The organism is Alteromonas australica (assembly GCF_000730385.1).
Taxonomy (GTDB): Bacteria; Pseudomonadota; Gammaproteobacteria; order Enterobacterales; family Alteromonadaceae; genus Alteromonas; species Alteromonas australica.
In genome coordinates, this window is the sequence record NZ_CP008849.1 from 115,343 (window position 1) to 346,028 (window position 230,686).

The following is a 230,686-nucleotide window of genomic DNA, read 5'->3' on the forward strand; positions in this document are numbered from 1 at the left end:
GTTCCTTCTGCACAAGTACCAAACGATTACAAAGCCAGAATACTGGCAGGCAAAGGTGTCGATCGTTTGCTTCAATTTTTACTGGGCAAAGGAGAATAATGATGGATAAGTCAGCGTCATCTGCCGATGATGAAAAGGCGCCCACAACCACCTCTACACGCTACCGTTCTAAGGTGACAACGCAAACCCTCGACATTCAGCCGCCTGAAACAAAACTGCCCGTGCAAGTAGAGCAAGATGCATGGCAGGTTGACGTGGAAAAAGAAGGTATTTCTTTTGGCGTAACAACATTGGTGTTCGGCGTACTTTCAGTATTGGGTTTCTTTGTTTTTGATGCCTACACCACGTTATCTGCCAATATGGCGGAACACCCCATTGGCACGGGGATTTTAGGTGTGTTACTGGCGGGCTTTGTGGCGAGTTTTAGTTATTTAAGCTTAAGAGAGTGGCGGGGGTATAAACAAGTGAATACCGCCATGAATGATGCTCAGAATATACGTACCTTGTTGCAAGAAAAGCGCTCCCCACTAAAACGCAGCGAGATGCGCGTGAAACAGGTAAGTGGTGTGTTGAATGAACATGGAAAGCGCTTTTCCAGGGGGTCTTATGCCGCCCAGTGTTTTATGCGCTATCAGCAAACGGTGCAAGACGACATGAGCGCAGCGGAATTGCTTGGGCTATACGAAGATACTGTGCTTGCGCCGGTACAAGAAAAGGCCCATAAGGTACTCAACAAAGAGTCGATTACGGCGGGTAGCCTTGCATTTATTAGCCCAAACAACCTTATTCAAACCTTTGCTGTGGTGTGGATAAGCTTTCGTACTATAAGACGCATGGCACGCGTTTATGGGTTACGCCCGAGTACGGCAGGCAACTGGAAGCTGCTAAAAGTGCTGGCGCAAAACATTGCGGCTCAGGGGGTATTCGATTTAGCTACCGATGAAGTGGCCAATCAAATTGGCGGCAGTTTGTCGGCTAAGTTTATGGAAAACTCTGCCGAAGCCATCGCTGCGGGCGCCTTAAACGCACGGCTAGGGCGAGCGTTAATTAAGTTGCTTAAATAAGCGAGGTTCGGTGAGCAGCATCAGAGTAAAAGGCGCGAATTACAGCGCCTTTTTTGTGGGCATAATAACGTTGGCAAAAATGAGCCCAGCCACTAGCGACATAAAAATCAGAAACACTTCCTGCCCTAGGTGATCGGCCTGTACAAAGTCTTGCCCGGTCATAAAAGAATTTAAACCAATGTAGGTTTTCGACCCCGGTACTAACACAATAAGCCCGTGCATGGCCACAATGGTGGCCGGCTGATTCGCAATGCGCGTAAATGCATTAGCAAATAAGCCAAGAGCGAATGCGCCCACGAAAGCCCCTAAACCTTGGCTCATATAATCTGCACTCCAGGCCGTGGCGCTGTAGGCAATAAATGCTGCCGCTAACGCCCAAGGAATATGCTTTACCCGAGTTCTGAATATGGCAACAAGTGCAATACACAGCAGCAGTACCGATAGCCAAGTAGCCCAGTAAGGTAAAGATTCCGCAGGGGTATATACGTTTTCGCCAAACACACTAAACCCTGCAGTTACCCCTAGAAACGCACCAAAGTAAAGTTTAAACAGCTGCATGACTGCGTCCATCGTGCGAGCGGTACCCGATACCATGTTGCGAGAAGACAACTCCGCTAATCCCATCGTTAGGGCAAGGCCGGGCACAAACACAATCACTGAAGACAGTACCACCAAGGGAATATTAATTCCCGGGTCTACATAGCTTCCAATTGCACAGGCCAGTAGCCCGGCAATAAACGCGGTCATAGGCTCAAGCATTAAATTAATACGCTTTGAGCGCTGAGACCATAACGTCCAAACATAGGCCAGTAGGCCAAATGCGCTAGACCAGCCAATTTCCGACCAACTCGCCCCCATCAACATGGCAAATGCCCCTGTTGCCATGCCGTAGGCAATACCGGTAGGCAGCTTTCCATACAAGCTGCCCATGGCGTCAATTTCATCTAATTTATCATTAGCTTCGCTAAGGGAGAGTTCGCCTTTAAGTACCAAGCTGGCCAACTCGTCGGTAAGAGACAAGGCGTTCATGTCTAGTTCACCAGGCATCAAGCGCGCAGCATGGTTGTATTCATCTTCGTGCTTGTCGCTCCAGATAACAATCGTTAACGAGGTTGGCGTAGATATGAAGGAGGCATGTACCCCAAGATAAGTGGCAATTTCAGTGAGGTAGGCCTCTAGCCGAAACGCAGGCGTACCGTACTTGTGCAGCATTTTGCCAAGCTTAACAATGAATTTTCGAATTTGAATAAATTCAATGGTATCCAACGCAGTTCCTTAACCGATATTGTAGAAGTGAATATCATAAGATAAACGCCAGCAAAGTCGGCGTTATTTCATCGTCTCTGCTGGCTAAATTTTGCGCGGATTGTACGGCTGCTTAAGGTTTAAAGCAAAATAAAATTTCTCTAATTTAGTATTAGAAAATGTAATGCGATATTAGCCCGTTAATAAGGTTGCCCTGGGTGTCAATAACGGGCACTTTTGGCGGGCCAGGGACAGGAAAATATAGGGCTGTTTTTAACGGGCAGTGAAGGGCATCCAGTCTTTCCATACGGGCTCTAGGCCTTGTTGTTGAATAGCTGACACCACCATACTTACGGGCCTGCTATCGTCAATGTCGAACTGATTGAGTGCGGTTGAAGGTTGGGTATAGCCTCCGGGTTGGGTTTGCGAGGCAGCCGACATAGAGGTAACACCTAGCGTCATGGCTCCATCTCTAAATGCCGCCGACTCACGGGTAGATAGAGACAACTCTACGTGTGGGTTAAATAGTCGGTGAGCGCAAATAAGCTGCAATAACTGCTTTTCATTGGGTAAGGCGGATTGACTGGCTTGAGTATTATGGCTATTGCCTTCGCATTGGCGAAGCCGAGGAAACGAAATAGACACGCGACTACGCCAGTAATGCTGTTGCAAGAGTTGGCCATGCAGCGCTGTCATTACACTGTCTACGCGCCAGTCGCCCAACCCCAATAATGCACCTATTCCAATTTTATCAATGCCGGCTCGACCTATACGATCAGTGGCTTCTAAGCGCCATAAAAAGTCCTGTTTCTTGCCGCGAGTATGGTAGCGGGCATAGTGCTGCGGTGAGTAGGTTTCTTGATAAACCAAGACAGCATCTAGCCCTAAGCATTTCAGACGCTGATAATCAGACTGCTTTAATGGTTGCACTTCCATCATTAAATAGCTTATTTCAGCGCGTATGGCCTGCAGCGTTTGTTCAAAATAGGGCATGCCCACTTTCGTTTCGTGTTCGCCGGTGACCAATAGCAGTTGGCTAAACCCCATGCCTTTTATGGCTTGAATCTCTTGTTGTGTTTCAGCAATGCTTAACGTTGTGCGCTTAATTTTGTTGCTCATGGTAAAACCACAATAGCTACATTCGTTGGCACACAAATTCGACAAATACAGGGGCACAAAAAGCTGCATGGTATTCCCAAAGCGATGCCGCGTTAACTGTTGAGACTGGGCCGCCATTTCCTCTAAATAAGAGGCGGCCGCAGGCGAAACCAGCGCCATGAAATCATCTAGGGTTCGTGAGTGGCTTGCCAGTGCGCGCTCTACATCGTGAGCGGTTTTGCTGTGCAATTGAAGCGCAATATGAGACAAGTCCTCTTTTAATAATGCTTGTGCTACGCCCATTAAGATGGCTCCAAAAAAGCGGTTAGGGGGCTTGAAGCTTGGGCGTTAGAGTAGGTTTTTCCCAATCCGGCTTCGTAGGCATTGCGCCCTGTTTCAACTGCGCTGGCAAACGCACGAGCCATAGCCGGGGGGTTATGTGCGGTGGCAATGGCGGTATTCACCAGAACGGCGTCAACGCCCATCTCCATGGCTGCCATGGCCTCACTTGGCTTGCCTATGCCGGCGTCTACAATAACGGGGACATTGGCTTGCTCTACAATAATGCGTAAAAATGGCGCTGTTTGAAGCCCTTGGTTACTGCCAATGGGCGCGCCCAACGGCATAACTGCAGCACAGCCAACTTCCTCTAGTCGTTTACACAGCACGGGGTCAGCGCCACAATAGGGCAGAACGTGGAAGCCTTTTTTCACCAACCGCTCGGCGGCAAGTAAGGTTTCAATGGGATCAGGCAGTAAGTAGCGCTGATCCGGGTGAATTTCTAGTTTTACCCACGGGCTGCCTAATGCTTCGTAGGCTAGCTCTGCGGCAAATACTGCTTCGTCTGCATTTTTTGCCCCTGAGGTATTGGGCAATAAGGTGACATTGAGCGTTTGTAATTGAGAAAGTGTCTCGTCATGTTCAGTGCTTTCTGTCAGCCGCTTCATGGCCAGTGTAACCATAGCGCTGCCGCTTTGCGCAATGCTTTCTTTCATCACTTCTGGGCGGCTGAATTTGCCCGAACCGGTTAACAGGCGTGACGAAAATACCTGATTTGATAACGTTAGCATCTTAACCTCCTGCTACAAGGGTGAAAATATCCAGCGTGTCACCATGGTTTAAATAGGTGGCCGACCACTGAGATTTACTCACAATATTGTTGTTACGAGCGACTGCCGTGCCCTTCTTTTCCAGCTGCTTGAGGGCCAAAAGTTCAGCAATAGAAATGGGCGACACACAATGTTGAGGTTGCTGGTTAACGTTGACGGTAATTTGTGTCATTGGCATATCTCGCATTGGGGTGATGGAGGAAGGTGAAAACTCTGCATGGTGGCCTGAACGGCGTCACTGACGAGGTATTTTCCCCATTGAATGTTGGGGTTTTGGGCATTGGCTAAATACATCAGCACTTGGGTGGCTTGATGGCACGCGGCCATGCCAACCACAGGGCCTAAAATACCTTTAGTCATGCAGGTTTCTGGTATCGACATTTGCTCAACTAAGCAGGCGTAGCAACCGCTGTTTTGGGGCTTGCCAGCAATATTAATGGCTTGCCACGAGCAGCCGCTGGCTGCCGCAATAAACAGGGGCACATGGTTTTTTACGCATGCGGCATTAATCTGCTTTCGGGTCATGATGTTGTCGGTGCAATCTAGCACACAGGTGGCCTGCGCCATCATAGCCGCTAGGTTTTTACTGTCGGCAAACAGGCATTTTACGTTTAGGTTCACGGCAGCATTAACTTTGCTTAGTTCGCCCTGTAGAGCGTTGGCCTTTAACTCGCCCAAATGCATTTCGTTGTAGGCAATCTGGCGCTGCAAATTGCTTATTTCTACTGTGTCTCCGTCCACTAAGGTAATGCTGCCCGCTTGTGAGCCGACTCCAGCCCCGACGAGATAGTGCGCCGCTAAGCAGCCTAAGCCGCCAAGGCCAATTATCACTACGTGGGCATCAGCCAAATTTTGCTGGCCTTCTTCGTTTATTTCAGACAAAAGCAATTGCCTGCTATAGCGAGCAATGTCTTCTCTACTTAACAAAGCCCGCCTCCTCAGCCAGTGCATGAAAACTGGCAATAGGGTTGTCAGCCTGCGTAATGGCTGTGACCACAGCAATGCTGTTAACGCCGGTATTCGCCACGGCGTTTACCCGAGATAAATTAATCCCGCCAATGGCCACGGTAGGAATGTCATCATATAAGTCCACGTATTGTTGTAGCCGTGTTATGCCTTGGGGTTGAGAGGGCATATCTTTGGTGGCGGTGGGGAAAATATGACCCAAAGCAATGTACGACGGCTTTAGCATTTTTACCCGCTGCAGTTCGGCAAAGCCGTGAGTCGACACCCCTAACCGCAACCCGGCCGTTTTAATGGCCTGCAAATCGGCGGTGGCTAAATCTTCTTGCCCTAAGTGCACGCCGTACGCTCCATGCTTTATAGCCAGTTGCCAAAAATCGTTGATGAATAGCTGGCACTTTGTGCCTTTGGTAAGGGCGACGGCAGCCTTAATTTGCTGCGAAATATTCGCCATATGCTGATCGAGGTTTTTTTTCTCGGGGCTAAGTTTTATACGCAATTGAATAATACGCACGCCCGTGGGTAACAGCTTGGCTATCCAGTCAACGTGGTCTACTACCGGGTAAATACCCAAGTTTGTTTCGCTAAGTGGCGCAAACCCAGTGTTGTCTTGCCATTTTACGGGGTCGTTAGGGGCAAAAAACACCTGAGGAAAGGCAGATTGTTGGGCAGGAAACCCCACGGGCTTGGCGAAATAAGCGTCTGACCTTGCTGAGTCTAGCGTGGCTTCATTACTAAGGGCATGGTCACGTAAGGCTGTGCGCACTTGCATAACATAAGCATTAGCGAGAGTTAGGGCATCGTCAATGGCGTAGCCTTTCACAATAAAGGCCGCAAGAGCAGACGCTTGCATGCAACCGGTTCCACGCAGCCGACTCACCTCGGAAGGGGCGGATTGGTGCGCCCGTGGCTGGCTAAATTCATATTCTATGGTGTTGGTTTTGAAGGTGTCTATGGCGTCGCTCTGCCATGTGGCGTGGCCGCCTTTAGCGAGCACAGCGTTTGCACCTAACGCTAATAGAGCCGCTATAGCGTCTCGCTTGCTTTGGTTGTCACTTATGGGCATACCAGTTAATGCTGATAATTCGTCGATATTGGGGGTGACAACATCAACCACCTTTAAAAGCAGTTGTACCACGGGGGTAGAAAGCTGGGTAAGCTTTCCGCCTGATGTTGAGCACAGAACGGGGTCCCATACAATGAATGGTTTAGGCTTATTTAAGCTGTCTATGCGCGCGCACAGCACTAGCGCTTGCTCGTCATTGGCAATGGCGCTTATTTTGATGGCGCGGGGAGGCAGCTCATTTTCAAGTAAAAGCCATTGTTCGTTGATGACAGAAGGGCTAACAATGTGACTGTCCAACATGCGGGTATTCGATTGCACGGTAATTTGCGTGGTGATTACGCAGGCATGCAGGTGTAAGTCTGCCAGTGTGAGGGCGTCGCGGGTGACACCCGCGCCCCCACTAGAATCAATACCGCCAATGCACCAAATTACGGGCTGGGTCATGGCATCTCCACTTTACTGTCAGCACTGTGGTATAGCTGTGCGCCAGTTTGATTAAAGGCATCAGCCATCTCTTTCATGCCTTGTGCTTTGTCTTGTTCTGCTTGTTTGGCAACATCGCGTACTTCTTGAGAAATCTTCATGCTGCAAAACTTAGGGCCACACATAGAGCAAAAGTGAGCCACTTTCCCAGAAGCCTGTGGCAGGGTTTCGTCGTGATATGCGCGGGCAGTATGCGGGTCAAGGGCAAGGTTAAACTGGTCTTCCCATCTAAATTCAAACCGCGCTTTCGACATGGCGTTGTCACGAATTTGCGCGCCTGGGTGGCCTTTGGCTAAATCAGCAGCATGGGCGGCAATTTTATAGGTAATCAACCCCTGCTTAACGTCTTCTTTGTTAGGAAGCCCCAAATGCTCTTTTGGCGTTACGTAGCACAACATGGCGCAGCCATACCAACCAATCATGGCGGCACCTATGCCAGAAGTGAAGTGATCGTAGCCTGGTGCAATGTCTGTGGTTAATGGGCCTAGGGTATAAAAGGGCGCTTCATGACAATGTGCAAGCTGCTCTTCCATATTGGCTTTTATCATGTGCATAGGCACATGACCTGGGCCTTCAATCATGACTTGAACATCGTATTCCCAAGCAATTTTGGTTAACGCCCCAAGGGTACGTAGTTCTGAAAATTGCGCCTCGTCGTTTGCATCAGCCACACTGCCTGGGCGTAGGCCATCGCCTAGAGACAGGGCAACATCGTATTGTGCACAAATTTGGCAGATGTCTCTGAAGTGTTCGTACAAGAAGCTTTGTTTATGGTGACTTAAGCACCACTTGGCCATAATAGACCCCCCTCGAGAAACAATGCCTGTCACCCGCTTTGCGGTAAGAGGGACGTACTCTAATAACACGCCTGCGTGAATGGTAAAGTAGTCTACGCCTTGCTCGGCTTGCTCAATAAGGGTGTCTTTAAACATTTCCCACGTGAGATCTTCCGCCACGCCGTTCACTTTTTCTAGCGCCTGATAAATGGGCACTGTCCCCAAGGGCACTGGGCTATTTCTTAACAACCATTCCCGAGTTTCATGAATATTTCTGCCGGTGGATAAATCCATAATGGTATCGGCGCCCCAGCGAGTAGACCAAACCAGCTTTTCCACTTCTTCTTCAATGGATGAAGTCACCGCCGAATTACCGATATTGGCATTAATTTTCACCAAGAAATTGCGTCCAATTATCATGGGTTCTAGTTCAGGGTGATTGATATTACAGGGGATAATCGCTCGCCCTGCTGCCACTTCTTGTCGAACGAATTCTGGCGTTATAGTGGTTGGAATGTTGGCGCCAAAGCTCTCGCCCCCATGTTGCTGAGTTAACGCTTCATCTTGAACGGCCTGCCTGCCCATGTTTTCGCGAATAGCAATGTATTCCATTTCTGGGGTGATTATGCCCTGACGAGCGTAGTGTAGCTGAGTGACGTTTTTACCCGGTTTGGCTTTTTTGGGCTTGGCCGCGCGAACAAAGCGAAAATCTTCGGTGAAAATATCTTGTTCCCGCGCTTTAGCGAATGCAGAGGTCACGCCGCTAAGCTCGACAGTGTCGTCTCTGCTGTCGATCCAATTTTTACGCAGAGGCGCTAAACCCTTGTGAACATCAATGGCGCTTTGCGGGTCGCCATAAGGGCCTGACGTATCGTAAACCGGAATGGGCGGGTTGGGTTCAAATAAGGGGTTTTTTTCTGTTCCGCCTACCAAACTGTCGTGCTGATGAATCAGTCGCATGGCTACTTTGATGTCATCTGAAGAGCCCACTTGGTAGTGGCGGGTAGAATTTGGGTACGCCTCTCCGGCGAGTTCATTAATAAATTGTTGCGCTTGCTGGCGCTGTTCGCGTCGTGTCGACATAGCATTTTGGCCTTAATGTTTTAGGTTTAAAAATGCTTGTCAGGAGTGAAGGAGAATAGGGCATACCACGTTAAGGTGTTGAAGAAACCTATGTGATAAACCGCCACTTTACGGTAGCGCTAGTGCAAAAATGGACACAAGCATACGTAAATGGCAGAGCCTATTTCTTGTTCCCTTCGCAGGTATTAGCCTGATCAGGTTCAACGGATCCCGCTTTCGCGGTCTCAGCTTACTGGGGTTCCAGTGAAGCACTCCGACAAGTAACTGTTTTTTACTATATATCCATAATCAACCCATTGGCAATGGTTTAAATTATGAATTCTGCTTTAGATGAATTTCACACCTTAAAAATTACGTCTTACTGTAATGCCGTAAGTACGTGGTTTGGCGTAAGACATTTGGGTTGTACCGTAGAAACCTGATACATCGAAGCCAATAATTTCATGATCAGAATCTGTTAGGTTATTCACATAAGCCGCCACGCTCCATAATCCTTGCGTATCTTCCCACGTAACCCGCGCATCTGCTTTGAAGTGGCTTTCAATCGTATGGGCGGTAAAGTTTCGCGCATTATGGAATGATTCTGACTGGTAAGAGCCACTGGCTTGTGCTGCAATTGAGCCGCTATCTAGTGACCAAGTGTAGCGAATGAGTGCCGATCCTTGCCATTCTGGCGTGTAAGGCGGTGTAGTATCTACGAAGATACCAGACGCCACTTCTAAGTCTTCCACCACCGCATCGGTATAAGAAGCGCCTAACATAATATCTAATGCATCAACGGGGTTGAGTAGTATTTCTACTTCCGCTCCTGTGAAGTGCGCCTGTTCGTTAAATACAACGCCAGCGTTGTTCACCCAAGAAAACGATTGGTAATCTTCGTAATCATAGTAAAACACGCTACTGTTAACCTGTGCTTTACCGTCCATCAAGGTCAACTTGGCACCTGCTTCGTAGGCCAGCAGAACTTCGGGGTCGTAAGTACTAAACGCACCGCCTAATGGCGCATTAAAGTTGCCAGCTTTTACGCCTCGGTTCACACCGGCATACAACAAGGTATCTTCATTTGGCTTGTAATCGAGTTGCAGTTTAGCCGACCACATAAATTTGTCGTTTTCTAAGGCAACGTCAACCAAGGGAGTGGCAGTGTCATCCACTTCAATAACCCGGTCGTCCAGGTTGGCATTTTGAACAAGCTGACCGTCGAGTGACTTGTTTTCTTGCACTAATCGCAGGCCTGCTACTAGCACCAGGTCGTCGTCCAAATCGTAATCTATTTGGCCAAATACCGAGTATGAATCTGTAGTGATATCGGCCAGCGTGTTTTGCTCTTCGCCCGCTAAGTAGCCCCCGGTTGGGCTTGCCGCCAAGCCTTGTAGGTACTCGGTATCAATGTTTAGGTAATAAAACCCCGCTACCCATTTCATGTTCATGGTGCTGCCATTTAAGCGAAGTTCTTCACTAAACTGGGTAATGTCACCGTCGGATTGGAATATCAGTTCAGGAGAAGCGGTTTGGTCCGAATCTAGCCCTATTACGCGGGTAAAGTTTTTCCAATCTGTCACCGAGGTGAAGGTAAATGCATCAAACTCGTAGTCGTAGGTGGCGGCTAACCCTTTTGATTCAATTTTGTTTTGATCGTCAAAAGCAAAGTCTTTATTAACTAATTCACCGCTGCCATCTGGGTCGATATTACCGTTAAAGTCGCCCCCTTGCACTGGACGGTAAGGGTCGCCATTAAAATTACCGTCTACACAAACGCCGGCTTGTATGGCGTCACAACCTAGCGGGTCATCGGCCGCATAAATAACGTCAACCACGTTGCCAGCCGCGTCTTTCACTTCTGTGGTATTAATCACCTGATACGGGCCTTCACTTTTTGTGGAGTCGGCCCAATTGGCACTTAAAAGCAGATTGGCGTTATTTCCTAAATCGAAATTAAGTTGACCACGAACGGCTTTGGTATCGTCATTGTAGCCGTCTTCGCCGCCACCTTCTGTGCCTGCACGGGTGTCGGGTTCAGCACCGTCTTCATAAATATTTTCAAGGATATTGCCCATTTTATTGGCCATCACAGAGATACGGCCAGTCACATTTTCGTTGAGCGAGCCAGAAAATGCGCCTTCAAAACGTTTTTGCTCAAAACTGGCGAACGTTACCTCAGCGTAACCTTCCGTTTCTTCTGTTGGTTTTGCAGTTATGGTGTTAACCATGCCGCCTGTGGCGTTACGCCCAAACAGGGTGCCTTGTGGGCCCTTTAGTATTTCAACTCGGCTAATGTCGAACAAACCAAAGGTTTGTGCCTGAGTACTGGCTAGGTAGCCGCCATCCACATACACCGCCACTGGCGCTTCGGCGATATCTGCATAGTCGTTTTGCACCACACCACGTATGTTAAAAATGGCACGCTGACCGCCAATATCACCCGCAAGCGATACCCCTGGGGTAAAGGCGATTAAGTCGGTGCTGCTTTCAAATCCCAACGCGTCCATTTGCTCACCGCTAAATGCGGTAACGGCAATACTGACGTCGTTAATATATTGTTCGCGCTTTTGTGACGTCACGGTGATTTTTTCAAGCACAACCGAATCGGCTGCCAGTGTGTACGAAGAGTGAAGCGCCAACCCTATTGCCGCCGCACAAAGGGTTTTACTCATTTTATGCTTTGGTTTTTCGTGGTACTTGGTCATTGTGTGTTCCCTTTATTGTTTTATTTCTCACTGACTGCTGAGGAGAGGTTTGTAGTGTTAGTTTGTTTAACTTTTGTTCTATTGAAACTAAAGGTGTTTTACCAATGGGTAAATATTCTTGTGTCGAAGTGATGTTTCATATTTATGAAACTTAATACGGCTTACGTGCGTAAATTAACTTTTTGTTAACATTGGGTTTGTGTGATCACTGTGAGGTAAATAGAATGAAGGCTGCTCCCTTTGTGGGCGAGCGCGTAGGCAGCAAGGCAAATCAGCAAGGGGGGAGAAGAGAAATGTGTGGACGTGTGAATGCCATTAAGGCGCAAAAATGCGCCTTAATTAGCGGTTTTAATATGGCCTATCGAAGGTTAGCGAAACGCAGGAATAACTTCGTTACCGTAGCGAGTAATGATGTTTTCTTCGTCGCCGTTATCTAGGTATATATTAAACTGAGTGGTCCCCGCATTTTTGAGGGCTTGAATTTTCGAGATATGATCCTCCGCTTCGCCTAATACACAGAAGCTTTTAACAATATCTTCGGTAATAAAGTCGAGGTAAGGGTTGTCGCTTTGCCCATGTTTGGAATAGTCGTAACCACGGCGCTGCTCGATGTAATCGGTGAGACTTTTAGGAACTAAGCCTGAGTCGCTACCATATTTTTCAACGATATCGGCAACATGGTTACCTACCATGGCTGGGAACCATTTGGTTTTTTCAATGCAGGTTTCCATATCCCCAAAATAGGCCGGTGCCGCAGCCTGTACTTTGAAGTTGCTCATATCGCGGTCAACTTTATCCCCGGCGGTTTGGCACTGTTGTTGAAACCACTGTACAAGGTCTGGGTCGCCAATTTGTAATATTACACCATCGCCATGTTCGCCTGCTACAGCAAGCGCTTTAGGGCCATACGCGGCTACCCAAACAGGTAATTCGTAGCCGTCTGCCCAAGGGAATTTAACTGGCTTCTCGCATTCCCCGTACATCACCTCTTCACCACGCACCATGGCTTTTACTTTATGTGTGAATTCGGTAAGGCGAGCAAGGTTAGCAGGCTTTTTGCCCATGACACGCATTGACGAGTCGCCACGTCCCAGGCCAATATCAAAGCGGCCATTACTTTGTTTTGCCAAGCTGCCGTATAAACTTGCCGCCACTGACCAGTCGCGTACATTGGGGTTAGTGACGCAGGGGCCAAAGCGCATCTTGGTGGTGTGTTCCATGCACATTGCCATGGCCACAAACGATTCACGCCATAAAATATGGGAATCGTAAAACCAGCAATAATCAAACCCTGCCTCTTCTGCCATTTTAACCAATTTACGTGCGCGATCTGGGCTAACAAAGCCTTTAAACGTAATGCCAAATTCCATTGTAGTTTCCTTCTAAACCTGTTGAGCTTTTCAATTTTTAGTTGTTTTGACGCTGTTGGTTAACAGCGCGAAGTTGCTTTAAGCACTAGTGATTGGGTGCCCAAATACGAATGCCGGCATGAGTAAAAGGCACCGACTTAGAAATATTTAAGCGAATCAAAATAGGGGTAATGGCCTCTATACATCGTGCGCTGTCGGCAAGCCCCGCGTTATAACTTTGCACGCCAAGGTTTTCGAGTAGGCCTATCACCTTGTTTTTCGCGTCTAACTGATTACCGCAAACCAACACATCGCAATTAATTTTTTCATCCAATTTGTTTAACGTGACGGCCGATACATTGTGAAGTGCGCCCACTACGGCGTAGTCGTCACCGAGTAAAGCTTGTGCCGATTCTGTGGCGGATCCTTCTGGCGGCATTGCTACCGCTTTTGGATTGTTTTCAGCCAGGGGCACCACAATGTCGATAAGAATTTTGTCTCTTAACAAGGGGCGAATTGCATCTAGCGTGGCGTGATGAGCAGCCCAAGGCACGGAAAGAATGACAAATTCAGTGGCTTTTGAGGCTGCTGAAATGGTATCTGCCCCTGTAATTTTTCCTTTAGCTTCAGGTACGGCTGCTTGTAGCTCGGCAGCTTTTTGTGCGGCCTTTTCTCCGTCTCTTGAACCAAGAACAACATCTAGCCCGGCTAATGCAAAGCGTTTTGCTAAGCCTGAACCTTGAGGGCCGGTGCCCCCTAAAATTGCAACGGTCATGCGAATAAATCCTCTTTCGTGGGTCTTAATAAATCTGAAGCTTGGCTGTCAGGCTGACACGCCCACTCCAATCCTTTAAATAGAATGACGGGGCATTTGCCCTGTTTGCTCATCAGTAGTCCAGATGCGCCGGCGAGCTCGTCGGCCAGGGCGGGAGCGGTCACTTTCAGGGGCCGTCCGTAAGCATCTAATTCCCCCTCTAATAAATTCAGGGCGGGAATATTGGCAAGCCCGATAGCGACGTTGGTTTGCCCTAGTCGCCATGGCCGGCCAAAGGTATCGCTAATGACTATGCCAACTCGACATTGATAATGATGTGACAACGCGCTTGCTATGCGTTTAGCGCTGGCGTCAGGATCTTTGGGCAGTAAAATAAGTTCGCCGGGTGTGTCGGTATTGGATTCATCTACCGCGGCATTGGCGCTAATGTGGCCAAGGTTATGCTCGGTAATAATGATGCCTTCATTGGCATTCGGGTGTTTGTGTACTTTAACCAGTCGTTTCGACTCAGATAAAATCACTTCGACTTTACGCGGGTCTTTGTTGACTTTTTTGGCCAGTTGAATGGCTTGGTCGCTGGCGGTAACCTCGTCAATGTGAACGCAGGCGCCCTCCGCCTTCGACACCACCTTTTGTGCAATCACTAAAATGTCACCGTCATCCAGTTTTTGCACCTGGTGAGTAAGCCCCTCAATGATGATAGCGGCCAAATCGTCGCCCTTTCGAATGTAAGGAATACCTGCAATGGTTGTGATGGTCAGTGATGGCATAATTGCGCCCTAGGCTATCAGTGAGTTCATCACATCGTTAATGTGATGAAGGTCGCTAGGTTGGTCAATGTCTTGGCTTAAATGCACAGGCTGGACTGTGATATGCGAGTGCCCAGCGTGTATGGCCGCTTGTTGGTGAGCCAGCGACGATTGCTCACCAAACTGATAGCGAATGGCATTGGGAGGGCTGGTACACAAGGCATTGGTGCCGCCATCGTGTGAACTGGCAATCACTACCGGGGTGCCCGATTGCGATAGGGCAACCAATGCATCTAACTCGCTGCGTTCAAGCTTGGCAATGTCGGCAGGTAAAATGAGTTGGCGCTGGAATCCTTTCGCGATAGACCACTGGGTAGCTTGCGTAAGGGCTTGATTTAAATCACTGCCTTTTTCTTCAAATACCACGGCGCACCCTAAACTACTGGCAATATCCGCAATGTACAGCGAAGGCGTTACCACTAATTTTTGCCAATGCGGAAATGTACCGTTGAGTGTTTTAAGTGTGCGCTTAAACAACTTTACTGCTAAGGCTTTCCGTAAAGCACTGGGTAAGAAGGGCGATAAACGCTGCTTACTGAACACGGGGTCTTTCATAGGGATAACAACGCATAAATCAGGCATAACAGACCTCCTCCCGTTTAAGGGAAACCTGAATAACTTCTTCCATTAGCCGCGTTTTGTCGCTTTCTGATTTCATCAACGTTGAAGTAGCATGGGTAGCGAGTCCAAATGATTCTATGGCTTGTTCATCGGCACTGTCACTGCTATCGATAATGAGCAAATCGGCAATGTCTTGATAAAACTCAGCAATGCCTGTATTGCCTGGAGGAAATTGCATTTGCTGTAACAATTTCTCTGCTGGGCCTTTCACGGCTTTGCCATTAATTAGCGGCGATATAGCCACTTTAACCGCCGTGCTTTGGTCAATCGCGTCCTTCACTTCATTCACCGCTAACATAGGCGCAATGCTTAATAGCGGGTTACTTGGCGCAAAGACAATAATGTCAGCGTGAGCAATGGCGGTTAATACTTCTTGGCTGGCGTAAGCTGTTTCAGCCCCTTTATAGGTAATGCCAGTCACATGCGGCTCGCAACGTCGGTGAACAAAGTAGGTTTGAAAATCTACCCAACCGTCGTTGGTGTTTAAGCGGGTTTGCACGGTGTCGTTGGTAATGGGTAGCACAGGTACGGTCACCCCTAAGCGCTGGCGAATTTTCTGAGTAATGGCGGTCATAGACTCGCCTTTGGCTCTTAATTCACTGCGAAAAATATGGGTAGCAATATCTAAGTCACCTAAATGCATCCAAGTGTCGCTGCCAAATTGCGCTAGCCGTGTGAGGATTCTGCAGCTGTCATTGTTAATGCCCCAGCCGGTAACGGGGTTCACGTCGTTCGCTAAGGTGTACACTAAAGTATCTAAATCGGGAGACACCCAGAGGTTATGAAAGTTGTCGTCATCTCCCACGTTGCCAATAACCGTCAGGGCCTCTTTGTAGGTAGAGTGGTACAAGCCTTTTGCGGCCTTTGCGCCACCGACGCCGCCAGCAAGAAGTACGATATTTTTTGGGGTGTTCATGCGCTTACCTTTACAGGAATAGATTGAGGCGAGGAATACGCGGCGCTTACCTGCACAGAGCGTTGATAGTCGATAAGTGACAGCTGTGGTTCTGGCTTGCTTGTGCGGCCATAGTGAGCAAGTTGCTGATACAGGGTATTGCGTTGAGCGGCCTGTAACCCTGCGTGCTGAATAAAATTCACCATGTCTCTAGGCACTATCTCCTGACCATGACGAGCACCTGCCGCCCGAGAAATACTTTCATTCATCAAGGTGCCGCCGAGATCGTTAGCTCCAGCCCGCAATACTTGCGAGGCCATATCAGGGCCCATTTTCACCCACGAAGCTTGGATATTGTCGATATACCCCTGCAGCGCAATTCGGGCAATGGCGTGCATTTTAAAATGCTCGTCGCGGGTGGGGCCGGTACGTACTTTATCTGGGTTTTGCGTGTACAAAGGGCTATCTGCGTGAATAAAACCTAAGGGGACAAACTCGGTAAATCCCCCCGTTCGCGCTTGTATGTCTCGCAGTAAGGTTAAGTGAGCGGCCCAGTGTTTAGGCCCATCGATATGCCCATACATAATGGTTGACGTGGTGGGAATATTCAGTGAATGGGCAGTTTCAATTATCTCTACCCAGTTTTCGGTACTTAACTTGTTTTTGGTTAGCTGGCGTCGAACTTGCGTATCCAGAATTTCCGCTGCGGTGCCTGGCATGCTGGCGAGTCCCCGCGCTTTTAAGTCAGCCAAAAAGTCCCGATAGGCTGTACGCCCTTTTCGTGCGCCGTACCAAATTTCAAAAGGTGAAAAGGCGTGAATATGGATGCCGGGCACCTGCGCCGTTACTGTGTCGAGCAGTTCACCGTAATAAGATGCGGGCATATCTGGATGTAAACCGCCTTGAATGCACACTTCCGTCGCGCCTCGGCCCTGCGCTTCTTGTGCGCGCTCTGCTACTTTTTCCGTGTTTAAAAACTCGGCGTTTTCGGCGTTTTTATTAACCCCAAAATTACAGAATTGGCAGCCCATGTGACACACATTGGTAAAATTAATATTTCGCGTAATCACAAAGGTTGCGGTGTTACCGCATCGTGCCTCGCGCACTAGGTCTGCAGTATGCAGCAAGGCGTCAACCTCGTTGCCTTGTGCATGAAATAAGGCTTCAATTTCATCTTCATTAGGTACATTGCCTTCTAACGCACGCTGTAAAATACCGGCTAAAGGCAAAGGTATTTTCGCCAACTTTTTTTCTATTGATGTTGGGCTGTAAGGCAAAGGCAGTTGACTTGAGGGGGAAGCATTAAGCATGGGCAACTCCTTGCGTACGCGTGACTGAATTTGGAGATAAACATTGCTCAACGGCAAGGCCGTCAGCGCGAGATGCCGGCATGGCTGCATGAACATTCGTGGCTAAATAGCGTTCTGCCGACCTTAGATATTTGGGGTATACCGTTAGGCGCTCTTGCAATTGATAGCCCGCGCTTTCGCATGCACCGGCAAGGGTCGCTATTTGCGGCCAGGCTCGCTCTGGGTTGATAAAGTCTTTCGTCAATGGAGAAATGCCGCCCCAATCGTTAATGCCAGCACTGATATAGGCCGTGTACTCTTGTTCTAAATTTGGCGGTGCTTGCAGCGAAATATCTGGGTGTAAAATGAGCCGCGCGGCGGCCAAGGTTAAACGCATATCGTCCAGTGTTGGTTCTGGGGCATTGGCCATGGCGGTGCCAGCTTTAGCGCGAAAGTTCTGAACAATCACCTCTTGAATATGGCCGTACTGGGCATGCAAAGCATTAATGGCCAGCAAGCTATCGATACGCTCTTCCCATGTTTCACCAATGCCAATGAGAATGCCCGTGGTAAAAGGTACGTCTAGCTTGCCTGCGTTTTCCAGGGTTTGAATACGTACGCCGGGGGCTTTATCTGGGCAGGCGTGATGGGGCTGACCCTTTTTCATGAGCCGAGCGCTGGTACATTCCAGCATCATGCCCATACTGCCACTTACCGGCTTAAGTTGTTTTACTTCCTCAAAGGTGAGGGTGCCCGCATTGACATGAGGTATCATCAAGCTTTTGTCCAATACCATTTCACACACTTCGGTGAGGTAGTTCACCATACTGGTGTGTCCCAAAGTGGCTAACCAGTCACGGGCGTAGGCGTAACGCTTTTCTGGCTTTTCGCCCAGGCTGAAAAGGGCTTCTTTACAGCCTTGTTGTTGGCCTTTTAGCACATCCGATAAAACCCTATCTCGACTTAAAATATTGCCTTGCCCAGAGTCAGGGTGTTTCACGAATGTACAGTAGCCGCAGGTATCACGGCACATATTGGTGAGTGGAATAAATACCTTACGGGAATAGGTGAGAGTATTTGGCCAATAGGTATCGCGCACCTTAGCGGCTTCGCTACAAAGGTGTTCAAGTTCTTCTTTATCGCAGTTTGCCAGGGCGATAGCGTCTTTTCGCGATAGCATATGATGGCTCTCCTACTGTTCCTGCACGCACGCTTGATTGCGCTTTATACTGTTCTTTTTTTAATCTTTAGCATGAGTTTTACCAAATGGTAAAGAGATTATTTGATGGTTTTTTTGGTGCGTGGCGTGGCTCAAAATAGAGCAGTCTGGGTGTTTTTTAATCTCTCTGGGCGATTTAATGAATGATATGTGTTGCCAAATTATTCTTTAAAAACAGAATGTTAAGGTGGTTTTTGGCGGGTGTGGAACGAGAGGGGGGATTCTCTCCCTTAGATCGGAGAAAATCTAAGGGAAATACCGTTAAAAAAATTTTGGATGCACAATAGCAGTGCGCTACGGCTTAATGCCTAACGCACTGAGGACAAACTGACATAAAAATTGGGTGGCATCGTCGAAGTCTTCTTGGGTGAGATTTGGCTTATCCAGCAATAATTGAATTTGGGTAGAAAAGTCGGCATAGGTTTGTGTGGCCGCCCAAATTGTGAAAAATAAATGCTTGGGGTCTATTGGCTTGATGAGCCCCGCCGCTATCCAGCGCTCGATAATGGTAATGTCCCTTTCGAAGGCGGGGCGTAAGTTTTCGATAAGGTAGGTTTTTAGTACTGGCGCACCATTGATGATTTCATGGGCAAACACTTTTGAACCGTTAGGGTAATCTCGCGACAATTCAATTTTCTGACGAATGTAGTCGCTGATGATGTCGGCAGGCGATGCGCTGGGGTCATCGTTAAACTGCATTTTCTCAAGCCAGAGATCAATCATGTTTTCCAAAACCGCTTGATACAGTTTCTCTTTGCCAGGAAAATAGTAAATGATGAGCTGCTTAGATAAGCCTGCTTGCTGTGCCACAGCGTCCATGGCGGTGCCTGCAAACCCTTTTTGCGCAAACACGGCTTCTGCTGCGCGTAAAATATTCGCCTCAGTTTTAGCGCGGTTGGCCTGGGTTTTCGTTGCTTTTGTCATGTTGTTTTTGTGTCCTGTCGCCCCTGCTAATCGTCAGCAATGATGGCTTCTTTTCCATGTTCTCGCGCTAACGCGTCTAAGAATAATTTGACCAAACGTGTAGGCTTAGGCGACTTTCGATAAATAGCCGCAAAGTCGCAGTGATAAGCAAAATTTGCTGGTTCTATTGCCCGCATTTGCCCTTTGCCCACAAAGGATTCAGCATAGTGCTCGGGTAAAAAGCCCAGGTAACTTCCCGAACAAATTAACGTTGCTATCCCTTCTTGGTCATTAGCCACAGCCATTCGGTTTAAACCAAGGGCCATGCTTTTGTCCATATTTGGGCTATGAAAGCTTAAACCCGCGTATTTGGCATCACGAATAGCGGTATCTGGAATATTCCCCAGCGCACTAAAAAGTGGATGTTTTGCCCCGCAATACAAGTACATCTGCTCTCCAAACAAGGGCAGATAGTGCAAGCTTGATGAGGTACGGTGGGTAGGAATAATGCCAATATGGTAGCGGCCGTCAAGTATACCTTGTTCTATGGTATTCACAGGAACAACATGTATTTCCACATTCACATTGGGCGCTTGCTGCTGATAAGCATAAATGGCGTCGCTTACTTTGCAGGCTTCGTTAGACACGGTTTTATCAAACATGGCCACGACCACATTTCCCTGCAGGTGGCGGTGCATGTCATTCACTTCATTACGAAAGTCTTGAAGGGATAGCAATAAGCGCTGGGTAGATTCGTAAATACGCTTACCTTCTTCGGTGAGCGCAAAGCCGCCTCTGCCTCGATGGCAAAGCACCATGCCCAATCGCGTCTCCAAATCTTTTAAATGGCGGCTAATGGTGGAGCGTCCAATATTCAGTTCTAGTTCTGCCGCCGACAAGCCTCCGGCTTGAGCAACCACAATGAAAACCCGCAATAAACGAATATCGGTATCGGATAAATTACCTAAGATGGCACGCATAGTTTCATATTTATGAAAGTAAGATTTGAATATTTATAATTTATCGAACATAAGCGGCTGGGTAAAGTGCGCTAAGTAAACTAATTTCGAAGGAAGACAATCATGACCCAGCGGGCTTCTCAGCTATCTCCTCAGCCAATGGATGCGTTGTGGATGCCGTATACGGCTAATCGCCAGTTTAAATCAGCGCCACGCATGATTACTGGGGCACAAGGTAATTACCTGATTGATGACAGTGGCCGTAAGATTTTTGATGGTTTATCGGGTTTATGGACCTGCGGAGCGGGTCATAATCGCCCCGAAATTACCGAGGCGGTAGCCAAGCAACTTGCAACATTAGATTATGCACCGGCATTTCAGTATGGCCATAACTTGGCCTTCGAGTTGGCCGAAAGGTTAGCCGCCATGGCGCCAAGTGACATAAATAAAGTGTTTTTCACCAACTCAGGTTCAGAAGCGGCTGACACGGCCACTAAGATGGCTCGAGCCTACTGGCGTCAGCAAGGTCAGCCTACCAAAACCCGTATTATCGGCAGAGCAAAAGGCTATCACGGGGCAAGCTGGGGCGGTATCAGCTTTGGTGGTATTGGCGCTAACCGCAAAATGTGGGGGCCAGCGATGGAGTCTGACCATTTGTCTCACACGCTACTTCCACAGAACGCCTTTAGCGAAGGTATTCCTGCGCAAGGCGCCAATCTGGCCGACGAGCTTATCGAAATGGTTGCTTTGCATGATGCATCAAACATTGCGGCGGTGATTGTTGAACCCATGTCAGGGTCAGCGGGAGTCATTGTACCGCCCGCAGGGTATTTAAAGCGGTTGCGCCAGCTTTGTGATGAACACGATATTCTTTTGATCTTTGACGAAGTGATTACCGGCTTTGGCCGTACTGGGGATCTGTTTGGTGCAAACACATTTGATGTGGTGCCAGATATGATCAACGTGGCAAAGCAGCTTACCAATGGCGCTATACCTATGGGCGCAGTGCTAACACGGCAGTTTATTTACGACACCGTAGTGGATGCAGGCGGCGCACCTTACAACATTGAATTGCCCCACGGATACACCTATTCCGGCCATCCGGTAGCGTGCGCCGCTGCCATGGCATCTCTGGATATACTTGAACAAGAGAAGCTAGTGGCAAGGGTAGCGGAACTTAGCCCTTATTTCGAACAAGGTGTGCACAGTTTAAAAGGCATGCCTTTTATCAACGACATTCGCAACTTAGGCTTCGCCGCCGGTTTTACCATTGAAAGTTATCCCGGTGAACCTGCGCGTCGCCCCTTTGAGCTGGCAATGAAGCTGCTAGAAAAAGGGTTTTATGTACGCTACGGCGGCGACACATTACAACTTGGTATTCCATTTACTACCGAAAAATCAGAAATAGACGCGTTAATTAACGCCATGCAAGACACCCTTATGGATGCCCATGGCATGAAGAAAACGGGTTAATCCCTTCACAGAATTTATAGAGATGCAGTTATGACCACCCAAGTAGGACAATTTATTAACGGGCAGCAGGTAGCCCCACAAGATGGCAACCTTATAGATATTCACAACCCTTCTACAGGCGCGGTATGCAGACAAGTAGAAATGGCGTCGAGTGCGCGGGTTCAACATGCCATAGACACAGCACAAGCAGCCTTTCCTGCATGGCGCGCGACACCACCGGCAAAGCGAGCACAAGTGATGTTTCGGTTAAAACAGTTACTTGAACAACACAGCGATAAAATTTGCGCACTCATCAGTGAAGAGCACGGCAAAGTTTTACACGACGCCAAAGGCGAGCTTCAACGGGGTATCGAAAACGTAGAGTTTGCTTGTGGTATGCCTCAATTGCTAAAAGGTGAACACAGCAAAGATGTTGGCCCTGGCATAGATGCATGGTGCGAGTTTCAACCACTGGGTGTGGTAGCAGGCATAACCCCTTTTAACTTTCCAGCTATGGTGCCTTTGTGGATGTGGCCCAGCGCCATTATGTGTGGCAACACCTTTGTGTTAAAGCCGTCAGAAAAAGACCCTTCAAGTGCGTTATTTATTGCCGAACTCGCGGCAGAAGCGGGGCTTCCCCCTGGTGTTCTTAATGTTGTGAATGGGGATAAAGCGGCGGTAGATCATTTGCTTGAAGACAGCACAATTCAAGCGGTGAGTTTTGTTGGTTCAACGCCAGTGGCTGAAGCGATTTATAAAAAAGCCAGTGAAAACGGAAAGCGTTGCCAAGCACTAGGGGGCGCAAAAAACCACGCTATTGTGATGCCAGATGCCGACCTAGACAATGTCGTTAATGCCCTAATGGGTGCCGCATACGGTTCGTGCGGCGAGCGTTGCATGGCAATTTCTGTGGTCCTTGCCGTAGGCGACGAAGTGGGAGATGCCCTGCGGGTTAGGCTTTCACAACAAGTTGAAACCCTTAAAGTGGGCGCGGGTTGTGACAACAGCAATGATATGGGGCCACTTATCAGTGAAGCTCACTATCAAACCGTTGCAAACTTTATTGAATCAGGGGTAAGTCAAGAAGCTGACTTAGTGTGTGATGGCCGAGGGCTTAGCGTTGAAGGGTACGAAAACGGCTACTTTCTTGGTGCTACATTATTTGACCACGTAAAACCACATATGGACATTTACCAAAAAGAAATTTTTGGTCCTGTGCTTGTGATGTTACGAGTCCCCGATATGCAAAGCGCGGTAAACCTAATTAATGAACACGAATACGGTAATGGCACCTGTTTATTTACCCGTGATGGTGAAGCAGCGCGCTATTTTATCGACCAAGTACAGGTGGGCATGGTGGGTGTGAACGTCCCTTTACCTGTACCTGTGTCTTACCACAGTTTCGGCGGTTGGAAGCGTTCACTGTTTGGTGATTTACACGCGTATGGGCCAGATTCAGTACGTTTTTATACGCGCAGAAAAGCGGTTACTCAACGTTGGCCTTCAGCCAATTTGCGAGAAGGGAGCCAATTCTCGTTCCCAAGTCACTCATAGAGCGAGCAACGTAAAAGAACGTCAAGTTGGTTCAAAACTTGAATTCAATGAGGGGAAGTGCCTGTGTCATCACAGGTGAAAAGGGTGTGAAAACCAATGAAGCCACCATGCTTTGCGGCGGCGTTAAACGAACGTCATTCACACCAAAAAGTACCGCGTACGCCTTTTGTATAGGGTGATGAAGACAAACAGCAAATGCGACAGAAAACCGAATTTGTGTGTAAGCCGATGGCCAACAACAATATTACGGTGGAATCCGTCAAAAGGTTTGACCGTTTGGTAAATAAAAGTGCATAACTGCACACAAATTGGTCATTCGAGGTTCCTGAATGACTTTTCGGTGGCTTGGCGTTACCCGCCTTGGTGTTAAAAAAGGTGTTTAACAAAACGGGCTAAAACGCGGGTTACTTACCCCAAGTGCAACGCAAAAAACAAAGATAAGCATCAGCGAGGAAGTGAAATGGAAAAGCTAAGAGTAAATGGTCAGCGATTATGGGACAGCCTAATGGAAATGGGCGAAATTGGCGGCACTGAAAAAGGTGGCTGTAATCGACTGGCTGCGACGGATCTCGACAAGCAAGCCCGTGACCTATTCTGCGACTGGTGCAAGGCCACAGGTTGTGACATCGCCATTGATAAGTTTGGTAATATTTTTGCCAAACGTCCGGGGCTAAATAATGACTTGCCCGCCGTTGCCACGGGAAGCCACCTAGATACTCAACCTACAGGCGGTAAGTTTGACGGCGTATTTGGCGTGCTTTCTGGGGTAGAAGTTCTGCGTACACTGCATGAAAACAACATCACCACCCCCACACCTATCGAAGTCAGTGTCTGGACGAACGAAGAGGGGTCTCGCTTTCAACCGGCCATGCAAGGTTCCGGCGTGTACGTTGGGCGCTTTGACTTGCAAAAAGAATTGGATAAAACCGACGTTAACGGATTACGTCTAGGTGATGAATTGGCGCGTATTGGGTATTTAGGCGAGGAAGAGCTGGGTAGCCGAAACATAGGTGCATTTTTCGAAGCCCACATTGAGCAAGGGCCAATTTTAGAAGACGAAGAAAAAGCCATAGGTGTGGTGCGTTTAGGCCAAGGGATCCGCTGGTATAACGTGGAAGTTCAGGGGCGTGAATCCCATTCTGGTACAACACCCATGCACTTACGCAAAGACGCCATGGTGGCAGCCGGTAAAATTGTGACAGAAATTGAAGCATTGGCCAATCGCTATGAAAATGGCTTAGGGACAGTGGGTTTTATGCAGGTTTACCCCAATTCTCGAAATACCATTCCCGGCAATATTAAGTTTAGCGCCGACCTGAGAAACCCGAACCCAGAGGTGCTAGCCACTATGCACGAAGAGTTTGTGGCATTTTGCGAGGGCGTAGCGAAAGACAGAGACTTAGATATTTCGGTAGACAACTTCTGGTATTTTGCCCCGGTTGAATTTAATGCGTCTGATGATGTAAAGGCCGCCACCGAAAAGCTGGGCTATTCGCATATGGATATTTACGCCGGGGCCGGCCACGACGCCTGTTATATGGCTGATCTTGTGCCTTCCGGGATGATTTTTACCCCCTGTGAAAATGGCATTAGCCACAATGAAATTGAGTACTCTAGCCCAGAGCAGTGTGAAGCCGGTGCCAATGTACTGCTGCATACCATGCTAACGGCCAGTCACCGAATAGCCGAAGCTGCGGGGGCACCCACAGAAGAAAGTGAGGAGGAAATAGCATGAGCGACGATATACGCGAAGTAGAACTTTCCCCAGCGGTTAAAGCCAGCGATTATTTTAACGAAGACCTGGCCCCTACTCAGGTTTCAGAAAGAACATGGGGCACAGGTAATATCGCTGCCCTGTGGGTGGGCATGGCGATTTGTGTGCCTACGTACACCCTAGGGGGGGTGTTAACATCCTATTTTGGGCTTTCAGTAATGGAAGCCCTTTTTACCATTTTGCTAGCCAACGTGGTGGTGCTGATACCACTGACATTAAATGCGTTTCCTGGCACTAAATTTGGTATTCCGTTCCCTGTGGTTCTGCGCTCTTCTTTTGGCATTGTTGGCTCGAACATTCCCTGTTTAATTCGAGGTTTTGTGGCCTGTGGTTGGTTTGGCATTCAAACCATGTTTGGCGGCTTAGCTATTCACCTTTTCTTGTCTTCCATCTCTGATGGCTGGGCTGCACTCGGGGGGATAGGGGAAGTCATTGGTTTCTTCGCGTTTGGTGCGCTTAACGTCTATATTGTGATCAAAGGCTCTGAGTCTATAAAGTGGCTAGAAACCTTAGCAGCCCCTTTATTGCTGATTGTGGGCATTGGGCTTATTTGGTGGGCAAGCGATAAAGTCTCGGTGACCGAGGTGTTAGCGACCCCCGCAAATCGCCCAGAAGACGCGGGCTTTTTCAGCTACTTCTTTGCTGGCCTAACGGCAATGGTAGGGTTTTGGGCTACGCTGTCGTTAAATATTCCTGATTTTAGTCGCTACGCTAAAAGTCAAAAAGCCCAAGTGAAAGGGCAGATAATTGGCTTGCCGCTTACCATGTTTTTGTTTGCCGCATTAGGTGTACTGCTGACATCAGCATCTACTACGCTAGTGGGGGAAACCGTGTCAGATCCCGTCACCCTTATTGGCCATATTGATAGCCCATTTTTTGTCGCTATCGCTATGCTGCTTATTATCGTGGCCACCCTTTCAACCAATACCGCTGCCAATGTGGTATCACCCACCAACGATTTTCAAAATATTGCGCCTAAATACATTAACCATACTCGCGGCGTGTTGCTTACCGGGTTAGTGGGTGTGTTGCTTATGAGCTGGGAGCTGCTGAAGAAGCTAGGTTTAATTGAGTCTGACGTTAGCGTTGAAAGCATGTACTCAAATTGGTTGCTGGGATATTCAAGTTTGCTTGGGCCTATTGCTGGCATCATGATTGTGGATTATTTCTTTATTCGCAAACAAGAACTGGACGTGGCCGCACTTTATACGTCGAGTACGCTTTATCCGAAAGTGAATTGGGCCGGCTTTATCGCCTTCTTGGTGCCGGTCGCCGTTACCTTGCTTGCGGTTACCGCCGATGTTTTCACCTGGTACTACAACTATGGCTGGTTTACCGGCTCTATCTCAGGTGCCGTGATTTATTACGTGGCTGCCAATAAGTTGCTATTAGGGGCGCAAAGCCACGTAGGCAACTTAGCGAAAGCATCATAGATGGTCAGTCAAGGCTAGGTTACAAGAGAAAAAGGACAAAACATGGCGCTATTATTAAAAGGTGGCAAGGTTGTCACCCATGAAATGACGTATACAGCCGATGTACTTTGCGAAGACGGTAAAATTACCCGCATTGCACAAGATTTATCAGCGCCAGAGGGGGCTGAGGTTATTGATGTTACTGGTAAACTTATTATGCCTGGAGGCATAGATCCGCATACGCATATGCAGCTTCCTTTTATGGGAACCGTGGCGGCCGACGATTTTGCCTCTGGCACCGCGGCGGCACTGGCAGGTGGCACCACCACTATCATCGATTTCGTAATACCCAGCCCAGGCCAGCCGCTAATGGAAGCCTACCATCAGTGGCGAGATTGGTCTGAAAAGTCTATGTCAAATTACACGTTTCACGTGGCCATTACGTGGTGGGATGACAGCGTTCACCAAGACATGGAAACATTGGCCACTGAGTATGGCATTAATAGCTTTAAACATTTTATGGCCTATAAGAATGCCATCATGGCTACCGATGACATTTTGGTATCGAGTTTTACCCGCTGTATGGAGCTAGGAGCCATTGCAACCGTGCACGCCGAAAATGGTGAACTTGTGTATCACCTTCAACAGCAATTGATGGAAAAGGGAATAACAGGCCCAGAAGCCCACCCTTTGTCTCGTCCCCCTATGGTAGAAGGTGAAGCGGCATACCGTGCCATTAGTATTTCAGAAACCATTGGCGCCCCTTTATATTTAGTGCATTGCTCGGTACAAGAAAGTATTGATGCTATTCGTTATGCCCAAAGCCGAGGACATCATGTGTATGGTGAGGTGTTGGCAGGGCATTTAACGGTTGATGACAGTGTTTACCAAGACGCCAATTGGGAGCGCGCTGCTGCTCATGTCATGAGTCCTCCGTTTCGCGAAAAGAAACACCAAGATGCGTTATGGAAAGCCTTGCAAGCCGGTACACTGCAAACTACGGCAACCGACCATTGTGCGTTTTGTAATGAGCAAAAAGCCATGGGCAAAGACAATTTTACCCAAATTCCTAACGGCACCGCGGGGGTTGAAGAACGCCTGGCGGTATTGTGGGAGAAGGGCGTAAATAGTGGCAAGTTAACCGCCAACGAGTTTGTGGCAGTGACCTCAACCAATGCCGCAAAAATTTTTAATTTGTACCCGGCCAAGGGAGCGATTGCAGAAGGGTCAGATGCCGATATTGTGGTATGGGATCCTAAGGGTAAAAAGACCATTTCCGCGTCAACGCACATGTCTAAGATTGAAAACAATATCTTTGAAGGCATGGAGGTCACAGGCGTGCCTACACTCACTATTTGTAATGGTGTGGTGGCCTGGAAAGAGGGCGAATTACTGGCCAAAGAGGGAGATGGTCAATATGTTATGCGCCCTACTTATGCGCCTTTTTATGAGTCATTGCAGCGCCGAAAAGCACTTGCCGAGCCTAAGCCGGTAAATAGAAAAAGCTAACGTTTTCCACCTACCCTTTGGGTTGATGGTTAAACTAACGCAAAACGCCAATCACAAAGAGAAGTGATTGGCGTTTTTGTATTCACCTCAAAAAAGGCTAACTTGCCACCGTTTGGCCTTCTTTGAAATATTGCAGTGCCGCCACCGCATCTTGTTTACGTTCACTAATACTCGCTAACAGCAGCAAGTCTTCTTTATTAGCCGCTAAGGTGGTGGCTTTCAGCAGGGCTTTTTCTGCTAATACATCATCGCCAGAATGATGCGCCACATGCCCTAAGGTAGAGTAAAGTGAGGCGTCTTCCGGCGCTTGCTTTATCCAAGCTTCAATTAAGCGAAGCGAGGGAGCAGCATTGGGTAAGTTAAGCTGCTTAAACAAGGGGAATAGGCTGGCTTTTCTGCCCCGTTTTTGCCATTCCACCAAGCAAGTTTGGGCGTCGTCGTGCATTCCTTGCGCTAGCAATTGCTGAACATAAGCCGCTTGATAGGCGTCGTCATGACGCATTTTACGAGGCAAGTTTTGCCAGTAGGTTTTCAGCTCGGAAGCCCCTTGCTTACTGGCTATTTCAGCAAACTTTCCTTTTGCGATACGTTGCGACCACAGGGTATAGTTTTCTTTAGACAGGGCTTTTCGCCATTGGCTTAAGTTTTCCTCAAGGGTATTCCACTGTCCGAGTTCAGCCAATAACTCTGCTTTTAATCGAACAACCTGTGGGTTGGTTTGCGTGTCCTCAGGTAAAGCATTGAGCTTTTCAAGTGCGTCATTTACCTTACCATGGGCAGCATCCAGCCTTGCCATCATAAGGGTGGCGGCCACTTTTGCATTAGGGTAATCGCAAGCCTGGAGTAAGAAATACTCGGCTTTTTGCTGCTCACCTTTATTCACCGCAATTTGTGCTGACGCCAGGTAATTTACGCCTTCAAAATCGCCATTGGTGGTTTGACTTAACGCTTTTTGAGCGGCGGTGAAATCTCCTGCCGCCATGGCTTGAAGGCCAGTATAAAACGCGCGCTTGCGCTTGCGTTCGCCTAACGCACCAAACCATTTATGTGAACCTGTTAGCAGGCTAATGGCCCAAAGTGTCGCGCGCCATAAAAGGTACCAACCCACTAACGAACATATAATAATGATACCGAAACTGATGATGGTCATTTCAATGGCTTTGTTGCCCAAAGAAATAAGCACATAACCCGTGTCGCCCAAAATCATAGGGCCAACAATTAACGCAATAATAAAGGCGGCCAGCACCGCTAAGGCAATGACTAACCATTTCATAATGCGCTTGCTCCTTCACCAAATACCTTTTTCACACGGGTATCAAGCAGCCGTTCTAGGGGTTGCTGAGCGGCAAGTTCACTGGGAATAGGGCGAGATATGTCAGTTTCACGCAGGTTGGTTAACGCCTGACTAAAGCCAGATATTGACGTGCTGCTTAGGTCGAAGTTTTGATCTATTAAGGTTTGTGCGTATTGCAGTGATTGCTCATACAGGCCTTTTTCGCCTTGTAAGGCAGCTGACTGTGCATGCATAAGTTGCAAACGTAGCTGTTCTTTTGCTAAAAACTGCGCTTCTAAAGACATGACAGGTTCAATGGGGCCGCTAAGGGTTTTCACCGTAAAAAAGCCATCAACCATAGAACGCCATACTTTGCTTAGATTTTCTTTCCAGTCGTCGGTAGATTCCGATAACTCAGGGTTCTGTGCATCCACGTCTACCGGTTTTTCAAAGGTGTCTAATGGCAAGTTATCAATTTGAGCCATCATGCCTGTTAACGCTAACGCCACTTGGGTTTGAGAAACAGGGTTCAGTTGCTGCAGGGTTTGAATATCTTCTGCTAAGTGAGCGCGAACCGGCAGCACCGATGGGTCAGCCAGCGACGACAGGCGCTTGTCTGCATTCACCAACAATAAAATAGCCGTACGGACATCATTCTCTAGCCACAGTTTGCGCCCGGCCATTCGGACTAAATAATCGGCTTCGGCAATGAGCCAATCGGCTGGTCGGCGACCTTCCATTGTATTGAGTTGAGCAAGGGTAGCTTCGCTTTGTTGCGTAAGTGCTGTGTTCTGCTGTTTTAAGCGCTCTACATCCTTAGATAGCTGCAGATTGGCATTCGCCATTTCTTCGAATTGCGCCGTCAAGGTGGTACGCTCTTCGGTTAGCGATTGCAACTGGCGTTGGGTGTCGCTTTGCTGAGAGGCGGTTTGCGCTTCTTTGGCTTGTTGTTGGGTGTAATACCAGTAGCCCGCCGCGGCTATTCCTATGACGAGTAGGAATAAGATGATTACCACAAACCACAGTAGTCCTTTCCCTGAAGATGACTTTTTCTTATTCGCCTTGGGCGAGGCTGAGTCTTCGACCTGGGGGGCAGGTTCTGCGCTAGTATTAATTACTTCACCTTCCACAAGGTTTTTATCATCGTTGTCGGCCATTCAATACTCCCAGTTGTCCTTAATCCACGCAATCAGTGCTTGGTCTGTGGCTTGTTCGCAAACTGCCACATTTTCTATACCCCGTTTACGCAGGGTGCTCGCTATACGTTCACTTACTGTTACCCAAGGTAACGTCAAAATGTGATCTGAATGAGAGGCAATAAGCTGCATTGCCATGTTTTCACTTGTAGCGATAATGCCGCTAACATCGTCTATTTGCCAGTTATTTGTATAAAAAGGTTGCGCTAGCGCAACGCGTTTGTAAACACAGAATGGGTAAACCTGCTTGCCTTGCAACCTTAACGTATTTTGCAAGGTATCGCGCCCACCTTCCCCTTTAATAATAACGATGTCTTCACAGTTTGCCTCATTAAGTTGGTGCATAGCCAGTATACCTTCGGAGGTATGCTGTGCAGGCGTGAAAACAGTGACTTGAGGTAGATGTGATTTTATTTTAGTGGCTGTGGCATCACCCACCGCCAATATTGGCCGGTATGATGGGGCGTCTGGCCACGCTTGGGCGAGTGCCGGTACAGCAAATACGCTGGTGGCTATAAGGGTGGCGTGGCTATGCTGCAAAAGATATTGATGCAGCTTAGCGATAGCGATGTCATTGTATTCAATATCAGAGGTGGCTACCCCTGTTACCGAAACCCCCGCCTGCGTAAAAGCCGCTACGCTGGCATCCAACTTAGGCAAGGGGCGGGTGAGTAACAACATTACTCGTAGAGGGCTTTTAGAATATCGCCGGCACCTTGTTCAAGCAATGCCTCGGCTACTTCTACACCAATACTCTGCGCATTTTCAGTAGGCCCCGTGGCTGAGGCAAACAATAGGGTAGAACCATCGGGTTTCCCTACCATGCCGGTGAGAGTCAGTGCATTGTCGTTTAGGGTGGCAAAGCTACCAATAGGCACTTGGCAGCCGCCTTCTAAACGTTCGTTCATGGCTCTTTCTGCGGTGACACGAGTGTGGGTCTCGCTGTGGTTAAGGGCAGACAGGAGTTCAATAAGTTCAGCGTCATCGTTACGACATTCAATACCTACTGCCCCTTGCCCTACAGCTGGCAAGGATACAGATTCAGGCAAAGGCATGCGAATACGTGATTCCATGCCCAAACGAATAAGCCCTGCCGATGCAAGAATAATAGCGTCGTATTCATTGGCATCTAATTTGGCTAACCGTGTATTCACGTTACCCCGTAAATCCTTGATGATAAGGTCGGGGCGATGTTTTCTAATCTGACATTGGCGGCGCAGGCTTGAGGTGCCCACAACTGCGCCTTGCGGTAACGCGTCTAAACTTTCATAGGTGTTCGAAACAAAGGCATCAAAGGGGTTTTCTCGCTCACAAATGGCATGCAGGCCGAACCCTTCAGGAAACGCAACCGGTACATCCTTCATTGAATGTACGGCAATGTCGGCACGGCCTTCTAGCATGGCGATTTCAAGCTCTTTAATAAATAAGCCCTTGCCGCCAATTTTGGCTAATGGTGTATCTAAAATTTTATCGCCTTGGGTGCTCATGGGCACAAGCTCTACCTGCAACCTTGGGTGATGTTCCAACAGTTTGGCTTTTACATATTCGGCTTGCCATAGTGCTAACGCACTTTTACGGGTGGCAATTCGAAGAGTTCTTGATGTGTTTGCTTGTGTCATAGCGGTCCCGACAATTAACAAGGATGTGCGATAGATACACTAACCTTTGGCATTCTGATTAAAACAATTATGCATTATTGTACTTAAATCTATGAGAATAAGCATAGTTTTCACATTGGTTAAAAGGCAAACCGGCGACTATTATCATTAACAAGCCGTTTTAAAGGAGCTTTTTTCTCAGTGGATCATTCTTCAATACGCCAATTGCTGAAATACACACACCAAAATAAGGCGGAGGTTAAGCGCAGGCGTCTAACGCTTTTTTTCATTTCTTATGTGGGTAGCTCCATCATGGCGATTCTTGCCATTGAAAATTTGATGGTAGGCAATAACTTGCTGGCGTTTTTACTAGGGCTTTGGTCTTGCGCTATTTTTTTTAATGCTATTTTTTCCCATTTGTATAGTGGCAGCGACGTTCATTATTACATTGCTGGTGTGCTCGTAATTTTCATGTCCCTCAGCATTGTGTACACCGGTGGTTATAAAAATACGGGGCTGTATTTTATTTTTCCGCTTCTGTTTATCCAAATTATTATTGTGGGATACAAGGCGGCCATTATTTATGTGATCGTTACAATGGGATCGATAGTGTACGGTTTGTATACCCCCTGGCTGTTACAGGCAAATTACGCCGATGAGCATGTTACGCGTTTTCTAATTTCCGCATTTTGTTTTATTTGTGTGGCCTTTATTGGTGAGTTTTTCTGGAACCAAAGCCGCAAAGAAATGTATCGGGATACCCTTGAAAATATGCGTCAGGCCAACACAGACCCGCTGACCAAACTGCCAAATCGACGTTTTTTAGAAGCGGTTTATTTTGCTCGCGCCACTGAAGACCCCGCCGACTATTTTCCGTTAAGTGTGGTGATATTAGACATTGATCATTTTAAGGTGATTAATGACACCTATGGTCACGACGTAGGGGATGATGTGTTGGTGTATATCACTAAGCTGATGAAAGCGTCTGTAAGGGCGACAGACATTGTGGCACGTACAGGAGGAGAGGAATTTCTCATTATATTTCCGAGTGTTAACTTAAGTAACGCCGTTAAGCTCGCTGAAAAAATGCGTGTGCATATAGAAAATAATCCCTACAAAAGCGCCGAAATTGAACACAGGGTAACGGCCAGCCTTGGGGTGCAAACTGCACTAACCGATGCCCAAATAGAAGAGGCGATTAAGCAAGCTGACATCAACCTTTATGAGGCTAAACGCACAGGCAGGAATAAAGTGGTGTGATGGGCAGAGCAGGGGATACGCCATGAATGGGTAACCCCTATTTCTCCGCCCTAAGCCTCGTGGCGCTATTAAGGCGCTAGGGTTATGCCAGTACGTTTTGCAGCCACGCGGAAATATCATTGAGTTCTTGCATGCACACATTGTGTTGCATGGTGTAGCTTTTCCAGGTCGCATTAAAGCCATTATCTTTTAAGGTTTTATAGGCCGCATTGCCCATAAACATAGGTACCACTTCATCTTGATTTCCGTGGGCAAAAAAGAAAGGAATGTGGCGATTGGTTTCCTTGGCTTGTTCACTGAGCAAACCAGGCTCACATAAGTACGTAGACAAAGCCATTACACCTGCCAGTTGTTTGTCTAAACGTGGGGCAAGGTGAAGGGCAACAACCCCACCTTGAGAAAAGCCGGCTAACACAATACGGTTGGCAGGAATGCCACTGTCAATTTGTGCATCAATAAGCGCGCTCACTTGCTCTGCTGATTCTTTTACGCCGCTGAGGTCGGCACGACTATTAAAATCCAGCGACTTAATGTCGTACCATGCTCGCATGCGCATGCCGCCGTTTATGGTTACCGGCCGTTCTGGCGCATGGGGGAAAACGAATTTAACCGCCATGGATTCGGGTAATTTTAGCTCAGGCACAATAGGAGCAAACCCATGGCCAGAATCACCTAAACCATGTAGCCAAATAACGCAGGCAGTTGGCGCAACGGAAGGTTTGTGCTCTACGCAAGGCAGTAGCTGTGTCATAAGTGTCTCCCTAAATGAAGTGTCGTTTTTTGCTTGTGGTGCGAATGGCTGTCGTTTCGCTATTATTATTTTTTATTGTACGCCAACGGCAAAACGGCTGAGGAAACACAATTTGCGATGTGCCCCACCTATTGCTACTACGGCTTATTTGTTCAATATGCTACCATTGCGTTCTGAAATCACCACCTATTGAAAATAATTTAATACCTTCATGTCTTCATTACTTGGCAATTTATTTATTCTGGCTGCACCTTCAGGTGCGGGAAAATCTAGCCTTATCAAAGCGCTAATGGAAAAATACAAAGGAAGTGACAGTTATCCTATGCAGGTGTCTGTGTCTCATACCACGCGGCAACCCCGGCCTGGCGAAGTGGATGGCGAGCACTATCATTTTGTGAGTCGTGCGCAATTTGAGGCATTAATCGAGCAGGGTGTGTTTTTCGAATGGGCGGAAGTGTTCGGTAATTATTACGGCACGTCGAGAGTCACCATAGAACAAACCTTGCATAGAGGTATCGACGTTTTTCTGGATATTGATTGGCAAGGCGCGCGTCAGGTGAAAACCTTAATGCCCGATACCTGCGGCGTCTTTATTTTGCCTCCATCCATTGATGTACTCGAGCAACGACTTAACAGCCGTGGCCAAGACAGCGAAGAGGTTATTGCTGGGCGAATGAAAAAAGCCGTGGATGAAATGTCTCACTTTAGTGAATTCGACCACGTGATTATAAACGACGATTTTGCTACCGCGTTGCACGACCTCGAAGCGATAGTGATCGCACAGCGACTGCGCACGCAAAAACAGCAAATGCGTTATCAGACATTATTGGACGAATTGCTTGGCACAGCTTAATATGTAAAAACAGGGGGTTCCTTGGGCTTTTTGTGGATCGGTAGGGTTTTGCTGGTTCAATTTCACACAAAGCGCTAGGATCGCGGCTTGCAAATGTGTATACTACGCGGCCGTTTTTTGAATTACTTGCTCAACCTAATTTTCGGAGAAATACATGGCTCGCGTAACCGTAGAAGATGCCGTAGATAAAATTGGTAACCGCTTTGACTTGGTATTGGTAGCAGCGCGTCGCGCACGCCAAATTGCCACTGAAGGTAAAGATCCTATGGTTGACGTGCAAAACGACAAGCCAACCGTTACTGCACTTCGTGAAATCGAAGAAGGTTTGGTCACAGCTAGCACGTTAGAGCAGGATCAAATTCGTGATCAAGAACAAGCAGAGCACGCAGAGTTTGCGTCTGTTGCTAACATTCTTTCTGATCAGTAATCTTCCCTTTTTGGGGTAGTAAATTAGAATTGGGCGCCAGTGCTTTGAAAAAAGCACTGGCGCTTTGCTTTTCGCGTATTGGCTTAATGCGCAATTAAACGTATTCTTAGGGTTGTAACGTTATATAAGGGCCGTGCTTCGCTGTGTATTTGTTTGAAGGTTTAAAGCAAAAAGTTGTAGAGTATTTACCTGCCGATAGAGTTCAGTTGGTGCAGGAAGCCTTCGTATTGGCGCAAGAAGCCCACGATGGTCAAATGCGTTCAAGCGGAGACCCTTACATTACGCACCCCGTTGCGGTTGCAGGCATTCTTGCAGACATGCATTTAGACCATGAAACGATTATGGCCGCCTTGCTGCACGATGTGATTGAAGACACGCACTATAGTCAGGAAGACTTAGCAGACGCCTTTGGCGACACCGTCGCCGAATTAGTGGAAGGTGTCAGTAAGCTAGATAAACTCGCCTTCAGCACCAAGCAAGAAGCGCAAGCGGAGAACTTCCGTAAAATGATGATGGCCATGGTACAAGATATCAGGGTTATCTTAATCAAGCTGGCTGATCGCACCCACAATATGCGTACGTTAGGCTCTCTGCGCCCAGACAAGCGCCGTCGTATTGCTTTAGAAACGCTGGAAATTTACGCCCCCATTGCCCACCGTTTGGGTATTCACGATATTAAAAATGAACTGGAAGACCTTGGTTTTCAAGCCATGTATCCTATGCGTCACAGAGCACTTAAATCAGCTGTGCGCCAGGCTAGGGGTAATCGAAAAGAAATCATTGAAAATATACGTGAAGAACTGCACACACGTTTAGATGCATTCAAAATTGAATCAAATGTCTTAGGCCGCGAAAAGCATCTGTATTCCATTTACCGCAAAATGAAAAACAAAGAGTTAATGTTCAACGAAGTTATGGACATCTACGCGTTTCGTATTGTGGTAGACAGTGTTGATAACTGCTATCGCTCGCTAGGGGCGATGCATGGTTTGTATAAGCCAATTGAAAACAGATTTAAAGACTATATTGCTATCCCGCGGACCAATGGTTATCAGTCGTTACATACTTCGCTTATTGGTCCTCACGGTATTCCCGTAGAAATTCAAATACGTACCAAAGAAATGGATCAGATGGCAGATAAAGGCGTTGCCGCTCATTGGCTTTATAAAGAGCCAGGAGATAACGGTACAACTGCCCAGTTACGTGCGCGCAAATGGATGCAAAGCCTACTTGAACTGCAACAATCGGCGAGCTCGTCATTTGAATTTATTGAGTCGGTTAAAACAGATTTATTCCCGGATGAAATTTACGTATTCACGCCAGATGGCCGCATTATAGAGTTGCCCATGGGCGCGACCGCTGTGGACTTTGCCTATGCAGTGCACTCAGATGTGGGGAATACGTGCGTTGGTGTGCGCGTTGAACGCAGAAACTATAGCTTGAGCAAGCCACTTCAAAACGGTCAAACGGTAGAAATTATTACCTCTCCAAAGGCCAAGCCCAACGCTAACTGGTTGAATTTTGTAGTGAGTGCCCGCGCCCGTACCCGCATTCGTCAATATTTACGTAAGCAACATTCGCAAGAAGCGGTCAATATGGGTAACCGTTTACTTAGGCACGCGCTAGGCGCTGTTAAATTAGATGATATTGCTCAGCAAGATATCGATCGGGTAGTGGCGGAAACCAAACATGATGACTTTGAAGCCTTGCTGATAGACATTGGTCTTGGTAACGAATTAAGTGCAATTGTTGCTCGTCGTTTATTGGGCGAAAATACCGACTTACCTGATAAAAAGGGTAACGTGGCTATTCGTGGTACAGAAGGTTTGCTGGTGCACTTTGCACGTTGCTGCCACCCTATTCCTGATGATGAAATCGTGGCTATTTTGAGCCCAGGTAGAGGTATGGCTATTCACCAAACTGGGTGTAATAACATTAGAAAGCTGACCAAAGAAGAGCCGCAACGCGTATTACCTATGCGATGGGATGAAGAACCACAAGGTGAGTTCAAAGCCTCGCTACGTATTGAGCTAATCAATCACCAAGGTACCTTGGCTACGTTAACCAATACGATTTCTGGGTGCGACTCGAATATTATTGGTCTTCAAACCGAAGAAAAAGAGAGTAATATCTACTTTATCGACCTTGAGCTAACCACCCACAACCGTGTGCATTTAGCCAGAGTCATGAAGAAGATACGTACAATGCCAGAAGTTCAAAAAGTGTCACGTCACAGCCAGTCTCGACACTAAACTATTAAATTTTAGGATAAATTATGTCTAAGTCTATTATTCAGACCGATCAGGCACCTGCTGCTATTGGTACTTACAGCCAAGCAGTGAAAGCCGGTACCACTGTGTATTTATCAGGCCAGATCCCATTGGCGTCCGCCACAATGGAAATGGTGTCTGAAGATTTCGCAGAACAAGCCGTACAGGTATTTGAAAACCTAAAGGCCGTTTGTGAGGCCGCAGGTGGTACAACGAACGATTTGGTCAAGGTTAACATTTTCCTTATCGATCTTGGCCACTTTGCCACGGTTAATGAAATCATGAGCCGCTATTTCAACAAGCCTTACCCAGCACGGGCAGCGGTACAAGTTTCCGCATTGCCAAAAGGCGCGCAAATAGAAATTGACGGTGTGATGGAATTGCCGGAGTAAACCATGTCACCAGAGCGTTACCAGCGCATAAGACAAGTGCTGGATAAAAGGCAAACCGATTTAACGGTTTGCCTAGAAAATGTGCATAAACCTCATAATGTGTCAGCCGTGGTTCGCACCTGCGATGCCGTTGGTATTCACCGCGTGCATACGGTATGGGAAGAGAAGTATCAGTTTAGACGTGGTACTGCCATGGGTAGCCAACAATGGGTACGCCAAACTAATCACGAGAACATCGGTGATGCCATGGGCGCGCTGAAAGGCCAAGGCATGCAGGTATTGGTAACACATTTGTCGGACACCGCAGTAGATTTCCGTGATGTAGACTATACCAAACCCACCGCCATTTTGTTTGGCCAAGAAAAATACGGCGCCACTGACGAAGCCATAGCCTTGGCAGATCAGGACATTGTTATTCCTATGATGGGCATGGTGCAGTCGTTGAATGTATCTGTGGCCGCTGCGTTGGTGCTTTATGAAGCGCAACGACAACGTACCATTGCGGGTATGTATAATGAACAACATCTGCCAGAAGCAGAATGTCAGGCTTTGGCTTTTGAAAACGGCTACCCCCGCTTATTCAAGCTTTGCCAACGCAAAGGGCTACCGTTTCCACCTATTAATGCGTTAGGGGAAGTTGACGCTAACGATAGTTGGTGGAAAGAAATGCAAATCACCCCATTAGAAGCGAAAGCCCTTAGCCAGCAAGAAGGGTAGTACCAACCTCGGTTTACGGCGATTAATCCTGTCCGTAAACCGTACTCGCCAAGTCCTTCACAATCCATTACACTTCAGTTTTCAAATAACTACTTCAACAAAATCAGCCGCTTGATTTAAGGAAACTGGGTCTTATGCAACCATTGGCCACGACACCGATTACTGCCCTCAAAGGGGTAGGTGCAAAAGTGGCAGAAAAGCTAAACAAAATTGGTTTGTTTACATTGCAAGATATCTTGTTTCACCTTCCTTTACGCTATGAAGACAGAACCCGAATATACAGCGTGGCGGAATGCAGGCCCTTTACCCACGTGAGTGTTCAAGGTGAAGTGAAAAGTGCAGATATTCAATACGGCAAAAAGCGTATGCTGGTGGTTAAACTGAGTGATGGCACAGGCACCATTACTTTACGCTTTTTTCACTTTGGCGCTGTACAGCGTACAATGATGTCTCCGGGTAATACAGTGCGCTGTTTTGGCGAAGTGCGTACCGGTAAGTGGGGCATTGAAATGATGCACCCTGAATTCAAGCTGGTCGATGAAGATGCCCCTTTGGCAGAAGAGTCACTCACGCCGGTTTACCCTACCACCGAAGGGGTAAAGCAACTTACGCTACGTAATTTAACCGAACAAGCCTTAGCGTTATTAGACAAAGGCGCATTGGCTGACTTACTGCCAGAAGGCATGTACGACAACCAAATTTCCCTGAACGAAGCGCTGCATACGGTACATCGGCCGCCTCCCGATGTCGACGTTCACGAAATGGAAGAGGGCTTGCACCCCGCCCAATATCGACTGATTTTGGAAGAGCTTTTATCTCATCATTTAAGCGTATTGAAAGTGCGTAAGCTGTCTGATGCTCAGCCAGGTATTGCTATTTCGGTGAACCAAGGGCTTATTGATAAACTGCTTGCACAACTTCCATTCTCGCCCACGGGCGCACAACAACGCGTGGTGGCGGATATTCAACAAGATATGCGCCATGCTCGGCCAATGATGCGCTTAGTTCAAGGCGATGTGGGGTCGGGTAAAACACTGGTGGCTGCCCTTGCGGCGTTATCGGCTATTGGCGGCGGCTATCAGGTGGCATTGATGGCACCCACTGAATTATTAGCCGAGCAACACGCGAACAATTTTCGAGAATGGTTAACACCCTTAGGTATTGAAGTGGGGTGGCTTGCTGGCAAGCTAAAAGGGAAAGCGCGGGCCGAAGTATTGGCGCGTTTAGAAGCGGGTGATATCCAAATGCTGGTGGGAACCCACGCCATTTTTCAGGAAAGCGTGAATTATCAACAGTTGGCTTTGGTCATTGTTGATGAGCAGCACCGTTTTGGCGTTCATCAACGCCTAGCATTGCGAGATAAAGGGGAGCAGCAAGGGCGTTACCCACATCAGCTTATTATGACGGCAACGCCAATTCCCCGAACGCTCGCCATGACGGCATACGCCGATTTAGACACCTCAATTATAGATGAACTGCCGCCGGGCAGAACGCCAGTGCAAACCGTGGTATTACCGGACACCCGTCGAGCTGATGTTATTGAACGGGTGCGTCAGGCGTGCAAAGACCATGGTCGGCAAGCCTACTGGGTATGTACCCTTATAGACGAGTCGGAAGTGTTGGAATGCCAAGCCGCGGAAGATGCTGCGGTCACCTTGCGTACCGCACTACCAGACTTAAACGTAGGCTTAGTACATGGCCGTTTAAAGCCCGCTGAAAAAGCGCAGGTTATGGCTGATTTTAAAGAAGGGAAGCTCGACTTACTGGTGGCCACTACCGTGATTGAAGTAGGGGTAGATGTTCCCAATGCCAGTATTATGATTATAGAAAACCCTGAGCGACTGGGCCTTGCGCAACTGCACCAGCTTCGAGGCCGGGTAGGGAGAGGTGCGGTAGAAAGCCAATGTGTGCTTATGTACCAAAGCCCGCTATCGAAAACAGCCACACAGCGTTTAGGGGTGCTAAGAGAATCGAGTGATGGCTTTTATATTGCCCAGCGCGATTTAGAGATACGTGGGCCTGGTGAGTTTATGGGCACCCGCCAAACCGGCATGGCAGAGCTGAAAATTGCAGATTTAGTACGAGATGCTGCCCTGATACCGAAAGTGCAAGAGATTGCCTATACCCTTTGGGAGCAATACCCCTCTCATGCACAAGCGATTATAAACCGTTGGATAGGGCATAAGGAGCAATATGGTCATGCTTAGCCGTTTGCCACTTTGGGTAGCGAGTTCGCCACAGCAAGATAGCTTCAGTGCCGATGAGAAACGAGCCGCTGCTATTAGTGATGCTTGGGGTTTCCCCATCGTAGATCGCGCGGTTAAGCCAACGGACGGATTCTATTTGCAAGTGTGCAATGATGTTTTAGGTTTGGTTGATGCCAGTGAAAAGAAAACTCTGCCTGTCGACGTCGATTTTGCTTCTCCGGCCAGCCTTTACCGAAAGCAACACGGTGGCGGAAGAAAAGAGCCCATTGTTAAAGCCATTGGGCTGAAAGGGGATGCGCCTTGGCATGTCATTGATGCCACACCAGGGTTAGGGCGGGACGCATTCGTATTGGTTAGCGTTGGTTGTACGGTGACTATGATAGAGCGTTCGCCGGTGGTTGCTGCACTTTTAGAAGACGGAATTCGCCGGTTAGCTCAGCGTTATCCAGAACTAGCCCAAAGAATGGTGCTGCGGCATGGAAATAGTGCCGAGGTGATGCAATACTTCAGTGGTGAGGATGTTAACGCTATTTATTTAGACCCCATGTTCCCACATAAGAAAAAGTCAGCCTTGGTGAAAAAGGAGATGCGGCTATTTCAGCAATTGCTTGGGCACGACCCAGATGCTGATGCGCTGCTCGCCCCTGCGCGTCAGCTTGCAACGCATAGAGTGGTGGTAAAACGCCCTAACAGTGCTGAAGTATTGGCTGGAGAAAAACCATCAATGGCAATAGAAAGTAAAAAACATAGATTTGATGTGTATTTGTGTCAAAAACCCTAGGAGAGCAGCATGATACAAGTTGGTAGCACCTTGCCCGAGGTGGATTTCGGTCTTTTAGTCAACGGAGAAATGACGAACCCAGGTACGAATGAACTTTTCTCGGACAAACGAGTGGTAATGTTTGCAGTGCCTGGCGCGTTTACGCCAACCTGCTCTCAGGCACATTTGCCAGGTTTTGTGGCGTTAGCCGACAAAATCAAAGCTAAGGGTATCGACAGCATTATTTGTTTGTCGGTAAACGATGCGTTTGTTATGGACGCATGGGGCAAAGCAAATAATGCTGACGAAATTATCATGCTGGCAGATGGCAACGGCCATTTCACCAAGCAAATTGGCCTAGATATGAACACCAGTAACTTTGGTGGTTTACGTTCACTACGCTATTCCATGCTGGTAGAAGATGGTGAGGTGAAAAAGCTTAATCTTGAAGATCCTGGTCGCTTTGAAGTGAGCGACGCGCAAAGCATGTTAGATAGCTTATAAGCGCGTTACATCAATAAGCGTTACTTGACTAAGCTCGCACGCTAGAGATGTCTAGTTTGCGAGCTTTTTTATGCCACGTTTAGCCTAGTATTTTGTTTTACTCCTTACTGTCGCGTGGGGCACTTGCCAGCATGTGCGAGTAAAGTGCAAATCAATGGCGCGAGATGATCTTGCTTTGGCTTACCCCCGTTATAGAAGAGCACCGTTTAATAAGCGCGTTAGCGCCACAGGGGCTAACGCGCGTGCTGCAATAAAAGGCTCGAAATACAAGTGGTTGTAAACATTGAGGCAAGAAGCGCAGATATTCAGCACATTCACACGGTGAGTTACCTTTACTTGGTTAATGATAATAAGTATCATTTGCGAAAGAAGACAACGATTTAGGAATAATTATGACAACAACACTGAAAAAAATGGGTGCCTTGGTTTTCGCATCAGCGGTTTCATTTTCGTTACTCTCTGGCAACGCAATGGCGAATGGTGCAATTGGCGATCACGTTAATAATTTGCATGCCCACATAGGTGAATATACAGAAGAAGTGCATTGGCTAGAAAGTAAGTTTGGTAGTGTTGTTGATGCTTATGAAGCCAAAGATAAAAACCTAAAAACCGATGTTTTAATGGAATATTGGGAAGAGGTAGATTTCCATTCTGCAATTGAAACCCAATACGTGCCTATTTATGCCACTATTTGGCAAGGCATTTACGGTGTAAAAATGGCCATTGATAATGGCAAGCCTGTTGCCGATGTTCGCGTAGAGCAAGAGAAACTCAATCATGCCTTGTGGCAAGCGCTAGGCGCAGTTAAACTTGCGTCCCAATATCAAAAGAAAGGCTTGATTGATCAGGTAAAAACCACCGAAGTTGAACCTACCACAGGCCCAGAAGTTATTGACGATATTAAAACACGTTTAGATCGCGTAGTGGCTAAGTACGCTGAGCAACTACATGAAGTGGCAACGACCCTGGTACATGACACCTATCTTCAGCGCTTTGAAGGTGTAGAAGGCGACTTAATCGCAAAAGACGCAGCATTGGTGGAAGACTTAGAAAAAGACTTCAACGTAACCTTGCCACAAGCCATTTCTCAAGATGAAGGCGTAGATGCCGTTCGTCACGTGGTTGAAGCTATGCAAGTTAAGTTAGACAAAGCGCGTAAACTGCTAGTAGAAGCAGAAAAAGGTCGTAAAGACGTATTTTAAGGAACCTTTATGCAACGAAGAACATTCTTACAAGGGTTAGCCGCCGCCACAGCGTTAGGGAGTTTACCTCTTGGAGTCGCAAACGCCCTAAGCCCCATGGCCAGTGTGTCAGTGGAGTCACTACCTAAACTAGAGGGTGATTTAACCCTGTATTTAGGTCGAGGCGAGGGTGGTTTATACGAGAATGTTCTTCAAGCCATAGAAAAGCGTAACCCTAAGCTTAATCTTAAAATTCGCCGCGGTGGCTCTGCTGCCTTAGCGAATACCATAGTGGCGGAAAAGAAAGCGGGCGTGAAGCGAGCTGATCTTTTCTGGGCTGTGGATACGGGGTCAATTGGTATGGTGACGGATGCGGGGGCAGCTAAACCCTTGCCAACCGATTTAACCACACAGTTAAAAGAAGGGTTTCAATACCCGAGTTGGTCACCTGTTACTGGGCGTGTTCGTACCTTGCCTTATAACACACAACGTGTGTCACCCGAGCAAATTCCAGACAGCGTGATGGCGTTAGCTGACAGCGACCTCAAACTAGGTTGGGCGCCAGCGTACTCTTCGTTTCAGTCATTTGTTACCGCTATGCGTCTGCTTGAGGGCGAAAAAGCCACCCGAGCTTGGCTAAAAGGCGTAAATCGCAACGCCAAAAAATATGCCGGCGAACTCGGTGTCGTTATGGGCGTTGAACGGGGGGAAGTTGATGTCGGGTTTGCGAATCACTACTACACACTGCGCTTAAAATCCGGTAAACCTGATGCGAATGTTGCCTTGGCTTATACCAAAAATGATGCGGGCTGTTTAGTGAACGCATCAGGCATAGTGGCACTGAGTGACGGTGATTTACCGGTCAACTTTATTCGCTACCTGCTCACTCATGAAGTGCAAAGCTATCTTGCTCGGGAAGCTTATGAAATTCCTTTGGTTCAAGATGTAGCGCAGCCAGAAGGTTTAGAGAGTTTAAGTACATTGACACCTCCTGCAATGGACTTACGTAACCTTGCTGATTTACGTCCCACCCTTAACTTGATGAGGGATGTTGGCGTACTGTGACAAACTGGCCAAAGTCGTACCCCCTGGCACTATTGATAGCGCTGATGGCTTTATTGCCCGTCGGCGTTTTGTTTTCTTTAGCCCAAGACAGTGCGCAATTTTTCGATACCCATAATTTGCGGGTTTTAGGTAACACCCTTGCCTTAATGACGTTAACCATAATAGGTTCGGTACTTATTGGTGTTCCCCTAGCGTTATTCACCGCTTATGTACAAATGCCGTTTAAGCGATTCTGGCTGATTGTTTTAGCCGCGCCTCTTGCGCTACCTAGTTACATTGGTGCCTTCGCCATGTATTTTTCGTTTGGTCGCGGGGGAGAAATTGAAAATGTTTTGGGTGTGAGCACGCCTCCTATTAGCGGGTTATGGGGCTCGGCACTGGTGATGAGCCTTTATACCTACCCCTTTGTTATGATGACCACACGCTCAAGCCTACTCAGCTTAGATGCAAGCTTGGTGAATGCCGCGCGAACCTTAGGGTTATCGTTAGGCGCCAGTTTATGGCGGGTGGTATTACCGAGAGTGGTCAATAGTATTGCCGCTGGCGCTTTATTAGCGGCTTTGTATGCGTTATCTGATTTTGGTACGCCGGCCATTATGGGGTTAGACACCTTTACCCGGGTTATCTTTGTGGAATACAACGCCTTTGGCTTAAGCCAAGCGGCCATGTTAAGTCTGCAGCTTATGGTTATTGTTGGGCTAATACTCTTTATTGAAAGCCGTATCAGTGGCGCCACAGAGCGCCCAGGTAGACATTTATCTCTCTTTCCGGCGCCTTGGCAACGTAATCTGATGTTGCTTGCAACCATGCCCATTGTATTCATGAGTATTGTCCTGCCATTGGCAATATTTACGCTTTGGTTGGTACGGGAAGGTACGGGTGGCTTCGAGTTCAGTTATGCTTGGAATTCCGCCCATGCGTCTTTTATTGCCGCTATTGTGGCTGTGCTATTAGCCATTCCAGTTGCTCACGCTGCTATTGCAGGCAAAGCGGGGCGTTTAATGGAACGAATTACCTATTTCGGCTTTGGCGTGCCCGGTATTGTGATGGGAACAGCTTTGGTTTACGTGGGTCTGCAACTCCCAGCGTTTTACCAAACCTTAAGCTTGTTGGTGATGGCTTATGTGCTGCGGTTTATTCCCTTAGCGGTAGGCAGTGTAAGAACCACCGCAGAGAATATCGATTCCGGTTTGGTGAAAGCCGCGCGGGTGCTTGGCGCATCGCCACGAGAAGCCTTTATCCGCATAACGCTACCTTTAACCCTTCGTGGTATGATTGCTGGCGCAGCGTTGGTTTTTCTAGAAGCGATGCGTGAATTACCGGCCACATTAATGTTGGGGCCAACAGGGTTTGAAACTCTTGCTACCTATATGTGGCGAGTATACGAAGCTGGCTACTTCGGCCGCGCTGCGGTGCCGGGTTTACTACTTGTCTTGTTATCTGGCGTGGGGTTAATACTCATGCTGTCGGGCGAACGCAAAGCCCAATTTACTGTTACTGAGGATAAAGGGTCGTAATGCTACGTGTAAGTGATTTATCAGTGAATTATGGGGATACCCGTGTTGTCGACAAGTTAAACTTAGCGCTTGGGCAAGATGAAATCCTTATGCTGGTAGGCCCAACAGGTTGTGGCAAAACCACCATACTGCAAGCGCTGGCAGGGCTTATTCCTATCTCTGAAGGAGAAATAAGCTTAGGCAATTGGGCAAGTACACCTAAAAAGCCGATTCCCCCTGAAAAGCGTAATGTGGGCATGGTATTTCAAGACTTCGCGCTATTTCCTCATTTAACCGTGCAACAAAATGTATGTTTTCGTTTAAAAGACACACAACTTGCTGATCATTGGCTCAGCCTTTTGGGGCTAGAGAATTTTCGCGATGCCAAACCCGCTCGCTTATCTGGCGGCCAAAAGCAACGCGTCGCTCTGGCGCGTACCTTAGCCCATGAGCCCGCGTTTGTGTTGTTAGACGAGCCACTTTCAAACCTAGACGCAGCCTTAAAAGACAGCTTGCGCTGGGAAATTCGCGACGCCCTTAAAAAAGCCGATGTGCCTGCTATTTGGGTGACTCACGACCAAGAAGAAGCCCTTAGCGTAGGCGATAGAGTAGGCATATTAAATAAAGGTGTTTTAGAGCAGCTAGATACACCAGAAGCCTGTTATTCCACGCCGGCAAGCCGCTTTGTGGCCCGCTTTATGGGCGAGGCTAGCTTTTTACAGGCAAGCTACGACAATAACAGTGCATCAAACCCAAATAACACAGTGATAACGGACATAGGTAACGTGCCAGGTACGCCGTTACACCATGCCCATGGCGATGTAGATTTACTGGTTAGACCCGATGATTTAAGCCTAAACGGCGCGCATCCCTCTCCCAATGGGACGGTGGAATGGGTACGTTACGAAGGGGAAAGCCGCTTGTACGCAGTAACGCTAGATAATGGTAGCCACCTTAAAGTGAGGGTTAGCCATGAAAACGCGATTAAGCCGGGAGAGCGTGCCCATGTGCAGCTTGTGACTACCCATCCTTTGGCTGTATTTCCGAAATAGCAGTTTAAGTAATTTATCAGTTTAAAAAAGAAAGGGCGGTGAATAAAATCACCGCCCTTTTTCGCGTTAACCTATGGGTAAGTTTCAGCGAAATTCGTTGCTACGCACTTTCGTTAACCACAATCACTTTGCGATGAGGGAAAGGTATTTCAATATTGGCTTCATCCAGCGCTTTTTTGATTTGCTCAGGGACTGAGAAGCGAATGTCGAAATAGTGCTCACCATGACAAAATGGGCGAACAATAAAATCGACAGAACTGTCGTTCAAGGTAGATACTTCAACAAAGGGCGCAGGATCTTTTAGCACGTGAGGGTGTTCAGCTAATACCTTATCAATAACGGCCCGGGCAGCATCAGTATTTTCGTTATAGGCCACACCAAACGTCATATCGACACCACGAATTTCATGATGGGAATGGTTTACGATTTGCTCGCCCCAAATTTGGCTATTGGGAATAATAATTTGTTGGTTGTCGAAAGTTTGTAGAATGGTGGTGAATAAATCCACTTCGGTAACTTTTCCAAATTTACCTGCCGCGTCAACAAAGTCATTAACTTTATAAGGGCGAAAGATAAGTAGCATAACCCCAGCAGCAAGGTTTGAAAGCGTTCCTTGCAGTGCCAAACCTATGGCTAAACCCGCCGCGCCTAATAGCGCGATAATAGAAGCCGTTTGAACACCAAATCGATTCAGTACGGCAATGCCCACAAAAGCTAATATGGTGTAGCGGGCCACACTACCAAAAAATTTAAATAGGGTGTCATCTAATTGGGGGTGGCGGTTAGCAATGGCTACTATGCCTTTATACACTTTACCTGCTACCCAAAGGCCAACAATTAAAATGGCTAACGCAAGCAAAATATTGGTTGCCCACGCTAACGCGGCAGGCAAATATTGATTGATGTCTAAAGACGCCAAAAAGTCTTCCATGGACTCAATTCCTCTAACATTTAATGTGTGATTATTCGTTTTTATTGAGTCGCTGCTCAATGTAGGGGGTAGTTATAGGTGAATTACTCTACATTTAGTATTGTTAATAAGTATGAATATCCAAATCTAATGCCAATGACAGAAGATTAAATTCAGCGTAAAACACGGGTTGGCGTTGAGCGACGTGGGTAATTACGTATAATCCACGCACACGTAAAGCGCTTACACAAGGCAGAACGCTTCGCGTGGACTCATGTAATAACCTAAGGTGAAGGCAAAGTGATAAAGCGTGATGTAATTGTAATTGGTGCCGGAGCAGCCGGGCTGTTTTGCGCAGCGCAAGCCGGTGCGCGAGGCCGTAGCGTAGAGGTGCTAGATCACGCCAAAAAAGTGGGGCGAAAAATACTGATGTCTGGCGGTGGGCGTTGTAATTTCACCAATATGTATGCTGAACCCGCTAATTTCTTATCGCAAAACCCGCACTTTTGTAAGTCGGCATTAAGCCGCTATACCCAATGGGACTTTATCGCCTTGGTGGCCGAGCACGGCATTGCCTATCATGAGAAAACCTTGGGGCAGCTATTTTGTGATGACAGCGCGAAAGACATTGTCGATTTATTGCTAAAAGAATGCAGCAAGGCCCATGTCACTGTGACTACACGCTGCGAAATCCTCAGTGTGGAAAAGTGCGAAAGTGGGTACTTACTGTCTACATCGAACGGCGATTACCAGTGTGAGTCTTTAGTGGTCGCCACAGGCGGATTGAGTATGCCGAAACTAGGCGCCACCCCTTTCGGTTATAAAATTGCCCAGCAGTTTGGCTTAAATGTGCTTCCTACCAGAGCCGCTTTGGTGCCCTTTACCTTACATGAAAAAGACAAAGCGACACTGGCTGAGTTAAGCGGTATCGCGGTGGATGTGTACGCAAGTTGCAACGACACCACGTTTAAAGAAGCCATGCTTTTTACCCACCGAGGCTTGAGTGGCCCGGCCATGTTACAAATTTCCAGTTACTGGGAAGCGGGCGATACACTCAGCATCAACACATTGCCCAACGACGATAGCCATGAATTACTAGAGACAGCCAGAACATCCACACCCGATGCGCTACTGGCTACCTGTTTAAACAAAGTGTTTCCCAAGCGCATGGTGCAAAGCTTCATTGATTATCATCAGTGGCGAAACGTACCCGTGAAGCAACTGACTCATGGCGAATGCGATGCCATCGCGAATACGCTAGAAAACTGGCCAGTGAAGCCCAACGGCACCGAAGGTTACCGAACCGCAGAAGTCACCATTGGCGGCGTAGATACCAACGAACTCTCATCAAAAACCATGATGGCTAAAAACGTGGAAGGCCTCTATTTCATTGGCGAAGTGGTAGACGTCACCGGCTGGCTAGGCGGCTTTAACTTCCAATGGGCCTGGAGCAGCGGCTGGGCTGCGGGGCAGGTGGTGTGAGAAATCTCTCACACCCGTACACAATGAACCCTTAATTGGTATAGCGGAAAAGCTGATAAGGCGCGCCGCCATAGTCGTAATCGCTCAATATCAAATTAATAACATCACCTTTTTCAATATCGTATACCGTGGTTTCAAGCAATAAGTCGTCAGTATCGGCGTCGTACACGTAAATATCGTAATCGCCGGCTTCAGTTTCAATGTTTAAGCTGCTGAGGTAGGAAATGTTGTCCGATGCATCGTAGGAGTCGGGGTTACTACCCTGTTCAATCACTTTCACGGTGATAGACGTACTGCTTTCATTGTCAATATTATGGGCAATAAGGAGTTTGGCGTGGGTGTCTATTACCCGTAAGTCTTCGGTATGCGAATAGGCTGTTACTGTGCTGCTTGTATCACCCGAGCTCAGTAGCATCACAATTTGGTCGGCGTACATATCAATACTGGTGCTTTCTAGCACGGCACTGGTGTCGGTATCTTTAAGATAAATATCGACGCTATTGGCGTCATCGGTATCGTCAATGTCTACGCTTATTAAGGGCGAAATATCACCAAAGTAAAGCGCTTCTATGGCAGTACTACTGCTACTGTCTTTAGCAACGGCGATGGCGCTTGTACCCACAATGTTATTACTTACCCTTAGGTAGCTGTCTTGTGCTTCGTTAGTGAGTTGACGTGCGCCGTCATCGTTTAACTCTATAATGCTGTAAAAGGGGTCGTCGAAGCCCGCATTTTCATAGCTAACGAATACGTAGGAAAGTGCCTCGCCTTCTTCAATGCTTATGTCGTTTTTCATGGCTAAAATTGTGTCTGTTCCTGACTCGGTGAACACTAATTTATAATCCCCAGCATCCAGGCTAACTTCGCCACTGTAGTCTTCAGCAGCCAGCGTGTAATCCACCGTTTTATTGGTGAGTGACGCGTCGGCATCCAGAATATAAACATCTACGGCATCGTTTATATTGGCTAAGTTGGCAAATTGCACCAAGGCGTAGCCATCGTCAAAATCATCGTCATAAATATCTGAAATATCTATGCTTATCTCCATTGTGCTTGGTGCATCAGCATCGCCATATAAAATATAGCTGTGCAGGTTTTTTTTGCTCACTTTTAAGCTGTCTTCGCTGATAAAGTCATCATTTTCTGTGTTAGGTAAGATTTGATTGAATTCAATATCGAAGGTGGAATTCGTCACGTAGGTATATGCAGTGGCTTCGCTAAAAGCCAAAGTGGCTTCAGATTCATCCTCCACAATAAATTCTATTTCTGGGGATTGGGGCACTAAGTTAACGTATTGGGCGTAACCGTAGCTATCACCTTCTTCATCGTCATCCGCCACATATACACAGCCAGATAAATACAACGAGGTGATAAGGGTGAAGCTGATAAAGCGTTTTGAAACAATAAACATATTTGAACCCATAGATTAGCGATATTCTATGAGCCTGAATTTATTTAATAGTTGTGCAAAGGGATGTAAATATTACTTAAAGAAGCGCATTGCGGCGAAAAACCGCAATGCATAACGCGGCTTAGAATCGGTACATAACCGTGGCGCGAAGGGTACGAGGTTCTATCACGTGATAGTGAATATCGTCGGTTTCAGTGCCTTGGGCGTCGGTTGAAAGGCGAGACGCATAATAGTAATCAATGTCGTGAGCATCACTGTCGGTGAGGTTAAGCACATCTAATTGCAAAACCCAATTGTTCATTTTATATCCTGCCCGCAAGTTAAATACGGTACTTGCGTCTGAGGTGATACTGTTATCCTCAACAAGCGGGCGTTCACCAAAATGTCGAGCCCTTAGGCTGCCAAACAGGCCGTTGTCGAAGTGAGCAGACACGCCTGCTTGTACCACGTTTTTGATTGCACCTGGAATGTGATCGCCTTCAGGTGCGGCATCAGTAAACTCAGCGTCGGTGTAGGCATATTCAAGGTCAATAGACCAATTGTGGTCAAGCTGATAGTAAAGTGCGACTTCTGCCCCTTTACGTTTAGATGCGCGGCTGGCTTCGGTGTTACCGGCATCACCTACAAACAACAATTCACTGTCTAAAGATAGCTGCCACACTGACAACGAGGCATTCAGCGTTTCATCAATAAAGCCCCGCAGACCGGCTTCAACCCCCGTTGAACGAACCAGCGGATCTACCCCGTCTACAGCATCGCCAGAACTAGGGTCTACGTGAATGGTGGTGCCCCTGGCATCGTTAGAGTGTAACCCTTGCCCTGCTGACCCATACAGTTCCCATTCGGGGGTCAAAGTGTATACCGCACTGGCTTTTAACGACGTGATGTCATCACTGGCCGTACCGCTATTCGGTGATAAATCAACGCCATTTGCATTAACACCGGCTAAGTCTTGCACGTCAAAATCAAAATAATCGTAACGCAAGCCAAGCACTGTGCGTAAGTTTTGTGTCCAGTAGGTTTGGTTATTCACATAAACACCCACACTCGACTCTGTTACCTCGTCACGACGAATGACGCCCAAACGCTGTCGGGCTTGCGTGTGATACAAACCCACTTCATCGATATCATCTATTCGCACTTGCGTGCCAATAGTGGTGGTAGAGGGCTGGCCAAATAGGGTGTGATCTTGCCAATAACTGACCTCACCGCCATATACAGTGCGGTCGTCCACTTGTTCAAACTGGTCGCCATTTTCAGGGTCATCAAGAAAATACGTAAAATTGGACCACAAGTTCATGCTGTACGACATCACATAAGCATTTGCGACCACGTTGTCGCCGCGCCAATTCGCGCAAAGACTGTAACGATCCGATTGCCCTCCCACAGTGGTATCTAAAGACCCTAATTCATCAATTAGCCCGCTTTCTACTGCGCGCTCGGGGATTTGATCAGCGCTGTTCCAGCTGTTGTCATAACCCATAAAGGTGAGGCTGAATTCGCCCTTTTCTTGCTTATTCACCCATTTGGCTAACACATTGGTTTTATCCACGTCTTCGTCAATATCGCTCCAGGGGCCATCGTAGGTATTGCGTTCACCCGCCAAAACGACGCGGTTTGTGTCATTAATGGTGACATCTCCTAAGCCAACTAACCGTAGAAAGTTATCTTCTCCAACTGTCGCACTCATGAGAGGGGTAGAGGCCTGGTTAATGGTCGTTAACGTTGCACTACCGGCACCACTGAAGTCGCCTACGTCAGCGTAGTACACGCCCTTTTTATAGTTGAGAGACTGCACGGCTTCTGGGATAACAAAATTAAGGTCGGTGTAGCCTTGCCCATGACCATGGGTGCGCATATTCACCGGCATGCCATCAACAAAAGTGGCAAAGTCAGTGCCATGATCTAAATTGAAACCGCGTAAAAAATATTGATTCGCTTTGCCCGTGCCGCTGTGCTGTGTCACGACCATGCCCGGAATGAACTCCAGTATTTCACCGGTGCGTAAAATTGGGCGTAGTTGAATTTCTTCCTGGCCCACAACCCCTTGCGATGCTGAAATAGCTTCTCCCACTAAGCTAACTTGTCGGCCAGACACGGTGACTTTTTCAATATCATGGCTGTTGCCTTCGTGAGCATTAGCTTGTAAAGCGGCAAGAACAAGCAGAGCTATGGGCGTTTTTTTCACAATAGTTCCTTAATGGGTATACGTTAATTGGGCACTTTCTGGTAACGTGCATTTTTGTATTATTACTGCCTTTACTAAAACCTATAAGAGGTCGGTGTTCGTGAAAGAGCTTTATCGGGGATTAAGTCAGTGGCTAGGCGGAAAACCTTCGCAACACAGCCTCCCTGCATTAGGTGGGCGTGAAATAGACGTCCTTAAGGTGTTGTGGCAACACGGAGAGCTAAGTGCTCAGGAAGTGCTTACCTTTTTTGCTAATGAGCAACTCTCGCTGAGTACAATGCAAAGTACGCTGGAACGCTTGTTTCGTAAAAATATGCTTACCCGCTACAAGCAGGGGCGCTCGTACCGCTATGCGCCAGCATTATCTCAAAGCACCGTGGTCAGCCGCTTGATGGGGGAAATTGCCGACCAGTTAGGTAATGGTGAATCCCAGGTGATAGTCAGTGGTTTCATGTCGTATATTGAAGGGCAAACGTCAAAAGAAGAGGCAGAAAAGCTGTCTTCTTACCTTCCTTCTCATGAGGAGAAGGATGACTGATACGAGTTTTCTCGCCCATCTCGCCTCCTGGCTGTTACTGTCATTACTCTTATCTTGGTGCGTGGCGGGATGTTGGCGGGTAGCAAACACACAACGTGTGCCGTTTTCACCAGATGTACAAGTAAAACTGCTTTTTACTTTAGTGTGGCTTCCCTTTGCTTGTGCGGCATTTAGCCTTATTATTAATGAACTGCCCCCTATAAGCCGCTATTTAGTGGGTGAACATTGCCATGAAAGTCATTGTGGGCCTCATGACTTATACATACCCACGTCATCGACTTTAGGTGCGGGGGTGTTAGCCTTTGCCATTGGTTTGCTGTGTGTCACTATTGTGATGATGGCGCGCCAATTGTACCTGAATAAACGCTTTCACCAGTTATTACAGCTTGCCAGTGCCCGCTCTCCTGCCAATTCTTGTAAGAGTGCCAGTGGCCCACAGGCTGATATGAAGCAATTTTATCAGCGAGTAGACAGTCAGGTGCCTTCTGCTTGGTGCGCGGGGTTGTTGCGCCCACAAATATACGTGTCGCAGGGGTTAGTGGAAAAGTTGACGGATAATCAGCTTAACTTGGTGCTGTTGCATGAGTTTAATCACGTACGCCAATTAGACAATATTAAGCTAATGTGCGTGCGTTATTTTATGATCCTCTGGCCAAAGCGCTGGCGCACAGCCTATCGTCATGCCTTCATTAATGGCTTAGAACTGAGAAGCGATATGTTCGCTTTACACAATGCGGGGCATTGCGCTTCCCTTGACGATTTACCTCTATGCGTTTGCCAACAAGCAGGAGAGCAGGGCGCAAGCAGCGAAAGGCGCGAGCGGTTAAATCGGCTATTAACCCAGCCCCAAAATACGCTGATGCAGTATGCGGTAAGTTATATCTCTGTGTTTGTTTTTGGCATGATACTTACCTTGATTGCTGTTGCCGTGGGACACCCGCTTATGGAATTTCTATTGCAGTAATTTTCATGCTGTGTGGATCGGTGCTCGAGGTCGACGACAGTTAACGCCTTTTTTCGCAACTAAATCTTAACGCGCCTTTTAAGGTTCGAAATACGCAAAATACCCCATGCTTATCACCGCTATATGTGTTTATACTGAGGTATTAATCTTTAGTATAATCGGCACGTTTAAGTTGGTTGGATGGCGTTTATGTACACGGTGTTAGTTGTTGATGATTCACCCGATTCCTTAAGCTTAATTAACGATATCCTTGAAAAGGAAGGGATAAGCACACTTGTGGCATTAGAGGGTAGCCAAGCTATTACCATTGCTGAACAAATCAAACCAGACATCATTTTACTTGATGCCATGATGCCCAAATTAGATGGCTTCGAAACCTGTACACGGCTAAAACAAAACAGAGAATTACAGCACATTCCCGTTATCTTTATGACAGGCTTAACCGACTCTGAAAGCACGTTAAAGGGGCTAAATGCTGGTGGTGTGGACTACATTGTTAAGCCGGTCAATCCCGATGAACTGGTGGCGCGTATCAAAATTCACGCGAACAATGCGCAAATCACATCGAGTGCACAGCAAGCGTTAGATTCTATGGGGCAAAATTTATTTGCTGTTAATCAAGCAGGAGAACTGCTTTGGGCTACGCCTCAAACTCACGACTTTCTATCCAATATCCCCTTCGCCGATGATTGGTTTAACGACAGTTTAATCCCTGCGGTGAAGCATGTTTTGCTAACACCCGGGCAGCATGATGTTGTGCAACAGGTATCCTATGAAGGTGGCGAATGTGAACTGGCATTGGTGTCTCAACGGGAAAACGGAGACAGTATCTTTCGCGTTAATCACGCCGTAAAGGCCATGTCGGGCGAAGAAAAACTGAAAGCGACACTTAACTTAACCGGTCGAGAATCAGAAGTGCTTTACTGGTTATCCAATGGTAAAACCAATAAAGAAATTGCACAAATTCTCGATATTGGGCCGCGCACGGTGAATAAACATTTGGAGCAAGTATTCGCTAAGTTAGGGGTAGAAAATAGAACCACAGCCGCAGGGATAGCCATCCGTGCGCTGGCAGTGAACTAGCTTTGGCTATGTCACAGCGTCATTCCGTTGACCCGTTACAGCAGGCGTACTCGCATTTCGAAAAAGGAGACGTTCAACAGGCCCATAAAGGGTGTGTGTCTTTAATTCAAGCGGGCGAAAAGGTCGGCGAAGCGTATCATTTACTGGCGCAAATCAACGTTAGCATAGGGCAGCTGCATAAGGCGGCAGAACTCTGTAAACACGCCATTGCGCAAAAAAACCTAGTAGAGTTTCGTGTTCTATTGTGCCGGGTTTACGCGTTACTAGGCCAAACCGACGGTGTAATTGCCATTGCCAATACGGTGCAAGTTGATGAGATTCAAACGCCTATTCAGGCCGATACCCTAGGCGTAGCCTTATCTACGTGTAACGAACATGCTCGCGCGCTGGTGTACTTTTCTGCGGCGGTTAACGCCCCAAACCCTAAGCCAAGTTTTCTTTATAACTATGCGGTTTCAAGTAAGTTTTGTGGTGAACTTGAACAAGCAAAGAAAGCCCTTTGGCGAGTGCTAGATGATGAGCCAACCTATTACAAAGCGCATTTTGCGCTGTCTGAATTGACAAAAGGCGATGAAATACGCCGTCACTTAGCACAATTAAAGCAAAAGCTAGATAATGATGCGCAACCGTTAGAAGCGCGGCTGCATTTAAGCCACAGCCTAGCGCGGGAATTAGAGAAACAACAGGATTATACCCAAGCCTTTGACGTATTAACTCAGGCAAAGCAAGAGAAGCAGAAGCACCTTCCTTACGACGCGTCGGCCGACCGGGAGGTTTTTGCTTATTTACAAGCAGCCTTTGCGTCAAATGGGCATATTTCGCCTTCGTCACCTTCTTCACAAAGCACGACTCGACCCATTTTTGTCGTAGGCATGCCGCGTTCTGGCACAACCTTGGTAGAACGCATTTTAAGTAGCCATCAGCAGGTCAGTTCCGGTGGTGAATTACAGGATTTCAGTACCCTGTTAAAGCAGATGTCGGGCAGCCAAAGCCTTAATGTTTTAGACGTCACCACGTTAAAACAGGCGGAAAGTATCGACTACAATAAGCTTGCGCAGGCATACCTTGCGCGAACACAGCACATAGGTAATAGCGCCCACTTCGTCGATAAGCTCCCATTCAATTTTTTCTATCTTCCGTATATTCGCCGTGCTTTTCCCAACGCAAAAATTATTTGCTTACAGCGAAACCCAATGGACACCTGTGTGGGGAACTTCCGCCAGTTATTTAGTATCCACAACCCACATTATCATTACACCCACAGTCTACTTTCCTGTGCGTCTTTCTACCGCCAATGCATGAATTGGGTAGAGCACTGGCAGGCAATAGAAGGTGAGAATTTTATGTTGCTGAACTACGAAGCCTTGGTGACTCATCCAAGACAGCACATTGCTGACTTGCTCAAGTTTTGTGAATTATCGTGGGACGAAAATTGTTTACACATGCAAGGGAACACTGCGCCTGTGTCAACGGCCAGCAAAATGCAGGTGAAAATGCCCATCAACCAGCAGTGGATAGGTCGTTGGCAACGTTACAAGCCCCACACCAATGCCTTAGAGGCAGTCTTTCAGCAATAAGTTAAATTCGGCGTCATTTAATTAACAAATCTTTAACTATCTGATTTGGCAGAAAAAGTGCGTTAAATGACGTAGTCGGAATAGGAATAATGCCAGTACTCGTTGCAACCTAGCAAGCCCATAATAATCCTGCAAATAAAATAAGAACCCATCGCAAATTGATCATCCAATGCAGCGTCCAGCAGTTATCTGCATGTCAAACGAGGGTAAAGTTCACAGGCAATTACGAGTACACCACTATGAAAAGCATTGAACGAAATAAAAAGAATCGCATAGCTGCAGCAATCACCGCCGCATTAGTACCAATGGCATCGGCCATCGTTGCGCCAGGGGTAGCGGCACAAGAAGTGAATGACGCTGAAAAAGCTGTTGCTCTAGAAACCATAGAAGTCACGGCAACGCGACGGGCAGGGTCATTGCAAGAAGTCCCTATTAATATTTCTGCCGTTACAAACGACTTAATGGAGCAACAAGATTTAGAAGAACTCGAAGATATTGCACGTTGGGTACCTGGTTTAACGGTAAACGATCAAGGTGGACGTTCAGAATCGCCTATTATTGTTCGCGGCCTTAACACCAATTCATCTGGCCCAGGTTCAAATGGCGGCACAGTCGCAACCTACGTGGGCGAAATTCCGTTGTTCATGAATTTACGCTTACTTGATATCGACAGAGTAGAGGTTTTGATTGGGCCACAAGGTACCTTGTATGGTGCGGGAACACTTGGTGGCGCAATACGTTATATCCCTAAAAAAGTAGATTTAGACTTCGTTTCAGGATCGGTGAATGGTGACCTATATCAAACCAATGAAAGCGAGAGCATGGGGGGAGAGGCTGGATTTGTATTTAATGCGCCTATTATGGAAGGTACCCTTGGTTTTCGTGCTGCTTTTAACTATTCAGATGACCCAGGATTCATCGACTACGATTATTTAGTGCGTGAGTCTGGCACCTCATTGCCGGACCCAGATTTTACCGATCAAGCTGAAGTGGATGCGAACCTTTATAGCGTTGAAGATGGAAACACCTTCGAGCAAACAGCGGCAAAAGTACAGTTACGCTGGGTGCCCACAGATTGGCTAGATACTACACTTTCCTATTTCTACCAAAAAGATGATATTGGTGCTCGTTCTACCGTGCACTATCAGTCTTTGGGTGATGAAAACCCCATCGGAGATTTAGTGGGAAAATATGACGCCGCCTATCGTTTTCTTGAACCCATGGAGCGTGAAAACGAGTTGTTAAGTTTAGAAGTGGAAGCCGACTTAGGCTTCGCTACCTTGGTTTCTGCTACCGGTTCATCTAAGACCACCCGTGATTCTAATTCAGACGTTACCGATTTATTGATTCGTTTAAATTTTGGTTATGAAGAGTTCCCCGCATTTTCAGGGTTAACAACCAGCACCAGTGAAGACGAAAATTTAACTCAAGAACTTCGTTTAGTGAGTAATAGCGACGGCCCGTTAAGCTGGATAGTGGGCGCTTATTACAACAAGAACGACTACAACCGTAACTACAGGGAAGAAGTGGAGGGGTTTGATGAGTTCGCTATTGAAACCTGGGGCGCCACAGGGCCACTTCGTCCAGACAGTATTGAGTACATTTCTTATGGTATCGACCAAATAAAAGAACAAGCATTCTTTGGTGAGATTAGCTATGCGTTCAATGACAAACTGGATATTACCCTAGGCTTACGTCAATACAAATACGAAGTAGAAACCGAATCAGATACTGACCTACCTCTCTACTATACGGTTTTTACAGGCCGAGATCCCGACTCTATCCTTTTTGAGCCGAATACAGCGGAAGGCGATGATGATGGAAATTTATTTAAATTCAACGCCAGTTATGCATTTTCGTCAGACGTGATGGGATATGTCACTGTAAGTGAAGGGTTTAGAATTGGCGGTGTTAACGCCGTAGCAGCCTGTCCGCCTAATGTTGATGATATTACCAATCAGCTTATCTGTGCATTACCTGACGAGGCCATGTACGACGCAGATACCACAACAAACTATGAAGCTGGTATAAAAACATCATGGTTTAAAAGTCGCTTTACTTTCAACGTTGCAGCCTTCAACGTTGACTGGGAAGATCCTCAAGTGTCGGGTATAACCGAAAATGGTGCTGTGGGTATTCTCACCAATGCTAAAGGGGCAAATGCGAAAGGGGTGGAAATCAGTTCTCGCGCTACGTTAAGCGACGACCTTACGATGTATGCTGCCTATTCTTACGCAAAAACCGAGATGACCGACGATGCATTTGGAATATTCGGGAGTACAGGTGACACTGTGTACGAGGGAGATAGACTGCCAGGCTCTCCTGAGCACCAAATTTCAATTGGCCTGAATTACACCACTGAATTGTGGAACCGCCTGCTAGATCTTAGTTATGGCTTTACTGCACAAAGTGACGTGTACTCTACGTTAGGTTTGCGTAATTATGGTGAAGAATTACCGGGATATGGGTTGAGTAATATCAGCGCCAAGCTGTCTGATGAAGCGTGGAGCGTTACCTTTTATGTAAACAACCTGTTCGATAAATATGCCTTTACCTCTGCTTCACGGAATTGGGGTGATATTGAATACGGTAACCGAGGTAGTGACCTACAGCGAAGCTATGCACACTATATTTTAACGCCTCGTACAGTAGGTCTTAAATTTAGCTACCAGTTTGGAATGTAGTGATTGTGGAATGAAACAATACGGCTCAGCGTTTAGCTGAGCCCAAATAATAAATGTAAGGAAAGCAAAGTGATTACACGTTCTCGTATTCTTGGCGCAGTGTTAAGCGGTTTACTTATGTGTTCGCTAGGGGCATCTGTGTATGCGGAAGATACCGACACGCCCATGCCTGATAGCTTTAAAGAAAAAACCAAAGGCATATCCGAAGAAAAACTAGAAATCTTGGACTCGCCTCTCCCTACCATGTTGTTAGGTACCATGGAGCGTTTTTATAAGTCGATGGAAGGAAAGTCGGCTGAAGAAATTGAAGCGTACCTCGACGGAATGATTGAGGTGGCGGAAGCGGGAAAATTTAACCCGGAAACAGACATGGCGTCTATTCCGCTTAATACCGAAGCAAAAGGGTTTAACGGGTGGAAAGCGAAGCGCCCTAAAAGCCTCAACCCAGAAAGAGAGCCAGGTCCCATTCATTTAAGCCGTTATATGAGTAGTCGTTCTGGTGGCGTAAAAACCTTCGCCAACGCGCCCCTTGCCATTTATCCTGAAGACTTAATTGCCGGCAATGTGGATATCGCTATAGTGGGTGCCCCACTAGATATGGGTTCTTATTATCGTGGGCAAAAGTTCGGCCCTCAAGCCATGCGTAATGAGTATGGTGCAGGTGGGATTGATATGAGCACTATGGTGAACCCTAGCAAGGTACTGAGTATCGTGGATTATGGTGATATTGCTATTGATAACATGAGCACCGAACTTTCGGTACAGCATGTGCGCGAACGAGTCAGAGAAATTGCTGAAACTGGCACCATGCCTTTTATTGTGGGCGGCGATCACAGCTTAGAGTACCCGGACATTGCTGCGTTAGCGGATGTGCATGGTAAGGGAAGCTTTGGCGTGGTTCACTTCGATTCGCACTATGATGCGGGTAAAAACCAAGCGCACTGGTTAACGCACGGGCAACCGGTTTACCGAGCGGTAAAAGAAGGGCATGTAAAACCAGAAAACTTCATTCAAATTGGTTTGCGTGGGCCTTGGCCTGGTCCAGAAGGCTTCGAATGGATGCGTAATAACGGTATGCGTTATCACACCATGGCAGAAGTAGAGAAAAAAGGTTGGAAGCAGGTGATGGACACGGCGCTTAAAGAAGCCCGTGAAAATGTAGATAAACTCTATATCTCATTTGACGTGGATGTTATCGACCCTGCCTTTATACCGGGTACCGGTACGCCAGTACCTGGCGGCTTAACCATGCGTGAAGCCATTCCTATCGTGCGAGGCTTATGCGCACAAAACGATATTATTGGGTTTGAAATTGTAGAGCTCGACCCCTTGTTAGATCCAACCTATCGTTCAGCGCTTAATTCAAACTTTATTCTTCATGCGTGTTTAACCGGCGTGGCAATGCGAAAAGAAGGCATAGAAGACCCGTATTACCTTTCTGATTTAACCACAGAACATAGGCAACCAGAAGCCGGTGAAAAAGCACGGAAAGAAGGGCTTAGGGAGGAAGTCGACCCTAACTACGCCAAGCCGAAGAACTAGGTATAAAACAGTGAAAAGCCGGTTGCATCAATGACCGGCTTTTTTGCCAAAAAGAATAAGAAAGCAGGTGCAGTACATATGTTGAAGGTATTAATTCGTGATCCACTGGTGATGTTTTTAGGCTTAGGGGTCATTGTTTTTGGCCTTTATTACGGCCTTGAAAACGATGATAGTGATGCCGTTGAACTGAGTGAATCGAATAGAAACGTATTTGCTGAGCAATTTGAATTACTGACCGGTCGCCAAGCCACGCAAGCCGACTTAGCAAAAATTGAAGACGACTATATTCGCGAAGAAGTACTTTTTCGTGAAGCTATTGATGCAGGTATGCACCTGATTGACCCCGAAGTTCGCGAAAAACTGGTTCAGGAAATGCGTTACCAGATAACCGGCTATTTACCTGACCCAGACGAAGCTAAATTAGTGGCATATTATCTTAAGCATATAGACCGCTACTACGTAGAACCCACCTACAGCTTTCAGCATGTATTTTTTGAACAGCTTCCCGATAACAGTGAGGAAATTTTAGCAAAACTCACCCGTGGCGAGGAAGTGAAAGGGGATGAGTTCTGGCGTGGCAGATTAATGCCTGCCTATGGTGTAAGCATGATAAGAGGCATGTTCGGCAAAGCTTTTTTAGACACCATGGATAAGCATGCCTTTAGTGAATGGTATGGCCCTCAGGAATCACTTTTAGGGTGGCATTTTGTCAAGGTTACGCATTCAACGCCTCGATCGCCACTCACCTTTGACGAAGCAAAAATGCAGGTGACGAACGACTACGTGGTAGACCGGCTCGATAGTGCAGTGAAAGACTACATTGATGATTTAGGCGACAAATACCGCATTATTAAGCACGTTAAGGAGTAGCCACATGCTAAGAAATACAGCCATTTTTGTGTGCTTATTGTTTTGCGTGTTTCCGTTAAATGCGGATGTATTTTCGGCGGCAGAATTAAGATTATCCGATGGCGAAATGGAAAATACCTACCAATTTACCGCGCAGCTTCCTACCTCGCTTGCCAGCAGTAAAACCCTTCAGTTGCCCAGCTACTGCCAGGTAGAAACGGTAAATCAGCAACGGTTAGGCAGCAACACGATACTGAGTTATGAATTTGCCTGTACGGACGAACTCGGTGACGGCGCTGAAATTATTACGCCATGGTATTTAGACGGCGCCAATTTAAGAGTGAATACGCAATCGAGCAACTTTAGCCTTACCCTTAAGCGTTCATTGAATACCATGGTGGTGCCCATGGTACAGCCCGGCGCACTGACGTTATCGAAGGGGCAAACCATTAAACGGTATTTGTGGCAAGGTATGCTGCATATTTGGTTTGGATGGGACCACCTCGCTTTTGTGCTTTGCCTATGTTTATTGGCCCGTGGTTATAAACTATTGGGGCTAGTGAGTACATTTACGCTTGCCCACTCTCTTACCCTTGCTCTGTCTTATTTTGAACTTGTCACCCTTCCTATTGCGCCCGTTGAAGTATTAATTGCCTTGTCAATTTGCTTAATGGCGCGCGAAGCAATTCTATGCAATCGAAACGCAAGAAAGGTAGCAATGACAGCCAGTTTGGGCGTTGTCGCCCTATTCGGTTTAATCCACGGGTTGGGTTTTGCTAGTGCGTTAGGCGAGCTAGGGGTACCGCAAAATGAAATTACATTGGCACTCTTGTTTTTTAATATTGGGGTGGAAGTCGGCCAGGTGGTGTTTATTGGTGTTATCTACGCGGTTGGCGCGTTGTTCACCAAAACCCCGTACGCCGACCAGATGCGTTACAGCGTGTTAATGGGAGTAGGTACCCTGGGCATGTTTTGGGTTATTGAACGCATTAATGGTTTTGGTGGGGGGATTATTTAACCTGTCTTCAAGAGACGGTTAAAGCACCATTAATCAGCCTGATATAGAAAGGGAGAGATGGGGTATTTAACTGGGGGATATGACTTATTGTTTGGTATTTAAGCGACTTTTATAGTGGTACTACGTTCACTTTTAACGTCCTTAATAATGAAATTAAAAACTCTTCTACTCGCTACCAGTTGGGCAGCGTTATCTTCTTTCTCGGTGCAAGCGCTTCAAGAAACTGCCGAGAAAGAGGAGGTGCAATCACCTCCTTCGCTGCCCGGTGAGGTTCATTCAAAAATAGATTCCGCCACGCCAGGCCTTATGCCTGTTAAGCCATTAAAAGACGTACCCGAGGATATTCTTGCGTTACTTGATGCATTGCCCGAAGCCAAGCGAGAGTTTGTGCTTAGTGGAAAAGGCGCGAGCGTACTTAAACCCGACCTTATGTACGAGTTAATGCGAAAAGCCAGTACGCAGGAAGTTGAGCAATACGTTGACACTATGCTCACTGTGTATGACCAAGTGCAATATAAGCAAGGCCGAGACACTGACCAAATCACCCTAAATACCGATTCAGAAAACTACAATACGTGGCGAGTGAAGCGGCCAAAAGAGCTTGATCCCGAGCGGGAAGCCGGGCCTATTTCCCTAGGCCGCTATTTAGGTGGTGGCCGCTCTGGCATACCCACTTTTGCGCGCTCTCCAGTGGCTCTTTCTCCTGAGGATTTGGTTGCCGGTGAAGTGGATGTTGCCATTTTAGGTGCGCCTTTAGACATGGGGTCAGGCTGGCGAGATGCCATCCATGGCCCTCGTGCAATGCGTATGTTAGGAAGGGGAACCGGGGGCGCAGACGTGTCCACCATGATTGACCCAGGGAAAGTATTGAACATTGTGGATTATGGCGACGCAGCCATAGATCAACTTAGCACTGAGCGAAGTGTTCAAGAAGTACGAGATCGGGTGCGCGAAATAGCCGAGACCGGAGCGATACCCTTTATCATCGGCGGTGACCATTCGCTCGAATATCCCAATGTTGCGGCGATTGCCGACGTTTATGGAAAAGGCAAGGTGGGCGTTGTGCACTTTGACGCGCATTTGGACACAGGTCGCGGACGGGTGCATTTATTGGATCATGGCCAGCCTATTTACCGCCTCATGAAAGAAGCGCATGTGCGACCCGAGGACTATATTCAGGTGGGCTTACGGGCGCATTACAGCAAAAGTTACTACGAGTGGGAGCGTGAAATTGGTATGCACTACCACACCATGGCTGAAGTAGAACGGCGTGGATGGGATGCAGTTATGGAGCGAGTTTTACAAGAAGCCACTGAAAATACGGAATTTTTGTATGTGTCCTTCGATGTTGATGTACTCGACCCAGCATTTCAACCGGGCACCGGAACGCCAGTATCTGGCGGGTTAACCATGCGAGAAGCCATCCCCATTGTTCGACGATTGTGCGCCGAAACAAACCTGGTTGGGTTTGATATTGTGGAATTAGCCCCAGCGCTAGATACCACGTACGTGAGTACATTAAACGCCAATAGCCTGATGTTTGCGTGCTTAACCGGTGTCGCTATGCATAAAAAAGGCATTACCCAGAAAGGCTTTATTAGCGAATTATCTTCTGAGCACGGACAAACCGATTACTATGGAGATAAGAAATAATGAAACGCCTTCATATTGAAAGAAAATCAAATATATTGTGTGCGGCAGTAGGTGCAGCACTGATGCTATCCGGTTGTGCTTCTACCACCAAGGCTGAGCGCACACCCATGCCCGAAGTCGCGATATCAGCCAATACACAATTGTTGACTAAACAAGAGTTGGCCTTCATCAACGCCTCAGATGAACTGGTTTTGTATAACTTAACCCCTGAAAAGCTGGCGGTGAAGTTAGCGGAAAAGTCGCCTCAGGAAGCGAAACAGTTAGTACAAGCCTTGATGCAAACCAGTGCACAAAGACGCTATCAAGCAAACCATACTGCCTCCAAAGCTACGCCAGCGGAAGGTATTGAAGAGCCGCTAGCGTATTTGGCAGACAGCGATATTATTCCTCTTAACCCTGAGGCGGGCGGGTATAACAGACAACGTGTATTGCAACCTGCATTGTTCGACCGCTATAAGCGCGAGCCTGGCCCTTTCAGTTTAAAGCGTTATCTTAATGAAGAAGGTGGCATTCCTACCTTTGCGAATGCGCCTGTGGCAATACGAAAAGCCGATTTAGTTGCCGGCGCTGTGGATGTGGCATTTGTCGGTGTGCCGCTGGCTTTAGGATCAGGATGGCGAGACGATAAACACGCGCCAACCCTCTTACGTGGAATGTACGGGTTAAGTGGGTACAGCGTCGAAGGTGGCATTGACCCAACCTTGGTAATGCAAGTGGCCGATTATGGCAATATTGCCGTGGATAATATGAGTCCAGAGCTGAATATTGAACACATTACTCAGCAACTTACCGACATGCTGGAGGCGGGCACAATCCCCTTTATTGTGGGCGGTGATCATTCCATTATGTTTTCAAGCGTGAGCGCGGTGGCCGGGCATTTTTCAGATACCCCAGTGTCTGTATTGCATCTAGATGCCCATTATCGCGGAGAGCGTGATAAAGACCACTTTTACTCTGATGAGCAAAGTGTTGCCAACTTATTAGCAGCCAGCGTCATCGAGGGTGAAAACCTGATTCAAGTAGGGCTTAGAGGCGCGTCTCAAAATAAAAGCGCCTTGATGTGGCTACGAGAAAACAGTGTGAAGTATCACACCATGGCGCAAGTTGAACGGGATTCATGGGCGGTAGTCATGGAGCAAGCATTGACGGAGCTTAGTGCTAGCGCAGGAAAGACGTTTGTGTCTTTCGACATGAGTGTGGTTGACCCAGCGTTTGTGAGTGGTTCTGGGCAGCCAGTGGCAGGAGGGATTTCAGTCCGTCAAGCCATGACCTTGGTTCGCCGAGCGTGTGCAGAAACTGAGGTGGCGGGTTTTGAAATGCTTGGTGTGGCACCGTTTTTGGATTTGAGCTACAACACGGCACTGAGCGCCAACCAAATCATGCATGCTTGTCTGACGGGCATTGCTATGCGTAAATCTGGTATGGACAACGCCAACTACATCGACCCAATGGCCCTTAGCCATCAGTAGCGATTGCCGCTAATAAAGCAAAAAAAAGACCGGCTTCTTCAGCCGGTCTTTTTTATTACGGGCGGTTAAAGATGGCGCATTAGGCTGTCGAGCTTCTCAACCACCTTCACAAACTGAATTTGAGATGAAAGTTGCTTGAGCTCCTTTTGGGTCTCAGGGGGAATGCCATAGTGCTCTGAGATATCTTCGAGTTTGGCAGTAAAGCCCGACAGATAACCAATTTCCGCAAGCGACTTAAGGGCTTGATATTGATTACGCCCTACGGGAGGCTTATTCCCTTCGTTTTCGCCCGCTGGCTCAAGGGGGCTATCATCGTTTTGATTTATCCAGCAAATATTCAGCCAGTGGCCCAATTTATCAATGAGATTTGCAATAGCAAAAGGTTTGGTAAGGTAGTCGTTGTGATTTTGTCGGGCATTATCTTCTCGATCTAATTCCCGCACATTGGCAGACACAATGATAATGGGTAGCTTAAACCCTTCTTGCCTAACCAACTCAGCGGCTTTCCAGCCGCTTATTTCAGGCATTTTTAAGTCGAGGAACATGAGGTCGATAGCGTGGCGTTTTAACTTGTCTAAGCCTTCTTTAGCAGAACTGGCGGTAATTACAGTAAATCCAAGAGGGGTGAGAATGTCGCTCAATAACTGCCGCTGGCTGGCTTCATCATCTACGGTTAACAGCGTTTTAGATTCACCTTCATAGCCCACCACCTGTTTGTCTTCATCTACAGGCTCTCTGTGAATATGAGTCAATCTGGGTAACATTAAGCTTAGGCTAAACCTACTGCCTTTGCCGAGTTCGCTCACTAAACTAATATCACCGCCCATTAGCTCCGCCAGCGCGCGAGAGATAGTGAGGCCTAAACCCGTACCAGAAACCGCTGTGTTACTGTCAGATACGCGCTCGAATGGATGGAACACGGTTTCTTGATCCTGGGTGCTGATGCCCGGTCCGGTGTCTTCAACAATAAATTGGCCCACTTCATTACGGTATCGCACGGTAAATGTCACGCTGCCGTGTTCAGTAAATTTAAGGGCGTTAGAAATTAAGTTGATTAAAATTTGCCGTAGACGCTGTTTGTCACCAGACACATATTGGGGCAAGTGCTGGGGAAAGTCAGCGGTAAATATTAACCCTTTGGAGAGGGCTTGTTGCTGAAACATATCAACAAGCTGTTCTAATAAGGGGCGCAATTGAATATCTTCACGGTGAACTGATAATCGGCCCGCCTCAATTTTAGACACCTCTAACACCCCTTCAATTAAATCGCTTAGGTATTCTCCATTGCGTTTCATGGTTTGCAAAGGTTCTTTCGCGTGCTTGGGGATTTTGCTATCACTGGAAAGTAACTGCGCGTAACCCAGAAGCACGTTCAGCGGCGTTCGAAGTTCGTGACTCAAGCCAGCCAAATATCGACTTTTTGCTTTATTGGCCGACTCCGCCTCTTCTTTTGCTAATTGATACGCCCGAGAGGTTTTTTCATGAGCACTGACTTCAGTCGCCAGGGCTTTCGTTTGTTCACGAAGCTCTACTAAGGCTGAACGATTACTTAGCCTTGCAAGGGTGAATAGCCAACTCACTACACCAATAATAATCAGCAAAAAGAAAAATATCTTAAGTAGGGTGGCTGCAAAGACGTCTTTAAGCGCTTCGGTGGCCATAGGAATTTGCCAGTAAATGAGCAGCAATATGGTGGCGGAAATACCCGTGAGTAAAAGGGTTAGCCATAAACATTGTGCAATAGGGGTAGTCAGTACGCGCAACGTTTTTAAACTAAAATAGCGGTTAAACAGTGCAAAGGCTTGTGCTGATAAGGTGGCGTCTTCCCTGCATTGGTCACCACAACGCACGTCTAAGCTACAGCACAAAGAGCAAATAGGCTGATTATAGGCCGGGCAAAAACTCATGTCTTCGTTATCAAATGTATTTTCACACAAGCAGCATTGGTGCTCAGCGCCACTAAGATCACTGGTGGCATTGGGGACCAGATAGTATTTCCCTTTAGTTGCCCACCCCATTGCAGGTACCACAATAAAGGGCAAGAAAAACGCTAAATAGGAACCAAAGGCGACACCAAGATCGCCAAATGCACCCATATGCGCAGTAAAGCCTACAACCGAAGAGACAAACATCGACACAGTGCCAACCGGATTAATGTCGTACAGTTTAGAACGTTTGAATTCGATGATGGGCGGGCTTAGCTTAAGCGGCTTATTAATGAGTAGGTCAGCCGATACAGAACTTAACCATGACAGTACCAGCACTGAATAAATCTGAAGCATGCTTTCGATGGTTTGATAAATACCCAATTCCATCAATAAAATAGCAATAAGGATATTGAAGATCATCCACACTACTCTGCCTGGGTGGTTGTGGGTAATACGGCTAAAAAAGTTAGACCACGCCAGCGACCCTGCATAAGCATTCGCTACATTAATTTTTAGCTGTGAAATAATCACAAATACAGTGGCAATGACAATGGTCAGTGTGGTGTTGTTAAAGAGAAACCCAAAAGCCACTTGGTACATATGTGCAGGGTCGCTCGCTAGCTCGCGAGACACTCCTTGTTTCAGGGCTAAGTACGCTAGAAACGACCCTAAAAATAATTTACCCGCTCCAAAAATTATCCATCCTGGCCCGGCCATTATCATGGCAATCCACCATTTTAAGGGGCTTGATGCCGTGGGCTTAGGGGGCAGAAACCTTAGAAAATCAACTTGTTCACCAATTTGCGCCACCAAGGAAAGCAAAACCGCTGACGCTGAACCAAATAAGAGTATGTTAAAACCACCACCCATTTCACCGGCATCGCCGGTAAACTCTGTCCATTCCCTTAAACTTGAGTCGGGGTGGTTGAACACGTACAACAGGGGCATTAGCTGTAACACAATCCAAACTGGCTGTGTCCACACTTGGAAGCGACTAATGTAAGTAATGCCGTGGGTGACCAAGGGCATGACAATAAGTGCACTAATGGCATACCCAATATATAGAGGGATACCTAGCAGTAGCTCAAGGGCCATGCTCATGATGGCCGCTTCAAGGGCAAAGAAAATAAAGGTAAAGGAGGCATAAATAAGTGAGGCGACCGTAGAGCCTATATAACCAAAGCCTGCCCCCCTACTTAAAAGATCAATGTCGACGCCATACCGAGCCGCATAAAAACTGATAGGCGTACCACTGATAAAAATAACCACCACCAACGCAAGAATGGCCCAGGCTGAATTTACAAACCCATAATTTAATGTAATGGCGCCACCGATTGCCTCCAATACCATGAAAGACACGATACCAAGTGCGGTATGTGCAATACGTGAATAAGACCACTTTCGGGCGCGCATGGCGGTAAAGCGAAGGGCGAAATCTTCCATCATTTCATTCGCGACCAGCTTATTGTAAGAGCGGCGGCTGGAAGAGACTTTTGAGTTGTCTGCCATGAGGTGGTGATGATCCTACTGGGAATGGGGTTAAACGATAAGTACGCTGAAAGCGCAAACGACTTTTTTTCCTATAGTGTCAGCATACCTTTAACTCGCCAATACCTGTATAGGAATAAGACGAGCCTAAACTACGTAATTTAACTCATTTTTTTATTTTGCTTATAGAAATACTATACAAACAATCGTCACAGCATGGTGTCACTGGCATACCGTTGTGTAACCCCATTATGGAAAACGGCCAATTAGCTCGCGTTAACGTGAACCTTTTTAATCAGGTTGATAGGAGCTAATCACCACTCTAGAGGATGTTTGATGAAGTTACGTAAATTAATAGTCGCTAGCTCGATTATCGCAGGGTCGCTGATTTCAAGTTTATCAATAGCCGAGGAAGATACGATTAAGGTTGGGGTATTGCACTCACTTACCGGCACCATGGCCATCAGTGAAACCACCTTAAAAGACACCGTATTAATGATGGTGGAAGAGCAAAACAAGCAAGGTGGTTTGCTTGGAAAGAAACTAGAAGCCGTGGTGGTGGACCCCGCCTCAAACTGGCCGTTATTTGCTGAAAAAGCACGTGAATTAATTGTGCAAGAGAAGGTAGACGTTATCTTCGGTGGCTGGACGTCGGTTTCGCGTAAATCTGTGTTACCCGTGGTGGAAGAGCTAAACGGATTGCTGTTTTACCCAGTACAGTACGAAGGTGAAGAGTCGTCTAAAAATGTATTTTACACAGGTGCTGCGCCCAATCAACAAGCCATTCCTGCTGTAGATTACCTCATGAATGACATTGGCGCTGAACGATGGGTATTGCTAGGCACCGATTATGTGTACCCCCGTACGACCAATAAAATTCTCGAAGCTTACTTAAAGGCCAATGGGGTGAGTGATGAAGACATCATGATTCAATACACACCCTTCGGTCACTCAGATTGGCAAAACATTGTGTCTGATGTGAAGAAGTTTGGTTCCAGTGGCAAGAAAACCGCTGTGGTTTCAACCATCAATGGTGATGCAAATGTACCTTTTTACAAAGAGTTAGGTAACCAAGGTATATCAGCGGAAGACATTCCTGTGGTGGCCTTCTCGGTGGGAGAAGAGGAGCTGTCAGGGTTTGATACTGCGCCACTTGTGGGGCATTTGGCCGCGTGGAATTATTTCCAAAGTATTTATACCGACGCCAACAACGCGTTTATTGATAAGTGGAAGGCCTTTATTGGTGACGAAAACCGGGTAACAAACGACCCAATGGAAGCCACTTATATCGGCTTTACTATGTGGGCTGCCGCCGTGGAACAAACGGGAAGCACTGATGTTAACACAGTGTCAGACGCGTTAATTGGTATGGCGGTACCAAATTTAACTGGCGGAATCGCGGTAATGAATCCTAATCATCACTTGTCGAAGCCGGTGTTTATTGGCGAAATTCAAGATGACGGTCAAGTAGAAGTGGTGTGGGAGACTCCAGGGACAGTGCGAGGTGACGCATGGTCTGATTTCCTGCCAAGTTCTAAAAATTTGATGTCTGACTGGACGGCACCCATGCTATGCGGCAGTTACGATGTTGAAGCTGGTACCTGTACTGGCAGTAAGTAGTGTGTAGTGGGCGGTATTGCCGTCCACCCCAGTGAGTGGCGCTGTTTTCGAATTCGTTGCAGCGCCACGTTTTTTTGCGACGCACTAAGGAATAAACCCATGTTCAAACCTGTGTTGGCATTATTTTTTGTCATCATTCATCTTAGTATTTTTCAGCCCGCTTATGCGCAAGACGTTGTTTTCGATGACATTGTAAAAGCCTTGCCTAAGGCGTCTTTTCGTACCTTACCTGCTACCCTCGATAAAGCTGCTACCCTTGACGATGAACGTGTTGCCACGCTATTCGCGCGCTTACTGGAAGGCGATGTGTACTTTCACCCGAAAAATCAGCAAGTGATGTACGTAACTAAAATCCAAGGTGAACGGGTATGGATAGATACACTCACAGAGCAGAATATTGCTCAGCCAAGTGGCGTTAGGCTAAGGAAAGTCCGTGTCAACAACCGTGTGCGAAGCCATATTCGTCAACTCTTGGCCCAACGAAACTTAAGCCATCGTGATGTCACGGTACGGTTACAAGCGTCGCAAAGCCTATTGGCTGATGTTGATTCAATATCAACTAAGGTTATTTCCTCTCGGTTGGAGCAGGAGAAAAACGCCGATATTATTGATGTGTTAACGACCATTACCGCGCTTAAGCAACTTCAAAATGACGACGAGACCGCACAGTTAGGGGCGCTTGAAACCTTGAGGGGAAGCTTATACCCAGAAGTCAGGGTGGCGCTCTTGTCTTTGCAGCGTAACAGCGAGGTCACTGACACAGTTAAGGCGAATGTAGATGCTGCTCTAGCGGGAATAGAGGCGAAGCGCAAATGGTTCGGTTGGGCTGAAACGGCCTTTTTCGGTATTAGCATGGGGTCGGTGCTTTTATTAGCCGCTATTGGCTTATCCATCACTTTTGGGGTGATGGGCGTTATCAATATGGCCCATGGTGAAATGATCATGTTGGGGGCATATACCACCTACGTCATTCAACAAGCCTTCCCTAACCTTATAGAATATTCCTTACTTATGGCCGTGCCCGCTGCCTTCTTAGTCTCTGGTTTAATGGGGGTACTCATTGAGCGCAGTGTTATTCAGTTTTTAAAAGGGCGGCCTCTTGAAACATTACTGGCCACCTTTGGTATTTCTCTGATTTTACAGCAGTTAGTACGTACCGTGTTTTCACCACTAAATCGTCAGGTAGCAAGCCCAGAATGGATGAGTGGTTCATGGCAAATCAATCCAGTGTTTTCTGTTACCTTTAACCGCTTGTATATCATTATATTTTCTTTGGCGGTGTTCTTTTCCTTGCTGCTATTTTTGAAAAAGTCCTCCCTTGGTTTACATGTTCGCGCCGTGGCACAAAATCGCGACATGGCACGGGCGCTCAGTGTAAAGAGCAATTGGGTTGATGCCGCTACCTTTGGGCTAGGTTCTGGAATAGCCGGTGTGGCAGGAGTAGTGTTAAGTCAATTAACCAATGTGGGGCCCAATTTAGGTCAGGCCTATATTATCGATTCTTTCTTAGTGGTGGTATTTGGTGGCGTAGCCAATTTATGGGGCACGCTCGTCTCTGCCATGACCTTAGGGGTTTTAAACAAATTCCTAGAGCCTGTAACAGGCCCAGTATTGGCCACAATTATCGTGTTAGTCGGGTTGGTGTTATTTATTCAAAAGCGCCCAATGGGGCTGTTCCCGCAAAAGGGGAGAGCTGAATAATGATGAACTTCTTCTTTCAACTAAGCAGCGTGCAACGCGTCGTGTCTGTATTGTTAGTCATGGCCGTGTACGTGGTATTAGCGAACCAGTTATTTTCCCCGGAGTCATTTTTTTACGTCAGCAGCTACTCGGTGAACCTATTGGGTAAATATCTGTGTTACGCCTTGTTGGCGTTAGCACTCGATCTGGTGTGGGGCTATTGCGGCATTTTAAGCCTAGGCCACGGCGCCTTCTTTGCCCTTGGTGGGTATGCCATGGGCATGTACCTGATGCGTCAAATTGGGGATAGAGGCGTATATGGCAACCCAGATTTACCTGATTTCATGGTGTTCTTAAACTGGGAAAGTTTACCTTGGTTTTGGGTGGGGTCAGATAGCTTTTTTTGGGTGATTGCAATGGTGATACTTGCCCCAGGAATACTGGCGTATGTCTTTGGTGCCATGGCGTTTCGTTCTAGAGTTAGCGGCGTGTACCTTTCGATTATGACGCAAGCGATGACTTACGCACTCATGCTGGCCTTTTTCCGCAATGAGATGGGATTTGGTGGCAACAACGGTATGACTGATTTCAAAGACATTTTAGGGTTTTCATTGCAATCAGATACTACGCGGTTGGTGTTGTTTATTATCACTGTATGCGTATTAGCGGCCGCTTATTATGTGTGTGATCGCATTGTTTCTTCGAAAGCCGGTAAGGTGATCACCGCCATTCGAGATGCAGAAAATAGAGTGCGATTTGTGGGGTACAACAGTGCCAGTTATAAGGTGTTTCTGTTCACCTTTTCTGCCGTGCTTGCCGGCATCGCAGGTGCACTCTACGTACCTCAAGTAGGCATCATTAATCCTGGCGAATTCTCGCCCATAAATTCCATCGAAATCGTTATCTGGGTGGCTATTGGGGGCAGAGGCACCTTATACGGCGCCATTATTGGTGCCATTGTGGTGAGCTTTGCAAAAACAAGGCTGACAGGGATTATGCCTGAGGCCTGGTTATTTGCACTTGGCGGTTTATTTGTCTTAGTCACCTTGTTGTTGCCCAAGGGCTTGGTTGGACTGATTGATCATCGTTTTCCTGTCAAGCGTAAGGTGAATAAGCAGGAGTCAGCCTCATGAAAAGTGCGTTACTGACAGAGAAAAACCCCGCGCCAGATACGCGCCACGGTATGATTTTATACATGGAAAATGTGAGTGTTAGTTTTGATGGTTTCAAAGCACTTAACGATTTGAATTTGTATATCAAAAAAGGTGAGTTGCGTTGTCTTATTGGTGCAAATGGGGCGGGTAAAACTACCCTCATGGATGTCATTACCGGTAAAACCCGCCCCGATACCGGGACGGTAAGTTATGGGCAGCAAATTAATTTGCTACAGCATAACGAAGAGCAAATTGCCCGTTTAGGGATAGGGAGAAAATTCCAAAAACCGACGGTATTTGAGGCCTTAAGCGTCAAAGAAAATTTATACCTCAGCCTAAAAATGGACAAAGGCATTTGGACATCGTTATGGCACGCATTAAGTGCAGAACAACGAGATGATATAGACCAAATTCTGCATACCATCGGCCTTCTTGCTATGCAGCATTGTCAAGCCAGTGAGTTATCCCACGGGCAAAAACAGTGGCTGGAAATTGGTATGTTGCTGGCGGCCAAACCTCAGTTGTTGCTGGTGGATGAACCCGTCGCAGGCATGACAGTGTCGGAAGCAGAGCGCACCGCTGAGCTTTTAACCTCGTTGGCTGGAGAGCACTCAGTGGTGGTCGTAGAACATGACATGGGATTTGTGCGTTCAATTGCGCGCACGGTCACGGTGTTGCATCAAGGTAGCGTATTAGCAGAAGGCACCATGGACGCCATTCAAAGTCATCCGGAAGTGAAAAAGGTATATTTGGGGGAGGAAGGACATGATTAACGTATCCCAACTGAACCAGCGTTACGGTGGTAGCCAAATATTGTGGGATTTGAACATGGACATAGCGGCCGGTTCCCGCACATGCATTATGGGGCGTAATGGAGTGGGGAAAACCACGCTACTAAAATGCCTCATGGGCATGTTACCAGCAGCCTCCGGCAGTATTACTATCAATCAACAAGACGTCACGCGCGCAAGTATAGAAAGCCGTGCCAATATCGGCGTGGGCTATGTACCACAAGGCCGTCATATTTTTGGTCAGCTTACCGTTGAAGAGAATTTAAAAGTGTCGCTCAATTGTAAGCGCCAAACGTCACGCAGCCTGCCAGAAGACATTTTCGAATACTTCCCTGTGTTAAAAGAAATGCTGCAACGCAGAGGCGGAGATTTATCAGGTGGTCAGCAGCAGCAACTTGCTATTGCCCGTGCCTTAGTGCTTAATCCTAATATGCTTATTTTAGATGAGCCGAATGAAGGCATTCAGCCCAACATTGTTCAGCTGATTCGTGATGTACTATTGCGCTTAAATAAAGAAAAGGGCATGACAATTGTTCTGGTTGAGCAAAAACTGCCCTTTGCTCGCGCGGTTGGCGAACAATTCTACTTAATGGAACGAGGAAAAGTGGTGTCCCATGGTGCGATGCCAGAGCTTAACGATGATTTGGTTAAGCAGTATTTGTCGGTTTAGCAAGGAGTGATAATGACGGCAAGGCCCGCAGCAGCTTACGAACAGTGGCTGGCGCGACTAGAAATGACATTTGCCCACCGGCAACAAAAAACAAAACTGGTGAATACACTGCGGGAAGGCCCGCTCAGTGTACAGCGGGCTTTTTACCCAGAAACCACTGGCGCGGCGCATTTATATTTATTGCACCCGCCAGCCGGTATCGTGTCTGGTGATGAATTGCATGTTGCGGCCACCTTAGAAAAAGATTGCCAAGTACTGCTAACCACCCCGGGAGCCAATCGGTTTTACCGCGCCCGAGAGGCAAAACAAATGGCCAGTAAGCAGTGCCAGTTCAACCGCTTTACTGTTGCAGACAACGCTCACCTTGAATACTTACCCCATGAAACACTGGTTTACACCAACGCCAATGCGTTTAGTCATACCCAGGTGTATTTGGATAAAGGCGCAAGCTACGTAGGTTGGGATATTGCGTGTTTGGGCTTACCTCATATCGACCAACCCTTTTGCAAAGGGCAGTTCACACAAACCTTCAGCCTTTATCACAACCAAGGTATTCGTTTTCATGACCGCCTTGCCTTACACGCTAAAGACAGGCTGCATGAATCTCGCATTGGGTTAGCGGTGCACCATGTGGTGGGCACCATGGTGTTATTTAATGGCCATGAAGCGTCGTCAAACGAATGGGCAAAAAACGTGTGTAGCTTAATTCGCAGCTGTATTGAAGGACTTAACCTGAGTCATTTCATGTCAGTCACTCAGTTGCAAGGCGTTGTTGTGGTGCGTTATTTAGGTGAGGACAGCGAAGTTTGTCGTGAGGGTTTTGTGCATATTTGGATGCAGACAAGGCCACAGGTGTCTGGTCATTTAGCGGTACCACCACGAATTTGGTACACATAACTGATTAAAAAGAGCGGGAGCAGCTTTTGGAACTATTACCCAGAGAGAAAGACAAGCTATTGTTATTTACCGCCGGACTACTGGCCGAGCGACGTTTAAACAGAGGCTTAAAACTGAATTACCCCGAAGCGATTGCATTTATTTCAATGGCCATTTTAGAAGGCGCACGAGATGGAAAGTCTGTCGCTGAACTGATGGATTATGGGCGTACCGTATTAAGCGCCGAGCAAGTGATGGAAGGTGTACCTGAGATGATTCACGATGTTCAGGTAGAAGCCACATTTGCAGATGGCACCAAATTGGTGACCGTTCACGACCCTATTGTGTAGGAGTATGCGATGATCCCCGGCGAGATATTCACAGACGAAAGTGATATAGCACTCAATCAAGGTTTACCTGAAACCAGCGTGGTTGTGGTTAATCATGGCGATAGGCCAATACAGGTGGGATCCCATTATCATTTCTATGAAGTGAATCCGGCACTGCATTTCGACCGCCAAGCCACCAAAGGACTGCGATTAAATATTACTGCAGGCACTGCAGTGCGTTTCGAACCTGGTCAGAAACGTACGGTAAGTTTAGTGCCTTTTGGTGGCTCAAAATCCATTTATGGATTTCGTGGTGATGTGATGGGAAAATTGGAGCAAGAGCATGACTAAAATAGACCGTAACGCCTATGCACACATGTTTGGCCCAACCACCGGCGATAGGGTTCGTTTAGCGGACACCGACATTATTATCGAGGTAGAAAAGGACTACACCTGCTATGGCGATGAAGTGAAGTTTGGTGGCGGTAAGGTTATTCGCGATGGCATGGGGCAGGGGCAGCTCAGCTGCGCAGAAACGCCAGATTTAGTCATTACCAATGCGCTCATTTTAGATTACTGGGGCATTGTGAAAGCCGATGTGGCCATTAACGATGGCCGTATTCAAGCCATTGGCAAAGCCGGTAATCCCGACGTACAAAACGGCGTGACTATTCCTATTGGCGCGGGCACAGAGATTATAGCGGGAGAAGGGCAAATACTGACGGCAGGCGGCATTGATGCACACGTGCACTTCATTTGCCCTCAGCAGGTAGATGAAGCCTTAATGTCAGGAGTGACCACCATGATAGGTGGCGGCACAGGCCCGGCTACTGGGACGAAAGCCACCACATGCACACCTGGGCCTTGGAATATTGAAAAAATGATGCTTTCAACTCAGGACATGCCAATGAACTTTGGCTTTTTGGGCAAAGGAAACGCGAGTTTACCGAAAGCATTGGAAGAGCAAATTGAAGCGGGTGTTTGTGGTCTTAAATTGCATGAAGATTGGGGAACCACTCCTGCATCAATAGATAACTGCCTAACCGTAGCCGACCGTTACGATGTGCAAATTGCCATTCACACCGATACATTAAATGAAGCCGGGTTTATGGAAGATACTTTAGCGGCATTTAAAGGCAGAACGATTCATACTTATCACACCGAGGGTGCGGGTGGCGGGCATTCCCCAGATATTATTCGTGCTTGTGGTGAAGCCAATGTGTTGCCGTCATCCACAAATCCAACACGGCCTTACACTGTCAATACCGTTGACGAGCACTTAGACATGCTAATGGTTTGTCACCACCTCGACCCTTCTATTCCTGAAGATGTGGCCTTTGCTGACTCACGAATTCGCAAGGAAAGTATCGCGGCCGAAGATATTCTACAAGACCTAGGCGCAATCAGCATGATTGCCTCTGACAGTCAGGCCATGGGACGCATAGGTGAAATGATTTGTCGAACATGGCAAACCGCCCACAAAATGAAAGTGCAGCGGGGGCCGCTACCACAAGACTCTGACAGGAATGACAATTATCGTGCGCGTCGTTACGTGGCCAAATACACCATCAACCCGGCTATAAGCCATGGTATCGACAGCGAAGTGGGTTCTATTGAAGTAGGTAAACTGGCCGACCTTGTGCTGTGGAAGCCCGCCTTCTTTGGGATTAAGCCCAGTTTGATCTTGAAGTCAGGTTTTATTGCAGCCGCACCTATGGGCGATCCCAACGCCTCTATTCCTACACCACAACCCGTCTATTATCGACCCATGTTCGGTAGTCTTGGCGGTGCCGCAGCCTCACTGTCTGTGACCTTTGTGTCACAGGCATCAATGGATAATAACATTGCAGAAAAATACGGGATACGCCGGCCACTTGTGGCATGTAAAAACACAAGGAATATTGGTAAAGGAGATATGAAACTCAACGATTGGCAGCCACACATTGAGGTGGATGCGCAAACCTATGAAGTACGCGCAAATGGTGAATTACTTACCTGTGAACCTATGGAAGTATTGCCCTTAGCACAGCGCTATAGTTTGTTTTAAGAGAAGTATATGTTAACGATTTCAGAAAGGTTGGGTCATTATCATGGTGATGCCGACGATACCATAACCCTAGATTTTGATACGCGGCAAAAAGCGCGAATTAAAGTAACAACCGACAAGGGCGAGCCGGTCGGCATTTTTATAGCGCGAGGGAAGCCCTTACGCGTGGGTGAGCACTTGCGCAGCGAATGCGGCAAAGTGATTAAGGTGATAGGTGCCCTTGAAGCTGTTACCACAGCAAGTACAGACGACTGGCACACCTTTTCAAAAGTGTGCTATCACTTGGGCAACCGCCATACTCGCTTACAAGTTGGTGAACGCTGGTTAAGGTTTAAACCCGATCATGTGCTTAGCGAATTAGTGCAGCGTTACCATCTCAGTGTGAGTGACGCACCTGCGGTATTCGACCCTGAAAGTGGCGCGTATCAAAGTGGCGAACATCACCACCATCATGACTGATCTATCAATGCTTCAGTGCGCAAGGTTGCTGCAATTATGCAGTGCGAATTTGCCGGTGGGAGGGTTCTCCTTTTCACAAGGTTTAGAGCAAGCGGTAGAGCGTGGGTGGGTAACGACATCTGATGCACTAGAGAATTGGGTAGCTGTGCTGCTAGAAGGCAGCGTTGCCAATGCCGATGTCCCTTTGTTGATGCAGCAATTTCGCGCAATAGACGCTCACGACCAAACGCTATTTTTAGACACCGACGATTGGATTGCGGCTACCCGAGAAAGTGAAGAAATTTTACTGGCCGAGCAAGCCATGGGAAAAGCGTTACGTAGGTTGTTGCGCAATTTAGTAAACAAAGAAGACAGTCTGGCCGCGCACTGGGTTAATCAGCTAAATGCCCATTGTTTTATTAGTCAATTTGCCTTGGCCTCACATGTTTTTGGCTTATCACTTGATGCCTGTCTAAGTGGTTATGTGTGGACCCTTATTGATAATCAGGTGGCTGCGGGCACAAAACTCATCCCGTTAGGACAAACCGACGGCCAAAATTTACTGTTTCGCTTAACCACAAAAATTACACCATGTATTGAGAGTGCCAAACACGTGCAGCAAGACCAAATTGGACAGTCTATGCCGTCGTTGGCCATGGCAAGTGCATGGCATGAACAACAATATTCAAGATTATTCCGTTCTTAGAGGAAACCTTATGCAAAAACAGACATTGCGTGTTGGTGTGGGTGGCCCAGTGGGGTCTGGAAAGACAGCGCTACTGCGTTCGTTATGCCTCGCTATGCGTGAAAAGTACAACATGGCCGTAGTGACCAATGATATTTATACTCACGAAGACGCCCAGTTCCTAACCAAACATGACGCACTTGAAGCCGATCGTATTATCGGTGTAGAAACCGGGGGGTGCCCCCACACGGCTATTCGAGAAGACGCCTCAATGAATCTTGCTGCCATTGATGAATTGCAATCTCGCCATGAGAATTTGGATTTTGTCTTGGTAGAAAGTGGCGGTGACAATCTCAGTGCCACCTTTAGCCCAGAACTCTCCGACTTAACGCTTTATGTGATTGATGTTTCAGCCGGGGATAAAATCCCCCGCAAAGGTGGGCCGGGTATTACCAAGTCTGATTTACTTATCATCAATAAGATAGACATTGCTGACATGGTGGGAGCCTCACTAGACGTGATGGATACGGATACAAAGCGCATGCGCGGCGATAAACCTTTTGTATTCACTAATTTAAAAGCAGGTGAAGGATTGGCTGATATCATCAACTTTATAGAAGTTGAAGGCATGTTGGTTAAATCTTAATTAAGGAAAGACAATGAAAAAACAACTTCTATTGATTGCAGCGCTATTCTCTAGTGCAACGTTAGCCCATGATGATCATTACCTAAATACCACCGTTCATGAGTATTACCATATCGCGTTTTACGTTTTGTCTGTGCTGGTTGCCATTAAAGGTGTGCAATGGTTGGGGAATAAGCTAAGAAAACGCCTGCAACACAAGTAGCGGGTGGATGGCGTAAGGTTGCCACGCTATACATTGAATAATAGAGCGTGGCACCTATCGTGACTGGTCATTATGATGACCTTTGGGTCTGTTTTTCTAGCGGCTAAGCCTTAGTGTAAAACACGTCCCTACGCCACATACATGAAGGTTAGTATTCGTAACGTAAGTATGCCAGTACAGTGTCTTCGTCAGAATATTTGTTGTATTCCGTGCCAATAGCAAACTTATCCCAATTGTATTTTAAACCCAGTTTGTAGGCTTTTTGATTGTCGCCATCATCCCAATTTTGCCATTCTAGACCACCATAAAACTCCAGTTGCGTTGTTACCTTATGGCGGAGGTTAGATTCAACAATATAGTAATGGGTTCCTCCCTCCCAATTTTCTGCTTCGTTGCTAACCCCTAAATCTACATCACCGTACCCTAGTTGATAATCGATGGTCGTGCGTGCATTGATATGTTGGATGTAGCCAAGTGTAGCAACAAGACGTTGGGCATCTAAACGTATACCAGTGGCATCATCGTTAACGTCAGAGTAGGTGCCTTCAATGAAAAAGTTATCGCTAAAGGCATAACTACTTTTTAATTCGAAGCCCTTGAGTGTAAAGTCATCTAAATCGGCTATGTCACTTTGTACATAGCCCACTTGGCTGTAGGTATAGGTTGGCGTCATATCGTTAGCGAAGACGGCAAAAGGCGCGGTAAGTAGTGCGGCGGTAGCGGTAAGGTGTTTTAACATGTTTCATTTCCCTGTTGGTTAAATTCAGGGGTAGTGTAGAGTTGGGAAGGTGAATGCAAAGTGAACTAAAGTTGAATGGGAATTAACGTCAATAACCCTTGAAATAGAAGGGGCTATACGTTTTGAACGGGTAGGGCACGTTAGTGTATCAATAGGAAAATATTGGAAGTGAGACTTCAATAACGGCGATTTTCCACTACACTCAATAGTAGCGAGCTACTTTTGCGTGGTACGTTTTCGCCATAAATTCAACTCATAACACCCTATAACAGGTGACATGAAAACACCTGTTATAGCAGGGTTGTTGTACCAGCTGTAAAGGAATCGCAGATTTATGAACCAAGGCTTGCAACGCTTCCTTGCACGCATATTTGTTTCACTTACGTTAACTGTAATTAGCCTCAATGCTTATGCAAGTTGCAACGCAGTTTCGCCCACAGGTACACCGCTAAATCAGCCTTACACATTGAAAATCGGTCTACAACGTTTAACGCTTGAGTGCGATATTTCAGCCCCGGTTATCCTCAGTTTTACCCGCGACCACATTACGTACAGCCAATTGTATACCCAGGATCTGATAAGTGTGGAAGCCTTAACTGGGTCTCGAAAAGCTTTTTTTATTCCCCAAGGACGACACACCTTTTATTTGGATTTAAGTGCGCAAGTGCCTACGCCCTTTGCGCCCTCCGTACAGAGTGTGGCGCAATATCAACGCTTCTCAACCGTGCATACCCTCACCCTTAGTGGTTTCGTGGGCTTTTGCTTGGCGCTTACGTTATACGTGGGAATGCTAGGAAACAGCGTGCGCAATATGGGGTTTTACTCTTACAGTTTTTATATTTTAAGTGCAGCCATTTTCTTCACGCTACAAGAAGGGCTATTTAACATCGGTTTCGAAGACCTTTCCGTGCTTAATAGCGTGCACTTACATTTGTTTTTTGTGGGCGTGACGGTGTTTGCTGCAGTGCGCTTCCTCGACCAACTTCTGGATTTAAAAGTGCTGCTGCGACAATGGCAGCGAAATCTACTTTTATACCTCTCTTACATCGCTTTAGGGTTAGCGTTTTTACAACTTCCCTTCGGGTTTAACGCAGCGGTGCTCGTCAATATGGGCTTTAGTGTGGTCACACTGCTCATTATGGCTATTGTGCTCGCTGCAGCCATTTACGCCGTTGTGAGAAAAGTACATTGTTCACGCTTAGTATTGGCGGGGCTAAGTATTGTGGTTTTGGCGATGCTCGCGCGTTTCACATTGGACAACATCAGCCCTTTTTTACAGCGTTACGGGCTTATTATTGGGATCACCATTGAAGCCTTTATTTTTGCCATTGCCACGGCGAAAAAAGTGAAAAAACTGGATGAAGATAGGCTAACTGCTTATCGAAAAGCTTCTATGGATACTCTGTGTTCGGTGATGAATAGAAGCGGTTGGGAAGGGTTTGCCAAAGAACTGGTAGACACTCACAAACGTGAAGGCGGCTACTTAACCGTGTTGTTTGTGGATGTGGACAACTTCAAGCGAATTAACGATAAATATGGACATAACGCCGGCGATACTGTTTTGCAGGTTATTGCGAAAATAGTCACAAATAGGTGCCGAGAACAAGATGCGGTGGGCCGAATAGGCGGCGATGAATTTGTCATCTTAAGCCACTGTTTTAGTGAAGGCCAATCTCAGCGCCTTGCAGAGCGCATTATTAAGGGTTTAGAGGGGAGAGACGTGAAAACGGCTAACTGCCTTGTGCCCGTGTCTGCCAGTGTTGGGGTGTTTATTACCAGTGAGCCTTCTGTGAAACTAGACACCCTAATTCAGCAGGCCGATGCCAACATGTACAAAGCAAAAGAGCGGCGTCGCAGAAAGAAATAAGGGCACCCTTGGTACCCTTTTGTTTACTTAGTCTTCATTGCCTAGAGGTCGATATTGTAACGAGAACCCAAGCCAGGACCATACACGATGGCGTTTAACAGTAAACGGTTAGTGCCTCGTGATGAGCCTCTAAAGTTGGGCTGCCCTGAAAACAAAATTACCTGCCCTTTACCTACCCGTTCGCGAGTCAGATAGGCCGTGTTGGCAATACGTTGCTGTGCTTCAGGCCACACTAAACCGCTCATTCTTACATTAAGGGTTTTACCTTCTGGAAGGGTAAACCAGCGGCCGGTACTGTTGTTACCTTTTGCTTCGTCAGTTTTTTTCGCCGCTTTGTCGTTGGCATACACGCCTGCTCTAACCACGGCCTGACTACGAGAGTCCGACATTAGCAAAGGCTGGCTGGAATACATCAAAGGCAAGATGTCATTGGTGCCAACAGTAAGCCAATGAAGTTGATCGGTACGTCCCGCTACTATTGCGCCACTTGGCATAAATAGCTTAAGCCAGTTATCTCGGCGCTTGAGTTCTTCTTCACTTTGGGGTTTGGGTAAATCGGCCCATGGGTAGCGGTAATCTGTGTCTAGCGTGTGGGCCATGACACTTGATGATGATATGGCTTCAGACTCGGCTAGATATTCGCGGTAAAGGGCAATGTCGTAGTCCAGTGCTTTGTCGAATGCCCCTTCAAGGGTGCGAACCGTGCCAATGCCATCTTCTTTTGCAAGCGCCGCCGCAGAGCGGTCGTGAGCGATAAGTGTTCCGCCATTTTGTACCCACGCTTTTAGGGCAGCAAGCTGACCGTTTGAAAAATTAACCCGGCCAGACGGTAAAACAAGCACATTATAACGGCGAAGGTCGGTATAGCTAAGTGCGTTAACGTCAATCTGACTATGGCGAATACCTAAATTCGTGTCAATACTCCACCATGTTGCACCGGCGTCGTAGCTAGAAATACTGCCGTGGCTAATGATTGCTACCTGGGGCTTAGTGAGTAACGGGAGGTGTTCACCACCCCAATCCGGTAGGTCGCCTTTACCGTAACCATTTTGAATGGTGACTAGCTTAAGCCCTAGTTCATTGGCCATTTGGCTAGCGTGCTTCGCGACTTCGGTGTGATTAGGGTTGTCTGTAACCGTCACCACAATTGAACCTCGATTTAAGGTTTGATTGTTGTACTTAGCATCTTTATCAATAAACCTAACGTGAATGCCTTGCTCCATTAAGCGCGCGGCAAAGGCAACCGAACGGTCATCTGCGCCATCTACAGCCCAGGCAATACCAGCACTTGGCGTCGCATTAGAAATAGGCGTTTGGCGGTATTTCTCTAGGTTTTTAGTGAGGTGCTCTGGTACAGTGAGGCTATCAAGGCCATACATCATGGTGAGGTTCCATGCTGTGGTGTCGTACATCACAGACGAGCCGTCTCTGAGCGTTTTTTGTCTTTCTTCTATTAACACCGCGTCATTTACACCGGCATCAAATTCTAAAATGGCAGCAATAAGCGGTGCGTCTGGTTGACGGTTCGGTATAACAAGGCTGCCTTTCGGGATAACCGTATCAGATAACGTATTGCCTAAGTGGGTAGTTGCTTCATCCACTTCCATATCTTTTTGGGTAACGTATACCTCGATGCCTTGTGCAAGTAGCCTGTCAACAAAGGCGTCGGTTCGGCCTTTATTATCATTGGCTAGCACCACAAAAGTGCGATTGGCAAACTTACCTTTAGAGGCCACATTATTCTTACGTCCTTGCCAGTAATCCTTGTACATCGCCTTACTGTGTTTGGCTAAGGTGTCTAAATTGGCCATGGTAGAGACAAACTGGTGATGCACCGCTTCCCTGTAAGTTTGAATGGTCCCTTCTGGCCGGCGAACGCCATCTTCAGCCATACGAGATTGTTCGTAAAGGATATGCATGGTGCCACGGTACTCGGCATAATTTGAGTAGCCAGGGTACCAATTTTCAAACCACTCACCGGTGTAATAACGCCACCCTTTGGCATCGAAGGCCGAAGTTTGGTCTTCAGCAAAGGTCACCGCCCATTTTTGCAAGTTGGGGTCGATATTTTGATTAAGCGGTTGACGGGGAGGCCCCATTAAATACGTATCTTGTGGTCCCATTTCATGACCATCAATCATCAATTGTGGACGCCACTGGTTAATTAATGCTACCCGGCCCACCGTTTCAGGCTGAGTAAGATAGAAAAAGTCACGGTTAAGGTCGAAAAAATAATGATTGGTTCTACCATAGGGCCAGTCGCCTCTGTGCAGCAGTGACTGATCATCTACATTTGGCGCTGTCCCTCGGTACTGCTCTAGGGATTTTGCGAAGCGAGCGCGACCATCTGGGTTCATCATAGGGTCAATGACTACCACCATGTCGTCAAGAAGGTCGCTAACGGTCTGCTCTTCACTGGCAATTAAATGGTAAATGGCAGTTAACGCGGCATCGGCACCGGACGTTTCGTTGCCGTGAATGGAGTATGCCATCCACGCTATTGCTGGCAGGTCATTAATAATAGCGTTTGCTTTGCTGTCTGATACGTTACGGGCGTCAGATAAAGTATCGATATTGGCTTTAATTTCATCAAGCTGAGCAAGTCGTGTGGGGGTAGAAATGAATACTGCAAGCAGCGGGCGCTGCTCGTGAGTGCGGGCGTATTCAACCACATGCAACCTATCAGACTGTTCAGCCCATGTCATAATAGCACTGTGAATTTGTTTTGGCGTGGCAACCCGAGATCCTACAGGGAAGCCCAAAAGCGAATCCGGGTGGGTGATATCCGTGTTGTAATTGCCACTGAGTAATTCACCCTTGTACTCAAGCGCGGCTTCTTTATTCGGTTTCATGAGCACTGCTGAATACGCGGGCAGCACAAACAAACCCAGCACCAGAGCGAACCATGTGCTGGTGGTTTTTAAAATCTTCATGTTTTTCCTTCGTTTTTCTGCGTTTTTTTCGTTTTTGTCATTGCCATAGTGGGCTGTGCTGGCACATTCGTCAACTGCACTAGGTTAAAATTTAGGCTAGGTGCGATTTGCGGTTAACACAAACCGAATTTTGTTTTTATGTCGGCTATACCACGTCTTTCAATTGTTGTTTTGCAATCAGTTTTACCGCGCGAGTTAGGTCACTTAATGCGCCTGAATCTATGGATGTCCAGTGCCAAAACAATGGCAGCCCTAAGGCCTGTTGTGGAAACAAAGACACAAGCTCTCCTTTTTTTACCTCATCCACAACTTGCAGTGTTGGTAATAACGCCCAGGCAACACCATCTACGGCCATTTTTACAAAACCGTGGGAGGACGGATACCAATGACATGAAGAGAAGCTAGGCGCTAGATTGAAACAGGTTTGTTGATAATCGCTGAGTAAGGTGACGTCGTACTCGTCGTAGAGTAGACCGGGGCTTTTCATTACCTTTTCTGGGCTGGGGGAACCCGAGATATAGCGTGCGATAAACGCCGGTGAAGCATAAAGTTGATAATACATAGTGCCTAGGCGAATAGATTGCCCGCCCGTCACCGGCGTACCGGTTTGGCTTATACATGCCATGACTCCACCTTGCTGCAATTTTTCGCGAGTCTGTGTTTGATCGGCATTATAAACATGAACCGGATTGCGCCGGGTTTCACTGAATTTAGCCAGCACCAACGAAAACCAGGTCGCAAGCACGTCATTGTTCACGGCCACCGTGATGGGTGAAGCGCTTTCTTGCAAACCGCTTTCAATATTTAGCGCTTCTTCTAATACACTGACTTTTTGAAAATGCGCCAATAATTCCCGGCCTAACGGGGTGGGCTTAAGCGGTTTCGTTCTTACAATCACAGGCCCACCCACGTTTTGCTCTAGCCGCTTTATTTTTTGCGATACAGCAGATTGGGTAAGACTCAAAGCTTGCGCGCCGCGGTCGAAGCCGCCGTAGCGTACCACTTCATTTAATGCGTAAAGTGCATCGTAATCTAACATAGCCTAGGCCCTGTAAACGTGTCGTTATTAATATTAAATATATTAATTTAAAACAAATATCATTAATTTAATTTAGTTTGCGTTATTGGTTAATATAGCGCCAGTTTTATTTATTCATTGAGAAAAAGGCACAAGGTATGTTTGCGGCAGCGACAAGCGGTTTAATCATGGGGGGCACGCTCATTATTGCCGTGGGGGCACAAAACAGTTTTTTGATTGAACAATCATTGAAGCGTCAATGGACAGCACTTTTTGTGCTTTTGTTTATTATTAGCGATGCCATTTCAATTAGTTTGGGTGCCATGGGGTTTGGTGTCTTGCTGCAAGAGTACCCAACACTAATTTCGATTACCAAATGGGCCGGTGTGGCGTTTTTACTGTGGATTGCTTATAACAAAATTAAGTCTTCAATGGCGGACGACGCGTTAGTTTTAGCCACAGCACATAAAGTATTGCCATTCAAAAAAGCGCTGTTAATCGCCTTGGCGGTGACTTGGTTAAACCCCCATTTCTATCTAGACACCTTGTTGCTAATGGGCAACTTAGCCAGTCAATGGCAACAAGATAAATGGTGGTTTGTCGCGGGAGCCATTAGCGCTTCTGTTATTTGGTTCGTCGGTGTCAGTACCCTAACGGCGAAATTTGCTCATCACATGCAGCGCCCTCGCTTTTGGCGTTGGTTCAATCGCGCGAACGCTGCTGTCTTAGGGTTGGTTAGCGTACAATTAGCTAGCCTTTAGGGCCAGGCTAGGGTGATTTACCGATAGCCTAGTTGAACCCGTAACTCTGCGAAGAACTGATTAATACGCTCTGCGTTTTTGCCCAAATCGCTACGGCCTACTCGCGACTTACTGCGCATGTCCACTAAGGTGTCATCACCCTGCGCTGTTAGCCGAATAACCACATCGTCTTTAAAGCCAAACCATGTGGTGGTGTCGGTGGCTTCAAGCGTATCTGGTTGCTCGCCTGCGCTAACTCTTTCCCAGCCTAAGCTCTCTATGGCTTTTTCTGCCGCCATATAGACTTCATTAATGGGCTGGGGGAGGCGCTGGGTTTTTATCTCTGGGTAGGCATCTAATTGTTGTCTGGTGACTTCACCGCCCTCATAGGTGATAGGGTTTGGCGCGTCTTTGCGCAAAGGGGCAATAGCGACAAATTCAGGCGGGTTGGTAACATGGGTAGTAATGTCGTGAATAGGTGGCACTGTGCTAGCTTTACTGGCCATGCTTAAGGGCATAGCAACCGCCACCAGCGCGAGAATGGCAAAGAGTGTGGTACTACCCCAATTTACGCTCTTGCGTTTAAGCAACACCTGCAAAATAATTAAAATTAGTGCTGCGCCGCCAACGTATACGCCAGAGCGAATAAGGGTAAAGGCAGTGCCTAGGTTTACTCCAGCATACTGGTAGAGTGGTCCGGGCAGTGTAACCATTAAAAAACTTACCACGCTGGTAAGAGCAATCAGTGCTTTCACAGTCAATCCTCGTTATTATTTTAGTGATACTTTAACAGTGCTTGGCGAAAATTGGTTCAATTTCGCGGTTAAATTTGTGTCAATGTGTGTAACCATGTGGCCATATCGTTAATCAATGTTGTCTACATCCGATGAATACGTCACTCGTTACCTTACTTGAAGATAGTTTACTTTTACTAAAGCCTACGCTTACGTTAGGTATCAGTGAGTTTGATCTTATTGCGCTGTTAAAGCGCCCGCCTTATTCGTTGTTTGATGAAGATGCGTTACGTGACCCATTAATGTTGTTTCAAACTCACTTTTTGGTTTTCCACGCGCTTTACAAACTGCAAATAAAGTGGCGAGAAAGCGGTGAAGGACGACTCGATATCCATACTACTAAGATTCTCTTACGGGGTGATATCCAGCCACAGAATATCCCGCCACAAAATAAAGACGCCACACAAGCGCAAACCCACTTAGCGGGTTTAGATCCGTTGGCGAGTTATTATTTGAATTTAGACAATTTAAAAGGCACTAGCGAAGCAGACGTCGCCGCTTTATTAGATGATTTTTGGCGTCAAATGGCGGGGCAAAAACTAGGGGTGCCGAATACCAAAGACAGAGATAAGGCGTGCGATGTACTTAAGCTAGATAAGCAGGATATACTCACGTTGAATAGCCTTAAAGCGCACTATCGCAAAGCCTTGTTAAAGGTTCACCCAGATCGGGGTGGCAATGTTGAAGAGGCACAGCAAGTCATTCAGGCTTACCGCGTATTACTGAGTTCGTTAAAACGGGTTTAGTGGGCTTTTTCCCAGTTTCTGCAAAGCCACTGTGGGAGTGATCGCCATCACCTACAGCACGAAACGATCTTAACATCTTTGTGGTTAGTACAAATTCCCTGCAACTGGACGATAAGATCAGCAAGTTTACCTTCCAGGGCTTTTATTCTTTAGTATAACTACGCACAATGTTCATCTTGCAGTGGCACAATTCACTATCGGCTGCCATGGGTGTATGTCGTACTTTGCTAACACCCGTTACAGTCAGACGCATCGGATGCAGCTAGGCTTGAATTACAAACTAACTTGAACACACACAGGTAAACGTTTTCGTTTAGCTGTATAGATTGGTTATTGAGATTGAGAAACTATATGAGTCGCCTATTTTTTGTTATTACTTCCATGGCTACACTGCTAAGTGTGGTGGGTTGTTCTGAAGCGCCGCAACAGGCAGCGCAAGCACAACAAGCTAGGCCTGCGCCTTCGGTGTCTGTGCTTACCCTAGCTAACCAGCCCATTACGCACGAGTTAGTATTGCCAGGCAGAATTACACCTTCTCGCCAATCGCAAATTCGCCCCCAAGTCGACGGTGTTATTACTGAACGCTTGTTTGAAGAAGGTGCGCAAGTTGAAAAAGGTCAACAGCTCTATCAAATTGATGATGTGCGATACCGTGCCCAGCTAAACAGTGCCATTGCCGATGTTAAAAGTGCACAAGCTAACCTGAAAACCTTGGAAGCCAAAGCACGCCGATATGATGATCTCATTCAGCAAAATGCCATTAGCCAACAAGAATTTGACGATGTCATAGCACAAAAAGAGCAAGCGCAAGCCGCCATCAGCGTAGCAGAAGCATCGGTTGACCTGGCGAAAGTTAATGTAGGGTATACTCAGGTGTATGCCCCCATTAGTGGCCAAATTAGCCGTTCATTTGTGACTGAAGGCACCTTGGTCACGGCGAATCAAACCCAGCAACTGGCCACCATTACTCAGCTAGACCCCGTGTATGTTGATATGCAAGAGTCTGGACAGGCGATATTAACGCTACGCAAACAAATCCAGAAACAAGGTGCGCTGCCGGTTGAAATTACCCTTAATGAAAGCACAAACGAAAAGTACACACATGTTGGCTCAGTCAAATTCTCTGAAGTCACCGTGGATGAAGGTACGGGCTCGGTGGCATTACGCGCTGAACTGCCTAATCCAGAAGGCTTATTGATGCCAGGTTTGTTTGTGAAAGGGCACGTGATTACCAGCAAAGAAAGCGGCTTACTTGTGCCTCAACGGGCAACCATGCGTCAGTCAGATGGCTCGTTAACGGTATACGTGGTCAATAACGAGAATCAGGTGGAAGCACGACAGCTAACCGTGGGAACAACTTACCAAGATCAGTATGTGGTAGTAAGCGGTGTGCAAGAAGGTGAGCGGGTTATCGTTACCGGCTACCAAAAAGTCAAACCAGGTAGCACAGTCAACCCAACTGAGTGGCAATCTTCTTCACGTGGCTCACGTTAAGCAAGCAAGGAATTTATCGTTATGGCTCGCTTTTTTATAGACAGACCCGTCTTTGCGTGGGTACTTGCAATTATTACTATGATGGCTGGTGTTTTAGCTATCACCTCATTACCTATTGAACAGTATCCGAAGGTGGCGCCTCCTACGGTGACTATTAGTGCATCTTACCCGGGAGCATCTGCGGAAACCGTTGAAAACTCGGTCACTCAGGTTATCGAGCAAAGCTTAACGGGTATCGATAATTTGCGCTACTTCTCGGCCAGTAGCTCTAATAGCACCATGTCTATTAGCCTTACGTTTGCCCCTAGCGCCGACCCAGATATTGCGCAAGTGCAAACGCAAAATAAGGTGCAGGGCGCGCTACCACTGTTGCCTAGCGAAGTGCAGCAACAAGGCGTTACTGTGTCTAAGTCCAACAGTTCATTCGCGTTGGCGGTAGGGTTTTATTCAGAAGACGGCAGCATGTCTCAGTACGATCTGAGTGACCTTTTGGTGTCCCAATTTCAAGACCCTATTTCTCGTGTTAACGGGGTGGGTGATGTGCGTGTCTTTGGTGCGCAGCGTTCCATGCGAATTTGGCTAGACCCCGACAAACTCTACAGCTATAACTTAACACCGGTTGACGTTCAAGCCGCTGTACAGGTGCAAAATACCGACGTATCGGCAGGGCAGTTAGGTGGTTTACCTGCTATTGAAAATCAGCAAATTAATGCCACTATTCAGGCACAAAGCCGCCTGCAAACCGTGCAGGACTTTGAAAACATCGTTTTACGGGTAAATACAGATGGTTCTCAAGTAAGAGTACGTGATGTGGCCCGGGTAGAGTTAGGCGCGCAAAGCTACGACGTCATTGTGCGTTACGACCGTAATCCTGCGTCGGGTATGGCAATCAGTTTGGCATCTGGGGCTAACGCACTTGATACCATTAATGCCATCAAAGCCCGCGTAGAAGAGCTTCGCAGCAACCTTCCAGACAGTGTAAAAGTGGTGTATCCGGTAGACAGCTCACCTTTCATTGAATTGTCGATTGAGTCTGTGGTGCACACCCTTATTGAGGCCGTGGTACTCGTCTTTTTCGTTATGCTTCTGTTCTTACAGAACTGGCGCGCAACCCTAATTCCTACGATTGCGGTACCCGTGGTATTACTGGGTACTTTTGCCGTGCTACTTGCGTTTGGCTTTACCATTAACGTGCTCACCATGTTTGCGATGGTGTTAGCCATAGGCTTGTTGGTTGACGACGCCATAGTGGTGGTTGAAAACGTCGAGCGTATTATGGAAGAAGAAGGGCTTGAGCCAGCTGAAGCCACCAAAAAATCCATGACGCAGATTACCGGTGCATTGGTAGGTATTGCCGCTGTGTTGTCCACGGTATTTATTCCCATGGCATTTTTTAGTGGTTCTGCCGGCGCAATATATCGTCAGTTCTCAGTTACCATTGTCTCAGCTATGGCTTTCTCTGTGCTTGTGGCCATTGTGTTATCGCCTTCATTATGTGCCACTTTATTGAAAAAGCACCCAGAAGGGCATGATAAAAATACCGGTTTCTTTGGGTGGTTTAACCGCACCTTCAACAAAGGCCGCGATGGCTATCAACGCACCACCACGCATATGGCTAAGCGTTTTAAGCGCTACTTTATTGTGTATGGCGTGTTAGTTGGGGGCATGGCCTTTATCTTTAGTCAACTTCCAGGTGCGTTCCTGCCTGATGAAGATCAGGGCCGTATGATGGTGTTAGTCAGCACACCACCAGGGGCAACTGCTGGGCGAACGTTAGAATCGATTAAACAAGTAGAAGATTACTTTTTAGATCACGAACAAGAAGCCGTTAACGGCATGTTCGCGGTAGTCGGCTTTAGTTTTGCTGGCCAGGCGCAAAATGCGGGTATGGCCTTTTTAAACTTAAACGATTGGAGTGAGCGAGACGAAGATAGCTCCGCCTTTGCGGTGGTCAATCGCGCATTCGGTGCGTTAAGTCAAATTCAAGACGCATCTGCGTTTCCTATTGTCCCGCCGCCAATCATGGAGCTGGGTAACGCGACTGGTTTTGATATGCAACTGGTAGACCGCGGGGGCAATGGTCATGAGGCCTTAATGAATGCACGAAACCAACTATTAGGGATGGCGGCGCAAAATCCGAAGTTGGCAGGCGTTCGCCCCAACGGCCTAAGCGATGTTCCACAATTCAAAATCAACATTGATAGTGAAAAAGCATCGGCACTCGGGCTGAGCTTGAGCGATATTAACAATACCTTGCAGATAGCTTGGGGCTCAAGTTATGTGAATGACTTTATTGATAAAGGGCGTATAAAGCGCGTTTATATGCAAGGTGATTTACCAAGCCGCATGGCCCCTGAAGATTTAGAAAAGTGGTTTGTTAGAAACAGCGATGGTGAAATGGTGGCATTCAGCACCTTTGCTACCACAGAGTGGGTGTATGGCTCGCCCAAACTAGAGCGTTTTAACGGTATTTCATCGGTGAACATACAAGGTAGCCCCGCAGAAGGTGTGTCGTCTGGTGAGGCAATGGCAGAAATGCAGAAGCTTGTAGATCAACTGCCTTCAGGCTTTGCTATTGAATGGTCAGGTTTATCTTATGAAGAGCAAGCCGCGGGCTCTCAGGCTTCGTTACTGTATGCCATATCTATATTGGTGGTATTTTTGTGCTTAGCCGCATTGTACGAAAGCTGGTCAGTCCCCTTCGCGGTAATGCTGGTGGTACCCTTGGGTATATTGGGCTCAGTCACAGCCGCCCTTATTTTCAACTTGCCTAACGATGTCTATCTTCAGGTTGCATTTTTAACCACCGTGGGACTGGCGGCAAAAAATGCTATTTTGATTGTTGAATTTGCCAAAGAACAGGTTGAGAATGGGGAAGACTTGATGGTGGCCGTGTCTAATGCGGCATCACAACGTTTCCGCCCCATACTTATGACATCCATGGCCTTTATTCTCGGTGTTACCCCGTTAGCGCTTGCCAGTGGTGCGGGCGCAGCCAGTCAGAATGCTATTGGTATTGCGGTTATGGGCGGTATGTTTGCAGCTACATTCTTAGCCATTTTCTTCGTGCCTATGTTCTACGTCATGGTAGAAAGGCTCTTTCATAAACAGACATCATCTAAATAAGCAGGAGCATTGCAAATGACAACGGTCATTTTTTCTCACGGAAAGGAGAGTGGACCTTGGGGCAGTAAAATTACGACTATGTCGAAGGTGGCAGAGCAACTGGGCTTTCGGGTTGAGAGTATCGACTATCAAGATTTAGACTCGCCGGAAGCCAGGGTTGACCGTTTGGTAGAGAATATATCCCAGCAATCAGACACTGTTATTTTAGTCGGCTCCAGTATGGGGGGCTATGTGTCATTGGTGGCGGCAGAACGTACCAATGTGGTGGGGGTATTCTTGCTTGCCCCCGCGCTATCAATGCCTGGCTACGAAGTACAAAACTACAAATATGCTGGGGAAGTGAGTATGGTGCATGGATGGCACGATGACATTGTGCCTGCCGAGAACAGCATTAACTACGCCCGTACCTGTAGTGCAAATTTGCTGCTCGTGCATGATGTGCATCGTTTATCAAACAGCATGCCGCAAATATCACCATTTTTCCGCAACTGGTTGAAGCCTTTCGATATTCACCGGCTTTAGCGCTTTACCTTGCAGGATGAAAAGCACGGCGAGCCTATACAATAGGCCGCCTGTGTTCACCTACGACTAATCGCTTACTTTGCCTCTGTGCATTCACATCATCACACTTGCTAAAATATGGCATTATGTGAGGAATGCAGGATAACTTGTATAGGTTGAAGTGATGGCAATAGCGTTACCCCCCGAGCCTAATTGGCATAAATTAATCAAATCTGGTTCGCGAGTGTTTGTTGGTGGTACCGCCTCTGTACCTTATGCGCTGGTTCAACATCTTATTGAAAATAGCGAAGGCTTTAGTGATATTGAATTGGTTCACATGCTGGCGCTTGGCGATACCCGTTGGGCAAAAGAGAAATATAAACGTTTATTCAAAGCCAATACTTTTTTTATTGGCGGTGAGGCCATTCGTCGTGCTGTTGATGAAGGGCGGGCAGATTATACACCCGTGTTTTTATCTGAAATATCGAGCTTGTTTAGTGATGGTACGTTGGCGTTAGATGCTGCCTTGGTGAATGTCAGTCCGCCGGATGAATTTGGTTATTGTTCTTTGGGCGCTGCCGTGGATATTTCCATGTCTGCGGTAAGAAACTGTCAGCAAGTGGTGGCACAAATCAACCCACAGGTTCCTCGCACCGCAGGGCATTCCTATATCCATATCAGTGAAATTACCGCCTGTATTGAAGCCAGCGAACCTTTGGTGGAAGTCAGTCCGCCCCCTATAGATTCCGTTGCTGAACGTATTGGTCAATATGTGTCTATGTTGGTGGACGATGGCGCAACGCTGCAATTCGGTATTGGTAAAATTCCCAGTGCAACGCTGAAATATTTGTGCCATCACAAAGATCTGGGTATTCACAGTGAAATGCTCACAGACAGTGTTATCGAGCTTTTGTCTTCAGGCGCGGTGACCAATAAAAAGAAAACCTTTCACCCCGGTAAGGTGGTAACTAGCTTTGCTATCGGCTCCAGAAAGCTTTACGACCTGATTGATAACAACCCGCATATTGAATTTTATCCAAGCAGTTATGTGAACAAGCCCACCAATATTGCGAAAAACGACAATATGATTGCCATTAACAGTGCGTTGGAAGTCGATCTTACGGGTCAGGTGGTGGCAGATTCATTGGGCTATGATTTTTATAGTGGCATTGGTGGGCAAGTGGATTTTGTGACTGGTGCTTCTATTAGCAAAGGAGGCAAACCCATTATCGCTCTGCCTTCTACCGCGAAAGATGAAACCATTTCCCGTATTACTCCAAGAATTTCCGAAGGTGCAGGCGTCGTCACCTCAAGAGGCAATGTACAATACGTTGTGACGGAATACGGCATTGCGTCGCTTAAAGGAAAAAGTATTCGCGAGCGCGCACTTGAACTGATTAGGGTGGCCCACCCTAAGTTTCGTGCTCAGCTTTTAGAAGAAGTCAGAAAGCACTATTGGGTGCCGCATTATCAAGAAAAGTACCCCACCGACATTCCTGAGTTAGGGGCTATTCAATTGAAACGCTTGAATATTCAGGGGGAAACCTTTTACATGCGGCCCTTAAACCCTGCGGATGAAAGGCGTTTACAAGAGTTCTTCTATTCCCATACAAAAGAAACCCTAAGGCTACGCTACAACTACGACCCCAAACAAATGTCACGGGAGAAGTCGTGCAACTTAGTTAGTGTGGATCAGTCAGCAGATGTGGCCCTTTGTATTGTTAAGCAAGATGGCTCACGCATTACTATTCAAGCCGTCGGTCGTTTTTATTTAGAGCCAGTCAGTAATACCTGTGAAGTAGCCTTTGTGACCAGAGAAACCCAGCAGGGGAAAGGCATGGCTAGTCGTTTACTTAACCAACTAATCGACATTGCTAAAGCGCGGGGTATAGAAAAAATGATGGCATATGTCAGGGGAGAAAATAAGCCCATGATCACCATTTTTGAGCAAGCCAATTTCATTCGAAAGTTCACCGGTGACCCAAGTGACATTGAATTGGTTTTAGATGTGGCAAATGCAAAATGACCATACGCATCTTTAGAGGAAAAGCCAGTATCAAGCATGATGTCGACAGGACCCATCCGGAGTCGCCGGACCGCTTGTTCGCCATTGACGATCAACTGCTGGCGTCAGGGTTAGAAATGGTATGCGAACACGCTGACGCGACGCCAATTGCTAAAGCTTATTTAACCTTGGCGCATAGCCCGACCTATATTGATGAGGTATTTACACAAGCCGCTAAAATTGACGAGGCAGCCCCCTCAAATGAGCAAGATGTGGTGTGGCTTGCTGAAGATACTGGGCTGGTAAAAGGAAGTTTAACCGCAGCATTAGAATCCGCAGGAGCGGCGTGTCTTGCTGTTGATTGGGTAATGCAAGGACATGACCGACAAGGCTTTTGTGCAACGCGACCTCCGGGGCACCATGCTACCTACGACAGCGCGATGGGGTTTTGTATCTTCAACAATATTGCCATTGCCGCGCGGTACGCCTTACAAACTTACGCATTAAAGCGTGTCGCTATTGTGGACTTCGATGTGCACCACGGCAATGGTACCGAGCATATTGTGGCGGGCGACCAGCGTATCATGATGTGCTCAAGCTTCCAGCATCCCTTTTACCCTCATAGTGGGTCGCCAGTACTGGCCAGCAATATATTGTCAGTACCCATTGATGCGGGTGCTACAGGCGAAGTGTTTCGCAATAAAGTCGCGCATTGGTTTGCTGCACTCACTCACTTTAAGCCCGAGTTAATCTTACTTTCCGCTGGTTTTGATGCCCATGCTGAAGATCCTATGGCTCATTTACGCTTAACCGAAGACGACTATTACTGGTTAAGCGTAGAACTTAAAAAAGTGGCCGACACCTGCTGTGAAGGCCGTATTGTGAGCGCATTAGAAGGTGGCTACGACATGAGTGCATTAGGTCGTAGTGTGGTGGCACATTTAAAAGGGCTAGCGTATCAAGTTGCTAAGCCAGCCCTTTAGCGCGCCTAGTTAACCGAAGGGGTAAACGCGCAAAAACAGGGGGTTATGAAAACAGCATCCATAAGCCAGCACCTAGCATGCCGAGGTTTTCCGTCAACGAAATAAACCCGAGAGGCACATCGCTATTGCCTCCTACACAGGCGCATTTTAGTTCCCGTTTATCTATGTATACGGCTTTAATAACCGACACGGCACCAATCGCGCCGATAAAAATAGAGAAAGGGGCAAAGAGCATGGCGGGGATACCTGCAATCATGGCTAAACCTGCATAGGCTTCCACAAAGGGGTAAACATACGCATACCTTGGCTTTTTCATGCCTAATAGGTCATAAGTAATGAACTGCCGTGAAAACGCCACCACATCTTGAATTTTTTGCAGTGACAGCAGCACCATAGCTACGCCGATAAAGGTCATTATTGTACCTTCAAGGGTAAATATCTCACCGTCCTTAAATACGGTGGCGCGTAGCAGAAAAGCTAAGGTGGCCAGCGCCGCCAGTGCAAAAGTGGCAATCACGGGCGTGTAGCGAGAGCCAAAGTCTTCCTCGGGGGTTTTGTTAAAATGACGCCTTAGCTCATCATACCCTCCGACTCTTTGCCCATCGATAAAGGTTTGTGGCGTGGTGTCTACGCCATGCTTCTGCTTGAAAGCATCGGTTTCCTCTCGGGTACTTAGGTGCCTGTCATCGACTTTGAATCCTTCACGCTTGAGCAAGTCTTTCGACTTGAGTCCAAACGGACAAATGTGACCCGGTGTTACCATTCGATATAAGGTGGCTTCTTTATGCATTGGCTCCTCCATGTACAAATTTCATGCAAAGTTAGGGGGTGCGGTAAGCTTTATAGGGTAAAGCCGCGCAACGGCTATGAACCGTGAATGACATAAAACATTACATATAGCATGCCAAAACGAGAGAAAGGCCTAACTTAGGCGTGGCAGAAGCAGCCTTGGCCGTCGGCGTTGATAATGGCACCAGGGTATGCGGGCGTCTTGGTGTACTGTAAAACCTCTTCCACCACGTTTTTACCAGTAAAGCATCCATACCCTGTGGCGTAGGGGCCGAGGTAGCGAAGCTGGTATTCATCATCAATGACGATGAGTGCCGGTGTGGCAGTCATCACAGACTTAAGCTCTGGGACTTGTTCTAATGACAGTTCAACAGAACGATAGCCATCAGTTTCTAATTCAGCCAACAGTGCCTGCTGATGGGGCTGAGCGAGCGTGTCGCAATAGCAGGCCTTTGAAGTACTTACATGAATAATAGAGGCGGAAGGAATGCCGTTTTGCTGTAAAGCGCGCGCAATATCAGTGTCAAAACTAGCCTCGGTAGAGGCGTGCAAAAGCACGCCTTGCGGGTCAAACTCCGATAGCTGCTTTTGACTATAAAACAGCAATCCCGCCAGTATGCATGCGGCCCAAGCGAACAGCAAAAGCCAGCTTGTGCGCTTCGCCATCTTACTTAGAACTTAAAGCGAGCAATGGCATTTCGCATTTTCTGCGAAATGTCAGTTAAGGTTGTTACCTCCGCTGACAAGGATTCAGCGGTAGCCAGTTCCTGAGAGGTGAACTCGCTCAACCTTGCTGTGCTTTGTGCAATAGACGCCGACGCGGTTTCTTGTTCAACGGCGGAGGTCGCAATTTCTGTCATGCTTTCACTGGCATTTTGAATTTGCTGCATAATAAGGGTCATTGCTTCGGTGGCGGTATTCGATGACAACACGGCTTCATCTACCAGCGTAATACAGGTTTGCATCTGATCAACCGAGTTTGCCGTTTGGTTAACGAGCTGTTCGGTAATGGTGGTAATTTGGTCGGCACTTTCTTTCGAGCGAATTGCCAGCGTACGTACTTCGTCAGCAACCACCGCAAACCCACGACCATGTTCGCCAGCGCGGGCAGACTCAATGGCCGCATTCAAAGCTAGCAAGTTTGTTTGCTCTGCCACTGCGGTTATGGCACGCATTGCTTCTGATATATGACTGCACTGCTCGTTTAATGCTTCATTTGTTTTTGCCGCACTGTTTAACGTATTACGCAGAGAATCTATGGTCTGACTGGTACTAGAAATAGAGTCACGGGTGGTTTGCGAAGAGGCTTGAGCATCATGGGCTTTGTCACTGGCAAGGGTTGTTTGCTCAGTGGATAATTGCATAGTTTGCGCAATTTCTTCGGTAGATGCAGACACCATGGCGAGCTCTTGATCTGTATTTTGGGTGATTTCAAACATATCGCTAGCCGCTTTTTCCATTTTGCCGCAACCACGCACCACATCATCGGTTAACGATGACGCTAGTTCAACTAAGTCTTTAACCTGGCCAATAAGCTCTGCGAAAGGTCGTGTAACAGGGTTTGAAGCATCAACGTTTACACTTAAATCCAGTCGCCCCGCTTCTTTTTGCATATCTTCAATCGCTAAGCGAAGTTGCGCCGCACCAGCACCTTCTTGGTGGGCTTGTTTGGCCATATACATAAGTACACCGCCTTCCGCGAGGGCAAACGCAGCGTGCATTAATAGGATTGAGAATGTCACATGACCTTCTTCAAATATCACTAACGGCGCGCCCTGGGTTTGCAAAATAAAGAAAGAAATGTGGTGAACCGCAACCACTGCCGTCCCCATTGCAATCACCGTCCAATCTCTGAAGTAAGAAAGAAATGCCAAAATAACAAAAATTTCAAAGTGGACTTCTATTAAGCCGAAACTTTGGTGAATATGTAACGCCGTGAGTAATTGCGTACCAATGGCCATGGCGTGGCGACTGATAGCAGTATGGGGCTGCGAGAAGCTAAGCAGCAGAGGAATAGCAGCAATCGGAATACCAAAGAGGAATGCAGGCAGTAGTTCGCCAGTGATAAACCCAATAACCAATGATATCAGCCATTGAATGACAATGACGGCGCGAAAGATCTTATGACCTTCGGCAATCCAAGGGTACTGCATATGACTCTCCAAAGAATGTACGCTTTTTATAAGTGTAGGCAACAAATGCTGTGTGTGCTAATAACGAAAATAGTACGGTGAGTGAGGAGTTTAGACCACAAAACTTTAGTCTAAGACTTAAATATAATTCACTCGCAATTTAGCCGTAAAACCATTATGGGCAGTGATTCTAGAGCATAGCGACTAGCCTGTATGTCGCGGAAATAACCTGGGCAATTACCCCATATAAAACCTTACTCAGCCCTGGGGGCCAAGCGTCCCCCACATTCATTCCCTAAACATCGGTTAAAAACCACAAAGGCAGCAAGAGTGATGGTGTGTTAAAGCACACCCTAAGTGATACCATAGCCTCATGAAAAAGCAGTCATACATCGTACGCAGACTATCTACTACAGACCCGTCGCTTTCGTTAAAAGGGCCTAAAGCAGTGGCAAAAATTGTTTTTCTATCTACCGATAATTTAGAAGGTTTTTTCGTTTACGATACCTTACTCATCCCCTTCTTTGAGCAGGCAGGGTGGCAGGTAGCCACGTTGTCTTGGCACAATAAAGACATCAACTGGAGCGATTATGATTATGTCATCGTGCGCAGTACTTGGGACTATCAGCAGTATCCGTCTGAGTTTACCGCCTGTCTGGAGAGTATCGATAAATCGAAAGCAAAATTGCTGAACCCATTAACCTTGATAAAGTGGAATATTGAAAAAAGCTACCTTTTAGATTTAGAAGATAGAGGGGTGAGTACTGTACCGACGTTTTGGCAGTCCCACTTTTCAGTAGACACCTTGGTACAGCAATTTGACGTTTTTGCCACCGACACCCTAATTGTCAAACCCATATTAAGCGCCAATGCCGACGATACTTACAAGGTGAGCCGAGATAATATTACCCAATTTATACCGACTTTATCTCGCTGTTTTGCTGAGCGGAAACACATGATTCAGCCATTTCTTCCCTCCATTGTAGAAGAAGGTGAGTATTCACTGTTTTATTTTGCTGGGGCGTTTAGCCACAGCATACGAAAAGTACCCAAGTCGGGTGATTTTCGTGTACAAGAAGAACATGGTGGGGCACTGCATCTTATTGAACCTGATCAGACGATGTTAGACGCAGCTCTTCGAGCCCTTGACGCCATGCCGGAACAGGCGTTGTATGCACGTGTAGATCTGGTGCGCTGTAAAGGTGAGTGGGCGTTGATGGAGCTTGAGCTGATAGAGCCGTCGCTGTACTTTAATTTATCCCCTTCATCGCCTCAGAAATTTGTGGACGCATTTTTAGCGATGCATCAGCAAGACGCTTTAAATCCGTAGGCGATCACGCAATTCATAAAAAAGCGCCCCACATTCGAGTGAGGCACTTTTTTTGGCGGGGTACGAGGCTTATTTTAGGCCGCGACTATGAGATTTATCACTGTACCGACTAACGTTTCGAGAAGCTGGTGAGCTATGCTTAGCCTGTCTTTGTGGACTTACAGAATGTCGGTTATTGCTACTATTATGACTTCTTTTTAGCGATGGCTCATGGCGTGTCGAGGACGACTTATTGCTATTAGTCGCCGGCTTGTGTGACTGACGGCTAAGCTTTTGTTGCACATTTGCATAGCGTTGGTTTCCTCTTACCCCCTTGTCTTGAACACGTTTTTCACGGTACTGGTTATTACCAGATTTGTTCTCGCGTACCGTGTTTTTATGGGATTTATTTCCTCGTGTTGTGTCTATCGTGCCCTGATTGTTGCGTACTGTCCTATTACGATTTCGATTGTCCGATAACTTATTTTTGAGTTCACTGTGACGTACCAGGGTATGTCTATTAGGGGTACCTGTTTTAATTTGATGCTTGTTGCCGGGTTTATTTACCATGATGGTTTGCTTGTGCTGGTAACGTTTTGGCGCCGTATGTGTCACCCGCTGTGAATAGCGCGCACGGCGGTGGTCAACATTATGGTTCCAACGTTGGTAGCCTTTACTGTAAACCCGCTTTACAGGTGTATGGCGGTAATAGCGTGTCACCGGACCACGATGCACAACAAGATGGCGGTTATGCCAGTGAATGCCACCAAAATAGAATAAGGTGGAAAGGTGTACGCGAGGCGACCAATAAATTCTCGCACTTTGGTGCACACTCACACCAAAGTGCCAGTGATAAGGTGCAATACTGTGATTCCAGTGACCAAAGACATGTGTGGGGTTGTAATAGGGCACATAGATGGTCTCTCGATGCCGCGGAGCGATATAAATGATGCTACTTTCTTGCGCAACATCAAGGTAATCATTGGTGCGTAAATTGCCAGAGTTATAGGCATGTTGTCGCAAAACCTGAATGCGGTCTAATACCCTGTCTTCATTCACTAACATGTTGTCACCAACTTGCTCCATCCAGTCGATATCTTCTGCCATGGTATGCAAAATATCGGTAAAAGGCGCAATGGCTTTTACACTGGGATCCCAGCTGATAGGGGTGATGACCTGCTCAACTTGTTGCGCAGTAAGGTGCGTGTTACTTTGCCGCCAGCGGTCGGCGGCAATCACATCAAGGGGATACGTGGTAGCAATAAGAATATGCGTTAACAGTGCATCAGGGTATAGCGCAATAGGCGCCAATAGGCTATCTAGTTGTGCATCTGAATAGTCGGCAACCTCTACTTGGGTTTGACTTTGGCTGGAGGCAGACGCAAAGGTAGGCACTAGAACTGCACCACTACCCAGTAGCAAGAGTATTGATAAGGTGACGTTTTTCATACATTCTCCTCACTCTAACCAAGCTGCTTGTGATTAAGCATAGTGGTAGAGATATAAAAGTATGTATACGTTATAAACCTTGGGATATTAACCTAAGCTGAACCAAACTGAACAGGGCTCAGTTTGGTTAAACGAATAGGCAGCGAAAGATAGTTAAGCGAGTAATAGCTTACTTAAATGCGTGGGGGTCGAAGGCGTGCCCTAGCTTTTCAGTTTTTGTTTTGATATAGCCTTTGTTGTCTTCGGTGATGCCATGGTCAATGGGCTTACGTGCGACAACATCAATACCTAACCCTTTAAGAGCAGCCAATTTTTTGGGGTTATTGGTCATCAGTTCAACGCGACTTACTTTCAAGGTGTCGAGCATCACTTTACAAATATCGTAGCTGCGTAAGTCAGCATCAAAGCCCAAATGTTCGTTGGCTTCAACGGTATCCATGCCGCTATCTTGTAGATTATAGGCGCGAATTTTATTCAGTAAGCCAATTCCACGACCTTCTTGGCGCAAATATAAAAGCACGCCACAACCATTATCAACAATATTTTGCATGGCTTTCTCAAGCTGAAAACCACAGTCGCAGCGGGTGCTAAAAAGCGAGTCGCCAGTTAGGCATTCAGAATGAATACGAATAGGCACCACGTCGTTGTCTTTCCAGTCGCCGTAAGATAAAGCCACATGCTCCTGCCCACTGGCTTCAACGAAACCATGGATCTTGAAATTGCCCATGCGGGTAGGCAATTTAGCGGAACTGACATATTCGTATTTTGGCTGTTTGCTGCTCATGTTACTTCTACACCCATCTTCATAAGCGTTATTTGGGGGTGCTTTTTTCCTTTACAAGGGCTAAAGACACACACCTCCCATTAAATTTTGGAGAGGCATGTTACATTATATCAATTTAATTGGGTAGCCTAAGGCGCTTTCAATATAGTCTAGTTTATAACGGGGTAAATGTATTGAGAGGTTTAGGGGCAGACACACTGAAGCCTTGCGCGAAATCAATGCCTATTCTTCCAAGCTGCGCCATGGTGGCTTCAGACTCTACAAACTCCGCCACCGTCGTCATGCCCATGGCTTTCGCCACTTCTTTAATTGACGCGACCATGGCCACATCGACAGGATCGTTGAGCATATCCTTTATAAAGGCACCGTCAATTTTAACAATATCCACCGGCAGGCTTTTTAAGTAGTTATATGAAGAGAAGCCACTACCAAAGTCATCAAGGGCGAACGAACACCCCAACTCTTTAAAAGACTGCATGAAACGCAAGGTGTCTTCCATTTTGATAATTGCAACAGATTCGATGACTTCAAAGCAAATTTTGTCATAGGGAATGGCATATTTGTCGAAAGCATTTAAAACAAATAACTTGAAGTCTCTGTCGGCAAGAGAGTGACAATTTAAATTAATGCTGCAGCGTTTTAAGTTAGCTAGATGTTCAGGGTTTGCATGCAAGTACTCAAAGGTATTAGAGATAACCCACTTATCAATCTTTACGTTCATTTCAAACCGCTCTGCGGTAGGGAGAAACGCATTCGGTTCAATGACTGTGCCATCGCGGTCTTTTAAACGCAGTAATACTTCATAGTAAAAGCCGTCGTTTGCGCTGGTTAATGGACGCATAAGTTGGTAGTACAATAAGAAACGGTCTTCATCATGGGCGTGGTTAATGGTGGTAACCCAATCTAATTCTTTTTGGTAGCGCTGCATGCTTTTATCGTTTTTATGATAAAGATGTATTTGGTTGCGACCTTGTTCCTTTGCAAAATAGCAGGCGGCGTCTGCCATGCTTAAATATTGCTCACCGGTGGTGTCTGAATTATCGCAGACAACCATGCCAATACTTACCCCAAGATGAAATATGCGCTTGTCCCACATAAATCGGAATTCTTGCGCGACGTTTAATAAACTCTCTGCTATTTCATGGGCTTGTTCAGGTGATGCCTTCTCAATAATAACGCCAAACTCATCTCCCCCTAAGCGAGCAAGCATCGCGCTTTCCGGTAAGGCTTTTTCTAGCAGTTGGGCAATATCTTTAATTAATGTGTCACCTGCTTTGTGACCGCAGGTGTCATTCACCACCTTAAAGCGGTCTAAATCGAGGTAAAGAATGGCTATCTCGTCAGCGCTTTTGGCCGCTAATTTGGCTTTCAGCGTATTTTCAAATTGACGTCGATTAAATACACCGGTTAATGAGTCGTGAGTAGCCAGATACTGCAAGCTTAAATCAGACTGTTTTTTCTCGGTGACATCAATAATAGAGCCATAGAGAAAATTGCCTTCTTCAGCGGCGCGTATTTGGCAAGAAATGGAAAACCAAAATTCGCTGCCATCGGCCTTAACCCCTTTAATTTCACGCCCCATGACAATACCACTTTCTAGCAATTCGCCTACCAGCACATCTCGGTCTTCAGTATTGGCGTAAAACTGCTTGGTATTTTTTATGGTTTCTAGCATTTGCGTTTCGTCTTCAAAACCAAAGAGGGCGCACATGGCGGGGTTAACGGTTTTGATGTCACCTTCTAACGTTGAGGTATACAAGCCTTCTGCAGAATTGCGAAACAAATCGTAAAAACGATTTAAACTTGTAATGGTGGCTTCTCGCTCTAACAGCTTTTGAACATTAAAGCTGCGCTCTTTTAGCTCTACGCTAAACCCTAAACAGAGCAAGCCGATAGACAATAACGCAAGAATAAAAAAGACCAAGGGAGTGGTATAAATGAGCGTTCCCAGCAGGGTTTTTACAAATATGGCGTACAACACAGTAAAGAACAGCCACGCCATGCAAAAAATATAGCTAAGCGCTTGATTTCGCCTGTCCTTGAAGATCATCGCCAAAAGCACATGATACACCCCAATTAAGGGGCACATTGCCATCAATATTAGTGAGGCGTTATAGGGGTTGCTGACCAGCGCCCAAATGGTCATTGCTAGGGGGAGTGAAAACGAGACAATGCGCAAAAAGAAGGGGACTCGCACAAATAAGTTGTGGGTTACCTTCGCCAAGTTTAGGAATGTTGCGCCCAGTAAAATAGCGAATAGCGGTTCGCTGGCGTTGGTGAGCGCAGGCCAAGTAGCCAACCCTCCTTGCGCCACAAAAAAGAGCGCGAACAAAATGGCGTTATTCGTGGCTAACCAAAACCGCGCGGGTGTTCGCTGAAACAAATAAGAGAGTAAAAAATACCCCACCATAATGCCTAAAATGCCCAGTAATACACCGAGCATTACCATCATGTTTCTATCGTATTGCTGCAAGCTTTGCTTATGCCAAAGGGAAATAGGAAATTGCCTAAGCCCTTCATCTTTTACACCAATTAATAGCCTAGAGTGTTCTTGCGCGTTAAGTGAAAACGCCAACCTAATCGCAGGCAGGGGCTTATTCAGTGAATAGTCCCCTTTTCCAGCTTGATAACGATAGGACTTAATAATACGCGCATTATCGTCTAGCAAGTATATCTGTAAGTCATCAATATTTAGCCTGTCTATATTCAACACCAGTGGCACAGTGCTAAACCCGGTATTGCGTAATTCAGCAGATAACCACAAGCGGCTATTTTCAAGGGTTAACGGCAGGGTGGTAGAAAGCGCTTGGGTAGAATGAAGCACATCAAGATACGAGGCTGATTGGTGTGCCACAAAGGAGGTGCTGCTATGATTAATAACAGCAATATCGAAGCGCTCGTCGATATGAAGTTCACTGGCATGAACACGCCAAGCAGCCACACTTATTACCAAAAGAGATAATAAGAGAAACACGTTGAAAAATGCCAAAATTCCTTTTTTTATGAATGGCATAACAGCGTTCGAGGCTCCAAATAATATTAATTGCATATCGCTATACTAGCTTAACTTTAGCCCATTGTAGAAAAAACTTCTGTACCACTAGGCGTTTTCTGTTTTTAACCTATCTATGAGGTAACGATGCAGTTGCTGTGGGCTTTGACTTGCTCCTAAAGGCTCAAGCCAAATAGCTTCGCACAGCCACTCGATACACAGCAGGCAGCTGACTACTTCGTTAGACAGTGCTATTTGATACCTGTCGGCGCCCCAATCTGGCTCACCTAGGTTTAGCGCAAAACGCGCACCAAACTGTGCCACCCATTGTTGAGTTTTAAGGGGTGTTTGTGGCAAGGGCAGTGCGAGGGTTACGCCGTGTTCTGTTAATTGAATGGCGTGGGTAAGGTTGGCTGCATGTGGCGGCATGAATGTGAAACCTCGTCGGAGCTAGGGGGTAATGGGTCATTGTGAGTAAATTACATGGTAAATTTGTCGTGAAGTAAACTACCCCAAGCGAATTTGTGTATATAGTAGAAGGCGGAATAATAACACCTACAAAAACAGCTTAGGGAGAGGTATGCTCACTTTACATCATTTAAATAATTCGCGCTCACAACGTATATTATGGCTACTGGAAGAACTTGGGGTAAGTTACCAGCTTGAACATTATCAACGAGACAGCACAACCAATTTGGCTCCAGACTCGCTTAGAGCGGTGCATCCCCTTGGCCGTTCACCTGTGCTAAGTACGCCCGACGGCGCCATTGCCGAATCGGGTGCCATTGTTGAGTACCTCGTACGTCATTATGCGTCAGAGAGCTTTTGTTCACCGACTGAAGGCGAGGCACTGCAGCAGTATCTGTTCTGGTTGCATTTTGCCGAAGGCTCATTAATGCCGCCACTGGTGGCCAATCTGGTGTTGGAAAAAGCCAGGCAAAAAGGCGCAAAACCGTTTTTCATTAAACCAATTACGAACAAGCTGGTGGATGGAATTTTAAATGCCTATTACGGGCCAAATTTGGCACAAAGCTTACGCTATGTAGAGTCGTATCTTGCCAGTCACACATGGTTTGCTGGCGACGAGCCCACGGGGGCAGATGTGCAAATGATATTTCCGCTTGAATCACTCGTGGCCAGTGGAAAGGCAAAAGATTTCGCCGCCATACAAGGTTATGTGAAGCGAGTTCATGCCCGTCCCGCTTACCAACAAGCCTTAGCAAAAGGCGGTGAATACGCCTACGCCTAGTTTTCGGCGCGCTTGTTGCAATTCTCTCGCACTAGGCTTCGCGATTAACGTAGTCGCCAATAAGCTGCATAAAGGCGTCGCCATAGCGGGTGAGTTTAGTTTGCCCAACACCACTGACATCTAGCATGGTGTCTTTGGTGGTGGGAAGCTTAGAGGCCATGTCCACTAACGTGGCATCACTAAACACCACGTAAGGGGGGACTTCATTTTCTTCCGCCAGTACTTTGCGCAAATGCTTGAGCCTCATAAAGAGGGTGCGATCATAATTACTCGGCGCTTGTTTGGCTTTTTTATCAGGCTTGAATTCTAACCTTGGCGTAGCAAGCTGAATGGCAATTTCGCCCTTCAAGACAGGCCGAGCTGCTTCGGTTAACCGTAGTGCCGCGTTGGCGGTAATATCCACCCGGATAAGGCCTTTGTGAATAAGTTGATTAATGATGTTATGCCAATAACTGTCGGACTTGTCTTTGCCTATACCATACGTGGAGAGCTGATGATGTCCCGCCTCTTGCAGACGTTTAAGCTGCTTTCCTCGCAATACATCAATAACATACTGAGTAGCCGCTTGCTGTTGTAAGCGCAGTACACAGGACAACACTTTTTGACTTATCACAGTGCCATCTATCATTTTAGGTGGGTCAAGACAGATATCGCAGTTGCCACAGGCGCTATCACTGAATTGTGAAAAATAGTTCAGCAGTACTTGGCGGCGGCAAGTTTGTGCTTCAGAAAAGGCTTCCATGGCAGCAAATTTTTGCAACTCAATTTGGTTTCTGTCTTCCAGTTCACCTTGGCTTATCCACTGCTTGACCCGCGCAGCGTCTTTCTCATCAAATAAGAGTAAGGCTTCCGATTCGAGGCCGTCACGCCCCGCGCGACCGGTTTCTTGATAATAGCTTTCTATACTTCGGGGAACATCATGATGCACGACGTAGCGCACGTTGGATTTGTTGATGCCCATGCCAAAGGCAACAGTTGCCACCACAATATCAATTTTGTCGGTAAGGAATTGACGCTGAACAAACTCTCGTTCATCGGTATCTAGCCCAGCATGATAGGCAGCGCACCGGAAGCCCTGACGAAATAGCTTTGCATGTAAATCGTCAACTTTCGCCCGGCTATTACAGTAGATAATTCCACTGCCATCTTGTTGTTTTACATAAGCAACGACTTGCTCGAACGCCTTATATTTCGACATGACGCGATAGCGAATATTGGGCCTGTCAAAGCTGCCCTTGTACACCAAAGGCGCGTCTAACTGAAGTTGGGTTAGAATATCTTGTTGTGTGGCTGCATCAGCAGTGGCTGTTAAGCCAATAACAGGAATATCTTTAAACCGTGACTTTATCTGCCCAAGCGCGCGATAGTCTTGTCTGAAATCGTGCCCCCAGTGCGACACACAATGCGCTTCATCTATCGCAAACAGAGAAATATCAGCGTGTTTTAAGGTTTGCTGGAAACCAAACTGAAGTAAGCGCTCTGGCGATACGTAGAGCAAATCTAATTTGCCGTTAATGAGTTTATCTGCAATGTCCGATTGGGTGTCGGTCGGTAGCGTTGAATTTAGGTATGCGGCGCTTACCCCAAGCGCGAGTAGTTGTTCCACCTGATCTTGCATTAATGAAATTAACGGTGACACCACGATGGTAGTGCCCTGCATCACTAACGCTGGAATTTGGTAACACAACGACTTACCACCGCCAGTGGGTAGCAATACTAAGGCATCCCCCCCGTTACAAACGTGGTGGATAACATCACCCTGTCCCTCGCGAAAAGCGTCATAACCAAACACGTCTTTTAGCACGGTTTCAGGCGTAGCGGCGGGAGGTAACGGTGAGTCTTGTGTGGTGTTGGGGATTGCAGTTGTCATAGCGGGGGATTTTACGCCTTTTTCATCCAATCTTCACGGGAGAAACGTAAAAACTGGACTAAAATTCAGGATTAAAATATTCAAGTATCAATAGATAAAACAATTGGCTTGTGTGTATTGGGCTAATCTCGCTTGAGAGACGACATTAAGAAGAGGCGATTTATATGTCTGAGACACACACCCAATTAAACCCTTTGCGAGAGAAAATGATTACGCATGTAATCAGTTTGTTCCGTGATACAATGCCATTTAACCAGTTGTTGGGTTTAGACTTTATCCCACGAGGTCAGGGCGTAGAGTTACATCTAGCATGGCGTGAAGCATTAACTGGAAACCCCTTGCAAAAAATTCTTCACGGCGGTGTGACAGCAAGTTTATTAGATACCGTAGGCGGCATTACTGCCATTATTGAAACTATTCATCAAACGCAAGATAGCGAGCTACTCAGCTTGCAAAAGCGGCTCGCAACAATGGGTACGGTAGATATGCGCGTGGACTACTTACGACCCGGAAGAGGCACGCATTTTATTGCCACGGCGGCGGTTATTCGAAAAGGGAGTAAATTAGCCGTGTGCAGAATGGAGCTACACAACGAAGCGGGTGATCATATCGCATTTGGTACGGGCACTTATATGTTGGGGTAGTCATCTAAATTTTTTGGAGGTGCAGTGTGGCAGAACCCTTGCCAGATTTGATTGAAGAATTTGTCACCGACAGCATGGGCGACGACCCAGCGGTTATTTTAACTGCACTAAGTAGCCAAGACACGGTTTATATTGCCTCACTTCTAGAGTCATTGCCGGTTGAGCGACGCCTCATTATTTGGGAAGGCGTGCCACGGGATAAAAAGCTTTCCGTGCTGGTGGAGATGCGTAGTGACCCCCGAGAAATTCTGATTGATGCCACGGCGCATCACGAATGGGCCTCTATTTTCTCCGACATTGACGCCGAAGACTTGCTTGAGCTTCTCGACTCATTACCCACAAAGCTGGTGGATTTAGCCTACCAAACGCTAGATAGCCAAGAAAGAAAGTACTTTCGCGAAGCTACTCAGTTCCCTGATTCGCAAGTGGGTCACTGGGTAAACCACGAACTACTGGTATTGCCAGCGAATGCAAAAGTGCGAGAGGGGTTAAGGCTTTTGCGTCGTGAATTGCCGCAACACTGTGACAGCATCTATTTGGTCAATCGCTCGGGCCAGTTTTCTGCGTTGGTCAAAGTGAACAAGCTGTTTGCAGCACAAGAACATACTTCACTCGTTCAGTTAGCAGAAGAAAGCGCTGCAATATTAGATGCTACAGAAGAGGTTTCTACCGCGTCTTTGCAAGTACAGCGCTCCGGTTTGTCTGCCCTTCCTGTTGTGGATGAGAACAGCAAGCTTATAGGGCGCTTGGATATTACCTCTGCCAGTGAATTGATTAATGAGTTTTATGAGCGCCAAGTGATGGCCTCGGCAGGTATGGATGAAGATGAAGATTTATTCTCGCCGGTGGCAAAAAGTGCTCGTAATCGTGCGCTTTGGTTGGGTATTAATTTGCTAACAGCATTTTTAGCTTCTTGGTTTATCGGCCTTTTCGAAGCCACGCTGCAACAGGTTGTGGCGTTAGCGGTGTTGATGCCAGTGGTGGCCAGCATGGGTGGTATTGCAGGTAGCCAAACCCTTACGCTGATTGTGCGAGGGCTGGCCTTAGGGCAAGTTACCAGTGCCAATATGCGCGCGCTCATGGTGAAAGAGTTAAAAGTGGGTGGAGTAAACGGCGTTATTTGGGCCCTTGTTATTGGGGTGGTGGCGTATTTTTGGTTTACCGATGTCTTGCTTGGTGTTGTGATTTGTCTAGCCATTTTATTCAATATAGTGGCGGCGGCACTGGCGGGGGTATTTGTGCCTGTGATTTTGGATAAGCTGAAAATAGACCCCGCCTTGTCAGGTTCAGTTATATTAACCACAGTCACAGACATCGTTGGCTTCGTGGCATTTCTCGGCTTAGGCTCACTCTTTTTACTGTAAGTGTCTTATTGCTGCCTTTATGGTGTCTTCGTTTTATTACTCGCTGGAGTTAGGCTTGTCTCAATCTGTTACTGCTACCTCTGCCGCTAAAGTCGGTGTTTTGTGTGCCATTGCTGCGTATTCTATGTGGGGTGTGGCGCCCTTGTATTTTAAACAGCTAGCGATGATCCCTGCGGCTGAAATATTGATGCACAGGGTAATTTGGTCGGCGTTACTGTTGTTCGTTTTAATTTTTGGATTAAAGCAATGGCCAAAGGTCTTTGCGGCCGTTAAAAATCGCAAAGTCATGCAGGTATTATTTGTAGCAGGCTTATTATTAGGGGCAAATTGGTTGCTGTTTATCTGGGCTATTAATAACGACCACATCCTGGATGCCAGCTTAGGTTACTACATTAATCCCTTATTAAATGTGTTCTTGGGCCGCGTATTTTTAGGAGAACGCCTTAGGCGCTATCAAAAGCTGGCAGTAGGGCTTGCGGTTATTGGCGTTGCAGTACTGGTATTTTCCTATGGGTATTTGCCTTGGATTGCACTTGTGCTGGCGTTCAGTTTTAGTATTTATGGCTTATTACGAAAAAAGGTAGCGGTAGATTCATTACCCGGTTTGTTTATTGAAACGTTAATGCTCTCGCCTTTTGCCCTCATTTATTGGGTTATGTTTGGCTCTGCATACAGTGACTTATTGAGTAATAGCATGTCATTAAATGTATTACTGCTAGCCGCGGGTGTGGTTACCACGGCGCCCCTATTATGCTTTACGGCCGCGGCGCGCCGTATCATGTATTCAACACTGGGCTTTTTTCAATACATAGGACCTACGCTTATGTTTGTTCTAGCGGTAAGCTTGTATGAGGAACCTTTGGAAGAGTCGAGGCTAGTGACATTCGGCTTTGTCTGGTTGGCGTTAGCGGTGTTCAGTGTGGACTCTTTGATGGCTTATTCTCAGCAAAGAAAGGCCAGAAAATCCCTAGAAAGGTCAACCGGCTAACGGTGTGGTGTTATAGCTTATTTGATTTCTGCCGTTATTTTTCGCGCAATACAGTTGTCTGTCGGCGGCACTAAGAAGCTCTTCAATACTTTGTGTGGTGTGATCAGCAATACCGATGCTACAGGTAACATTAACCGTAGCGTCGGTAACCAAAATGGCCTGCTTTTCTAATGTAACGCGAAAAGCATCGAGTTGATCTTTGGCGTAACGACCATCATGGTAAGGGAAGTACACACAAAATTCTTCGCCGCCAAAGCGCGCCACGATGTGTTCGCTAAAGGCATCTTCTAATAGCCGCCCCACTGTCTTTAATACACTGTCTCCTGCATCATGACCATAAGTGTCGTTGATACGCTTAAAGTGATCTAAGTCGATAAGCGCAAGGGCGTGACTATTAGACAATGTTTGATGTTTGACGGTGACTGTGTAAAAAAAGTGCCGCCTGTTCGGTAGCCCAGTGAGGTAATCTGTGTTCGCCGCCCGTCGAATGGCTTCTACGCTTTCAATGTATTCCACATTTTGCATCACACGACACAAAAACTCTTCATGACAAAAAGGCAGACGTAAAAAATCGTTCGCGCCACTTTTTATAAAATGCGCCGACATGAGCATTCCCTGTCCTCCGGCAATCCCCATAATTGCCAGTTGCTCTTTTGAAAACGCCTTGCGTAGGCTGGAAACAAAATACGTGCCCGACATATCGGGTAATTGATTATCTGTAATCACAAGACGAATATGTTGATGTTGCGACAACAAGCGCATGGCGTCATGGGCAGTGAGGCAATCATATACCACAAAGTTATGACGAATAAGTAGTGAGATCATGTGCTTACGTTGCACACGATGGGTGCTGACAACGATCACGCCGGTAGATTTGTTTTTTTCTAACCGTGCCAGCAAACGGTTAAGATAGTCGTAGTTTTGCGCATTTTCTTTGGGAATGTAGTCTACGACATCTCTGGACAGCACCTTGTCGCGGGTACAGGTGTCGAGGTTTTCAGTGGTCACGATAGTCGGAATGTAAGCTTCAATGGTGAAATCTATGGCTTCACCTTGCTTGGCATCGGGCAGCACATAAGCCACAACAGCGCACAAAAATTGCTCTGGCACCCTATTGGCAAAGCGTACTTTCGCTTCGGTTAGTGAACTTGCACCCACCGGAATGAGGCCAGCCTTGCGAACAAGTTTTGAAACAATGTCTACGTTGGTGTGATTATTCTCTATCACCAGCACATGTTGCTGCATATCACTCTACTTAATCGTAGGCTGCCTTGCCAAAGGGTTACGCTTGCTCCAACTTAGCGTATGCTAGCACCAACCATTTGGTACCAAATTCATCAAAATTTACTTGTACGCGTGCGTGCTCGCCGCTGCCTTCGTAATTTAATACAATACCTTCGCCAAACTTCCTATGCACAACTCGCTGACCCAGTTGAAACCCGGTATCTTCAAAGGAGGCATGTGATGTTGCTTGGCTAAATCGATTGTGAACGGGCCGCGAAATAGTGGTGCGTAAGCGAACTTCTTCTACACAGTCTGCAGGTATTTCCTTAATAAAGCGAGACGCCGTATGATATTTATCTTGGCCATACAAGCGGCGACTTTCTGCATAGGTAATATATAACTTTTGCATAGCCCGTGTCATGCCCACATAACAGAGGCGACGCTCTTCTTCCATTCTGCCGGGTTCGTCGTTGGTCATTTGGCTGGGAAACATCCCTTCTTCTACACCGGCCATGAAAACAAGAGGAAACTCTAAGCCCTTTGCAGTATGTATCGTCATCATTTGGACTGCGTCTTGATCTTTATCGGCTTGTTGTTCGCCGGCTTCAAGTGACGCGTGGGCGAGAAAGGCGGAAAGGGGCGTCATTTCTTCCGCTTCTTCGGGCACAATAAACTGCTTACACGCCGTGACTAATTCTTCTAAGTTTTCTAATCTGGCTTGCGCTTTTTCGCCTCGCTCTGCTTGGTACATGGCATACAAGCCAGATTGACGTATAGCAACATCAGCTTGCTCTTCGAGAGGCGCTTCAGTGGTGGCCTGTTCTAGCTCGCTTATTAAGAGCGCAAAGCTTTGCATGGCATTTAACGCCCGCCCTTTTAACGCTTTTTCATTGATCAGCAATTGGCTGGCTTGCCACATAGAGCAGTTGTGCGCACGAGCCGTTTCTCGCACTTGCGACAAGGTTTTTTCGCCAATACCACGACTTGGTGTATTCACAACACGCTCGAAGGCCGCGTCATCATGCGGGTGGTTGATCATACGTAAATAACCAAGCGCGTCTTTAATTTCTTGGCGTTCGAAGAATCGTAATCCCCCATAAATACGGTAAGCGATGCCTTCGTGCAAGAGGGCTTCTTCGAGTACCCGCGACTGGGCGTTGTTACGGTATAAAATAGCGGTATCTTTTAATGCATTGCCTTGATGTAGCCAGTCTTTAATTTTAGAGACAATAAAGCGCGCTTCATCTAATTCATTAAAGCCGGCGTATACCGAGATAAGCTCGCCTTGACCGTCTTCAGTCCAAAGCTCTTTGCCCAACCGGCCGGTATTGTTATCAATGACTGTGTTAGCCGCTTTTAAGATATTGCCGGTGGAGCGGTAATTTTGCTCAAGACGAACCGTGGTTGGGTTGTCGAAATCTTTAAGGAAATGCTGAATATTGTCTACGTTAGCACCACGCCAGCCATAGATAGACTGGTCATCATCCCCCACAATCATAATATTGTTGGTGTCGCCGCTGCACAACATGCGAAGCCATGCATATTGAATGTTATTGGTATCTTGAAATTCGTCTACCAATACTGCACGAAAACGGCGCTGATAGTGGGCTAATACGTCTGGGTTCTTGGCCCAGAGCTCGTGCGCTCTTAATAATAATTCGGCAAAGTCGACAAGGCCTGAGCGGTCACAAGCATCTTGATATGCGGCGTATATTTCGCGCATCTTCTTTTGAATGTGATCGCCATGGGTTTCAATATGTTGCGGACGTAAACCTTCGTCTTTATTGCCGTTGATGTACCATTGCACTTGGCGAGGCGCCCAGTGTTTTTCGTCTAAATTCATGGCTTTTAAAATACGTTTAATAAGCCGATATTGATCGTCAGAATCAAGAATCTGGAAGTTTTCCGGCAAGCCTGCTTCTGCGTGGTGGGCACGAAGCAGCCGGTGGGCAAGGCCATGGAATGTGCCAATCCACATGTTGTGTAAGCTTCTACCCATTAACGATTCAATACGACCACGCATTTCTCTGGCCGCTTTATTGGTGAAGGTTACGGCTAATATGGAGAAGGGCGTGATGTTTTCGACTTCCATTAACCACGCTATACGATGCACCAAAACACGGGTTTTACCACTACCGGCGCCTGCCAGTACAAGGGCATTTGATAAGGGCGCAGCTACCGCTTCACGTTGTTTGTCGTTGAGCTCGTCAAGCAGTCTGGATACATCCATAGTGTGATTTACCTAATTCGTTGCAATGAATAACCGCGGTATTATGCCAGCTGACTGTTAATTTATACAGTCCAGTTTTTCAACTCTCCCTTTTTCAATGCATAGTGAAAAGGCGCGGATGGCACTCGTTAGTTGCGTGTGGAATAACCTATAGCAAAGTTATTCGACAAATTGATCGAATAATACGCTTGCTGGGTAACACTTGTGTACAGCTAGCCAGTAAACTCAGGTAAAATAACGATGAATACGGGTTACGTGTTTGCGTACTGCGGTATTAGGTTAGACACTTCTTATAGGAAACGCCAATGAATGCCATGTCTGCGCCCATCGATTTTTGGACGTCGCTGAAACAAGAAGCACATAAAGTTGCAGAGAGTGAGCCGTTACTATCGAGCTATGTGCATGCCAGTGTGTTGGCACATCATAATTTCGAGTCGTCTCTGAGCTTTATTTTATCTAATAAAATGGCCGATGACGTTATGCCTGCTTTGGCCATTCGAGAGGTGTTTGACGAAGCTTATTTGCTTGAACCCGGTATCAGCGAAGCGGCCATTGCTGACATTCAAGCCATTAAGGCGCGAGATGCCGCAGTGGGTGATTACCTAACTCCTCTACTGCATTTCAAGGGTTTTCATGCGGTGCAAGTGCATCGAATGGCACACTATTTATGGCTGCATGGACGACACCAGCTTGCCTTATTTTTGCAAAGCCGTAACTCGTCGAGTTTTGGTGTAGACATTCACCCTGCCGCCCGTATCGGTAAAGGTGTTATGTTTGACCACGCCACCGGTATTGTAGTGGGTGAAACTGCAGTCATAGAAGACAACGTTTCTATTTTACAAAGTGTCACCCTTGGTGGTACCGGCAACGAATCTGGCGACCGCCATCCAAAAATTCGTCAGGGTGTCTTAGTGGGGGCAGGGGCCAAAATTCTTGGTAATATTGAAGTGGGTGAAGGTGCGAAAGTTGGCGCAGGTAGCGTGGTACTTAATCATGTGCCTCCCCATGTTACCGTTGTAGGTGTGCCAGCTAAGGTAGTGGGCAGGCCAGTATGCAAAAATCCTTGCGAGTCTATGCGGCAAAACGTGCTAGAAGACAACGTTTAAGTATTTTACCTGTGCGGCTTGACCAGTAAGTTAGGGCAAGCCTCGCGGCTAAAACGCCAGTAGTTCAGACAAATTGTCCAACACGACATGGGGCAGCACTGACACTTTCTCTAGCTGTAACGCCATGGGGCGATTACAGGCATACCAAGCCGATTGAAAGCCAGCGTTAATTGATGCATACACATCTTTTTGTAAATTATCTCCCACATGCAGAATATGCTGAGGCGCAATGCCTAGTTTGTCTGCCGCTTGTTCAAACATGACTGGTGAAGGTTTCATAGGGCGAGATAGATTGGCGTGATAAATGTCGTCAAAATAAGTGTCTATGCCTATCGCCTTAGCATTGACGTTGCCATTGGTAATAGCAACGAGAGGCATACGTTCACTTAAGGTTTTTAATGTTGTATGTATTTCTTCCGTTAACGTGAACTGGCTACGCGCGTTGTAAAAGCAGTGAAAACAGGCCATAACTGCGTCGTCTAATTTGCCTTCATCCCATGTTTGTTCCTGAGCATCGTCTGTTAACGCTTGTCGTAACACGGTGAGGCGAAGCTGCCCCATATCTGAGGCTAATTCCGGTCGCGTGGCAATAGCGCTGTTCTTAAGATGAAGCCATTGCTGTGAGGTTAGTGCTGCCGCGCGTGGGTGGTGGGTTCGAATATGTTGCTGAAGTGCCCGTTCCGCGCGTTGAATAATGGGCTCATTATTGTAAAGGGTGTCATCGAGATCAAAGGTCATGGCCTTCACGGCGTGAAGAGATCGAAAAAACTGCATAAATTACGCTGCCTTCATTATTTTTTATGTGCTCTAGGGTGCGCGGCATCATACACTTTGGCAAGGTGTTGAAAGTCGAGGTGTGTATACACTTGGGTTGTTGATAAATTGGCGTGACCCAACAACTCTTGTACTGCCCGTAAATCGCCGCTAGATTCCAATACGTGTGTGGCGAAGGAATGGCGCAGTTTGTGCGGGCTGACGGTTTGTGAAAGATGTTGTTGTTGGGCGAGATGATTTAGCCGGTTTGCCACCTGTCGATTTGATATGCGGGTTTTACGTTTACTTACGAAGACAGCATTTTCATAGGGTGTTGTGTATGCAGGTCGAACTTTTAGCCACGCGTTTAACGCCCGTTGTGCTTGACGACCCAAAGGAAGAATGCGCTGTTTACTGCCTTTTCCCATTACCCTAATGGTGCCATCTTTTTGATAATCACTCAGGTTTAGACCCGTGAGTTCACTTAACCGCAAGCCACAGCCGTATAGCAACTCGAACATAGCCGCATCGCGACACGCAATGCCTTCATCGCCGCTACTTTGTGCGTCATTGCTTAACAGTTGCTGCATTTCATCAACGCTAAGTTGTTTGGGCAATGGCTTGCCTTGTTTGGGCGCTGAAATTCCTTCCACAGGGTTACTGAACAGTTGTTTTTGCTCTATAAGGTATTGGCAAAAGGTACGCAGTGCAGACAAACGAAGGGCAATACTGCGCGGCTTATGCCCAGCCAACTTGGCATTAGCCATGACACGTTTTACATCTACAGGGGTAATGCTAGACCACTCCTGAAGATGAAGTGTCTTTGCGATGTCTTGGAGTTGGCGCTGATAATTACTGAGTGTGTGAGCCGATAGGCCACGTTCCACTTGTAAGTGTAAAATAAATTTATCAAGCCAGTGTTGGCAGTTGGGACTAAGCAATGTTTCCGTTTCCACGAAAACTAATACCCCATCATCTCAGGTAAGATAATGTTTAGCACTTGCTGAAGTTGTTGCAATAACAAGGTGTCCATGTCTGGAGTAAAATGGCTAGCATCGCTACTGCTTATCCCTAAGATGCCCAAATCTTCTTGGTCACCAAGCAGAATAAGGGCAACAGATTCGGCACTGCTTTCCGCAAATAATAATTGGCGCTCATGTTGCGATAAGCGACCGAAAAAGAACGACGACGATTTAAATCGCTTCTCAGTAAACAGCCGCTTTTGTAATTCAGGAATAGCGTGAGGGCCTTTAAAACTCTTAATAACCGCTGAGGACAATTGCAACCGCTCTTGCAATACATCTTCCAGCGTAAACTGCACCTCGGCAACGCTTTCGCAGCGTAGAAGCTGAACGTTGAGGTCGGTGTAAACGCGATAAATCTTTTCGTTTTGCTTGGCAATGCTAACTAACTGCGACAGCTTAAGGTTGAGTTGGCGTACTTTCTTTCGAAGCTGTTCGCTTTGAATTTCGACTAAAGAAACACTGCCTTTCTGCGCATGGGGAATTTTAATTTTTTCGAGTAACTCAGGGTAGCGTATAAAAAAATCAGGGTTTTGTGCTAAGAAGGTGTACACATCTTGTGGCGATAACGTACTGTCACCAGAAAATACCTCCACCAATGCAGAAGCGCTCGTTTGCCCTGAAATTTCACTCATAGGTTTATTTGTCCGTCGTAGACGTGTTCAGCTGGGCCTGTCATTTTTAGCACACTATCTGGGCCAGGCCAGCGGATCCTCAGTGTTCCTCCGGGTAAGTCTACCCGAACATCCTTACTTAATTTACCTTGTATTTGACCAATTGCAACTGCTGCGCACGCACCGCTTCCACATGCGAGTGTTTCACCGGAGCCCCGCTCAAATACACGTAGCCGAATATGCGACTCATTAATGATTTGCATAAAGCCAACATTCACCCTTTCAGGGAAGCGTTCATGGCTTTCAACCAATGGCCCAATATCCAGCACGTCGGCAGTATCTACATTCTCAACTTCAATGACGCAGTGAGGGTTGCCCATGGACACCGCACCACAAAATAAGGTTTTATCATCGAGACGCAAGATATAGGTGTTTTCTTGTTTATTTGCTTTCAGTGGAATATTAGCGGGTACAAAGTCTGGTTTGCCCATATTAACGGTAACTTGCCCGTCTTTTTCTAGGTACAACACCATTTTTCCCGCTTTCGTACTCACCACAATTTTGTTGCGATTAATTAAGCCTTTTTGTTTAACAAATCGGGCAAAGCAACGTGCGCCGTTACCGCACTGTTCCACCTCAGAGCCATCTGCGTTAAAGATACGATAATGGAAATCTTGTTCAGGATCGTAGGGAGGTTCAACCATGAGAAGTTGATCAAACCCGATACCAAAATTTCGATTTGCTAACTGCTGAATTTTCTCTTTTGAGAAAAAGACGTTCTGGGTGACGTTATCAATCACCATAAAGTCATTACCCAGACCGTGCATTTTTGAAAACTGAACCTGCATTAACCGCGCATCTTTATTTTAAATTTGACCCTAGTTTACGTAAGTTTATGCTCACCTTTCCAGAGATCTTTTTGAATTTCTCGTTCTCGCACAACAATTGACTCGTCACCATCCACCATTATTTCAGCTGGGCGGCAGCGGCTATTGTAGTTTGATGCCATCACAAAACCATAGGCACCCGCGCTTCTTACGGCTAGTAAGTCACCTGGGGCAATGGCCAGTTCGCGGTCTTTACCAATGAAATCACCGGTTTCGCATACCGGCCCTACCACGTCATAAAGACAAGGCGTAGAGGAGGTTTGTTGATTTACAGGAATAATATTTTGCCACGCTGAGTAAAGAGCTGGGCGCAGTAAATCGTTCATGGCAGCATCAACAATGGCGAAACTTTTCTCTTCCCCTTGCTTGATAAACTCAACTTCGGTAACCAAGATACCAGCGTTGGCGGCAATGGCTCGGCCTGGTTCTAAAATGAGCTTAAGCTGTTCACGGCCCGTCATTTTTTCAGCCATGGCAGCTGCGTATTCTTTTGGATGTGGAGGAGCTTCATCATTGTAGGTAACCCCTAATCCACCCCCTACATCGAGGTGGGAAATGACAATGCCTTTTTCAGCTAATTCATCAATGAGAATAAGCAAACGCTCTAGTGCATCAACAAAGGGGCCAATTTCCGTAAGCTGAGAACCAATGTGGCAGTCCATACCCACTACATTGAGATGAGGGAGTGAAGCGGCTAACTCGTAGGTTTGAATGGCGCGTTCACGGGCAATACCAAACTTATTGGCTTTCAGCCCAGTAGAAATATAAGGGTGGGTTTTGGCATCAACATCTGGATTAATACGCAAAGAAATGGGAGCGGTTTTGCCCAGTTTGCCAGCGACTTCATTAATACGATGTAATTCAGGTTCAGACTCTACGTTAAAGCACATGATGCCTTGATTTAGCGCGTAAGCAATTTCATCGGCCTTCTTACCTACCCCTGAAAATACAACTTTGCTGGCATCTCCGCCTGCTTCAATCACCCGTGCGAGTTCACCGCCAGAGACAATATCGAAGCCAGAGCCTAGTTTTGCCAAGGCACTTAAAACACCAAGGTTTGAGTTGGCTTTCACTGCGTAGCAAATAAGGTGAGGGTGTTCGCCTATAGCGTCGTTAAACGCATGCCAATGGCGCTCTAATGTTGCACGCGAGTAGACGTATAAAGGGGTGCCATGAGATTTAACGATGTCACTGACGGCAACGTCTTCGGCAAAAAGTTGGTTGTTTTTATAAGCAAAAAAATCCATTAATTAGATTCTCCCGAGGTGGAGGCGGGGGAGCGTGGCAAGGTGCTTGAAGGCACTGCATTATTCGACTCATCGTCAGGTGCATTTTGCTCAGGCGCTTGAGGAATATATAGCGCCCCTTTGTAACCACAGCCTGTTAATGCCATGGTGATAAAAACTAGTACAACCCACTTTTTAAGCACGAAATTTCCCGCATAAGCTACATCAAATGCCGCTATCATCGCATTGCGGGATTAAAATGCAAGAGCCAATAAGCGTTCTTGGGTTTTATCGCCATAATGCACGTTTTGCCAAAGTTCGTTGCATAAAGTTTGTGTGTCTTTCCAATCCCCTTTTTTGAGCCAATCGATAAGAACGTCAGGATTGTCTGGAAAGGCAATAGCTTCGATGTCTGGTGCTTCTAGCCATTCTTCAACAATATCAGTATCTAATTGAAATAAGGTTTGGCAAAGGTCGAGTTTATTCAACGTGAGCACGTTTGATAATTGCTCAAATTGCCCATGTAGTGGCTTGATAAGCAACTTTTTACCTAGTTGCAATGCTTCGCTTGAAAGTTCGAAGCCCCCGTTTGCGATGACACCACTACAATGCTGCAATGCCCGCTGAAAATGCTGCTTAGACGTGGGATTCCATTGGATATGTCCTGCTTCTTTGATTTCGCTGATATTGGGGTGAAAACACTGAAAAACTTGATCGCTAATAGGCTCTAACATTTGTTGTATATCAGCCACATCCTCAAAGGGCAAATACACGAGAATATGACCTTTTCCGGGCATAGAAGCGGGTTTGTCTGCCACAAATGGCGGAATAATGGGTTGATTAAAATGATACCAGTGCACACCCAACTGAATGTCGGTAGGGGCGAAGTTTTTCATGAGAACTTTGTCAACAAGGGTATCACCAGATTTTGGTACATCGTAGGCAAACGCCGCTTGGTGACTAATTGATATGGAGGGAATATTTTGACGTTTAGCCGCCCATGCTGTTACCGGCTCAAAGTCGTTAACTAATAAGTCGTAACCTGAGGCATCAAAATGCCTCACATCTTTGATGAACTGGCTGACGTTCGCTTGGCGTAACGTCGCCCAGCGATCCACGCGCCCTCGTTTTGTAACAAAGCTTAGCCCTGTAAGCGTTTGGTACTGTCCAAACACATCCATATCAAAGTATTTATCGGGCGCGCGGCCGGTAAAAACAAAATCAACGTCAATATCTGAACGCTGCGAAAGGGCAGCCGCCATAATTCGTGCTCGTGCAATATGCCCGTTGCCGGTACCTTGCACGCCATACAATAATTTCATGTTACCCCAGAATGGAAATACTCAACGACGCAATAGTGATACCAAGTAAGGTTCCCGCTACCACATCAGAAGGATAGTGAACACCAAGCAGTACTCTTGATAGCCCTATCAGTAAGGCCCAGCAATAGGCCAATACGGCAAAGGGCGGATAATAGTGCGCCACTATACTGGCCATAAGCCATGCGGCTGCCGTGTGTCCTGACGGCAAAGAGAACTTATCTGAGGGAGTGACATGTGCTGTTAAATTCATTAGAAAATCACAGGGGCGTGGTCGCTTGAACATTTTCTTAAGCAGCACATAGATAGGAAGTTCCAACGCATATGCCATCAGCGCGGTATAGAGGAATAGCTCGCCATGCTCGGGTTCAAAGGCCCAAAGTAGCATGCCGATCACAAAATAAAGGTATCCGTCGCCGGTTTTAGATAACCAGATAATGCTGCGACAGTCTCTTTTCACCGTTAGCCGGTAAATGAAATAAAAAAGATCTGTATCGTATTTGGTCAAGGATTTTAAGTTCATCACCTTGCACCCCATTGCGATTAATTAATGCACAGATTAAAAATTAACTGTGACCAATCGGTGACAAAAAAAAGAAACCTTTATTACATACTGCGTGATAAGGGAAGTTGTATTGGACACCCACAGGTTTCATGCGTGGGACACACACATCATCACTGTTAGGAAATCATGGACAGTCACAACATTCAAACGTCGTAGTGGACAGCCACCAATACAATAATGCTAGCAATTTATGTGCTAATTATCCGATTACGGCACGAAATTAAGGGGAAGGTGAGGTCGATGTGAAAAATACCCTCGAATTTTATCAAGATGCGTAATCTAACGTTTTCAAGCGTTAAATTAATGCTATGCTAAACCCATCAAGTTATTCACTTCACTTAATTAAAGTAAGGCAGAGCAATGGATTACAACACTTCTGAATTATGCGATTTATTTGCCGATAGTGTCGATGTTGTCGACCCCATATTTGTAAGCTATGGCGGCCGCTACTCTTTCGGTGGTGAAGTAACCACGATTAAGTGCTTTGAAGACAGAGGGTTAATTGATAGGGTGCTGGCCCAGCCTGGTGCAGGAAAAGTATTACTGATTGACGGAGGAGGCTCGGTTCGTCGCGCGCTTATTGATGCAACGTCTGCGCAAATTGCCATAGATAACGACTGGGAAGGGATAGTGTGTTACGGCAGTGTGCGTGAAGTTGATACCTTAGCTGATTTAGACATTGGTGTTCTCGCAGTAGCGGCCATTCCGGTTAATGCTGAAAGTGAAAGTATTGGTGATGTTGATGTACCCGTGAACTTTGGCGGGGTAACTTTTTTACCAGAAGATCACCTATACGCCGATAGTACTGGTGTCATTTTGTCGCCAGAACCGCTTGATTTAGAATGAAATAGTATCTTTATATGAAGAAAGGAGGCCAAGGCCTCCTTTTTTATGATGCGTTATTGTGTTCGCTATCAAATATATGATTTAAATACATGGCAATACGAATCCCCGCCATTTGCAAACGTTCGGTGGCAATAGGCAAATGATTGTAAAGATAATCGTAGGATAGTTCGGCCCCCTCTTCAGGGTATATGGTGTCGCGAATTTCAATGCTTTCTTGAATCCATACGAATGGGTCGACAGACGCCCACTGACGAATATTTTGTGGTGTAATTTGACGATTCAGTTGCTCTGTCCACTCTGTATAAGACATTTTGCGCTGATCTAGCATTTCGGAGTCCCATACGCGGTGCAAGTTGGAATCGTGCCAGAAGAATTGCAATTTTTCGTCGTTGCCGCCTCTGTCAGTACCATTCCCCGCATGTAAAGGTTGGTGCAAATCACCAATAATGTGCACGATAAAACGCAATGCCAAACGCTTTTCCTCTGCGGTAGAGGCATCATTCAAAAGCACACTTTTAAAATGTGAGAGCGCTGTAACCGCATCGCCTTCATCTGGGGCACCTACGTTAACGTAGTTTTGACCCTCAGGTACGGTGACATAATGCCATGGAGAAGCCGTTTTGCGCCAAAACGTACTTGGGTCTGAACGCATTTCATCGGCATACGTTGACGCTTGAGCTAAAGAACCACGAGGGAACAGGTCTTTTAGGGCGGCTTGAGAGAGCGGGCTTAAATATTTTTCCGCAATAGCGCCTGTCACACGGTGACCGGTTTGACCCCAGCCCAGTGCGGGTGAACTTGAAAGTAGAGTGGTAGACACGAAAAGCGTCACAGCGAAAAAAGTTCTTTCGAACGCTGACATAAATGTTCCTATTGATGGTGTTTAGATTGGTAGCCCCAGCGTGCAACGAGGGATTGCTCAATACCGAGGTGGTCGAGAATTCTTGCCACAACAAAGTCGACCAAATCATCTATGGTCTTTGGGTTGTGGTAAAACCCGGGTGCCGCAGGCATTATTGTGGCACCCATTTGTGACAGTTTTAACATATTTTCCAGATGGATAGAGGACAGTGGCATTTCTCTTGGCACCAAAATAAGTTGCCCGCGTTCTTTTAACACTACATCTGCGGCACGCTCAATAAGATTGTCACTGGCACCGATGGCAATGGATGAAAGGGTACCTGTTGAGCATGGACACACAACCATTTTGCGTGGTGCTGCTGAGCCAGAGGCCACTGGCGAAAACCATTCCTCTTTTCCAAAAACCTGAATCTGCCCTTCTTTTGCACCGCATTGCTCACTAAAAAACGCAGCAGCATCGCTGGGGCGCGAGGGGATTTTTACGTTTTCTTCTGTGGCAAACACCACTTTGGCTGCAGACGATATCAGTACAAATACCTCATAGTCGGCTTTTACCAAAGATTGCAACAAGGTGAGTGCATAGGGTGCACCGGAGGCGCCTGTTATCGCAAGTGTCACTTGCTTATCGTGCTTCATTGTTATGCCTTTTGTTCCCGCGCGCTCAAGGCGCTTAAAATTTGACTGTGAATGCCACCAAATCCGCCATTGCTCATGACCAGAATATGGTCACCATCTTGCGCGGTATCCACGAGCGCTTGCACAATATTTTCGATGTTATTGAAGCAATGTGTGGGTGTCTCGCTATGGGCGACCGCTAACGATAAAGACCAATCCATATCGCTAGGTTCAAATAGGAAAACCTCATCAGCTTGGTGCCATGCGCCAGCAAGCGTATCTTTATGGACACCCATCTTCATTGTATTGGAGCGAGGTTCTAATACAGCCAAAATACGTGCGTGTCCCACTTTTTTTCGCAAGCCATCTAATGTGGTCGCAATGGCGGTAGGGTGGTGAGCAAAATCGTCGTATACGGTAATTCCGTCCACAAACCCTTTAATTTCCATTCTGCGTTTTACGTTTTTAAAATGGGACAGCGCGTCAATGGCATCAGGCAAGGTGACCCCCGCATGATGTGCACTTGCAATCGCCATGAGTGCATTATCTACATTATGTTGACCTAATAGCGACCATTTCACAGAGCCAACCTGACACCCATTATGTACAACGTAAAACTCACTTCCGTCTTGGTTAATCAGCTCTGCAGCCCACTCTTTACCCAGTGCTTGTCTTGATGACCAGCACCCTTTTTTCAAGGTGTCTTCTATTGATGGGGTATGATTAGGAGTAAGAATTAGGCCGTTTTCTGGCACCATTCTCACTAAGTGATGAAACTGAGTTTGAATAGCAGAAAGGTCGGCAAAAATGTCAGCATGGTCAAATTCTAAATTGTTAATCACTAACGTTTTGGGGCGATAGTGCACAAATTTAGAGCGTTTGTCGAAAAACGCACTGTCGTATTCATCTGCCTCAATGACAAAAAATGGACAGTCACCAACCCGAGCAGATACGCCAAAGTTTTCTGGCACCCCCCCGATTAAATAGCCGGGCTTCAAACCAGCGTGCTCGAGGATCCACGCTACCATGCTGCTGGTGGTGGTTTTGCCATGTGTGCCTGCAATACCGATTACCCATCTGTCTTTTAATAAATTGTCTAATAACCACTGCGGGCCACTTGTGTAGGGTAGATTGCGGTTAAGGACGTACTCTACGGCAGGGTTACCACGTGACATAGCATTCCCAATAACCACAATATCTGGAGCTGGCGAAAATTGCGCTTCATCGTAGCCCTCGGTAAGCATGATACCCAGCGCTTCCAACTGTGTGCTCATGGGAGGGTAAACATTAGCATCAGACCCTGTTACCTTGTGGCCAAGGGATTTTGCTATAGCAGCAATACCGCCCATAAAGCTGCCACAAATGCCTAAAATATGTACATGCATCGCGCATTCTCATTCATTTTCATGTTATTAGGTGTACTCTATCAGAACCCGAAAGCGAATAGATAATTCAATTTACCGGTTCCCCCTTGGTAAAGTATTAAACTGGTATGCTGTGTAAATGGCGTTGATTTAGCATGTTCTAATTCAGTAAGAACATGGTTACAATCGGTTTAGCATTGATTTTACTGTACTGTAATTATGAATGTGCCCTTAACAGGCGGGTTTTAGCTTGTTGGTGTTACGAGAGAAAAGCCAGAATGGAAAACTGCGCACCTCGTATCATTACACCCTACACACGAAAAAAAGGCTTACATTTAATGAAACGTTTAAATTCCCAATTGCAAAAAGACGGTGCACCCCTTGAGTTGATTCTGCTCATTCGTACCTTATTAGCTGGTTGTAAAGAGATATCTTTCCGCGTAAGCCAGGGCGCACTGGCTGGCGTGCTTGGCTCTACACTATCTGAAAATGTACAGGGCGAAACACAAAAGAAGCTCGACGTAATCTCAAACCATATTTTAAAAGATACACTTCGAGAATCTGGGTATGTAAAAGCCATTTCATCAGAAGAAGAGGACGATGTAGTACCTTGTAATCCAGAAGGTAAATACCTCGTTAGTTTCGACCCTTTAGATGGCTCATCGAATACCGAAATTAACAGCTTAATCGGTACTATATTTTCAATTACCCATGCACCGCAATGGATGGAGCCTGAAGACCCATCAGCGTTTTTACAGCCGGGAACGCAAATAGTTGCAGCAGGGTATGTGCTTTATGGCCCATCAACAATGTTGGCGCTAACTACAGGCAGAGGCACACATATTTACACCTTGGATAAAACTCACGGTGGCTTTTTATTAACTCACCCTAATATTCAAGTGCCCGAGCAAACGACTGAGTTTTCAATTAATGCCTCTAATCAACGCCATTGGGAACCATCAATGCAAGCGTATATTGCCGACCTGCTAGCGGGCAAAGACGGGCCAAGGGGCAAAAACTTCAATATGCGTTGGGTCGCCGCGATGGTAGGAGATATTCATCGTTTATTGTGTCGCGGCGGTATCTTCATGTACCCCTTCGACAACCGCGACCCATCCAAACCGGGTAAATTACGCTTGCTGTATGAAGCAAACCCAATGGCCTTTCTCATGGAGCAGGCCGGCGGTAAAGCGGAAACGGGAGAAGGCCGTATTCTAGAGGTTATGCCTGAAGAAATTCATCAACGTGTGCCTTGCATTATTGGCTCTAAAGATGAAGTAGAAACGTGCTTGAGCTACGCAACAAAGAGCGAGTAAACCTTAAAAAGCGGTAAAATTAGGGCTGATCAGTAAGACAAGCGTCTTAAATCGTTTTTATTTTGCCGCCGTCACCGTATACTTACGGGCAAAATTTCTAATCTATTATTGTAAGGACAATAGAATGAGCTTAAGTGCTGTTTCTGCTGGCAAGAACTTGCCTGATGAAGTGAATGTAATCATTGAGATCCCAGCTCACGCTGATCCAGTGAAATACGAAGTAGATAAAGACACGGGCGCGATGTTTGTAGACCGCTTTATGGCCACGTGCATGCACTACCCAACTAACTACGGTTATGTGAACAACACATTGTCAGAAGATGGTGATCCGGTTGACGTGCTTGTTATGACGCCATTCCCTCTACTAGCTGGCTCTGTGATTAAGTGCCGCCCTGTAGGCGTACTGAACATGACGGATGAGTCTGGTAAAGACGCAAAAATACTTGCAGTACCGGTGGATAAGCTTTCTACAATTTACCGTGATGTCCATGAAATTGCAGATGTACCTCCACTACTTCTTAAGCAAATCGAGCACTTCTTTGAGCACTATAAAGATTTAGAGCCTGGAAAGTGGGTTAAAATTGACGGCTGGGAAGATGCGGCCGCTGCAAAAGCTGAAATTGTCTCAAGTGTTGAGCGATTCGAAGCAGAATAATTCACGCTGACTGTAAAAAGTGTTAAAAAGGGCTGGTAATAACCAGCCCTTTTTTATTTTAAACGAGAGAGTTATGCGAAACCTTAGGGTAAAATTTATTGTTGTGCTTAGCACCCTATTGCTGGCCTTAGCGTGCAAAGGAGCGGCGGCTGAAACTGTATTAGAAGTATATTGGGAAGACTTGGTCCCCGAAGGCTTTAATGAGTTAGCACCACCTTCTGTCCAACACAACGGGGAAATGAGCCAACTGCAACCAGATGCGCCAGTGGTCGACGCTTATGATGGTAAGCGAGTGAAAATCCCAGGCTTCGTCGTGCCACTTGAGGGGACTGAGACACTCACTACCGAGTTTTTACTAGTGCCTTACTTTGGTGCCTGCATACATGTACCACCCCCGCCTTCGAATCAAATTGTTTACGTAAAATTTGAAAAGGGTATACCTATCGATAATATTTATGACGCTATTTGGGTGACAGGCACACTGTCAACGGATGGTTGGCAAGGTGATATTGCCTCTGTCGGCTATCGTCTATCGGGTGAATCGATAGAAATGTTTTAAATATCTTAACGAGATTGTGCATGGGGAGTACCCCCATGCAAGGCATTAATGTGCTCTAACGGTATTATTTGGTATCTTTGAAATGCACCATTAATGCTTGTTTAATATCGGGAGAGATAGGGGCTGAACGTTGATTTGCATAATCAAAATGCACCATGGTTGTTACGCCCTTAGCGCATAACTTTTCGTCTTGCCATAATTCTTGAAACACATCGAATGAACTCGTACCCAGGCGACTAATAAAGGTCTTTACGGTAACGGGCTTACCGTAAAAAATTTGCCCTAAAAAATCGACTTTATAACTTGCAAGTATTAACGGCCAGTTCTTTAGATCGAGGGAGGGGGTGAATATACGGAAAATAGGTTCTCTTGCGGCTTCAAACCACGCGACTAAAGCGGTATTACTGACATGTTGCAAGGCGTCTGTTTCACAAAAACGAACGTCAAAAGACGTCAGCAATGGTGTTTCATCATTCATAATAGTGTTTTACATTGTGGCTGCATTTTTCCTCACTCTAGCATTAACCAAAGTCGAATTCAGCATACTTGCTTTTAGGCGCTCGCGGAAACCGCTATAAACAAAACTTATGGACACTCACTAATTATTGACATCCACAGACCTGAATTTGGACAGCCAATTGAAGGCGTGTTGAAAAGTGAGTGTCTTTGTTTCGCATTTGTTTCGCATAGTTTCGTTTTTTTACTTATTTCGGGATTCCTGTCCCAAGATACAGTTTTAACCTACTGTTTTTTGCTGCAACATAATTGTCATGCCCTTTTTCTTGGATTTCACGTATGCCAAGGCCTCGTAAGTCGTTAATTTGCTTGGATAGTACACCGTATTATCACTGCGTATCACGCTGTGTTCGTAGGGCGTATTTGTGTGGCGTGGACGAGTTGACGGGTAAAAATTATAACCATCGACGGCAAGTTATTGAAAATAGGGCTTTAAAACTGGCGAGTATTTTTGCAATCGACATATGCGCCTTTGCAGTAATGAGCAATCATACACATTTAGTCCTGCACGTTGATAAAACCAAGGCATGTGCGATGAGCAGCGATGAAGTGTTAAAGCGATGGCATATGCTTCACAAAGGCACAGTGCTCACCCGTAGATACATGGATAAAAAGCAGCGCAATTCGCTTTCTGAGCCTGAGTTATTAAGTGTAATCGCGTCTATAAAGGTTTATCGGCAACGCCTTTACGATATCAGCTGGTTTATGCGCTTGTTGAATGAATACATTGCCAGAATGGCAAATAAAGAAGACGCGTGTACAGGGCGCTTTTGGGAGGGCCGCTTTAAATCTCAAGCTTTACTTGATGAGGGAGCATTGCTTGCCTGCATGGCCTATGTAGACTTGAATCCCATTCGCGCGGGGAAAGCGGACACTCCCGAGCATTCCCCCCACACTAGTGTAAAGCGAAGAGTTAGGGCTGCAAAAAATAACACGCAACCCAAAAAGCTCATGCCCTTTGTCAACAATAGTACTCATGTTCGAAAGGGACTGCCTTTTGACTTGAAAGATTACTTACTCTTGATTGACGAAACAGGTCGCCAATTACGTGCAGATAAACCTGGCGCTATTCCCTTAGATTGTGAGCCAATTCTCACTCGGGTAGGTTTAGCGCAAGCTAAATGGTCATTAATGGTAACCAATATTGAAACACAGTTTTCGACTTGTATCAGCCTAGCGCACGCCGAACGCAAACTCGTAATTTAAGAAAATATTGCAGCAAAGATGATTTTTCCAACAGCATGAGTGCTGTTGGGAATGTTTTTCTTTGGGTGTGCTAGTTTTTTCATTTACAATCCACAAAAAGCGCTAATTTATGAACGGTTATGACTGCGATTGGGATTGATTACGGCACATCAAATTCTGAAGTTGTGTATTTTGATGGTGCTACCCATCAGCATATAAAACTTGACCCACAAGACAAGAAGGGCAACAAAATACGCTCTTCAGTATTCATCTATTTCGATGATGAACTCCCCCCGCCGCCTGACGCTATGGTTGAAGCAAAAGTGGCTCAGCTCAAACGTGCGCTGAACGAAAAAATTGATAAGGCGAAGCAAGGGTACTATTCGGCGAGCGATCCTAAAGAGCAGTCATTATACAGCGATAGAATAGACTCCCTGCGGGCCGAATTTCACAACAAGCCTTCATTGCAGCGCAAAGCCATTCAACAACTAATGCATGCCATGTCGTTAGACGAAATTCCACTATTGCGGTTAGTAGAATATGGTAAGTTTGCGTTTGGTGAAGAAGGCTTTCGTCGCTTTTTAAAAACGCCCAATAAAGGTCGTCTTATCTATTCACCAAAAAACTTTCTAGGGGCGTCGCTAGACAGCGATCAAAAACACGCTTTTATTGGCATTATTGCGAAGCAACTTGCCTATTTTAAACGTTGTGCAGAAGAGCAGCTTAATCGCCATGTTTCTACAGCAGTGATAGGTAGACCCGTTAAGTTTCATGGTACACGGGGAGAAGAAGGCAACGCTCAGGCCATTCAGATAATGACAGAAGCAGCTAGGTTAGCAGGTTTTTCGGGAGTTAATTTTCTCGATGAGCCAATAGCTGCTGCGTACAAAATAGAGCGTACACTTCCAAAAGACACGACTACGCTTATTGTAGATATTGGCGGCGGTACAACAGATATTTGTTGTATTAAATTATCTCCCAAGCGAACAAATCAGCTAGATCGTAGCCAAGACTTATTGTCTGTTACTGGCCGTAGACTAGGTGGAATGGATTGCGACAAGGGCTTACTGCTGAAAGCGGTAGCCCCTGACATGGGCATGGGGCTTAAAATGATAAACGGCTTACCTGTTCCCCCGACGTATTTTTCTGATATGTGCGCGGTTGATAACATACCGGCGCTTACACGATTCTTCTCAGACGACTATGGGCTGGATATTTCACAGACCATGTCTGTTACAAGAGAGCCTGCTCAGCTTGAGCGTCTCTTGACTGTTCAAGAAGAAAAACTATCTGCTCGCGTAGTCAACTCTGTGCGTATGGCGAAGGAATTGCTATCGTCAAAGTCAACGATCACCCTGCCATTACACTACATAGAAGAAGGTTTTGATGTCAATATTAGCCAGGAAATGCTGAAAATAGCGCTAAAACCTTGGTTAGACAAAGTTAAAAAACTTGTGGTTGAGTGTTTAGATAAAAGCCCTGAAAAGCCAGAGATGGTTATGATTACAGGTGGGATGAGCTTGTCACCAATTGTTGTGGATGCGTTATACGAAGCATTATTAACGGGCCTGCCTAGGCTAGAGAATGACGCCTTTAACTCTGTTTGTGAAGGGTTAGCGATACAAGCTGCAAAGCACGAATTTGACAGCCACACTGGCTAATAGTACCTGCAGATAAAAAGACACCCACAGTCAAAGTGTGGGTGTCCATGTTTCGGGGGGCTATGTGTCGTTGTATTAGCTTGGTGCTAGCGCTGTTTCTCAAGCATTGGTTTTAGGAATCGACCGGTATGAGAGACCTCTTGTTCAGCTACGTGCTCAGGCGTGCCCTCTGCGATTATTTGGCCACCACCTGAACCACCTTCAGGGCCCAAGTCTACAATCCAGTCTGCAGTTTTTATTACATCCAGGTTGTGCTCAATAACCACCACAGTATTGCCATGGTCACGTAGTCTATGCAATACCGCAAGTAACTGTTTAATATCGTGAAAGTGTAGGCCAGTGGTGGGCTCATCTAGAATGTATAAAGTTTGCCCAGTATCTCGCTTTGACAGCTCTTTTGCTAATTTAACCCGCTGTGCTTCGCCGCCTGATAGGGTGGTAGCAGCCTGCCCTAAACGTATATAAGACAATCCTACATCAATGAGTGTCTGCAACTTACGTGAAATTGCCGGGATAGCGTCAAAAAAGTTACGCGCATCTTCAACCGTCATTTCTAACACTTCATGGATGTTTTTGTCTTTATATTTAACTTCAAGCGTTTCTCTGTTATAGCGTTTCCCTTTACATACATCGCAAGGTACATAAACATCTGGAAGAAAGTGCATCTCTACCTTTATGACCCCATCGCCCTGACACGCTTCACATCGTCCGCCTTTAACATTAAAGCTGAACCGGCCCGGTTTGTAGCCACGAGAGCGAGCTTCTTGCGTTCCGGCAAACATTTCCCTAATTGGGGTAAATATACCCGCATAGGTGGCAGGGTTTGAACGTGGCGTTCGCCCAATAGGACTTTGGTCAATATCCACAACCTTATCGAGGTTTTCCAAACCATGCATAGATTTATGAGGGGCAGGCTCGGAGGCTGTCGCTTTGTTTAATTCTCGTTGTGCTATCTTGTAAAACGTGTCGTTAATAAGGGTAGATTTACCCGATCCAGACACGCCTGTGACGCAAGTCATCACCCCAGTAGGAATTTTTAAGTCTACCGACTTAAGGTTGTTCCCCGTTGCGCCCTCTAACGTTAACCATTGGTCATTCTTAACCGCGTTTCGCGCTGTAGGTATTTCTATTTTTTCTCTACCAGAAAGGTACTTTCCAGTAAGTGATTGCTCACTTTTTAAAATGTCATCCAACTGACCTTCTGCGATAATTTGGCCACCATGCACACCTGCACCCGGGCCAATATCCACCACGTAGTCTGCTTCTCGAATGGCGTCTTCATCGTGCTCTACTACTAACACGGTGTTACCGAGGTCACGTAAATGCGTTAGCGTTTTAAGCAGGCGTTCGTTGTCTCTTTGATGCAACCCGATAGAAGGTTCATCCAACACATACATAACACCCACTAATCCCGCGCCTATTTGACTGGCAAGGCGAATACGCTGTGCTTCACCCCCTGAAAGGGTGTCGGCACTTCGTGACATCGACAAATAATTAAGACCAACGTTAACCAAAAAACGTAAGCGGTCGAGGATTTCTTTTAATATCTTCTCTGCAATTTGTGCTTTTTGACCGGCTAAATCTAAGTTCTCGAAGAATTCATAAGCACCCGCAATCGACATCTCTGCGATGGCCGGTAGCGTTGTATCCTGAATAAACACATTTCGGGCTTCCACCCTCAAGCGGGTTCCATTGCAGCTACTGCAATGTTGCTGACTTAAATATTTAGCTAATTCCTCACGCACCGAATTCGATTCAGTCTCTCGGTAGCGGCGTTCCATGTTTGGAATAATGCCTTCAAACGGATGCTTACGCTCCATAATGTCACCACGTTCATTGATGTACTTGAACGTAAGTGATTTACCTTTAGAACCGTAAAGCACAATTTCTTTGTGTTTATCATCTAAGGATTCAAACGGTACGGATAAGTCGAAGCTGTAGTGATCAGCTACCGCTTGTAGCATTTGAAAATAATAGTAGCTACGTTTATCCCAGCCGCGTATGGCACCGCCGGCTAGGCTTAATTCTGCGTTCCCGACTACCCGTGCGGGATCGAAGAACTGGCGAGTGCCTAGGCCATCACATGTTGGACACGCACCAGCGGGGTTATTAAAAGAAAACAGGCGGGGTTCGAGTTCGCTTAAGCTGTAACCGCAATGCGGGCAGGCGAAATTGGCAGAAAAAATGATTTCCTCTGCGTCTTTGTCGTCCATATCAGCCACAACGGCGTTTCCGTTAGCAAGACTTAAGGCGGTTTCAAACGACTCTGAAAGCCTTAGGGCCATGTCTTCACGCACCTTAAAGCGGTCTACAACCACTTCAATCGTGTGTTTTTTATGAAGGTCGAGTTCTGGTGGATCTGAAAGGTCGCACACTTCGCCATCAATTCGACAACGAATAAAACCTTGTGCCGACAGGTTTTGTAGCGTTTTAACGTGCTCGCCTTTGCGCTCTTTAACAATAGGCGCTAAAAGCATGAGCTTACTGCCTTCGGGCATCGCCAACACTTTATCAACCATTTGGCTGACGGTTTGTGCGTCCAGCGGCACATCGTGGTCGGGGCATCGTGGTGTACCCACTCGTGCAAACATCAACCTTAAGTAATCGTATATCTCTGTGATAGTGCCCACCGTCGAGCGGGGGTTATGTGATGTCGATTTTTGCTCAATGGATATAGCAGGTGAAAGCCCCTCAATGTGGTCGACATCGGGTTTTTCCATCATGGAAAGGAATTGACGCGCATAGGCAGACAACGATTCTACATATCGTCGTTGCCCTTCCGCATAAAGGGTATCGAAAGCAAGGGATGATTTCCCCGAGCCAGAAAGTCCGGTTATCACCACCAGTTTGTCTCTTGGCAGTGTTAAATCGATGTTTTTTAAATTGTGGGTGCGGGCACCGCGAATTTCGATTTTATCCATTGAAGCCTAAGTGAGAGAAAAAAGAATCAGTATGCCATAGGTGTCAAGCAAAGTGATATGGCAACGTACCTTGAAATTATACTCGCTGAGTATTGAAGGGATCACCTTAAGATTAGATTAATCGGTTTTTAGAAACGTGGGAAGGCGCTTATATTATGCTACACTTCGCGCCCATCATGAATTAGAGGACTTTAACGGTTTGAACGTTCTGGAATTGCGCGCCTCACTGGCGCTTGCCTTGGTGTACGTTTTACGTATGTTGGGTTTGTTTATGGTGATGCCTGTATTGGCCGTTGCAGCCATGGACTATCCTGATTATTCCCCGTTAATGGTGGGCCTTGCTGTTGGTGGTTATGGCCTCACGCAAGCCGCGTTACAAATTCCCATGGGTATGATGTCTGATAAATGGGGTAGAAAACCGGTTATTTTGTTGGGCTTAGCAGTGTTTGCTTTGGGCAGCTTTATTGCCTCCCAAGCTGATACTATGGCGTGGATGATAGTGGGTCGCATACTGCAAGGCGCCGGTGCAATTGCCGGAGCCATTATGGCATTGGCCACTGATGTTAGTCGAGAGAGCCAGCGGGCCAAAGTGCTCGCTATTATCGGGATTGCCATCGGATTTTCTTTTTACCTTGCGGTTATCATTGGGCCTCTTATTGCTAAAAGTTGGGGGCTAGCCGGTATTTTTTCGGTGACTGGGGTGCTCGCTGTACTTTGTATGCCCCTCGTTAAATGGGTTGTTCCCAATGGCGTTAAGGTGAGCAGCGGTGATACCCTCCCGCAAAAAGGTCAACTTGCCGAGCTCGTCTTCTCTTCTCAACTATGGCGTTTAAATGTAAGCGTTATGGTGTTGCACATGCTAATAACACTACTTTTCGTACAGCTGCCCGTGACACTTTTGCATTTTGACATGACTTTGGACAGTCACTGGACACTGTATTTACCCGTACTGGGCGTGTCTGTCCTGGGGCTCATCATTATGATGGGGATGGCGCGAGGAAGAACGCCTAAATCATATCTTTTTGTGGGTGTCTCACTGATGGGCGCTGCGTTCTTAGGACTCGCACTCAAAGACAATAGTTGGTGGGTTACGTCGGCTGCTGTGGTGTTGTTTTTTACCGGCTTTAACTATTTAGAAGCAAACTTTCCCGCTTTAGTTTCAAGTATTGCCCCTGCCGGACAAAAGGGCACTGCAATGGGGATTTACGCCAGCTTCCAGTTTTTCGGCGCGTTTTTAGGTGGTATGCTTTCAGGCATTGTCACCAATATTTTCTCACCAGAAGCGGCTTATTTAGTGGGGGCCATAAGTACTCTCATTTGGGTCGTGGTGTTGAGTGGGTTAAAAGAAGTGAGCCGAGTAAAGCGTATCACCATGAGTTTGGACAATACTGTGGCACCTAATCACCATTTATCCGCAAAGCTAATGCAGGTGTCAGGAGTATTAGAAGTGACGTTAAACAGTAATAGTAATGCGGCATATTTAAAAGTGAATCGAGACTTCAATGCGGTAGAAGCGCGTAAAGTGTTGGAAAGTGGCTAAGCGCTATACTCCCAAAACAAGATAACGTAAAAAAGAGTATTGGCTGAGCAAGGAGGAGACACCAATGATAGATTTATCACGCTACCAAGGTATCATTTTTGATATGGATGGTACCTTAGTGGATTCTATGGGCGTTCACGTTGAAGCTTGGCAAGTAACTTGTCGTGAGTTTGGTTACCCATTTGATAGAGAATACCATCATAGCCTTGGTGGTGTCCCTACTGCTGAAACGGCTGTTTTATTGAATAAACGGTACGGCTGTAAGCATGACCCATATGTCGTCGCGGCGTTCAAAAAGAAGGTATTCGATGAGCTTGAAGACCTTCCAGCGCTTATTGAAGACACCCATATTATTTTTCAACGATACATAGGCAGTAAGCCTATTTCAGTAGGGACTGGCTCTGACAGAGCACATGCCACCTGGTTGTTATCTCAGCACAATTTACTTGACCCATTACACGCGTTGGTGACATCTGATGATGTCGCTAAAGGGAAGCCTCACCCGGATACCTTTTTGCTAGCAGCTAAAAAAATGGGTATTGCGCCGGAAAACTGTGTTGTATTTGAAGATACAGAAATGGGTAGGCAGGCCGCAGTGAATGCCGGTATGGCCTGTATTATGGTCATCAACGGCCAAGTGCAAACTGGACTGTAATATATTGCTAAACGCATAAGTGAAGTAAGCCGGTCTTAACTCTTTGACTTGCTTGACTTATCGCTTTTTTTACCGCAAGAGAATAGACGCGATTTTTGCTCTCCTTTTCATCAGATCTCTCAGTTTCAGCCAGTATGAAGCTTTGCCCTCGATACACTTGAGATGATGAGAACTCGGTATCAACATTGGTTTTATGCGCAACGTTTAACACAACGGTGGCTGATATCTTGTCATTGAGGGTTTTTAAAAAGGCGCGTTCAAGTGAGACGTTAACGCTAACCTTGTTATCTGTATCTGATAAAACGTTCATTTCGGTCAAACTTTCGCTCAGCCATTGGAAAACAGGGTCCGATAGACTTTCATTATTTGTTTCATGTAAGACAAGCGTTTTGCTGGTTCGGTTGTCTGTTAATGACGATAGTGTTAAAGCGCACCGCTTTGCATTGGCTAACGTTTTTTGGTGGGCCTTTTTATTAGCTTCAGGAATGAGTGTGGTTTCTAAATCTTGGGTAGATTCACACGCATATAACGTAAAGGTGGCCAGTAAGAGCAGCTGAAATTTTAATGGTACTTTCATTTTCATTGATAATAAATTCCAATCTATGTGTGTGGTTAACGGTGTATCTTAATCGCCAATCATTCTGAGTATATCGCTAGCTAATAGGTTTAAGAATGGAACATGTGTGTCAACTTGTTTCAAACGGCATGACTGAGACACACATGTAAAAAGATGAGCAACATGGACACTCACTTTTAAAGTGGGTGTCCATGTTGCTCAGTGTGTGTCTAAATAAAAGTGGGTGTCCAATAAAGAGGGGATTGATGAGCTGTGCTTGTCTCGCACCCATGAGTTTGCTTTAATGAACACTTATTCATCAAGGATTGAATGTGAAAATGACGAGAGGATTGATAGTTTTCTTTATTGCTATTGGGTTAAGTGCGTGCGCAATAAATGTAACGCCAAGTGCTTTCTTCTACCAAGACAACCAAAACAAACCATTAAATACCACCAAACTTCATGCAGCCATTCAGCAGGACAAAACATCTGCAGGTATCACCCGAGTTGAAATAACCAATGCGCAGGGCCTTGTGTTAAGAGGCGTCGCGGCGTCATACCCAAAACCGAAAGTAAATATTATTTTCTACCCCGATAACCGAATGCCGCTAAGCGAAAACAACAGCATTTTACATCGCCTAGGTACACTACCAGCTAATATCTTATGGATGGATTACCAAGGTGTTGGTGCCAGTGAAAAGTCGGGTAAACTTAGTATTAATGCGATTAAAGACGATGCATTGACCATTTTTGATTATGCAGAAGGTATTTTTGATGAAGCGTTGCCCACCATAGTACACGGGCGAGGCGTGGGAAGTTATTTTGCAAGCTACGTGGCTGCCAATAAGCCTATCGACGGTCTAGTACTTGATGGTGCATTTAACAATATCTCTGATCTCATTGCCAACATGGTTCCTTCGTTTTCAAATTCAATCACTTCAATGAAGCTGCATCCTGAAGTTCACTTGATGCAGATAGCACCGATTTTACGGCATTACGAAGGGCCATTGTGGATGCTTGTAGGCGCAGACGACAGTGTTACCCCGCCAGCGATTAGTCAGTCACTAATGAATAATGCTGCGAGTACTCAAAAACGTCTTTCTATTATTCCCAAGGCTACGCACAATGCCACACTGAAAAGCGACCGTGCTATTGCAGACTATCGCGTTTTTATCGCTAGTTTGTCAGATATTTAGCAGTGTGGCCTAACGATGTGGCCTGTGGATAAAGTGTGGATCAACTTGTTATTAACTCACAAATTGCCACAGGGTGGGGTCTGGTCGAGATCCCACCAATGAAGCTGGTCGGATCACGTTAGCGCAATAATATCAAGGGTTGTGGCGTATTTATTCAAGATCACTGCGTAGATTGATCGTCATCTGAGTAAGGATCACGCAAACTGGTCTCTTGGGGATAAAGATTTTTCTTTACCGATCACTATCAAAGCGTTGTCAATACCACGCATCCATGAAATTTTTTATATGGAAGTGGCGTTAAACGCGGGTCAATGAGTCACGTTTAACAATGGTAGGGGTATATTTAAAGGTTAAGCCTTCCTCTGGCTGAATCGCACTTGCATATTTAAGGGCAAGCTCAGCGGCCTTTGCCGCCATCATTTCAATAGGATAGCGCAGCGTCGTCAATTTAGGTCGGCAGTATTTCGCAAGTAACACATCATCGTACCCAACTACCGAAACGTCGTCTGGTACGCTTATGCCGTGATCTTGTAGCATTGTCATTGCGCCTGACGCCATTGCATCGTTATAGGCCAACACAGAGGTAAATTTAGCCCCAGTCGCCAATAAGTTCTGCATAGCAAGTTCGCCGCCTTCCTGGTCTGGAGACGCGTATTCAATCATGCTTTCAGGCAAATCGATGCCAGCGGCTTTCATTGCTTCTCGTATACCCTGTAATCTGTGATTAGGGTCGTCAATCCTGTATTGGCTGCTAATTACGGCCAAGCTTTTGTGGCCTTGGCCGATAGCGTACTCTGCCATCAACCGCCCACCCGTCACGTTATCAAGCCACACGCATCGATTAGCAATTTCGGGGATATAACGGTTAATCAGTACAAAACCGGGAATTTGTTTGGCAAAGTCAATAAGAGTTTGGTCGTCAAGGGCTTTGCTATGAACCACCATCGCTTCTACTCTGTGTTCAAGTAAAATTTCTATGGCGCGGCGTTCGGTGTCTTGTTCAATGGAGCCAGCACTAAGCAGTATTTGAACATTATTCTTACGAGTAACGGTTTCTACGCCGTGGGCTAACATGGCAAAGAAGGGGTCGTGCAATTCGGCTAATACCACACCTAAAGAAGCGCTACGTTTGGTTACCAGCGCTCGGGCATTTGCATTGGGACGGTAACCCATTTCTTCCATAATGCGTTTTACCCGTTTGCGAGTTTCCTTCCCAACCTTGGGGCCATCGTTAATGACGCGAGATACGGTTGCTAGGGATACACCAGCTGCTTGTGCAATATCTTTTATTGTAGCCATGAGAACAAATATGCAGTCTTTTAATTAGTTAAATAAGGGCAAATCGACACTAGTGCCTAAAATAAAGGCATAGAATTGCCGATGAAAATGGGTGTCTCTGTATTCGTTTTAGGGGTACAGCGTACAGGAATTTTACAAAAAATCATAAACATGTTGTTTTATTAGGTGATGTAAATTTTCAAGAAAACGTATACCCTCCTTAACATCTATTGAGCAGACACTGCTAATGCAGTGCCAATCATCAATTGTGAAAGGTTAATATATTGTTATGAAAGTTCAAAGCACTGAGTTTGGTGTTTACCAAGGAAAGGTGGTTAATGCCTTTACGCTGATTAACGACAATGGCATGAAAGTCACGCTACTTAGTTTAGGTGGGATTATTCATGATATTCAAGTGCCTGACCGAGCAGGGCAGCCACATGCTTGTGTTCAATCACTTCCCGATTTACACGCCTATATTGACGACCCTAGTTACAAGGGGGCTATTGTGGGTCGGTTTGCAAACCGCATAGGTAATGCAACTTTTACCCTTGATAACGCAGTGTACAAGTTGGATAAGAATGGCGGCGAACATAATCTGCATGGCGGCATTCCTGGCTTTCATAAAAAGGTATGGCAGTCGAAAGTCTGCAAATCTGACAGTGAGGTCTCTGTCCATTTTTCACTTAGTAGTGAAGACGGTGAAGGGGGATTCCCTGGAAACGTTGAGGTTACAGCGGTGTATACACTTGGCAATGACAACGCCTTAATGCTGGAGCTTCATGCCACCACCGATAAAGCTACCCCGCTAAGCTTAACCCAACATGCCTATTTTACTCTCAGTAAGCAGGCCACAGTGGGCACTACAGAAGTTCAAATACATAGCCAAAAAATAACCGATGTGGATAGCACTCTATTACCCACGGGGCGCTATGAGGATGTCGCCAATACCCCGTTTGATTTTAGTCAGCAAAAGGCCATTGCGACGCAAAGCAATAAGTCTCATCCACTTTATGAGCTGGTGGGTGGCTACGACCACAACTATGTGCTTTTACCCAGTGTAGAGGGGCAGCCTCAGGCGAAAGTGGCGAGCTCAGACACGGGGATTTGTATGTCGCTCTATACTGATTTGCCCGGTTTGCAGTTTTACACGGGAAGCTTGCAATCAACTTCTCAATTAGGCGCACTCTGTTTAGAGCCGCAGTATTTTCCTGACTCGCCGAATCGCCCAGAGTTTCCTGATTGTATTGCGACCCCCGAGGCTCCTTACAAGGCGTACATTCGCTACACATTCGAGCACATTTAACGAGAGACAAATAGGTAAGTGGCAATAAACGTAAACAAAACGTGTAATTTATTTAACAAATAGTTTTCTTTCTCGTTTGAAATTAAGCTAGGCTTCGTTTACTATTTAGGGTAAACGTTTAACCCGTAATTCAGACAGGTGGCCAGGCATCGCTTTTTGGCATGTCTGGCCTTCTAATATGGTGAGAGTATTTATGGCAACCCCGTTCGACCCCACAAACGATCCCCATCGTCGTTATAACCCGCTACTTGGCGAGTGGGTGTTGGTATCGCCACATCGCGCAAAACGTCCTTGGCAGGGGCAATCTGAAGAGCCTTCAAACGAGCAAAAACCAAGTTACGATCCTAACTGTTATTTATGTGCAGGTAATACCCGTATTAATGGTGAAATTAACCCTGACTATACGGGTACTTTCGTATTTGAGAACGACTTTGCAGCACTGAAAAAAGACACGGAAGACGCCAGTGAATCAGAGGGGCTTTTTCAATTCCAAACAGAGCAGGGGTGTAGCCGAGTTATTTGTTTTTCGCCGGATCACAGTAAAACATTGCCTGAACTGACCAACCACCAGCGTATGCAAGTTGTTGATTGCTGGAAGAAGCAAACCGCGGACTTAGGTCAACAATACCAATGGGTCCAGGTGTTTGAAAATAAAGGCGCTATGATGGGGTGTTCAAACCCTCACCCCCATGGGCAGGTATGGGCGCAGCAGCATTTGCCATCCGACCCAGCGAAAAAGTTAACCCAATTGGGCGAGTATTACAGCACGTACTCTCGTCCGTTATTGCTCGACTATGCTCGCCAGGAAGTAGAAAAACAAGAACGTGTGGTTTGTCAAAATAACCATTGGGTTGTGGTTGTACCTTATTGGGCGGCTTGGCCATTCGAAACCTTGTTGTTACCTCTGTTTGATGTGCAGTCGTTAGATAGCATTAGTGACCAACAAACCGAGTCGCTAGCAGAAATTATTGGCGAAATTACTACTCGCTACGACAATTTATTTGAAACTTCCTTCCCGTATTCAATGGGATGGCACAGTGCGCCTTTTGACAATCAGGCACACCCTGAGTGGACGCTTCATGCGCATTTCTTTCCGCCACTTCTTCGCTCCGCAAGTGTTAGAAAGTTTATGGTGGGTTACGAAATGATGGCTGAAGCACAACGGGATTTAACCCCTGAGCAGGCAGCCGACCGTTTAAAGGCATTGCCCGTTCAGCACTATAAGAAACGTGAGAATAACAATGGATAAGCAATTGCTGTCTGCAGAATTTGAACAACATTTTGCCCACGCACCAGCCCTCGTTGCCCATGCTCCTGGGCGCGTAAACCTCATTGGCGAGCATACAGATTATAATCAGGGTTTCGTCTTTCCCGCCGCCATCAATTTCGGCACCTGGGTGGCAGCGTCAGCCCGCGATGACAACAAAATTGTGGTGACAGCGAGGGACTATAGCAATGCAACTAACGCCTTTGCCATCGACAATATTGAATATGATGAAGAGCAGGGATGGGCAAACTATGTACGTGGTGTCGTTAAGGTTCTACACGAAGACGTTGCCGGGCTTAAAGGGGCAAACCTCTTTGTGACTGGTAACGTGCCACAAGGGGCAGGCCTAAGTTCTTCAGCTTCCTTTGAGGTTGCTATTATTAAAGCCTTGAGTGCGTTGTATGAATTACCCGTAGATGGCGTGAAAGCCGCCCTCCTGGGGCAAAAAGCGGAAAATACCTTCGTTGGTTGTTCGTGCGGTATCATGGATCAGCTGATTTCAGCGATGGGTAAAGAAGGTAATGCGATGTTGTTGGATTGCCAGTCGCTAAACATTGCTCATTCGCCTTTACCCGCATCTCACCAAATTGTCATCATTAATTCCAATGTGAAACGTGGTTTGGTGGACAGTGAATATAATTTGCGACGAGAACAATGCGAACAAGGCGCGTCTTTATTAGGTGTATCTTCATTGCGTGAAGCATCTATCGACATGCTTGAAAAAGCGAAGCCTCATATGCCTGACGTGGTGTATCGCAGAGCCAAGCACATCATTACCGAGAATGCGCGCACCCTAAGTGCCAGTACCGCTTTGAAAAATGGCGATATCGTCACTGTTAGTGAGGCAATGGCAGCGTCTCATGCGTCAATGCGAGATGACTTTGAAATTACCGTTCCGCCCATTGACTACCTCGTTAAAATTATTCATTCACTTATCGGCAACACTGGTGGTGTACGAATGACGGGGGGCGGTTTTGGCGGTTGTGTTGTCGCGCTAGTACCCACAGACCGCGTCAACGATGTTAAGCAATGTGTCGCAGATAACTATTTTAATGAAACCGGATATCATGCCGACATTTACGTGTGTACTGCTACGCAAGGAGCCTTTGCGTAATTTAACATTTTCTTTTTTCTTTTCCCTAATAGCACCGTTATTTTTATAGCGGAGTGTCCCTTACGCCGCATTGCATACGTATGCGGCGTTTTTTTTATCTAAAAATCACCTCCCTCGGTGAAAAAAGTTAAATAAATGTGATATTAATAGCGAACTTTCCTCTTTTATGAGGCAGTCGTGTAGCGGCAACACATAACAACGATAGAGCGTGCAATTTTAATTGGGCGCTATTACTCGTCGCATCTAATTTTACTGTGGGAAGAGATATGAAGTTAGCATCAATAGATATTACGGTTTTCGTGATATATGTGGTTGCACTTGTGGGGATTGCGTGGTGGGTGTCACGTGAAAAACAAGGGCATAACAAAGACACCAATGATTACTTTTTAGCAGGTTCTAGTTTGCCTTGGTGGGCCATTGGAGCATCATTAATTGCCGCCAATATTTCTGCCGAACAAATTATTGGCATGTCGGGTTCTGGGTATCAAATAGGGCTGGCTATCGCTTCTTATGAATGGATGGCAGCCATAACACTTATTATTGTAGGGAAATACTTTCTCCCCATTTTCCTAAAACACAAAATTTACACCATGCCGCAATTTCTAGAGCAGCGATATGATCACCGCGTGCGCAAGGTTATGGCTATTTTTTGGTTAGGTGTGTATGTCTTCGTAAATTTAACGGCTGTGCTTTGGTTAGGAGCATTGGCTATTAATACCATTGCCGGTGTAGATATGATTTACGGCATGATGTTCTTAGGCGTATTTTCACTGGCCTATTCACTGTATGGTGGTTTAAAAGCTGTCGCCATGACTGACATCATTCAAGTGGTGTTATTGGTGGCGGGTGGCTTATTTCTGTCCTATACGGCGCTCAACCTTATTAGCGATGGCAAGGGTGCTATACAAGGCTTTATTCATTTAACGGAAGCCTTACCAGAAAAATTCGATATGATCCTTGCCAAAGACAATCCTCATTATATGGATTTACCTGGTTTGTCAGTACTTATCGGCGGCATGTGGATCATGAATTTATCGTACTGGGGCTTTAACCAATACATTATTCAGCGCACATTAGCCGCAAAAAGTGTGCAAGAGGCACAAAAAGGTATTGTGTTTGCAGCATTCTTAAAGCTACTAATGCCGCTTATTGTGGTGCTACCGGGCATTGCCGCTGTCCTTATCGTGCCGGATTTAGGCAAAGCTGATCAAGCCTACCCAAGCCTTATGACGCTAATGCCTGTAGGGCTGAAAGGCGTTATTTTTGCCGCGTTAGTCGCCGCCATTGTTTCGTCATTAGCCTCAATGACAAACAGTGTATCCACCATTTTTACTATGGACTTATATAAAGATAAGCGGCCTGACGAATCACAACAGCATTATGTCACGGTAGGGCGTATCGTGAGCTTCGTTGCACTTGCTATTGCGATGGTTGTGGCTAAGCCATTGCTTGGAAATTTTGATCAAGCTTTTCAATATATACAAGAGTTTACGGGCTTCTTTACACCCGGAATCTGTGCACTATTCGTGTTGGGTATGTTTTGGAAGAAAACCACAGCGAATGGCGGGTTATCAGCAGCATTGGGCTCGTTCATTTTAAGTTTGGTCTTTTGGCAGTTTTGGCCTGCGCTACCCTTTATCGATCGCGTCGGTATCGTCTTTCTTCTTTGTACAGCACTGGCGATTGTGGTGTCTCTAGTGGAGAAAAAAGGCGAGAGTGTTAGTGCAGTGCAACTGCATGATGTTGAATTTAAAACGACCTCAAGTTTTAACGTTGCGTCTGCAGCTGTAATTATCCTAACAGCCGCATTTTATATTGCTTGGTGGTAAGCAAAAACTAGGCTGAAGGTCAGCTGATACTTACGTTAAATGTTGTTAGCTTTATGGGTAAAGTTAAGGTACGCGAAAAACTCTCTTTTTCGCGTACAAAATACGATATACTAATCGGCTATTATCGATGAACTTTAGTGCTTGTTGCTGTCATAGCTTTTAGAAGCTGACGGCTGCAAGCCAACAATTACGTTACAGGAGACATCAATGGCAACGAAAGGCGTTAATAAGGTTATTCTTGTCGGAAACCTTGGCAATGATCCTGAAGTAAGATACATGCCAAACGGAAACGCCGTTGCGAACTTAAGCCTTGCCACCAGTGAAAGCTGGAAGGACCAACAGGGTCAGGTTCAAGAACGCACTGAGTGGCACCGTCTTACCATGTACCGTCGCTTAGCAGAAATTGCCGGAGAGTACCTGAAAAAGGGCTCGCAAATTTACGTTGAAGGTAAACTTCAAACCCGTAAATGGCAAGATCAACAAGGGCAAGATCGCTATACTACAGAAATTATTGTCGACCAAATGCAAATGCTTGGCGGCCGTGGTGGAGAAGCTGGTGGCGGCAGCGGTGGTTATCAGCGTCAGCAGAGCAATCAAGGTGGTGGTTACAACCAAAACCAAGGTGGTGGATATAATCAGCCTGCTCCACAAGGCGCTCCGCAAGGTGGTCAACAAGGCGGATATAATCAAGCGCCACAAGGTGGCGGTCAGTCGCAGCCTAAAACACCGCCAATGGCAGAGCCAGACTTTGATTTTGACGATGACATTCCGTTCTAAATCAAGTCAGCACAAGCCATATTGATGAAAGCCGCTTTTATGCGGCTTTTTTATTGTCTTTTTATAGCTAAGTCTGTTATCAAGAAGAGTGATGAATACGTTTTCCCTCTAAATGTTAAATTTAACGCGCTTTCTGTTCGTTTAATTACTTAAGCTTATTTATTAAAATTCATTTAAATAATGGGCTTGTGCTTGTATGTTGTGGGATGCAGGGTAATATAAAAGCATCTAATAATTCACAAAGTATTAGCATTAAAATGAAAACGTTATCCCTACTACTTGTTGCCACCACAATAGTCAGTGGCGCCACCTTTGCTGCCCAAACTCTATATAAAGATTATCCCGCAGATGTTATGCCTGAACTGAGTGAATCCGGTGAATTCCCAGTTGGCGTTACCACAATGGAAGTGACCTACCCTGAGGCCGCGATGACCATGGAAGGTAAAATGGAAACCCGGGGACTTACGTTAGAAGTCTGGTATCCCGCGCAGAAAGCTACCGAGAACACGTTGTATTCTGATGAAACACGCAGTGGCCAAGTATTTGAAATTCAGGCTGATGCTTCTCGTGATGTTGCAATAGCGGAGTCTGAGAGTAAGTTCCCTATTGTGGTTGTGTCTCATGGTTACACAGGATACCGCACATTAATGTACTACTTAGGTGAGCACCTTGCTTCCCATGGGTATGTTGTGGCGGCCATCGACCACACTGACTCTACTAATAAAGATGTTAATTTTGCAGAAAACCCTTATTCAGGTTTTCCTAGCACCTTACTCAACCGTTCAAGAGACCAAGTGTTTACCTTAAATGCTGTTACCGATAGTGAATTCTTCAACGCTAGCGTGGATGCGACTAAAGCCGGCGTTATCGGCTATTCAATGGGGGGCTTTGGCGCTGTAAGTACCGTTGGGGGGTGCTATGCTTTTAACGACGAGGCGGCGGCTACTTTTACGGGTACTAAAGATCCAGCGGTTATCGCGTTAGTCAAACAAGCGTTAAATACCTGCGCGGGTGGAAAGGCTAGCAGTGACGATACATTAAGTGCCTGGAAGGCCGCATTAGCCCTTGCACCGTGGGGCGGTCAGCACCAAATATTTGACGTGGATTCCCTTAATAATATAAACGTACCTGTTTTATACGTAGCAGGGGACAACGATGATATTTCAGGCTACGACGGAATTCGTTGGTTGTTCGAAAATACGGGAAGCAAAGACAGCAAGCTACTCACCATTAAAAACGCACGTCATAATGTGGCTCCCCATCCGGCACCTAAGGAAGCATTTGGCAACGAATTTGATATTGGTTCTTACCTCGAGCCCGCTTGGGATACACAAAAGCTAAATGCTATTAACGAGCACTTTGCGTTGGCATTGATGAATTGTCATGTGAAGGATATGGCTGAGTTTTGTGATTACCTCAATGTAAAGGGCAGTAGCGACCAAGTACTTGTTGAAGGGAAAAAGCCTACTCCTTGGAAAGGCTTCGACGACCGTTGGGCACTTGGGCTCGTCGTTGAAGGTAAATAGAACACATGTGCTAATGGCGACATAAAGCAAACCATAGGAAGGGCGTTAAGCGCCCTTTTTCATTTTTATTCATCGACCTTCCTTCCTATTTCCTCATTCCTTTGTCGCGTGTTCCGACGTGTTTGCGCAACGCTAGCATTTTGTTACAGAAAGCATTTTAATTTATAGACGGGCTAACGTAGATTAGAAAAAGCGCGAATGTGCAACCTATGAAGATGTCTCACGCCATGGTGTGAACAGTTGCTCGACTATACTTAATCAAAGGATGTGATATGAACCTAAAGAAATTAGCGATACCGCTTTTGTGTGTCACTACATTGTCTGCTTCATCTATGACTGTGGTTGCTTCGACCGCCGAGACTAACCAGCAAAGCCAGCAAACGGTAGATTTCGAATGGCTTTTTCAGCAAGGTGCTTTCGAAAAAATTATTGAGGCACTTAGCGAAATAAAAAATAAAACACCCGAACAACACAACATGCTTGTTTCTGCACTTATGAACACGGATTTAGATGATGCAGAAGAGGCATCAGAGCGCTTTATAAGGGCCTATTCTAATGACTATAGGGCGTATCATACCCATGCGAGCGTCATGGGGGCGCAAGCTTCAAGCAGTATTTTTTCTGCTTTAGGTTATGCAAAAAAAGCCAAGCAGAGCCTAGAACAAGCGGTTGAAATAGCCCCCGATGAAATTGCTGTTTATCAAGCACTAATGCAATTTCATCTTATGGCGCCTTCTATCGCCGGTGGCGACATTGATGAGGCAAAAAAACTCGCGCAACATATTGCAACACTGGACGACATTGAAGGGCAATTTGCTTTAGCAAAAGTGTACTTAGAAGATGACCAAGAAGGTGAAGCGAAAACACTCTACGCCCCTTTATTGGAAAGGGACGATACGCAAATACGCGCCCGTTTTGAACTTGGGAATTACTACTTAACTGACGAGCAGTTTCAGGCGTCCTATGACATTCTGCTCCCCCTTTCTGCTATGCAGGTGCCTGTCGTTGATAAAGCGGATAACGAGCAGTGGGATAAGTACGAAGAAAGCATGAGCCGGCTGCTGTATGGCAAATACCGACTAGGCCAGGTTGCGGTTAAAAGTGGTCAATATACGCAAGAGGGTATTCAGGCCCTTAAACGTTATCTGCAAGAGTATGACGATACCATCATCGACACCCAAAGCCTTCCCACACCGAGTTGGGCTAAGTTACGTTTAGCTGAATTACTGCTTAACGCCAACGCGCTAAGTGAGGCCGAAGACCTCATAAAGCAAATTGGCGAAGATGACGACAAGAACTTTTCGAAAATTCTTAAACAACTCAAAAAAGAGTTAAAAAAACGAGCGGCGGTGTAATACCGCACAGCTCGCTTACTCGCATTTTCTCTATGTAGCGCTTAGAAAGCCATAGCGTTTAGAAAACTACAGGGCTTTAACAGTATAAATCAGGGCTGTCTGTGGGAAGAGTACCGGCAGCTGCATACCGTATTGCATCAATACTTCGCCAGAGAATACGTGCCCTTCGGTTTGTTGCAAAATAGACGGTGTGTATTCTTTTAGCTTCTCAGGCCATACACGCTCAATGGTGTATTGCTTATTAGCATCGAGACCTGCGAAGTAGAAACGGTTCGGCGTAGTGCGTACGGTTTCTGTAACACTATTATAAGCAAAAATGCCTTCCTGTTTGTCTTTAGACACATAACCAAATTTCACATTCATGCCGTCATCGTCCATGCGGAATAGGTCGCCGCCGTGGGTAATATGACGATATTTCTTATAAAGCGAAATGGCATCGGTTAACACTTTTTGTTCGTGCTCTGTTAGTTCACGTGGGTCCATTTCTATACCCATATGCCCAAACAACGCTACTGCTGAACGAATTTCAATAGGTAGGTTTCGCCCGGTAATGTGACAGTCACGTGGGCCCACATGCGCGCCCATCACTTCAGATGGGAAGAAATAAGAACAACCCCGCTGAATGTAAAGGCGATCGAGTGCGTCGTTTGAATCTGACGTCCAGAATCGGTCTGTGTGAGGTAATATCCCTAGATCTACGCGACCACCACCAGAGCAGCAACTTTCAATTTCAACACCAGAATGCGCGGCTTTTACACGGTCAATCAGGCCATACAGCGCAGCCATTTGACCATGCATTGCGGGTTTCCCTTGTAGGTTGCCCGGGTGGTTTACGTCGCGGTTCATGTCCCATTTGATGTAGCTGATTTTTGGGTACGCTTTTAGTACGTCGGTAATAACCTTATACAGGTATTCCACGACCTCAGGGTTGGTTAAATCTAAAACGTATTGATTTCGGAAGGGAACATGGGGGTTGTTCTCAGTTTGTAGCGCCCATTCAGGATGCGCGCGATACAAGTCGCTATCAGGGTTAACCATTTCTGGCTCAAACCAAATGCCGAATTCCATGCCAAGGCCAGTAACATGGTCGATTAGCCCATCTAAGCCTTGAGGATAAATGGTTTCGTCAACAAACCAATCACCTAAGCCTGCTTTGTCGTGTCGACGGCCTTTGAACCAACCATCGTCCAACACAAAGCGCTCAATGCCTAGCGGCGCTACTTTATTAGCAAGTGCCTTTAATGTGTCTTCGTCATGGTCAAAGTAGATGCCTTCCCATGTATTGTAGTGCACAGGACGGGGTTTAGACTCTGCGCTATGGCTCAGAACTTTGCTGCGAATAAAGTTGTGGAATTGCTGAGATAGAGACGAGAAGCCTTGGTCCCCGTAGCCTACATATAATACCGGAGAGGTATAACTGTCACCCGATTGCAATACCACTTCACCTGGAAACAGGAGTTCACCAAACTGCACGTAGCTTCTTCCATCAGCCATCAACTCTGCGCGCAATTTGTGGTTGGCTGACGCGCCTAGGTGAAAACCAAAACATTCACCTTGAAGTTCACCTGTATGTTGTGGGAATGCAATTAAACCGGGAAAGGTGTCGTGGGAGGTTTTACCTCGACGGTTTTCTCGTACATAGCTTCCGAAGAATAAGTCATGATCTTTGGTTTGGAATTCAGCAGACCAACGACCTTCGAAAGTTTTAATTTTACTAACCGTAGTGGGAAGTGGAAGGCTTGCAGCATTCAGGTAGTTGAGGTTTAGCGCGCTGCTGCCAGTGTTTTCAACACGAGATACATATTTAACCACACTGGTATCTGTATCGAGTTCCGCCGTTGTAATAAGGCGCATACCGCGGTGCGCATCTTCAGCAGTGAAGGACACCGATTGACCGTCTTGGTTTATGTTCACCAAAATAAAGCCTGCTGACCATTGATCTGCATCGCCAGATATTTCTAGCCCGGGCTGACCGGTCCACCCTTCACCATGGGTAGGAACCAGCGTGACGGGCGGCTCGATAACGGGGGCGCATTTTGCTTCTTGGCGAGTATTTAAAACGCTAAGCATTTCTGGCGTGGTGGCCTCACTTAGGGTCGCCCCATAATAAATCACCTTTGGCATTCTGCCTGTGCAATCGAAGGTAAGTGAAACCCGTGAATTCTTTAAACTAACAAACTGGGGTAATGAAGACATATGCTCCTCGCGTTAATTGCGCCGCCTATAAGTGTGGCGGTCATGTATAACATAGATAATACGGTTAATTAAGATTTGCGCTAGTTCGCTTACATGCTTTGGGTTAAACGTTTACATTTTTGAGATTAGTCACTGCTTAAATTTAATCTTTCGCTAGTTTTAAACTCACTTTCACTGCGCTGTTCTCGTGGTGTTGGCTCAGTTGTACTAGGCGATTGTATTGCCTTAACGACAGCATCATTGCGTGAATGGCAATCAGCACGCCTTGTTCGTGTAATTCCACGACGGTATCTTTTTCCAATTCGGCTAGACGGGTTTCATCTATGGTAAGCAGGTCATTTGAGACGACTTCTTGCCCATCTTGTAAGGTGAGTGTGGTTGAAAGGGGCGTGAGTAAATTCAGATTTGCGATTATCTCTATAAACGCCTTCGCCTGTTGTTGGCCAGATACTAAGTTTGACAGAATACTTTGATAGTGTTTCAGCAAGCTGGTTGGCTGACCATCGGAAGAAAATAGGCGGGTGGAAGGCGTCGCTTGCTGGCTCACTCTCTCATCGGCGTCATTGATGAGTACCCTTAATGATTGGTTGTCTAGGGCGTAATTAAAAGGATGCGATTGAATACTTAAAGGAATCGCATGGCCTAGCCACTGCGCTTTCCCACAAAATAAATTATCAAAAGGCGCCATGCCCACCACAGCAGCTAAAGTGTACTCTGGCTTTGTGTGATTCACGATGACAATAGGCATGCAGCCGCTTAAACTGGCTATTTCGTTAAAGCCTATAGTAACCAAGTTAAATGCACGGGCATGAGAAAAACCAGGATCCTGGGTAATGCCCGTATCTTTATGCTGTTGCGTATCTAGAGTGACGTAAGAAGGTCGTGTCATAACTGCTCACTAAGATTGGAAAAAGCTTTCAACTAACCCTCGATGGGAAGGAAGACGCTCTTTTAGTTGGCCAATGAGTGTTTGGTTTAATTGCCCTTGTTTCGTGGCAAAGTTGTGGTGCTTTAGCGAGCGTTCTGTGGTGCTCATATCCCAATTGAAATCGGTTTTAGGCCCCATACCATACAATATGTAGCGGTAACTCTGTGCACTAAACGCTTCGTTTGCTTGAGGAAAATCACTGTCGAGTATAGGCCGATAGCGCCATTCTTCAAGCAAGTCTGCCAATCGTTCGGGAATACTTCCTCGCTGTTTATTGTCTTGCCAAAATGCTTCGGGCCGGTTGCTCAAAACGTAATGGAGTTTTAAAAATTCGATGGTGCGTTCCCACAAATAAGTCAACCGGCTATTAAAACGCTGGCTGACCTTCGACATTATTGTCGTATTGGCCGGTAGCTGCTCGGCCAGTAGCATTGCACTTTGCTCAATTAGCATTAGTGACGAGGCTTCAAGGGGTTCTAAAAATCCGCTAGAGAGGCCAATGGCTACACAGTTGTTGTGCCAAAACGTTTCTCGATAGCCTGTTTTGAATTGAATTTCCCTAAATGCATCCGGGGTAGCCATAGAAGGGGCTACTTGAGACAAATAGCGAGAGAGCGTGTCCGCTGCGCGATCTACATCTTGGTGCTCTCGAGAAAATACATAACCTGTGCCCCGCCGGTGTTGTAAGCCAATATCCCAAATCCAGCCTGCTTCTTGCGCCGTTGAAAGAGTATGACACGGGATAGGGGCGGTCTCGTTTTCAAAAGGGGCCTGACACACTAAAGCGCTGTTGGCAAATAGGTGATGGCTGGCGTCTTTTAGTTTAACGCCTAATGCTTTGTTAATGAGCAGCCCAGAAAAACCAGAGCAATCAACAAATAGGTCACCCTCTATCTTTCCCGATTGCTGGGTCTGTAAACTTACAATTCCCGCTTCAGGTGAATCTGCTTGGGTATTAACCTGTGTCACTTTATCAACAAGGTGGGTCACACCCAGTCGATTTACACAATGGCGTCGCAGTAACGAAATAAACTGCCCAGCATCTAGATGATACCCATAGTTGGCAGTAAAACTTTGTTTACCATGTGCCGTTAACTTAGGCGCAAGCCCTGCGTCACACAATGCGGGCTGGAAACATACATCTTGCGCATAGTGGCTGTGTGTTTGTGCTGTGGTTAACCAGTACGGGGTGATATCTAACGTAGCAGAACCTTGCGGTGCGCTAAAAGGGTGATAATAACTGTTGTCTTGATTGCGCCCGTTATCGCTATACCAATTCACAAACTTACTGGCTTGCTTAAACGTGGCGCTGGCTTGGGTAACGAGTTCAGCCTCTGAAATACCTATGGTCGCCAGCGTGCGGCGCATAGTAGGCCAAGTGCCTTCCCCCACCCCAATAGGCGGAACAGCATCAGATTCAATAACGGTAACGGATAAGCGTTGCCCGTTATTGTCCGCACCACTGTGAGTAGCGGCAAGCAGACCGGCAGTTAACCAACCCGCTGTGCCACCACCCACAATGACAATGCGATTAACCTCACTCATCATGTATTAGCCTATATCAAAACCTGTGAATGGCCGCTTATTGGGCGGCGGAGTCTTCATCAATAAGTCGACCTCGCCATTGCGCACTTTGTTTGAAGACGACCTTGTTCAATATAAGTGCAAGCGCTATACAGCAAACAAGGGTGACTAGCATTAAATGAATATAGTGCAGGCCAAATGGTGCGTGTACAAAGCTAAAGTAAGCGTAAAGGAGCACACCGAAAATCACCGAGGCAATCCCCGCATTTGCATTCACGTTGTTAAACAGCAGCCCAACGATAAAGATAGACAATATAGGCATGCTTAATAAACCGAATAACTGTTGCAGTAGGTTAATGATGCTCTCTGCTTGCGCATAAACTGGCACCATAAGTAACGACACCACAGTAAGAAGAGCGGTAACGATGCCGCTCAATCTGGCAACGTTAGGCTTTTTGTCAACGTATGCTTCATGAATATCACACACATAAAGGGCCGTCGCTGAGTTTAAGTTACTGTTATAGGTTGTTAGTACAGCGGCGGCTAAGGCCGCGGCGAACACGCCAGATAACCAGTCTGGCAGTACATCGCCCACTAGCGTACCGTAAGCCGCATCGTTGATATCACCATACAGCTTAAAAGAGATAATTCCCGGCACCACAATAATGGTAGGGACGATGATAAAACGGATAATGGCTGCGGCGTAAACCCCTTTTTGAGCCTCTTTTAAGTTAGGTGCTGCCATAGCACGCTGTGTAATAACTTGGTTAGTACTCCAGTAAAAGGTTTGGATGAAAATCATACCGGTTAACAGCGTGTGCCATGGAAGGGGAGAGTCGTTATCGCCAATTAACGTAAGACGCTCAGCGGGTATGCCGGAAAAGTCAAAATCAATGGCAAACAGTGCAAGTACCACAACAACAATGGCCATGGTCAGCAATAAAATGCCGGAATAGGTATCTGACACGGCTACCGCACGTAAGCCACCGAATATGGCGTAAAAAGCGCCAATAAGGGCAAATGCGGTGGCGACGTACATAAGAGGGATATCAACATTGAACATGTTGATCATGAACAGCGAACCTGAGTAGATAACCGCTGGCATAAAAATAAAGCTGCTCCCTAGGAAGAAAAGCAAGCCAATTAAGGCGCGGATGTGCTTATTGTTATAGCGCATCTCTAGTAATTCTGTGGTGGTAGTACACTGATAATGGTAATACACGGGTAAAAACACCCGAGCCAAGATGATAAGACCTGCCACCGCGGCAAATTCCCACCATGCGAGTAATGCCATCTGATTACCATTCATGCCCACGAGTTGGTCGGTACTTAAGTTCGTTAATGTAATAGAGCCAGCAACAAATATCCAAGTAAGCCCACCGCCCGCGAGAAAATATTCTTTGTTTTCGCTCGCTTTACTGTGGCCATGGCCACGACATTTCAGGTAGGTAAGCAAGCCGATGAGTGCGGTAATGAAAATAAAAACTAAAAGTTGGGTTAAGCTGCCAGACACGTAAAACTCCTCAGCAGTAAAAGACAAAAAGGGGGCAAGAGAGCCCCCTTTACTTTCTTCGTTTAATTAGAAGCTAGCACGTACACCTACAGCGTAACGTGAGCCATCAGCAACTTGCTGAACAAAATGTTCAGATAGACGGCCGCGACGGGTAAGCTCTTCATCAGTGATGTTAATACCTTCAAAGAACACGGTGAAGGTTTCATTTACATCGTAGCTTACACTCATGTCTACTTGGGTGTAAGTTTCCGTGAAGCGAGGTTCTGTGCCACCTAGTGAACTTACCGCTTCTTGCATAAAGGTTTCACGGTTGTTAAGCGCTACACGGGCTTGGAAAGCATCTTTTTCGTAGAACACCGTAATGTTCTGCGAGTTACCTAAGCCAGGTAGGCTAAACTCTGAATCAGAATCCACAATGGTGGCGTTGGCTTGAATACCAAAACCGTTTTCAAGTGTATGTAACCAAGCTAGCTCTAAACCATCAACTTCAAGGGTTTCACCATTACGTGGGCGAAGTACGCTAAATACATATTCACCGCTGTCGAGGAACAATGACTCATCAGCCGTATCCGACGAGATGAAATCTTCTACTTCCTTGTTGAACGCCGCGGCAGAGAAGTAGCTAGTGTCATCGTAGTACCATTCTAGTGATACATCCCAGCTCGTTGCTTTATAAGGTTCAAGTTCAGTATTACCGGCTTGTGCCTGCAAGTTGCCTGGACGGGAAACCGTCACGTTAAACACAGGTACTAAGTCGTCCATCATTGGACGAGTCAGTGTTTGAGAGTATGCATAACGCAAGTACACATCGTCAGTCAGTTGTAGTTTAACGTTTACATTAGGCAGTAACGACGAATAGCTATTCGTTTCGTTAACCGGCTCACCTGCGTCAGTTTCATATACCACGTTCAAATCAGACGGATCGTTTGGAATTGGCTCAAGATCTTTCACCACTTGGCTGGTTCCGTCCACTGAGGTATCGGTTTGGCTGTAACGGAAGCCAAAGTTGATATCTAGCGGCATTTCAGACACTTCGGTAGAGAAGTAGAACTGCGCATACGCGCTAAGAATTTCTTCACCTACCACATAGGAATCGTTGCTTGGCTGAGGATCAGCAATGTTAGTTGCATCTACAGCGTCGCGGACGGTATCAAAGTCTAGCCCTGTTGCATCAGCAATTTGTTGTACTGCTTCATCAGAGGTAGCGTAATCAAAAAAGGCTTCTGGGTCGTAGGTTAACCACTGATTTGGTACGCCACTGAAATAGTTTTCAGCAGTAAATACAGACAGTAACTCATCGGGGAAATCAAAGGTGTAACCACAGTAAATGTCACAACCAGAGGCGAAACGGCGTGTATTTGTTTTCTCACGATCTTGGTAATAAAGGCCAAAGTCAGCTTTATAGAAAGCGTTGTCTGAATCAGGCACCCACGTGAAATCTGCGCGGTACTCTGAAATGGTATCTTCAGTGTCAAACCCATTTCTTTCGTTGTAGTGCATGCGACCTAACGATGGGTCTTGAAGGGCTGAGTCGCCGCCAGCAACCGTTAAGGTAGGTGTGGTACCTGAATAATCAACACTGTACTCGTTGTTATAACCGATAACCGTGAAGAAGTTGTCACCACCACTATTGTCTTCTGCTGTCGAGGTTGATACATCAATGGTGGCCGTTAAGTTATCATTAACTAGCCACTCGAAATTGGCACCAAACGCTTGAATTTCAACGTCACGGCCGTAACGACGACGGATAAAGTCAGTGGCGCCACCCACGCCGTCAACCACGGTACTTGTCACGCCAGTTAAGCTACCGTTGTCATTGAAAGTCATATCATCAAGGTTACTATCAGAGAACCAGTGCCCCACACTATGAGCATCCGAATCCACTTCAAACTTTGAATAGAGACCGTCTAGGGTTAGGGTCATGTCGTCATTCGGCGCATATTGAACAACCAAGTTACCCGACGTTCTTTCACGGTCCACAAGGTCAACAATTTGGTCGAAGTTTTGCGGAACATACACACCATTGTACTGGGCATTGTCCGCGTAATCTGGGTTATCTAACTGAGAACGATCAGTAATGCTCACTTCAGGACGCCAGTAACGAGTTTCTAGCATGTTCGTTTGTAGCTTACGTTGCTGGAACGACGCAGCGGCTAGCACACCTAACTTGCCGTCTAAGAAGGTATTCGTTACCAACCCTGATAGTTGCGGGGTGGTTTCTTCAGAAATATCTTCGTACATACCTTTAACGCTAGCTACAGCTTTAAAGCCGTCAAAGGCAAATGGGCGAGCGGTAGTCACTTCAACCGTAGAGCCGATACCGCCTTCTTGCATAGAAGCCAATGGGCTTTTATATACTTTCGCGCCGCTAATTAATTCTGCGGGTAATGTGTCGAAGCTAAATGCGCGACCTTGGTTTTCAGTCGCAATTTGGCGACCGTTAACGAGTACCGTGTTAAAATCGGGGCCGAATCCACGGACAGTGATATATTGACCCTCACCACCTGAACGGTCAATGGCAACACCTGTAATACGTTGAAGTGACTCTGCAACGTTTTGATCAGGGAACTTACCTAAGTCTTCAGCAGTAATACCATCATAAACCACATCGGATGCTTTTTTATCTAGCATCGAAGCTTTAAGTGAGCTGGTAAAACCTTTTACTTCGATGACTTCAACTTGGTCATCGGCAGTATTTGCTTCTTGAGCAAATGCCATAGGTGCGTGTAGAGCAGAGGCGATAGCCACTCCTAAAAGTGAGCGTCTCGCGATGGGGCCTAACTGTGATGTGTTAATTTTATGTGTCACTGTGTTTTCTCCGTGAGTAGGCTACGTTTTAACGTACTTTGCGTCAAAATTACGTTCTAAGTATGTGCGGATCAAGCCTTATTAACATTACTTTTACACATTTATTGCAGAATTTTTTAATTTATTATTCGTATCTATATGAAAATTAAGCAATTTACGTTTTAAGGTAAAAGGTGAAACGTTTACCTTAATTTTGATACTAACATAAAATTACATTGTAATGACAATGTTATAAAAAATATTTTCTTATAAAAAAAGCGTAGTCGATAACTACGCTTTATTAACAAATGTGCTTAATTTAGCGGTTAACTGCAACGAATCCGCGCTACAGCGGCTTTCCAACCGTCGTAGGCAACATCTCTTTGCGCTTTGGAGAGGCGAGGGGTGAAAACGCTATCACTACGCCAACATTGGGTAAGATCGTCCACCGAATTAAAGATACCGGCTTGCAGGCCAGCTAAGAAGGCGGCACCTAACGCGGTGGTTTCGGTAATCTCCGGGCGTTCGACTTCGGCCCCTAGAATGTCAGATAAAAAGCCCATCACCCAATCGTTACGTGACATACCACCATCTACCCGAATTGTGGTGGGCCTTGCGCCATCGCTTTCCATGGCTTTTTGGAGATCTTTTGTTTGATAACAAACAGACTGAAGGCCAGCGGCAACAATTTCACTGATGCCTGTGTCTCGGGTTAACCCTAAAATGGCACCACGGGCGTCAGGGTCCCAATAAGGGGCACCAAGGCCTGTGAACGCAGGCACTAAAAACACCCCATTATCTTGCCTGGCACGTTGAGCCAGTGCTTCTGATTCTGCGGCATCGTCAATCAGTTTGAGTCCATCTCTTAGCCATTGCACTGTGGCACCGGCCATAAAGATGCTGCCCTCTAGAGCGTAGGTGGTTTTCCCATTGAGTCGATAGCCGACGGTGGTAAGCAAGCGATTTTTCGACTGCAGTGGTTTATCACCGGTGTTTAAGATCATAAAGCAACCTGTGCCGTAGGTGCTTTTTGCCATGCCTTTTTCAAAACATGCCTGCCCGACTAAAGCCGATTGCTGATCGCCAGCCACGCCCTGTATTGGTATCGCTTTACCGAGTAAGGTTTCATCTACCGTACCGAAATCGGCGGCACAGTCCATAACGTCCGGCAACATAGCTTTGGGAATATTAAAAGCCGCAAGCAGTTTGTCGTCCCAGCATTGCTGGTTTATATCAAACAACATGGTGCGAGAGGCATTAGTGGCATCGGTTTTATGAGCTTGACCATTGGTAAGACGCCATATCAAGAAGGTGTCAACGGTGCCGAATAAAAGCTCGCCGTTGTCGGCTTGTGCTCTCGCGCCTTCTACATTATCCAGTATCCAGGCTATTTTGGTGGCAGAAAAATAAGGGTCAAGTAACAAGCCTGTCGACTCAGTAATATGCTCGACCAAGCTTTCATCTTCGCTAAGTTGTCGGCATTGCTCTGCTGTTCGTCTGTCTTGCCATACAATGGCGGGGTAAATGGGCTTGCCGGTGGACTTATTCCAAACTAACGTGGTTTCTCTTTGATTCGTTATCCCTATAGAAGCAATATCTGCCGGTGACAAGGCACATTTGTCGAATACGGTGTTTAATGTGGTTTTCACGCTTTCCCATATTTCTTCAGGATCATGTTCTACCCATCCATCTTTCGGGTATTTTTGCGAAAACTCTTGTTGCGCAATAGCAACAATAGCGCCCTTAGGCGAAAAAATAATACTGCGTGAGCTGGTTGTGCCTTGGTCAATGGCAAGAATATGTTGTCCCATGAGGTCACTCCAAGAGAAAATTTTCATAGAGTTTGCATCATTTACACCCGTTTAACAATGCTATGTTTTCGAAAACGAACATTTACATGTTCGATTTTACATGGGAACTTCATAAATAACGCCGTATACTACGCGTAAATTCGAATGAAAAAGTAAAAGGCAAACAGAATGAACCAAACGCAAAGACACGAAAAAATCGTAAATTTAGTGAAGCAGCACGGTTTTATGTCTATTGATGATTTGGTCTCTGCGTGTGATGTCACGCCGCAAACCATTCGAAGAGATTTAAATCAATTGGCTGACAATGGCGTGATAAGTCGGTTTCATGGCGGTGCAGGATTAAACAAAAGCTGGGAAAACACCCCCTATCAGGAACGTAAAACCCAAAATAGCGCGGTAAAAGAACGTATTGCCGAAGCGGTGGCTGCCATGATCCCCGATGGGGCATCTTTGTTCATTAATATTGGTACGACAACAGAACTTATCGCTAAAAAGCTCCTCAATCATAAGAATCTTCATGTTGTGACTAATAATATCCACGTAGCTACCATCCTATCTGCGAAAGAAGACTTCTCAGTCATTATCGCGGCTGGAGAAGTACGCTATAGAGATGGGGGCATTATAGGTGAAGCCACCTGCGACTTTATCAGTCAGTTTAGAATGGACTACGGCATTATAGGTATCAGTGGCATTAGCGCGGATGGCGCACTCCTTGATTTCGACTTTCGTGAGGTGAAAGTTTCACAAGCAATTCTTGAGCACACACAACACGTTATTCTTGCCGCAGACTACAGTAAGTTTGAGCGCCGCGCCATGGTTGAACAAGGCCACATTTCACAAGTTGATTGTCTTGTTTGTGACAAAACTCCCCCGCAAAGTATTAATAAAATCATCAAAGAAAACAATATTACCTTTGTCAAAGCCTAAGCTAATTTTGACACCTTGCTGGCGGCAAATCTTGTTCTTGTGACGATAAAGGCGCAGTACATTGTGAAGGGTTAATAAATTTTCATTAATGTTCGGTTGTGTTCGTTTTATGTTGACATATGTTCTTTTTGGCGGTCAAATAGCCAGCATATCCAGTGAGCCACAAGAGCATGAAGATGACACAAGAAAATAACAATCCCCCCCAAGCCGTTGACGTACTCGTTATTGGCGGCGGCGTAAACGGCGTGGGTGTAGCGTTAGACGCAGCTGGGCGAGGGCTAACCGTTGCCTTGTGCGAAAAGGGTGATTTAGGTGGCGCAACCTCATCATCTAGCAGCAAGTTAATTCATGGTGGCTTGCGGTATCTGGAGCATTATGAGTTTCGCCTTGTCAAAGAAGCGTTAGCAGAGCGGGAAGTATTATTGAAAAAAGCCCCTCATATTATGTGGCCGTTGCGTTTCAGATTGCCTCATCAAAAACACCTAAGACCCGCTTGGATGATTCGTATTGGCCTGTTCTTGTACGACTCGCTAGCAAAGCGAAATATGCTGCCACGATCGAAGAAGCTTTCTACCACGCCCGATGGCCCCCTAGATGAGTCTATCTCAACGTGTTTCGAGTACTCAGACGGCTGGGTCGATGACGCTCGGTTGGTGGTATTAAATGCGTTGGCCGCGCAAGATCAAGGGGCTAAGATTTTCGCCAGAACAGAATGTTTGCATGCGCAAAAGCATGAGAATCATTGGCTAGTCACTTTACGTAACTGTGAAGGGAAAACGTTTACAGTTCAGGCTCGTTCGCTGGTGAATGCAGCGGGGCCGTGGGCGGTTTCATTGTTAGATAGATTTTCTGACATTAAAAATCCTAATGCCATGCGCATGGTAAAAGGCAGTCATTTTATCGTGCCAAGGCTTTATGAGTCAGAAGAAGCTTATATTCTGCAAAATAAAGACGGCAGAATAGTGTTCGTTATTCCCTATGAAGACGATTTTTCATTAGTGGGCACCACGGACGAAAACTACACGGGTGACCCGTCAGCGGCGTCGATTTCTGATGCCGAAACTAAATACCTCATCGACGTGGTGAACACCTATTTTAAAACCAAAATCGGTGAAAAAGACATTGTGCATAGCTACAGTGGTGTCAGGCCTTTGTTAGAAGAAGCAAATGCCTCGGCACAGGAGCTTACCCGAGATTACAAAGTTGAGCTGATTGGCGAAAAGGACGCTCCCATACTACTGAATATTTTCGGTGGCAAAATCACAACCTATCGTAAACTTGCTGAGCACGCGGTAGATAAGCTGTGTACATTGTTTCCCAGAGCAGGGAAAGCATGGACAAAAGAGGTGCCGCTGCCCGGTGGCGCGTTTGAGAATCAGGAAACACTTTGCGCAAACCTTGAAGCACAATACCCGTGGTTACCTGAAGCCGCTAGAGTGCGATATGTTCGTCAGTACGGGCTATTGTGTAGCAAGTTTTTGAAAGGCAAACAAACATTGAGCGATTTGGGTGAAGACTTCGGTGCACATCTTTATCAAGCCGAAGTCGATTACCTAATTCAATACGAATGGGCCTATACCCTCGATGACATTATTTGGCGTAGAACTAAACAAGGGTTAAGGCTAACTGAAGCGCAAAAGCAAAGATTACAGACTTATGTGTCTGAAAAAGTGGGCTCATACCTAGTGCAAGATACGTTTAAAGTATCAGCATAAATAGTGTGTAAGGAGCAAAACCCCAAACAGGAAAACCCAAACAGTAAAACCCTGAACAGGAAAACAAGGATGCACGGTGAAAGAGATAATACTGGTTAGGCATGGAAAGCCCGCCTCGGCCCACAATCAAAAAGTTAATGCTGTTGATTACGCTAAATGGGTTAGAAATTACAATAAATCTGAACTAGACCCGAATAGCCAACCACGTAAAAAAGTGTGCCTGGAAAATAGCTACATAGGCGTGAGTCCGCTGCATCGTGCAAAATGCTCTGCTGCGTATTATGGCGCATCTCACATACATGAAGAGCTTGCTGATTTACGTGAAATGGATATTCCCTATTACCATTTACCTTTCACGCTAAAAGCGTGGCATTGGGTGGTGATTTCACGCGCCTTGTGGTTTCTGGGCAGAAAAGGGCGGTTTGAGCGTTTTACCGACGCCAAACAACGGGTTGAAAGGTTAGCTGTGTACCTAGACACATTGTCGAAGCAAGAACCTCGCATTGTCCTCTTTGGCCACGGTATGGCCCATTTTTTTCTACGTAAATCCCTTGTAAAGCAGAAATGGCGTATAACAGAAAAAGACGGGGAATTCTGGGGCGTCACGCGTTTAGAGAAAATGTAACAGCCTAAAAACCCGTCTTGTAAAATCTCTTGAACGGCTTCTTTAAAGCCTTTGAAGGATTTCGCTATAATTTTTTTCATTTAGCAGTAATATGAGGCATGAAAACAAGGATAACAATCATGCGTCGTGCCAAGTCAAAGAAAACGCCCGCCAGTTTCTGGGGCACACTGTTAAAAGTATTGGTTATTGTCATTTTTGCTGCGTCACTTTTGCTGGCAATCAAAACACTGAATACCGCGGATGAAGACACGAGTCATGGGGCCTTTATTCAGTATCAACAGCGCTTTGAAGAGCACGTGACAGCGGCCCACTGGAAATGGCGAGCGGTGCAACCTGCCACAATGATTATGCTGGTGCATTACGATAGTAACGGCCAAGAAACAAACAGAAGCCCAGTAAAAATGAGTGCCAAGGGGTGGCCGGCGGCAGAGCAATCAAGCTTAGGTTGTAAGAAGATTTGGGCTGCATTAGTCGCACTTCCCTTACAGGTTGACGGTTTTAATATTCGTGCCGACTACTTTGCACCTGATGGGAACGATGAGGAAAGGTACTGGTGTCGCTATAGCTTAACGTCTGGCCCATACTTCGACTATTTCCCAGAGCGGGGCGATGTTGTCGCTTCTGAAAAATAAATACAGTAAGTTGAACTTTTAAAAGAGATAATTGTCTTCCTTCGGTTGGGTGATAGAAGACCTTATAAGTGCAACTAAGCACGGATAACTTGCATATGCGAACGGGGAAGCGGCACAAGGTAATTTATTTTGCACTAAGCCGATGCATCACTTGCCCAAATATGCCCCCATTGTTAAAGTGTGCGGATAAATATCGACTTCACGTTAAAGCGTCGTCATCTCACCTTTGCTAACACGCGTTAACACAGTAACAGGAATACACTTTTCATGTTTAAAAAGCTTCGAGGCATGTTCTCTAATGATCTGTCCATCGACCTCGGAACAGCTAACACGCTGATTTACGTCAAAGACCAGGGCATTGTACTAAACGAACCATCTGTTGTGGCTATTCGCCAAGAGCGCGCTGCAGGGCCCAAAAGTGTGGCTGCTGTGGGTGCTGAAGCGAAACGGATGCTGGGTAGAACACCCGGAAATATCCGCGCCATTCGACCAATGAAAGATGGCGTCATCGCTGACTTTTATGTTACAGAGAAAATGCTTCAGCATTTTATTAAACAGGTTCACGATAACAATTTTCTACGTCCAAGCCCTCGCGTGCTTGTGTGCGTGCCATGTGGTTCAACACAGGTAGAACGTCGTGCCATTAAAGAGTCAGCACTGGGTGCTGGCGCGCGCGAAGTGTACTTGATTGACGAACCTATGGCGGCGGCTATTGGTGCTGGGTTGCCTGTTTCAGAAGCCACAGGTTCCATGGTTGTTGATATCGGTGGTGGTACCACTGAAGTGGCTATCATTTCACTTAATGGCGTGGTTTACTCGTCTTCCGTACGTATTGGCGGCGACAAATTTGACGAAGCCATTATTAACTATATTCGTCGTAACTTTGGCTCACTAATTGGTGAAGCTACTGCCGAACGTATCAAGCATGAAATTGGCGCCGCTTATCCCGGTGAAGAAGTGCGTGAAATAGAAGTCCGTGGACGAAACCTTGCGGAAGGTGTACCCCGTGGTTTCACACTCAATTCCAATGAAATTCTTGAGGCGTTGCAAGAGCCGCTAACAGGTATTGTGTCAGCGGTAATGGTGGCACTAGAGCAATCTCCTCCAGAACTTGCGTCTGATATTTCAGAGCGCGGCATGGTGCTCACGGGTGGTGGTGCTTTACTGAAAGATCTCGATAGACTCTTGATGGAAGAAACCGGGATCCCTGTTGTGATTGCCGACGATCCTTTAACTTGTGTAGCACGTGGCGGTGGTAAGGCTTTCGATATGATTGACCTGCACGGTGGCGACCTGTTTAGTTACGAGTAAGCAGGAAAGGCAACCTTCAAGGTTGCCTTATTTGTATCATGGATACTATATTCACACGCGGCCCTTCATTAAATAACCGATTAGCACTGGCACTGGTTTTGTCTGTGCTACTTATTTTCGTGGATCATAAGCTTGATGGCTTTAAGTCCAGTCGTGTTTATCTCAATTCCCTCATGAGCCCCATTCAGTACTTAGCCAACTTACCAGGGCTAATGTTGAGCGAGAGTGCTCAGCGCCTTACTTCTCAAGAAGACCTGCTAGAAGAAAACGACCAATTGACCAACCAATTGCTGTTAATGAGTGAAAAGTTACAGCAATACGAGGTGTTGGAGCAAGAAAACAAACAATTGCGTGAGCTTCTATCTGCGCCCGTTAGAACCGATGCTCGAAAAATGGTTGCTGAACTCATGGCGGTAGATAAAAACCCCTACAGTCAACAAGTGGTCATCAACAAAGGCGCCATTGATGGGGTGTATTTGTCACAACCGGTGATTGATGACAGAGGCATTATTGGCCAAGTTACGGAAGTGGGTTCTACCAACAGTCGGGTGTTGCTTATCGCTGATGTAACGCACGCTATACCTGTGCGCTCATTAAGAAATAATATTCGCTTTATTGCGACGGGTAGCGGTGTGTTGTCAGAACTGTATTTAGAACACGTCCCGCATAGTGTAGATGTTCAAGAAGGCGATGTGCTGGTGTCGTCAGGGTTAGGCAAAGTTTTTCCTGAAGGCTATCCCGTTGCCCGTGTAACCGCTGTGGTTCGAGACGAAAGCCGACCATTTGCCCGCGTTACCGCTGAGCCTTTAGCCCGCTTGGACCGTCTCAAATACTTACTTTTATTGTGGGCTGATAATCTTACACCTAGCAATGCAGAAGTGAATGAGGAATTCGCCAATGATTCGTAAACGTCATTCTGTCATCGTTAGCAGCTTAATTATCGCCTTAGTGCTGCAAATTGTGCCACTGCCTATACAAGTTGACTTGTACCGCCCAGATTGGGTATTGGTGGTGTTATCTTACTGGTGTATGGCGTTGCCTCACCGAGTGAATGTTGGCATTGCGTTTGTGACAGGTATTGCTGTGGACATTCTCGTTGGCACAACCTTGGGTATTCATAGCCTTGGGCTATCTATCTGTGTGTACATTTTAGCGGCCAATTATCAACGGCTTAGAAACTATTCCGTGTGGCAACAAGCCATTGTTATTGGCTTACTGTCGTCTCTTTATCACTTGCTCACGTTTTGGGTGCAACATCTTCTTACTGACATTTACTTTCAAGTTGATTACCTGTGGCCTGTGCTTACATCAATGGTGATATGGCCGTGGGTGTTTTGGTTGTTGCGTAAGACCCGCCGACAATTGTCTATTACCTAGAAGAGGATAACCTGTGAGTGCATCTCTCGTACTTGCTTCTGCGTCGCCAAGACGCACGGCATTGCTCAATCAACTAGGGATAGAACATCAGATTTACCCGGTTGATATTGATGAGTCTGCAAAGCCAGAGGAAACACCTGAAGCTCAGGTCGCGCGCTTGGCTTATGAGAAAGCGAGTACTGCATTAGCCCGACTGGCATCTTCTCAAACGTTAACCCAGTCGACGGTAGTGCTTGCCTCAGATACTTTGATTGCCTTCGCAGGTAAAAGCGTGGGGAAACCCAAGAATTTAGAGGACTCTAGACGCATTTTAAGTATGCTATCTGGCCAACAGCACAGTGTACTGACCGCCATTTGTGTCGCCAATGAATCTCGACAGGTAACACAAACTATCACCACAAAGGTGACATTTGGTGCATTGACGAACGCCCAAATTGACGCATACTGGGAAACAGGCGAACCTGCGGATAAAGCGGGAAGTTATGCCATTCAGGGCATTGGCGGACAATTTGTTATCGCAATAGAAGGCAGCGCAAGTGCTGTAGTGGGCCTGCCTTTGTACGAAACAAAACAGCTACTCAGTGAATTTGGAGTCGTAGAGTGAGTGCAGAGCTACTAATCAATGTTACACCATCAGAATCCCGTGTTGCCCTAATTGAAAACGGCATTTTGCAAGAAATTCACGTTGAACGGCACACAAAACGAGGCTTGGTAGGCAATATTTACCGCGGTAAAGTAAGTCGTGTTTTGCCTGGTATGCAAGCTGCGTTTGTGGATATAGGCTTGGAAAAAGCCGCCTTTTTGCATGCGTCAGATATTGTTATTCACAACGAAATTGCAGAAGAAGTCTCTGCCAGTCATATCCAAAAGCAGGATATTCGCGAACTCGTGAGAGATGGACAAGACATTGTGGTTCAGGTGGTTAAAGACCCCATTGGCACCAAAGGTGCGCGACTAACCACGGACATTACTATCCCCAGCCGTTATCTCGTCTTTATGCCCAGTGTTACCCATGTAGGCGTATCGCAGCGTATTGAAGAAGAAGCCGAGCGTGAACGGTTAAAAGACTTGGTGCAAGAATTCTGCGATGAAAACGGGGGCTTTATATTACGCACCGCCGCAGAGGGGGTAGGCAAAAACGAATTACAGCAAGACGCCGCCTTTTTACGCCGCCTTTGGGACAAAATTCAGTCACGCATGAAAAAGCGCAAATCGAATGTGCTTTATGAAGATCTTCCTTTGGCCCGAAGGGTGTTAAGAGATTTTGTGGGGACAGAATTAGACCGCATCCGTATAGACTCGAAATTGTCCTTCCAAGAACTGTTTCAGTTTACCAAAGAATATGTGCCAGAAATGAATGGCAAACTGGAGTACTACACCGGCGATCGGCCGATATTTGATTTATACGATGTGGAAAACGAGGCGCAGCGGGCCCTTGAGCGACGGGTCGATTTAAAATCTGGTGGTTATTTGATCATCGATCAAACCGAAGCCATGACCACCATTGATATCAATACAGGTGCGTTCGTTGGCCATCGAAACTTAGAAGAAACAATTTTCAATACCAATACAGAAGCCACGCAAGCCATTGCGCGTCAACTTAGGCTTAGAAACCTAGGCGGTATGATCCTGATAGATTTTATCGATATGATTGAACCCGATCACAAACGCCGTGTCTTACATAGTCTAGAGGTGGCGACGAGCAAGGACAGAGCGAAGATTAATATTCACGGGTTTACGTCGCTAGGGTTGATTGAAATGACCCGTAAGCGAACTCGGGAAAGTATTGAACATATATTGTGCGGTGAGTGCCCGGTTTGTAAAGGGCGGGGCACCGTGAAAACCATTGAAACAATCTGCTTTGAGATTATGCGGGAGATTGTGCGAGTAAACCGTGCCTACGATGCCGACAAATTTGTGGTTTACGCCTCCCCTAAAGTGGTTGATGCCCTTATGGGTGAAGAGTCTCACATGTTGGCCGAGTTAGAAGTGTTCGTGTCAAAACAGATAAAAGTTCAAACGGAAACCTTGTACAATCAGGATAAGTACGACGTCGTCATGATGTAACGTTAACGATTTATAAGGCCCAGTGTGACAAAAATTACGTCGATAGCCGCCTATTTAGTTAGAAAGCTTTGGCTGCTACTCGCTATTTTGCTTGTTGTGTTTGCGCTTATTTTAAGCGCCGCACGCTATGCGCTTCCGCATGTCGAACATAAGAAGCATTTGATAGAAGATTACATTAACGAACGTTATGGCGTTAGTCTTAGCATAGGCAGCGTGCATGCTGTATGGCAAAGTACAGGCCCCAGCATTGTACTTAACTCGGTGTCACTTCAACAAGACGAGGCCTCTCCCGTTGCCTTAGACATTCGACAAATCTACGTCGAACTGGATTTTTGGCAATCGTTAGCGCAGCAACTTATTTCTTCCCCCCGCTTTGAATTACGAGGCCTAAAGCTTCATATTGACGCTGACAGGTTAGGCGGCAAAGGGAAAAATAACTTCCCCGTGGTATCTGCATTAGAAAGCCTTTTTCTTGAACAACTTCAAAGCTTTTCATTAGAGGATGGCATTGTCAGTGTGACGCAAAATCAGGACGTTAATTCCTTTGATGTCGCCCGCTTAACCTGGAATAACCGAGAAAATCGTCACCAAGGCTTAGGAGAAATAAGGGTAGCCGAGTTAGCGTCTAACTCGGCTTCGTTTATTATCGATATTCAGGGTAGTAAAGAAGATTTCGACGGCGTTTTTTATGCCAAAGCGGACGATTTAGACATCTCGCCCTGGGTGAGTGATTTAATCAAAACCAAGCGCCCACTGACGAAAAGCCGTGCAAACTTTGAGATATGGGCAAACCTAGATAGCGACGCGATTCAAAGCATTCAGGTAGAGCTGGATAATAGCTTGTTAGAGTGGGGGGGAGACAATTACTCTCCCTTAGTGACAGGGGTGACTGGCGGCAGCATTCAGGCCCTGCCACATGAAAATGGTTGGAACCTGCGAGTGGATCAGCTTAAGGTGAACTCCAGCGATGAAACCTTAGTGACTGATTTGATTGGGCGTGTGGAACAAGGAGGCGATCTCTTGTTAAACACGGTGAAGCCGGTTCAAATCAACCCTTTCCTTATGCTTGCACCGCTGTTCATGGACGACACCAGTGATGAAGAAATACGCACCCTCGATCCAAAAGGCCAGATAGCGACCTTACAACTTCTCGTGCGTAACCGTGGGCTCGAACTGGCTGCTAAAGTGTTGGATTTGTCATGGTCCCAGTCTAGCCGTGTGCCGGGTTTAAGTGGAATCGACGCGGATATTTATTGGTATAAAAATGCGGGGGCATTCTACTTTGAAAGCAAAGATACCACCCTCTTTACCGATAACCTCATTCAACAGAACCTGGCAATTAACCAATTCAATGCCGATGTTTTTGTCTATAAAGCACAAGTTGACGAGAGTGAACATTGGCTATTAAGTGCCTCTGATATTGTCTTTGATACCGATAAGGTGGTGCTGAACCCTTCATTTAGTGTGGATTTAACTTCAACGATGGTGGAAGCCTACGTCAATGTGTCACCACGAAAACTTGATGGTATAAATGCGCTATTCCCCACCGGCGGGAAAGTGAAAAACACCTTCAAATATCTTGATAGAGCGTTTACCGGAGTTGGCAATGTGACCAACGCACAAGTACTTTGGCGTGGGAAGCCGCAGGATTACCCATTCACCGACAATTCGGGCATCTTTCAAGCCTACGTGGATATTACCGCTAGTGAGTTTGCTTTTTCGACAGCGTGGCCATCACTGACAGATTTAGATTTATCGTTGTATTTCGTGAACGATGCATTAGTCATGGAGAGCCCTAAGGGTAAGCTTGGCGGGCTGAATATCAGCGAAATGTCAGCGGCTATTCCCCGTCTACATCCTTCTTCTTCACTGACTATTTACGCCCAAGGGGAAGGCAGTGGTGAGTCGCTAACGTCCATTATGACCCAGTCGAGTCTGTCGGCGTCATTAGGAAAGCTATTAGATAAAGACGTTAAGGTGTCTGGACCTTTAACGGCAAAGCTTAAATTAGATATTCCATTAACTAAGGGTAAGCAGGTGCGTGCCAAAGGCGAAGCCACCTTATCTGACAATGATGTTTATATCACCAGTACAAAGATGCGCTTTAAAGAAGCGTCGGGCGCAGTGGCTTTCGATAACGCCAGTATTGATGCCACCAATCTAACTGCCCGTGTGCTTTCGCAGCCGGTTAGTCTTTCGTTTACCGGGCGGCAAAAAGAACACTACGAACTTGATGTTAACATGCAAGGGATGTGGCATGTGCACCCCCTGGTGAAGACGGTAAACGAACGTTTTGTGGATTACCTCGATGGTGAATCGAAGTGGAATCTGGATGTGTCTTTGGCTTTTTCAAAAAGTGACTTTTCCTACCAAGCACAATTAGATGCTGACTTAGCGGCCACCCACAGCTTAATGCCTGCACCTTTTAATACCTCAGAAGGCAGCCCGTTACCTTTATCCATTCATAGTAAAGGCAACTTAAATGCCTCTACTATTGATGCCACCTTGGGCGATCAAATACGCTTTGACGGTGTGCTGCCGCACAAGGAAATGCAGTTTTCTCGTGCGCATCTAGCCCTAGGCAATCCCGAGCCTATCACCGTAGGTACGGGCTTTAGTATTGCCGCGCAGCTACCTGATGCCGATGGCATTAGTTGGTTCAATACGCTGCATACCTTGCTCTCTCCCCAAGACAAAGATAAAGGGCGTACACAAAATTCAAATGCAACGGAAGCCGCGCCCAAACGGGTGTTGTTTCCTTCACCGTCGCGAATTTTTGTGACGGCAGAGACCTTCACGCTGGCTGGGCATAGCTTCGACAATGTGGTGATGACAGCCAAACAACAAAGTAATGATTGGCTAATGAATATTGATGCCAGTGACATGCGCGGCACCCTGCGTATTCATTCCGACGTGATGGAGCAAGGCATCGATATACATGCTGATTATTTGCGGGTCACTAAACCGCCTACTGCTGAAAGCCATGACACTGAAGGCCTTGTCACCACCAATACACCGAAACAGGGGATTGATCCTCTTGATATACCGCCTCTTTATTTTTCATGCCAACGATGTGATGTTTATGGCGTTGACCTAGGCGAAGTGATCCTTGATACCGCTAAAACAGCGCAAGGCCTGAAGGTACGTCAATTGGTTACCCGTTCTGATGATGCGCAGCTAAACGCGACAGGAATGTGGGCGCGAGACAGTAACAATACAATTACCACGCAATTGACAGGTAAAATAACGTCGCCAGATGTTGGCGCTATGCTAAAACAATTTGATGTGTCATCTGGTATTAAAGACTCAGGTGCCGACATTGATTTTGATTTGGCGTGGCCTAACTCACCGTTTGACTTTAGTTTGGTTGATGTGAATGGCGATATTGCTTGGTCATTATCCGACGGCTACCTAACGGAGTTGAGCGATAAAGGTTCCCGCATACTGACGTTATTTAGTTTAAATTCCTTAGTTCGAAAGCTAAGCTTAGATTTTAGAGACGTGTTTGCGAAAGGCTTCTTCTATGATGATATGAGTGGCACAGTGCAAATTGCAGACGGGCGCGCCTTTACCGCAGATACAGAAATAGACGGTGGCGCTGGTGAAATTGAAATTAATGGCTACACCGAGCTTGATACAGGAAAGCTAAATTACAATGTGTCTTTTGCGCCTAACGTGACAGGGAATTTACCTTTTTTAGTGTATTTTTTGGCCACGCCGCCTACTGCGCTGGCCGCCCTTGCTCTGGATCAGGTGCTGACATCGGCAAAAGTGATTTCTAATGTCAATTATAAGGTGACAGGCACCATTAGCGAGCCACAATTTGATGAAGTTGAACGCAACAGCAAAGATATCAGTTTGCCGGCAAATAATGTTCCAGCGACTGAACCGTTAGAGGATAGGCCGCTTACAAAAGAGGATGTTCAGCGACTAAAAATGGAGGTTATCGATGGTTAATCTAGTAGCGCTTCAAATGACGTCTACGCCTGACGTAGACGAAAACCTAGATACGGTTGCACAGGCATTAGCACATGCAGATATTGCCAACGACAGTGTGGTTGTTTTGCCGGAATGCTTTGCGTGTTTTGGTACCAAAGATGGTGAGCTACTTAGCGTGGCTGAACCCAAAGATAGCGGTAAAATTCAAAAGCGTTTAAGCGCCTTAGCGAAGCAGTATCAGTGCTATATTGTGTCCGGTACCTTTCCCATGCAAACCAGTGATGATAGTAAGTTTTCTGCCGCGTGTTTGCTCTTTGGTCCAAACGGTGAAACCCTCGCAGACTATCGCAAAATTCATTTGTTTGATGTGTCGGTGAATGACAATACAGGCAGTTATAAAGAGTCGCGCTTTACACAGCCGGGGGAGCAGGTGGTTGTGGCGCAAACACCTATAGGCAACATTGGTCTTGCGGTATGTTATGATGTGCGCTTTCCAGGCTTGTTTACGGCCATGGGGGATATCGACATTCTCGTGCTGCCAGCGGCATTTACCCAAAAAACCGGTGAAGCGCATTGGCATACCCTGGTTAAAGCTAGGGCAATTGAAAAACAATGCTACGTGGTGGCGGCGAACCAAACCGGCGTTCACCAGAACGGTCGAGAAACCTTTGGTCACAGTTTAATCGTTTCTCCATGGGGAGAAACTTTGGCAGAATTACCCACAGATAAAGGCGTAATTCAGGCCCGCGTGGACACGAGCAGGCGGCAAGCCATTCAACAGAATATGCCGGTTGCCGAACACAATCGATTCAGGAGTCACTTTGTCTAAATCTGTAGAACGCCACTTATTATCTGACGCTGGTCTAGATGTTTCTGCGTTAGAAAAGGCTTTAGCACACATACATCGGCATGACACGGATTATGCCGATTTGTATTTTCAGTCTAGTCAGCACGAAAGCTGGGTACTAGAAGATGGCATTATCAAAGAAGGGAGTTACAACATTGAACGCGGCGTTGGTGTGCGTGCCATCAGTGGTGAGAAAACCGGCTTTGCGTACTCAGACGATATTAGTGAAGATGCCCTCACCAAAGCGTGTGGCGCTGCCAGAAGTATCGCGCCATCCGGTGGGACTCAGCAGGTGTCTTCATTAGGAAAGGGCGAGTTTACCCCAAGATATCAAGCTGATAACCCTATTTTGGCAATGCAAGATGCTGAAAAAATTAGTCTCTTAAAAACCGTAGATGCCTACATTCGCCAGCAAGAGCCGTCTGCTAACCAGGTGGTGGTAAGCTTAAGTGGTGTATACGAGGAAGTGTTAGTGGCGGCTAGCGATGGTACATTCGCTACCGATATTCGCCCTCTTGTTCGCTTAAATTGTTCTGTATTAATAGAGCAAGGCGAGCGCAGAGAGCGAGGTAGCGCTGGCGCTGGAGGCCGTTATGCTTATTCATTTTTTACCCGTGACGAAGACGGCAAACCGTTTTACGAACAATTAGCCGACGACGCATTGCATATGGCAAGAGTTAATATGCAGTCAGTTGCCTCGCCTGCAGGGGCTATGCCCGTAGTATTAGGTAATGGTTGGCCTGGCGTGCTTTTACATGAAGCTGTAGGCCATGGCCTAGAAGGTGATTTTAATCGCAAAGGTGCCTCTACTTTTAGCGGAAAAATAGGCCAGCGCGTGGCTGCAAAGGGTGTCACTGTGGTTGATGATGGGACGTTAGCTGATCGTCGAGGCTCTTTATCTGTCGATGATGAAGGCACACCTAGTCAGCACAACGTGCTGATTGAGGACGGCATCTTAAAAGGTTATATGCAGGACAAGCACAATGCGCGCTTAATGGGCGTCTCCCCAACAGGGAATGGTCGTCGTGAATCTTATGCGCACCTGCCGATGCCACGTATGACCAATACCTATATGCTTGAAGGTCAGCATGATCCGAAAGAAATCATCAGCACCATTAAAAAAGGCATTTATGCCCCAAATTTTGCTGGTGGCCAAGTGGACATCACCTCGGGCAAGTTCGTCTTTTCCAGTGCAGAAGCCTATCTGATTGAAGAGGGTAAAATTACTGCACCGGTGAAAGGCGCAACATTAATTGGAAACGGCCCTGAAGTTATGCAGAAGATTTCTATGATTGGAAACGATGTGGCGCTTGATAAAGGCGTAGGGGTCTGCGGAAAAGATGGTCAAAGTGTACCTGTAGGTGTTGGACAACCTACCCTTAAGGTTGACGAGCTTACGGTGGGTGGAACCGCGTAGTACGTTAGTGCTAGCGCCAACCCTAAAAAAAGCACCTCGGGTGCTTTTTTTAGGTGGCTATATCAAGACTAGTCTTCGTGAATAACTTCTTTTAGGTATTGGAAAAGCTCACGAAATGCCCGTGGGGGCGCATTTTTTTCTTGCTCTTTTTTCACTTGGCGGTGAAATTGACGCAGCTTTTGACGATCAAGGCTTGGGTACTCTTCAATAAGTGCCTGAATGGCAGAGTCACCTTGTTCAATTACCGCCTCGCGGGCTTTTTCTAGCTTGTGAAACGCGACGTTGCTAGCTTGATGCTGGTGAGCCAGCTTTGCCATCGCTTCTTCTATTGCGGTGGTATCTCGTTGACGCAACAGCTTTCCGATAAACTGTAATTGTCGACGAAAGCCTTCTTTTTTTCTGCTCACGTTGCGGGCAACGTTAACCGCATCTGCCAATTCTTCATCTAGAGGCACAGTGTCTAGGTGTGCAGGTGTTAGATTGACTATACTCTCTCCAAGCTTTTGATGCTCTTTGGCTTGCCGCTTTAACTCGGTTTTACTAATGAAGTTTTCGTCTTCCAATTCATCATTAAATTGGGGATCTTGCTGTGAATTAGGGTTTCTGTCGCTCATTGCCATCTCATAAGTGTTACACTTTAGCTAAATTGTAACTATCACAGTCGGATTTAGACAGCGAAACTTACTATGCAAATTGATCAGCAGTTAGTAGACATTCAAAATGTCGTTGATGATGTACTGAAATTAGCCCTAAAAAAGGGGGCTACACAAGCTGAAGCCAGTATGTCGAAAGTACAAGGTATTGCGGTTTCTTCGCGTATGCAAGAAGTCGAAAATGTTGAATTTACTAATGATGGCGGCTTAGGTATAAGCGTGTACGTGGGTAAATGCAAAGGCAGTGCATCCACGGCAGACCTCAGTAAAGAGGCGCTAACCCTCGCGGTAGAAAAAGCGGTAGATATTGCGCGCTACACCAGTGAAGACCCGTGCACGGGGCTGGCGGATGCTGAACTTATCGCCACAGAATTTCCAGATTTAGACTTATATCACCCACAGGTGTTGGACACTGAGAAAGCCATTAAAACGGCTATCGAAACGGAAGCGGCGGCTATGTCCTATGATAATAGGATCACCAATTCTGATGGGGCTTCATACAATGCAAACTTAGGCATGCGAGTGTACGGAAACACGCATGGCATCAACGCCGGCTACCCAAGTAGCCGCTACAGCTTAAGTTGTATGGTGATTGGTGCTGAAGGTGATGATATGCAGCGTGATTATGCCTATACGGTTAACCGCAAAGCGAATTTACTGAACACTGCCCAAGCTGTGGGTGAAGAGGCGGCTCGCGCCACGGTAGAGCGCCTAGGCGCGCGAAAAATCAATACGGCCAATGTGCCTATTATTTTGCACAAAGATATAGCATCAAGTTTGTTTGGGCATTATGTAGGGGCAATTAGTGGCGGAAGCTTGTATCGTCGGTCTTCTTTCTTACTCGACAGTTTAGGGCAACAAATCTTCCCTGAGTGGCTAAACATTGAAGAACGTCCGTTTATAAAAAATGGCTTAGCCAGTTCTAGTTTCGACAACGAGGGTGTTGCGACTAGGGATATGACGATTGTGGAGGGGGGCAAACTTTCCACTTATTTGTACACCACCTATTCGGCGAGAAAACTTAATACGAAAAGTAATGGCCACGCAGGCGGCATTCACAATTGGATTGTGGGTGACACAGGGCATAGTGACGCCGAGTTATTGAAGGAAATGGGCACAGGTTTATTCGTGACCGAATTGATGGGGCAGGGCGTTAACATTGTTACCGGAGATTATTCCCGCGGCGCTGCTGGCTTCTGGGTAGAAAACGGCGAAATTCAATATCCTGTTCACGAGGTGACTATTGCGGGCAACCTTAGAGATATGTTTGCTGGGGTCACTGCAATTGGGCGTGACAAAGACGTCCGTGGCAGCGTACAAACAGGTTCTATTCTCATTGATAATATGAAGATTGCGGGAAGCTAACCTTGCTGGGTGTGTTGCTCTCTATAATGACTGGGCGGCACACCTTCCGATTTCTTAAAGCGCTTTGAAAAAGTAAAGACATTGCTGTATCCCACATAATTGGCAATGTAAGCGATGGGCCACTGGGTATTTAACAGCAGATTTTTCGCTCTCGCCATACGCAAATAAATCACTTGTTGCATTGGGCTTCTATTGAAATGGCTTAGGCACAATCTATGAAGGTGTGGGGCCGAATAGTGGGCGCGCTCGCTTAGTAATTTCACGTTCCAATTTAGTTGTAGTTGCTTTTCCACATGCTCAAATAAAGCGATTAATCTAGACGGTAAGGGCTGATCCTTTGGCTTCGCTACCGACGATAGATAGTCTTTAATAAGCGGAATGAGGGCATGGCGGTGCTCACTGCTTTTACTCAAATACAATAATTCCATGGCATGATGTAACCCTTCAAGCGGCAAGCGCTCTAGCAGAGGTGCGTCTATCTCATATAAATAATGCCATTGTGCTGTGTCGGCCAGATTCACCCAAATGATGTCCCAGCGTTCACTTTCTATGCTTACCTCAAAACTTTGCTTTGCCGGCAATATGGCTAATTGCCCCGGTGTTACCGTTAAGCTCCCTTTTGGGGTGCGTATTTTCCCCATGCCATTTAACGAATAAAACAAGGTGTGGTTGGGCGGGTTAACGCGCCCTACTTGATAAGGGGCTGATAAATTCGAACAACCGGCAAGCTCAATATCTAAAGCTTTAATTTCAGGCGTGTTAGTGCTGTCTATAAAGCGCTCTACACAGTGTTGGCCGATATTAACAATGTCATAGAACTCTGTGGCTGACATGAACTTTGATAGTTTTGGATAAATGAAAGAGAGGTTTAAGCATAAAGGATTACGCCGTAATTCGCTATATTTCATTCTATTCTACATTATTGATGAAAGGATGTTGTAATGCATACTGTGGCTGAGGTGGTTGCTCAACAAGACTGGCAAAACCCCGTGGTATATCAGCGTAATCGAGTAAATGGTCATGCGCCGCTCAATGGCTATACATGCCTTGACGATGCATTGAACAAAAGCGGCGCTCAGAAACGCAAGCTCAATGGTGATTGGCAGTTTAGGTTATTCAACTCACCTTTCGACGTGCCAGATAATGCCATTGCTGTACACTTACCCACCAAAGAAGAAGCTCGTTGGCAACCTATCTCCGTGCCATCAAATTGGCAGATGCAAGGGTTCGATAAGCCCATTTATTGCAACGTAAAGTATCCTTTTGAGGTTAACCCACCGCAGGTGCCACAAGACAATCCCACAGGGGTTTACCGCACTGAATTTGAAATGACTAAAGCCATGCTTTTGCAACGCAATCATATTGTCTTTGACGGCGTAAATAGCGCGTTTCACTTGTGGTGTAACCAATCATACGTGGGATATTCGCAAGACAGCCGTTTGCCCGCTGAGTTTGACTTATGCCCCTTCTTAAAAGAGGGGAAAAATCAGATTACAGCCATGGTTATCCGTTGGTCTGATGGCAGCTACCTTGAAGATCAGGACATGTGGTGGTTAAGCGGTATTTTCCGTGATGTTTATTTGGCAAGTAAGCCGCAGCATTACATTCAAGACGTATTTGCCACCCCTTCATTAGATGCTTGTTACCGCGATGGTCGCCTCGATATTAGAACCTCCATTGTCGCCCCTAAGGATTTCAAAGTGGCCGTGCAGCTTTTTGATGGCACGACTGCCGTTACTCAGCCGCAGGTGGCAAACACCAATAATCGCCGTATTGATGAAAAAGGCGGATGGGATGATGTGGTTTTCCAATCACTACACCTAAATAGCCCCAAAAAATGGACAGCAGAAACGCCGAATTTGTACAGGCTCGTGGTAAGCCTATTAGACAGAAGCGACAGCCTTGTGGATATGGAAGCCTATGATGTTGGCTTTAGACACATTGAGATGATTAAAGGCCAGCTTTGCGTTAACGGTGAGCCCGTATTAATTCGTGGCGTTAACCGTCATGAACACCATGAAAGTCGAGGGCATGCAGTCAATGAAGCTGACATGCTAGAAGACATCAAGCTGCTTAAACAGAATAACTTCAACGCAGTGCGCACCGCCCATTACCCTAATCATCCTCGGTGGTATGAACTGTGTGATGAATACGGCTTATATGTGGTTGATGAGGCGAATATAGAGACCCACGGCATGTATCCCATGGGGCGATTGTCTAGGGATCCGCTTTGGGCCGGCGCGTATTTAGCCCGTTATACGCAAATGGTTGAAAGAGATAAAAATCACCCTTGTATTATTATTTGGTCACTCGGCAATGAGTGTGGTCATGGCCCCACCCATGATGCCATGTATGGGTGGTCGAAAGCGTTCGACCCCTCAAGGCCGGTTCAATATGAAGGGGGCGGCTCTGATACTACGGCCACAGATATTATTGCGCCTATGTATGCCAGAGTAGACAGCGACGTTCAAGATGATGCGGTGCCCAAATGGTCCATCAAGAAATGGTTGTCGCTCCCCGGAGAACATAGGCCTGTTATTTTGTGTGAATACGCCCATGCCATGGGCAACAGCCTGGGCAGCTTTTCAGATTATTGGGACGCATTTAAAGACTACCCAAGGTTACAAGGCGGTTTTATTTGGGATTGGGTTGATCAAGGGCTAGCGAAATACACAGACAGTGGCGAAAAGTATTGGGCTTACGGCGGTGATTTTGGTGATACCGACAATGATAGACAGTTTTGTATCAACGGGTTGCTATTCCCGGATAGAAGCGCTCACCCAGCCCTCTATGAAGCAAAACACTGCCAACAGCACCTTCAGTTTTCGTTAACGGAAGATAACGGTACATTCGAACTGACAGTGGCCAGCGATTACCTGTTTAGAACCACGGATAATGAAACGTTAGTGTGGCAACTTTTGGAAGACGGTTGTTGCGTTGCACAGGGGAGCTTCGTTATTGAGGTTAAGCCACAGCAGACAGCGAACTATACCATTACACCCGCCTACACGTATAAAGCGGGCGCACAGTATCACCTCAATGTTGATACGCAAACGACTAAAGCCTGCGCGTGGGCAGCCGCAGGTCACGTTATCGATACGGCTCAGTTTAGGCTTAAAAATACTGCGGGGTTAGGGGCAGCACCCCGGCCACTCTGTACCCCTACTAAAGCGAACGACAAGGGGACGTCTGCTGTCGTACCATTAGCGGCAAAGATTGATGAACAAACGCTCACCGTTAATGCACACACTAGTGTGTTTAGTCTTCATCTTGAATCGGGTCAGTTGATTTCATGGTTAGTTGCAGAGGAAGAGCAACTGAGCGCACCGATTGAAGATAACTTTTTTAGGGCGCCACTGGATAACGACATCGGCGTGAGTGAAGTGGATAACCCCGATCCCAATGCGTGGGAATCAAGATGGCGCAGAGCGGGTATTGGAGAATGGCAACGTGTGTGTACGTCGGTTGATGTCAACGAAAGCGCATTAGCGGTTACCGTTCACACACAATTCGATTATTGCCATCAAGGTGAAGTTTTAGCGAAAAGCGTCTGGCGCTATCAATTCTTGCCGTCAGGCGAGCTTGATGTAGACATTCAAGTATCGTTAGCTGATACATTACCCCCTATGCCGAGGGTCGGCGTGCAATTTGCGGTACCACAGCACGAGACTGGCACTGTTGTATGGAAAGGGTTGGGGCCATTTGAAAACTACCCTGACAGACACGTAGCGGCGCGCTATGGGCAATATAAGCAAGATATTAATGCCATGCATACACCTTATATTTTCCCCACCGATAATGGATTAAGGAGTCACAGTGATACCCTTGAATTAAATCAGTGCCAGGTACAAGGAAGATTCCATTTTGCGGTTAGTCCTTACAGCCAAGTGCAACTTGATAAGGCGAAACATACTTGCGACCTAGCAGCGGGAGATTGTACGTATGTGTATGTGGATCACGCGCATATGGGCGTAGGGGGGGATGACTCTTGGAGCCCTAGTACGCATAAACCCTACTTGCTAGAAGATAAGTACTATCGCTATCATCTGCGTTTTTGCCCTGTAGCCTAGTAGGGCTTTATATCACTGGGGTTCATAGCGAATAAAAAGGCCGCTGTTATCACAACAGCGGCCTTTTTGAATTTACACTGGCTTTCGGTTTGTTTGCTTCTGCCCCCGCGACAAGCGTTGTGCAGAAAGCTAGCTTTAATTAGCCGTCTACCGAGCCACAGAAACGGTAGCCTTCACCGTGAATGGTCACTATCAACTCTTCATCTGAAGGGTCAGACTCAAAGTGCTTACGAATTCGACGAATGGTGACGTCAACAGTACGGTCATTCGGGCGTAATTCACGGCCTGTCATTTCCATAATAAGCTGCTCACGGGTAAGGATTTTACCTGGGTTACTTAGGAAAAGGTGTAAGGCACGGAACTCACTGCGAGGTAAGCGGAACTCTTTACCGGTCGGCGAAATAAGAGAACGACTGTCGCCGTCTAGTGTCCAACCGTTGAAGCTTACGCGGCTTGGTAAATCGTCATCCTCTGCAGAGCTTGTGGTACGAGAAAGCAGGTTTCTTGCTCGTATCGTCAGTTCGCGAGGGTTGAAGGGTTTTGTTAGGTAGTCATCGGCACCAATTTCAAGCCCCAAAATACGATCAACATCGTTATCACGACCGGTAAGGAAAATAAGACCTACGTTTTTACGATCTCTCACCTCTCGAGCTAATATAAGCCCGTTCTTACCTGGAAGGTTAATATCCATGATAACTAAGTTAATGGCGTGATTTTCGAAGAAATCATGCATTTGATCACCATTCTCAGCCTCAAATACATTGTATCCTTCTGCTTCGAACAAACTCTTTAGTGTGGTTCGTGTTACCACTTCATCTTCTACAATTAACACATTTGGCGTCTGCATGGTGCTCTACACTCTTTCTCTAAAATCGGTTTTAGCAATTACTGGTTAAATTTTAATATCCACAAGCGCGTTTGCAAGCAAATACTTAATATTCATAATTTTAAGGTATTGGGGTTAGCCAACAAAATTCAAGAAAAGTTCAAAAGTTATACACGTTTTATACACTTTTCGCACTCGCAATTGGAAAAATAATCACAAACTCCACACCTTGACCCTCTTCACTGGTTAACGTAATAGAACCATTTAAAGCTTGGGTTACAAGATTATAGACCAAATGCATGCCTAGACCCGATCCGCCTTGACCCCGTTTAGTGGTAACAAAAGGGTCGAAAATACGCTTTCGAATGTCGTCGGGAATGCCTTTTCCATTGTCGCGATATACTAACTTGAATTTTTCCGGCGTAGCCAATTCGGCGATGATATCAATTTCGCCTTTTTCTATGTTTTCAAATCCATGAATAACCGAGTTCATAATCAGGTTAATCAGAATTTGATTTATCGGGCCAGCTTTCGTTTCAACGCATAAGGTAGGGTCGCAATTTACGTTGATGTTGTGCTTTAATTTTTTTAAACGAGGCTGTAAAGACAATAGTATCTCATTAACTAGCTGTGCAAAGCAAAAAGTTCGGTTACTTTCGCTTGATTGATCCACAGCCACCTGTTTAAAACTGGAAATTAACTCTGCTGCGCGGTTTAGATTGCGATAAATAATGTTGAGGTTTTCATTACTTTCTTCTAAAAAGCGCTTCATCGCACTGGCTTTCAATGTCTTATTTTCGAAATCTTTTTCAATGACCGCTATTCTATCAAGCATCATGGTGGAGGCAGTTACCCCTAAACCTATTGGGGTATTTACCTCATGCGCTACGCCGGCCACCATATCGCCAAGAGACGCCATTTTTTCGTTTTGTACAATTTGACGCTGAAACTGGTGCAGCTTTTCCAAGGTTTGAATTAACTCTTGGTTAGCACTCTTTAATGCCATGGTTCGCTGATTAACCATTTCTTCTAGTGACGCGTTTAACCTGCGGTGTTGTTCTTCCGCTTGACGTTGCTTTTGCATGTACTCTTGAATGCGTACCAGCATAACGTTTACCGAGTCTGATAAAATATCCAACTCACGAATACTAGAGTTTTCAATACGTGCAGAGTAATCACGCTGACGAGAGGTACGCTGTAAAAAGTCGGCCAGTCGTTCAATAGGCGAAGTCACCATCCGTTGAAACCGCACTGCCAATAAAAAGCTGAGTAACAGCAATACACACATTGCAGAGAGGGTCAGTAAAAACGATTCTCCTACTAACTTATTAAAGCTGTCTGCCGACATGCGTATGTATATCCACCCTAACACGCCCCCAGTCTTTTGATCGTAAATGCGTTCGGACACTTCGAGAAAGTCATTTTCAGAGATAAATTGAGGCGATGACGCTAAGTCAGCCAGTTGATTTTCTTTACTGGCGATGAGGTATTCACCGGCTTTGTTGTAAGAGGCAAAACTCACGACTTTAGTGTCTAAGGCTTGATAGCTCTCAAGACTTTTATAAATATGGACATTGAGGATTTGGTCGGCGAAGGCTAAGTTGTTGAGTTGTTCTTCGAGGTATATTGCATTGTTTTCAATCAGAGAGTTTGCTGAGCTTTGGCCAATAAGTTTAGCCAGTGTAACAATACTTAATTCTATCTCTTGGCGGTAGCTTTTAACCTGGGTATACATTGACAAGCCGGCTGATATTACCAACGACACTGTCGCAATAGACATTACAGCCCATAAAAATAAGCTTCGAATTGAAAGCTTGACTACCCGATCCGTCATTTTTAAGTTTTCTACATCCTCTTTACATCAATAGTGGCGCATAATTGTATAAAAAGAAAGCGAGACTATTGAAAATCCCCACCTAGGTGGGGCGAAGCCAATGTCTACGCTTGAAACATCGCAAGATATAAACGTAAATAATCTTTTGCGGCAGCTTCCCAGGTGAATCGGGTTTTCATGCCCCTTTCCTGCATGTCTTTAAATTGTGTTGGCCACTCGTAGTAAAACAGCAGGGCGCGACGAATACAGGCTAACAATGCCCGTGGGGTAGGTTCATCGAACACAAAGCCCGTGGCACCGTGACCGGTATCAAGGTCTACAACCGTATCTTTTAACCCGCCCACAGCGCGCACAATAGGCACAGTTCCATAGGCTAAACTGTACATTTGATTCAACCCACAGGGTTCAAACTGAGAGGGCATCAAAAAGAAATCTGCACCCGCTTCCACTAAATGAGCATGCTCTGAACTAAACCCATTAATAAAAGCAAACTGGGTGGGGTGTTGCTGGGCAAATTCGCCTAAGTCCATGCACACTTTAGGATCGCCGGTGCCCACAATCACTATTTGTAGGTTGTGCTGCACTAGATCATCTAAGATAGGAAGAATATAACCAAAGCCTTTTTGTTCAGTAAGGCGGCAAACCATGCCGATAAGCGGCACACTCGCATTTTCTGGTAAACCCGAACGCGTCTGGAGGGTGGTTTTACATACCCGCTTGGGTTGCAAATTATCAACACTGTAATTTTCAGGGAGGTAGGCGTCTGTTGCTGGGTTCCATTGACTATAATCACAGCCATTTAATATGCCCGATAAATCGGCCTTTCGTTTAACTAAGCGTTCGTGAAGGCCATGGCTGCCTAAGTCGGTGAGCAACTCATCTGCATAGTTTGGGCTAACAGTTGTCACCTTGCTGGCACACTCAATGCCGGTTTGCAGCATATTGATATAGCCGCCATGCACTTGGGAAAAAATATGGGGGTGATGACGCAAAAATGGAATCTTCTCAAGGGAATGAACTCCCTGAAACGCCGCATTATGAATAGTGAAGACAGTCTTGGTTTGCTCAAAAAAGCCTGAGCGCTCATGATTCAATAAATAGGGAAGCATGGCCGTGTGCCAATCATGGCAATGGATAACGTCAGGGGTAAACGAAAGTGCCTGCAAGGTTTGAAGCACGGCACCACTGAAAAAGCTGAAACGTTCACCATTGTCTTCATAGGCGTCGTAAGCATTCGAGTATAGGCCGTCACGCATGAAGTATTCGGGGTAGTCGACGAAATAGACGGTAATGCCGTGCCACGCTAACGCCCTGACATCAAAATGATACACCTTTCCTTCGGTGAACAGGGTTTGGGTGTCGCAAATGGTATCTAAATGAAAGGTGTCGGCAATAGATTTGTAATAAGGCATGACAATGGCCACATCTTCACCCTCACTATGCAAGGCAAGGGGTAATGCCTTTCCTACATCGGCTAAGCCGCCGGTTTTAACCAATTCTTCTACTTCAGATATTGCAAAAACAATTTTCACGGCGACCTCTCATTTCTTGTTGCTATGAGCTACCTGCACACACATTTTATAGTGTGTATGAATAGATAACAGAAACGGGTAAGAAGGTTTACCCGTTCTCGGTTTAAACATGATTAAGCTACGTTAGCACTTTTTTAGATAAAAGGGCTATGACAAAGCGGCTTGATAGAGCGAAAACTGCGTAGTTTGTGCTGTTGTTAGCACATGTGAAAAGTGCGCAGACAGCAACCCTGGGTAGGGAAGGAATCGATTTGCAACCATTTGCAACGTACCGCGTTGGGTGAGCAACTTAGTGGCATCTTCGATAAACCGCTTGGTGACGGTGTAGTCTGTTTTTACGCCCGTGTGAAATGGCGGGTTGGTCACAATATGCTGCACTCTTGCCTCAATGCCTTGTAATCCATTTGCAGCAAACAAGGTGGCTGATTGTGCATTTTTAACAAGGGTGAGCGCTGTACAGTAAATGGCCAACGCACTCACATCTGAAAAATGAAAGTTAACGTGGGGGTAGCGCTTTTTGAGATAGCTTCCTATCACGCCAGCACCACAGGCGAAATCTAATACGGTACCGCTTAAATGAGTGTCGTGTTTGTCTAGCAGAAGCGCAGTGCCCTTATCTAATTCACCGTGACTGAATACACCAGGCATAGACACAACAGGCCATTCAATATCCTGTAAGCAATACGTGTCTTCTTGTAGCCATGCTTCGGGCTCAAAAGCTAAATGCGCGTGCTCAACTTGGGTAGTAATAAGGCTACAATGTCTGGCGGAATCGACCTTTTGAGTAGCACCAAATTGTTGCATAAGCTTGGCTGCACTCTTGATACCACCCTTATTTTCTCCAACCACATGTATTTGACCGCCTAGGCCCACTAAGCCGGCAGCCATTCGCAGTAACATAGAAAAATGGGATTTCGCCTTAGGTAAAAAAATCAGTGCGTGATTGTGTGTTTTTTCTCCGCGCAGGAAAGGGGTGAATATATGTTCATGTGACCCTATTTTTTGCGATACCTCAAAGCCTTGCTTGGCAATATCTCGGCTATCAAAAGTCAGCGAAGGTACTACGCGTACACTTTCTGAAAAGATATCAAAATATTGATGCATCACCGTTATGTTCAGGTGCTTTAACTGGTCGAGAAAATACGCATCAGAGGGATTGATTATCACCCACTTCCCTTGCTCAAACATGCCGATATTGCGCTCTAATAGCTGGCTTTGAGGAGTAAGAATCATTACTTAGTACGCTCGTATATTAAGTCCCACACACCGTGACCTAACTTTTGGCCTCGTGTTTCAAACTTAGTGATAGGACGATAATCAGGACGAGGGACATAATCCCCCTGCGCTGCGGTATTAGTGTAGCCGTCAATATTATTCATTACATTTGCCATATGCTCTGCATAGGGTTCCCAATCCGTCGCCATATGAAAGCATCCGCCCAAGGCCAGTTTACTGCGAACCAACTCTGCAAATTCTGTTTGCACAATGCGGCGTTTGTGGTGACGTTTTTTATGCCAAGGATCAGGGAAGAACAGTTGCAAACGGCTGAGACTGCCATCGGGGATCATATTCTTTAGCACTTCAACGGCATCGTGCTCCATAAGCCTAAGGTTTGTTAGTGATTGCTCACCTGCTTCGGCCAGACATGCTCCCACACCGGGGCGATGAACCTCTATGCCAAAATAGTTTTTCTCGGGAGAAGCTGCCGCCATCTCCACTAGCGACTTACCCATACCGAAGCCAATTTCTAGTACTACAGGAGCATCCCGGCCGAAAGTGTCGGTGAGATCAATGGGGGTAGCTTGATAATCTACGCCCATGGTAGGCCAGTATGTTTCTATTGCACGGGTTTGGGCTTTGGTAAGTCGCCCTTCGCGCTTGACGAAACTCTTTACCTTACTGATGTATACTCCAGCGGCTTCTGCTTCCGCCTGACTTTTGAATTGCCTCATTTGCAATGCCTTTCTAACCCAAATTTACTGGTGGCGCATTATCCACTTAGTGGCTATTTATGCAACGGTAACGTGAATAATTCCGGTGTTTTTTTAAGCGCTGATGAATGACGTGACGAGTTCCGCCAACTGGGCGGGTTGTTCCAGCGGTAGCATATGGCCACTATCATTAACCGTGTAGCGGATTGCCGTTGGAATATTGTCGGCCATTTTCATCAATTGACTATACATGGCGATACGGTCATCTTTAGCGGCAATAATGCCAGTAGGTAATGCCAATTGCGCCAACGTGTTAACCATGTTTTCTCGTGGTGTAGTGGCTTGTGTATGCGCTAACAACGTATTCTTTCCTAGGTCTTCGCCCATCCCCTGAACCACACCCACCACGTCTTCGTTTTGTTGTTGGGTAGGATGAACAAACCGAGCAAGGTATTGCGGATTATCCAACCGAAACGTCCCGTTTTTCAGCAAGGAGACCATTTGTTTTCTGCGCGCAATTTCGTCGGCAGATAAACCATAGCCATCATAACCAATCAAGGTTAACGAGGCCACGTGTTCGGCGTGTAAACTGGCCCATTTGGCGGCAATAAAGCCGCCCATTGAATACCCAACCACGTGGACTTTTTCATCGCTGAGTACTCTGTCTGAGGTAAGTGCAAGCATGTCTTCTAAACTACTGGCCCATTGCAACGGAACAAACCGGCGTTGGTTTATGTTCATGTGTTTCCACATAGGCATAAAAATTCGCTCATCACATAAGGTGCCAGGCAAAAATAAAACGGGGCGGCCAATACTCACACATTATCCTAAAATATCTACTTTGTACGCCATGATACCATAGCGAGCCAGATAAATTTAAACGGCCACTGAGCCAAATCGTGTATGGCGCTGGTATACTATAACCCTATGATAAAAATGTGCAGTTAACATGACAACACTGGCAACTCCCTCTACTTTCGCATCACGGGTTTTAGCGTGGTTTGATGAACACGGACGTAAACATTTACCCTGGCAGCAAGACATTACAGCGTACAAAGTGTGGGTGTCTGAAATTATGTTGCAGCAAACTCAAGTGAGTACGGTTATTCCTTACTTCGAGCGCTTTATGCAGTCGTTTCCTACCGTTTCGCACTTAGCCCACGCTGAGCAGGATGATGTTCTTCATCATTGGACGGGCCTAGGGTATTACGCAAGAGCGAGAAATTTACACAAAGCGGCCAAGCAAATAGTGGAAAAGCATGGTGGGATTTTTCCTACTCGGTTTGACGATGTGGTGGCGCTACCCGGAATAGGGCGTTCTACCGCAGGGGCGGTGTTATCGTTAGCGTGCCACCAAAAGCACGCGATATTAGACGGCAACGTAAAACGGGTATTAGCACGCTACTACGCTATTGATGGATGGCCCGGTAAAAAAAATGTAGAAAACGCCCTGTGGGAAGTGGCAGAAAAAAATACACCAGAGCGTCGCTGTCACCACTATACCCAGGTGATGATGGACTTGGGCGCGATGGTTTGCACACGGAGCAAACCGAAATGTGATAGTTGCCCCCTTCAGTCAGACTGTATTGCTTATGCCCAGGGTAAACAATCCCAGTACCCAGGTAAAAAACCTAAAAAAGCGATACCTGAACGACAAACCCTATTAGTGGTGCCTGTGTTTAACACGCAAGTCTTTTTAGAGCAGCGCCCACAAAGTGGCTTATGGGGCGGGTTATATGGCTTCATTGAGGCGCAAGATATAAATAGCGCGGAACAAGCATTATTCAAACGCGGCATGCAGAATGTGACATTGACTGCTCATACGGCCTTTCGTCACACCTTCAGCCACTTTCATTTAGATATAACCCCGGTGGTTGCCGTGCTAAACTCACCTCCACAAAAACAGGTGCAAGAGGCGCAAGAAGGGCACTGGTTTGATTTTTTCCAGCCTATTGAGGTTGGTTTGGCCGCGCCGACTAAAAAGATTATTCAGCAGTTAGAACATATGCTTTAGTGCTGTGATTTTTTATGGCCTTTAGGTAGTTAAGAAAGAAGAGCAGGTTAAGGATTTTAAAATGAGCAGAACAGTATTTTGTCAACGCCTTCAAAAAGAGGCGGACGGATTAGACTTTCAACTTTACCCAGGTGACATTGGTAAGCGCATTTACGACAACATTTCAAAAGAAGCATGGGGTGAATGGCAGAAAAAGCAAACCATGCTGATTAACGAGCATAAGCTAAACATGATGGATCCGAATGCAAGGTCGTTTTTAGAAGAAAAAATGACGGCCTATTTGTTTGATGGCATTGAGCCCACCATTGACGGCTACGTGCCGCCTGAAAAGTAGGCAAAAAAGGCTTTTTTGGGTAAACAATGTGCAAACAGTCACAAAAGCGAAAAAAAACCGACAAAAACGGTTGACTTGTTAGCGCGAAATCCGTTTAATACGCATCCACAGCGAGACAGGCAGTAAACGCCAAATCGCAAACGAGTTTCGCCTCGATAGCTCAGTTGGTAGAGCAGCGGATTGAAAAGTGCAAGCACTTCCAATCAGATTTACCAAGAAAGCTTTTAGAGCAATAGTTTTAAAGTTAGTAAGCACTTCGATAAAGCTTGCAAAGTTTTGCAAAGTTTTTTATAAAGCTTACATAGCACAGCTTAAGTGCCTCGATAGCTCAGTTGGTAGAGCAGCGGATTGAAAATCCGCGTGTCCCTGGTTCGATCCCGGGTCGAGGCACCATCATTCAAGCCCTTGCAGAAATGTGAGGGCTTTTTTGTTTTTAAAACTTAAAATAAATTTGACGCTAATCATCATTTATCTACGTTATCAATCTTCTTTTTGTTTGGGTTAGCCCTAACATACTCCTCACCATTTATATCGATTACATGAAAATTTGGGTGTTTGTTCTTTTTGACTTCGCTTACTAACTGGCTTCTCTTCACAACACCTCTTCCTGGTATTGTATACGATTCGTTTTGTCCATTGCTTCCATCGGCATTGCCGTTGATGTGATTTGCCATGACTAATTACCTCTCAATTTTTGTATACGCATTTAAAATCTTAAGTTAACCCACTTTTGGTTGACTTAATTTAATTTTAGCCCCACTTTAGTTGACATTCAATTAAATTTGCATGATATTGGTTGACATATATCGAAATATGCAAATTTTAAGGTTGTTTAAGGTTATGAGCAGTGCTGAATTAGAGTCCCCTTTTGAGTTATGCCCCGAGTTAAATGAAGTCTTTCTGGATGAGTTGTCATTCATGATTTTGAAGGTTGTAGAAATGACAATGCTAAATTTAAATTCGGATTTTGATGATAACTACACGAGGGAAACCTGTATTTATGGGCGTGTGAGACAATTGTTCCTGCAACTTGCACGAGACGCGAGCAAACCTTGGGTAACCGTTAAAAGTAAAACAATGGACTATGTTCCAAGCATATGTAATATACCTGTCCGAGTTTTTAGGGACGATCCACTTAACCCTAAAAAGAAGAAGGTTTTTTTTAAAAATGATTGTGAGCAGAGTCAGCTAGCCTTACTGTTTGAAGATTTTGACACTCAGTTGGCTAGTCAGATAACTTGGCGATTATTCATTCAGGCTCCTGATAGCAATCTAGAAGATGGTGAGCTAGAAGACTTGGAAGATGATTTTCGTGTAGTCCTAGTGGGCTTTTCTGCAATGACTGGAGAGATTCGTTCGATGTGGCAATCTAAATCAGCCTCTCGTACCGTACCATATGCTATTGACGCTGAATTGCCAGAAGCAAATATTCTTGAAAGAAAACCTGTTAAATCAAAAGAAGTAGATACTGGTTTGGCAAATGAAAATGGAAAACAAGTTTAAATTAAATCCCTATAGAGGAGATAAATTAAGGTTAGCTCGGTTGGCCAAAGGCTATTCACTGGAAGAGCTGGGAAACATTTTAAATGTTACTCGTCAAAACATACATAAAATGGAAGCAGGACAAGAGCCTACATCTGAGCAAATGCCTTTATTATGCAAAGCCTTGAATGTTGAAAATAGTTACTTCTTTACAGATCGAAATACACCTGTAGTAGAAGAGCAGTGCCATTTCAGAAGTTTGAAATCCAGAACTAAAGCACTGACACATACTGTAATGGCCCGAGCAGAGATCTTGGATCAGGTTATCGGAGCGGTTGAAGAATTTGTAGACCTTCCAACATTTGAGGTTCCAAATGTCGATGACCTCGATTTCAGTATTAGTGAAAGTATTGAGGTTGTCGCTGAGCGGATAAGAGATATTTGGGGGTTGGGTGATGGCCCTGTCGAAGATATAACAATTGCGGTTGAAAACGCAGGTGTAATTGTCGCAGTAGTCGAGGGTGTTGATGAAAAGGTTGATGCTTTTTCAATGTCCAGAAAGAGGCCTGTTATTATTAGAAATTCATCTAAAGAAAATCCTTGTCGGTATCGATTTGATATAGCGCACGAATTAGGGCATTTAGTGATGCATGATGGAGTGGTAACCGGTTGTAAGTTCACAGAGAAACAGGCTAATTACTTTGCTAGCGCATTTCTTATGCCGAGACGTCTGTTTTTGGCTGCTACTCAAAAGTATCCTCTGATTAGGGGGCTAAAAAGTTTAAATTGGCAAAGCTTGTTTAGCTTAAAGAGATATTTCAAAGTGAGCTTCAAGGCACTACTTTATCGAGCGAAATCTCTAGGAATCATTAATGAAGCCCAAATGAAATCTGGTTATATATATTTAAATAAGAATGGTTATACTAAGAGTGAAGAATTAGATGACTTACTCCCTATGGAGGAGCCTAGGTTGTTGTCTGATATTATTGAAAGTATAGGAAGTTCAAAATGGCAAAAGCTTATTCTTGAACTAGGTATTTCCGGAGAATTTATCACATCTATATTACCGAGAGTTAAAATGCCAAACAAAGCTTTATTCGTTGTTTGAGTAAGAAAGTGGGTTATTAAACCCACTGAAAGCGAATATTACATGTGAGTCAACGCTCTGAAACTTTATCATGTTTGCTTTAGAGAGTAATTAATACTAATGTCGACTCTCATTTCATACAGGGAGCAGGTTGTAGCTGAGCATGGCCGGCCTCAGCTGTTTTTTCCTTTGTCAGCAATGTTGTGAGGCTGTAAAACTTCCCTAAAATAGCTTCATACCTTTTTAAAGTTCTTCGGCGTAAACTGAGCCAAGAACGAAGAACGCTCCCATGATAGACCGAGTGATCTGAGACCATGCTAATATTTGAGCAAATATGAACAGGCCGAAACCTCTAATTGTGGATGTAACTAATTAGAGGAGGTTTACACTATTCTTAACGTATTGAATTCTCTAGTATTCGTGGTAAACGTTACTTTGAAAAATTTTTAATGTGCCAAAAAGTTAAGAACTGCCACCGTTTTTTAACGTGTCGTGAAGTTTTAATTTTGATTTCTCAAGAATTTTAAGTGTTCTTTCTTTAACTGCTCCGGCTAAAGATCTGTTACTACCATTTTTGAATCGTATATTTAACACCTTTATTGATAATTCGGAGCTATTGTCCAGCTTCGAGATAAACTCCGGAAATTCATATGATATTTGACAGGAGCCGCTGCAATCATCGTAATCAAAGCTATAAGATGCCTCTACTCGATATACCTTTATATATTCATGATATTTTTTTTGCCTAATGAAAACTGTAGAGTGAAGATTTTTTCCCTGAAGAAGTAAGTTTGTAATTTTTTCTTGCATCCACGATATATCGTCAGGGAGTGTTTGTGTTTCATCTGGACAGAACCCTAGATCCCTAGTGTCCTTAAAGTAAAGCTCGTTTGAGGTTTGTTCCTTACTAAGCTTGTTTAAAAATTTGACTCTGTTTTCATTTGTGAAATCGTTGAATCTAATTTTCCTAATCACTTCATCATTTTTAACAAAACCAGCTAATTTAAGTCTATTAACCATCTCTTTAGATATGACCGAAGCAACTTCTTTTGTCTCAGGAGACGTATGGGATAAACTTATATTAATATCCAGCTCGTCATCTATTTTACTAAATCGTACCTTACCTGAAAATTGCTTTGTATTCTTATCCCAACTTTTAGTATGGTCGGTTCTTTCTATAATGAAATCTAACTCTACTTCTCCTTCTATACTACTAACAAAGTTTGGTATACCAATGAGTTCATAATTTGAAAATGGCTTTTTAACTAGCTCATGAATTTCATCACTTGATGGTAATATAGATAATAAATCTACTTCCGGTACACTACATTTTATAGTCTGTGTCAGAGCTTTAGGTTCTTCTTCAGTTTCACTTATATTTTGATAAAGCTCCATTAATTCATTTGGCGTAATTCCTCTTGTTACTAAGTGTGGAATAGTCGTAGTTTTATCATCTTCACGAGTAAAAATGCCACGATTTCTTAAAATCCCTTTTAGTTCGGATTTGCTGATATTTCCGTCTGCTAAAAAATCTCGAAGAGCATCACCATACGGTAAAATATTTTTAGTTTCATCCATTTTATTGTCCTCTGAAGTCAGAGTTATATGAACTAACCTCAATGCTTAAATCTTTCTCTTTAGCTTGAACAAGACCTTTGACTGTCTCTACTGTATCTTCGTGTTCGAGGGCATTATAGTCAGGAAATAACAACTTAAATTTTTTAGTGAACTCTTGAGAAACATCACTTACAAAGTTCATCAACCGTTCCAAGTTTTCTTTCGAGAATTTTTCTCTAATTACTACACAAAAAATAACACTTTTGTCTTTTTCGCTGATTAGACGAAAAGGCAAAATGTCGGATGTTAAATACTCAACTGGTAAAGCTTTTCCATATCTTTTTAAATTTGTATCAGTGTAGTTGGCCGCGGTAAAGGAATAGTGAAAATTAATTTCATGTTCTTTAAAACTATTCTTTAAAAAACTTATTGAATCATATATGAACGCAGCTCTTGAGTTGTCGACTAGATATATTGCGGAGAATGTCAGATTCTTATCAATCACTATATTTGCAACTTTACTAACCACATCCTGATATGAATCGTTATCATTAGTAAGCCAAAATAGTACCCCTACATCATTCGTTCTTTTAACTCCTCTTCCATTATAATCAATGATGGTCGAGTTTCTGACTTCGGATTTAGAATAACACTCAATACAATGAGCAAGATCTTTGAAGTGCTCTCTGAATTTCGTATTAGGATGATTAGGATATGCTTTTGATGTGAATTTCACAGAACAGCATACATTATCTAAGGTGAAATCTTGTAGTTGAGAGCGTGCAGAATAAAGTATGTCCACACCGTGTGTATTTCGACCACTGCCTTTGGTCCTTTCGTGCTTTTGAGGATGTTTACATCTTATCTCAACACCGGTGCGCAACCCAGTCCATCCGATTAAAGTAAGGAACTCCTTTACAAGAGCTTCACCATGCTCGCCTACCTTCTTTGAAAATTCACCCATCGCATATCCTTTACTTTCGAGTCAGAATCTAGCTCTAGAATAAAACGGAGCTCATACTAATTCAATGAAATTGCTAGCTATTTATAAGCTCTCAGTATTCATGCTTTTGAAAGAGCAAAATTAAACATTTAGTTGAAATCTTTTACATTTGTAGTAAACATAACTTTGATAATCCCCGTTTCCTTGATTCGAACCAGGCTCGAGACACCGTCATTCAAGCTCTTGCAGAGATACGGAAGCCTCCTTGTTTTTAATGTTTGATAGTCAGTTGTCTCTTTGCATAAGTGGCGAGTCAATGCCAATACGTACAGGATTAAACTGAAAGCTGAAGCATACCGTTTCAACATAGCTCGCGACGTCGTTTACAGATACCTGATTCGCGTTTCCGTTAGCCAGTTACCCTAACCTCTCGGTGGTTTTATTGAGTAACTGGCTAACGGAAACGGCAATAATCGCCCATTTTCTTGAGTACAAATCACCAATGGCAGGTACTTGCCTTTGGCACAAGTGACATCGATACCGATAAATACGTCCATGTTTGTCTCTCCTTCCTGTCAGGAATAAACATTTCACTATTAAACGATACTACACGATTGGAATTAATACCCAATCAAGACGTTGCCTGAGTTAGTATATTTTCGATATTCAACAAGGATGTTCGATTATGCCAAGAAAAAACACATCTTTTGCTGACCTTCTTTTCCAAGCGCCATGGTGGGTTTCAGTTATAACATCGGCAATTACCTATATATTTATGGGCCACTTACTACCTTCTATCGAGACGGATAATCAGCTAATCAATATGGTATTTAAGGCGCTCGCTGTTCCTGCGCCTTATTTTGCAATTTTCATATTATTCATCGCACCTTTTTCCTTTTTTAATGCACGGCGCAAAGCCAAGCAATTAGATGCTCAAAAGAGTATTGAGACTATTCGGCAATTGCATTGGCGCAATTTTGAGGAGCTAGTGGCAGAGGCCTATCGAAGACAAGGTTATCGAGTAACCGAAGGTGGTTTTGGTGCTGACGGTGGGATTGACATAGAACTGAGAAAAGGCGAAGAGCTTATACTCGTTCAGTGCAAACAATGGAAGGCACAAAAAGTTGGTGTCAGTGTGGTACGCGAGATGTTTGGCGTGCTCACTGCCAGCAACGCAGCCACGGTTGTTGTAATTTGTTCGGGTAAATTCACCCAGCAAGCTATAGATTTTGCTTCTGATAAGCCCATTGTACTCATTGATGGAGGCGAGCTGCTTTCACTTATCCATGATGTGCAAGCGGAGCCAAAGGTAGAGGAGATAAAAAAGACCGCTTGCCCTAGGTGCGGAAGTGATCTTGTTGAACGGCAAGCAAAGCGTGGAGCCCATGCAGGCAATACCTTTCTAGGTTGTTCTGCCTTTCCTAAATGTCGTTACACAGAATAAGTATTTTTAAGGATAAAATTGATGAAAGACTTGGATGTTCACAAAAAAGTAGCGGTACTAATTGATGCTGATAACGCTCAGCTGTCGAAACTTTCTGCCATTTTGGATGAGATATCAGCACACGGTCATGTTCTCATCAAGCGTGCCTACGGGGACTGGTCTATTGATGCGTTGAAGAACTGGAAGACGCCTCTTAATGAATTAGCCATACAGCCGATTCAGCAATTTGCTTATACAACGGGTAAAAACGCAACAGATGCGTCGATGATTATTGATGCGATGGATTTACTCTATTCTGAAAAAATAGACGCATTTGCTTTAGTATCCAGTGATAGCGACTTTACTAAGCTAGCGTCACGTTTGAGAGAGTCAGAGAAGTTTGTGTTTGGCGTAGGTGAGAAAAAAACGCCAGTGTCATTTCGCAACGCCTGTGATGACTTTATATTCACCGAAAACCTAGAAGCTGGTCAGGTTTCTAAATCAGGTAAACCTAAACAGGAGCAAAGTAGCGCTGGTAATGGTGCAGAAGAGCTAATACCAGCAATGCTTAAAGCTTGGGAGTTATATCAGAATGATGATGGTTGGGTGAATGTTAGTCCAGTCGGTAATTTTCTAAAGCGTGCAAAACCTGATTTTGACCCAAGAACTTATGGTGCAGCAAAAGTGACCGATATTGTTTCCAGTCTGCCTACTGTCTTTGAAATGACGAGACAGAAAGGAAAAGGGACGACACAAATTATCTTGTACCGTCCTATCTTCGCGACCACTTAGCCTAATCTAATTCCCAAGGAGGAAGATCAACGTTTTCCATATTCGACTTTAAAGGTTTCTTTTGCTTGGTTTTGCGTTTTGTCTTGAGCACTATTTTGCCCTCGTCCAGAAAGCGTCTGTAGGCGCGTTTTGCTTCTTCGATAGACGCGAAACCTTGGGTACGGCTTCCTGAATAGCCATTCACTAGGGCTTCAGCTTCTTTCCACGATTTGTAAACTCCCGGCTTTCGGCCTTTAAAGACTACGTAAGCGGCATACTTGCTGGTGAAGTTGTAATTGGAAAAGCATCTCGACATGATTACCTCCTCTGGTTTGTCAGCTTTTCCAATGTGTTTACACTTTTATGTTCGGTAGCTACTCGGATACCGATATCGAGAAAACGTTTAATTCTTGCCAGTAATGCAAGAAGTTACCTTCCCATATTTGGTACATATCGGTTGCCTGCTCAATAGGAAACACACCGAACAGGTTTTGAAAAACACCTGCATCGAAATCAAAGTCGAGGTCTTTTGCTAGCTCTGCATAGGGACCGCTTCCTAGATAGGCAAAATCGGTGACATAGCAAAAGTGCCATGCGTTGTTGCGTTTCTCCAAACGAATCTCTACAGGGTGAAAACCACCACTTTCAGCTGAATAGTTAGGATCTCTGAAGTTAATTGTCACGCTTGTTTGTGACACGCTATGCTGCACAAGTAAATCGACCAGTGCTTTTGCAAATCGCTTTGAGACAGGCAAAGCGAGTCCTTCATAATGAATATGCATAATGAAAAATCTTCTAATTGGAATCTATGAATGTGAGTGCTGCCTAGCGCGTCTGTACGACGCTTTCGAGCAACTAAGTAAAGTCACCGACTAACAGTTTGCAATGTCTTCTACGTCGCTTTCAGTAGCGCTATTCATTTTGCTTCTGAAACGCTAGCGCTACGTAAGTGCGATTTACTTTTGTAAGATAGACAGCTCTCGATTCTTGGTTCGTTGTCGTTGTTCATACAATCACGCACTAAGGGCGATAACTGATGAGTAGAGCAGGGGGCTAACTACGATTTTGCTAACTTTGCGTTGGCCAGAGTCTTCCCCTTGGTTTCAGTCTTTGGCGGCGATATTAAGAACTCATCAAGCTCTCCTTTTTCTACCGCGCTCATCAAGATGTCGATGACCTCGGGAAGCTTTTCTTTATCGCCAACATCTATGGCTGGTTTTCCCTTTTGTAACTCTATTGCTCTTATGCCCACTTTTACTTCAAGGAAATAATGGTTATCGGTGTCGTAGTACCAAGGACGAACAGTAGCCTGCCAACGCTTTTTAATTCGCTCTCCTGTTTCTGGATCTTTGACGGTTTTTTCTTTGTATGCTACGAACGGTGTGCCTTCAAGCATACAAGTGGCGAGCTTTTTTTGTTGTTCTAGTCGGTTGATTAGCTTCATACGCTTGTTCAATACCGGTGGCTTCTGCTTGATTTTAGGACGAGCGATAACCTTGAGCGAACTCAATACTGATGTAGTCATAATGTTTACCTTTAAATGCTAAGGGCGAATAAAGCCCATTGAGGTGTGTTTCTGCTTACGCAGGTTTTCGTCTGCCAACAGGTTGATGGCAAAGTCACGAATTTGAATTTTGGGTTGAAACTTCTTTCGACGAGCCAATAGAGCGAAATCACCGGGTGTAAGGTTGCTCAGTGAAGATAACCTTTGTGTTTCAGCTTCCTTAAGCGTTCTTACTTTGGTGAGCTTCTTGTATAACTCCATTACTTGAGTAGATGTAAGGTATTGGCACTCTAGTTTGAAGTCGAATCGACGTAACACGGCTTTATCAAGCTTGTCGGAAAAGTTAGTAGCAGCGAATAAAGGCTGTGTGAAACACTCTATTTGCGTTAAGAACTCATTAACCAGCTGATGTTCGTGATGAGCAGTGAGCGCTTCACGTGAGCTTAGTAAGCTATCCACTTCATCAAGCAATATGACTTGCTCCTCATCATGAGCGCGTTGAAATAGCTCAGCCACCTTTTGCTCACTTTCACCCACCCATTTACTTAAAATATCAGAGCATTTAACACGCAGCAGTTTCCTACCATGTAGCTCTGTCAAATAGTGCGCGAAAGCAGTTTTGCCTGTTCCTGGAGGACCTGAGATTAATGTCCTCGCTGGTTGGTTGTGCTTAAGTGCAAACGCTATTTCGTTGAGATACTCCTTTGACTGCTTAATATTTAAGTAGCTCGTATCGAAAGGTAGCTCACTTTTGTACTCAAGTTTATTTTGCCATTGCTCCGTTGCTCTTAGTGACGCTTCGACAACTTGACCGATTACAGCTTCTGCGCGAGCACGTTTAGCGTTTACAGCGTGAGCGACATGTGTTGCGTTAGCAACAATTGCTGGGGTAATGTTCTCTGTTTGACTAATCATTTTTCGTGCAGACGAAGAAACACTTAAGCCGTGATAGTAAGGCCGCGTTATCTGTTCGATTTCTTCTGGTCTTAAAGTAGGAACATCTAATACGAGCTTGAATCGCCTGATAAAGCTTGGCTCAAGATATTGGATATGATTTGTAATCCAAATACAGGGAATTTCGTTTTGCTCAATGAATCGCTGTAGATGTTCTTTACTGTATTGGCTGTCAGCACAATCGAATAAACTCTCGCATTCATCTACCAGCAACATAGCGTCCGCCTTACACGTCAGCAATGATTGAAGTAAAGCTAAATAACGAAGCCTTTCTTTGTTTGGAAAGCGGCTATTGAACTCATCTTCAGAAAAATTGCTAGCAAGTGCAGTAGAACGAATTTCGTAAAGTGTTCTATCGCAGTATTTGGCAAGTGTCCTCGATAACTCTGTTTTACCTGTTCCTGAAGCTCCATAGAGCAAAATGCTTGCTCCAGACTGTCTAGACTTACTAGCAGCAGTGAGATATTGCGACAAAAGCGCAGTATTCACGTGAGGAAAATCATCTAATGTGAAGCTTGCGTCGGGCGAAGGATGCAGCAACGGTGCTATTAGTGTTTCCCTTGAGGTAATTGTTTCACTTAACAACATTCGAACAAGTGCTTTTGGCATTGCGCCATATTCGAAGGACAAAAAGTCTGTATCAGGCAGAAAACCATAATGATTGAGCTGCGCAGTTGCGTGAGAAAATAGTTCGTCACTGATGCCTGAAATGTCTTTGAGGATTTCGTGTAACGAAAGGTGGCTTGTTTGCATGTGCACCTCAGAAGAAAGCGCTCTAATCCACTTGTTAACCTGTGAGAGCAAGGCGAACTGAATCAGTAACTCGGTTTGCTTAGGCAAGTCCATCACGGTTCTGATATAGCGACAATTAGCTAAAAAGGTTTTCGTTACCTGAGGTTGGGTATCAGTAATAGTGAGGCAAGCTTTGTAATTGACGTTTTTGCTTCTACCTATGAAAAATGATTGGGCAGATACCTTGCTACCACGCAAATTACTGGCAAGACTTTTACTGAGTATATCGGTATCGATTGAAGGCAGATAGTTGAGTAATCGCTTGCCCCATTCACATGCAAGGTAATTAAGCTCACTCGACTTATTGAGTACTTTATAAGACATGCTAGCGCCCCATTATTGATAGGAAAGCAGAGATGCAGCTTCTTGCATCACTTTTTCATTTCGCTTGTCGTACATGATGGTTGTACTGATATCCTCATGACCTGCCATTTGGCGCACAGTGTTTATATCTACATTTTGTTCAAGTAATCGTGTGATAAACGTTCGTCGAAGATCATGCGGCGAGACTCCGTCTACGCCAATTGATGCTAGCGACTTTTTAGTGAGTGAATAGATAGAGCACGATGACAACGCGGTGTTGTGTTTAATATTTCCACCTTTTGCAACACGAACAAACAAGTGGCCGTTGCTTTTACTTCGAAGTGCTAGCCATTGATTCAGCGCAAGTTGCGTCCATGCTGGCAGATGAACAGTTCGGCTCTTGTTACCTTTTCCTTTTTTGACGACCAGAGCAGTACCTTCGATAAAGTCTTCTACCAAGAGTGCTACTAGTTCACTTCGTCGTAACCCTGTGCCTAAAAGTGTTGAGATTAACGCGTAGTTTCGAATGCCAAGAACAGATTTATCGCGTTGTAACTTTATCAGCAGCTTATTGACCTGCTCAGTTGAGAGAGGCTTTCCATCATGTTTGCCATGATTCACTTTGCTGATAGCCCGAAGTTGAATCGACTGCATTTCTGGAACGAGCCCAGAGAGTACAGCTATTTTTACGATACTTCTGATCGCTATCATTGCTCTGTTGATAGATCTAGCTGACCAACCCTGAGTAATAAGCTTCGTTTTAATATAGGTAGCTTGTTGAAAATCGATTAGATGATATTTATCTTCTCGCTCTTCATCAGTCCAACCCATCATGTCTGCGATGCTATTTAGTTGTGAAGCAATTGAGCGCTGACTATTAGGCGCAAGTCGACCTAAATACAGCGCATAGGGGCAAGCTGCATTCATAAAATGCTCCGAAGTTGTAGTTAAAAGTATTGAATTTGAATGGAAGTGCTTAGAAAGCGAAGAAGATAATATCAGGCGATATTAGTTATTTGTATGGCTGTTTTGTCCCAGTAAAAAATAGTTATTTTGTTGATTTCCCCCAGCGCTTAGTGAGATCTATTTTGTTGAACCGCTCATTGAGACGGATGTGTACCATCTTTGCGTCTTCAGACAATAAAACTTCCTGATATCTATATGCAAACCCTATCCTATTTACAGCAAGGTTCTCTTCACATAATTCTGTACAAGTTATGTAGAAGAAACTGTGTAGTCTATTGAGCAAACTAATAAGATGTGATGTATCTATGTCCAGCCGACATTTATTAGCAATGTCTAACAGACTTTGCTTTTCCAAAAAGTCATATCCAAACTCACAGTTGCGAGTGCCGTGAAAGTAGAGCACCCCATTTTCTCCAATTTGTGACATATGGAAGTCAGACATTGGTATGAGAAGAAAGCTTTGGCTTCCTAAGTTGTGCTCAAGTAAATCAAACAGTAAAAAGCCGAGCCGAATATCGTCAGCATCAAGTCTCGGATTTCTGACTAAATTTTTTAAGTAAAGGTCGAAAGCTTGCTGCGGGGATTTCATTCTACTTAGTTCAATATTTACATCGCCACTACGACCAAGCCCTGTCGCTTGTTCTAACGCCTCACGTTTAGCGTTGTCTGGCACCAGTCTGATTCGGCTTTCTTCCGTTCCTAATTTCATAATCATTTAACTCCGAACTATTGGAAAGTTTTTTATTTTAGCTTTCTCAGCCTATCAGTTTTTTTTGTCAATAAGAACAATAGCTTAAATAGATAAATTTTCCCTAGCATAAAGATTGACTAGCACACTCTTAAACGTGTCAGAAGAAAATAGAAAAAAGGCACGGCCTATTGTTTTTAAATGGTTGATATTAAGTAAATTTTTTTACTTTTTTGTTGGCTGTTTAATAGGCTTTTTTCACTGAGGACAACACTGCTACACATCCGGAAAATAGGTTTTGATTTAACACATCGAATGGTCATTAAAGTAATTTTTTGGAGCAAAAATGATGAAGAAAGTAACAAATATTTCTACGTTAAAAAGAATGGGGTTTAAGGGCATCAAAGACCTTTACGAGCTAATTGAAATAACTGAAATGGATTCAGCAGAATTAATTTACTGCGCGCCTGATGGAAGTACTAGAAATGTCAGGCAAAAGCTAAGAGTAGCTGAGGGCTTAAAATGGTTAAAAGATGAAAATAATGAAGGGAGAAAAGCCTTTGTTAAAAACAATAAGTGGCTGGAACGAAGAAGAGTCATAGGGATTCAAGGCTCATTCAATCTCGATAACATTGAAGAAATACAATTTTTGAGAAAAGTGTCTCATGCCTCTGTCATCAAAAAAGTTGGGTTAACGAAGTACAGCGTTATTTGGTTCGTCTTTTACGAAGATGAGGAGCAGCATGAAAAGTTAACCAATGCCTTAAAAGCAGAAAATGAAGGCTGTAAATGTGCGAAGGTTATAACCTATTTTCCGATTCAACTTTCGGGCGCGAAGAACTGGGATAGAGGCGAATTTGCGTATGAGAAATGGTATAAGTATCAGCCCCTCACGCTAGTAGAATTCGTTCTTAAGAACAATTTAAACGTGTGGGTGCCGCCAGCTGAATTAAACCTATATGAGGGTAGTAGCGAGGCATTGCCTATTGATGTATTACCTAAATTAATGCAAGAGACTGTAAAAAACTTTAGCAAAGCCTATTGTTGCCCCCCTGAGTTTGCTTTCGTTCCACTTGTAACGATGATTGGTTCAGTCATCGGTCATAAAATTCACGTTAAACCAAGAAAAAATAGTGACTTGGTGATTGCGCCAAATTTCTGGGCTATATCGATAGGAGACTCAGGAGCTGGTAAATTTCCTGTTCATTTGCGGATGCGGGAATTTTTTGGCCCACTCAATGATAAAGCTTCGATGGACTACGATGATGCCAATAAGCGGTATGGAGCGCAGCAAAAAATAGAGAAAATACGTGAAAGGATAAATTCAGAGCATATCAAACAGCGCATTATTGCTATCGATAAAATCTTAGACCCTATAGAAAAAAGAAAGATGGAGGAATTACTAGCATCTGAAGTAACTGAAAACTCAAGACAGCCTCAAAAACCGTCGTTAGTACGTTATACAACCAACAAGGCAACATATGCCGACTTGCAACGCACACTAGGTGAAAATCACAATGGGATTTTGATGGACCTAGAGGATCTAAAAGGATTTATTCATCAGCTTCGAGGCTCCAAGGGATTTGAATATCGTTCATTCCTATTGGAGTGTAATTCGGGGTTTGGTCAGCATGATATTGATAGGTTAAACACGGGCACTACGTATGCCAGTAACATGCTCTTGTCGATTTTTGCAACCACCAAACCATCTGTTGTTTATCCACATATTCGAAATACTTTAAAGGGAAGTGAGGAAAATGATGGACTGTGGCAGCGCTTTAACATTCTTGTTCATCCGAAAAATACTGACACAGTTTCATCTGCTTCTGGAGAAGTGGAAGTATCATTAATTTCGAAAGTACAGAGTCTCTTTTGTTCAATCAATCAATGCGATTTCGGCTTCCAGCCAAATCTTGGCCTGAAAGAACGCAGCGTTTGCTTGTCAGAGCAAGCATTGGGTGTTTATAAACAGTGGTACAGAGAGATTACTTCCTTTAAAAGTAAGAAAGACGTCAATGATGTGTACCAAAACTACCTATTAAAATATAAAACGCTAGTGCCTAAACTTGCACTGCTTTTTGAAGTGGTTGAAAGTTTTGACGATGCGAATCAAGTTATCGGCCCTATAAAAAGCGTTTCCGAAACCTCAGCTAAAAAAGCCGTCAGAATTGCAAAATTTTTGGAATCTCATGCTCGCCACGTTTTTGACGTTAGAACAAATGTTGATACTGCTAATGCGATACTGATTTTAAAACGGATAGATCGACTCCCGCCCAAATTCTCGGCTCGTGACATAGCGCAAAAGAATTGGAGCGGGCTAAACACAAACACCGATGAAGTGAACCGAGCTATTATGGTTTTAGAGTCTGTGTTAGTGGTTCGAAAGGCTACAAATTGTAGACAGAAACCATTGTGGGAAGTGAATCCTTATATCACTGAAGCTGGTGCTCAATGATATAAACCTTAGTAGTTGTTTGAGGTGCATTTTTAGTTCAACAAAATGCACACTCAACACCTTCATTTTTAGTTGTTAATCTCTGTAATACCACTGTAACTATCTATTAATACACACTATTAATATACGGTATAGGCAGACACTTCTACGTATTAAAAGAGTGTTTTTATGGCAGATCGCAAAAATACACAGTCATGGATTCGTAGCACTTTTGATAAGTCTCGCTATGAACTTATTAACGACAAATACAATTCGCAGCTGTTGGCACTGCTTGATTTGGATAATACTGAACCAAGTTTTAAGCAAATTAATAACGTTACAGCAAAGCTTCAAGACAAAACATTATGCCGATACCAGGCCATGTTACTGCAAATATATTGTAATGAACCGCAGCGATATTTGAGATTAGATTGCGACCAAATCACACTGACAGTGAGGTGTTCAATAAAGGATATCGATTCACTGCTCAAACCTATTGGTGCAAAAAATAGGCCTCGCATTTATAAAGCAGGGACAGCGGCAAAGCCAGCAGACTTCACAGTTTTTCCTACCTCAACCTACGAACTCAATGGTGGAGGCTCTAGGCCTATTTACGGCAAACCATTTTATTCACACGGATTCGAGTTTCGGTTCTACGGTGATAATTATAAGTCCCTATTCTTATATTTAGAAGGGAACGAAAAAGAGTCCGGTAAGTATTCTCTACGAATATCGTTTAATCCAAACAAGCTAACACGGGATGAAATAAAGCAGGCTCTAATACATATTCAAAAACGTATTGGCGGTGAATACCGATATACGCAATTGTTCAGTAAGGCAAAGGTGACAAGAATCGACTTCGGCATTCTATTACCTGGTGTTTCATCAGCGTTTGTACAAGCGTTCAGAGACAACACTAAATCTTTAAAGTCGCATTGTATACCGCTCAATGGACAACAAGTTGTAGAAACTACTTATCTAGGCAGCAAGTCTAACGCAAGTCACTGCATCGTGTATGAAAAACTACTGAAGGAAAGTAGGGGATATACAGAAGTTAGGCATCTGTTGGATCAGTTGGCTATCACTACGCGAATTGAGTTTAGCCACATACCTAACCGTGAAAAACATAGTTCTGAATTATGGAGTTTGTCTACGTTTCCGTCAAGACTTAAACAGATCAGGGTCATATCACCCAAATATTTTCACCTTCTTAGCGATGGCATGTTGAAAGCAATGCTTACCGACAAGCGACAGGAAAGTGTAAAAAAAATGAGGAAATGCATTCGTAGCAAGCTAATAAAAAACAGAAAAAGATTGAGAGTGCATAAAATTGGTCAGGGGTGGTTGAAAGAAGAACAAAAAGTAGTAGCGAGTTCCTTGATAAATTTAATAATAAACCCAAATAGCTGAACTCTAATTTCCGAAGACTTACTTTTGATTTAACTTTTAAACACTAATTTATCAATAACGAATACGCACTTGTAACTGACCAGTAACCTACTGAGAAATAGCATGAAAATCCAATGGTTTGTTGGTAACAATTATTGTTAGTTGTTATGCAGAAGTGCTTATTTAGAATATTGGCTTTGTATTTCAAAGCATCGCTGTTTTTTACTTGTGTCAATGAATCAGTCGACAGTTCATATTGATTTAGACACAGAACAATTTGAAATTTTTGTTAGTAATTCGTTAGGTAAAGTATTTGGCTAAGTAAAAATTTCGTGAAAGTGTATGGGGCTTCGCAGTTACAGAAATTATGCGAGTCTTGGCTTGTGCATCAGGGATCTATTTCATAGAGGAGGATTACGACCTGTGGCCTATGGTATGCGGATAGTTCATTAGATCTCTCTGGAAGAGTGATTATCGTGGACGACGGCGTTCTCATGGTACCTGCTCCATATGAATCTCCTTTAGCCGTTTTTCTTCTTACAAAAGGGAGCGTGAGCGTTGCAGAGATACTGAAGGAATAATCTAACGCTTTGTATGTTCCTAGATCTTACCGAGGAGCAATCAACCTTTTTACTACGGCTATACATGTTAATAGTCTCAGACGAATGTTGGCTATTAAGAGCGGCTAGGATGATAATTGCCAACTTCCTGCCATAGTTGGAGGAAAAGAATTGCAACTATGGCGCAGTAGCAGAAATTTATCTAAGCCACAGATGGACGAAATAATACTTCCAGATGAAAGAGTGATATAGAAATGATGATCACGTATCTGCCTTTTAACTTTGAATCATTCAGGCAAATTAAGTTTTAAATGATAGTTTATGCACATTCAAATAATATCACTACTTGTGCTTTTTTAAGTCAAACTGTTCCCCAAGAATTGTTAGTGAAACATCCAGCCAAATTAAAAGTAAGAACAGAATCTATGCCGTCAGAATCTATATTTAAAAATGGATGGTCCGCCGCATCTGAAAAAATACTAATTGTCGGAGGCTATGGCTAAGTAGGCCGCTTAATTGCTAAAAGCTAGCACTGCATTTTCCTGATCGTCTGGTTATTGCTGGACGAAAACTTGAAAAAGCCAGATTGGCTACGAGTGAAGTTGGGGCGCGCTCGGGCGAAGTATGGATATATTTGGTAATGATGCGGAGACATCATTGGAGAATATCTCTATTGTTGTTGTCTGTATCGATCAGGTTGATACTAGTTTTGTGAAACTGTGTCTTTCCCGAGGTATCGACTATGTAGATATTAGTTCTGACTTTAAGTTTATCTGCCAGGTAGAGTTATTAGATGGGCTTGCAAAACTTAACAACGCTGCGGTTGTACTTAGTGTTGTGCTTGCACTTGGGCTTACAAATTTTCTTGTTTCTCAAGCTAAGAAATTGATGGAAAATCTACGTCAGATAGATGTTCTCTTGGAGTTCGGTCTCTGTGACCACCATGGAAAGGCTGCTCTAGAATGGATGTATAACAATTTAGACGCAGCCTACAAGATAATGGTTAATTGACGTAGCCGATTGGTAAAAAGCTTCAGTGACAGCACTAATATCGGGTCACCTAGCTGCGATAGTAAACACCCTGCTAATCGGTTTGATTTTTCTGAACAACATTTTATTGGGCAAACTCTTGACACTCCAACAGTATCAACTTGGGTTCGTTTTGATAGCAGTTTAGTGACATAGTTGTTAGCTGCTTTTTCCAGGATAGATCTTGGTAGACTCCTGTGCAATCCGTTTTTTCGAAAAATAGCATTTTGGCTTTTTATAAACATACACAATGGCACTGATATTTGTGGCGTCACCGTCCGAGCGTGTGGGAAAATTTCAAACGATGCGAATGAAATAGTCCTAAGTGTGATTGGCCACAATGAGTCAATGATGACGACTATTATAGCAGCTGAAACAACACGACAGATGTGCGTTTTCCATCTGGCTCCAGGTGTTTTTCACAGTGAGCAGGTTATCATTCTTTATCCAATAATTGAGGAACTGAAAAATGAGTTTCCCAATTTGGTAGTGAGGCTCTAGGCTTGGTTTTTTCCGAAGGTATTAATCAACTTATTCCGAACTGTTAGATCAATTGTTGATACACACAAGTAAAGCCTATACCAGCAACTGTATTAAGATTAATGATGAAATGTCCAGTTTTATGAAGCAGGTGTTGGAAAGTGCAAACATGACAAATGAGGGGAAGTGGCCGATACATCAGCTTCAGAAAGTGACCACCTGTTTAGAGTCCAGGACGAAGTTTGATTGATTATTTGTGGAATGAAACAACAAATACGGTTAAGTTGTCATCTGAGCTAACCGTTAGTTTAGCTCCGTTCATGTGAAGCAATGAACGAGCGATAGTCAATCCTAAACCAACGCCTTGACCATGATTTTTTCGTGAAGGGTCTGCTCTAAAAAAGCGATCAAAAAGTCTCTGAAGATGGTCATCAGAGATTTTCGGGCCTGGATTTGAAACGGTAATTTTTGTATGTTCATCGTTGGTAGATACTGCTACCTTAACAATCGCGTTTTCGAAGGAATATCGAATTGCGTTTGATAATAGATTACTCATAGCTTGTCGAAACATGGACCTATCGCAATCAATTGTGGCATCGGCCCCTCGGATGCGAATTTGAATTTGTCTTTCTTCTGCCAGTAGTTCAAAATACTCAACTAATTCTTGAAGCTCTGCCCGGCAATTTAGTCGCTCTAACTGTGGCTTGACGAGTCCATGTTCCGTTTTGGCTAGAAGTAACATGTCACTGACCATCTTGGTCATACGTTCGTATTCTTCCAAATTAGAATATAAAATTTCAACATATTCACTTTCAGTGCGCGGTTGATTCAGAATAACCTGCGTTTGAGTTGTCAGGTTTGTGACCGGTGTTCTCAATTCATGCGCAATGTCCGCAGAAAAATATGAAAGTTGCTCAAAGCCAGCTTCGAGTCGTTCAATCATAGCATTAAACGACCCCACTAATCCTGCGAGCTCGACCGGTACCTCTAAAGGATTTAGTCGGATATCGAGCTTGTCAGCAGTAATAGAACCTATTTTTCTACTCAGTTTTCGTAGCGGCGAGTGGCCTCGATACACAGCAAAACGTGCCACTATTATCGTGATCAAACCAGACACGAAAATAATGCCCCATAACGTCTTTTCAAAGTCTTCCATGTAATTCATATGAAATTCCATGTTGGAGGCTACCACAACACGGTATGTAGACTTATTCTGACCAGTGCTGACGGTCACGAGAGCTTCAGTTGCTCGCAACATATGGGATCCATCGAAAAAAAGTGTCAACATATCAGGCGTTATGAGATCGTTGTCAAACAATTGACCGGGGTATTTGTGCAAGTCAACGCCTTTACTCGAAAATACGGATTCTCCATCTTCATTTTGCACAAGGTAATAGACTCCATGATGACCAGACACTGCTTCAACGAGGATACTCGAAGGTGCCACCTTTTCAGTGTATGCTTCGCTAAGCTTTCGTTTTACAGCATGGAATACCTCATTTAATTCATCAGCATCCTGTTCAGCAAAATGCGTTGCAATTGATTGTTGAACGATTAAGCTGATTATTGTAAGGCACAAAAATACGGTAATGCCAACAAGTATAGTGACTCTAAACGCAAGAGAGTTTGGCCGTTTTAGTTTATTCGTTACTATCATCTACACTCATTTTATAGCCCATCCCCCTGACAGTTTGAATTAGCTTTACAGGAAAGTCATCATCAATTTTTGCACGCAATCTTCGGATAGCGACATCAATGACATTCGTGTCACTGTCAAAATTCATGTCCCATACCTGAGAGGCGATCAAAGAACGGGGCAATACTTCACCTTGACGTCTGACCATTAGTTCAAGCAATGTAAACTCTTTAGTCGTCAGATTGATTACTTTGCCACCGCGCTTCGCAACGCGAGAAGGGATATCAAGCTCCAAATCTGCAATGTGTAACGTGTTGTTAGGGACAGAAGTCCCTCTCCTGATCAAGGTGCGCACTCTTGCGAGGAGTTCCGCGAAAGCAAACGGTTTAACCAAATAATCGTCTGCGCCTAACTCAAGTCCTTTGACTCTGTCATTAACGTGATCGCGAGCGGTTAAAAAAAGAACGGGTGTAAATTTACCAGACTCTCTCAATGAAGACAGGATTTTCCAACCTTCTATGTCGGGCAGCATTACATCGAGTACGATTAATTCATAATCACCAATCATCGATTTGTGGTGACCATCCAGGCCAGTCCTTACTAATTCTACAACAAAGCCGGATTCAATTAGCCCTTGTTTGATGTAATCGCCCGTTTTTACTTCGTCTTCGACTACAAGTATTTTCATGGTGTGTGATTAACCTGCTGCATAGCTTTAATTCAATGGAGTAAGCCTGTTGAATACACCGCAATCGTAAAATGCTGTTAGTATACTAATAATAAAACGTATGCCAGCAACCAACAGAGTATTCAATATACTAATGAGCGCGCCACATCGTAGCTCGAAGTCGCAAATATTCAACTAAAAATACACTTTCGCTATCAATATCGCTCATGATTACAAAATTGTAATGTCAAGGTAATCTGTCTGTCAGGGCCATTTGATATTCTCATTGCCGTAGCTAATCCGTGAAAACGCGTTTCATTAAAGGAGTCAGGTTTAAGTGAAACTTTCATTCGTCAAATACCTCGTTGTTATCGCTTTGTTGAGCGTGCAAGTAAGCGGGTCTTTCGCGAGTGTAGCTACGCCATGTGCAAGCGATATGGTGCATGAAATAGATAACAGAATCGGTCATCACATGGACCACTCATCACACGACGCATCAGAGAGTTGTTGCAATCAAAATTGCTGTTGTCCCATGGCAGTCTTTCAGCTCGGCATGTTGGCTGGGGAGAGTTTCGAAACACCAAAACTGTTGAACACCCCAGCCCTAAGCAAACAAACTAGGCTGCATAAAGTCTTTATCGCTATACATTTACGCCCCCCAAAATACTCTCTCGTGTAATTAGATTAGTCGATGTAAAGACTAACAGTTACTGCACGTGACGTTTCCATCGTAAAGCGTGCAAAATCCAATATATGTGAGAGTTGTTTATGAACAAAAATATACCGTTTGGGGCTTTGTTTTCTTTAGTCCTCTTTTTAACGGCGTGCAGTGATGTACTGCAGGCAAAGAATGATGCAAAGTCTGCAACACAGGCACCGAAATTCACATTACATGTCTACAAGAGTAGAACATGTAAATGTTGTCAAAAATGGGTGCGACATGTTGAAGAACATGGCTTTGAGACAGATGTGACAAATGTCACGCTAATGTCCAGAGTCAAAGATAAATATGGCGTCGAACCCCAGTATCGCTCCTGCCATACTGCTCTTTCTCAGGACGGGTTTGTATTTGAGGGGCACATACCCGCAAAATACATCCAACAATTTTTAGAAAACCCTCCTGAAGGGGTTTTAGGGTTGAGCGTTCCAGCCATGCCAATTGGATCGCCGGGCATGGAAGTTGACGAACGATTCCAACCTTACCTTGTATTGCAACTCAATGTAGATGGTTCAGTTACGACCTTTGCTGAAGTCAACACCTATGAGGAGCAATTCTAATGAACCGGTTTTGTCTTTTTGTTTCTATTTGGGGAGCGTTCTCGTTCTCGATGGTCTCTCCCGCTATCGCGAATGAAAAATTAACGCTCAAACGTGCAGTAGAAATAGCGGTAGAAAATGATCCATGGCTCGTTAGCAGTGCACATCGTGAACGTGCCACATTGTCCAGTAGTGTCGTCGCCTCGAGCCTACCAGACCCCGTTGTCAACATCGGTTTAGCAAATGTACCCACTGATGGTTTTGCGTTTGATCAAGAGCCCATGACTCAGCTAAAAGTAGGTGTGTCACAGATGTTTCCTCGTGGTGATTCGTTAGCCATAAGGTCTCGTCAATTGCGGGAGCAAGCAGCAGAGCATCCCCTGATGAGAGCCGACCGAGTGGCCAAAGCACGCGTTCAAGTATCAAACTTATGGTTAGAAATATATCGGGCGCAGCAAAGTGTAAAGCTAATTGATGAAGATAAAGCGTTATTTGAACAGCTCAGCGATATCGCAAAGGCAAATTATTCAACTGCCTTTGGACGCGTAAATCAGCAAGATATCGTTCGTGCAAAGTTGGAATTAACAAGGTTGGAAGACCGACTTACAAAACTACGAGCATTAGAAGAAAGAGCCACAGGGAAGCTTCTAGAGTGGCTAGTTAGAGATCAAAATTATCCAAGTCAATCGGGATTTGATGCCTTTTCTCGATTAACGTTGCCGCATGCCCTACCTGAGATCAAAAACATGGGGCAGAATATGAGAACAATACTTGAGCGCAGAGATCAACAATCGCTTGCAATGGTTCTCAATCAACACCCTTTGATCCTCTCGATAGAGCAAAGAATTCGCGCCAGCCAAACCGGTATTGACCTTGCCAAAGAAAAATACAAGCCACAATGGGGGGTTAACGCTAGTTACGCCTACAGAGACGACACGCCCGACGGTACAAGTCGAGCAGATTTTTTATCGATGGGTGTAAGTTTCGATGTACCTCTTTTTACAGAAAACCGCCAAGACCAAGAGGTTTCGGCTGCCGTAAGCCTATCTGAAGCCATTAAAACCGACAAGCGCTTAGTCCTCAGAGAAATGATGTCATACATCCAGTCTTTATATGCGGAAAATGAGCGATTAATGGAGCGACAAGCGCTGTACGAACTCGAATTGTTAGAGCAAATGCAAGAGCAAGCTGAGGCATCGCTCAATGCTTATACCAACGACGAAGGAGACTTTGCTGAGGTAGTGCGTGCTCGTATTGCGGATCTTAATGCCAGAATTGACGCACTGGATATCAGTGTGGATTTGGTCAAAACAAAAATTCAACTCAACTATTACTTTGATACCAACGCAGGTATTCCTTTGTCTCAAATCGGAGAACAACAATGAGCACAATTAAAGCACTCGTCATAGGCGGGGTAGCAGGCGGTATTATGACTGCGTTGGCATTCACGTTTCTGATACCATCTTCATCATCCACCGCGAATAATGAGCAAAACGAAGAGAAGCAACCGTTGTATTGGGTTGCGCCGATGGACCCAAATTACCGCAGAGACGAACCAGGAAAGTCTCCGATGGGCATGGATCTCATTCCTGTCTACGAAGAAAGTTCAAGTGGTGATGCGGGCTCAGGAACAATTACTATAGCGCCAAATGTGGAGAACAACCTTGGTGTTCGAACTGCGAAAGTGCAGCGCCGCGCGCTGCATGTCCCTATTAGAACTGTCGGGTACGTTCAATACAACGAAGAAACATTAATCCATGTGCATCCTCGCGTTGAAGGCTGGATAGAAACACTGCATGTAAAAGCATCAGGAGAATATGTTAAAAAAGGGGAACCACTTTACTCTCTATACTCGCCTGAGTTAGTGAATGCACAAGAAGAATTGCTGCTTGCTATGCGCAGAAACAACAAAGATCTGATCGTAGCTGCTCGTTCTCGCTTAAATGCATTGCAAGTTCCTGAAGACGTCGTGGAGACGTTAACAAAAACAAAAAATGTTCAGCAAACCGTTACCTTTTCCGCACCCCAAACCGGATTCGTAGATAATTTAAACATTCGAGAAGGTTTTTTTATAAAACCTGGCGTTACAGTCATGTCGATTGGTGCATTGGATGAGGTTTGGGTTGATGCAGAGGTATTTGAGCGACAAACCGCCCAAATAGTGGAAGGGCTGCCTGTTACTATGACATTAGATTTCCTCCCCGGAAAGACGTGGCAAGGCGTTGTAGACTACGTCTACCCAACCCTTGAACAGAGTACCCGCACACTGCGTGTGCGTCTTCGCTTTGCTAATCAAGATTATACGTTAAAGCCGAACATGTTCGCTCAAGTGACTATCCACTCTGATATGGATTCGACCAACTTGATCGTGCCAACCGAAGCGGTTATTCGAACAGGCAATCAAAATCGCGTTGTATTGGCATTGGGAGATGGAAAATTTAAATCAGTTGCAATCAAAATTGGGCGAGTGGTTGACGAGTTTACAGAAGTACTTGAAGGACTGATCGATGGTGACAGCATTGTCACCTCCGCTCAATTTATGCTTGATTCAGAGAGCAGTATTAGCTCTGACTTTAAGCGAATGGAACCCCCTGAAGAAAGTCCAACATCGGTCTTCACAGAGGTGATGATCACAGACGTGATGCCTTCTCACAACATGATAACTGCAAAACATGGTCCAATTCCAGAATGGGATTGGCCGCCGATGACCATGGATTTTGTGGTAGCGGAGCATATCAATTTAGCAACGGTCAAAGGTGGTTCATCGGCACATATCGAGATCAGTAAGCAAACTGATGGTCAATATGTGGTGACAACCGTGCACATTATCGATTCAGCACAAAGTACACAGGCGACTATGTCTGAAAGCGTTTGGACTGAAGTCAAGATTAATTCTGTAATGGATGGGCATCGAATGATAAATGTCGATCATCCCGCTATAAAAGAGTGGGATTGGCCCGCGATGACGATGGATTTTAACGTGGCAGATAACATTACCTTGTCTGATTTGGCCTCTGGAACGCTTGCGCATATTGAAATTTCAAAATCCTCAAGTGGCGAATATCTTGTTTCTACCATTTATGTTGTTGAAGAGGCAAGTAGTGAAACAAGTACCGCTGTCGACGCTGTGTGGACTCAAGCAACGGTCAATGCAGTGATGAGTGCTAACAACCAGTTAAGCCTTGAACATGACCCTATTGAGGCGTGGGATTGGCCTGCAATGACAATGGATTTCAACGTCGCTAATGAGGTTGATTTATCTGACATTACCGCTGGTATGCGACTGCACATCGAAATTACCAAAACCCAAGACGGTGCGTACGTTATTACCACAGTACATATACAAGCATCTGATAAAGGAACGATGGATCACAGCCAACATGAAGGAGCGCACGAATGATAGAAGCAGTCATACGTTGGTCGGTCTCAAACCGCTTCTTTGTTTTACTCGCAACCATCATCATAGTCGGTGGCGGTTTAGTTACAATGAAAAATACGCCAGTAGATGCGATCCCAGATTTATCCGATGTCCAAGTGATAATCAAAACGAGTTATCCTGGTCAAGCGCCACAAGTTGTAGAAGATCAGGTAACGTACCCGCTAACGACCGCCATGCTTTCCGTACCGGGTGCACAAACGGTTCGAGGTTATTCGTTTTTCGGTGACTCCTACGTTTATATCATTTTTGATGATGATACCGACTTATATTGGGCAAGAAGCAGGGTGCTTGAATATTTATCGCAAGTTGCCCCCAATCTACCTGAAAACGCCAGGCCGCAATTAGGTCCAGATGCCACAGGCGTTGGTTGGGTTTATCTGTATGCATTGGTCGACAGAACCGGCCAACACGATATTTCTCAATTACGCAGTTTGCAAGACTGGTTCTTGAAATTTGAGCTCCAAACTGTGCCTGGCGTGTCCGAAGTCTCGGCGCTAGGGGGGATGGTGAAACAGTATCAAGTGAAAGTAGATCCTGAAAAACTCCGCGCTTACGGTATACCGCTTTCTCATATTCAGATGGCAATAAAGCGAGGGAATCAAGAAGTTGGGGCCTCTGTAGTGGAGCTTGCAGAAGCTGAGTACATGGTTCGTGCTACGGGGTATATTTCTGATAAGAAGGATATCGAAACTATTCCTCTTGGCGTCAATGACAATGGCACACCGCTTTTAATAAGGGATATTGCCACTGTAGATATCGGTCCACAAATGCGCCGCGGTATAGCAGAGCTAAACGGCGAAGGGGAAACAGTCGGCGGTATTGTCGTGATGCGTTTTGGCGAGAATGCTCAAAAAACGATAAATGGCGTCAAAGCAAAACTAGAGGACTTAAAAAAAGGACTACCTGATGGCGTTGAGGTGGTCACTGTTTATGACCGTTCCGCATTAATTGAAAGGGCCGTTGATAACCTAGCTTCAAAACTATTAGAAGAGTTTATCGTAGTCGCTTTGGTATGTGTCGCTTTTCTTTTTCATGTTCGGTCGTCACTCGTCGCTATCATCAGTATTCCTGTTGGGATCATTACCGCGCTAATCGTTATGTATATGCAAGGTATCAATGCCAATATCATGTCGTTGGGCGGCATTGCTATTGCCATTGGCGCCATGAGTGATGGTGCGATCGTTATGATTGAAAATATGCACAAACACATGGAAAAGACGCCTCTTACCAAGGAAAATCGCTGGCAGGTTGTTATCGATTCTGCGGTCGAAGTTGGACCTGCGTTATTTTTCAGTTTGTTGATCATTACGGTTAGTTTTGTACCTGTTTTTACGCTTGAGGCCCAGGAAGGGAGGATGTTTTCCCCTCTTGCTTATACGAAAACATATGCAATGGCTGCATCAGCGGCACTTGCGATTACACTGGTCCCAGTCTTAATGGGGTATTTTGTACGTGGAAAGGTGTTGCCTGAACACAAAAACCCAGTCAACAAGTTTTTAACGTTTTTATACATACCGACGCTCAAGACAGTTTTGCGCTTTCCAAAGTCAACGATGGTCGCAGCATTGATTGTCTTGGCTATCGGGGTTTGGCCAATTGATAAAATTGGTAGTGAATTTATTCCCCCGCTTGACGAAGGCGATTTGATGTATATGCCGACCACCTATGCCGGCATATCAATCGGGAAGGCACGAGAGCTTCTTCAACAGACCAACAAATTAATAAAAACCGTACCAGAAGTAGAAACGGTATTTGGCAAAGTAGGGCGGGCGGATACGGCGACGGACCCCGCACCACTGACCATGATTGAGACATTTATTCAATTGAAACCCAAAGAACAATGGCGAGAAGGGATGACCACGCAGGACCTTATTAAAGAGTTTGATGCTGTGGTCAATTTACCGGGCTTAACCAACGCATGGGTGATGCCAATAAAAACCCGAATTGACATGCTTGCCACAGGAATTAAAACCCCTGTTGGGATTAAAATTGGTGGTCCCGATCTAATGGAAATTCAAAAAATCGGCCAACAAATTGAGTCAATATTAACTGACGTCGATGGCACGGCTTCAGTGTATTCTGAACGCGTCGCTGGCGGTCGCTACTTGAAAGTCGACATTGATCGCGAAAAAGCAGCCCGATATGGGCTCAATATCGCTGATGTTCAGCAAATTGTCTCTAGTGCAATTGGCGGTGTTAACGTAACACAGAGTGTAGAAGGGCTGGAGCGCTATCCAGTAAATATTCGTTATCCGCAGTCATACCGAAGCTCTCCAGAGTCGCTTTCTTTGTTACCTGTAGTGACACCACAAGGAAAACGTATAGCCTTAGCTGATGTTGCTGACGTCTACATCGAAGACGGTCCACCGGGTATCAAGAGTGAAAACGCGCGGCTCAATGGATGGGTGTATGTTGACATCGATGGTGTAGACATAGGCACGTATGTGGCTACCGCGCAGCAAGTTGTTGCTGAACAACTCGTTTTACCCGCCGGCTATTCAATTAATTGGTCTGGCCAATACGAGTATATGTTAAGGGCAAAGGAGAAGCTCACTTACGTAGTGCCTTTGACGCTCGCTATAATCGTTATTCTATTGTACCTCAACTTCCGAAACTTCATTGAAGTGGCGATTATTATGGGGACGTTGCCATTGTCGATGGTTGGCAGCATATGGCTTATGTACATCGAAGGCTTTAATTTCTCCGTGGCCGTAGGCGTAGGTTTCATTGCCTTGGCCGGTGTCGCTGTAGAAATAGGAGTCATTATGCTTGTATATCTCAATCATGAATATCAGGCACTGATGGATAGATGCAAAGAAGGGGGTACCTTACCGAGCGCCGAGATGTTGACCGAGGCAGTACTGCACGGTGCAGGATTGCGTGTTCGTCCCGTCATGATGACAACGGCCACTATCATCTTTGGATTGCTGCCGGTTTTATATGGCTCTGGTACGGGGTCCGAAGTCATGAGTCGGATTGCCGCGCCGATGGTGGGAGGAATGGTTAGTGCGATTATTCTGACACTACTCATACTGCCTGCCATTTATTTAATATGGCGCAAACAACAGCTTAAATACTTGGCTGTCGTTGCGTAATGAAAGGACCTGTTCGCCGTTCACATCGTTGGCTTATGCTGCTAGTCGGCGGGCAGGTGTTGTTTTGGTCGTTAAGCGGCCTTTACATGGTCTGGTTTGATATCTACTACATTCAGGGTGAACATTTTTTTACCTGGGCCCAGCGCGATGATGAAAGACGTCACAGGCTTGCTGATCGACAATACCATTGACCCAAATGCCATCAATATTGAAGCATTTGTGTTATCTATAACCCATCAAGTCTAAGGAGACTTCAAATGAAACTAATCTTTTCAATGCTCATGGTAGCCTTAAGTTTTTCTACTTTTGCTCACACAACACTTAAGACATCTACGCCTAAGGATAATGCAATGTTGATGTCATCTCCACCTGAACTATCATTGGTTTTTACCAAGCCTGTAAGGTTGGCTAGAGTAACGTTGCAATCAAAAAGTGGGGAAACCATTCCGTTTGAGTTTAAGCCAAGTACGGAACTCGCTAGTGCCTTTAGTTACGAATTACCCGGATTACCAGTAGATACATACACTGTCAATTGGATGTTGCTAGGTCAGGACGGTCACAAAATGGAAGGGGCTTTTAGTTTTATGGTGCATGCTTCAATGATGAAACATAACGATAAAAAGCACGACAGCACGCACGGCAACCATTAGAGGACGCTATGGACATTTGGCAGTTGGGGTTGTTGATTTCAAAGTTTGGTGTTTATCTCGGCGTATCAGCGCTGCTTGGTGGTGGTTGGATTTTGTGCATTACCAATACTGATATTGACACCAAATTTACTTTACCCGCAAGCTTACAAACAACGGTAACAAGGCACATGTGTTTGTTTGCGGTCATTGGCATCATTTTTAGTGCTTTTGACTTTTTGTTTCAGGTTGGGCAGCTCGCTCAATCTGGATACGCTGGTATGTTTGACCCCATTATGCGAGAGATGGTCGCGCATTCAACGCTCGGAGATGTTGCAAAAAGTCGACTAGTGCTGTTCGCAAGTGCGCTACTATATTTAACCTATTTAGGTCATTCAATTAGAAAAAACGCCCTTATTTCAAGTCTCTCTCTTGGAATTTTCATTGTTATTGCGTTGGCAGGGTTCGGGTATACATTTACGTTAACTGGGCATACTCAACAGTTACAACCTAGTTTTAAATTTATCCTGGCTGCTCATGCCGTTATTGCACTCGCGTGGGTGGGTTCACTCTGGCCTCTTTCAAGGACGTGCGTAGAGCTTTCTACCCCCAATTTGCACCATGTCATGACAAAATTTGGGAAATCGGCGATGTACCCCATTGGGGGGCTAATTATTGCTGGTTTATTACTGGCTTGGCAACTTGTGCGTTCTGTTAGCAGTTTGCTCGACACAAACTACGGCTTTGTATTGCTTATTAAGCTGTTGTTTGTTGGTGCTATCTTTCTAATCGCGTTGTTACACAAACTGAGATTGGTTCCTCAGCTTTTAACCGGCATAACCAGTCCTAGAACGCTTCAAAAATCAATCCAAATCGAACTTTGTATAGGGATATTTATTTTAATGGTGACGGTGGTGTTAAGTACCGTCGTAGGCCCCAATTATTGAAGAAAAACAAAATGAAAAAAATCTATTTGTTGTCAATCATACTCTTTCCTTTGCTGTTAACTAACAGTGTTAATGCTCATGATAAAACGCATAACGACACCAGTAATAGTCCTATGTACACAGGGCTAGACTCCGACGCAGGAATAATAGCAAAACAATTCCACAAAGCACTCTCCGAGGCTAATGCAGAGACAGTCATGAGCTTACTTGCCGATGATGTCCTTATTTTGGAAGGGAGCAGAATTGAGCGCAGTGCCGACGAATATCGTGCACATCATTTGCAAGCAGACATGCAATTTTCATCTGCTGTAACCACGAAGACGATTGAGCATCATGTTCGTGTGCATGGAAATACAGCTGTCTCCATTTCAAGAAGTCACACTTCTGGAAACTATAATGGTCGAGATATTGATAGGACAGGCAATGAAACGCTCTTTTTAACGCTGATCAATGGACAGTGGAAAATCAGTCATATTCATTGGTCTCACTAACTCCCCACCAAACTAAAATAAAAAGGTCAAAACGATGAAACTTTTCTATGCAAGCTGCGTTGCTATTTTTTTAGCCACATCACCATACATTTATGCGTCTGAGCAAACGAACGACGAAATCGAGATACTAGAAATGATCCAAGATATTGAAAAGGGGTGGGAGTCTGGCAACGGTATGCCGTTCTATCAACATTATCTTGGCCAGGTAGGTGCGCGTTACATTGAGTCAGGCGGTCAGAATAAAGGGTTAGAGGATTTGGTCAAAAATCATGTAGTGCCGGAAAAAGAGGTATTGAAACGATTGACCATTGATATACTAGATATCGAAACAAACGTTGAAGGAGACTTCGCTTGGGCAGTTACGACAGTAAATGTTTCAGGAGAAGTGCGCAAAACCGGCGCAGTTTTTGATAAAAAAGGATTTCAAACCTATTTGTTTCGCCGAACTGATGAAGGATGGAAGGTCATTCATTCTCATTCATCCACCCGTGATAACAAGCCACATAAGCACCATTAAAAACATTTAATTCCGTGCAAAATCGCAATATCACATTGGATGCAATACGAACGTTAGCCATTGTGTTGATGGTTGTATTCCATTTTGCTTACGACCTTCGTTTCTTTGGTTGGGTTGATTGGAATGTCCCCAATGGAAAAGGGTGGAGGGAGTTTCGGTATGTAATATTGACGCTCTTCTTCGTGAGTGTAGGCGCGTCGCTCGTGCTCGGGAATTATCGAAAATTTAGTCTAAAAATGTTTTTACTGCGGCTGTTTTCCATAGCGTTCTGGGCCGCGGTAATATCGCTTTTTACGTATTATTTTTTTAATGCAAACTGGATATTCTTTGGCGTATTGCATTTTATTGCTGTAGCGAGTGTTTTGTGTGTTCCGTTGATTAGAAAACCCATATTGTCGCTGTTGTTGGGTTTTGTTGCGGTCACGTTGTTTAACATTGGCCTAGTATCCAGTAAATGGCCATTTAATCTGATCAGTTTGTCACTACCTCATTCTCCAAACGATTACGTTGCAATTTTTCCATGGATAGGTGTTGTATTGTTTGGTATCGCGATAGGGCACGTTTTGAAAAGCGGATTTGATCCGTTTGCAAAATGGAATATTCCGAATAAGTTGACTCTTCTCGGACGGCATAGTTTAGCAGTTTACATATTGCATCAACCTATCTTTTTTGTGCTGTTTGGTACTATCTATTGGTTGAGCTCATCGGTGTAACTATACACCTTCTTTTACTTTGCCATAAATCACCTTCAGTAACTAATATCCGCTATGCTGCTGCAGACATAAAATTACGATTAGATGTGCACATTTTTTTGGAGGAGAGTCAAGGCAGCAGAGTAATGCTTAATAAACGCATATGCGCTTGCGCGCAAATGCATGTGTCGATATACTCTTGTTATCAACGCTAATGTGTTTACAGTAACGCAAGATTAATTCGGAGAAAATTGTGCTTTTAGTGCCAACAAACCCAGACTATCGTTAATACTCGAACAGTTTTGGCCGTTCTTCTTTGAAATTGGTGTATTTTGACCACAAAGAGCTACATTCTTTTGACTCTATTACGTCAGTTATTTGTCTTACAGTAGCCATATCGTTTTCTACCAGCAATGCAGACACTTGTGATAATATTTCGTCTTTAGCGGGTTTTTCTTCAAAAATTTCGTGAAGTTTCAAACATCCCCTGATAAAAACCAAGCTGTCTACCATGCAGATTACGCGAAAAATGAAACGCGGTAACCGCTCTGGTGTTTTGTATTCGCTTCGTTCTTCGTTTAACCAAAAGAGTAAATTCTGCTCAAAAGCTACAAGGTTTTCATTGATCCGTTGTGTTGCATCGACATTCAATATACCAAACCGCGACATTTCAGCCTCATAAAACGCAAGATCTAGTAATGCTTCGTAATACAGCATTTTAGCATCTTCTAGCTTGTTTTTGACTTTTTCAAACCGTGAAATTGCGTGCTCTTGAATTGAAATCACTTCTCTTAATATGCTTGGATCACACCGAACCGTTGCTGTTTCATCAATTGAAGTAAGCGTTAAGTCGTTAAAAAACCGATCGTAACCACCTTCCACTAAGAACCGGCGAAGATATATGGAGACCGCTAGATTTTTAAATATCAGCCCATTTTGTGTTTCTGTTTCTCCCATTAGATTTTCAAATGCTGTTTCTGCATGTTGAACCTTGTCTAAATTTAATTGCTCAAGACGCCTTACTTCTTCCTTATGATCTTGAGTGAGGCGAACAATATCGTTTTCGTGCCTCTCAGTCAGTGAATTAATTTGCCGCTGCGTGTTCATTTGTAGTTCGATCAGTTCACGATCCGTTGCTTCTCTCAAGGCAACTAAGTCGCTCTCAGCTTCATCTTCAACTGCCTTCGTTCGCGAACTTTGAACATGGTTGATCCAAGCAATTGCCGCTGAAATCATGGCGACCAACAGCGAAATGAGTGCCAGCGCCATTGTTGCAAGGTTTCGACTGGTTTCATTTGTGAAATCTCTAGACGCGAGTAGTGTTTCAGATTTAGTTGATTTGTGCAGTTGATTTAAATGAGGTTGCAGTTGCATTCGAATGTCTTGCATGTTGAGAACCTGCAACGACTGCTTTACCTGCTCTAACTATTGAGCACTCCACTCACGTAACTCTGCGTCAGAAGCCTCTGAAATTTTCTTATACGCGTCATCAATTTGTTGCTCAATCCGAGCCAGTCGCCTGTTCACTTCTGAACTCAAAAGGGTGGCATTTTCCAGCAAAATCAAGTCGCGATTAATTTCATCCATTTGTGCTTTAAGACCAGTTAATCCTCTGTAAAAATCGCCATGCTCACGATCATTTGGATGTGCGAGCGAAGATGACATCACAAGAAACAAACATATCCATCTTTTCATAAACTATTTCCTTGTTACAAGAAACTACAATGCCAATTCAATATGGGTAGAGCATACGTTCAGAATATCAAAATCGTCACAGCAATGACTAAAAAACTTTTAGTCAGGGCGCAGAAGAGAACTTATAAACAGACCAGTAGGATCGTATTGTTGTTTTAATAATTTCAAACGAGCTGTGTGTTGGCCGTAGTAAAGAGCAAGTGGCGACCCATTCCCCATGTCATAGTTTTGGTAAGAATGACCATTAAAAAACGGTGATAGCAAATCGAAAGATTTATTTACCCAATCGATAACTTCAGTATCGTCACGTTCAAATTGAGTGATCCCTGTGATACTACAGACGAAGGAAGCGTTGCGGTGAATAAATGCCGAACCGTCAGCGTTTACATCCTGAATAGCGCCACAAAGCGGGTCTAGCATAAATCCACCTGAATTTACCGGACAAGCACGGTAACATGATAAAAGTGTTTCAATGAATTCGTCTGATAGCTCACCTTCAATTATGCCATTGCGCCAATACAAGTTCAGATCACTATCGTAGTTATTGGATTGGCATTCAACGTATTGCGAACGCCTACTTAACAATTCGGCACCGTCTTGCCATTTGGCTACAGATTCCAAACCGTGCACCGAGTCCTCACTAAACCCCATTATCGAAATTCGTGCTTTATCGTGCGTAGATCGCGAGAGATATGCATATAGAAAAACCGATCTGTTATCACTGAGCACTATTTCGCTATATTGCCTAAGAATAGATCGTGCGTGACATAACGGCCACTCGAGTATTCGGCCATCAATATTTTGGGGGGCATCGTGTAATTTAAACGTGATATCGGTCACAACGCCAAATTGACCATGGCCACACCCTTTTAATGCCCAAAATAACTCCGCGTGTTGGGATTCGGTCACTTGTTTTACTTTACCGTCAGCAGTTATCAATCCAAACGCGAGTACATTGTCGCAACTCAAACCAAGCTTTCTGGACAAAAAACCGATCCCCCCTCCCAATGTTGCGCCGACAACACCAACATCGGGACAGGTACCCAAAGGAACCACTTTATTGTGTTGCGCTAGAAAATGGTCCAATTCACTATTTTTGACGCCTGCGCCGACGTTTACTGAGCTCTTATCAACATTCAGTACAGTTGTTTTAAACATCGACATATCAATTACAATTGCATTGTTAAGGACCGACATGCCACTTACACCATGCCCTTGACCCTTAATTGTAATGGATAAGCGCAACTGCTTTGCACATTTGACAATGTGTATAATATCGGTCTTTGTCTTAGGTTGAATAATTACTAACGGAAAACGCGAAACACCTTGATTGAATACTTTCCTGTTTTCTTCATATTCTGCACTACCCGGTGACCAGAATGCGCCGCCAACAAGACTTGCCAGTTCTACCAGGCTTGTTTCAGTAGCACGCGTGTCAATTGAATCTGTTTTTGTCTGTTTTGCAGGTGAAACTTCAACAATACTCTCTAGTAAATTCCAACTACGACTTCCAAAAGTGTTTGGCGTGACATCGCTCAGCAATTGTCGCAGATATTGTGCAACTAATCGGGGAGGTAAAAGCTTGTTTGCCGAAAACATACTGCGCATTAACTCCGATGCAGGCAAAGCTCGATTTGAGGCTTGCCTTATCGTTTCCTGCATCTTCGTGTCGACGTTTCCAGGAACCACAGTTGTAAAAACAGCAATATCGTTATCGACTTCAAGTTGAAAACACTGGCACAGCATATTTAATGATGCTTTGCTCACACAATAAGCTGAGGCGCCAGCAACGGGTTGTACTGGCAAATCACTGGTTAAAAACATCACGCGGCTATGACTAAATTTTTTTAAGCATATCTGCGTTAAAAGGCGAGGTACTTCGACATTTATCCATTGGGTTGCCTCCCACTCATCAGGGGCGACGTTGCTAATATCTCCAAATGGCATGACAACACCTGCGCAATGGATCAGGTAGCTAAAGTGAGTATGCTGATTGACAACGTTTTGAAGGCTTTTAATACAATCCCTATTAGTGAAATCGATACACTCGATTCTGACCCTATCCCCATAAGACCTTTTAAGCTGTTGTAAAGTTTCTGGATTTCTACAAAGTGCTACGATCTGTATAAAAGGGTAGGAGAGTAGAAGCTCTTTTGTAAGCGCAAGTCCTATACCAGAGCTAGCGCCTGATATTAGTGCTGTCTGTTGATACAACATCTTAAAAGCCTATTTCGTAGAAGAGTGAAAGCTCACTTATATGTTTGATAGCTTCAGCATAAGTAAAGTCCTTGAATGGATAAATAAGTTAATGATTTGATTACAGAAATGTAATCAAACTGTAATCGATTCGTTGTGATGCTTTGATCTGAATCAAGTACATTTAAAATGAAATCACTACGATTAAATACATAAACATTTAAGGGTAAGGTTCAGTGACTCGGTTCTCGTTAGTAAACATTTGGATAGCACTACTGCTGGTCAACACGATATCGGTGAGTGTCCATGCTACGCGTGACATCGGATTTCATGAACATGCATCGACGGTGTTTATCAATGGTGAACGTGCACACGATGATGAGCAAAAAGAGTCTTTCACACCTTGTTATTGCCCAGACTGTTTTTATACGGACAATTCGTCTTCCAACGCACCGCTTGCCATTCTTGAAGCACACTCCTGTTTTTTAATTGAGGCGCAAGAGGATAAAAATCACAGAGATCGTTATCAGGTGCTCAAAAGACCTGTTCCGCCAAATCACCCGCCTCCCATAGAGTTTTTTGTTACTTCGTAAGCGCACTTAACAACACAGTGCCAAATAAGTAAATCAACCCAGTTAGTGGGTAAGAAAAAACAATTTAAAAAGAGAAATATTATGCGATTACATAAAGGAGTGTTGCATGCAATGATTTTTGTGGCCGGTATGATCACATCGTCACCATTGCTTGCATCTGAGACCACCGACCGGTTTGTCTTTGTGGGATACGGTGACGTTAAATATGAAAGTGCAGATGTAGCCGACACCGATGCTTTTTCGGCCAGGTTTATTCCCATTTTTTTATTCAGCTTAAATGACAAAATGCATGTCGAAGCAGAACTCGAGTTTGGATTGGGCGAAAACGGGGAGACCGAAACCGAGCTCGAATACGCTGACATCTATTATTTCCTGAACGACAACACAACATTAACTGCCGGAAAATTCCTTTTACCATTTGGGCAGTTTAGTGCCAACTGGCACCCTAGTTGGATTAATAGAAGTATATGGACCCCCGGCGTCTATGGCGCCCATGGCTCGAGCCAAGCAATGGATCCATTGTTACCTATTCTTAGTGACGTAGGCGTAGCTGCACAGCAAGTCTATCAAGTCGGCTCGGCCAAGGTGTTTGTGGATGTTTTCATGACAAACGGTCCGCGCTCTGAAGCTGCTCATGACGAAGAAGAGATTGAGGATGATCATGATGATCTAATAGCTCGCTTTTTCGCACCCTCTGCTGCAGCTGATCCTGATTCGGAAGAAGATGGTCATGGTGAGGCGTTCCCGGAAGTGGAATTTGAAGCGACGAGCTCTGACAACAATAGCAATAAAGCGTTTGGTGGCCGCCTGGCTATTGCCTTACTACCTTCAATCGAGATTGGAACGTCATATTATCAAGGTGCCTACGACGAACAAGGACAACTAGATATCACAGCCAATGGGTTTGATATCAACTTTATTAGTACTCACGCCATCATCAGAGGCGAGTATATTAAAACTGAAACGGACTCATTTGTTGAGCGAGATCATGTGCAAACTATTGACTCATTTTCACGCAATGGATGGTTTTTACAAGGTACTTTCTTCGTTGGGCACGCTTTTCAATCCCTAGGTAGTACTGAATTGGTCCTTGAATATGCTGAAACCAATAAAATTGAAGAAGCGGAGCGCTGGATGGTAGGTGTCAACTATTGGTTGGACCCTCGTTCAGTTATTAAGGTGGGCTATGAAGATACAGACGTAGTTGAAGGTCCTGATGATACACGGTTTGCTGTGCAATTCAGCTATGGATTCTAGGGGATATCATGAACAAGAAATTAATTATATGTGCACTAATCACATTTATTTCGTTACCGAACTTGGCAGACGATGAAACCACACTTTCTGGCGCAGAGTTAATTAATAACAACTGTGCGCGTTGTCATAACAGTAGGCCTGTGCGTGAGTTTTCTATCAGTGAGTGGAGAGTGATCATGCCACACATGCGCGAAAAAGCGCATTTAACCGGCAGCGAAGTAAAAGCCATTCTTGAATTCATGGAAATAGCTTCTAGTCCTGCTCAACCGGTAGAGGTGACTCTGGCTAAATCATTAACAGTCAATCCACGTGACGTACTCACTCGATATGGTTGTCAGGGGTGTCATCAAGTGCAAGGCGCAGGCGGAACACTCGGTCCATCGCTGGATAATGTTATTAGCGAAAAAGGCAGGGCATTCTTTTTGCGCAAAGTTAAGGAGCCTCAATTTAATAACTCGTCGTCCGCAATGCCGAAAATGCCGATTACAGATGATGAGCTTGAAGCTTTAGCTGAGTTTTTATCGTCCATATAGCCTATTGACCTGAGTCTAAGACATTAGATTAAGGTGACAAGACGTAAACTTTAAACCTAAAACGCTCAACTGAGCATAATCAAAGGAAACAATCTTATGAAAAAGCTTACTTCACTATTACTGGCCAGTGCTTTAGTCGTTGCGCCAATAGCGACTTCTTTTGCATATCAACAGACTGACAAATCTGATATGCCGATGATGGATGGTCAGATGATGCAAAAGATGCAGACGCATATGGAAGAAATGCGCGCAGTATTGGATGCCGTTAAGAGTGAATCGGATCCGGAGAAGCGCGAAGCCATGTTGCATGAGCATGCCCAAAAGATGCAAGACATGATGGGCATGATGGAAGGAAGCGACTCGATGGGGATGAAAGCGGGAAAAGGAATGAAACACAAACACACTGATATGTCCACCGAAGACAAAATGAAAATGATGGAACAGCGTATGTCGATGATGGAAGACATGATGAGCCAAATGATGGGGCACACCGCTGAAAAGTCTAAACCAATACATAAACACAAATAGAGCTAATCACCACGTTACGAGGCAGGAGGTGACCTGCTGTCTCGCTTATTTCAATAATCACAGGAATTTTACATGAATAAATTAATTAAGTTTTTTTCAATTGTAGTCTTGTCAGTTGGACTCCTCGGAGGATGCGCAAGCCAGGTTTATCACGACTACATCATGAGTGGGCAAGTTGTTACAGTCGATGATAAGCAAGCAGTGGTATGTGTATCTGATACGGATGGTTTGAAGGAACATCAAGTTTTTAATGTCTATAGAACTGTCTACGACCCTACAGCAATCTCAGAAGGTGAAAACAGCTATTCACGAGAGTTCGTTGGGAAAATTCGTCTTGGAAAAACTAAGGATAAGCACTTCGCGGAAGCTATTGTGCTGGATGGCGAAATTACGCGTTATGACATGGTCGAGTTTGACCGTGGTTTTTGATTAATATTTTAATTAGGAGTATGCCGTTGTGAATAATAGAGTTTATCACCAACCCTACCGTATAGCGGTTATTGTGACGCTGGTATTAGTGAGTGTCTTATTCACAACCGCGTGCTCAGCAGTACCACAAAGTACTGAGCCAGACAAAAAAACCAATTCATCAGAAACTAAAG

Annotated in this window: 195 protein-coding genes, 1 tRNA gene and 1 riboswitch (2 of these 197 cut by a window edge); of the genes, 112 read left to right on the forward strand and 84 right to left on the reverse strand. The window is 45.6% G+C overall.

What is annotated here, in order from left to right; all coding sequences use genetic code 11:
* Window positions 1-99, forward strand: the final stretch of a protein-coding gene (locus tag EP13_RS00495) for a YcjX family protein (protein ID WP_044055475.1). 1,287 nt of this gene lie to the left of the window's left edge; the window shows 99 of its 1,386 coding nt (coding positions 1,288-1,386); its start codon lies off the left edge, out of view; its stop codon occupies window positions 97-99.
* Window positions 100-101: 2 nt separating this feature from the next.
* Window positions 102-1,064, forward strand: a complete 963-nt coding sequence (locus EP13_RS00500; RefSeq protein WP_408605302.1) for a DUF697 domain-containing protein — start codon at window positions 102-104, stop codon at window positions 1,062-1,064.
* 39 nt (window positions 1,065-1,103) lie between these two features.
* Here the strand turns inward: EP13_RS00500 and EP13_RS00505 are convergent, their stop codons facing one another.
* The 17 genes from EP13_RS00505 to EP13_RS00585 all read right to left on the reverse strand — a co-directional run bounded on the left by EP13_RS00505 (window position 1,104) and on the right by EP13_RS00585 (window position 20,414).
* Window positions 1,104-2,330: a threonine/serine exporter family protein gene (locus EP13_RS00505; RefSeq protein ID WP_044055477.1), complete on the reverse strand. Its 1,227-nt coding sequence runs from the start codon at window positions 2,328-2,330 to the stop codon at window positions 1,104-1,106.
* A gap of 252 nt (window positions 2,331-2,582) precedes the next feature.
* Complete coding sequence (gene thiH / locus EP13_RS00510) at window positions 2,583-3,710, reverse strand: 2-iminoacetate synthase ThiH (protein WP_052364222.1); 1,128 nt, start codon at window positions 3,708-3,710, stop codon at window positions 2,583-2,585.
* The gene (locus EP13_RS00515; protein ID WP_044055478.1) at window positions 3,710-4,477 is read right to left on the reverse strand and encodes a thiazole synthase; all 768 of its coding nucleotides are present in this window, start codon (window positions 4,475-4,477) and stop codon (window positions 3,710-3,712) included. Before EP13_RS00515 ends, thiH begins: the two co-directional genes overlap by 1 nt.
* Before the next feature lies 1 nt (window position 4,478).
* Window positions 4,479-4,688 (reverse strand): sulfur carrier protein ThiS, encoded by a 210-nt coding sequence (gene thiS, locus EP13_RS00520; RefSeq protein ID WP_044055479.1) that lies wholly within the window; start codon window positions 4,686-4,688, stop codon window positions 4,479-4,481.
* A complete protein-coding gene (locus EP13_RS00525) occupies window positions 4,685-5,443 on the reverse strand; it encodes a HesA/MoeB/ThiF family protein (RefSeq protein ID WP_231401222.1) in 759 nt (252 codons plus the stop codon). Before EP13_RS00525 ends, thiS begins: the two co-directional genes overlap by 4 nt.
* Window positions 5,433-6,989, reverse strand: coding sequence for a thiamine phosphate synthase (thiE, locus tag EP13_RS00530; protein WP_044055480.1), 1,557 nt, complete (start codon window positions 6,987-6,989; stop codon window positions 5,433-5,435). The genes EP13_RS00525 and thiE overlap by 11 nt, the downstream gene beginning before the upstream one ends.
* Window positions 6,986-8,887, reverse strand: a complete 1,902-nt coding sequence (gene thiC / locus EP13_RS00535; RefSeq protein ID WP_044055481.1) for a phosphomethylpyrimidine synthase ThiC — start codon at window positions 8,885-8,887, stop codon at window positions 6,986-6,988. The genes thiE and thiC overlap by 4 nt, the downstream gene beginning before the upstream one ends.
* A 154-nt stretch (window positions 8,888-9,041) precedes the next feature.
* Window positions 9,042-9,153: riboswitch (TPP riboswitch) on the reverse strand.
* Between the two features lie 78 nt (window positions 9,154-9,231).
* The gene (locus EP13_RS00540) at window positions 9,232-11,574 is read right to left on the reverse strand and encodes a TonB-dependent receptor (protein WP_081869407.1); all 2,343 of its coding nucleotides are present in this window, start codon (window positions 11,572-11,574) and stop codon (window positions 9,232-9,234) included.
* A 368-nt stretch (window positions 11,575-11,942) separates the two neighbouring features.
* Complete coding sequence (locus tag EP13_RS00545) at window positions 11,943-12,944, reverse strand: TIGR03842 family LLM class F420-dependent oxidoreductase (protein WP_044055482.1); 1,002 nt, start codon at window positions 12,942-12,944, stop codon at window positions 11,943-11,945.
* 85 nt (window positions 12,945-13,029) lie between these two features.
* Window positions 13,030-13,698, reverse strand: a complete 669-nt coding sequence (gene npdG / locus EP13_RS00550; RefSeq protein ID WP_044055483.1) for an NADPH-dependent F420 reductase — start codon at window positions 13,696-13,698, stop codon at window positions 13,030-13,032.
* Window positions 13,695-14,468: a coenzyme F420-0:L-glutamate ligase gene (gene cofE / locus EP13_RS00555; RefSeq protein WP_044055484.1), complete on the reverse strand. Its 774-nt coding sequence runs from the start codon at window positions 14,466-14,468 to the stop codon at window positions 13,695-13,697. The genes npdG and cofE overlap by 4 nt, the downstream gene beginning before the upstream one ends.
* Window positions 14,469-14,477: 9 nt before the next feature.
* Window positions 14,478-15,089: a 2-phospho-L-lactate guanylyltransferase gene (cofC, locus tag EP13_RS00560; protein WP_044058633.1), complete on the reverse strand. Its 612-nt coding sequence runs from the start codon at window positions 15,087-15,089 to the stop codon at window positions 14,478-14,480.
* Window positions 15,082-16,044, reverse strand: coding sequence for a 2-phospho-L-lactate transferase (gene cofD / locus EP13_RS00565; RefSeq protein ID WP_044055485.1), 963 nt, complete (start codon window positions 16,042-16,044; stop codon window positions 15,082-15,084). The genes cofC and cofD overlap by 8 nt, the downstream gene beginning before the upstream one ends.
* A complete protein-coding gene (gene cofH / locus EP13_RS00570) occupies window positions 16,041-17,333 on the reverse strand; it encodes a 5-amino-6-(D-ribitylamino)uracil--L-tyrosine 4-hydroxyphenyl transferase CofH (RefSeq protein WP_052364224.1) in 1,293 nt (430 codons plus the stop codon). The genes cofD and cofH overlap by 4 nt, the downstream gene beginning before the upstream one ends.
* On the reverse strand, window positions 17,326-18,492 hold the full coding sequence (cofG, locus tag EP13_RS00575; RefSeq protein WP_044055487.1) for a 7,8-didemethyl-8-hydroxy-5-deazariboflavin synthase CofG: 1,167 nt from the start codon (window positions 18,490-18,492) through the stop codon (window positions 17,326-17,328). Before cofG ends, cofH begins: the two co-directional genes overlap by 8 nt.
* A gap of 333 nt (window positions 18,493-18,825) precedes the next feature.
* Entirely contained in the window at window positions 18,826-19,455 is a 630-nt protein-coding gene (locus EP13_RS00580; RefSeq protein WP_044055488.1) for a TetR family transcriptional regulator C-terminal domain-containing protein, read from the reverse strand.
* Window positions 19,456-19,481: 26 nt separating this feature from the next.
* Entirely contained in the window at window positions 19,482-20,414 is a 933-nt protein-coding gene (locus EP13_RS00585; protein ID WP_044055489.1) for a LysR family transcriptional regulator, read from the reverse strand.
* A 102-nt stretch (window positions 20,415-20,516) separates the two neighbouring features.
* Between EP13_RS00585 and EP13_RS00590 the strand changes: the two genes are divergently transcribed.
* From EP13_RS00590 to hydA, 5 genes are all read left to right on the forward strand, one after another.
* Complete coding sequence (locus tag EP13_RS00590) at window positions 20,517-21,866, forward strand: aspartate aminotransferase family protein (RefSeq protein ID WP_044055490.1); 1,350 nt, start codon at window positions 20,517-20,519, stop codon at window positions 21,864-21,866.
* Window positions 21,867-21,896: 30 nt separating this feature from the next.
* Window positions 21,897-23,399 (forward strand): CoA-acylating methylmalonate-semialdehyde dehydrogenase, encoded by a 1,503-nt coding sequence (locus tag EP13_RS00595; protein ID WP_044055491.1) that lies wholly within the window; start codon window positions 21,897-21,899, stop codon window positions 23,397-23,399.
* 460 nt (window positions 23,400-23,859) lie between these two features.
* Window positions 23,860-25,134, forward strand: a complete 1,275-nt coding sequence (locus EP13_RS00600; protein ID WP_044055492.1) for a Zn-dependent hydrolase — start codon at window positions 23,860-23,862, stop codon at window positions 25,132-25,134.
* Window positions 25,131-26,606, forward strand: coding sequence for an NCS1 family nucleobase:cation symporter-1 (locus EP13_RS00605; RefSeq protein WP_044055493.1), 1,476 nt, complete (start codon window positions 25,131-25,133; stop codon window positions 26,604-26,606). The genes EP13_RS00600 and EP13_RS00605 overlap by 4 nt, the downstream gene beginning before the upstream one ends.
* 42 nt (window positions 26,607-26,648) lie before the next feature.
* A complete protein-coding gene (hydA, locus tag EP13_RS00610; protein ID WP_044055494.1) occupies window positions 26,649-28,094 on the forward strand; it encodes a dihydropyrimidinase in 1,446 nt (481 codons plus the stop codon).
* Window positions 28,095-28,191: 97 nt separating this feature from the next.
* Here the strand turns inward: hydA and EP13_RS00615 are convergent, their stop codons facing one another.
* The 4 genes from EP13_RS00615 to hemC are packed head-to-tail and all read right to left on the reverse strand — an operon-like array spanning window position 28,192 to window position 32,182.
* Window positions 28,192-29,367 (reverse strand): heme biosynthesis HemY N-terminal domain-containing protein, encoded by a 1,176-nt coding sequence (locus EP13_RS00615; RefSeq protein WP_044055495.1) that lies wholly within the window; start codon window positions 29,365-29,367, stop codon window positions 28,192-28,194.
* Window positions 29,364-30,524, reverse strand: a complete 1,161-nt coding sequence (locus EP13_RS00620; protein ID WP_044055496.1) for a uroporphyrinogen-III C-methyltransferase — start codon at window positions 30,522-30,524, stop codon at window positions 29,364-29,366. Before EP13_RS00620 ends, EP13_RS00615 begins: the two co-directional genes overlap by 4 nt.
* Window positions 30,525-31,244: a uroporphyrinogen-III synthase gene (locus EP13_RS00625; protein WP_044055497.1), complete on the reverse strand. Its 720-nt coding sequence runs from the start codon at window positions 31,242-31,244 to the stop codon at window positions 30,525-30,527. It abuts the gene before it with no gap.
* A complete protein-coding gene (hemC, locus tag EP13_RS00630) occupies window positions 31,244-32,182 on the reverse strand; it encodes a hydroxymethylbilane synthase (RefSeq protein ID WP_044055498.1) in 939 nt (312 codons plus the stop codon). The genes EP13_RS00625 and hemC overlap by 1 nt, the downstream gene beginning before the upstream one ends.
* A gap of 180 nt (window positions 32,183-32,362) precedes the next feature.
* Here hemC and EP13_RS00635 point away from each other — a divergent pair, with 180 nt between their 5' ends.
* Window positions 32,363-33,421 (forward strand): GGDEF domain-containing protein, encoded by a 1,059-nt coding sequence (locus EP13_RS00635; RefSeq protein ID WP_044055499.1) that lies wholly within the window; start codon window positions 32,363-32,365, stop codon window positions 33,419-33,421.
* A gap of 82 nt (window positions 33,422-33,503) precedes the next feature.
* Here EP13_RS00635 and EP13_RS00640 read toward each other — a convergent pair whose 3' ends face one another.
* A complete protein-coding gene (locus tag EP13_RS00640) occupies window positions 33,504-34,172 on the reverse strand; it encodes an alpha/beta hydrolase (RefSeq protein ID WP_044055500.1) in 669 nt (222 codons plus the stop codon).
* A gap of 211 nt (window positions 34,173-34,383) precedes the next feature.
* Between EP13_RS00640 and gmk the strand changes: the two genes are divergently transcribed.
* From gmk to EP13_RS00700, 12 genes are all read left to right on the forward strand, one after another.
* A complete protein-coding gene (gmk, locus tag EP13_RS00645; protein WP_044055501.1) occupies window positions 34,384-35,025 on the forward strand; it encodes a guanylate kinase in 642 nt (213 codons plus the stop codon).
* Between the two features lie 154 nt (window positions 35,026-35,179).
* Window positions 35,180-35,452, forward strand: a complete 273-nt coding sequence (gene rpoZ, locus EP13_RS00650) for a DNA-directed RNA polymerase subunit omega (protein WP_044055502.1) — start codon at window positions 35,180-35,182, stop codon at window positions 35,450-35,452.
* A gap of 143 nt (window positions 35,453-35,595) precedes the next feature.
* Complete coding sequence (spoT, locus tag EP13_RS00655) at window positions 35,596-37,704, forward strand: bifunctional GTP diphosphokinase/guanosine-3',5'-bis pyrophosphate 3'-pyrophosphohydrolase (protein ID WP_044055503.1); 2,109 nt, start codon at window positions 35,596-35,598, stop codon at window positions 37,702-37,704.
* A 23-nt stretch (window positions 37,705-37,727) separates the two neighbouring features.
* Entirely contained in the window at window positions 37,728-38,114 is a 387-nt protein-coding gene (locus EP13_RS00660) for a RidA family protein (protein ID WP_044055504.1), read from the forward strand.
* A gap of 3 nt (window positions 38,115-38,117) precedes the next feature.
* Window positions 38,118-38,831 carry a tRNA (guanosine(18)-2'-O)-methyltransferase TrmH gene (trmH, locus tag EP13_RS00665; protein ID WP_044055505.1) on the forward strand — a complete coding sequence of 238 codons (714 nt, stop codon included), beginning with the start codon at window positions 38,118-38,120 and terminating at the stop codon, window positions 38,829-38,831.
* Window positions 38,832-38,965: 134 nt separating this feature from the next.
* The gene (recG, locus tag EP13_RS00670) at window positions 38,966-41,038 is read left to right on the forward strand and encodes an ATP-dependent DNA helicase RecG (protein WP_044055506.1); all 2,073 of its coding nucleotides are present in this window, start codon (window positions 38,966-38,968) and stop codon (window positions 41,036-41,038) included.
* Window positions 41,031-41,819, forward strand: coding sequence for a class I SAM-dependent methyltransferase (locus EP13_RS00675; RefSeq protein ID WP_044058634.1), 789 nt, complete (start codon window positions 41,031-41,033; stop codon window positions 41,817-41,819). Before recG ends, EP13_RS00675 begins: the two co-directional genes overlap by 8 nt.
* Before the next feature lie 9 nt (window positions 41,820-41,828).
* Window positions 41,829-42,302, forward strand: a complete 474-nt coding sequence (locus EP13_RS00680) for a peroxiredoxin (RefSeq protein ID WP_044055507.1) — start codon at window positions 41,829-41,831, stop codon at window positions 42,300-42,302.
* Between the two features lie 392 nt (window positions 42,303-42,694).
* Complete coding sequence (locus EP13_RS00685; RefSeq protein WP_044055508.1) at window positions 42,695-43,504, forward strand: hypothetical protein; 810 nt, start codon at window positions 42,695-42,697, stop codon at window positions 43,502-43,504.
* Window positions 43,505-43,513: 9 nt separating this feature from the next.
* Window positions 43,514-44,548, forward strand: coding sequence for an extracellular solute-binding protein (locus EP13_RS00690; RefSeq protein ID WP_044055509.1), 1,035 nt, complete (start codon window positions 43,514-43,516; stop codon window positions 44,546-44,548).
* Complete coding sequence (locus tag EP13_RS00695; protein ID WP_044055510.1) at window positions 44,545-46,065, forward strand: ABC transporter permease; 1,521 nt, start codon at window positions 44,545-44,547, stop codon at window positions 46,063-46,065. Before EP13_RS00690 ends, EP13_RS00695 begins: the two co-directional genes overlap by 4 nt.
* A complete protein-coding gene (locus EP13_RS00700) occupies window positions 46,065-47,096 on the forward strand; it encodes an ABC transporter ATP-binding protein (RefSeq protein ID WP_044055511.1) in 1,032 nt (343 codons plus the stop codon). Before EP13_RS00695 ends, EP13_RS00700 begins: the two co-directional genes overlap by 1 nt.
* A gap of 100 nt (window positions 47,097-47,196) precedes the next feature.
* Here EP13_RS00700 and EP13_RS00705 read toward each other — a convergent pair whose 3' ends face one another.
* The gene (locus EP13_RS00705) at window positions 47,197-48,027 is read right to left on the reverse strand and encodes a mechanosensitive ion channel family protein (RefSeq protein ID WP_044055512.1); all 831 of its coding nucleotides are present in this window, start codon (window positions 48,025-48,027) and stop codon (window positions 47,197-47,199) included.
* 279 nt (window positions 48,028-48,306) lie between these two features.
* Here EP13_RS00705 and EP13_RS00710 point away from each other — a divergent pair, with 279 nt between their 5' ends.
* The gene (locus tag EP13_RS00710; RefSeq protein ID WP_044055513.1) at window positions 48,307-49,488 is read left to right on the forward strand and encodes a BaiN/RdsA family NAD(P)/FAD-dependent oxidoreductase; all 1,182 of its coding nucleotides are present in this window, start codon (window positions 48,307-48,309) and stop codon (window positions 49,486-49,488) included.
* A gap of 31 nt (window positions 49,489-49,519) precedes the next feature.
* Here EP13_RS00710 and EP13_RS00715 read toward each other — a convergent pair whose 3' ends face one another.
* Window positions 49,520-50,899: a DUF4397 domain-containing protein gene (locus tag EP13_RS00715; RefSeq protein WP_156026708.1), complete on the reverse strand. Its 1,380-nt coding sequence runs from the start codon at window positions 50,897-50,899 to the stop codon at window positions 49,520-49,522.
* Window positions 50,900-51,020: 121 nt separating this feature from the next.
* A complete protein-coding gene (locus EP13_RS00720) occupies window positions 51,021-53,087 on the reverse strand; it encodes a TonB-dependent receptor (RefSeq protein ID WP_044055515.1) in 2,067 nt (688 codons plus the stop codon).
* 100 nt (window positions 53,088-53,187) lie between these two features.
* Between EP13_RS00720 and EP13_RS00725 the strand changes: the two genes are divergently transcribed.
* The 10 genes from EP13_RS00725 to EP13_RS00770 all read left to right on the forward strand — a co-directional run bounded on the left by EP13_RS00725 (window position 53,188) and on the right by EP13_RS00770 (window position 66,464).
* On the forward strand, window positions 53,188-53,625 hold the full coding sequence (locus EP13_RS00725) for a BlaI/MecI/CopY family transcriptional regulator (protein WP_044058635.1): 438 nt from the start codon (window positions 53,188-53,190) through the stop codon (window positions 53,623-53,625).
* A complete protein-coding gene (locus tag EP13_RS00730; protein ID WP_044055516.1) occupies window positions 53,618-54,589 on the forward strand; it encodes a M56 family metallopeptidase in 972 nt (323 codons plus the stop codon). Before EP13_RS00725 ends, EP13_RS00730 begins: the two co-directional genes overlap by 8 nt.
* A gap of 189 nt (window positions 54,590-54,778) precedes the next feature.
* Window positions 54,779-55,672: a response regulator gene (locus EP13_RS00735; RefSeq protein ID WP_044058636.1), complete on the forward strand. Its 894-nt coding sequence runs from the start codon at window positions 54,779-54,781 to the stop codon at window positions 55,670-55,672.
* Window positions 55,673-55,680: 8 nt separating this feature from the next.
* Window positions 55,681-57,249 (forward strand): tetratricopeptide repeat-containing sulfotransferase family protein, encoded by a 1,569-nt coding sequence (locus EP13_RS00740; RefSeq protein WP_231497901.1) that lies wholly within the window; start codon window positions 55,681-55,683, stop codon window positions 57,247-57,249.
* Window positions 57,250-57,488: 239 nt separating this feature from the next.
* Window positions 57,489-59,933 (forward strand): TonB-dependent receptor, encoded by a 2,445-nt coding sequence (locus EP13_RS00745; protein ID WP_044055518.1) that lies wholly within the window; start codon window positions 57,489-57,491, stop codon window positions 59,931-59,933.
* Between the two features lie 69 nt (window positions 59,934-60,002).
* Window positions 60,003-61,475, forward strand: a complete 1,473-nt coding sequence (locus EP13_RS00750) for an agmatinase family protein (RefSeq protein ID WP_196897942.1) — start codon at window positions 60,003-60,005, stop codon at window positions 61,473-61,475.
* Between the two features lie 78 nt (window positions 61,476-61,553).
* A complete protein-coding gene (locus EP13_RS00755; protein ID WP_044058638.1) occupies window positions 61,554-62,345 on the forward strand; it encodes a peptidyl-prolyl cis-trans isomerase in 792 nt (263 codons plus the stop codon).
* A gap of 4 nt (window positions 62,346-62,349) precedes the next feature.
* Window positions 62,350-63,342 carry a HupE/UreJ family protein gene (locus tag EP13_RS00760; RefSeq protein WP_052364226.1) on the forward strand — a complete coding sequence of 331 codons (993 nt, stop codon included), beginning with the start codon at window positions 62,350-62,352 and terminating at the stop codon, window positions 63,340-63,342.
* A gap of 147 nt (window positions 63,343-63,489) precedes the next feature.
* Window positions 63,490-64,995, forward strand: coding sequence for an agmatinase family protein (locus tag EP13_RS00765; protein WP_156026709.1), 1,506 nt, complete (start codon window positions 63,490-63,492; stop codon window positions 64,993-64,995).
* On the forward strand, window positions 64,995-66,464 hold the full coding sequence (locus EP13_RS00770) for an agmatinase family protein (RefSeq protein WP_052364227.1): 1,470 nt from the start codon (window positions 64,995-64,997) through the stop codon (window positions 66,462-66,464). Before EP13_RS00765 ends, EP13_RS00770 begins: the two co-directional genes overlap by 1 nt.
* A 65-nt stretch (window positions 66,465-66,529) precedes the next feature.
* Here the strand turns inward: EP13_RS00770 and EP13_RS00775 are convergent, their stop codons facing one another.
* Complete coding sequence (locus EP13_RS00775; protein WP_044055519.1) at window positions 66,530-69,901, reverse strand: hybrid sensor histidine kinase/response regulator; 3,372 nt, start codon at window positions 69,899-69,901, stop codon at window positions 66,530-66,532.
* A 315-nt stretch (window positions 69,902-70,216) separates the two neighbouring features.
* Here EP13_RS00775 and urtA point away from each other — a divergent pair, with 315 nt between their 5' ends.
* The 13 genes from urtA (at window position 70,217) to EP13_RS00840 (ending at window position 81,018) form a co-directional block, all read left to right on the forward strand.
* Complete coding sequence (gene urtA, locus EP13_RS00780) at window positions 70,217-71,500, forward strand: urea ABC transporter substrate-binding protein (protein ID WP_044055520.1); 1,284 nt, start codon at window positions 70,217-70,219, stop codon at window positions 71,498-71,500.
* Between the two features lie 99 nt (window positions 71,501-71,599).
* A complete protein-coding gene (gene urtB, locus EP13_RS00785) occupies window positions 71,600-73,201 on the forward strand; it encodes an urea ABC transporter permease subunit UrtB (protein WP_044445921.1) in 1,602 nt (533 codons plus the stop codon).
* Window positions 73,201-74,313 (forward strand): urea ABC transporter permease subunit UrtC, encoded by a 1,113-nt coding sequence (gene urtC / locus EP13_RS00790; RefSeq protein ID WP_156026710.1) that lies wholly within the window; start codon window positions 73,201-73,203, stop codon window positions 74,311-74,313. The genes urtB and urtC overlap by 1 nt, the downstream gene beginning before the upstream one ends.
* On the forward strand, window positions 74,310-75,107 hold the full coding sequence (gene urtD / locus EP13_RS00795) for an urea ABC transporter ATP-binding protein UrtD (RefSeq protein WP_044055521.1): 798 nt from the start codon (window positions 74,310-74,312) through the stop codon (window positions 75,105-75,107). Before urtC ends, urtD begins: the two co-directional genes overlap by 4 nt.
* Entirely contained in the window at window positions 75,100-75,795 is a 696-nt protein-coding gene (gene urtE, locus EP13_RS00800) for an urea ABC transporter ATP-binding subunit UrtE (RefSeq protein ID WP_044055522.1), read from the forward strand. The genes urtD and urtE overlap by 8 nt, the downstream gene beginning before the upstream one ends.
* A 12-nt stretch (window positions 75,796-75,807) precedes the next feature.
* Window positions 75,808-76,692: an urease accessory protein UreD gene (locus EP13_RS00805; protein WP_044055523.1), complete on the forward strand. Its 885-nt coding sequence runs from the start codon at window positions 75,808-75,810 to the stop codon at window positions 76,690-76,692.
* A 26-nt stretch (window positions 76,693-76,718) separates the two neighbouring features.
* Complete coding sequence (gene ureA, locus EP13_RS00810) at window positions 76,719-77,021, forward strand: urease subunit gamma (protein ID WP_044055524.1); 303 nt, start codon at window positions 76,719-76,721, stop codon at window positions 77,019-77,021.
* Window positions 77,022-77,030: 9 nt separating this feature from the next.
* The gene (locus EP13_RS00815; protein WP_044055525.1) at window positions 77,031-77,351 is read left to right on the forward strand and encodes an urease subunit beta; all 321 of its coding nucleotides are present in this window, start codon (window positions 77,031-77,033) and stop codon (window positions 77,349-77,351) included.
* Window positions 77,344-79,047: an urease subunit alpha gene (ureC, locus tag EP13_RS00820; RefSeq protein ID WP_044055526.1), complete on the forward strand. Its 1,704-nt coding sequence runs from the start codon at window positions 77,344-77,346 to the stop codon at window positions 79,045-79,047. The genes EP13_RS00815 and ureC overlap by 8 nt, the downstream gene beginning before the upstream one ends.
* Window positions 79,048-79,056: 9 nt before the next feature.
* Window positions 79,057-79,506 (forward strand): urease accessory protein UreE, encoded by a 450-nt coding sequence (gene ureE, locus EP13_RS00825; RefSeq protein WP_044055527.1) that lies wholly within the window; start codon window positions 79,057-79,059, stop codon window positions 79,504-79,506.
* The gene (locus tag EP13_RS00830) at window positions 79,478-80,191 is read left to right on the forward strand and encodes an urease accessory protein UreF (protein WP_231497902.1); all 714 of its coding nucleotides are present in this window, start codon (window positions 79,478-79,480) and stop codon (window positions 80,189-80,191) included. Before ureE ends, EP13_RS00830 begins: the two co-directional genes overlap by 29 nt.
* Before the next feature lie 10 nt (window positions 80,192-80,201).
* The gene (ureG, locus tag EP13_RS00835) at window positions 80,202-80,816 is read left to right on the forward strand and encodes an urease accessory protein UreG (RefSeq protein ID WP_044055529.1); all 615 of its coding nucleotides are present in this window, start codon (window positions 80,202-80,204) and stop codon (window positions 80,814-80,816) included.
* Between the two features lie 13 nt (window positions 80,817-80,829).
* Window positions 80,830-81,018: a hypothetical protein gene (locus EP13_RS00840; protein WP_044055530.1), complete on the forward strand. Its 189-nt coding sequence runs from the start codon at window positions 80,830-80,832 to the stop codon at window positions 81,016-81,018.
* A 148-nt stretch (window positions 81,019-81,166) separates the two neighbouring features.
* Here the strand turns inward: EP13_RS00840 and EP13_RS00845 are convergent, their stop codons facing one another.
* The gene (locus EP13_RS00845; RefSeq protein WP_044055531.1) at window positions 81,167-81,757 is read right to left on the reverse strand and encodes a hypothetical protein; all 591 of its coding nucleotides are present in this window, start codon (window positions 81,755-81,757) and stop codon (window positions 81,167-81,169) included.
* Between the two features lie 334 nt (window positions 81,758-82,091).
* On the opposite strand from EP13_RS00845, the gene EP13_RS00850 reads away from it, so the two are divergent.
* Window positions 82,092-83,624 carry a sensor domain-containing diguanylate cyclase gene (locus tag EP13_RS00850; protein WP_044055532.1) on the forward strand — a complete coding sequence of 511 codons (1,533 nt, stop codon included), beginning with the start codon at window positions 82,092-82,094 and terminating at the stop codon, window positions 83,622-83,624.
* 41 nt (window positions 83,625-83,665) lie between these two features.
* Here the strand turns inward: EP13_RS00850 and EP13_RS00855 are convergent, their stop codons facing one another.
* The gene (locus EP13_RS00855) at window positions 83,666-86,557 is read right to left on the reverse strand and encodes a M14 family metallopeptidase (RefSeq protein WP_044055533.1); all 2,892 of its coding nucleotides are present in this window, start codon (window positions 86,555-86,557) and stop codon (window positions 83,666-83,668) included.
* Between the two features lie 145 nt (window positions 86,558-86,702).
* The gene (locus EP13_RS00860) at window positions 86,703-87,596 is read right to left on the reverse strand and encodes an ArgP/LysG family DNA-binding transcriptional regulator (protein WP_044055534.1); all 894 of its coding nucleotides are present in this window, start codon (window positions 87,594-87,596) and stop codon (window positions 86,703-86,705) included.
* Window positions 87,597-87,733: 137 nt separating this feature from the next.
* Here EP13_RS00860 and EP13_RS00865 point away from each other — a divergent pair, with 137 nt between their 5' ends.
* Window positions 87,734-88,336, forward strand: a complete 603-nt coding sequence (locus EP13_RS00865; RefSeq protein ID WP_044055535.1) for a LysE/ArgO family amino acid transporter — start codon at window positions 87,734-87,736, stop codon at window positions 88,334-88,336.
* Window positions 88,337-88,353: 17 nt separating this feature from the next.
* Here the strand turns inward: EP13_RS00865 and EP13_RS00870 are convergent, their stop codons facing one another.
* Window positions 88,354-89,070: a DUF1499 domain-containing protein gene (locus tag EP13_RS00870; RefSeq protein WP_044055536.1), complete on the reverse strand. Its 717-nt coding sequence runs from the start codon at window positions 89,068-89,070 to the stop codon at window positions 88,354-88,356.
* A 131-nt stretch (window positions 89,071-89,201) separates the two neighbouring features.
* Between EP13_RS00870 and EP13_RS00875 the strand changes: the two genes are divergently transcribed.
* The 6 genes from EP13_RS00875 (at window position 89,202) to EP13_RS00900 (ending at window position 97,964) form a co-directional block, all read left to right on the forward strand.
* Entirely contained in the window at window positions 89,202-89,855 is a 654-nt protein-coding gene (locus tag EP13_RS00875) for a DNA-J related domain-containing protein (RefSeq protein ID WP_044055537.1), read from the forward strand.
* Between the two features lie 351 nt (window positions 89,856-90,206).
* On the forward strand, window positions 90,207-91,349 hold the full coding sequence (locus EP13_RS00880) for an efflux RND transporter periplasmic adaptor subunit (RefSeq protein WP_044055538.1): 1,143 nt from the start codon (window positions 90,207-90,209) through the stop codon (window positions 91,347-91,349).
* A gap of 21 nt (window positions 91,350-91,370) precedes the next feature.
* Complete coding sequence (locus EP13_RS00885) at window positions 91,371-94,475, forward strand: efflux RND transporter permease subunit (RefSeq protein ID WP_044055539.1); 3,105 nt, start codon at window positions 91,371-91,373, stop codon at window positions 94,473-94,475.
* Window positions 94,476-94,490: 15 nt separating this feature from the next.
* Entirely contained in the window at window positions 94,491-94,997 is a 507-nt protein-coding gene (locus EP13_RS00890) for an alpha/beta fold hydrolase (protein ID WP_044055540.1), read from the forward strand.
* A 163-nt stretch (window positions 94,998-95,160) separates the two neighbouring features.
* The gene (locus EP13_RS00895; RefSeq protein ID WP_044055541.1) at window positions 95,161-97,002 is read left to right on the forward strand and encodes a bifunctional acetyl-CoA hydrolase/transferase family protein/GNAT family N-acetyltransferase; all 1,842 of its coding nucleotides are present in this window, start codon (window positions 95,161-95,163) and stop codon (window positions 97,000-97,002) included.
* Complete coding sequence (locus EP13_RS00900) at window positions 96,999-97,964, forward strand: histone deacetylase family protein (RefSeq protein WP_044055542.1); 966 nt, start codon at window positions 96,999-97,001, stop codon at window positions 97,962-97,964. Before EP13_RS00895 ends, EP13_RS00900 begins: the two co-directional genes overlap by 4 nt.
* Before the next feature lie 43 nt (window positions 97,965-98,007).
* Here EP13_RS00900 and EP13_RS00905 read toward each other — a convergent pair whose 3' ends face one another.
* The 3 genes from EP13_RS00905 to EP13_RS00915 form a co-directional block, all read right to left on the reverse strand.
* The gene (locus tag EP13_RS00905) at window positions 98,008-98,754 is read right to left on the reverse strand and encodes a glutaredoxin family protein (protein WP_044055543.1); all 747 of its coding nucleotides are present in this window, start codon (window positions 98,752-98,754) and stop codon (window positions 98,008-98,010) included.
* Between the two features lie 137 nt (window positions 98,755-98,891).
* Window positions 98,892-99,419, reverse strand: coding sequence for a DUF6436 domain-containing protein (locus tag EP13_RS00910; RefSeq protein ID WP_044055544.1), 528 nt, complete (start codon window positions 99,417-99,419; stop codon window positions 98,892-98,894).
* 5 nt (window positions 99,420-99,424) lie between these two features.
* The gene (locus EP13_RS00915; protein ID WP_044055545.1) at window positions 99,425-100,906 is read right to left on the reverse strand and encodes a methyl-accepting chemotaxis protein; all 1,482 of its coding nucleotides are present in this window, start codon (window positions 100,904-100,906) and stop codon (window positions 99,425-99,427) included.
* Between the two features lie 427 nt (window positions 100,907-101,333).
* Between EP13_RS00915 and EP13_RS00920 the strand changes: the two genes are divergently transcribed.
* Window positions 101,334-102,215, forward strand: a complete 882-nt coding sequence (locus EP13_RS00920) for an ATP-grasp domain-containing protein (RefSeq protein WP_044058644.1) — start codon at window positions 101,334-101,336, stop codon at window positions 102,213-102,215.
* A gap of 69 nt (window positions 102,216-102,284) precedes the next feature.
* On the opposite strand, the gene EP13_RS00925 is transcribed toward EP13_RS00920, so the two are convergent.
* The 4 genes from EP13_RS00925 to EP13_RS00940 all read right to left on the reverse strand — a co-directional run bounded on the left by EP13_RS00925 (window position 102,285) and on the right by EP13_RS00940 (window position 107,848).
* Window positions 102,285-103,643, reverse strand: coding sequence for a DUF3300 domain-containing protein (locus tag EP13_RS00925; RefSeq protein ID WP_052364228.1), 1,359 nt, complete (start codon window positions 103,641-103,643; stop codon window positions 102,285-102,287).
* A gap of 169 nt (window positions 103,644-103,812) precedes the next feature.
* Window positions 103,813-104,427, reverse strand: a complete 615-nt coding sequence (ribA, locus tag EP13_RS00930) for a GTP cyclohydrolase II (protein ID WP_044055546.1) — start codon at window positions 104,425-104,427, stop codon at window positions 103,813-103,815.
* Between the two features lie 154 nt (window positions 104,428-104,581).
* Entirely contained in the window at window positions 104,582-107,368 is a 2,787-nt protein-coding gene (locus tag EP13_RS00935) for an EAL domain-containing protein (protein ID WP_231497903.1), read from the reverse strand.
* 159 nt (window positions 107,369-107,527) lie between these two features.
* Window positions 107,528-107,848, reverse strand: a complete 321-nt coding sequence (locus EP13_RS00940; protein ID WP_044055549.1) for a hypothetical protein — start codon at window positions 107,846-107,848, stop codon at window positions 107,528-107,530.
* Between the two features lie 151 nt (window positions 107,849-107,999).
* On the opposite strand from EP13_RS00940, the gene EP13_RS00945 reads away from it, so the two are divergent.
* On the forward strand, window positions 108,000-108,668 hold the full coding sequence (locus tag EP13_RS00945; protein ID WP_044055550.1) for a glutathione S-transferase: 669 nt from the start codon (window positions 108,000-108,002) through the stop codon (window positions 108,666-108,668).
* A gap of 31 nt (window positions 108,669-108,699) precedes the next feature.
* Here EP13_RS00945 and recQ read toward each other — a convergent pair whose 3' ends face one another.
* On the reverse strand, window positions 108,700-110,538 hold the full coding sequence (recQ, locus tag EP13_RS00950; protein WP_044055551.1) for a DNA helicase RecQ: 1,839 nt from the start codon (window positions 110,536-110,538) through the stop codon (window positions 108,700-108,702).
* Between the two features lie 164 nt (window positions 110,539-110,702).
* Between recQ and EP13_RS00955 the strand changes: the two genes are divergently transcribed.
* From EP13_RS00955 to rarD, 3 genes are read left to right on the forward strand one after another with little or no spacing between them, the layout of a single operon-like run.
* Entirely contained in the window at window positions 110,703-111,182 is a 480-nt protein-coding gene (locus EP13_RS00955; RefSeq protein ID WP_044055552.1) for a thioesterase family protein, read from the forward strand.
* A 26-nt stretch (window positions 111,183-111,208) separates the two neighbouring features.
* Window positions 111,209-112,546 (forward strand): magnesium transporter, encoded by a 1,338-nt coding sequence (locus EP13_RS00960; RefSeq protein WP_044055553.1) that lies wholly within the window; start codon window positions 111,209-111,211, stop codon window positions 112,544-112,546.
* Window positions 112,547-112,565: 19 nt separating this feature from the next.
* Window positions 112,566-113,534: an EamA family transporter RarD gene (gene rarD, locus EP13_RS00965; protein WP_052364229.1), complete on the forward strand. Its 969-nt coding sequence runs from the start codon at window positions 112,566-112,568 to the stop codon at window positions 113,532-113,534.
* Here rarD and EP13_RS00970 read toward each other — a convergent pair.
* Window positions 113,523-114,779: a GGDEF domain-containing response regulator gene (locus tag EP13_RS00970; RefSeq protein WP_044055556.1), complete on the reverse strand. Its 1,257-nt coding sequence runs from the start codon at window positions 114,777-114,779 to the stop codon at window positions 113,523-113,525. The two genes, rarD and EP13_RS00970, sit on opposite strands and share 12 nt — an antisense overlap.
* 37 nt (window positions 114,780-114,816) lie before the next feature.
* A complete protein-coding gene (gene uvrD / locus EP13_RS00975; RefSeq protein ID WP_044055557.1) occupies window positions 114,817-116,988 on the reverse strand; it encodes a DNA helicase II in 2,172 nt (723 codons plus the stop codon).
* Between the two features lie 305 nt (window positions 116,989-117,293).
* On the opposite strand from uvrD, the gene cysE reads away from it, so the two are divergent.
* Window positions 117,294-118,094 (forward strand): serine O-acetyltransferase, encoded by an 801-nt coding sequence (gene cysE / locus EP13_RS00980; RefSeq protein ID WP_044055558.1) that lies wholly within the window; start codon window positions 117,294-117,296, stop codon window positions 118,092-118,094.
* Window positions 118,095-118,142: 48 nt separating this feature from the next.
* Here the strand turns inward: cysE and EP13_RS00985 are convergent, their stop codons facing one another.
* From EP13_RS00985 to EP13_RS01020, 8 genes are read right to left on the reverse strand one after another with little or no spacing between them, the layout of a single operon-like run.
* Window positions 118,143-118,868, reverse strand: coding sequence for an HAD-IA family hydrolase (locus EP13_RS00985; RefSeq protein WP_044055559.1), 726 nt, complete (start codon window positions 118,866-118,868; stop codon window positions 118,143-118,145).
* Window positions 118,869-118,885: 17 nt separating this feature from the next.
* A complete protein-coding gene (gene xerC / locus EP13_RS00990) occupies window positions 118,886-119,803 on the reverse strand; it encodes a tyrosine recombinase XerC (protein WP_081869410.1) in 918 nt (305 codons plus the stop codon).
* Between the two features lie 5 nt (window positions 119,804-119,808).
* On the reverse strand, window positions 119,809-120,504 hold the full coding sequence (locus tag EP13_RS00995; RefSeq protein WP_044055561.1) for a DUF484 family protein: 696 nt from the start codon (window positions 120,502-120,504) through the stop codon (window positions 119,809-119,811).
* The gene (dapF, locus tag EP13_RS01000) at window positions 120,501-121,331 is read right to left on the reverse strand and encodes a diaminopimelate epimerase (protein ID WP_044055562.1); all 831 of its coding nucleotides are present in this window, start codon (window positions 121,329-121,331) and stop codon (window positions 120,501-120,503) included. The genes EP13_RS00995 and dapF overlap by 4 nt, the downstream gene beginning before the upstream one ends.
* Before the next feature lie 35 nt (window positions 121,332-121,366).
* On the reverse strand, window positions 121,367-122,617 hold the full coding sequence (gene lysA / locus EP13_RS01005; protein WP_044055563.1) for a diaminopimelate decarboxylase: 1,251 nt from the start codon (window positions 122,615-122,617) through the stop codon (window positions 121,367-121,369).
* On the reverse strand, window positions 122,617-122,799 hold the full coding sequence (lptM, locus tag EP13_RS01010) for an LPS translocon maturation chaperone LptM (protein ID WP_231497904.1): 183 nt from the start codon (window positions 122,797-122,799) through the stop codon (window positions 122,617-122,619). Before lptM ends, lysA begins: the two co-directional genes overlap by 1 nt.
* A 51-nt stretch (window positions 122,800-122,850) precedes the next feature.
* Window positions 122,851-123,918 carry an MJ1255/VC2487 family glycosyltransferase gene (locus EP13_RS01015; RefSeq protein ID WP_044055565.1) on the reverse strand — a complete coding sequence of 356 codons (1,068 nt, stop codon included), beginning with the start codon at window positions 123,916-123,918 and terminating at the stop codon, window positions 122,851-122,853.
* A gap of 1 nt (window position 123,919) precedes the next feature.
* Window positions 123,920-124,438 carry a phosphatase PAP2 family protein gene (locus tag EP13_RS01020; RefSeq protein WP_044055566.1) on the reverse strand — a complete coding sequence of 173 codons (519 nt, stop codon included), beginning with the start codon at window positions 124,436-124,438 and terminating at the stop codon, window positions 123,920-123,922.
* 402 nt (window positions 124,439-124,840) lie between these two features.
* Here EP13_RS01020 and rraA point away from each other — a divergent pair, with 402 nt between their 5' ends.
* The gene (gene rraA, locus EP13_RS01025) at window positions 124,841-125,326 is read left to right on the forward strand and encodes a ribonuclease E activity regulator RraA (protein ID WP_044055567.1); all 486 of its coding nucleotides are present in this window, start codon (window positions 124,841-124,843) and stop codon (window positions 125,324-125,326) included.
* 43 nt (window positions 125,327-125,369) lie between these two features.
* Here the strand turns inward: rraA and EP13_RS01030 are convergent, their stop codons facing one another.
* Genes EP13_RS01030 through mpl form a run of 3 tightly spaced genes read right to left on the reverse strand, consistent with a single transcriptional unit; the run spans window position 125,370 to window position 128,187 of the window.
* Entirely contained in the window at window positions 125,370-126,188 is an 819-nt protein-coding gene (locus tag EP13_RS01030) for a S1/P1 nuclease (protein ID WP_044055568.1), read from the reverse strand.
* Window positions 126,189-126,196: 8 nt separating this feature from the next.
* Window positions 126,197-126,823, reverse strand: a complete 627-nt coding sequence (locus EP13_RS01035) for a flavin prenyltransferase UbiX (protein ID WP_044055569.1) — start codon at window positions 126,821-126,823, stop codon at window positions 126,197-126,199.
* Window positions 126,824-126,825: 2 nt separating this feature from the next.
* Window positions 126,826-128,187, reverse strand: a complete 1,362-nt coding sequence (gene mpl / locus EP13_RS01040; protein WP_044055570.1) for a UDP-N-acetylmuramate:L-alanyl-gamma-D-glutamyl-meso-diaminopimelate ligase — start codon at window positions 128,185-128,187, stop codon at window positions 126,826-126,828.
* Between the two features lie 317 nt (window positions 128,188-128,504).
* Between mpl and EP13_RS01045 the strand changes: the two genes are divergently transcribed.
* From EP13_RS01045 to EP13_RS01055, 3 genes are all read left to right on the forward strand, one after another.
* On the forward strand, window positions 128,505-129,482 hold the full coding sequence (locus tag EP13_RS01045) for a class 1 fructose-bisphosphatase (protein WP_044058648.1): 978 nt from the start codon (window positions 128,505-128,507) through the stop codon (window positions 129,480-129,482).
* 124 nt (window positions 129,483-129,606) lie between these two features.
* Window positions 129,607-130,137 carry an inorganic diphosphatase gene (ppa, locus tag EP13_RS01050; protein WP_044055571.1) on the forward strand — a complete coding sequence of 177 codons (531 nt, stop codon included), beginning with the start codon at window positions 129,607-129,609 and terminating at the stop codon, window positions 130,135-130,137.
* A 73-nt stretch (window positions 130,138-130,210) separates the two neighbouring features.
* Window positions 130,211-130,696: a DUF3299 domain-containing protein gene (locus tag EP13_RS01055; protein ID WP_044055572.1), complete on the forward strand. Its 486-nt coding sequence runs from the start codon at window positions 130,211-130,213 to the stop codon at window positions 130,694-130,696.
* 64 nt (window positions 130,697-130,760) lie between these two features.
* Here the strand turns inward: EP13_RS01055 and EP13_RS01060 are convergent, their stop codons facing one another.
* Window positions 130,761-131,174, reverse strand: a complete 414-nt coding sequence (locus tag EP13_RS01060; protein WP_044055573.1) for an acyl-CoA thioesterase — start codon at window positions 131,172-131,174, stop codon at window positions 130,761-130,763.
* A gap of 518 nt (window positions 131,175-131,692) precedes the next feature.
* Between EP13_RS01060 and EP13_RS01065 the strand changes: the two genes are divergently transcribed.
* Window positions 131,693-132,418 carry a hypothetical protein gene (locus EP13_RS01065; RefSeq protein WP_408605299.1) on the forward strand — a complete coding sequence of 242 codons (726 nt, stop codon included), beginning with the start codon at window positions 131,693-131,695 and terminating at the stop codon, window positions 132,416-132,418.
* 119 nt (window positions 132,419-132,537) lie between these two features.
* Window positions 132,538-134,058 carry an Hsp70 family protein gene (locus tag EP13_RS01070; protein WP_044055575.1) on the forward strand — a complete coding sequence of 507 codons (1,521 nt, stop codon included), beginning with the start codon at window positions 132,538-132,540 and terminating at the stop codon, window positions 134,056-134,058.
* 86 nt (window positions 134,059-134,144) lie between these two features.
* Here EP13_RS01070 and uvrA read toward each other — a convergent pair whose 3' ends face one another.
* On the reverse strand, window positions 134,145-136,979 hold the full coding sequence (uvrA, locus tag EP13_RS01075) for an excinuclease ABC subunit UvrA (RefSeq protein WP_044055577.1): 2,835 nt from the start codon (window positions 136,977-136,979) through the stop codon (window positions 134,145-134,147).
* 199 nt (window positions 136,980-137,178) lie between these two features.
* Here uvrA and EP13_RS01080 point away from each other — a divergent pair, with 199 nt between their 5' ends.
* The gene (locus EP13_RS01080) at window positions 137,179-138,519 is read left to right on the forward strand and encodes an MFS transporter (protein ID WP_044058649.1); all 1,341 of its coding nucleotides are present in this window, start codon (window positions 137,179-137,181) and stop codon (window positions 138,517-138,519) included.
* Between the two features lie 64 nt (window positions 138,520-138,583).
* Window positions 138,584-139,174: an HAD family hydrolase gene (locus EP13_RS01085; protein ID WP_044055578.1), complete on the forward strand. Its 591-nt coding sequence runs from the start codon at window positions 138,584-138,586 to the stop codon at window positions 139,172-139,174.
* 7 nt (window positions 139,175-139,181) lie between these two features.
* Here EP13_RS01085 and EP13_RS01090 read toward each other — a convergent pair whose 3' ends face one another.
* Window positions 139,182-139,757 (reverse strand): hypothetical protein, encoded by a 576-nt coding sequence (locus EP13_RS01090; RefSeq protein ID WP_052364230.1) that lies wholly within the window; start codon window positions 139,755-139,757, stop codon window positions 139,182-139,184.
* Window positions 139,758-140,068: 311 nt separating this feature from the next.
* Between EP13_RS01090 and EP13_RS01095 the strand changes: the two genes are divergently transcribed.
* Complete coding sequence (locus EP13_RS01095; protein WP_044055579.1) at window positions 140,069-140,926, forward strand: alpha/beta hydrolase; 858 nt, start codon at window positions 140,069-140,071, stop codon at window positions 140,924-140,926.
* A gap of 297 nt (window positions 140,927-141,223) precedes the next feature.
* Here the strand turns inward: EP13_RS01095 and EP13_RS01100 are convergent, their stop codons facing one another.
* A complete protein-coding gene (locus EP13_RS01100) occupies window positions 141,224-142,225 on the reverse strand; it encodes a LacI family DNA-binding transcriptional regulator (protein WP_044055580.1) in 1,002 nt (333 codons plus the stop codon).
* Between the two features lie 268 nt (window positions 142,226-142,493).
* Between EP13_RS01100 and EP13_RS01105 the strand changes: the two genes are divergently transcribed.
* The 7 genes from EP13_RS01105 to EP13_RS01135 all read left to right on the forward strand — a co-directional run bounded on the left by EP13_RS01105 (window position 142,494) and on the right by EP13_RS01135 (window position 151,378).
* On the forward strand, window positions 142,494-143,510 hold the full coding sequence (locus tag EP13_RS01105) for an aldose epimerase family protein (protein ID WP_044055581.1): 1,017 nt from the start codon (window positions 142,494-142,496) through the stop codon (window positions 143,508-143,510).
* Window positions 143,511-143,703: 193 nt separating this feature from the next.
* Entirely contained in the window at window positions 143,704-144,759 is a 1,056-nt protein-coding gene (locus tag EP13_RS01110) for a UDP-glucose--hexose-1-phosphate uridylyltransferase (RefSeq protein WP_044055582.1), read from the forward strand.
* Complete coding sequence (gene galK / locus EP13_RS01115; protein ID WP_044055584.1) at window positions 144,752-145,891, forward strand: galactokinase; 1,140 nt, start codon at window positions 144,752-144,754, stop codon at window positions 145,889-145,891. Before EP13_RS01110 ends, galK begins: the two co-directional genes overlap by 8 nt.
* Before the next feature lie 266 nt (window positions 145,892-146,157).
* Complete coding sequence (locus EP13_RS01120) at window positions 146,158-147,720, forward strand: sodium/sugar symporter (RefSeq protein ID WP_044055585.1); 1,563 nt, start codon at window positions 146,158-146,160, stop codon at window positions 147,718-147,720.
* A gap of 207 nt (window positions 147,721-147,927) precedes the next feature.
* Entirely contained in the window at window positions 147,928-148,497 is a 570-nt protein-coding gene (locus EP13_RS01125) for a single-stranded DNA-binding protein (protein ID WP_044055586.1), read from the forward strand.
* A 257-nt stretch (window positions 148,498-148,754) separates the two neighbouring features.
* Window positions 148,755-150,023 carry an alpha/beta hydrolase family protein gene (locus EP13_RS01130; protein WP_081869544.1) on the forward strand — a complete coding sequence of 423 codons (1,269 nt, stop codon included), beginning with the start codon at window positions 148,755-148,757 and terminating at the stop codon, window positions 150,021-150,023.
* Window positions 150,024-150,295: 272 nt separating this feature from the next.
* The gene (locus EP13_RS01135) at window positions 150,296-151,378 is read left to right on the forward strand and encodes a tetratricopeptide repeat protein (RefSeq protein ID WP_044055587.1); all 1,083 of its coding nucleotides are present in this window, start codon (window positions 150,296-150,298) and stop codon (window positions 151,376-151,378) included.
* A gap of 66 nt (window positions 151,379-151,444) precedes the next feature.
* On the opposite strand, the gene EP13_RS01140 is transcribed toward EP13_RS01135, so the two are convergent.
* The 6 genes from EP13_RS01140 to glpK all read right to left on the reverse strand — a co-directional run bounded on the left by EP13_RS01140 (window position 151,445) and on the right by glpK (window position 162,137).
* Entirely contained in the window at window positions 151,445-153,574 is a 2,130-nt protein-coding gene (locus EP13_RS01140; RefSeq protein ID WP_044055589.1) for an alpha-galactosidase, read from the reverse strand.
* A gap of 142 nt (window positions 153,575-153,716) precedes the next feature.
* Entirely contained in the window at window positions 153,717-154,463 is a 747-nt protein-coding gene (locus EP13_RS01145; RefSeq protein WP_044055590.1) for a SapC family protein, read from the reverse strand.
* A gap of 9 nt (window positions 154,464-154,472) precedes the next feature.
* Window positions 154,473-156,050 (reverse strand): tryptophan halogenase family protein, encoded by a 1,578-nt coding sequence (locus tag EP13_RS01150; protein WP_044055591.1) that lies wholly within the window; start codon window positions 156,048-156,050, stop codon window positions 154,473-154,475.
* A 34-nt stretch (window positions 156,051-156,084) separates the two neighbouring features.
* Window positions 156,085-157,539 carry an SLC5 family protein gene (locus tag EP13_RS01155; RefSeq protein ID WP_044055592.1) on the reverse strand — a complete coding sequence of 485 codons (1,455 nt, stop codon included), beginning with the start codon at window positions 157,537-157,539 and terminating at the stop codon, window positions 156,085-156,087.
* Window positions 157,540-157,605: 66 nt separating this feature from the next.
* Window positions 157,606-160,347, reverse strand: a complete 2,742-nt coding sequence (locus EP13_RS01160; protein WP_052364232.1) for a TonB-dependent receptor — start codon at window positions 160,345-160,347, stop codon at window positions 157,606-157,608.
* 305 nt (window positions 160,348-160,652) lie between these two features.
* The gene (gene glpK, locus EP13_RS01165) at window positions 160,653-162,137 is read right to left on the reverse strand and encodes a glycerol kinase GlpK (RefSeq protein WP_044055593.1); all 1,485 of its coding nucleotides are present in this window, start codon (window positions 162,135-162,137) and stop codon (window positions 160,653-160,655) included.
* 168 nt (window positions 162,138-162,305) lie between these two features.
* Here glpK and EP13_RS01170 point away from each other — a divergent pair, with 168 nt between their 5' ends.
* The 12 genes from EP13_RS01170 to tldD all read left to right on the forward strand — a co-directional run bounded on the left by EP13_RS01170 (window position 162,306) and on the right by tldD (window position 176,994).
* Window positions 162,306-163,064: a DeoR/GlpR family transcriptional regulator gene (locus EP13_RS01170; RefSeq protein WP_044055595.1), complete on the forward strand. Its 759-nt coding sequence runs from the start codon at window positions 162,306-162,308 to the stop codon at window positions 163,062-163,064.
* Between the two features lie 176 nt (window positions 163,065-163,240).
* Window positions 163,241-164,779, forward strand: coding sequence for a glycerol-3-phosphate dehydrogenase (gene glpD / locus EP13_RS01175; RefSeq protein ID WP_156026711.1), 1,539 nt, complete (start codon window positions 163,241-163,243; stop codon window positions 164,777-164,779).
* A gap of 76 nt (window positions 164,780-164,855) precedes the next feature.
* The gene (locus tag EP13_RS01180; protein WP_044055598.1) at window positions 164,856-165,404 is read left to right on the forward strand and encodes a histidine phosphatase family protein; all 549 of its coding nucleotides are present in this window, start codon (window positions 164,856-164,858) and stop codon (window positions 165,402-165,404) included.
* Between the two features lie 119 nt (window positions 165,405-165,523).
* Window positions 165,524-166,036, forward strand: coding sequence for a hypothetical protein (locus EP13_RS01185; protein WP_044055599.1), 513 nt, complete (start codon window positions 165,524-165,526; stop codon window positions 166,034-166,036).
* A 267-nt stretch (window positions 166,037-166,303) separates the two neighbouring features.
* On the forward strand, window positions 166,304-167,347 hold the full coding sequence (locus tag EP13_RS01190) for a rod shape-determining protein (protein ID WP_014947909.1): 1,044 nt from the start codon (window positions 166,304-166,306) through the stop codon (window positions 167,345-167,347).
* A gap of 38 nt (window positions 167,348-167,385) precedes the next feature.
* Window positions 167,386-168,255 carry a rod shape-determining protein MreC gene (mreC, locus tag EP13_RS01195; RefSeq protein ID WP_044055600.1) on the forward strand — a complete coding sequence of 290 codons (870 nt, stop codon included), beginning with the start codon at window positions 167,386-167,388 and terminating at the stop codon, window positions 168,253-168,255.
* On the forward strand, window positions 168,248-168,724 hold the full coding sequence (gene mreD / locus EP13_RS01200) for a rod shape-determining protein MreD (protein ID WP_044058653.1): 477 nt from the start codon (window positions 168,248-168,250) through the stop codon (window positions 168,722-168,724). Before mreC ends, mreD begins: the two co-directional genes overlap by 8 nt.
* Window positions 168,725-168,737: 13 nt before the next feature.
* Window positions 168,738-169,328 (forward strand): Maf family protein, encoded by a 591-nt coding sequence (locus EP13_RS01205; protein WP_044055601.1) that lies wholly within the window; start codon window positions 168,738-168,740, stop codon window positions 169,326-169,328.
* Complete coding sequence (gene rng / locus EP13_RS01210) at window positions 169,325-170,791, forward strand: ribonuclease G (RefSeq protein WP_044055602.1); 1,467 nt, start codon at window positions 169,325-169,327, stop codon at window positions 170,789-170,791. The genes EP13_RS01205 and rng overlap by 4 nt, the downstream gene beginning before the upstream one ends.
* A 24-nt stretch (window positions 170,792-170,815) precedes the next feature.
* Window positions 170,816-174,748 carry a YhdP family protein gene (locus EP13_RS01215; RefSeq protein WP_044055605.1) on the forward strand — a complete coding sequence of 1,311 codons (3,933 nt, stop codon included), beginning with the start codon at window positions 170,816-170,818 and terminating at the stop codon, window positions 174,746-174,748.
* A complete protein-coding gene (locus EP13_RS01220; protein WP_044055607.1) occupies window positions 174,741-175,559 on the forward strand; it encodes a carbon-nitrogen hydrolase family protein in 819 nt (272 codons plus the stop codon). Before EP13_RS01215 ends, EP13_RS01220 begins: the two co-directional genes overlap by 8 nt.
* A complete protein-coding gene (tldD, locus tag EP13_RS01225; protein ID WP_044055608.1) occupies window positions 175,552-176,994 on the forward strand; it encodes a metalloprotease TldD in 1,443 nt (480 codons plus the stop codon). Before EP13_RS01220 ends, tldD begins: the two co-directional genes overlap by 8 nt.
* Before the next feature lie 68 nt (window positions 176,995-177,062).
* Here the strand turns inward: tldD and yjgA are convergent, their stop codons facing one another.
* On the reverse strand, window positions 177,063-177,608 hold the full coding sequence (yjgA, locus tag EP13_RS01230) for a ribosome biogenesis factor YjgA (protein ID WP_081869545.1): 546 nt from the start codon (window positions 177,606-177,608) through the stop codon (window positions 177,063-177,065).
* A 72-nt stretch (window positions 177,609-177,680) separates the two neighbouring features.
* Between yjgA and pmbA the strand changes: the two genes are divergently transcribed.
* Window positions 177,681-179,012 carry a metalloprotease PmbA gene (gene pmbA, locus EP13_RS01235; protein ID WP_044055610.1) on the forward strand — a complete coding sequence of 444 codons (1,332 nt, stop codon included), beginning with the start codon at window positions 177,681-177,683 and terminating at the stop codon, window positions 179,010-179,012.
* Here pmbA and EP13_RS01240 read toward each other — a convergent pair.
* A complete protein-coding gene (locus tag EP13_RS01240) occupies window positions 179,009-179,845 on the reverse strand; it encodes a helix-turn-helix transcriptional regulator (RefSeq protein ID WP_044058654.1) in 837 nt (278 codons plus the stop codon). The two genes, pmbA and EP13_RS01240, sit on opposite strands and share 4 nt — an antisense overlap.
* A gap of 108 nt (window positions 179,846-179,953) precedes the next feature.
* On the opposite strand from EP13_RS01240, the gene EP13_RS01245 reads away from it, so the two are divergent.
* Window positions 179,954-183,082 (forward strand): beta-galactosidase, encoded by a 3,129-nt coding sequence (locus tag EP13_RS01245; RefSeq protein ID WP_044055611.1) that lies wholly within the window; start codon window positions 179,954-179,956, stop codon window positions 183,080-183,082.
* Between the two features lie 139 nt (window positions 183,083-183,221).
* On the opposite strand, the gene arcA is transcribed toward EP13_RS01245, so the two are convergent.
* The 6 genes from arcA to EP13_RS01275 all read right to left on the reverse strand — a co-directional run bounded on the left by arcA (window position 183,222) and on the right by EP13_RS01275 (window position 190,024).
* Window positions 183,222-183,929, reverse strand: coding sequence for a two-component system response regulator ArcA (gene arcA / locus EP13_RS01250; RefSeq protein WP_044055612.1), 708 nt, complete (start codon window positions 183,927-183,929; stop codon window positions 183,222-183,224).
* A 157-nt stretch (window positions 183,930-184,086) separates the two neighbouring features.
* A complete protein-coding gene (locus tag EP13_RS01255) occupies window positions 184,087-185,742 on the reverse strand; it encodes a sensor histidine kinase (protein WP_044055613.1) in 1,656 nt (551 codons plus the stop codon).
* 104 nt (window positions 185,743-185,846) lie between these two features.
* Window positions 185,847-187,274, reverse strand: a complete 1,428-nt coding sequence (glgA, locus tag EP13_RS01260) for a glycogen synthase GlgA (protein ID WP_044055614.1) — start codon at window positions 187,272-187,274, stop codon at window positions 185,847-185,849.
* A gap of 147 nt (window positions 187,275-187,421) precedes the next feature.
* Entirely contained in the window at window positions 187,422-188,507 is a 1,086-nt protein-coding gene (locus EP13_RS01265) for a methyltransferase (protein WP_044055615.1), read from the reverse strand.
* Window positions 188,507-189,226 carry a tRNA (guanosine(46)-N7)-methyltransferase TrmB gene (trmB, locus tag EP13_RS01270; protein WP_044055616.1) on the reverse strand — a complete coding sequence of 240 codons (720 nt, stop codon included), beginning with the start codon at window positions 189,224-189,226 and terminating at the stop codon, window positions 188,507-188,509. Before trmB ends, EP13_RS01265 begins: the two co-directional genes overlap by 1 nt.
* A gap of 93 nt (window positions 189,227-189,319) precedes the next feature.
* A complete protein-coding gene (locus EP13_RS01275; RefSeq protein ID WP_044055617.1) occupies window positions 189,320-190,024 on the reverse strand; it encodes an alpha/beta fold hydrolase in 705 nt (234 codons plus the stop codon).
* Window positions 190,025-190,154: 130 nt separating this feature from the next.
* Between EP13_RS01275 and mutY the strand changes: the two genes are divergently transcribed.
* From mutY to EP13_RS01290, 3 genes are all read left to right on the forward strand, one after another.
* Window positions 190,155-191,219, forward strand: a complete 1,065-nt coding sequence (gene mutY, locus EP13_RS01280) for an A/G-specific adenine glycosylase (protein ID WP_044055618.1) — start codon at window positions 190,155-190,157, stop codon at window positions 191,217-191,219.
* Window positions 191,220-191,280: 61 nt separating this feature from the next.
* Entirely contained in the window at window positions 191,281-191,553 is a 273-nt protein-coding gene (locus tag EP13_RS01285) for an oxidative damage protection protein (protein ID WP_044055620.1), read from the forward strand.
* Window positions 191,554-191,870: 317 nt separating this feature from the next.
* Window positions 191,871-191,946 (forward strand) — tRNA-Phe (locus tag EP13_RS01290).
* Between the two features lie 71 nt (window positions 191,947-192,017).
* On the opposite strand, the gene EP13_RS01295 is transcribed toward EP13_RS01290, so the two are convergent.
* Complete coding sequence (locus EP13_RS01295) at window positions 192,018-192,227, reverse strand: DUF3892 domain-containing protein (RefSeq protein WP_044055621.1); 210 nt, start codon at window positions 192,225-192,227, stop codon at window positions 192,018-192,020.
* A gap of 166 nt (window positions 192,228-192,393) precedes the next feature.
* Here EP13_RS01295 and EP13_RS18820 point away from each other — a divergent pair, with 166 nt between their 5' ends.
* Together EP13_RS18820 and EP13_RS01305 are read left to right on the forward strand one after the other, a co-directional pair.
* The gene (locus tag EP13_RS18820; protein WP_052364233.1) at window positions 192,394-193,056 is read left to right on the forward strand and encodes a hypothetical protein; all 663 of its coding nucleotides are present in this window, start codon (window positions 192,394-192,396) and stop codon (window positions 193,054-193,056) included.
* A complete protein-coding gene (locus EP13_RS01305; protein ID WP_052364234.1) occupies window positions 193,034-194,143 on the forward strand; it encodes a helix-turn-helix domain-containing protein in 1,110 nt (369 codons plus the stop codon). Before EP13_RS18820 ends, EP13_RS01305 begins: the two co-directional genes overlap by 23 nt.
* Window positions 194,144-194,584: 441 nt before the next feature.
* On the opposite strand, the gene gapS4b is transcribed toward EP13_RS01305, so the two are convergent.
* The 3 genes from gapS4b to EP13_RS19350 form a co-directional block, all read right to left on the reverse strand.
* Window positions 194,585-195,700, reverse strand: a complete 1,116-nt coding sequence (gapS4b, locus tag EP13_RS01310; protein WP_044055622.1) for a GapS4b family protein — start codon at window positions 195,698-195,700, stop codon at window positions 194,585-194,587.
* A gap of 1 nt (window position 195,701) precedes the next feature.
* The gene (gene gapS4a / locus EP13_RS01315) at window positions 195,702-196,643 is read right to left on the reverse strand and encodes a GapS4a family protein (protein ID WP_044055624.1); all 942 of its coding nucleotides are present in this window, start codon (window positions 196,641-196,643) and stop codon (window positions 195,702-195,704) included.
* A gap of 401 nt (window positions 196,644-197,044) precedes the next feature.
* Window positions 197,045-197,179, reverse strand: a complete 135-nt coding sequence (locus EP13_RS19350) for a hypothetical protein (protein WP_269746846.1) — start codon at window positions 197,177-197,179, stop codon at window positions 197,045-197,047.
* A gap of 128 nt (window positions 197,180-197,307) precedes the next feature.
* Here EP13_RS19350 and EP13_RS01320 point away from each other — a divergent pair, with 128 nt between their 5' ends.
* Complete coding sequence (locus tag EP13_RS01320) at window positions 197,308-198,066, forward strand: DUF2034 domain-containing protein (RefSeq protein ID WP_044055626.1); 759 nt, start codon at window positions 197,308-197,310, stop codon at window positions 198,064-198,066.
* A 21-nt stretch (window positions 198,067-198,087) separates the two neighbouring features.
* Entirely contained in the window at window positions 198,088-198,837 is a 750-nt protein-coding gene (locus EP13_RS01325; protein WP_012516807.1) for an NYN domain-containing protein, read from the forward strand.
* 1 nt (window position 198,838) lies between these two features.
* Here the strand turns inward: EP13_RS01325 and EP13_RS01330 are convergent, their stop codons facing one another.
* The 6 genes from EP13_RS01330 to EP13_RS01355 form a co-directional block, all read right to left on the reverse strand.
* A complete protein-coding gene (locus tag EP13_RS01330; protein WP_044055627.1) occupies window positions 198,839-199,132 on the reverse strand; it encodes an RNase H1/viroplasmin domain-containing protein in 294 nt (97 codons plus the stop codon).
* A gap of 58 nt (window positions 199,133-199,190) precedes the next feature.
* Window positions 199,191-199,598 (reverse strand): DUF2787 family protein, encoded by a 408-nt coding sequence (locus EP13_RS01335; protein WP_044055629.1) that lies wholly within the window; start codon window positions 199,596-199,598, stop codon window positions 199,191-199,193.
* A 275-nt stretch (window positions 199,599-199,873) separates the two neighbouring features.
* Window positions 199,874-200,341 carry a hypothetical protein gene (locus tag EP13_RS01340; RefSeq protein ID WP_044055630.1) on the reverse strand — a complete coding sequence of 156 codons (468 nt, stop codon included), beginning with the start codon at window positions 200,339-200,341 and terminating at the stop codon, window positions 199,874-199,876.
* A gap of 18 nt (window positions 200,342-200,359) precedes the next feature.
* The gene (locus tag EP13_RS01345; RefSeq protein WP_044055631.1) at window positions 200,360-202,390 is read right to left on the reverse strand and encodes an AAA family ATPase; all 2,031 of its coding nucleotides are present in this window, start codon (window positions 202,388-202,390) and stop codon (window positions 200,360-200,362) included.
* 12 nt (window positions 202,391-202,402) lie between these two features.
* On the reverse strand, window positions 202,403-203,296 hold the full coding sequence (locus EP13_RS01350; RefSeq protein ID WP_044055632.1) for a tyrosine-type recombinase/integrase: 894 nt from the start codon (window positions 203,294-203,296) through the stop codon (window positions 202,403-202,405).
* A 121-nt stretch (window positions 203,297-203,417) separates the two neighbouring features.
* Window positions 203,418-204,044 (reverse strand): hypothetical protein, encoded by a 627-nt coding sequence (locus tag EP13_RS01355; RefSeq protein ID WP_156026712.1) that lies wholly within the window; start codon window positions 204,042-204,044, stop codon window positions 203,418-203,420.
* Window positions 204,045-204,369: 325 nt separating this feature from the next.
* On the opposite strand from EP13_RS01355, the gene EP13_RS01360 reads away from it, so the two are divergent.
* From EP13_RS01360 to EP13_RS01370, 3 genes are all read left to right on the forward strand, one after another.
* Entirely contained in the window at window positions 204,370-206,478 is a 2,109-nt protein-coding gene (locus EP13_RS01360) for a DUF3987 domain-containing protein (protein ID WP_044055635.1), read from the forward strand.
* A 168-nt stretch (window positions 206,479-206,646) separates the two neighbouring features.
* On the forward strand, window positions 206,647-207,867 hold the full coding sequence (locus EP13_RS01365) for a hypothetical protein (RefSeq protein ID WP_044055636.1): 1,221 nt from the start codon (window positions 206,647-206,649) through the stop codon (window positions 207,865-207,867).
* A 1,163-nt stretch (window positions 207,868-209,030) separates the two neighbouring features.
* Window positions 209,031-209,417, forward strand: coding sequence for a saccharopine dehydrogenase family protein (locus EP13_RS01370; RefSeq protein WP_044055637.1), 387 nt, complete (start codon window positions 209,031-209,033; stop codon window positions 209,415-209,417).
* Window positions 209,418-210,165: 748 nt separating this feature from the next.
* Here the strand turns inward: EP13_RS01370 and EP13_RS01380 are convergent.
* Both EP13_RS01380 and EP13_RS01385 read right to left on the reverse strand, forming a co-directional pair.
* Complete coding sequence (locus EP13_RS01380; protein ID WP_015066001.1) at window positions 210,166-211,572, reverse strand: heavy metal sensor histidine kinase; 1,407 nt, start codon at window positions 211,570-211,572, stop codon at window positions 210,166-210,168.
* Window positions 211,556-212,239, reverse strand: a complete 684-nt coding sequence (locus EP13_RS01385; protein WP_012516830.1) for a heavy metal response regulator transcription factor — start codon at window positions 212,237-212,239, stop codon at window positions 211,556-211,558. Before EP13_RS01385 ends, EP13_RS01380 begins: the two co-directional genes overlap by 17 nt.
* A 747-nt stretch (window positions 212,240-212,986) precedes the next feature.
* On the opposite strand from EP13_RS01385, the gene EP13_RS01390 reads away from it, so the two are divergent.
* From EP13_RS01390 to EP13_RS01435, 9 genes are all read left to right on the forward strand, one after another.
* On the forward strand, window positions 212,987-213,496 hold the full coding sequence (locus EP13_RS01390) for a DUF411 domain-containing protein (protein ID WP_044055639.1): 510 nt from the start codon (window positions 212,987-212,989) through the stop codon (window positions 213,494-213,496).
* Window positions 213,496-214,860: a TolC family protein gene (locus tag EP13_RS01395; RefSeq protein ID WP_014996986.1), complete on the forward strand. Its 1,365-nt coding sequence runs from the start codon at window positions 213,496-213,498 to the stop codon at window positions 214,858-214,860. Before EP13_RS01390 ends, EP13_RS01395 begins: the two co-directional genes overlap by 1 nt.
* Window positions 214,857-216,875, forward strand: coding sequence for an efflux RND transporter periplasmic adaptor subunit (locus EP13_RS01400; RefSeq protein ID WP_044055640.1), 2,019 nt, complete (start codon window positions 214,857-214,859; stop codon window positions 216,873-216,875). Before EP13_RS01395 ends, EP13_RS01400 begins: the two co-directional genes overlap by 4 nt.
* Entirely contained in the window at window positions 216,872-220,009 is a 3,138-nt protein-coding gene (locus tag EP13_RS01405; RefSeq protein ID WP_044055641.1) for an efflux RND transporter permease subunit, read from the forward strand. The genes EP13_RS01400 and EP13_RS01405 overlap by 4 nt, the downstream gene beginning before the upstream one ends.
* Window positions 220,010-220,266: 257 nt before the next feature.
* Entirely contained in the window at window positions 220,267-220,659 is a 393-nt protein-coding gene (locus EP13_RS01415) for a copper resistance CopC family protein (protein ID WP_012516837.1), read from the forward strand.
* An 8-nt stretch (window positions 220,660-220,667) separates the two neighbouring features.
* On the forward strand, window positions 220,668-221,582 hold the full coding sequence (locus EP13_RS01420; protein WP_044055642.1) for a copper resistance D family protein: 915 nt from the start codon (window positions 220,668-220,670) through the stop codon (window positions 221,580-221,582).
* An 11-nt stretch (window positions 221,583-221,593) separates the two neighbouring features.
* Complete coding sequence (locus EP13_RS01425) at window positions 221,594-222,073, forward strand: YybH family protein (protein WP_044055644.1); 480 nt, start codon at window positions 221,594-221,596, stop codon at window positions 222,071-222,073.
* Between the two features lie 34 nt (window positions 222,074-222,107).
* Window positions 222,108-222,590, forward strand: coding sequence for a nuclear transport factor 2 family protein (locus tag EP13_RS01430; RefSeq protein ID WP_044055646.1), 483 nt, complete (start codon window positions 222,108-222,110; stop codon window positions 222,588-222,590).
* Between the two features lie 35 nt (window positions 222,591-222,625).
* A complete protein-coding gene (locus EP13_RS01435; RefSeq protein WP_269746847.1) occupies window positions 222,626-223,303 on the forward strand; it encodes a heparan-alpha-glucosaminide N-acetyltransferase in 678 nt (225 codons plus the stop codon).
* A gap of 264 nt (window positions 223,304-223,567) precedes the next feature.
* On the opposite strand, the gene EP13_RS19320 is transcribed toward EP13_RS01435, so the two are convergent.
* From EP13_RS19320 to EP13_RS01445, 3 genes are all read right to left on the reverse strand, one after another.
* Window positions 223,568-224,671 (reverse strand): hypothetical protein, encoded by a 1,104-nt coding sequence (locus tag EP13_RS19320; protein ID WP_231497905.1) that lies wholly within the window; start codon window positions 224,669-224,671, stop codon window positions 223,568-223,570.
* A gap of 36 nt (window positions 224,672-224,707) precedes the next feature.
* Entirely contained in the window at window positions 224,708-224,977 is a 270-nt protein-coding gene (locus tag EP13_RS18835) for a hypothetical protein (RefSeq protein WP_052364237.1), read from the reverse strand.
* A 99-nt stretch (window positions 224,978-225,076) separates the two neighbouring features.
* Window positions 225,077-227,194 carry an SDR family NAD(P)-dependent oxidoreductase gene (locus EP13_RS01445; protein ID WP_044055648.1) on the reverse strand — a complete coding sequence of 706 codons (2,118 nt, stop codon included), beginning with the start codon at window positions 227,192-227,194 and terminating at the stop codon, window positions 225,077-225,079.
* 683 nt (window positions 227,195-227,877) lie between these two features.
* On the opposite strand from EP13_RS01445, the gene EP13_RS01450 reads away from it, so the two are divergent.
* From EP13_RS01450 to EP13_RS19195, 5 genes are all read left to right on the forward strand, one after another.
* Window positions 227,878-229,023, forward strand: coding sequence for a porin (locus EP13_RS01450; RefSeq protein ID WP_197035967.1), 1,146 nt, complete (start codon window positions 227,878-227,880; stop codon window positions 229,021-229,023).
* An 8-nt stretch (window positions 229,024-229,031) separates the two neighbouring features.
* The gene (locus tag EP13_RS01455; protein ID WP_044055651.1) at window positions 229,032-229,556 is read left to right on the forward strand and encodes a c-type cytochrome; all 525 of its coding nucleotides are present in this window, start codon (window positions 229,032-229,034) and stop codon (window positions 229,554-229,556) included.
* Between the two features lie 96 nt (window positions 229,557-229,652).
* Window positions 229,653-230,084 carry a hypothetical protein gene (locus EP13_RS01460; protein WP_012516848.1) on the forward strand — a complete coding sequence of 144 codons (432 nt, stop codon included), beginning with the start codon at window positions 229,653-229,655 and terminating at the stop codon, window positions 230,082-230,084.
* A gap of 72 nt (window positions 230,085-230,156) precedes the next feature.
* Complete coding sequence (locus EP13_RS01465; RefSeq protein ID WP_012516849.1) at window positions 230,157-230,513, forward strand: hypothetical protein; 357 nt, start codon at window positions 230,157-230,159, stop codon at window positions 230,511-230,513.
* A gap of 28 nt (window positions 230,514-230,541) precedes the next feature.
* Window positions 230,542-230,686 carry the 5' portion of a hypothetical protein gene (locus tag EP13_RS19195; protein ID WP_044055652.1) on the forward strand. It continues 701 nt past the right edge of the window, so the window shows 145 of its 846 coding nt (coding positions 1-145); it begins with the start codon at window positions 230,542-230,544; its stop codon lies beyond the right edge, outside the window.

Bases quoted from the DNA above. Each gene is read 5' to 3' on its own strand.
- EP13_RS00500 (WP_408605302.1), top strand. From the start codon at position 102: ATGGATAAGTCAGCGTCATCTGCCGATGATGAAAAGGCGCCCACAACC.
- thiH (WP_052364222.1), bottom strand. From the start codon at position 3,710: ATGGGCGTAGCACAAGCATTATTAAAAGAGGACTTGTCTCATATTGCG.
- EP13_RS00515 (WP_044055478.1), bottom strand. From the start codon at position 4,477: ATGCTAACGTTATCAAATCAGGTATTTTCGTCACGCCTGTTAACCGGT.
- thiS (WP_044055479.1), bottom strand. From the start codon at position 4,688: ATGACACAAATTACCGTCAACGTTAACCAGCAACCTCAACATTGTGTG.
- thiE (WP_044055480.1), bottom strand. From the start codon at position 6,989: ATGACCCAGCCCGTAATTTGGTGCATTGGCGGTATTGATTCTAGTGGG.
- thiC (WP_044055481.1), bottom strand. From the start codon at position 8,887: ATGTCGACACGACGCGAACAGCGCCAGCAAGCGCAACAATTTATTAAT.
- EP13_RS00540 (WP_081869407.1), bottom strand. From the start codon at position 11,574: ATGACCAAGTACCACGAAAAACCAAAGCATAAAATGAGTAAAACCCTT.
- EP13_RS00545 (WP_044055482.1), bottom strand. From the start codon at position 12,944: ATGGAATTTGGCATTACGTTTAAAGGCTTTGTTAGCCCAGATCGCGCA.
- npdG (WP_044055483.1), bottom strand. From the start codon at position 13,698: ATGACCGTTGCAATTTTAGGGGGCACCGGCCCTCAAGGTTCAGGCTTA.
- cofE (WP_044055484.1), bottom strand. From the start codon at position 14,468: ATGCCATCACTGACCATCACAACCATTGCAGGTATTCCTTACATTCGA.
- cofC (WP_044058633.1), bottom strand. From the start codon at position 15,089: ATGCCTGATTTATGCGTTGTTATCCCTATGAAAGACCCCGTGTTCAGT.
- cofD (WP_044055485.1), bottom strand. From the start codon at position 16,044: ATGAACACCCCAAAAAATATCGTACTTCTTGCTGGCGGCGTCGGTGGC.
- cofH (WP_052364224.1), bottom strand. From the start codon at position 17,333: ATGCTTAATGCTTCCCCCTCAAGTCAACTGCCTTTGCCTTACAGCCCA.
- cofG (WP_044055487.1), bottom strand. From the start codon at position 18,492: ATGCTATCGCGAAAAGACGCTATCGCCCTGGCAAACTGCGATAAAGAA.
- EP13_RS00580 (WP_044055488.1), bottom strand. From the start codon at position 19,455: ATGACAAAAGCAACGAAAACCCAGGCCAACCGCGCTAAAACTGAGGCG.
- EP13_RS00585 (WP_044055489.1), bottom strand. From the start codon at position 20,414: ATGCGTGCCATCTTAGGTAATTTATCCGATACCGATATTCGTTTATTG.
- EP13_RS00590 (WP_044055490.1), top strand. From the start codon at position 20,517: ATGACCCAGCGGGCTTCTCAGCTATCTCCTCAGCCAATGGATGCGTTG.
- EP13_RS00595 (WP_044055491.1), top strand. From the start codon at position 21,897: ATGACCACCCAAGTAGGACAATTTATTAACGGGCAGCAGGTAGCCCCA.
- EP13_RS00600 (WP_044055492.1), top strand. From the start codon at position 23,860: ATGGAAAAGCTAAGAGTAAATGGTCAGCGATTATGGGACAGCCTAATG.
- EP13_RS00605 (WP_044055493.1), top strand. From the start codon at position 25,131: ATGAGCGACGATATACGCGAAGTAGAACTTTCCCCAGCGGTTAAAGCC.
- hydA (WP_044055494.1), top strand. From the start codon at position 26,649: ATGGCGCTATTATTAAAAGGTGGCAAGGTTGTCACCCATGAAATGACG.
- EP13_RS00615 (WP_044055495.1), bottom strand. From the start codon at position 29,367: ATGAAATGGTTAGTCATTGCCTTAGCGGTGCTGGCCGCCTTTATTATT.
- EP13_RS00620 (WP_044055496.1), bottom strand. From the start codon at position 30,524: ATGGCCGACAACGATGATAAAAACCTTGTGGAAGGTGAAGTAATTAAT.
- EP13_RS00625 (WP_044055497.1), bottom strand. From the start codon at position 31,244: ATGTTGTTACTCACCCGCCCCTTGCCTAAGTTGGATGCCAGCGTAGCG.
- hemC (WP_044055498.1), bottom strand. From the start codon at position 32,182: ATGACACAAGCAAACACATCAAGAACTCTTCGAATTGCCACCCGTAAA.
- EP13_RS00640 (WP_044055500.1), bottom strand. From the start codon at position 34,172: ATGACACAGCTACTGCCTTGCGTAGAGCACAAACCTTCCGTTGCGCCA.
- gmk (WP_044055501.1), top strand. From the start codon at position 34,384: ATGTCTTCATTACTTGGCAATTTATTTATTCTGGCTGCACCTTCAGGT.
- rpoZ (WP_044055502.1), top strand. From the start codon at position 35,180: ATGGCTCGCGTAACCGTAGAAGATGCCGTAGATAAAATTGGTAACCGC.
- EP13_RS00660 (WP_044055504.1), top strand. From the start codon at position 37,728: ATGTCTAAGTCTATTATTCAGACCGATCAGGCACCTGCTGCTATTGGT.
- trmH (WP_044055505.1), top strand. From the start codon at position 38,118: ATGTCACCAGAGCGTTACCAGCGCATAAGACAAGTGCTGGATAAAAGG.
- recG (WP_044055506.1), top strand. From the start codon at position 38,966: ATGCAACCATTGGCCACGACACCGATTACTGCCCTCAAAGGGGTAGGT.
- EP13_RS00675 (WP_044058634.1), top strand. From the start codon at position 41,031: ATGCTTAGCCGTTTGCCACTTTGGGTAGCGAGTTCGCCACAGCAAGAT.
- EP13_RS00680 (WP_044055507.1), top strand. From the start codon at position 41,829: ATGATACAAGTTGGTAGCACCTTGCCCGAGGTGGATTTCGGTCTTTTA.
- EP13_RS00685 (WP_044055508.1), top strand. From the start codon at position 42,695: ATGACAACAACACTGAAAAAAATGGGTGCCTTGGTTTTCGCATCAGCG.
- EP13_RS00690 (WP_044055509.1), top strand. From the start codon at position 43,514: ATGCAACGAAGAACATTCTTACAAGGGTTAGCCGCCGCCACAGCGTTA.
- EP13_RS00700 (WP_044055511.1), top strand. From the start codon at position 46,065: ATGCTACGTGTAAGTGATTTATCAGTGAATTATGGGGATACCCGTGTT.
- EP13_RS00705 (WP_044055512.1), bottom strand. From the start codon at position 48,027: ATGGAAGACTTTTTGGCGTCTTTAGACATCAATCAATATTTGCCTGCC.
- EP13_RS00715 (WP_156026708.1), bottom strand. From the start codon at position 50,899: ATGTTTATTGTTTCAAAACGCTTTATCAGCTTCACCCTTATCACCTCG.
- EP13_RS00730 (WP_044055516.1), top strand. From the start codon at position 53,618: ATGACTGATACGAGTTTTCTCGCCCATCTCGCCTCCTGGCTGTTACTG.
- EP13_RS00735 (WP_044058636.1), top strand. From the start codon at position 54,779: ATGTACACGGTGTTAGTTGTTGATGATTCACCCGATTCCTTAAGCTTA.
- EP13_RS00740 (WP_231497901.1), top strand. From the start codon at position 55,681: ATGTCACAGCGTCATTCCGTTGACCCGTTACAGCAGGCGTACTCGCAT.
- EP13_RS00745 (WP_044055518.1), top strand. From the start codon at position 57,489: ATGAAAAGCATTGAACGAAATAAAAAGAATCGCATAGCTGCAGCAATC.
- EP13_RS00755 (WP_044058638.1), top strand. From the start codon at position 61,554: ATGTTGAAGGTATTAATTCGTGATCCACTGGTGATGTTTTTAGGCTTA.
- EP13_RS00760 (WP_052364226.1), top strand. From the start codon at position 62,350: ATGCTAAGAAATACAGCCATTTTTGTGTGCTTATTGTTTTGCGTGTTT.
- EP13_RS00765 (WP_156026709.1), top strand. From the start codon at position 63,490: ATGAAATTAAAAACTCTTCTACTCGCTACCAGTTGGGCAGCGTTATCT.
- EP13_RS00770 (WP_052364227.1), top strand. From the start codon at position 64,995: ATGAAACGCCTTCATATTGAAAGAAAATCAAATATATTGTGTGCGGCA.
- EP13_RS00775 (WP_044055519.1), bottom strand. From the start codon at position 69,901: ATGGCAGACAACTCAAAAGTCTCTTCCAGCCGCCGCTCTTACAATAAG.
- urtA (WP_044055520.1), top strand. From the start codon at position 70,217: ATGAAGTTACGTAAATTAATAGTCGCTAGCTCGATTATCGCAGGGTCG.
- urtB (WP_044445921.1), top strand. From the start codon at position 71,600: ATGTTCAAACCTGTGTTGGCATTATTTTTTGTCATCATTCATCTTAGT.
- urtC (WP_156026710.1), top strand. From the start codon at position 73,201: ATGATGAACTTCTTCTTTCAACTAAGCAGCGTGCAACGCGTCGTGTCT.
- urtD (WP_044055521.1), top strand. From the start codon at position 74,310: ATGAAAAGTGCGTTACTGACAGAGAAAAACCCCGCGCCAGATACGCGC.
- urtE (WP_044055522.1), top strand. From the start codon at position 75,100: ATGATTAACGTATCCCAACTGAACCAGCGTTACGGTGGTAGCCAAATA.
- EP13_RS00805 (WP_044055523.1), top strand. From the start codon at position 75,808: ATGACGGCAAGGCCCGCAGCAGCTTACGAACAGTGGCTGGCGCGACTA.
- EP13_RS00815 (WP_044055525.1), top strand. From the start codon at position 77,031: ATGATCCCCGGCGAGATATTCACAGACGAAAGTGATATAGCACTCAAT.
- ureC (WP_044055526.1), top strand. From the start codon at position 77,344: ATGACTAAAATAGACCGTAACGCCTATGCACACATGTTTGGCCCAACC.
- ureE (WP_044055527.1), top strand. From the start codon at position 79,057: ATGTTAACGATTTCAGAAAGGTTGGGTCATTATCATGGTGATGCCGAC.
- ureG (WP_044055529.1), top strand. From the start codon at position 80,202: ATGCAAAAACAGACATTGCGTGTTGGTGTGGGTGGCCCAGTGGGGTCT.
- EP13_RS00840 (WP_044055530.1), top strand. From the start codon at position 80,830: ATGAAAAAACAACTTCTATTGATTGCAGCGCTATTCTCTAGTGCAACG.
- EP13_RS00845 (WP_044055531.1), bottom strand. From the start codon at position 81,757: ATGTTAAAACACCTTACCGCTACCGCCGCACTACTTACCGCGCCTTTT.
- EP13_RS00850 (WP_044055532.1), top strand. From the start codon at position 82,092: ATGAACCAAGGCTTGCAACGCTTCCTTGCACGCATATTTGTTTCACTT.
- EP13_RS00855 (WP_044055533.1), bottom strand. From the start codon at position 86,557: ATGAAGATTTTAAAAACCACCAGCACATGGTTCGCTCTGGTGCTGGGT.
- EP13_RS00860 (WP_044055534.1), bottom strand. From the start codon at position 87,596: ATGTTAGATTACGATGCACTTTACGCATTAAATGAAGTGGTACGCTAC.
- EP13_RS00865 (WP_044055535.1), top strand. From the start codon at position 87,734: ATGTTTGCGGCAGCGACAAGCGGTTTAATCATGGGGGGCACGCTCATT.
- EP13_RS00875 (WP_044055537.1), top strand. From the start codon at position 89,202: ATGAATACGTCACTCGTTACCTTACTTGAAGATAGTTTACTTTTACTA.
- EP13_RS00880 (WP_044055538.1), top strand. From the start codon at position 90,207: ATGAGTCGCCTATTTTTTGTTATTACTTCCATGGCTACACTGCTAAGT.
- EP13_RS00885 (WP_044055539.1), top strand. From the start codon at position 91,371: ATGGCTCGCTTTTTTATAGACAGACCCGTCTTTGCGTGGGTACTTGCA.
- EP13_RS00890 (WP_044055540.1), top strand. From the start codon at position 94,491: ATGACAACGGTCATTTTTTCTCACGGAAAGGAGAGTGGACCTTGGGGC.
- EP13_RS00895 (WP_044055541.1), top strand. From the start codon at position 95,161: ATGGCAATAGCGTTACCCCCCGAGCCTAATTGGCATAAATTAATCAAA.
- EP13_RS00900 (WP_044055542.1), top strand. From the start codon at position 96,999: ATGACCATACGCATCTTTAGAGGAAAAGCCAGTATCAAGCATGATGTC.
- EP13_RS00905 (WP_044055543.1), bottom strand. From the start codon at position 98,754: ATGCATAAAGAAGCCACCTTATATCGAATGGTAACACCGGGTCACATT.
- EP13_RS00910 (WP_044055544.1), bottom strand. From the start codon at position 99,419: ATGGCGAAGCGCACAAGCTGGCTTTTGCTGTTCGCTTGGGCCGCATGC.
- EP13_RS00915 (WP_044055545.1), bottom strand. From the start codon at position 100,906: ATGCAGTACCCTTGGATTGCCGAAGGTCATAAGATCTTTCGCGCCGTC.
- EP13_RS00925 (WP_052364228.1), bottom strand. From the start codon at position 103,643: ATGAAAAACGTCACCTTATCAATACTCTTGCTACTGGGTAGTGGTGCA.
- ribA (WP_044055546.1), bottom strand. From the start codon at position 104,427: ATGAGCAGCAAACAGCCAAAATACGAATATGTCAGTTCCGCTAAATTG.
- EP13_RS00940 (WP_044055549.1), bottom strand. From the start codon at position 107,848: ATGCCGCCACATGCAGCCAACCTTACCCACGCCATTCAATTAACAGAA.
- EP13_RS00945 (WP_044055550.1), top strand. From the start codon at position 108,000: ATGCTCACTTTACATCATTTAAATAATTCGCGCTCACAACGTATATTA.
- recQ (WP_044055551.1), bottom strand. From the start codon at position 110,538: ATGACAACTGCAATCCCCAACACCACACAAGACTCACCGTTACCTCCC.
- EP13_RS00955 (WP_044055552.1), top strand. From the start codon at position 110,703: ATGTCTGAGACACACACCCAATTAAACCCTTTGCGAGAGAAAATGATT.
- rarD (WP_052364229.1), top strand. From the start codon at position 112,566: ATGGTGTCTTCGTTTTATTACTCGCTGGAGTTAGGCTTGTCTCAATCT.
- EP13_RS00970 (WP_044055556.1), bottom strand. From the start codon at position 114,779: ATGCAGCAACATGTGCTGGTGATAGAGAATAATCACACCAACGTAGAC.
- uvrD (WP_044055557.1), bottom strand. From the start codon at position 116,988: ATGGATGTATCCAGACTGCTTGACGAGCTCAACGACAAACAACGTGAA.
- cysE (WP_044055558.1), top strand. From the start codon at position 117,294: ATGAATGCCATGTCTGCGCCCATCGATTTTTGGACGTCGCTGAAACAA.
- EP13_RS00985 (WP_044055559.1), bottom strand. From the start codon at position 118,868: ATGCAGTTTTTTCGATCTCTTCACGCCGTGAAGGCCATGACCTTTGAT.
- EP13_RS00995 (WP_044055561.1), bottom strand. From the start codon at position 120,504: ATGAGTGAAATTTCAGGGCAAACGAGCGCTTCTGCATTGGTGGAGGTA.
- dapF (WP_044055562.1), bottom strand. From the start codon at position 121,331: ATGCAGGTTCAGTTTTCAAAAATGCACGGTCTGGGTAATGACTTTATG.
- lysA (WP_044055563.1), bottom strand. From the start codon at position 122,617: ATGGATTTTTTTGCTTATAAAAACAACCAACTTTTTGCCGAAGACGTT.
- EP13_RS01015 (WP_044055565.1), bottom strand. From the start codon at position 123,918: ATGAAATTATTGTATGGCGTGCAAGGTACCGGCAACGGGCATATTGCA.
- EP13_RS01020 (WP_044055566.1), bottom strand. From the start codon at position 124,438: ATGAACTTAAAATCCTTGACCAAATACGATACAGATCTTTTTTATTTC.
- rraA (WP_044055567.1), top strand. From the start codon at position 124,841: ATGGATTACAACACTTCTGAATTATGCGATTTATTTGCCGATAGTGTC.
- EP13_RS01030 (WP_044055568.1), bottom strand. From the start codon at position 126,188: ATGTCAGCGTTCGAAAGAACTTTTTTCGCTGTGACGCTTTTCGTGTCT.
- EP13_RS01035 (WP_044055569.1), bottom strand. From the start codon at position 126,823: ATGAAGCACGATAAGCAAGTGACACTTGCGATAACAGGCGCCTCCGGT.
- mpl (WP_044055570.1), bottom strand. From the start codon at position 128,187: ATGCATGTACATATTTTAGGCATTTGTGGCAGCTTTATGGGCGGTATT.
- EP13_RS01045 (WP_044058648.1), top strand. From the start codon at position 128,505: ATGAAACGTTTAAATTCCCAATTGCAAAAAGACGGTGCACCCCTTGAG.
- ppa (WP_044055571.1), top strand. From the start codon at position 129,607: ATGAGCTTAAGTGCTGTTTCTGCTGGCAAGAACTTGCCTGATGAAGTG.
- EP13_RS01055 (WP_044055572.1), top strand. From the start codon at position 130,211: ATGCGAAACCTTAGGGTAAAATTTATTGTTGTGCTTAGCACCCTATTG.
- EP13_RS01060 (WP_044055573.1), bottom strand. From the start codon at position 131,174: ATGAATGATGAAACACCATTGCTGACGTCTTTTGACGTTCGTTTTTGT.
- EP13_RS01065 (WP_408605299.1), top strand. From the start codon at position 131,693: ATGAGCAATCATACACATTTAGTCCTGCACGTTGATAAAACCAAGGCA.
- EP13_RS01070 (WP_044055575.1), top strand. From the start codon at position 132,538: ATGACTGCGATTGGGATTGATTACGGCACATCAAATTCTGAAGTTGTG.
- uvrA (WP_044055577.1), bottom strand. From the start codon at position 136,979: ATGGATAAAATCGAAATTCGCGGTGCCCGCACCCACAATTTAAAAAAC.
- EP13_RS01085 (WP_044055578.1), top strand. From the start codon at position 138,584: ATGATAGATTTATCACGCTACCAAGGTATCATTTTTGATATGGATGGT.
- EP13_RS01090 (WP_052364230.1), bottom strand. From the start codon at position 139,757: ATGAAAATGAAAGTACCATTAAAATTTCAGCTGCTCTTACTGGCCACC.
- EP13_RS01095 (WP_044055579.1), top strand. From the start codon at position 140,069: ATGACGAGAGGATTGATAGTTTTCTTTATTGCTATTGGGTTAAGTGCG.
- EP13_RS01100 (WP_044055580.1), bottom strand. From the start codon at position 142,225: ATGGCTACAATAAAAGATATTGCACAAGCAGCTGGTGTATCCCTAGCA.
- EP13_RS01105 (WP_044055581.1), top strand. From the start codon at position 142,494: ATGAAAGTTCAAAGCACTGAGTTTGGTGTTTACCAAGGAAAGGTGGTT.
- EP13_RS01110 (WP_044055582.1), top strand. From the start codon at position 143,704: ATGGCAACCCCGTTCGACCCCACAAACGATCCCCATCGTCGTTATAAC.
- galK (WP_044055584.1), top strand. From the start codon at position 144,752: ATGGATAAGCAATTGCTGTCTGCAGAATTTGAACAACATTTTGCCCAC.
- EP13_RS01120 (WP_044055585.1), top strand. From the start codon at position 146,158: ATGAAGTTAGCATCAATAGATATTACGGTTTTCGTGATATATGTGGTT.
- EP13_RS01125 (WP_044055586.1), top strand. From the start codon at position 147,928: ATGGCAACGAAAGGCGTTAATAAGGTTATTCTTGTCGGAAACCTTGGC.
- EP13_RS01130 (WP_081869544.1), top strand. From the start codon at position 148,755: ATGAAAACGTTATCCCTACTACTTGTTGCCACCACAATAGTCAGTGGC.
- EP13_RS01135 (WP_044055587.1), top strand. From the start codon at position 150,296: ATGAACCTAAAGAAATTAGCGATACCGCTTTTGTGTGTCACTACATTG.
- EP13_RS01140 (WP_044055589.1), bottom strand. From the start codon at position 153,574: ATGTCTTCATTACCCCAGTTTGTTAGTTTAAAGAATTCACGGGTTTCA.
- EP13_RS01145 (WP_044055590.1), bottom strand. From the start codon at position 154,463: ATGACACGACCTTCTTACGTCACTCTAGATACGCAACAGCATAAAGAT.
- EP13_RS01150 (WP_044055591.1), bottom strand. From the start codon at position 156,050: ATGATGAGTGAGGTTAATCGCATTGTCATTGTGGGTGGTGGCACAGCG.
- glpK (WP_044055593.1), bottom strand. From the start codon at position 162,137: ATGGGACAACATATTCTTGCCATTGACCAAGGCACAACCAGCTCACGC.
- EP13_RS01170 (WP_044055595.1), top strand. From the start codon at position 162,306: ATGAACCAAACGCAAAGACACGAAAAAATCGTAAATTTAGTGAAGCAG.
- glpD (WP_156026711.1), top strand. From the start codon at position 163,241: ATGACACAAGAAAATAACAATCCCCCCCAAGCCGTTGACGTACTCGTT.
- EP13_RS01185 (WP_044055599.1), top strand. From the start codon at position 165,524: ATGCGTCGTGCCAAGTCAAAGAAAACGCCCGCCAGTTTCTGGGGCACA.
- EP13_RS01190 (WP_014947909.1), top strand. From the start codon at position 166,304: ATGTTTAAAAAGCTTCGAGGCATGTTCTCTAATGATCTGTCCATCGAC.
- mreC (WP_044055600.1), top strand. From the start codon at position 167,386: ATGGATACTATATTCACACGCGGCCCTTCATTAAATAACCGATTAGCA.
- EP13_RS01220 (WP_044055607.1), top strand. From the start codon at position 174,741: ATGGTTAATCTAGTAGCGCTTCAAATGACGTCTACGCCTGACGTAGAC.
- yjgA (WP_081869545.1), bottom strand. From the start codon at position 177,608: ATGAGCGACAGAAACCCTAATTCACAGCAAGATCCCCAATTTAATGAT.
- pmbA (WP_044055610.1), top strand. From the start codon at position 177,681: ATGCAAATTGATCAGCAGTTAGTAGACATTCAAAATGTCGTTGATGAT.
- EP13_RS01240 (WP_044058654.1), bottom strand. From the start codon at position 179,845: ATGTCAGCCACAGAGTTCTATGACATTGTTAATATCGGCCAACACTGT.
- EP13_RS01245 (WP_044055611.1), top strand. From the start codon at position 179,954: ATGCATACTGTGGCTGAGGTGGTTGCTCAACAAGACTGGCAAAACCCC.
- arcA (WP_044055612.1), bottom strand. From the start codon at position 183,929: ATGCAGACGCCAAATGTGTTAATTGTAGAAGATGAAGTGGTAACACGA.
- EP13_RS01255 (WP_044055613.1), bottom strand. From the start codon at position 185,742: ATGACGGATCGGGTAGTCAAGCTTTCAATTCGAAGCTTATTTTTATGG.
- EP13_RS01265 (WP_044055615.1), bottom strand. From the start codon at position 188,507: ATGATTCTTACTCCTCAAAGCCAGCTATTAGAGCGCAATATCGGCATG.
- trmB (WP_044055616.1), bottom strand. From the start codon at position 189,226: ATGAGGCAATTCAAAAGTCAGGCGGAAGCAGAAGCCGCTGGAGTATAC.
- mutY (WP_044055618.1), top strand. From the start codon at position 190,155: ATGACAACACTGGCAACTCCCTCTACTTTCGCATCACGGGTTTTAGCG.
- EP13_RS01285 (WP_044055620.1), top strand. From the start codon at position 191,281: ATGAGCAGAACAGTATTTTGTCAACGCCTTCAAAAAGAGGCGGACGGA.
- EP13_RS01295 (WP_044055621.1), bottom strand. From the start codon at position 192,227: ATGGCAAATCACATCAACGGCAATGCCGATGGAAGCAATGGACAAAAC.
- EP13_RS18820 (WP_052364233.1), top strand. From the start codon at position 192,394: ATGAGCAGTGCTGAATTAGAGTCCCCTTTTGAGTTATGCCCCGAGTTA.
- EP13_RS01305 (WP_052364234.1), top strand. From the start codon at position 193,034: ATGAAAATGGAAAACAAGTTTAAATTAAATCCCTATAGAGGAGATAAA.
- gapS4b (WP_044055622.1), bottom strand. From the start codon at position 195,700: ATGGATGAAACTAAAAATATTTTACCGTATGGTGATGCTCTTCGAGAT.
- gapS4a (WP_044055624.1), bottom strand. From the start codon at position 196,643: ATGGGTGAATTTTCAAAGAAGGTAGGCGAGCATGGTGAAGCTCTTGTA.
- EP13_RS19350 (WP_269746846.1), bottom strand. From the start codon at position 197,179: ATGGACGTATTTATCGGTATCGATGTCACTTGTGCCAAAGGCAAGTAC.
- EP13_RS01320 (WP_044055626.1), top strand. From the start codon at position 197,308: ATGCCAAGAAAAAACACATCTTTTGCTGACCTTCTTTTCCAAGCGCCA.
- EP13_RS01325 (WP_012516807.1), top strand. From the start codon at position 198,088: ATGAAAGACTTGGATGTTCACAAAAAAGTAGCGGTACTAATTGATGCT.
- EP13_RS01330 (WP_044055627.1), bottom strand. From the start codon at position 199,132: ATGTCGAGATGCTTTTCCAATTACAACTTCACCAGCAAGTATGCCGCT.
- EP13_RS01335 (WP_044055629.1), bottom strand. From the start codon at position 199,598: ATGCATATTCATTATGAAGGACTCGCTTTGCCTGTCTCAAAGCGATTT.
- EP13_RS01340 (WP_044055630.1), bottom strand. From the start codon at position 200,341: ATGACTACATCAGTATTGAGTTCGCTCAAGGTTATCGCTCGTCCTAAA.
- EP13_RS01345 (WP_044055631.1), bottom strand. From the start codon at position 202,390: ATGTCTTATAAAGTACTCAATAAGTCGAGTGAGCTTAATTACCTTGCA.
- EP13_RS01350 (WP_044055632.1), bottom strand. From the start codon at position 203,296: ATGAATGCAGCTTGCCCCTATGCGCTGTATTTAGGTCGACTTGCGCCT.
- EP13_RS01355 (WP_156026712.1), bottom strand. From the start codon at position 204,044: ATGAAATTAGGAACGGAAGAAAGCCGAATCAGACTGGTGCCAGACAAC.
- EP13_RS01360 (WP_044055635.1), top strand. From the start codon at position 204,370: ATGATGAAGAAAGTAACAAATATTTCTACGTTAAAAAGAATGGGGTTT.
- EP13_RS01365 (WP_044055636.1), top strand. From the start codon at position 206,647: ATGGCAGATCGCAAAAATACACAGTCATGGATTCGTAGCACTTTTGAT.
- EP13_RS01370 (WP_044055637.1), top strand. From the start codon at position 209,031: ATGGATATATTTGGTAATGATGCGGAGACATCATTGGAGAATATCTCT.
- EP13_RS01380 (WP_015066001.1), bottom strand. From the start codon at position 211,572: ATGATAGTAACGAATAAACTAAAACGGCCAAACTCTCTTGCGTTTAGA.
- EP13_RS01385 (WP_012516830.1), bottom strand. From the start codon at position 212,239: ATGAAAATACTTGTAGTCGAAGACGAAGTAAAAACGGGCGATTACATC.
- EP13_RS01390 (WP_044055639.1), top strand. From the start codon at position 212,987: ATGAACAAAAATATACCGTTTGGGGCTTTGTTTTCTTTAGTCCTCTTT.
- EP13_RS01395 (WP_014996986.1), top strand. From the start codon at position 213,496: ATGAACCGGTTTTGTCTTTTTGTTTCTATTTGGGGAGCGTTCTCGTTC.
- EP13_RS01400 (WP_044055640.1), top strand. From the start codon at position 214,857: ATGAGCACAATTAAAGCACTCGTCATAGGCGGGGTAGCAGGCGGTATT.
- EP13_RS01405 (WP_044055641.1), top strand. From the start codon at position 216,872: ATGATAGAAGCAGTCATACGTTGGTCGGTCTCAAACCGCTTCTTTGTT.
- EP13_RS01415 (WP_012516837.1), top strand. From the start codon at position 220,267: ATGAAACTAATCTTTTCAATGCTCATGGTAGCCTTAAGTTTTTCTACT.
- EP13_RS01420 (WP_044055642.1), top strand. From the start codon at position 220,668: ATGGACATTTGGCAGTTGGGGTTGTTGATTTCAAAGTTTGGTGTTTAT.
- EP13_RS01425 (WP_044055644.1), top strand. From the start codon at position 221,594: ATGAAAAAAATCTATTTGTTGTCAATCATACTCTTTCCTTTGCTGTTA.
- EP13_RS01430 (WP_044055646.1), top strand. From the start codon at position 222,108: ATGAAACTTTTCTATGCAAGCTGCGTTGCTATTTTTTTAGCCACATCA.
- EP13_RS19320 (WP_231497905.1), bottom strand. From the start codon at position 224,671: ATGCAAGACATTCGAATGCAACTGCAACCTCATTTAAATCAACTGCAC.
- EP13_RS18835 (WP_052364237.1), bottom strand. From the start codon at position 224,977: ATGAAAAGATGGATATGTTTGTTTCTTGTGATGTCATCTTCGCTCGCA.
- EP13_RS01445 (WP_044055648.1), bottom strand. From the start codon at position 227,194: ATGTTGTATCAACAGACAGCACTAATATCAGGCGCTAGCTCTGGTATA.
- EP13_RS01450 (WP_197035967.1), top strand. From the start codon at position 227,878: ATGATTTTTGTGGCCGGTATGATCACATCGTCACCATTGCTTGCATCT.
- EP13_RS01455 (WP_044055651.1), top strand. From the start codon at position 229,032: ATGAACAAGAAATTAATTATATGTGCACTAATCACATTTATTTCGTTA.
- EP13_RS01460 (WP_012516848.1), top strand. From the start codon at position 229,653: ATGAAAAAGCTTACTTCACTATTACTGGCCAGTGCTTTAGTCGTTGCG.
- EP13_RS01465 (WP_012516849.1), top strand. From the start codon at position 230,157: ATGAATAAATTAATTAAGTTTTTTTCAATTGTAGTCTTGTCAGTTGGA.